This is a genomic window from Bradyrhizobium sp. HKCCYLRH1030 (assembly GCF_051168395.1).
Classification (GTDB): Bacteria; Pseudomonadota; Alphaproteobacteria; order Rhizobiales; family Xanthobacteraceae; genus Bradyrhizobium.
In genome coordinates this window covers 170427-399648 of the sequence record NZ_JBNPUY010000002.1, presented here as the reverse complement: position 1 = coordinate 399648, position 229222 = coordinate 170427, and the positions used below count along the sequence as shown (strand labels likewise).

The 229222-nt window shown below is 65.1% G+C and carries 191 protein-coding genes, 1 tRNA gene and 3 pseudogenes (1 of these 195 running past the window's edge); 109 read left to right on the top strand and 86 right to left on the bottom strand.

Features of this window, described 5'->3' with window-relative positions; translation table 11 throughout:
- From ACQR1E_RS07160 to traD, 9 genes and pseudogenes are all read left to right on the top strand, one after another.
- A protein-coding gene (locus tag ACQR1E_RS07160) for a LysM peptidoglycan-binding domain-containing protein (RefSeq protein WP_434896852.1) crosses the window boundary here: on the top strand, positions 1-4711 show its 3' portion. It extends 929 nt beyond the left edge of the window; 4711 of the gene's 5640 nt are visible here — the last part of the coding sequence; the start codon falls outside the window, past its left edge; its stop codon occupies positions 4709-4711.
- Between the two features lie 702 nt (positions 4712-5413).
- The gene (locus ACQR1E_RS07155; RefSeq protein WP_434896851.1) at positions 5414-8320 is read left to right on the top strand and encodes a helix-turn-helix transcriptional regulator; all 2907 of its coding nucleotides are present in this window, start codon (positions 5414-5416) and stop codon (positions 8318-8320) included.
- Between the two features lie 259 nt (positions 8321-8579).
- On the top strand, positions 8580-9293 hold the full coding sequence (locus ACQR1E_RS07150) for a GntR family transcriptional regulator (protein WP_315825600.1): 714 nt from the start codon (positions 8580-8582) through the stop codon (positions 9291-9293).
- 173 nt (positions 9294-9466) lie between these two features.
- A complete protein-coding gene (locus ACQR1E_RS07145; RefSeq protein ID WP_434896850.1) occupies positions 9467-11308 on the top strand; it encodes an ATP-binding protein in 1842 nt (613 codons plus the stop codon).
- 18 nt (positions 11309-11326) lie between these two features.
- Positions 11327-12685 carry a sigma-54-dependent transcriptional regulator gene (locus ACQR1E_RS07140; RefSeq protein ID WP_315715081.1) on the top strand — a complete coding sequence of 453 codons (1359 nt, stop codon included), beginning with the start codon at positions 11327-11329 and terminating at the stop codon, positions 12683-12685.
- Between the two features lie 283 nt (positions 12686-12968).
- Positions 12969-14246: an MFS transporter gene (locus tag ACQR1E_RS07135; RefSeq protein ID WP_316166460.1), complete on the top strand. Its 1278-nt coding sequence runs from the start codon at positions 12969-12971 to the stop codon at positions 14244-14246.
- 12 nt (positions 14247-14258) lie between these two features.
- Positions 14259-15038 (top strand): GntR family transcriptional regulator, encoded by a 780-nt coding sequence (locus ACQR1E_RS07130; RefSeq protein WP_434842520.1) that lies wholly within the window; start codon positions 14259-14261, stop codon positions 15036-15038.
- A gap of 302 nt (positions 15039-15340) precedes the next feature.
- Positions 15341-15532: pseudogene (locus tag ACQR1E_RS07125) on the top strand (conjugal transfer protein TraA); the annotation flags it as partial.
- Positions 15533-15599: 67 nt separating this feature from the next.
- Positions 15600-15695: pseudogene (traD, locus tag ACQR1E_RS07120) on the top strand (conjugal transfer protein TraD); the annotation flags it as partial.
- A gap of 1173 nt (positions 15696-16868) precedes the next feature.
- Here the strand turns inward: traD and ACQR1E_RS07115 are convergent.
- From ACQR1E_RS07115 to ACQR1E_RS07105, 3 genes are read right to left on the bottom strand one after another with little or no spacing between them, the layout of a single operon-like run.
- Positions 16869-18428 (bottom strand): sensor domain-containing diguanylate cyclase, encoded by a 1560-nt coding sequence (locus tag ACQR1E_RS07115; protein ID WP_316173593.1) that lies wholly within the window; start codon positions 18426-18428, stop codon positions 16869-16871.
- A complete protein-coding gene (locus ACQR1E_RS07110; RefSeq protein ID WP_434896849.1) occupies positions 18425-23719 on the bottom strand; it encodes a filamentous hemagglutinin N-terminal domain-containing protein in 5295 nt (1764 codons plus the stop codon). The genes ACQR1E_RS07115 and ACQR1E_RS07110 overlap by 4 nt, the downstream gene beginning before the upstream one ends.
- Positions 23719-25296: a ShlB/FhaC/HecB family hemolysin secretion/activation protein gene (locus ACQR1E_RS07105; protein WP_434842522.1), complete on the bottom strand. Its 1578-nt coding sequence runs from the start codon at positions 25294-25296 to the stop codon at positions 23719-23721. Before ACQR1E_RS07105 ends, ACQR1E_RS07110 begins: the two co-directional genes overlap by 1 nt.
- Before the next feature lie 784 nt (positions 25297-26080).
- Here ACQR1E_RS07105 and ACQR1E_RS07100 point away from each other — a divergent pair.
- From ACQR1E_RS07100 to ACQR1E_RS07090, 3 genes and pseudogenes are all read left to right on the top strand, one after another.
- Positions 26081-27166: pseudogene (locus tag ACQR1E_RS07100) on the top strand (IS256 family transposase); the annotation flags it as partial.
- Positions 27167-27810: 644 nt separating this feature from the next.
- A complete protein-coding gene (locus ACQR1E_RS07095; RefSeq protein ID WP_316224601.1) occupies positions 27811-29169 on the top strand; it encodes a tyrosine-type recombinase/integrase in 1359 nt (452 codons plus the stop codon).
- A 452-nt stretch (positions 29170-29621) separates the two neighbouring features.
- Positions 29622-31997: a class I SAM-dependent methyltransferase gene (locus ACQR1E_RS07090; protein WP_316224600.1), complete on the top strand. Its 2376-nt coding sequence runs from the start codon at positions 29622-29624 to the stop codon at positions 31995-31997.
- Here ACQR1E_RS07090 and ACQR1E_RS07085 read toward each other — a convergent pair.
- Genes ACQR1E_RS07085 through ACQR1E_RS07075 form a run of 3 tightly spaced genes read right to left on the bottom strand, consistent with a single transcriptional unit; the run spans position 31971 to position 34670 of the window.
- The gene (locus ACQR1E_RS07085) at positions 31971-33374 is read right to left on the bottom strand and encodes an ATP-binding cassette domain-containing protein (protein WP_316224599.1); all 1404 of its coding nucleotides are present in this window, start codon (positions 33372-33374) and stop codon (positions 31971-31973) included. The two genes, ACQR1E_RS07090 and ACQR1E_RS07085, sit on opposite strands and share 27 nt — an antisense overlap.
- Positions 33371-34087 (bottom strand): energy-coupling factor transporter transmembrane component T, encoded by a 717-nt coding sequence (locus ACQR1E_RS07080; protein WP_316224606.1) that lies wholly within the window; start codon positions 34085-34087, stop codon positions 33371-33373. Before ACQR1E_RS07080 ends, ACQR1E_RS07085 begins: the two co-directional genes overlap by 4 nt.
- 19 nt (positions 34088-34106) lie before the next feature.
- A complete protein-coding gene (locus tag ACQR1E_RS07075) occupies positions 34107-34670 on the bottom strand; it encodes a hypothetical protein (protein WP_316224598.1) in 564 nt (187 codons plus the stop codon).
- 255 nt (positions 34671-34925) lie between these two features.
- Between ACQR1E_RS07075 and ACQR1E_RS07070 the strand changes: the two genes are divergently transcribed.
- From ACQR1E_RS07070 to ACQR1E_RS07060, 3 genes are read left to right on the top strand one after another with little or no spacing between them, the layout of a single operon-like run.
- Complete coding sequence (locus ACQR1E_RS07070) at positions 34926-35684, top strand: methyltransferase (protein ID WP_316224597.1); 759 nt, start codon at positions 34926-34928, stop codon at positions 35682-35684.
- Positions 35681-36976, top strand: a complete 1296-nt coding sequence (locus tag ACQR1E_RS07065; RefSeq protein WP_316224596.1) for a radical SAM protein — start codon at positions 35681-35683, stop codon at positions 36974-36976. Before ACQR1E_RS07070 ends, ACQR1E_RS07065 begins: the two co-directional genes overlap by 4 nt.
- 2 nt (positions 36977-36978) lie before the next feature.
- Positions 36979-37713 carry a hypothetical protein gene (locus ACQR1E_RS07060; protein ID WP_316224595.1) on the top strand — a complete coding sequence of 245 codons (735 nt, stop codon included), beginning with the start codon at positions 36979-36981 and terminating at the stop codon, positions 37711-37713.
- Positions 37714-38077: 364 nt separating this feature from the next.
- Here the strand turns inward: ACQR1E_RS07060 and ACQR1E_RS07055 are convergent, their stop codons facing one another.
- On the bottom strand, positions 38078-38293 hold the full coding sequence (locus ACQR1E_RS07055) for a helix-turn-helix transcriptional regulator (RefSeq protein WP_316224594.1): 216 nt from the start codon (positions 38291-38293) through the stop codon (positions 38078-38080).
- 128 nt (positions 38294-38421) lie between these two features.
- Positions 38422-41403 (bottom strand): Ti-type conjugative transfer relaxase TraA, encoded by a 2982-nt coding sequence (gene traA / locus ACQR1E_RS07050; RefSeq protein ID WP_434896848.1) that lies wholly within the window; start codon positions 41401-41403, stop codon positions 38422-38424.
- A 171-nt stretch (positions 41404-41574) separates the two neighbouring features.
- On the opposite strand from traA, the gene ACQR1E_RS07045 reads away from it, so the two are divergent.
- The 10 genes from ACQR1E_RS07045 (at position 41575) to ACQR1E_RS07000 (ending at position 51025) form a co-directional block, all read left to right on the top strand.
- Entirely contained in the window at positions 41575-41901 is a 327-nt protein-coding gene (locus tag ACQR1E_RS07045; protein ID WP_316224592.1) for a conjugal transfer protein TraD, read from the top strand.
- Position 41902: 1 nt separating this feature from the next.
- Positions 41903-42160, top strand: a complete 258-nt coding sequence (locus tag ACQR1E_RS07040; protein ID WP_316224591.1) for a conjugal transfer protein TraD — start codon at positions 41903-41905, stop codon at positions 42158-42160.
- A gap of 71 nt (positions 42161-42231) precedes the next feature.
- Positions 42232-42450, top strand: a complete 219-nt coding sequence (locus ACQR1E_RS07035; protein WP_316224590.1) for a hypothetical protein — start codon at positions 42232-42234, stop codon at positions 42448-42450.
- Positions 42451-42553: 103 nt separating this feature from the next.
- Positions 42554-43336, top strand: a complete 783-nt coding sequence (locus ACQR1E_RS07030; RefSeq protein ID WP_316224589.1) for a DNA-binding response regulator — start codon at positions 42554-42556, stop codon at positions 43334-43336.
- Positions 43333-43890, top strand: coding sequence for a hypothetical protein (locus ACQR1E_RS07025; protein WP_316224588.1), 558 nt, complete (start codon positions 43333-43335; stop codon positions 43888-43890). The genes ACQR1E_RS07030 and ACQR1E_RS07025 overlap by 4 nt, the downstream gene beginning before the upstream one ends.
- 2 nt (positions 43891-43892) lie before the next feature.
- On the top strand, positions 43893-47288 hold the full coding sequence (locus ACQR1E_RS07020) for a UvrD-helicase domain-containing protein (RefSeq protein WP_316224587.1): 3396 nt from the start codon (positions 43893-43895) through the stop codon (positions 47286-47288).
- A gap of 74 nt (positions 47289-47362) precedes the next feature.
- Positions 47363-47770: a multiubiquitin domain-containing protein gene (locus tag ACQR1E_RS07015; RefSeq protein ID WP_316224586.1), complete on the top strand. Its 408-nt coding sequence runs from the start codon at positions 47363-47365 to the stop codon at positions 47768-47770.
- Positions 47745-48920, top strand: a complete 1176-nt coding sequence (locus ACQR1E_RS07010; RefSeq protein ID WP_316224585.1) for a ThiF family adenylyltransferase — start codon at positions 47745-47747, stop codon at positions 48918-48920. Before ACQR1E_RS07015 ends, ACQR1E_RS07010 begins: the two co-directional genes overlap by 26 nt.
- Positions 48917-49366 (top strand): DUF6527 family protein, encoded by a 450-nt coding sequence (locus tag ACQR1E_RS07005; protein ID WP_316224584.1) that lies wholly within the window; start codon positions 48917-48919, stop codon positions 49364-49366. The genes ACQR1E_RS07010 and ACQR1E_RS07005 overlap by 4 nt, the downstream gene beginning before the upstream one ends.
- A gap of 81 nt (positions 49367-49447) precedes the next feature.
- Complete coding sequence (locus ACQR1E_RS07000) at positions 49448-51025, top strand: DUF2235 domain-containing protein (protein ID WP_316235472.1); 1578 nt, start codon at positions 49448-49450, stop codon at positions 51023-51025.
- A gap of 295 nt (positions 51026-51320) precedes the next feature.
- Here ACQR1E_RS07000 and ACQR1E_RS06995 read toward each other — a convergent pair whose 3' ends face one another.
- From ACQR1E_RS06995 to ACQR1E_RS06975, 5 genes are all read right to left on the bottom strand, one after another.
- Positions 51321-51953, bottom strand: a complete 633-nt coding sequence (locus tag ACQR1E_RS06995; RefSeq protein WP_434896847.1) for a hypothetical protein — start codon at positions 51951-51953, stop codon at positions 51321-51323.
- A gap of 457 nt (positions 51954-52410) precedes the next feature.
- A complete protein-coding gene (locus ACQR1E_RS06990; RefSeq protein WP_316224580.1) occupies positions 52411-52926 on the bottom strand; it encodes an RES family NAD+ phosphorylase in 516 nt (171 codons plus the stop codon).
- An 88-nt stretch (positions 52927-53014) separates the two neighbouring features.
- Positions 53015-53722, bottom strand: coding sequence for a hypothetical protein (locus ACQR1E_RS06985; protein WP_316224579.1), 708 nt, complete (start codon positions 53720-53722; stop codon positions 53015-53017).
- 288 nt (positions 53723-54010) lie between these two features.
- The gene (locus tag ACQR1E_RS06980; RefSeq protein ID WP_316224578.1) at positions 54011-54190 is read right to left on the bottom strand and encodes a hypothetical protein; all 180 of its coding nucleotides are present in this window, start codon (positions 54188-54190) and stop codon (positions 54011-54013) included.
- A 54-nt stretch (positions 54191-54244) separates the two neighbouring features.
- Entirely contained in the window at positions 54245-54730 is a 486-nt protein-coding gene (locus ACQR1E_RS06975; RefSeq protein WP_316224577.1) for a hypothetical protein, read from the bottom strand.
- 180 nt (positions 54731-54910) lie between these two features.
- Here ACQR1E_RS06975 and ACQR1E_RS06970 point away from each other — a divergent pair, with 180 nt between their 5' ends.
- Complete coding sequence (locus ACQR1E_RS06970; RefSeq protein WP_015670204.1) at positions 54911-55147, top strand: helix-turn-helix domain-containing protein; 237 nt, start codon at positions 54911-54913, stop codon at positions 55145-55147.
- Between the two features lie 198 nt (positions 55148-55345).
- Here ACQR1E_RS06970 and ACQR1E_RS06965 read toward each other — a convergent pair.
- The 10 genes from ACQR1E_RS06965 to ACQR1E_RS06920 all read right to left on the bottom strand — a co-directional run bounded on the left by ACQR1E_RS06965 (position 55346) and on the right by ACQR1E_RS06920 (position 67477).
- Positions 55346-55422 (bottom strand) — tRNA-Arg (locus tag ACQR1E_RS06965).
- 310 nt (positions 55423-55732) lie between these two features.
- The gene (locus tag ACQR1E_RS06960) at positions 55733-56137 is read right to left on the bottom strand and encodes a YccF domain-containing protein (protein ID WP_315715111.1); all 405 of its coding nucleotides are present in this window, start codon (positions 56135-56137) and stop codon (positions 55733-55735) included.
- 145 nt (positions 56138-56282) lie between these two features.
- On the bottom strand, positions 56283-59384 hold the full coding sequence (locus ACQR1E_RS06955; protein ID WP_315825575.1) for a bifunctional diguanylate cyclase/phosphodiesterase: 3102 nt from the start codon (positions 59382-59384) through the stop codon (positions 56283-56285).
- 203 nt (positions 59385-59587) lie between these two features.
- Complete coding sequence (locus ACQR1E_RS06950) at positions 59588-60658, bottom strand: branched-chain amino acid ABC transporter permease (RefSeq protein WP_315715113.1); 1071 nt, start codon at positions 60656-60658, stop codon at positions 59588-59590.
- Positions 60655-61665, bottom strand: a complete 1011-nt coding sequence (locus ACQR1E_RS06945; RefSeq protein WP_434842545.1) for a branched-chain amino acid ABC transporter permease — start codon at positions 61663-61665, stop codon at positions 60655-60657. The genes ACQR1E_RS06950 and ACQR1E_RS06945 overlap by 4 nt, the downstream gene beginning before the upstream one ends.
- On the bottom strand, positions 61662-62384 hold the full coding sequence (locus ACQR1E_RS06940; RefSeq protein WP_315715115.1) for an ABC transporter ATP-binding protein: 723 nt from the start codon (positions 62382-62384) through the stop codon (positions 61662-61664). Before ACQR1E_RS06940 ends, ACQR1E_RS06945 begins: the two co-directional genes overlap by 4 nt.
- Positions 62381-63145: an ABC transporter ATP-binding protein gene (locus tag ACQR1E_RS06935; protein ID WP_315751883.1), complete on the bottom strand. Its 765-nt coding sequence runs from the start codon at positions 63143-63145 to the stop codon at positions 62381-62383. Before ACQR1E_RS06935 ends, ACQR1E_RS06940 begins: the two co-directional genes overlap by 4 nt.
- 66 nt (positions 63146-63211) lie before the next feature.
- Positions 63212-64405 (bottom strand): substrate-binding domain-containing protein, encoded by a 1194-nt coding sequence (locus ACQR1E_RS06930; RefSeq protein WP_315715117.1) that lies wholly within the window; start codon positions 64403-64405, stop codon positions 63212-63214.
- Positions 64406-64538: 133 nt separating this feature from the next.
- Entirely contained in the window at positions 64539-66317 is a 1779-nt protein-coding gene (locus ACQR1E_RS06925) for a putative bifunctional diguanylate cyclase/phosphodiesterase (protein WP_434896846.1), read from the bottom strand.
- A gap of 191 nt (positions 66318-66508) precedes the next feature.
- A complete protein-coding gene (locus ACQR1E_RS06920; protein WP_316166301.1) occupies positions 66509-67477 on the bottom strand; it encodes a sensor histidine kinase in 969 nt (322 codons plus the stop codon).
- Between the two features lie 181 nt (positions 67478-67658).
- Here ACQR1E_RS06920 and ACQR1E_RS06915 point away from each other — a divergent pair, with 181 nt between their 5' ends.
- Positions 67659-68501: an SDR family NAD(P)-dependent oxidoreductase gene (locus tag ACQR1E_RS06915; protein WP_315715120.1), complete on the top strand. Its 843-nt coding sequence runs from the start codon at positions 67659-67661 to the stop codon at positions 68499-68501.
- Between the two features lie 173 nt (positions 68502-68674).
- Here ACQR1E_RS06915 and ACQR1E_RS06910 read toward each other — a convergent pair whose 3' ends face one another.
- The 4 genes from ACQR1E_RS06910 to ACQR1E_RS06895 form a co-directional block, all read right to left on the bottom strand.
- Positions 68675-70051 carry a cytochrome P450 gene (locus ACQR1E_RS06910; protein WP_316166299.1) on the bottom strand — a complete coding sequence of 459 codons (1377 nt, stop codon included), beginning with the start codon at positions 70049-70051 and terminating at the stop codon, positions 68675-68677.
- 909 nt (positions 70052-70960) lie between these two features.
- Entirely contained in the window at positions 70961-71119 is a 159-nt protein-coding gene (locus ACQR1E_RS06905) for a hypothetical protein (protein ID WP_213737209.1), read from the bottom strand.
- A gap of 216 nt (positions 71120-71335) precedes the next feature.
- Positions 71336-71647, bottom strand: a complete 312-nt coding sequence (locus ACQR1E_RS06900) for a hypothetical protein (protein ID WP_315715122.1) — start codon at positions 71645-71647, stop codon at positions 71336-71338.
- A 115-nt stretch (positions 71648-71762) separates the two neighbouring features.
- Complete coding sequence (locus tag ACQR1E_RS06895) at positions 71763-72581, bottom strand: outer membrane protein (protein WP_316166298.1); 819 nt, start codon at positions 72579-72581, stop codon at positions 71763-71765.
- 289 nt (positions 72582-72870) lie between these two features.
- Between ACQR1E_RS06895 and ACQR1E_RS06890 the strand changes: the two genes are divergently transcribed.
- Positions 72871-73281, top strand: a complete 411-nt coding sequence (locus ACQR1E_RS06890) for a response regulator (RefSeq protein ID WP_315825568.1) — start codon at positions 72871-72873, stop codon at positions 73279-73281.
- Between the two features lie 175 nt (positions 73282-73456).
- Here the strand turns inward: ACQR1E_RS06890 and ACQR1E_RS06885 are convergent, their stop codons facing one another.
- Complete coding sequence (locus ACQR1E_RS06885; RefSeq protein WP_316166297.1) at positions 73457-74698, bottom strand: LLM class flavin-dependent oxidoreductase; 1242 nt, start codon at positions 74696-74698, stop codon at positions 73457-73459.
- 454 nt (positions 74699-75152) lie between these two features.
- Between ACQR1E_RS06885 and ACQR1E_RS06880 the strand changes: the two genes are divergently transcribed.
- Positions 75153-76610 (top strand): extracellular catalytic domain type 1 short-chain-length polyhydroxyalkanoate depolymerase, encoded by a 1458-nt coding sequence (locus tag ACQR1E_RS06880; RefSeq protein ID WP_315751890.1) that lies wholly within the window; start codon positions 75153-75155, stop codon positions 76608-76610.
- Positions 76611-76654: 44 nt separating this feature from the next.
- On the opposite strand, the gene ACQR1E_RS06875 is transcribed toward ACQR1E_RS06880, so the two are convergent.
- A complete protein-coding gene (locus tag ACQR1E_RS06875) occupies positions 76655-77323 on the bottom strand; it encodes an MBL fold metallo-hydrolase (RefSeq protein WP_315751891.1) in 669 nt (222 codons plus the stop codon).
- Between the two features lie 152 nt (positions 77324-77475).
- Here ACQR1E_RS06875 and ACQR1E_RS06870 point away from each other — a divergent pair, with 152 nt between their 5' ends.
- The 3 genes from ACQR1E_RS06870 (at position 77476) to ACQR1E_RS06860 (ending at position 80283) form a co-directional block, all read left to right on the top strand.
- Positions 77476-79074, top strand: coding sequence for an alpha-amylase family glycosyl hydrolase (locus ACQR1E_RS06870; RefSeq protein ID WP_434896845.1), 1599 nt, complete (start codon positions 77476-77478; stop codon positions 79072-79074).
- Positions 79075-79313: 239 nt separating this feature from the next.
- Complete coding sequence (locus ACQR1E_RS06865) at positions 79314-79655, top strand: hypothetical protein (protein WP_315715129.1); 342 nt, start codon at positions 79314-79316, stop codon at positions 79653-79655.
- Entirely contained in the window at positions 79627-80283 is a 657-nt protein-coding gene (locus tag ACQR1E_RS06860; protein WP_315715130.1) for a nucleotidyl transferase AbiEii/AbiGii toxin family protein, read from the top strand. The genes ACQR1E_RS06865 and ACQR1E_RS06860 overlap by 29 nt, the downstream gene beginning before the upstream one ends.
- Positions 80284-80310: 27 nt before the next feature.
- Here ACQR1E_RS06860 and ACQR1E_RS06855 read toward each other — a convergent pair whose 3' ends face one another.
- On the bottom strand, positions 80311-82032 hold the full coding sequence (locus tag ACQR1E_RS06855) for an alpha-amylase family protein (protein WP_434842550.1): 1722 nt from the start codon (positions 82030-82032) through the stop codon (positions 80311-80313).
- A 123-nt stretch (positions 82033-82155) separates the two neighbouring features.
- On the opposite strand from ACQR1E_RS06855, the gene ACQR1E_RS06850 reads away from it, so the two are divergent.
- The gene (locus ACQR1E_RS06850) at positions 82156-82638 is read left to right on the top strand and encodes an MmcB family DNA repair protein (RefSeq protein WP_316200483.1); all 483 of its coding nucleotides are present in this window, start codon (positions 82156-82158) and stop codon (positions 82636-82638) included.
- 143 nt (positions 82639-82781) lie between these two features.
- On the opposite strand, the gene ACQR1E_RS06845 is transcribed toward ACQR1E_RS06850, so the two are convergent.
- The 3 genes from ACQR1E_RS06845 to ACQR1E_RS06835 form a co-directional block, all read right to left on the bottom strand.
- Entirely contained in the window at positions 82782-83042 is a 261-nt protein-coding gene (locus tag ACQR1E_RS06845) for a DUF1488 domain-containing protein (protein WP_315715133.1), read from the bottom strand.
- 103 nt (positions 83043-83145) lie between these two features.
- Positions 83146-83388: a hypothetical protein gene (locus ACQR1E_RS06840; protein ID WP_434896844.1), complete on the bottom strand. Its 243-nt coding sequence runs from the start codon at positions 83386-83388 to the stop codon at positions 83146-83148.
- Between the two features lie 92 nt (positions 83389-83480).
- Positions 83481-83618 carry a hypothetical protein gene (locus ACQR1E_RS06835; protein WP_172115158.1) on the bottom strand — a complete coding sequence of 46 codons (138 nt, stop codon included), beginning with the start codon at positions 83616-83618 and terminating at the stop codon, positions 83481-83483.
- 509 nt (positions 83619-84127) lie between these two features.
- On the opposite strand from ACQR1E_RS06835, the gene ACQR1E_RS06830 reads away from it, so the two are divergent.
- The 3 genes from ACQR1E_RS06830 (at position 84128) to ACQR1E_RS06820 (ending at position 85272) form a co-directional block, all read left to right on the top strand.
- The gene (locus ACQR1E_RS06830) at positions 84128-84397 is read left to right on the top strand and encodes a hypothetical protein (RefSeq protein WP_434896843.1); all 270 of its coding nucleotides are present in this window, start codon (positions 84128-84130) and stop codon (positions 84395-84397) included.
- On the top strand, positions 84390-84686 hold the full coding sequence (locus ACQR1E_RS06825; protein ID WP_315751896.1) for a hypothetical protein: 297 nt from the start codon (positions 84390-84392) through the stop codon (positions 84684-84686). The genes ACQR1E_RS06830 and ACQR1E_RS06825 overlap by 8 nt, the downstream gene beginning before the upstream one ends.
- Before the next feature lie 220 nt (positions 84687-84906).
- Positions 84907-85272: a hypothetical protein gene (locus ACQR1E_RS06820; protein WP_315715136.1), complete on the top strand. Its 366-nt coding sequence runs from the start codon at positions 84907-84909 to the stop codon at positions 85270-85272.
- Positions 85273-85295: 23 nt separating this feature from the next.
- Here the strand turns inward: ACQR1E_RS06820 and ACQR1E_RS06815 are convergent, their stop codons facing one another.
- Together ACQR1E_RS06815 and ACQR1E_RS06810 are read right to left on the bottom strand one after the other, a co-directional pair.
- Positions 85296-85850: an ActR/PrrA/RegA family redox response regulator transcription factor gene (locus tag ACQR1E_RS06815; RefSeq protein ID WP_315715137.1), complete on the bottom strand. Its 555-nt coding sequence runs from the start codon at positions 85848-85850 to the stop codon at positions 85296-85298.
- A 175-nt stretch (positions 85851-86025) separates the two neighbouring features.
- Positions 86026-87381 carry an ActS/PrrB/RegB family redox-sensitive histidine kinase gene (locus tag ACQR1E_RS06810; protein WP_434896842.1) on the bottom strand — a complete coding sequence of 452 codons (1356 nt, stop codon included), beginning with the start codon at positions 87379-87381 and terminating at the stop codon, positions 86026-86028.
- A gap of 97 nt (positions 87382-87478) precedes the next feature.
- On the opposite strand from ACQR1E_RS06810, the gene ACQR1E_RS06805 reads away from it, so the two are divergent.
- The 5 genes from ACQR1E_RS06805 to ACQR1E_RS06785 all read left to right on the top strand — a co-directional run bounded on the left by ACQR1E_RS06805 (position 87479) and on the right by ACQR1E_RS06785 (position 94560).
- Positions 87479-88270 (top strand): ABC transporter ATP-binding protein, encoded by a 792-nt coding sequence (locus tag ACQR1E_RS06805; RefSeq protein ID WP_315715139.1) that lies wholly within the window; start codon positions 87479-87481, stop codon positions 88268-88270.
- Positions 88267-89079 (top strand): ABC transporter permease, encoded by an 813-nt coding sequence (locus ACQR1E_RS06800; protein ID WP_315715140.1) that lies wholly within the window; start codon positions 88267-88269, stop codon positions 89077-89079. Before ACQR1E_RS06805 ends, ACQR1E_RS06800 begins: the two co-directional genes overlap by 4 nt.
- 123 nt (positions 89080-89202) lie before the next feature.
- Positions 89203-90531, top strand: a complete 1329-nt coding sequence (locus tag ACQR1E_RS06795) for a polyhydroxyalkanoate depolymerase (RefSeq protein ID WP_315715141.1) — start codon at positions 89203-89205, stop codon at positions 90529-90531.
- A gap of 208 nt (positions 90532-90739) precedes the next feature.
- Positions 90740-91579 (top strand): M48 family metallopeptidase, encoded by an 840-nt coding sequence (locus ACQR1E_RS06790; protein WP_315715142.1) that lies wholly within the window; start codon positions 90740-90742, stop codon positions 91577-91579.
- Positions 91580-91896: 317 nt separating this feature from the next.
- Positions 91897-94560, top strand: coding sequence for an EAL domain-containing protein (locus ACQR1E_RS06785; RefSeq protein ID WP_434896841.1), 2664 nt, complete (start codon positions 91897-91899; stop codon positions 94558-94560).
- A gap of 49 nt (positions 94561-94609) precedes the next feature.
- Here the strand turns inward: ACQR1E_RS06785 and ACQR1E_RS06780 are convergent, their stop codons facing one another.
- On the bottom strand, positions 94610-96808 hold the full coding sequence (locus tag ACQR1E_RS06780) for a transglycosylase domain-containing protein (protein ID WP_316202423.1): 2199 nt from the start codon (positions 96806-96808) through the stop codon (positions 94610-94612).
- A 154-nt stretch (positions 96809-96962) separates the two neighbouring features.
- Between ACQR1E_RS06780 and ACQR1E_RS06775 the strand changes: the two genes are divergently transcribed.
- From ACQR1E_RS06775 to ACQR1E_RS06760, 4 genes are all read left to right on the top strand, one after another.
- The gene (locus tag ACQR1E_RS06775) at positions 96963-97391 is read left to right on the top strand and encodes a DUF1330 domain-containing protein (protein ID WP_434896840.1); all 429 of its coding nucleotides are present in this window, start codon (positions 96963-96965) and stop codon (positions 97389-97391) included.
- Positions 97392-97682: 291 nt separating this feature from the next.
- Positions 97683-97997 carry an ArsR/SmtB family transcription factor gene (locus tag ACQR1E_RS06770; protein WP_315715146.1) on the top strand — a complete coding sequence of 105 codons (315 nt, stop codon included), beginning with the start codon at positions 97683-97685 and terminating at the stop codon, positions 97995-97997.
- A complete protein-coding gene (locus tag ACQR1E_RS06765) occupies positions 97994-98353 on the top strand; it encodes an SRPBCC family protein (RefSeq protein WP_315715147.1) in 360 nt (119 codons plus the stop codon). Before ACQR1E_RS06770 ends, ACQR1E_RS06765 begins: the two co-directional genes overlap by 4 nt.
- Before the next feature lie 43 nt (positions 98354-98396).
- Positions 98397-99014 carry an ATP-dependent Clp protease proteolytic subunit gene (locus ACQR1E_RS06760; protein WP_315715148.1) on the top strand — a complete coding sequence of 206 codons (618 nt, stop codon included), beginning with the start codon at positions 98397-98399 and terminating at the stop codon, positions 99012-99014.
- 255 nt (positions 99015-99269) lie between these two features.
- Here the strand turns inward: ACQR1E_RS06760 and ACQR1E_RS06755 are convergent, their stop codons facing one another.
- From ACQR1E_RS06755 to ACQR1E_RS06745, 3 genes are all read right to left on the bottom strand, one after another.
- Positions 99270-100496, bottom strand: coding sequence for an ABC transporter substrate-binding protein (locus tag ACQR1E_RS06755; RefSeq protein WP_315715149.1), 1227 nt, complete (start codon positions 100494-100496; stop codon positions 99270-99272).
- A gap of 379 nt (positions 100497-100875) precedes the next feature.
- Positions 100876-101241, bottom strand: coding sequence for a DUF1304 domain-containing protein (locus ACQR1E_RS06750; protein WP_315715150.1), 366 nt, complete (start codon positions 101239-101241; stop codon positions 100876-100878).
- A gap of 95 nt (positions 101242-101336) precedes the next feature.
- The gene (locus ACQR1E_RS06745) at positions 101337-104132 is read right to left on the bottom strand and encodes a [protein-PII] uridylyltransferase (protein ID WP_315768051.1); all 2796 of its coding nucleotides are present in this window, start codon (positions 104130-104132) and stop codon (positions 101337-101339) included.
- A 196-nt stretch (positions 104133-104328) separates the two neighbouring features.
- Between ACQR1E_RS06745 and ACQR1E_RS06740 the strand changes: the two genes are divergently transcribed.
- The 5 genes from ACQR1E_RS06740 (at position 104329) to ACQR1E_RS06720 (ending at position 108848) form a co-directional block, all read left to right on the top strand.
- Positions 104329-105303, top strand: coding sequence for an aliphatic sulfonate ABC transporter substrate-binding protein (locus ACQR1E_RS06740; protein ID WP_315715152.1), 975 nt, complete (start codon positions 104329-104331; stop codon positions 105301-105303).
- A gap of 327 nt (positions 105304-105630) precedes the next feature.
- Positions 105631-106482, top strand: coding sequence for an ABC transporter permease (locus ACQR1E_RS06735; protein ID WP_315825556.1), 852 nt, complete (start codon positions 105631-105633; stop codon positions 106480-106482).
- Complete coding sequence (locus ACQR1E_RS06730) at positions 106482-107267, top strand: ABC transporter ATP-binding protein (RefSeq protein ID WP_315825555.1); 786 nt, start codon at positions 106482-106484, stop codon at positions 107265-107267. Before ACQR1E_RS06735 ends, ACQR1E_RS06730 begins: the two co-directional genes overlap by 1 nt.
- A gap of 57 nt (positions 107268-107324) precedes the next feature.
- Complete coding sequence (locus tag ACQR1E_RS06725) at positions 107325-107834, top strand: OsmC family protein (protein WP_315715155.1); 510 nt, start codon at positions 107325-107327, stop codon at positions 107832-107834.
- Positions 107835-108047: 213 nt separating this feature from the next.
- Entirely contained in the window at positions 108048-108848 is an 801-nt protein-coding gene (locus ACQR1E_RS06720; protein ID WP_434896839.1) for a hypothetical protein, read from the top strand.
- 171 nt (positions 108849-109019) lie between these two features.
- Here the strand turns inward: ACQR1E_RS06720 and mutS are convergent, their stop codons facing one another.
- Positions 109020-111764 (bottom strand): DNA mismatch repair protein MutS, encoded by a 2745-nt coding sequence (gene mutS, locus ACQR1E_RS06715; protein WP_316200489.1) that lies wholly within the window; start codon positions 111762-111764, stop codon positions 109020-109022.
- 360 nt (positions 111765-112124) lie between these two features.
- Between mutS and pcaF the strand changes: the two genes are divergently transcribed.
- From pcaF to ACQR1E_RS06685, 6 genes are all read left to right on the top strand, one after another.
- Complete coding sequence (gene pcaF / locus ACQR1E_RS06710) at positions 112125-113333, top strand: 3-oxoadipyl-CoA thiolase (RefSeq protein ID WP_315751909.1); 1209 nt, start codon at positions 112125-112127, stop codon at positions 113331-113333.
- A 131-nt stretch (positions 113334-113464) separates the two neighbouring features.
- Positions 113465-114358: a dioxygenase gene (locus ACQR1E_RS06705; RefSeq protein ID WP_434842287.1), complete on the top strand. Its 894-nt coding sequence runs from the start codon at positions 113465-113467 to the stop codon at positions 114356-114358.
- A gap of 59 nt (positions 114359-114417) precedes the next feature.
- A complete protein-coding gene (locus ACQR1E_RS06700; RefSeq protein ID WP_316203479.1) occupies positions 114418-115482 on the top strand; it encodes a phosphotransferase in 1065 nt (354 codons plus the stop codon).
- Positions 115483-115739: 257 nt separating this feature from the next.
- On the top strand, positions 115740-116912 hold the full coding sequence (locus ACQR1E_RS06695) for a PspA/IM30 family protein (protein WP_434896838.1): 1173 nt from the start codon (positions 115740-115742) through the stop codon (positions 116910-116912).
- A gap of 22 nt (positions 116913-116934) precedes the next feature.
- Entirely contained in the window at positions 116935-117585 is a 651-nt protein-coding gene (locus ACQR1E_RS06690) for an OB-fold-containig protein (protein ID WP_316171007.1), read from the top strand.
- A 36-nt stretch (positions 117586-117621) separates the two neighbouring features.
- Positions 117622-119313: a flotillin family protein gene (locus ACQR1E_RS06685; protein WP_316171006.1), complete on the top strand. Its 1692-nt coding sequence runs from the start codon at positions 117622-117624 to the stop codon at positions 119311-119313.
- Positions 119314-119577: 264 nt separating this feature from the next.
- Here ACQR1E_RS06685 and ACQR1E_RS06680 read toward each other — a convergent pair whose 3' ends face one another.
- From ACQR1E_RS06680 to ACQR1E_RS06670, 3 genes are read right to left on the bottom strand one after another with little or no spacing between them, the layout of a single operon-like run.
- Entirely contained in the window at positions 119578-121134 is a 1557-nt protein-coding gene (locus ACQR1E_RS06680; RefSeq protein WP_315751914.1) for an MDR family MFS transporter, read from the bottom strand.
- 4 nt (positions 121135-121138) lie between these two features.
- Positions 121139-122296, bottom strand: a complete 1158-nt coding sequence (locus ACQR1E_RS06675) for an HlyD family secretion protein (RefSeq protein WP_315715163.1) — start codon at positions 122294-122296, stop codon at positions 121139-121141.
- The gene (locus tag ACQR1E_RS06670) at positions 122289-122768 is read right to left on the bottom strand and encodes a MarR family winged helix-turn-helix transcriptional regulator (protein ID WP_315715164.1); all 480 of its coding nucleotides are present in this window, start codon (positions 122766-122768) and stop codon (positions 122289-122291) included. Before ACQR1E_RS06670 ends, ACQR1E_RS06675 begins: the two co-directional genes overlap by 8 nt.
- A gap of 173 nt (positions 122769-122941) precedes the next feature.
- Here ACQR1E_RS06670 and ACQR1E_RS06665 point away from each other — a divergent pair, with 173 nt between their 5' ends.
- From ACQR1E_RS06665 to ACQR1E_RS06650, 4 genes are all read left to right on the top strand, one after another.
- On the top strand, positions 122942-123433 hold the full coding sequence (locus tag ACQR1E_RS06665) for a Fur family transcriptional regulator (protein WP_315751916.1): 492 nt from the start codon (positions 122942-122944) through the stop codon (positions 123431-123433).
- A gap of 194 nt (positions 123434-123627) precedes the next feature.
- Positions 123628-124581, top strand: a complete 954-nt coding sequence (locus ACQR1E_RS06660) for a DMT family transporter (RefSeq protein ID WP_434896837.1) — start codon at positions 123628-123630, stop codon at positions 124579-124581.
- Positions 124582-124594: 13 nt separating this feature from the next.
- A complete protein-coding gene (ispG, locus tag ACQR1E_RS06655; protein ID WP_315825549.1) occupies positions 124595-125896 on the top strand; it encodes a flavodoxin-dependent (E)-4-hydroxy-3-methylbut-2-enyl-diphosphate synthase in 1302 nt (433 codons plus the stop codon).
- 478 nt (positions 125897-126374) lie between these two features.
- Positions 126375-126887: a GNAT family N-acetyltransferase gene (locus ACQR1E_RS06650; RefSeq protein ID WP_316166276.1), complete on the top strand. Its 513-nt coding sequence runs from the start codon at positions 126375-126377 to the stop codon at positions 126885-126887.
- A gap of 143 nt (positions 126888-127030) precedes the next feature.
- On the opposite strand, the gene ACQR1E_RS06645 is transcribed toward ACQR1E_RS06650, so the two are convergent.
- A complete protein-coding gene (locus ACQR1E_RS06645; RefSeq protein ID WP_434896836.1) occupies positions 127031-128638 on the bottom strand; it encodes a Na+/H+ antiporter in 1608 nt (535 codons plus the stop codon).
- Positions 128639-128668: 30 nt separating this feature from the next.
- On the bottom strand, positions 128669-129043 hold the full coding sequence (locus ACQR1E_RS06640; RefSeq protein WP_315756871.1) for a nuclear transport factor 2 family protein: 375 nt from the start codon (positions 129041-129043) through the stop codon (positions 128669-128671).
- A 219-nt stretch (positions 129044-129262) separates the two neighbouring features.
- Here ACQR1E_RS06640 and ACQR1E_RS06635 point away from each other — a divergent pair, with 219 nt between their 5' ends.
- A complete protein-coding gene (locus ACQR1E_RS06635; protein ID WP_434896835.1) occupies positions 129263-131158 on the top strand; it encodes a caspase family protein in 1896 nt (631 codons plus the stop codon).
- On the opposite strand, the gene ACQR1E_RS06630 is transcribed toward ACQR1E_RS06635, so the two are convergent.
- Entirely contained in the window at positions 131159-131851 is a 693-nt protein-coding gene (locus tag ACQR1E_RS06630) for a DUF1345 domain-containing protein (protein ID WP_316193271.1), read from the bottom strand. It lies immediately after the preceding gene.
- Positions 131852-131860: 9 nt separating this feature from the next.
- Entirely contained in the window at positions 131861-132784 is a 924-nt protein-coding gene (locus ACQR1E_RS06625; RefSeq protein WP_315751923.1) for a polyprenyl synthetase family protein, read from the bottom strand.
- Between the two features lie 185 nt (positions 132785-132969).
- On the opposite strand from ACQR1E_RS06625, the gene ACQR1E_RS06620 reads away from it, so the two are divergent.
- From ACQR1E_RS06620 to ACQR1E_RS06610, 3 genes are all read left to right on the top strand, one after another.
- The gene (locus ACQR1E_RS06620; protein ID WP_315751924.1) at positions 132970-133641 is read left to right on the top strand and encodes a transglycosylase domain-containing protein; all 672 of its coding nucleotides are present in this window, start codon (positions 132970-132972) and stop codon (positions 133639-133641) included.
- 168 nt (positions 133642-133809) lie between these two features.
- Complete coding sequence (gene rpmF, locus ACQR1E_RS06615; protein WP_006610266.1) at positions 133810-133992, top strand: 50S ribosomal protein L32; 183 nt, start codon at positions 133810-133812, stop codon at positions 133990-133992.
- 188 nt (positions 133993-134180) lie between these two features.
- Entirely contained in the window at positions 134181-134906 is a 726-nt protein-coding gene (locus ACQR1E_RS06610) for a hypothetical protein (protein WP_316191468.1), read from the top strand.
- An 18-nt stretch (positions 134907-134924) separates the two neighbouring features.
- On the opposite strand, the gene ACQR1E_RS06605 is transcribed toward ACQR1E_RS06610, so the two are convergent.
- Complete coding sequence (locus ACQR1E_RS06605; protein WP_315715175.1) at positions 134925-135146, bottom strand: hypothetical protein; 222 nt, start codon at positions 135144-135146, stop codon at positions 134925-134927.
- 367 nt (positions 135147-135513) lie between these two features.
- On the opposite strand from ACQR1E_RS06605, the gene ACQR1E_RS06600 reads away from it, so the two are divergent.
- The gene (locus ACQR1E_RS06600) at positions 135514-137181 is read left to right on the top strand and encodes an EAL domain-containing protein (RefSeq protein WP_315825820.1); all 1668 of its coding nucleotides are present in this window, start codon (positions 135514-135516) and stop codon (positions 137179-137181) included.
- Positions 137182-137202: 21 nt separating this feature from the next.
- Here the strand turns inward: ACQR1E_RS06600 and phaR are convergent, their stop codons facing one another.
- Entirely contained in the window at positions 137203-137796 is a 594-nt protein-coding gene (phaR, locus tag ACQR1E_RS06595) for a polyhydroxyalkanoate synthesis repressor PhaR (RefSeq protein WP_315715176.1), read from the bottom strand.
- A gap of 382 nt (positions 137797-138178) precedes the next feature.
- On the opposite strand from phaR, the gene ACQR1E_RS06590 reads away from it, so the two are divergent.
- The 4 genes from ACQR1E_RS06590 to ACQR1E_RS06575 all read left to right on the top strand — a co-directional run bounded on the left by ACQR1E_RS06590 (position 138179) and on the right by ACQR1E_RS06575 (position 143617).
- Entirely contained in the window at positions 138179-139357 is a 1179-nt protein-coding gene (locus ACQR1E_RS06590) for an acetyl-CoA C-acetyltransferase (protein WP_315825545.1), read from the top strand.
- A 271-nt stretch (positions 139358-139628) separates the two neighbouring features.
- Positions 139629-140354 carry a beta-ketoacyl-ACP reductase gene (locus tag ACQR1E_RS06585; RefSeq protein WP_315825544.1) on the top strand — a complete coding sequence of 242 codons (726 nt, stop codon included), beginning with the start codon at positions 139629-139631 and terminating at the stop codon, positions 140352-140354.
- Between the two features lie 153 nt (positions 140355-140507).
- Positions 140508-141380: an aromatic amino acid exporter YddG gene (gene yddG / locus ACQR1E_RS06580; RefSeq protein ID WP_315715179.1), complete on the top strand. Its 873-nt coding sequence runs from the start codon at positions 140508-140510 to the stop codon at positions 141378-141380.
- A gap of 227 nt (positions 141381-141607) precedes the next feature.
- Positions 141608-143617 (top strand): putative bifunctional diguanylate cyclase/phosphodiesterase, encoded by a 2010-nt coding sequence (locus tag ACQR1E_RS06575; RefSeq protein ID WP_315715180.1) that lies wholly within the window; start codon positions 141608-141610, stop codon positions 143615-143617.
- 1 nt (position 143618) lies between these two features.
- Here the strand turns inward: ACQR1E_RS06575 and ACQR1E_RS06570 are convergent, their stop codons facing one another.
- Positions 143619-144053 carry a cupin domain-containing protein gene (locus ACQR1E_RS06570; protein WP_315715181.1) on the bottom strand — a complete coding sequence of 145 codons (435 nt, stop codon included), beginning with the start codon at positions 144051-144053 and terminating at the stop codon, positions 143619-143621.
- A 14-nt stretch (positions 144054-144067) separates the two neighbouring features.
- Positions 144068-144835: a hydroxyacylglutathione hydrolase gene (gene gloB, locus ACQR1E_RS06565; RefSeq protein WP_316166271.1), complete on the bottom strand. Its 768-nt coding sequence runs from the start codon at positions 144833-144835 to the stop codon at positions 144068-144070.
- Between the two features lie 193 nt (positions 144836-145028).
- Here gloB and ACQR1E_RS06560 point away from each other — a divergent pair, with 193 nt between their 5' ends.
- Positions 145029-145805 carry a class I SAM-dependent methyltransferase gene (locus ACQR1E_RS06560; RefSeq protein WP_434896834.1) on the top strand — a complete coding sequence of 259 codons (777 nt, stop codon included), beginning with the start codon at positions 145029-145031 and terminating at the stop codon, positions 145803-145805.
- An 87-nt stretch (positions 145806-145892) separates the two neighbouring features.
- Here ACQR1E_RS06560 and ACQR1E_RS06555 read toward each other — a convergent pair whose 3' ends face one another.
- The 5 genes from ACQR1E_RS06555 to ACQR1E_RS06535 all read right to left on the bottom strand — a co-directional run bounded on the left by ACQR1E_RS06555 (position 145893) and on the right by ACQR1E_RS06535 (position 153330).
- Positions 145893-146723 carry a DUF4167 domain-containing protein gene (locus ACQR1E_RS06555; protein WP_315715184.1) on the bottom strand — a complete coding sequence of 277 codons (831 nt, stop codon included), beginning with the start codon at positions 146721-146723 and terminating at the stop codon, positions 145893-145895.
- 551 nt (positions 146724-147274) lie between these two features.
- Positions 147275-148162, bottom strand: coding sequence for a peptide chain release factor N(5)-glutamine methyltransferase (gene prmC, locus ACQR1E_RS06550; RefSeq protein WP_315825542.1), 888 nt, complete (start codon positions 148160-148162; stop codon positions 147275-147277).
- A gap of 193 nt (positions 148163-148355) precedes the next feature.
- Complete coding sequence (prfA, locus tag ACQR1E_RS06545; protein WP_316203481.1) at positions 148356-149441, bottom strand: peptide chain release factor 1; 1086 nt, start codon at positions 149439-149441, stop codon at positions 148356-148358.
- Positions 149442-149503: 62 nt separating this feature from the next.
- The gene (ptsP, locus tag ACQR1E_RS06540) at positions 149504-151771 is read right to left on the bottom strand and encodes a phosphoenolpyruvate--protein phosphotransferase (protein ID WP_315715187.1); all 2268 of its coding nucleotides are present in this window, start codon (positions 151769-151771) and stop codon (positions 149504-149506) included.
- Positions 151772-152073: 302 nt separating this feature from the next.
- Entirely contained in the window at positions 152074-153330 is a 1257-nt protein-coding gene (locus ACQR1E_RS06535) for an aspartate kinase (RefSeq protein ID WP_434896833.1), read from the bottom strand.
- A 147-nt stretch (positions 153331-153477) separates the two neighbouring features.
- On the opposite strand from ACQR1E_RS06535, the gene ACQR1E_RS06530 reads away from it, so the two are divergent.
- Entirely contained in the window at positions 153478-153945 is a 468-nt protein-coding gene (locus ACQR1E_RS06530; protein WP_315715189.1) for a PH domain-containing protein, read from the top strand.
- A 47-nt stretch (positions 153946-153992) separates the two neighbouring features.
- A complete protein-coding gene (gene ubiG, locus ACQR1E_RS06525; protein ID WP_409977941.1) occupies positions 153993-154757 on the top strand; it encodes a bifunctional 2-polyprenyl-6-hydroxyphenol methylase/3-demethylubiquinol 3-O-methyltransferase UbiG in 765 nt (254 codons plus the stop codon).
- 102 nt (positions 154758-154859) lie between these two features.
- On the opposite strand, the gene ACQR1E_RS06520 is transcribed toward ubiG, so the two are convergent.
- Positions 154860-155141: a GIY-YIG nuclease family protein gene (locus tag ACQR1E_RS06520; RefSeq protein WP_316170998.1), complete on the bottom strand. Its 282-nt coding sequence runs from the start codon at positions 155139-155141 to the stop codon at positions 154860-154862.
- A 233-nt stretch (positions 155142-155374) separates the two neighbouring features.
- On the opposite strand from ACQR1E_RS06520, the gene ACQR1E_RS06515 reads away from it, so the two are divergent.
- A complete protein-coding gene (locus tag ACQR1E_RS06515; protein WP_434896832.1) occupies positions 155375-156274 on the top strand; it encodes an EamA family transporter in 900 nt (299 codons plus the stop codon).
- Here ACQR1E_RS06515 and ACQR1E_RS06510 read toward each other — a convergent pair whose 3' ends face one another.
- The 6 genes from ACQR1E_RS06510 to ACQR1E_RS06485 all read right to left on the bottom strand — a co-directional run bounded on the left by ACQR1E_RS06510 (position 156275) and on the right by ACQR1E_RS06485 (position 159868).
- Complete coding sequence (locus tag ACQR1E_RS06510) at positions 156275-156712, bottom strand: EamA family transporter (RefSeq protein ID WP_434896831.1); 438 nt, start codon at positions 156710-156712, stop codon at positions 156275-156277.
- Between the two features lie 140 nt (positions 156713-156852).
- The gene (locus tag ACQR1E_RS06505; RefSeq protein ID WP_315751936.1) at positions 156853-157329 is read right to left on the bottom strand and encodes a DUF1178 family protein; all 477 of its coding nucleotides are present in this window, start codon (positions 157327-157329) and stop codon (positions 156853-156855) included.
- Entirely contained in the window at positions 157326-158204 is an 879-nt protein-coding gene (locus ACQR1E_RS06500; protein ID WP_315825538.1) for a carbon-nitrogen hydrolase family protein, read from the bottom strand. The genes ACQR1E_RS06505 and ACQR1E_RS06500 overlap by 4 nt, the downstream gene beginning before the upstream one ends.
- The gene (gene grxC, locus ACQR1E_RS06495) at positions 158201-158476 is read right to left on the bottom strand and encodes a glutaredoxin 3 (protein WP_315715197.1); all 276 of its coding nucleotides are present in this window, start codon (positions 158474-158476) and stop codon (positions 158201-158203) included. Before grxC ends, ACQR1E_RS06500 begins: the two co-directional genes overlap by 4 nt.
- Positions 158477-158505: 29 nt before the next feature.
- Positions 158506-159294 (bottom strand): ComF family protein, encoded by a 789-nt coding sequence (locus ACQR1E_RS06490; RefSeq protein WP_409999201.1) that lies wholly within the window; start codon positions 159292-159294, stop codon positions 158506-158508.
- Positions 159278-159868: a macro domain-containing protein gene (locus tag ACQR1E_RS06485; RefSeq protein ID WP_316159292.1), complete on the bottom strand. Its 591-nt coding sequence runs from the start codon at positions 159866-159868 to the stop codon at positions 159278-159280. The genes ACQR1E_RS06490 and ACQR1E_RS06485 overlap by 17 nt, the downstream gene beginning before the upstream one ends.
- A gap of 126 nt (positions 159869-159994) precedes the next feature.
- On the opposite strand from ACQR1E_RS06485, the gene ACQR1E_RS06480 reads away from it, so the two are divergent.
- Positions 159995-160852 carry a methyltransferase domain-containing protein gene (locus ACQR1E_RS06480; protein ID WP_434896830.1) on the top strand — a complete coding sequence of 286 codons (858 nt, stop codon included), beginning with the start codon at positions 159995-159997 and terminating at the stop codon, positions 160850-160852.
- 119 nt (positions 160853-160971) lie between these two features.
- Here the strand turns inward: ACQR1E_RS06480 and ACQR1E_RS06475 are convergent, their stop codons facing one another.
- Positions 160972-161382, bottom strand: coding sequence for a (deoxy)nucleoside triphosphate pyrophosphohydrolase (locus ACQR1E_RS06475; protein ID WP_316166260.1), 411 nt, complete (start codon positions 161380-161382; stop codon positions 160972-160974).
- Positions 161383-161562: 180 nt separating this feature from the next.
- Between ACQR1E_RS06475 and ACQR1E_RS06470 the strand changes: the two genes are divergently transcribed.
- Positions 161563-162912 carry a TadE/TadG family type IV pilus assembly protein gene (locus tag ACQR1E_RS06470; protein ID WP_315715201.1) on the top strand — a complete coding sequence of 450 codons (1350 nt, stop codon included), beginning with the start codon at positions 161563-161565 and terminating at the stop codon, positions 162910-162912.
- A gap of 91 nt (positions 162913-163003) precedes the next feature.
- Positions 163004-163375: a hypothetical protein gene (locus ACQR1E_RS06465; RefSeq protein WP_315751942.1), complete on the top strand. Its 372-nt coding sequence runs from the start codon at positions 163004-163006 to the stop codon at positions 163373-163375.
- A 9-nt stretch (positions 163376-163384) separates the two neighbouring features.
- Here ACQR1E_RS06465 and argJ read toward each other — a convergent pair whose 3' ends face one another.
- Both argJ and ACQR1E_RS06455 read right to left on the bottom strand, forming a co-directional pair.
- Positions 163385-164626, bottom strand: a complete 1242-nt coding sequence (argJ, locus tag ACQR1E_RS06460; RefSeq protein ID WP_315715203.1) for a bifunctional glutamate N-acetyltransferase/amino-acid acetyltransferase ArgJ — start codon at positions 164624-164626, stop codon at positions 163385-163387.
- A gap of 252 nt (positions 164627-164878) precedes the next feature.
- On the bottom strand, positions 164879-165778 hold the full coding sequence (locus tag ACQR1E_RS06455; protein WP_316166257.1) for a peptidylprolyl isomerase: 900 nt from the start codon (positions 165776-165778) through the stop codon (positions 164879-164881).
- A gap of 392 nt (positions 165779-166170) precedes the next feature.
- Here ACQR1E_RS06455 and secA point away from each other — a divergent pair, with 392 nt between their 5' ends.
- Positions 166171-169023, top strand: coding sequence for a preprotein translocase subunit SecA (gene secA / locus ACQR1E_RS06450; protein ID WP_316166256.1), 2853 nt, complete (start codon positions 166171-166173; stop codon positions 169021-169023).
- A 591-nt stretch (positions 169024-169614) separates the two neighbouring features.
- On the opposite strand, the gene ACQR1E_RS06445 is transcribed toward secA, so the two are convergent.
- Positions 169615-170913, bottom strand: coding sequence for a flavin-dependent oxidoreductase (locus ACQR1E_RS06445; RefSeq protein ID WP_316166254.1), 1299 nt, complete (start codon positions 170911-170913; stop codon positions 169615-169617).
- Between the two features lie 210 nt (positions 170914-171123).
- On the opposite strand from ACQR1E_RS06445, the gene ACQR1E_RS06440 reads away from it, so the two are divergent.
- Positions 171124-172122 (top strand): glycerophosphodiester phosphodiesterase, encoded by a 999-nt coding sequence (locus ACQR1E_RS06440; protein ID WP_434896829.1) that lies wholly within the window; start codon positions 171124-171126, stop codon positions 172120-172122.
- 57 nt (positions 172123-172179) lie between these two features.
- Here the strand turns inward: ACQR1E_RS06440 and ACQR1E_RS06435 are convergent, their stop codons facing one another.
- From ACQR1E_RS06435 to ACQR1E_RS06425, 3 genes are all read right to left on the bottom strand, one after another.
- Positions 172180-172905: an outer membrane protein gene (locus ACQR1E_RS06435; protein WP_434896828.1), complete on the bottom strand. Its 726-nt coding sequence runs from the start codon at positions 172903-172905 to the stop codon at positions 172180-172182.
- Positions 172906-173022: 117 nt separating this feature from the next.
- Entirely contained in the window at positions 173023-174930 is a 1908-nt protein-coding gene (locus ACQR1E_RS06430; protein WP_434896827.1) for an acyl-CoA synthetase, read from the bottom strand.
- Positions 174931-175277: 347 nt separating this feature from the next.
- A complete protein-coding gene (locus ACQR1E_RS06425) occupies positions 175278-175721 on the bottom strand; it encodes a MarR family winged helix-turn-helix transcriptional regulator (protein WP_315715212.1) in 444 nt (147 codons plus the stop codon).
- Between the two features lie 185 nt (positions 175722-175906).
- On the opposite strand from ACQR1E_RS06425, the gene ACQR1E_RS06420 reads away from it, so the two are divergent.
- Positions 175907-177088: a substrate-binding domain-containing protein gene (locus ACQR1E_RS06420; protein WP_434896826.1), complete on the top strand. Its 1182-nt coding sequence runs from the start codon at positions 175907-175909 to the stop codon at positions 177086-177088.
- Between the two features lie 263 nt (positions 177089-177351).
- On the opposite strand, the gene ACQR1E_RS06415 is transcribed toward ACQR1E_RS06420, so the two are convergent.
- Positions 177352-179424 carry a putative bifunctional diguanylate cyclase/phosphodiesterase gene (locus tag ACQR1E_RS06415; RefSeq protein WP_316170987.1) on the bottom strand — a complete coding sequence of 691 codons (2073 nt, stop codon included), beginning with the start codon at positions 179422-179424 and terminating at the stop codon, positions 177352-177354.
- Between the two features lie 321 nt (positions 179425-179745).
- Here ACQR1E_RS06415 and ACQR1E_RS06410 point away from each other — a divergent pair, with 321 nt between their 5' ends.
- A complete protein-coding gene (locus ACQR1E_RS06410; RefSeq protein WP_315715215.1) occupies positions 179746-180639 on the top strand; it encodes a hypothetical protein in 894 nt (297 codons plus the stop codon).
- A gap of 57 nt (positions 180640-180696) precedes the next feature.
- Here ACQR1E_RS06410 and ACQR1E_RS06405 read toward each other — a convergent pair whose 3' ends face one another.
- The 7 genes from ACQR1E_RS06405 to ACQR1E_RS06375 form a co-directional block, all read right to left on the bottom strand.
- Positions 180697-182010 (bottom strand): hypothetical protein, encoded by a 1314-nt coding sequence (locus ACQR1E_RS06405; RefSeq protein ID WP_316170986.1) that lies wholly within the window; start codon positions 182008-182010, stop codon positions 180697-180699.
- Positions 182011-182272: 262 nt separating this feature from the next.
- The gene (locus ACQR1E_RS06400; RefSeq protein ID WP_315715217.1) at positions 182273-182980 is read right to left on the bottom strand and encodes a class I SAM-dependent methyltransferase; all 708 of its coding nucleotides are present in this window, start codon (positions 182978-182980) and stop codon (positions 182273-182275) included.
- Positions 182970-183434: an Rrf2 family transcriptional regulator gene (locus ACQR1E_RS06395; RefSeq protein WP_315735202.1), complete on the bottom strand. Its 465-nt coding sequence runs from the start codon at positions 183432-183434 to the stop codon at positions 182970-182972. The genes ACQR1E_RS06400 and ACQR1E_RS06395 overlap by 11 nt, the downstream gene beginning before the upstream one ends.
- A gap of 982 nt (positions 183435-184416) precedes the next feature.
- Positions 184417-185904, bottom strand: coding sequence for a L,D-transpeptidase family protein (locus tag ACQR1E_RS06390; protein WP_434896825.1), 1488 nt, complete (start codon positions 185902-185904; stop codon positions 184417-184419).
- Between the two features lie 294 nt (positions 185905-186198).
- A complete protein-coding gene (locus tag ACQR1E_RS06385) occupies positions 186199-187161 on the bottom strand; it encodes an acetyl-CoA carboxylase carboxyltransferase subunit alpha (protein WP_316166246.1) in 963 nt (320 codons plus the stop codon).
- Positions 187162-187379: 218 nt separating this feature from the next.
- Positions 187380-188336 (bottom strand): site-specific tyrosine recombinase XerD, encoded by a 957-nt coding sequence (gene xerD, locus ACQR1E_RS06380; protein WP_315715222.1) that lies wholly within the window; start codon positions 188334-188336, stop codon positions 187380-187382.
- A gap of 171 nt (positions 188337-188507) precedes the next feature.
- On the bottom strand, positions 188508-188654 hold the full coding sequence (locus ACQR1E_RS06375; RefSeq protein WP_315715424.1) for a histidine kinase: 147 nt from the start codon (positions 188652-188654) through the stop codon (positions 188508-188510).
- A 155-nt stretch (positions 188655-188809) separates the two neighbouring features.
- Between ACQR1E_RS06375 and ACQR1E_RS06370 the strand changes: the two genes are divergently transcribed.
- The 3 genes from ACQR1E_RS06370 to ACQR1E_RS06360 all read left to right on the top strand — a co-directional run bounded on the left by ACQR1E_RS06370 (position 188810) and on the right by ACQR1E_RS06360 (position 191998).
- Positions 188810-189475, top strand: coding sequence for a shikimate kinase (locus ACQR1E_RS06370; RefSeq protein WP_315715223.1), 666 nt, complete (start codon positions 188810-188812; stop codon positions 189473-189475).
- Complete coding sequence (gene aroB, locus ACQR1E_RS06365; RefSeq protein WP_434896824.1) at positions 189472-190620, top strand: 3-dehydroquinate synthase; 1149 nt, start codon at positions 189472-189474, stop codon at positions 190618-190620. The genes ACQR1E_RS06370 and aroB overlap by 4 nt, the downstream gene beginning before the upstream one ends.
- A gap of 73 nt (positions 190621-190693) precedes the next feature.
- Positions 190694-191998, top strand: coding sequence for an HlyC/CorC family transporter (locus ACQR1E_RS06360; RefSeq protein ID WP_315715225.1), 1305 nt, complete (start codon positions 190694-190696; stop codon positions 191996-191998).
- 7 nt (positions 191999-192005) lie between these two features.
- Here ACQR1E_RS06360 and ACQR1E_RS06355 read toward each other — a convergent pair whose 3' ends face one another.
- Positions 192006-192275: a BolA family protein gene (locus ACQR1E_RS06355; RefSeq protein ID WP_316183738.1), complete on the bottom strand. Its 270-nt coding sequence runs from the start codon at positions 192273-192275 to the stop codon at positions 192006-192008.
- Between the two features lie 110 nt (positions 192276-192385).
- On the opposite strand from ACQR1E_RS06355, the gene ACQR1E_RS06350 reads away from it, so the two are divergent.
- Positions 192386-193030 (top strand): J domain-containing protein, encoded by a 645-nt coding sequence (locus ACQR1E_RS06350; protein WP_315715227.1) that lies wholly within the window; start codon positions 192386-192388, stop codon positions 193028-193030.
- Positions 193031-193073: 43 nt separating this feature from the next.
- Here ACQR1E_RS06350 and ACQR1E_RS06345 read toward each other — a convergent pair whose 3' ends face one another.
- Positions 193074-194162, bottom strand: coding sequence for a citrate synthase/methylcitrate synthase (locus tag ACQR1E_RS06345; protein ID WP_316183739.1), 1089 nt, complete (start codon positions 194160-194162; stop codon positions 193074-193076).
- An 81-nt stretch (positions 194163-194243) separates the two neighbouring features.
- Here ACQR1E_RS06345 and ACQR1E_RS06340 point away from each other — a divergent pair, with 81 nt between their 5' ends.
- Complete coding sequence (locus ACQR1E_RS06340) at positions 194244-195467, top strand: citrate synthase family protein (RefSeq protein ID WP_315715229.1); 1224 nt, start codon at positions 194244-194246, stop codon at positions 195465-195467.
- Between the two features lie 14 nt (positions 195468-195481).
- On the opposite strand, the gene ACQR1E_RS06335 is transcribed toward ACQR1E_RS06340, so the two are convergent.
- Positions 195482-196138 carry a DedA family protein gene (locus tag ACQR1E_RS06335; RefSeq protein ID WP_315752305.1) on the bottom strand — a complete coding sequence of 219 codons (657 nt, stop codon included), beginning with the start codon at positions 196136-196138 and terminating at the stop codon, positions 195482-195484.
- A gap of 295 nt (positions 196139-196433) precedes the next feature.
- Here ACQR1E_RS06335 and cobS point away from each other — a divergent pair, with 295 nt between their 5' ends.
- From cobS to ACQR1E_RS06275, 12 genes are all read left to right on the top strand, one after another.
- Positions 196434-197432: a cobaltochelatase subunit CobS gene (gene cobS / locus ACQR1E_RS06330; RefSeq protein WP_315715231.1), complete on the top strand. Its 999-nt coding sequence runs from the start codon at positions 196434-196436 to the stop codon at positions 197430-197432.
- A 144-nt stretch (positions 197433-197576) separates the two neighbouring features.
- The gene (cobT, locus tag ACQR1E_RS06325) at positions 197577-199478 is read left to right on the top strand and encodes a cobaltochelatase subunit CobT (protein ID WP_315715232.1); all 1902 of its coding nucleotides are present in this window, start codon (positions 197577-197579) and stop codon (positions 199476-199478) included.
- 66 nt (positions 199479-199544) lie between these two features.
- Positions 199545-200621, top strand: coding sequence for an esterase-like activity of phytase family protein (locus ACQR1E_RS06320; protein WP_434896823.1), 1077 nt, complete (start codon positions 199545-199547; stop codon positions 200619-200621).
- Positions 200622-200724: 103 nt separating this feature from the next.
- The gene (locus ACQR1E_RS06315) at positions 200725-201837 is read left to right on the top strand and encodes an NADH:flavin oxidoreductase/NADH oxidase (RefSeq protein WP_434896822.1); all 1113 of its coding nucleotides are present in this window, start codon (positions 200725-200727) and stop codon (positions 201835-201837) included.
- Between the two features lie 91 nt (positions 201838-201928).
- Positions 201929-203821: an RDD family protein gene (locus ACQR1E_RS06310; RefSeq protein ID WP_434896821.1), complete on the top strand. Its 1893-nt coding sequence runs from the start codon at positions 201929-201931 to the stop codon at positions 203819-203821.
- A gap of 181 nt (positions 203822-204002) precedes the next feature.
- Entirely contained in the window at positions 204003-205103 is a 1101-nt protein-coding gene (locus ACQR1E_RS06305) for an LLM class flavin-dependent oxidoreductase (protein WP_315715235.1), read from the top strand.
- Between the two features lie 183 nt (positions 205104-205286).
- Complete coding sequence (locus ACQR1E_RS06300; protein ID WP_315715425.1) at positions 205287-205709, top strand: hypothetical protein; 423 nt, start codon at positions 205287-205289, stop codon at positions 205707-205709.
- Positions 205710-206031: 322 nt separating this feature from the next.
- Positions 206032-207579: an ABC transporter substrate-binding protein gene (locus ACQR1E_RS06295; RefSeq protein WP_316186613.1), complete on the top strand. Its 1548-nt coding sequence runs from the start codon at positions 206032-206034 to the stop codon at positions 207577-207579.
- 78 nt (positions 207580-207657) lie between these two features.
- Positions 207658-208629 carry an ABC transporter permease gene (locus tag ACQR1E_RS06290; protein ID WP_434896820.1) on the top strand — a complete coding sequence of 324 codons (972 nt, stop codon included), beginning with the start codon at positions 207658-207660 and terminating at the stop codon, positions 208627-208629.
- On the top strand, positions 208626-209465 hold the full coding sequence (locus ACQR1E_RS06285; protein ID WP_434896819.1) for an ABC transporter permease: 840 nt from the start codon (positions 208626-208628) through the stop codon (positions 209463-209465). Before ACQR1E_RS06290 ends, ACQR1E_RS06285 begins: the two co-directional genes overlap by 4 nt.
- A 3-nt stretch (positions 209466-209468) precedes the next feature.
- Positions 209469-211079, top strand: a complete 1611-nt coding sequence (locus ACQR1E_RS06280) for an ABC transporter ATP-binding protein (protein ID WP_434896818.1) — start codon at positions 209469-209471, stop codon at positions 211077-211079.
- Between the two features lie 259 nt (positions 211080-211338).
- Positions 211339-211527: a hypothetical protein gene (locus tag ACQR1E_RS06275; RefSeq protein WP_315715240.1), complete on the top strand. Its 189-nt coding sequence runs from the start codon at positions 211339-211341 to the stop codon at positions 211525-211527.
- A 47-nt stretch (positions 211528-211574) separates the two neighbouring features.
- Here the strand turns inward: ACQR1E_RS06275 and rpsU are convergent, their stop codons facing one another.
- Positions 211575-211898 (bottom strand): 30S ribosomal protein S21, encoded by a 324-nt coding sequence (gene rpsU, locus ACQR1E_RS06270; RefSeq protein WP_315715241.1) that lies wholly within the window; start codon positions 211896-211898, stop codon positions 211575-211577.
- Positions 211899-212356: 458 nt separating this feature from the next.
- Here rpsU and ACQR1E_RS06265 point away from each other — a divergent pair, with 458 nt between their 5' ends.
- The 3 genes from ACQR1E_RS06265 to ACQR1E_RS06255 all read left to right on the top strand — a co-directional run bounded on the left by ACQR1E_RS06265 (position 212357) and on the right by ACQR1E_RS06255 (position 213343).
- On the top strand, positions 212357-212563 hold the full coding sequence (locus tag ACQR1E_RS06265; protein WP_315715242.1) for a cold-shock protein: 207 nt from the start codon (positions 212357-212359) through the stop codon (positions 212561-212563).
- Positions 212564-212699: 136 nt separating this feature from the next.
- Positions 212700-212936, top strand: coding sequence for a transcriptional regulator (locus tag ACQR1E_RS06260; RefSeq protein WP_315715243.1), 237 nt, complete (start codon positions 212700-212702; stop codon positions 212934-212936).
- Positions 212937-213094: 158 nt separating this feature from the next.
- Positions 213095-213343, top strand: coding sequence for a hypothetical protein (locus tag ACQR1E_RS06255; RefSeq protein ID WP_316166234.1), 249 nt, complete (start codon positions 213095-213097; stop codon positions 213341-213343).
- Positions 213344-213403: 60 nt separating this feature from the next.
- Here the strand turns inward: ACQR1E_RS06255 and ACQR1E_RS06250 are convergent, their stop codons facing one another.
- Both ACQR1E_RS06250 and rpmB read right to left on the bottom strand, forming a co-directional pair.
- Entirely contained in the window at positions 213404-214666 is a 1263-nt protein-coding gene (locus tag ACQR1E_RS06250; RefSeq protein ID WP_434896817.1) for a T6SS phospholipase effector Tle1-like catalytic domain-containing protein, read from the bottom strand.
- 343 nt (positions 214667-215009) lie between these two features.
- Positions 215010-215318, bottom strand: coding sequence for a 50S ribosomal protein L28 (gene rpmB / locus ACQR1E_RS06245; protein WP_172114511.1), 309 nt, complete (start codon positions 215316-215318; stop codon positions 215010-215012).
- 615 nt (positions 215319-215933) lie between these two features.
- Here rpmB and ACQR1E_RS06240 point away from each other — a divergent pair.
- The 6 genes from ACQR1E_RS06240 to ACQR1E_RS06215 all read left to right on the top strand — a co-directional run bounded on the left by ACQR1E_RS06240 (position 215934) and on the right by ACQR1E_RS06215 (position 223533).
- On the top strand, positions 215934-216710 hold the full coding sequence (locus ACQR1E_RS06240; protein WP_316166456.1) for a DUF3108 domain-containing protein: 777 nt from the start codon (positions 215934-215936) through the stop codon (positions 216708-216710).
- Positions 216711-217264: 554 nt separating this feature from the next.
- Entirely contained in the window at positions 217265-220834 is a 3570-nt protein-coding gene (locus ACQR1E_RS06235; protein ID WP_315825513.1) for a helicase-related protein, read from the top strand.
- A gap of 22 nt (positions 220835-220856) precedes the next feature.
- The gene (locus ACQR1E_RS06230) at positions 220857-221162 is read left to right on the top strand and encodes an RNA-binding S4 domain-containing protein (protein ID WP_315752296.1); all 306 of its coding nucleotides are present in this window, start codon (positions 220857-220859) and stop codon (positions 221160-221162) included.
- A 114-nt stretch (positions 221163-221276) separates the two neighbouring features.
- Complete coding sequence (gene fdxA, locus ACQR1E_RS06225; protein ID WP_315715248.1) at positions 221277-221615, top strand: ferredoxin FdxA; 339 nt, start codon at positions 221277-221279, stop codon at positions 221613-221615.
- Positions 221616-222116: 501 nt separating this feature from the next.
- Positions 222117-222947: a CarD family transcriptional regulator gene (locus ACQR1E_RS06220; RefSeq protein ID WP_315825512.1), complete on the top strand. Its 831-nt coding sequence runs from the start codon at positions 222117-222119 to the stop codon at positions 222945-222947.
- 172 nt (positions 222948-223119) lie between these two features.
- On the top strand, positions 223120-223533 hold the full coding sequence (locus tag ACQR1E_RS06215) for a hypothetical protein (protein WP_315752294.1): 414 nt from the start codon (positions 223120-223122) through the stop codon (positions 223531-223533).
- A gap of 15 nt (positions 223534-223548) precedes the next feature.
- Here the strand turns inward: ACQR1E_RS06215 and ACQR1E_RS06210 are convergent, their stop codons facing one another.
- A complete protein-coding gene (locus tag ACQR1E_RS06210; protein ID WP_315715427.1) occupies positions 223549-225015 on the bottom strand; it encodes a M48 family metalloprotease in 1467 nt (488 codons plus the stop codon).
- Positions 225016-225063: 48 nt separating this feature from the next.
- Complete coding sequence (locus ACQR1E_RS06205) at positions 225064-225858, bottom strand: thermonuclease family protein (RefSeq protein ID WP_409998719.1); 795 nt, start codon at positions 225856-225858, stop codon at positions 225064-225066.
- Between the two features lie 205 nt (positions 225859-226063).
- Between ACQR1E_RS06205 and ACQR1E_RS06200 the strand changes: the two genes are divergently transcribed.
- From ACQR1E_RS06200 to ACQR1E_RS06190, 3 genes are all read left to right on the top strand, one after another.
- Complete coding sequence (locus ACQR1E_RS06200; RefSeq protein WP_434896987.1) at positions 226064-227248, top strand: ABC transporter substrate-binding protein; 1185 nt, start codon at positions 226064-226066, stop codon at positions 227246-227248.
- 200 nt (positions 227249-227448) lie between these two features.
- Positions 227449-228243, top strand: a complete 795-nt coding sequence (locus ACQR1E_RS06195; RefSeq protein ID WP_434896816.1) for an enoyl-CoA hydratase — start codon at positions 227449-227451, stop codon at positions 228241-228243.
- 126 nt (positions 228244-228369) lie between these two features.
- A complete protein-coding gene (locus ACQR1E_RS06190; RefSeq protein ID WP_434896815.1) occupies positions 228370-229143 on the top strand; it encodes a hypothetical protein in 774 nt (257 codons plus the stop codon).
- Positions 229144-229222 lie beyond the last annotated feature (79 nt).

Sequence of the window (229222 nt, the reverse complement as noted above, 5' to 3'; positions counted from 1 at the left end):
CTATGACGACTTCACCGTGGCGCGGAGCAAGCTCAACGCCGATGTCGGCATGGTCGCGCAGGGCAAGGCCCAGCTCCAGTATTATGCTTCGAATTCCGAGAAATACGGGACGGTTGCGAAGGATGCCCAGGATCGGGTGAACGACGCTCTGCATCCATTGGGGTACACCGTACGTGCAACGCGCGGCAGCGATCCGCAGCAGGCATCGCTCGATCTCAAGCTCGCGAACGGGAATGCTGATTACCAGAATACAGGCTGGGCCGCGGCTCAGCACCGAGTGGCATTTGCGGCGGCAGCGCAGACCGATCTTGAGGCAGCGCAGGACTCCGATCTTGCCAAATTGTCCCCGCAAGCCCGGCAGACCGCTACCACGGCGAAGATCGACTACGATCAGGCAAGCGCCTATCAGAACAAAGTCGGGACCGACCTCGCCCTGATCAAGGGCCACCAGGCCGTCTCGGATGCGCAGGCCGCCTATATCAAGAATCCGACGGCCGCCACGGAGCTCAAGCTGAACCAAGCGCAGCATCAGTTGCGCGAGCTCTCGACAATGTCCGACATTGCGACGGCGGGCTTCAAGTCGGCAACCGGGCTTGCCTACGCCGACCGGCGCAATACGACATTGGCTAATCTGGAGCAGACCTATAGCCATGTTCCCTTGCCCTCAAACTCGCCGGTGTTGCAGCAGATAGCGCAGGCAAGAACTGATGCGGCATCGGCCGGCCTGATCACGAAAGAGCTGGCTGCAACGACCAACAGGCTGGTTCAGGATTATCGTGTCACACAGAGCGAGGCGGCGGTCGCGACCGCGCAGCAGTCCGCCAACACTGATTTGGTACAAGCTGGCAATGTACAGGCTGTAGGTTTCACCAAAGCGGGCAGCGCCCTGACGACGGCTCAGCAATCGCTTCAATATGCACAGCTTCAACAGAAGCTGGCTCAATATCAGCTGCTGGACTCTCAGTTTCGGCTGACGTTGCCGCAAAATCTACTCGATCCGCAAACGGCCGCTGACCAGAGCGCGCTCTCGCATGCGTACAATACATTCTTTGCGCAGCATCCGGGCGCCTTGAGCGATGGCGCGGTCGCTGAGCAGCTTGCGAGCCTCAAGGACGCGAACGCGCGAGTGGATATCGGTCAAGGGCTGCATGAGCTGCAGGATGCCATCGACAGGGAAGACAAAGCGCTCGGCAACCGCAGCCTTCTGCAGAAGGGCGGCGATTGGGTCGGGGGACTGTTCGGTGCCAACCGGTCTGAGCTCGAGTCGGATCTGCAGGACAAAAAAGAGGCGCTCACGGCCCTGCAGAAAAATCAGGGAGGGATGACTGCCCAGGAGGTCAATGCCCAGTATCTGAACATCATGGGTAATCTGGCCACCCAGAATGACCGGATGTTCGAGAACGAGCGCAAGACCGACGCCAATTGGTCGAGTGCACAGGAAGTCGTGCGCGACGTCGCGATCGCCGCGGCTGCGACCGCGGTTACGATGGCCACGGCCGGAGCCGGCGCGCCGGTATTGGCCGCCCTCGCAGCGGGCACATTGGTGGGAACGGGAACAGCCGAAGCCATCGACACGGCCCAGAATGCAGCAACTGTGTTCGGTGGCGGCGACATTCACAGCAATTCTCACATCTCCCTCGATGCGGCGCTGACCAACAACTTCTTCCAAGGTGGCAGCAGCTGGGATGAAGTGAAGCAGGCGGGCGTCGATGCGACCGTATCGGGCGTGCAGTCCCTGGGCGCAGCAGGCGGGGCGTTGACGGGCGGAGCGACGGAGGCCTTCATTACGCGCGGCCTCGACCAGGCTGCAAGCTCGGTCGTCTCGAAGCTGGCAACCGGATCAACGGTCATGGTCGCCAATCAGGGGGTCATGGGCCTCGGCAACGTCGCGGGGACCTATGTCGAGTCCCAGTATCAGCTCTCCGAGGGACGGGTCACGCAGGACGAAGCCAACGCGCAGATGAAGGACGCGTTCTCGGGATACTTCAAGAATGTCGCGATGGCCGGCGTGACTGGCGGTCTGACGAAGTTCGTCGACGGCAAGGTCGCCGTGCGGACCGCAAGCGCGGCACGGCCGAATGGCCTCGTGTCGAACCCGCTTTATCAGACAGCCTCCCAGCTGGGCGCGAACACCATGCTGACTGCGGGTCCCGGCCTCCTGTCAGGCAAGGCGCCGACCACGCAAGACTATCTGTCCATCGGACTCAATACAGTTTCCGGTGTGGCTTCTCATCACTATCAGCAGAGCAGATCCCGCACCGCGACCGAAGCGGGCCTTGCCGGACAGCCCGCTGCGTTCGACGCGGGAAGGAAGGTGTTTGACGCCTATCAGGGTCAGGCGAGCCGGACGTCGCCGAATGGCATCCGGCTGCAGGCTATGGATCCCGCCGGTTTCGCCCGTGCATATCAAAAAGCCGGCGGCCAGCACGATCCGGCGGCCGTCGATGCTTTCAGCATCGCATCGGATCAGGGGCATCGCGTCTATGTGCGGACCGACAGATTGAGCCCGGACGTGGTCGCGCACGAGGCGGTGCATGCACTGACCTCGGAATCGTTCAAGAAGCTCGCAAGCACCTTGGTCGTTGATTCAAGCCGGCCGCATTCGAACTTGAACGAAGGTGTGACCGAGTTTCTCGCCTCGCAGGTCGTGCCGCGCCGCGGCACATCGCCCTATGCGACGGAGGCAAAGATCGCGGAGGCCATTCGCGACCGGATGGGGGAGACCGACTTCCACAAGGCGGTTTTCGGAGGCGATCCAGCGGCACTCGCATCGCTCCGGCAGACCGCTTTGGGGTTGCAGGATACGCCAATCAGCCAAGATCACGCGGCCGATTGGGCTCTGGCCGCCTCGACGACACCTCAGGCGGGAGGCGGCGCCAAGCGCATCGCGAATCGATTGAGAGAATGGGTCGCTGCCGCTCCGCCGGCCGCAGCATCGGCAGCCGTTGCCGGCGAACTGGTGTTGGCCACGCATGGTGCGCCGGCATTGGGCGAGGCCATCGCTGATCTTAATCCAGTAGGTCGTGCGTTTTTCAACAGTCCCCTGGCGCATGCGCGGGTTAGGACGTGGCTCGGGTCGTCTCGTGAAGCGGCGGCTCGCGCCGTCGTCGCCTCGAGTTTCGGGACCAACGCCTCGATCAATTTCATGAAGGCTGCGAGTGGATGGCATACAGACAGGGCCGCCGCCATATCGGACGGTTTGCTCGGTCTTGGGCAGGCAGCTTTCGCCTTGCGCAATGGTGTGAGCTCCCAAGCGCTGATGCGCTCGCGCGGGACGAAAGTCGACGTTCTGCCAGGCGATACGATGGTCAGCATTGCCCAAAGGCTTGGCCTCATACCGCGCGACCTCACGCGAAGCAATCCTGGCGTTCAAGACATCAATCCGACAGTTACCGCTCTCAACAGTTCTGGTGCGACATGGGCCGAGATTGCGAAGCGCGAGGGGGTCGATGTCAAGACGCTCGTGGCGCTGAACCTGGATCGGCATGGATGGTCGATCCCCGCTCGGAAGGATTCCGCAGGCGCATCCGTTCCGGCAGTCGATGACGCACGCGTGCAAGCCGGTCAAAGCCCGCAGGAGTTTCTCGACAGCCACAGCACCTCGCTGCGATCGATCGCCAAGGCCAACGCCAAGAATGTAGCGCCCGCCGAGATCCTGGTTCCTCAGCGGCTTCGTCAGGTCACGAATGGCGTGACCTACGGGGAATTTGCAACCGATCAGGGACTCAGCCTGAAGCGGCTGTTGGAGGCGAACGGGCACCGTGGTTTGTCCATCCCACCACGACGGGTTTATGATGCAGCGAGCGGTGGCCGCGTGCTTCGCGGGGCAACGACCGATCGCTTGCAACCAGGCGAGTCACTGGAGAGTTTCGCTCGCAGGCATGGTGTCGGGATCAAGAAGCTGATCACGGCAAACAAGGACAGTCGTGCACCTTTGCGGATTGACGTTCCGGGCCAAGCCTCGTCGGCCAGCAACCCAACAGCCGTGACATGGGAACAGATCGCCAAAAAAACCGGTGTGCCTCTCCGACGTCTGTTGTCGATGAGCGGCCAGAATCTGCACGTTCCCGGGCAAAAGCAAGCCGTCGATCTCCAGCCGGGACAATCTCTGAGAGATCTCGCAAAGGAGCATGGCACAACAGTCAGAAAGATCGTGTCCGAGAACCGGACTTGGATCCCCCAGACTTACGAGCTTCCGCGGGCCGGGGCTTGGGTCGGTGACAAGCTCTCGGTCGACCGCGTCTACGATAATCGTGACGTCCAAGATCCGTCGAAGGGCAGGCTGACATGGGTGCAGGTGGCGCGGAGAACGGGGCGCACGACGAAAGAATTGATGAGCTACAATAAGGCCAGCTCTGCAAACAAGAAGGACTTGGCTCCTCCAACTGTAAATATTCCCACCAAGTCAAGTTGGGAAACATCAACCAAATCCGGAAAAGGCCTTCAATTTGTCGGCGCGATTGGGCTCGTTCCGGGCAATCTGGTAGCGGCTGATGTACACGCTCACGCGGGGAACTGGGCGCTCATTGGTCCCGATGTCGGTGTCGCTGTCGGGGTCGGCCTTGCTGCAACGCGTTCAGCGGTCGGGTCCGTTGCGAAGAGTGGTGCAGCAAAGAAATGGGCGAGGGCCCGTCCCCGCGACGCGTGGACCTCCGGACTTTCTTTCGGCGCCAAGGGTTTGATCAAGTACATCGAATCGTTCCGGCCCTAAGGAACGGTTCTGACATTCGGTTCAGTAGATCTGCGTGCCGGATGTCATGTGCCAAGCAGCACTCGTCACTGGTTTGCCGCGGCTCCGATGCGCGCAATCCGACGCTCCGAAATGATTCGCGCGTCGGGGTTCGGCACCAAGCCGCCGAACGCTGAAGGTGCGTTGTTGGACGATATGAAGGACCCGCGATCTCCTGAGGCCATCGCTATCTCCTGAGCCTGTATGCGAACGCATGGTTCTCTCCGGCGTTGCAGCAGATGCTTGGCCCATGTGTGCGTCGCCTCCGACGCCGAGTAGTCGAGAACGGCGTCGCCGCGATTCCTCGATCGCCAGCTCGTTGGGCCAGGGGAATTTCGTCAAGAAAACGACTCAATGATGTTTCATGCTTCGGTTGAGTTTTGTAGTTGCGCCTCATGATGGTTGTGTGTCTTTTAGGGCAAGCAATCATTGGCTGAACTGGCCATGGAGATCGTGATCGATCTGAGTCCTTCGGGTCTCGCCGGTCGCGATTGCGCGACAGTCTTCGCGAGATGAGTCCCATATGCGCAGCGCAACATTGATTTGACGCTTGGTATTATCGTGCCGAGCTGATATTTTCTCAAAGCAATCTTAAGTTGTCGGAGACGGTTGAATCGCACGGGCGGCAGTGCGTCGTGCCGCAGCCATGAAAGAGTATCGTGTAGGTTGGCCATTGGTTAGCGCATGAAGGATAGCGGTGTTCCGCTTATAGGAAGGGACCAGGAGTCGAACCGGCTTCGCGAGCTTCTCCCGAGCACGAATGGACGCGCTGTCGGCGCGGTCCTGATAGGAGAGGCTGGTATCGGCAAGAGCCGTCTGGTCGAGGCACTGGCCCTAACTGCGAAGCAGCGCGGTTTCTGTGTCGCGAGGGGGGCCGCCTACGAGATGGCCGAACCTCTGCCCTATGGATTGTTCGCCGACACGTTCTCCCAATGGGCTCGCGAGCAGCCGACACTCCTCAACCATGCTCGCAATGATATGATTCGGCCGCTGTCTCGCCTGGTGCCGGCGTTCGCGGCCGCTGCGGATCTTCCTGCTCTCAAAGGACTCTCCGGACCGGACGAGCGGTTTCGGCTGTTCGAATCCGCCGTTCATCTGCTTCATGCGGTTGCAGTCGAATCTCCACTGTTGCTCGTGCTGGAGGACTTGCACTGGGCCGATCGCGAATCCTGGTCGATGTTGCTGCATTGCTTACGCTCGACGCGATCTCTCCCCTTGCTAACCGTCATGACCCTCCGTCCCGACGAGACCGGTGGCGAGCCGCTGGAACTCAGTGCGATGGCGCGTGAGAGCGAACTTCACCGGATCGCGGTTCGGCCGCTCGAGCCTGCGGACACGATGCGCATGCTTGAGTCGTTGGCTGGCGAGCGGCTTCCCGCATCGCTTGCGACGGCAATTCATCGTGAGACTGGCGGCAATCCGTTCTATGTGCGCGAGCTCTTCAACCACCTCGTCGAGGAGGGAAGATTTCCGGGGCGCCAGGGCCAATGGCCCGCCGATCTCGTGACCAACGGTGTCGGCATCCCGGCCGGATTGCGTCCGCTGCTGTCGCGACGGTTCGCGCGGCTCTCGGGGCCGACCCTGGGGATGCTACGGATCGCTGCGATATTTCCGGAAGGCTTCGATCTCGGCCGATTGCAGCTTCTGATATCGGATTCCGAAGAGACGATTCTCGACCATATCGACGAGGCGATGAGGGCCGGGGTCCTCGTCGTGCGAGGTGATGGCTACGTCTTTGCGCATGCGTTGCTGCGGCGTGCCATGTACGACGAACTGAACCCCGACCGGCGAGCGATCTTGCATCGGCGCGCGGCGACGCGTCTCGCCGAGCTCGATGCCGATCCCGGAGAGATTGCACATCAGTATCACGCTTCACAGCGCATCGCGGGTGCCGAGATCGGCCGGGCCTTCGCACTGAAGGCAGCCGAGCGCGCGCGAGCGAACTATATCAGCGAGCACGAAGCTGCATTCCTTCGGATCGCTTGCGATCTCGCAGGCGATGCTGTCTCGGACGAGATGCTTCGTGATCTCGCGCTTGCCCAGGCCGCATCACTCGATGTCGAAGCCGCCGACGCGACGTCGCGCCTTCTGTTCGGCCGATGCTGGGAGCGGCAGCCATCATGGATCATGAGTTTCTTGGTGACGATTGCCCGCAGGCTGCGCGACGCCGGCGCTCCCACCGAGATGTGGCAGCCTCTGGTGGAGCGCGGACTGGAGGCCTGCGGTGCTCGCCGAGATTTGCACTGGGCCCGATTGGAGGTGCTCCGACAGCACTGGCGATGCCGATGGAATGACGGGACGTTTGAGACGATCTACCACGCGCCGGATCCGCGTGCGCTCGATCTCGTTCATCAGCTTGGAGACGAAGAGGACCGTGCCTCGGCGCTCGACCTGTATGCTCCTCGATCAATCGAACAGACAGAGCAGGTGCAACGTTGGGCCGCCGAATGGCAGAGTCCGGCGGCCATCATCCGGGCTCGAGAGGTCGTCACCCATGATTGGATCTATCGGCATGGACAACTCGCCATGGGGGTCGAAACTGCGCACGACCTGTTGCGGGATGCCAAGTGTTTCGGGTCGCTTCCTGGCCAGATCGAGGCCTTAACCTCTCTCGCGATTGCCGAGGCGAGCCTGGGCCATTTGACAAGCTCCGACGCGGCGCTGCGCGACGCGCGTGCGCTGGCTGTCCGACTGGGACCGTGGCACCGGTTGCATCTCGCCCTGGAGCTTTCCGCGGTCGCATGGCGGGCCTATTTGTATGGTGGCGACTGGACGGCAATCGGCAGAATCGCTTCGCGTGCGCTGCAGATCGTCAAGGATCATCCGGTGCGCCTTGGACAGATCGTGCTCGGCTTCGCCGCTCTGACTGAAGCGTTCTTGCCTGGCGAAAACGAATATGACGTTCGCATCGAGGCGCTGCTCCGATCCTTGGAGAACACAAATTGCGACAGACAACTGTCGGATGATGCACTTGGGCTCGGGGTCTGCGCCGCCTGGCAGCGTGAGGACGTCAAGCGCGCGCGCCGGTTCGAAGCGTTGGTCCGCACTCCAAAACACGGAAGCACGATCGGTGCAGCCGGTGAATGCCGTGAATTCATCCTCGGACGTCTGGCCGCCCTTCAGGGTCACACGGTTGCGGCATGCACACACTTCGCAAAGGCCCGCGGCGACCTTGAGCGGGCAGGCCAGGTCTGCCTCCGAGCGCTCGTCGATCTTGACGAGGCGATCGTGACGGGAACCTCAGGCGACAAGCCGTCCTCGCATGCGCTGCTGCAGCGGGGACGCGAGCAGTTCGTAGCACTCGGCATGCGAAGCTGGCAGGAGCGTGTCGATCGAGCACGGATAGAGGGAGTCGAGGTCGGGCCGCGCAACTTATACGCGCGAGGCCCTGATGATCTTTCGCCGCGAGAAATGGAGATCCTCAGCAAGCTCGCTGCCGGCAGCCGCTCCAAGGCCATTGCCGCGGAACTACGCCTTAGTGTGCCGACCGTCAACAGACACATTGCGAACATATATATGAAGATCGGCGTGAGCTCGCGCGCCGCTGCAACCGCTTACGCGATGAGACACCGTCTCAGCATGCTCCAGTGAACCAGTACACATCGATTGCATAGTTTTTATGATGGTGACGGCTGCAATGAGTGCGTAAGCTTACAGTGTGTAAAAAAATGACAGTCATGGGCGGACAACGAGTAGCAGGGCAAGGGTTCGACGTCGGGCGTCGCCGAACCCGTTCATGCGTGCTCGTCGGCGCGGTCGGAGCAATCCGGGAACAAGGCATACGCCTCTCCGGTGCTACGTCCGCGGCCGGCAAGTTGCGTCCGCCTAGGGTGGTTCAAGGGGACGTGGCATGCGTGATACAGACGGGGATATCAGCAAGGTAGACACCGCTTACACTAAGCTCAAGGACCTCGTCATCCACTATGATCTGGTCCCTGACAGCAAAGTCCGGGTGCTTCCGGGAGAGCATCTGCACATTGACGATCTGGCGGATCGCGTCAATGCGAGCGCAACGCCTGTGCGCCAAGCGCTGGAGCGCCTGCAAGGCGAGGGACTGATCGACAGCATCGCGAAGCGAGGCTTCTTTTCCAAGGTTCCGAACGCGTCCGAGCTGCAGGACCTGTATGAATTTGCCCGGCTGGTTCTTGAGCACAATATCACGAGGCCACTCGATCCGTCCTCGGTCGCGCGTCTCGGCCGGGGTTTGATGAAAGTGGAAGCCGTTGCAGTGGGCCACTCGGCAACGAAGTGCGTCAAACATCATGCGATGACCATCGAAAGCGTTTTCGAGCAGATCACGCAGCTGTCGCGAAACGAGCAGATGCTAAGAATGATGCGGAACTTCAATGATCGCAGCCGGTATGTCCGATGCCTCTCGATCCTGCAAAGCCCGGATCAAGGCGCCCAGGTACGCGAATGTCTCGAGTTGATTGAATTGCTCCGCGATCAAGATCCGAAAGGTGCGTGTGCCAAATTGGAAACGCACATGTGCCGGATGATCGTCGATCTGCCTGAGCTCATCAGGGAGGCCAGGTCACGCTGGACGATGGCCGCGGCCATATAGATCTCATTTTGACCGTAATGCCTGGGGCACATCGACCTTCGACCTGTAAGAGGGTCCAAGACTCCGGTTGCGGGTGAAGCTCTGGATCCGGCATGCGCGGGGAGAATTCGCGAGGTGACCGAAGCGTAGGTCAGGTCCATCATTCGAGCCCTGGCGTGAGCGGGAGTGTATCAATGTCGGCGTGGCTTTCGAGCCGACTGGAACTGCCGCGTGAGCTCTCAAGGGCTTGGCCGGTTATCGCGGCCATTGCCATCCTGGCAATCGTGGGAGTCGCGCTGCTGTCCTACCGATTGGCCCTGAGCGCTGGGCTCGCGCAGATGAGCCGCGATTCCGATGATCGGCTCACGTTGATCGGCAGCACGTTCGATGCAACCGTTGCCCGCTTCCGATATCTGCCCACGGTTCTTTCACTCGCCGACCCGGTGCGCCGGCTGTTCCGGACACCGGGCGACGAGGCAGTCGTCGAAGCAGCCAACCGCTATCTCAAGTCGCTAAATCAGGCCGCGGGATCGGCCGAGCTCTACGTGCTGGACACGGCAGGGGTGGCGCTGGCAGCAAGCAATTATGATGGAGCAAAGAGCTTCGTCGGGCATGCGTACGACTTTCGCCCCTATTTCCAGAGCGCAATCCGTGACGGGGAAGGGCAGCTCTATGCCGTCGGGGTGACGACCGGCCTGCCTGGTTACTTCTTGTCGCAACGGATCACGGAAGGCGAGCTTACGATCGGGGTCGCCGTCGTGAAGATCGATTTGACGCCGCTGGAAGCCGATTGGGTCAGGGCCGGTGATCTGGTGGCCATGGAAGATGAAGGAGGTGTGGTGATCCTGGCCAGCCGCGCGCGGTGGAAATATCACCCGCTGCGAACGCTGCCCTCGAGCGCGGTCGCGCGTCTCAACAAGTCCCGGCAGTTCGGCGACACGATCGAGAATGCCCCGATCCTGCATTCCTCGGCGGCATCAGGCAACGTATCGGTCGGACTGGGCGACGACAATGACGTTCACGAATATGCGCTGCGTGCGCGGCATCTGCCGGCGCATGGGTGGCAGCTCCTGATCTTCTCGGATATCGGAGACGCGCGACGGCATGCAATGACGGTCGCCGCCACAGCCGGTTTTGCCGTTCTCACAATACAGCTGCTTGGACTTGTAGCCTATCAATGGCGGCAATCGATGAAAGCCAAGGGCGAAGCGAACGAGCTGCTGGAACGAAGTGTTGCGGAGCGCACGATGGAGCTGCGCGAAGCCAATCGTCAGCTGACGAGTGAAGTCCTGGAACGGACGCGCACCGAACAGGAGCTGCGACAAACCCACGAGAGCCTGGTGCAGAGTGCGAAGCTTGCCAGTCTTGGACAGGCGCTGGCGGGGGTGGCGCATGAAATCAACCAGCCACTCGCGGCACTCACCACTTACATCGCAAGCAGCCGAGTCTTGTTGCAACGCAACGAGATCGAACGAACGGCCTTGAACCTCGACTTGATGTCATCCATAGCCGAGCGAATGATGGCATTGATCGGTCACTTGCGCATGTTCGCGCGCAAGGAGACCGGGGCAACCAGCAGAGTCGATGTCGGTGTGACACTTGGCAATGCGATGCGGCTTCTGCAGTACCGGATCAGAAATGAAGGTATCGAGGTTGTCCTGGACTTGCCCGCGGAGCCGGCTCACGTCGAAGCGAACCCGATCCGTCTCGAGCAGGTCTTCGTCAACCTGCTCTCCAACGCGGTCCAGTCGATGCGCGACCGCCCGCGCCGAGTTCTCAGCGTTTGCATCCGGCGTGCGGAGAGCACGGTTACGATCGAGGTCGCAGACACCGGCAGCGGAATCTCGGCGGATCACATGAAGTCGCTGTTCGATCCGTTCTTCACCACCAAGGAAATCGGTGAAGGGCTCGGCCTCGGTCTTTCAATCAGCTATGGAATCGTGAGGGAGCTCGGAGGCACGATTTCGGTTGAGAGTGAACTGCAAATCGGAAGCCGGTTTCGGGTGACCCTGCCGGCGCCGCCCGCGCCGACCTAGACCTATCGGGGTATGTGGATGAGCAAATCGATTCTTGTCGTCGACGACGAGGAGATCGTTCGCAGCTCGATCAGACAATGGCTGGAGCTGGGCGGCTTCGACGTGCGCACCGCCCGAAATGCGGACGAGGCGCTGTCGATGCTTCAGGCCGAGCTGCCCGACGTGGTACTGACCGACTTCCGGATGCCGCATCGATCCGGCATCGAACTGATGCGCGACGTGCAGCGCATCGATCCCGACATTCCGGTCATACTGCTGACTGCGCACGGCGACGTTGCACTCGCGGTTGCGGCCATGCGCGAGGGCGTCTACGACTTTTTGCAGAAGCCTGCCAACCCGGATCATATGTCTGCCGTGCTGGCGCGGGCGGCAGAACAGTCAGGATTGAAGCGTCAACTCAGGCAACTCACGAGCCGGCTCGGCGCCGAAGGTGAGCTGGAGCGACGTCTCCTCGGGACATCGCCCGCGATGGCCACGCTGCGAAAGTCCGTTGGCGAGCTCGCCGAGCACGACAGGGATGTGATCCTCTTCGGCGAGAGCGGCACGGGAAAGGAGGTCGTCGCTCGCGCACTGCACGACCTTGGTCCGCGGGCACGAGCTCCTTTCGTTGCGGTGAATTGCGCGGCCGTCCCCGCCGAGCTGTTCGAGAGCGAGTTGCTGGGTCACGAGGCGGGAGCGTTCACCGGCGCACGCGGGGCTCGCATCGGGAAGTTCGAACATGCCAGCGGCGGAACCCTCCTGCTCGATGAAATTGAAAGCATGCCACACGCGTTTCAGGTCAAGATCCTGCGCGTTCTCCAGGAGCGCGTGGTCGAGCGGGTGGGATCGAACCGGCTGATCCCGATCGACGTCCGTGTGATCGCCGCCGCGAAGGCCGATCTCGCGGCCGACAGCCGCAGCGGCCGCTTTCGTGCCGATCTCTACTTCCGCCTGGCCGCGGCGGAGATCCGTCTGCCGCCGCTGCGCGAACGGGGCAACGACGTGCTGCTGCTATTCCAGCATTTCGCCGCGGAAGCCGCCCGGCGCAGCGGCCGTGACTTGACCCCACTCGGAGCCGAGGATTTCGATGCGCTGCTGACCCATGACTGGCCAGGCAACGTTCGGGAATTGAAGAACGTGGCTGAACGCTACGCGCTCGGCCTGGCCGCAACGGGTCGCCGCGTCGCGGAAATTCTGCGGCGGGCCGAGGGAGCGGGCGCAAGACGCTCGCTCTCCGAGCGTGTCGCAGCTTATGAGCGCATGCTGATCGAGGCGTCTTTGCTGGAGCACAACTGGTCGGTTGTGGCGGTTATGGAAAGTCTCGGCGTGCCACGGCGGACGCTCAACGAAAAAATGGCAAGGTACGGCTTGCTGCGACCCAGCCGAACCTCCTGCTAGGCACGAGGCGGATTCCCGCTCACACGCCGACGCGGATCGGCGGAATTCCGCTGAGCGCCGCGAGCCCGTTTCACGCGGGGCGCAATGCAACCATCTGAAATGGCTTTGTTTGCCGGCGCGGTCGGCGGCCGCGGCCGGCTGGCACGCGGGTTGCTCAGGCATGAGCACGATTGGCCTTAGAGCCTAAGAAAACGTGCACTCGGAGGACGCCATGAATTTTGAGCGAGCTATCAACCCCACCTTCGTTGCGGCCGCCGATGAAGCACGCCGTGACGGCCCTAGGATGGGTAGCCGCTTGCGCGCGATCTTCGTGGGCTCGATCGGAAATCTGGTGGAATGGTATGACTTCTACGCCTATGCTGCGTTTGCGTTGTATTTCGCCAAATCGTTCTTTCCTGAGGGCGACGAGGTGGTGCAGCAGTTGAACGCCGCGCTGCTGTTTGCCGCCGGCTTTCTTGTCCGCCCGCTCGGAGGCTGGCTATTCGGCCATTTTGCCGATCATCATGGCCGCCGCAATGCCCTGACCTTGTCGGTCTTGATGATGTGCTTCGGCTCTCTGATCATCGCCGTGACGCCCACCTATGCGTCGATCGGCTTTGCGGCGCCGGTCCTGCTCGGTTTCGCGCGAATCGTGCAGGGAATCAGCCTTGGCGGTGAATATGGCGCCAGCGCAACTTACCTGAGCGAGGTCGCGGACGAAAAGAACCGCGGATTCTATTCCAGCTTCCAGTATGTGACTTTGATTGGCGGCCAGCTCTGCGCGATCGTCGTTCTCCTGGTCTTGCAGAAGGTGCTTCTGACGGAGGAGCAGCTTCGGGGATGGGGCTGGCGTATTCCGTTCGTGATCGGCGCGCTGCTGGCCGTCGTGGCCGCCGTCATGCGCCGCAATCTGCACGAAACGGATGTATTCACCCGCGCGAAGTCGGCAAGACAGGGGAGTTCGCTGCGTGCGCTGGGTCACTTCCGACGTGAAGTCCTGCTCGTTGTTGGACTAACCATGGGCGGGACTGCGGCCTTCTACACCTATACCACCTACATGCAGAAATACCTGAAGCTCTCCGTCAAGCTGACCGATGATCAAACGACCATGGTCACCGCCTGTAGCCTTATCTTCGCGATGGCGCTGCAGCCGCTCTATGGCGCCCTTTCCGATCGCATCGGACGCAAATGGCTGTTGATCGGGTTCGGACTGGGCGGAACCCTGTTCACGATTCCGCTTCTGAACACGCTGCAGGGAGTCCACGATCCGTTCACCGCATTCCTCCTGATCGCGGCGGCGTGGCTGATCGTATCCGGCTATACCTCGATCAATGCGGTGGTCAAAGCCGAGCTTTTCCCAACTGCAATTCGAGCAACGGGCGTAGCACTGCCATATGCGTTGACCGTTTCGATCTTCGGCGGCACGGCAGAGTCGATCGCGCTTTGGTTCAAGTCGATCGGTCACGAAAGCTGGTTCTATTTCTACCTCACCGGCTGCATTGCGACCTCTCTTGTCGTCTATCTCGCCATGCGCGACACCCGGCGGCACTCGGCGATCGATCGTGAGCAGAAAGCGAGATGAGCGGCGCGTCGCATGAGCGCGCGACGCGCCGCGCAGCCTTCGGCTCAAGCCCGCCGGATCAGCAATCCTCGCGCAGCAGGTATCGATATGGACAGCGAATTCAATCGAGTCGATGTTGCCTACGCCCGAATCAAGGAATTGGTCACACATTACGAGTTGACGTCGGAGTCGAAGATCATTTTGCCAGGCGAGCACCTGCGCATCGACGAGCTTGCTGACTACGTCAGGGCGAGCGCGACACCGGTGAGACAAGCTCTCGAGCGTCTTCATGGCGAGGGGCTGATTGATATCGTTCCGAAGCGAGGCTTCTTCTCGAGGGTCCCGGACGCAGCGGAGCTGCAGGACCTCTATGAGTTTGCTCGGCTGGTACTCGCGTATAATCTCAGGAAGGCTTTGGAGTCGTCGTCGGCCGTACGCTTTGGCCGAAGCGCGATGAGAGTGGCGGCGCTTCTGCCCGCGAATTCGGCAAGGAATCGCGCCAAGCATTATGCTGCCGCCATCGAGGGTGTGTTCGAGCAGATCGCGCAGATATCGAGGAACGAGGAGATGCTGCGAATGATAAAAAACTTCAACGACCGCAGCCGGTATATTCGATGCCTCGTCATCTCCCAAGACGCCGATCCGGACTCCGAGCTCCGTGACTGTCTTGATATCGCGGACGGCGTCCGCAGCCAGAACGCCGCGCGCGCGTGCGCGCGCCTGGAAGCCCACATGCACCGAACGATCGCAAATTTGCCAGAATTGATACGGGAGGCCAGATCGCGCTGGGCCATTGCCGCCGCTGCAGGCTGAACCATCCCACCTGGTGGTCTCGCGCTCACGGCGCCCGCGAAGTTCGACGGTCGATCGTTGCCATCGATCGAGCTGGTGGGTCGTTTGCGTTCGTGTGGACCGGCAAACTGGTCTTTAGCTGCAGTCTCGTGCCGACCTAACTCGACGTTTGCGGACGTGTGCAGCCGACCGCAAGGAGCCGCTCCTGATGGTTGCGCTCGAACCGTTCACGGTCGACGAGCAGCGGCCGCGGTTTGAGGGCTACCTCAGCATCCCGGGCATCCAGGCCCTGGAGCGCTATGAGGAAGTGGAGCTAAGCCGGTATTGATGAACTCCAAAAGATCCGCCGGGTATTCGAGGAGGTGCGGCCTTATGGCTCGCTCGATGCCGAAGCCGCCTACAAGAACGCTGAGCTTGCCCGCGAAGCGGCTGGCAGCCGGGTCAACCGCGCCAGCCGCGCGCTCCAGCTCGAGACCGAACTGCGCATCGATTCGGGCCGCCGCGCCGACCGCTTCGCTGGCGGCTCTCGGGCGCAACCGGGCGGCGCGCAACCGTCAACAGGCAGCAAGGGTGCGGCATGATATGCGGCGGGTCGAGCGCCGCAAGCGCACGCGGCATCTCATTGAACTCGGCGGCCTCGTCGTCAAGGCTCGTGTCGTGGACTTGACCGGCGATGATTGCGGACCGATCGCCGCTCGGGATCATCGCGGCCGTGCCGGTCATGGATGGTCAGAACAGGATCGAGAGCGCGCGCATCCTGACGATGAACGCAAAGGCGCGCGAGATCCTGCGAATCCATCACGTTTTCAGATTCACGCCATCGGCGAACTGATCCGACATACCAGCAATCCGCTGGGCTGGACGGTCGTCAAGACCGTGCAGGATGGCCAGGCAACGCGGATCGACTATCACAGCCCGGACGGTGAGCTGTTCTCGATGGTGATCGAATATGTCGCCCAGATCGTCCTGATCTCCCTGGCGGAGCTGAACCGGTCGGAACAGCCGGAGATTGAACAGCAGCCGGAGGTGAGGACAGCAACCCGCTTCGCACGGATGATCGGGCTGAGCTGAGATCGGCAAGTCGTCTGCGCGCCGCCTCGCGCAGACGATGCTCAGGAGCCGTCCGCCGATCTCGGGATGGTCCAGGCGCTCCAGGGCCGGCCCAACGCCATTGGGACGGTGTTTCTAGAATCTGTCCTGGCCACCGTAACTTGGTGCCGTTCAATGTTGACGAACGACCCTGTAACGCCATCTTACAAGAACTCCACCCGAACTAACTGCGTCGACTCCTTCGACCGAGAGTCGTTGTGGCAAGCGCGGCGTAGGCTTGCACGGAGCTCTCCGGCGCAAGGGTCCTTCAGTCGAGGCAACCTCAGTCCGCCTTACGACGAAGCTTGCGCTGCAGTTCTCGCTCATGCTCGCATATTCTTCGGCGACCCCGCCGCGCCTGCTTGGTGCGCTCGGGATGTGAAAGTAGTATCGGGACGGGAACGTTATCCCGGAACGTCCTAATCCATGACGGGCCCGGCTCTTTGAGAACCAGCGCTTTGATCTGAACGATCATCGGTCACTGCTCGTCGTGCAACATCCAAGACGACCTTGATTTCGCAAATCGGGTCGTTGAGGTGTCGACCATGCCGACCCGCTGCGTCGGCGTTCCGCCGAGCGTCACCACCATCAAGGGTACCGATGAGCGCAGCATGGCCCACGACCTACGAACCGGCGATCGCGAGGGCTTGCGTATCAGCCATTGCTGGCATTCCGTCGTCCGGCGAGCCCGCTGGCCGAGCGCTGCGACGGCGTCCGCCCCGATACGGTAGGGCATCTAAGGCCGACCGCCTGCGGCGTTCGTTAGGGATCACAGCGCCAACCGGCCCGGGAAGCCGCTCTCGCAACGGTCGACGTGGGCGCCGCATCCTTAGTGCGTTCCACGACCACGCGATTTCGGCCCGCCGTCTTGGCTGCGTAAAGCGCCTTGTCTGCGCGGTTGACCAGATCGAGGAGCTTGTCGCGCGGATCGTCGAGAGGCGCGAGCCCGATGCTGACGGTCACGCGTTCGCTGCCCGGCAGCCAAGTCCCGACGTTCGACACCGACCGTCTCACCTGCTCGGCCACGTGTTCGGCCGAGGTCTTGCTCAGGCCGATCAGCGCGACGCAAAACTCTTCACCGCCGTAACGGCCGACCAGATGCGGCGCGCCGCAGAATGTCTGCAACTGGTCGGAGAGCCCGACCAGCACCTTGTCGCCGAAGGCATGGCCGAACCGATCGTTGATCCGCTTGAAGTGGTCGGCGTCGACCATCATGAAGACGAACGGACGCCGAGTGCGGATTGCTTCGGTCAGCAGTGCTTCCGCCTGTTCGAAAAAGGTGCGACGGTTGAGACAGCCGGTCAGAGGGTCGCGCGAGGCAAGATATTGCAACTCGAGATTCTGATCGGAGATATGCCGCTGTGCCTTGCGCAGCTCCTCGACCGAGGCGCTCAGCCGCATATTGGTTTCATGCAAGGCCGTCACGTCGGTGAACGTGACGATGGCGCCGCGTGCCGTCCCGCTGCCGTCGAGGATGCGGGTCGCGTTGACGACGAGCCGGTGCATGCCGCCGCCGGCATCGCGAATGCTCAGCTCCGCGCCGAGCACCGGATGCTCATGTTCCAGGGCGACACGCCACGGCAGATCGCTTGGCGCAACCGGAGCCGCCACCGACGAAAGCCACGGCAATCCGCTGGCCGGAGAGCCGAGCTCAAGCTCGCCACCGGTCAGAACGTTGTGTTTGAAAGCCCGGTTTGCGAGCAGCACGCGCTCGTCGTCGTCAATGATCAGCACGCCCTCAGCGAGGGTATCGAACGCCGCCTCGATCCGCTTCGGAATCGTGCGACTCGGATCGAGCTCGCGCAGGGCGCGGCCAAGCACCAGGTAGAAGCCGGCAAAGCCCGTAACCGCCATGAATCCCACGAACGCGAACAGGGCCGGCCCCAGATCGAGCGGGTTCGCTCCGCTGGTGAGCGGCCTGAAGGCGATCTCGATCCGACCGGCAGGCGTGTCATCATTGAACAGCGGCACCTGGATATGCGTCGCGGTCGACTTGCCGTCGGGCAGCTCGCGCCAGTGGGTCAGGTGGCGATCGGATCCGGCGAGGATATTGCCATGCGCGTCGCGGATGGCAATGGAGAGGATGGCTGGGCTGCGGCTGACCACGACGTCGATCGTGTCCTTGATCGCGGCCGTGTCATTGCGGCTGGCGAGGACGGCGAGTTGCACCGCCAGCGCGGTTGCGGTGACGCCGCGCTGCTCCAGCTCGGCTCTCTCCTCGTTTGGCAGCAAGCCAAGCGAGGCGGCGACGAGAATTAGGCTGACGGTCAAGGATACCAGACCGAGGCTGAGCTGGAGTTTGGGGGACAGCCATCGCTTCATCGCGTGACGTCCGCGAGCGATCGATCGGCTCCCTGGCCGCCCTCGAACATCGCATCAACCTCGGATGTGGCGCGGGTCCTTTCCGTCCTCCGCGGCCGCAGCACCACCATCAAAGGATCGAAGCCGCGCCACAGCGGGACCGAGGCCAGGAACGCGGCGAGCAGCGTCCCGCCGCGCAGCAGCCAAGCGATGAAGCCGACGGTCAGGACCGAGCTTGCGGCCGCAATGGTGAATTCGGCGGCCCTCAATGACCTCGCGGCGGAGCGGGCCACACGCGAAATTTCCTCGGCAATGGTGGTCGCGAGCGCTTCGCGATTGAGGCGCGACAGCGCAAGATCGACCATGCTTCGGGCTGGCGCAGGCGCGATCGTGGTGGGCGGCGCGGATAAGATCGGTGGCTCGGGGGCAGCTTGGGCGGGTTGGCTCGGCGGCGGCACGGGTGCGGCGGCCGGCGGAGCCGCAGCGGCATGCTCGGCTGCGGACTTTGCCGGGCCGGCTGCAGGGCCTTGGCCTGCCGAACCCTGGGAAGCGCTCGAGGCAGAGGCCGCACCGCCCAAGCCGCCATGGCCACCTCCAGCACCGCCGCTGGTCCTTCCATTGTTCACTGACTCAGCTGCGGCTCCAAAGCCGTTCAAGACGCCGGAATCGGGCGTGGAGGACGGCGAGGGGGGAATCAGAGCGGGCGTCGATGGGGCCGGAATGAGATCCGTGTTCGCGGACGATGAGCCATTGCCGGCCGTCCCGGGCGCGGCAGCCGCAAACAGGTAACGATTGCCCGGCGCACTCACGCTCCCCGGCGGCACCGACTGGTAGGTCGCGTTCCAGATCGCCGGATTGCCGCTGTCCAATCCGCCGAAACTGTCGGCGCCGGGTGCGGCCGAATAGATCAGCCAGCGGCCGGACGTCGCGCTCACCGCGCCGCTGCCGGCATTGTTGATGAAGGCACGAGCTGCCGATAGGACCGGGCTTGCGGCGACCACCGCGCTGCCGCTTGCGATCGTCAGGTCGCCGGCCGAGAGGATCGTCGCGTTGGCGCTGGCGCTGATTCCGCTGATCCCCTGTACCGCACCGATGGTCAAACTCTGTGCGTTGTTGAAGGTGAGCGCGCCGATGCCGCTGGCGGCAAGCGTGCCGACAGTGTTGTTGGCGCCAAGCACGTAGCTCGTTCCGCCCGACAGCCGCAGCGCCGTAGCAGCGATGGCGCCGCCGATCTGGCTCACCGCACCAGTGTCACTGATCACCACCGGCGCCGCACCTGAGGTGATCGTGGCGCCGAGCCGGTCGCCGCCGCGACCGTCGAGGATGAGGGTGCCGGTGCCGTTGTTGGTGATCGCAACCCCGGCTGCAGACGTGTCGATTCCGACAGCCGAGGCGGACGAGGTGCTGCCTGCAAGGGTGACCGCGCCCGAGTTGGCCGTAATGGCGTTGCTACCGCTGGCGACGAGGCCGGATCCGGTGCTGCTCGTCCCCCTCAGCTGCAGGTCGCCTGAGGTCGTGAGCGTGCTGCCTTGATCGATCGTCACTCCGGCCCCGCTGGTGCTCGTGCCGGCGAACGTCACGGCGGTTCCGCTCAGATTGTCGATCGTGGTGCTGCCCCGCAAATAGATGCCGTTGCCGCTGGTCGAGCTGCCTGAGATCGACGTGGTGCCGGAGGAGGTCACATTGGCGTTGACCGCGACGCCGCTTCCGCCGCTACTCGTTCCGCTGATCGACACAAGCCCCGAGCCGCTGGTGGCGAGCGTCCCGCGCAGTTGCAGGCCATCAGTGGACACCGAAGTGCCTTGCAGGATCAAAGCGCCGCTCGTCGCGGTCAGCGTGTTGCCTCCGTTGGCGACCATGCCGACATTGCTGTTCGAGGTGCCGGTCAGCGTCACACTTCCCGTTGCGGTGAAGCTGGCGAGCGATGCCAACACGCCATAACCCGTGCTCGACGTTCCAGCCAGCGACATGGTGCCAGATGTAGTTACAGCAGAGAAATTCCGGAACTGGAGTCCGTAGCCGGACGGATTGAATCCCGAAATGGCCAGCGTGCCAGCGCCGGAATTGCTGATTGCGTCGGTGCCGGCAAAGAGCACGCCGGCGCTCCCGCTGTTCGTCGACCCCGTGTCGTTGGAGGTTCCAGTGATGGTCAGCGATCCGCTGCCCGAGTTACTGACCGTCGCACCGGAGAAGTAAGTGCCGACCGTCGAGCCCGACCCGCTCGTGGCGGTGGAGATGCCGCTGACGGCGACGTTCCCGCCCGTTACGGCGAGGCTCGAGGCTGATCCAAAGCTGACGCCGTCGCTCGCCGTCGAGATGCCCGCGAACGATACGTTGCCGGACACAGTGTTCGTCCCGGTGAAGTTCACGCCAAAGCCGCTGTTTGACGTGCCCGAGAACGTCGCCGTGCCGGTCCCCTGGTTATCGATGGTCGTGGCGCCCTGGAAGAAGACGCCGCTGCCGGAGGTCGAGCTGCCTGCAAAGCTCGGCGTGCCGTTCAGAATCGTGACGATGTTGCTGCCTTTGAACGACAGGCCTTCACCGCTTCCCGACGACCCGTTCAGTGAGACGGAGCCCAGGGTGGTCAGATTGCTGCCGGTATTGAAGCGGATGCCACGACTGGCGCTGGGTGTGCTGCCGATCAGCTGGAATGTGCCGGCCCCCGCGTTGGTCAGCGCCAAGGTGCCGTTGCCCTGATCCCAGACGCCATTCGAACCCGTCGAGGAGCCGCTCAGCGTGAGATTGCCCGAGTTGCTGGTGATCGCGGAGCCGTTCAGGTACAGGCCGTAGGAGGTGCCGGTGTCGGTGCCGGAGATCGAGATGTTGCCCGACGTCGTCAGGTCGGAATTGATGGCCGCGCCAAATCCCCCTCCCGCGCCCGCAGCCGAACTGCCTGAGATCGAAAGAGCTCCCGTCCCGGAATTGGTCAGCGTTGTTGGTGTGGCGGTAAAGAAGACGCCGATGCCGGTGGTACTGGCTCCGCTGACGGTAAGGTTTCCGGCAGTGTCGGTGACGAGGTTCGAGCCTTGGAATTCGACACCGTTGGAGGTGATCGATGTGCCGGTGAGCGTGACCGTGCCCGACGTGGTCAGGCCCACGCCTGAGTTAAATGCGATGCCCTGGGATCCGGATGAGGTCGTGACCGTGCCGTTCAGCGCGAGCGTGCCGCCACCAGAGTTGGTGAAGGTGTTGTTGCCACTGTTGATCCAGAATCCGACGTTGGATGACGTCGTCCCGCTCAGGGTCAGACCGCCGGAATGATCGGTGATGGTGTTGTTGCCCAGCAGATAGACGCCGACACTGCTGTTCGACGTTCCGGTAATGCTGACTGCGCCGGCGGTATCCAGACTCGCACCGGCCTGCAGCACGAATGCCGGCAACGTGGGGCTGCTTCCGCTGATGCTCAACGCGCCGCCGCCGGTGTTGGTGATGGCGTTCGATCCGGCGAATACGACCCCGTTGCCGGAGGCCGAGGTGCCCGTGAGCGTCAGAGCGCCGACGTTGAGGGTGCTATTGGCCAGCCAGACAGCCGCGTTGCTCCCCGCCTGAACTGCGGACCCAGTCAGCGCGCCGCCATTCGTGTCGATGGTTGCGCCGTTGATAACGAGCGAGCCCGAGCTTCCGGACGCAGCCAGATTGACGTTGAGGGCTCCGCCGGTGGCCGTGATGCTGCTGCTGACATTCACGTCGCGGCCGGCCGACACCGAGAATGTCCCGCCGCCGCTGGTGCTGATGCCCGCATTGACGTTGACGTCACGCGCGGCGTTCAACGTCAGCGAGTGGCCGCTGGCCCAGGTCACGGCGTTCGCCACGGTGATGTCGCCGCTCTGTGACCCGCCGCTTCCGGTGTCGACGGTGACATTTGCCGTCGCCAGCGCGCCTTGCAGCGTGGCGACCGACAGCACCGAGCTGTTGCCGGTCGGCGAGTAGGTGTTGCCGCTGCTCGACATGTTGCTATCGGCCGCGGTCGAGATGGTCACGTCATAAGGGTCGAGCAGCAGCGTGCCGGTCTTGCCGCCCGTGGCGGTCAGGTCGACACTGCCGCGGAAGTCCAGCAGGCCGTGGCTCGAGACCTCGGCGCCGCCGCCATTGCCGCCATCAGCGCCGGTCGCAACGACGCTGCCGCGGAAGTCGGTCGTCTGCTCCGACCACAGCACGACCTTGCCGCCATCGCCGGCACTGCCTTTCGCCGAGATGGTCGCGCCCTGCGCGACCGAAGTGGTCTCGGCCGTCGGCACGTCATCGGCGACCAGCTTCGCGGACGGATCCCGGCCGCCGCGCATATCGCCGCCGATCAGCACCTTGCCGCCGCTCTTGCCGTCGGCGCTCACCTTCGCGGTCGCGGTCAGCGCAACCTTCTTCCCGGTCACCACGATGGTGCCGCCGGCATTGCTGCGGCCGCCATTGGCCGCAAGCCGTCCTGATATGGTCACCGCGCCGCTTCCGCCGCCGAGCACGATGCGGCCGGAGCGGCCCGACAGCGAGCGGGCGCTGAGCACGCCGGACACGTTGACCACGTCGCGCACGGCCTGCTGGGCCGCCGCCGCCTTGATCTCGATCGCGCCGCCCGCCGCCTTGATCCTGCCGGCGATGTCGATGATCGCCTTGCCATCGGCGGTGGTGGACTTGGTGGGAAGCGCGACCTGCAGGAAGCCGTCGCCTGTCGGATTGAGCGTGATCGCCTCTCCGGCGCCGAGCCCGACGCGGCCGAGCGGCACGGTGATCGTGCCGCTGTTGGACACGGTCCCGCCGATCAGCCCGACAAATGCACCGCTCGCGCCGGAAATCGCGCCGGCATTGCTGACGGCGGCCGAAGCGCCCTTGCCGGTGAAGATCAGGCGGCCGGCGTCGAAATCGGCATTGCCGATGTCGAGCGTCGAGGCCACGAAGCCGCCGCCAACCTGCACCGACCCAGTTGGCGTGATTGCGATGCCGTTGGGATTGACCAGGAACACCTGCCCGTTTGCGCTGACCTGGCCGGCAATGGTCGAGGTCGTCGTCCCCGTGACCCGGTTGAGGATGGCTGCGCTCGAGTTCGGCTGGACGAAGTTGACGCTGTTTCCGGCACTGACAGAGAAGCTGTTCCAGTCGACGATCGCCCTGGAGGATGTCTGGTTGATCGTGAGGGTATTGCCCGCCGGCGCGCCGATCGTGGCCTGACCTGACACGACGCTGCCGCCCTGCGGCAGACCGGCTTGCGCCAGCGCGCGCGATGATATGGCGAGCAGAGAGGTGCAGCCGAGCAAGAGGGCAGCGCGTCTGCGCCATCCGCTCGCCGCTCGCGCGTTTCGTGCGTGGTCGAACGCGCGCATCAGAAGCTCACCGTGCCCAGGACATTGGCCCGCCAGCCCTGCCGCACGCCGCTGACGTCGGTGAAGCCGCGCGCGATCTCGACTGCAAGGCTCGCATCGGCGGAGCTGCCGGGAATGCTGACGCTGCTGCGGACGCCGGTCCCCACGGCTCCCGCGTTGAGGGCGGCTTGTTCGACGGCCGAGGGACTCGCGATCCAGCCCCGGCCGCCGGCTGCAAACAGATAGGGCGATGCGGCGGCTCCCGTGCCGAACGCATTGAACACGAACGGGTAGGCCAGCTCTCCGCGCAAAGTGAAGCCCTCATCGGCATTCAACGTGCCGGACGCGAAGGCAGACAGCGCGTCGCTTCCGTCGAGCGACAGCTGCTCGGAGCGCAGCATGGCCTTGCCGCCGGTGATCTGGCTGGTGCCGATGACATCGAAGCGGAAGCCGGCGGGCAAAGGTTGCGACAGGCGCGCGGTGGCCGCAAGCTTGACGAAGTCGGGCGTCGCGCCGATCCGCGACAACGGCACGCGCGAGGTGATCGCGTCCTCGGCATTGCGTCCGCCGAGCCCCTTCGAGAGCTGCGCTCCGAGCTGTAGCCCTGCCTGCGACGGCAACGTCGTGGCGTAGTCGATGCCGCCGCGAAGCACGCGGTAATGATCGTGGCTGAGCGCCACCCCGAAATCCGGCGCCGAGATCTGCTGCTCGACATCCTCGACGGCGAGGTTGGCGTAGAGCGACGCCTTTCGCGACAGCCCGATCGGCCCGCGCAGGCGTAGGGCGAACCGGTCGAAGCTGCCGAGCGAAGCGGGGGCGCCGGGCGTCTGCTTCGTGACCGTCCGCGAATGCGTGTATTCCGGATTGACCGTGATGCCGTCCGCTCCGATCGGCACGACGGCCCCGCCGCCGTAGAGCGAGACCGGCGCGTCGCCTGCCGAGGCCGCACGCAAATCCGTGCTGAGTCCGGCCGTGCCGTAGATCTGCTCGCCAGCGCCGAGCGCGCTGTTGAGCGCCAGCGTGCCGCGCAGCTGCCAAGTGCCGAGCGAACGCGACAGGCGATCGTCGGCTCCGGCCGAGCCCGAGATCAGCCGATGCTCGCCCTCGAGCACGAGCCGTACCCCGCCTTCGCGCGTGCCGCGCACCAGAGTGCTGCGCAGCCTCAAGCCGGGAACGTCGCCCGCGATCAGCAGCGCACGCTCGATCTGTTCGGTCGTGAGATGCGGCCGCCCCAGCAGCAAGTTGGTCCGGCCGACGACCACGTTTCGCACGCGCTCAGGAAGCGTATTGACGTCGATCGCTTCGATGAAGCCGTCGATGACAACAAGGCGAAGTGTCCCGCCGTCGACCAGCTGTTGCGGCGGCACGCTGACCCGCACCAGCGGATAGCCGGCGCGCGAATAGAGACCTTCGAGGTTGGTCGCGAGCGCATAGATCTGGGCAACGCTGACACGTTGGCCCTTGACGCGAGCGATCAGGGGGTCGGTGAGCGTGCGAAGCTCGGGAAACGCGCCATCGAGCTGCGCCTCGCCGACCACGACGGCCATGGCTGCGTTGCCGGGCGGCACGGCCGTTTCCAGCGGCCCCGGCAGTCGCAACGGCTGCTCGCCCGACGGGGATTGAGGTCGCAGGCTCGGCGGAGTCACCTGACTGGGAGCTGCGATCTGGGATAGCGCGGACGAGGAGTACATCAGCGCCCCGGCACTGGCTGCGGCACATAGAAGGGAGCTGATAGGCTTCGCCATATGCCGCTTCGACTCATGTCACTCCGCGAGCCAACGGTGTTGTCCGAGGCGCGCGCACTTCTTTCAGCCCAACGACCTAAGCGCTTCATGCTTAATGGGACGTTGAAGTGGAGCTCTCTGCGGGGCCAGCCAGTAATTCCACGGAGCGATCATGAGCCAGCCAGCGCCAAGCCGTCCTCCTCGCCGACAGGTACACGCTCCATGAGACGCACGGCTATTCCGCAGCCATGATCTCATTGGGACTTCGGCTTCGTCAATTTCGGCGAGGCGGCCGAGATAAAGATCGACACCTTCAACTTCACCCATTACGGCCTTGTCTACGGCAGGGTGCTGAGCGTCTCGCAGGACGCCGGCGCCCTGGCCGAGACCGGCGTTAGGCGCCGCGAACAATCCGCAGATGTAAGCCTCACTAAAGTGCAGTTTGATTGACCATTATGCCATATTTGACCACCCGGCGATTGAGCGATGGGCTGGGGCGCGTGGTCGTGTCCCCGGTGGTGGTGTAGCTCGGTAGAGCAAAGCCGCTCGGACGCGCGCCTCCGATAGCGCCGTAGCGGGCGGGCGGCTTTGCGGTGGTCACCGGCAGTTCTCCGGTAGGATCGGGTTGCGACACGCCAACGCAACCGAGGAACCACCGATGACCGACGAAATGATGAACCTGCGCACGCTCGTGGATAAGACCCCCGAGCGCCTGGCCCAGCGCAACGGCCATCGCGACCGGACCTGGGAGACTCGTGCCGGCACGGTCGAGCTTCGCATCCCCAAGCTGCGCAAGTGCTCCTACTTCCCCGGCTTCCTGGAGCCGCGCCGGATGGCCGAGAGGGCGCTCACCGCCGTGGTTCGGGAAGCCTATGTGCAGGGCGTCTCGACCCGTTCGGTGGACGATCTGGTGCAGGCCATGGGCATGACCGGTATTTCGAAGAGCCAAGTGAGCCGGCTCTGCGCGGAGATCGACGACAAGGTGAAGGCGTTCCTCGCCCGTCCGATCGAAGGCGACTGGCCGTATCTGTGGATCGACGCCACCTACGTGAAGGTGCGTCAGAACGGGCGCATCGTGTCGGTCGCGGTGATTGTTGCGGTCGGCGTCAATAGCGATGGCCGACGCGAGGTGCTCGGGATGGACATCGGTCCCTTTGAAGCCGAGACGTTCTGGACCGCTTTCCTGCGCAAGCTCGCCCGCCGCGGCCTGCGCGGTGTCAAGCTGGTCGTGTCCGACGCCCATGAAGGTATCAAGGCCACCGTCGCCAAGGTGCTCAACGCCAGCTGGCAGCGGTGCCGCGTGCACTTCATGCGCAACGCGCTGGCGCATGCCGGCATGAGCGGCCGGCGCGTGGTCTCCGCCTTCATCGCCACCGCCTTTGCCCAGGACGATGCCGAGGCTGCACGAGCGCAGTGGCGGACGGTCGCCGATCAACTCCGCCCCAAACTGCCCAAGCTTGCTGGCTTCCTCGACGAGGCCGAAACCGATGTGCTGGCCCATATGACGTTCCCACCGCAGCACCGGACCAAGCTGCACTCGACCAATCCGATCGAGCGCCTCAACGGCGAGATAAAGCGCCGGACCGAGGTCGTCGGCATCTTCCCCAATGAAGACGCCATCGTCCGCCTCATCGGCGCGATCCTGCTTGAGCAAAACGATGAATGGGCCGTCCAGCGCGCCCGCTACATGACACTGGAAACAATCGCGCCGTTGAGCGATGATCCCACCGTCAGCCTTCCGGCTGATCGCCAGCTGACCTGCCCGGCTCTCCCCGGCGAACGCGCTGCCCCACCGCTAGCTACACCACGCAATGGGACACGATCCCGACGCATCGATATTGCCGCCCGACAAAATCACCCCGACCTTCTTTCCGGCCAAGCGGGCGCGCTCTTGCAAAAGCCCGGCAAGCGGAGCGCCACCCGCGCCATCGGCAACGTTGTGCGTAACCGGAAAATAGGAACGCACCGCTTCGGCGAGGTCGTCCTCATACCAGCAACCCGATTGGACCAGCTAGCTAGGGCTGCTGCGACGGTGGCACGCGACGATCAGAATGCTCGCCGGGGATATTGAGCAGGGCCGGGAGAGAATGCGCTGCGGACCGATGCGCAGGCGAGGCAAAAGCCAGCAGGCTGTCCAACCGCGTCACGGGACCAAGCCAGGACTGGCGCACCCGACACGATTCGAACGTGTGACCTTTGCCTTCGGAGCATTTTAAGTTGTTCTGCGCGAGAAAACGCCAGGACATCCAATGCTACGATATCTCCCTATAATCATTATCGAATCTGGAATGAGACACCGCCGGCCGTATCCTGCGATACGCGCCGGCTTTCCTCCAAGTGCTTACGTGGTGCTTACGCGAAAGACGGGCTTCGGAGGAGAAAAAATCCATGCCTAAGCTCAGTAAACGCGTTGTCGAAGCCGCCGAAACTCAAAGCACGGACTACGTGATCTGGGATGACGAACTGCCTGGCTTTGGCCTGCGCGTCTTCAAGTCGGGCAAGCGCAGCTACCTGATTCAATACCGTTCAGCCGGCCGCTCTCGCCGCTATAGCATCGGGGTTCATGGTGTTTGGACGCCGGAGCTTGCCCGTAAGGAAGCCAAGATTCAGCTGGGGCGGGTGGCACAAGGTGACAACCCGGCCGAGGAGCGGCAGCTCGATCACAAGGCGGTCACGGTCAAGGAGCTCTGCGAACTCTACCTCAAAGACTTTGAAGCGGGCCTTATTCTAGGCAAGGGCGGACGCCCGAAGAAGTCGACAACATTGGTGACGGACATTGGACGCATCAATCGCCACATCATTCCGTTGGTTGGCACGCGTCGGGTCAAGGATCTCGTCAAAGCAGACGTCAACAAGGTCCTGAAGGACATCATGGCCGGGAAGACCCGTGCCAGCGTCAAGACGAAGAAGCTCCGTGGCAGAGCCATTGTGCGCGGTGGCATCGGCACGGCGACGCGGACCGTCGGTCTCCTCGGGGGCATTCTCACCTATGCGGTGGAGGCCGGGATCATTGAGCACAATCCAGCCCACGGCATTCGCAAGCCGAAGGACAATGTCCGCAATCGTCGACTCACGGAGGCCGAGTACCGGACGCTGGGCGAGATGCTGGAGGAAGCAGCAAAGGACGAAAAGTACGCCATAACGGTCGACATCATTCGCCAGATCGCGCTGACCGGCTGCCGTCGCAGTGAAATAATCGGCCTCAGGTGGTCCGAAGTGGATACCGAGTCAAGCTGTTTGCGTCTAGCGGACAGCAAGGAAGGTGCATCGATCCGACCGATTGGACTTCCTGTGGTGGAATTCATGGACGCTCGAAAGAGGAAGAAGGCCGGCTCTTACGTTTTCCCGGGGTACGGGGATGATAACGCATTCGGCAGTTTCCCAAACCACTGGGAACAGTTATTCAGCAAATCGTCGCTTCCAAACTTCACGCCTCACGTGCTGCGTCACAGTTTTGCTAGCATCGCCAACGATCTCGGCTTCACCGAGGTTACGATCGCAGCGCTGGTCGGTCATTCAAAGGGTTCCGTCACCAGCAAGTACATCCATACACTCGACACCGCGCTCATCATGGCCGCCGATACAGTTTCGGGTTACATTCAAGGACTTCTTGACGGAGTAGAATTCAAGCAAACTGCCTACGCACTCGATCGCGACTCGCGGAAAGCGGCGTTGGCTCGTTTCTTAGCCCAAGCTGTTGGCGAGGGGGCCGCCGACGTTGACGAATCGGAGAGCATCGCTGCCTAGCGGGGCCTGCGATCCGCAGGCTACGTGCCCAAGGGTCTGTCGTTCGAATCGTTTCCGGCGCACCGGACGAGATCAAGCTGGGCACTCCCATGTATTTGTTGTTGCGGTATAATTCCGAAAGCTCTGCAGCTCATTCGGCTGCCGTTACGAAAAGTTCGCAGCCCGCCACGATTCGGAGGTGGCGCCGCGTCTATTGTGATGCCGGTCTCCCCCAACGGGTCTGCCGCTGAAATCAACTGAAAGCCTTCCTGAGGAGCTCTAAGAATAGCTTCGCATAACCTTCCAAGTTGGGCTGTGGTCATGTAATCTCATGCAACCGGCAGCTGTGCCGACGTACTTCTGGACTCCATTAATCAATTCGATTCTCACATCTAGCGCTTGGAACTGCTCTTATTGCCGGGTCGCGGACTAGAAGGCATAGAGGCAGCGCGTCCGTCTTGGTAGACCTTTGCATGCCGAAGAACAGATCAGATATTACCGCTAGCAAACTGTCGGACGATGTATTCGAAGGCCCGTTGGCCGCTTATTGGGTTGATGTCATTGGCGCATATGGAGATCCAATCCGCCGGACCATTGCCAACCCCATTATTGCGTACATATTGGATCATTTTTCGAAGGCTCCCCTTGCCGCGAACTCGATCGCGCCCGACAATCTGATTCAGAAGGCCTCGAAGAAAGTCCGGCCTATCCTCGAACAGTCGTGTCGGAAGCCGACAAGTCCGTCGGACTGGATGGTGGAATGGCATTCCAGCACTGACAAATTGACAACGATGTTTCCTGACATCGGCAGGTCGACGCTCTGGGACTTGGGCTGCGGTGAAGGCTACCTCGGAAGATGGTTGGGTGGATTGGGTGTTCGATACTTTGGTGTCGAACCCAGCCGTTATCTCTTCGAGGTCTGCAAGCGCAGAGCAACCCAAAACGAAACGTACTTCAATGACTCGATTGCTCAGTTCGTTCGCGAGCACGCCTCTACCGCTGAGAGGCCTTCCTTGATCAGTTTGATCGGTGTCTTGGACGGTCTTAGTGATCCACGACGCAATTTGCTGCAGCTGAGCCAACTGCTGCAAAGTCGCCAACTCTCTACCGTGCCTCTGCTGGTCGCAACTTTCGATCCCGATTATTTCTCGTCGAGCCTGCCGCGAAGTCGGGAGCAATATTCGAAGATGCGGCTTGGCAAGCACAATCATGGAATTGTGACGCGAGACATCGGTGAATGGGAACTGATCTTTTCAGAATGTGACTATTTCGTCATCGATCAGAGACCAATCCATCTGAATGCTCTTCCGGACTGTCTGCCCAGCTACATTTTGGACCTTTGGAAGGAGGAGGTGGTGGGGCCCAAAGATTTGGCTCACCAAGTATTGCCGCGGTACGCGCCCTTCTACTTCTGGATCCTGGTGCCGCGCCAGGAGCGCGCGCTCCATGCGGGTACGACTGGTCGGAAGCAGCGGGGTGGCGATGCGAAGTCCCTCGGTGAGTTCGTCGCCTTCAAAGCGGGAGACGTCATGGAAGTTACCGGGAATCTCGGGTCGCGCGTGCACTGGTTGAAAGAGGGTGGCGCCCGTTTAGAGTATGCCCACACCTTGAAGATGCTCTTCGGTGTTGACGAGCTGTTCGGTCAGATGGAGATGAGGCGAAACTACTTCTCGTCTCGCATCCTCGGGCCAGTTGTGGCCGAAGGTGATGTGGTCGTCCAGCGGTTCCGGTTCTCGGACCTTACCGAATTAATGGAAAGAGAGCGCTTTGTTGCCGGGCTCTTCATGAGTATGGTCGCGCATCTGGATACCGTTAGCTATACCCGGCTGATAACCAGTAGAAGGGTCACAAAGACGGAGCCGAAGTCCAAGGCGCTAACCAGTGAAGCCTTGACGCCTGTCCGAAACTGCGCCGCCGTGTTGCTGAATGCTTGCGCTAGAAGGCTTGCGGAGAAGGATTGGCCTGCGAATGGATACAGTGGTCGGATCTTGATCCGTCTGACCCAGGAAGACGTGCAAAGATCCATTTTTCACGACGCGTTGGAGCGTCGTAAGTCTGGCAGGATCACCGAGACCATCGAACAGTTCGTGCAATGCAATCTGATCGACTGCTTTTCGGCATCGCTCCTCACTAAGTTCAAGGCCGTCGATGTACCTCGCGACAACGCAGAAGAAGCAGTGGAGGCCGATGCTGAGAACGGTCTAGTCGCTTCGCTCAAGGAAGCCGATGGGGTGCAAGAAAACATCGCATTCGTAGACGACGATTTGCTTGAGTCCACGCATTTTCTGCATCTGGGTACGATCGCGGCTCGTCACATAAAGCGAGCCCTCAACGCAAGCAATGACGATTTCGACATAAAGTTCGTCGCGTACGCTGTTTCGGCCTGTCTCGGGAGCAAGACGGACAATTCGCATCTCGCCAATCATGTGCGCGGACAGAGGGCTGGGCGGCGGACAAAGGGCAATCAGACGCGGATACGAACGGTCGCGGAGATTAAGTCATTTCTGATGGACTATTTGAAAGCTGGGTCGGAAACGTTGCCTGAGGCAACCTTTCGGATGGTAGAAAATTTCATCGACCGATTGGTAGATGAGTTCAATTTCTACAAGAAGGATGGTTACGAGAAGGAATTCTCCACGTTTGTGCTCGTCAAGGACGTATGGGGACTTTTGGCATGCGTGATGAACGATAGACGTATCTGGCAAAGCTCGGACGTCCGGAAGAACAACATGTCTGAATATGTGAGAGGTTCCGCGCAGCGGCACCGGCTTTTGGCTTTTTTCCAGGAGTGCATCTATCGGCTGGCTGAAGAGTGTGGACTCCTAACTTACAGCGATGCCGCTATTTGATACTTTGATGCGCCGATTGGCCACCGCATCCAAGAAGTCACCATCGTGGGAGACTATCATCATGGCGCTTTGAATTGGTCTAAACCTGAGGAGTGCATTCACCAACGACGAAACCTGCTTATCGTCTAGACCGGCGCTGGGCTCGTCCAAGAGAAGTAATGGGGGTTCAGCCGCGAGGCTTGCGGCAATGCAGGTCAGACGGCGGATGGAGCGCGGCAGGTCGAATGGAGAACTATCGAGATATTCCGTTAAGCCGAGCTCTTCGGCGACCTTTATGGACAGGCATTCGTTTGGTCGGCCCACTCGGATCGCCGTTTCAAGAATCTCTTTTCGGACCGTAGGCAGATAGATTTGGTCGTCGGGGTTCTGAAATACATAGAGAGCGTTGCGGGCCCAAAGTTCTGGCCGACTTGGTTGCGGTGATTGCGCGCGCGATGTCGGTTCGAGAATTTCCATCGAACAATAGCTGGCGTTCAGTAAAGTTGCAACGCACTTCAACATTGTAGTCTTGCCCACCCCGTGCGGTCCGACAAGCGCAACGCGCTCGCCTTCGAACAGGTCGAAGGAAGTAGGTGGCAATGCGAACCCGGAATCGGGATATCGGAAACGGAGATTCCTCACTCTGAAAAAGGGACACTGGTCCGTCTTTTGAGGCTCATCCGACGAACCCTGCTCGTGTCCGGCGGGTACCATCCGGTTGAGCTGCTGTCGCACGCTGAACGAGATGCTGCGCGAGTCCCCCGCCTCGCGAAACTCCGTTAGTGGCTCCAGCCAAAGCGGTTTGCGCGCAAAAGTCTCCACCACGACCGAGTGCTTGGGCAAATACTGAAGCAGAGAATTCCGCACGCCGCGGATCGCGGACAGATCAAGGTTGTCATAGCACTGATCAATTGCGATCAAGGATGGTTTCTTGGCAGCAGCGAGTGCTATAGCCGTGCGCGCAGATTCCCCGCCCGAAAGCGTCGACGGATCGCGATCAAGAAGGTCCCTTAGTTCGAACGCTTCTATAACCTCCTCTATGGTGTCCCGCTTGGTTTCTGGAGCCGTGCCAAGGAACTGCCACGAAAGCTGAAGTTCGCCTAGAACCGTGCTCTTGATCCCGCTGAACAGGAGCGTCGGATCGGTCGGAACGTACGCGAAGGTTTGCGCGCGAGAGATTTCGGACATCTCCCTGAGGCTCCGGCCCTCGAGCGCGATTTCTCCTTGCGCCTGCTTCGGGTCCGCTAGAGCGCACAGAAGCAAACACAGGTTTGTCTTGCCCGTTCCGCTCGCGCCTACAATGGAGAGAACCTGTCCCGGTTCGATGGACAGAAGGCTGGGCCACTCCGACCACGCGCCGGAGATCGACCGCGTCCGTATGTTCCGCGCCTGGATCATAGGATGGCCTGTGAAATCCAGATCGGCAGCAGGATCGCAAACGGACTGCCTGCCCACACCAAGTCCGCGATGGTGGCGGGGCGGGTCGCCAGGGCGGGCATATCGCTCGTTCCGAAGCCTCTCGACACCAGCGCTGGTATGCGTCCCTCTGCCTCCAAGAAAGTGCTGACAACAACAGGTACGAGTATCGAAGGAAGCGCCTTGATGCGGGTGAAGAACCCGGGGCCAACGCTGATGCCACGCGCCTGCTGTGCGAGATACACCTTCTTCACTCGTCGCTCGATAGTGGCTGCGACAGCAACGCTCTGCGATGCGAACATGACAACCGACAAGGGAAGCTTCAATCTCATTAGGCCGTCTGCGAGATCGTCTCTCCGGGTATGAAACCAGTAGCTCGCCACGGCGGCCAGTAGAACGATCTTCAAGCTCACCTCGACTGCGTAAATTGCGCCCTCGAAGCGAAGCGGAATCAAACCTAAGAGCCAGCTATCAACGGGGTAGGATCTGTTTAGTACGCCGTGGATAACAAGCAGGGGCATCACGAAGGGAAGCGACCACTTCGCGACGAGCGACGCGGGGCGAATGCTGCCGAGCAAAAGCGTCAATTCCGCCATCATGAGCCCTGTCAGGAGCGCGAGTGAGCCGGGCGATAGAGCGGCAACCGCGATGTAGCTAGCAAGTGTGGCGGATGCCGCCAGTGGAGGCGAGATCACACGATGCTGCGGTATCACGTTATCGCTCTCCTGCGAGCTTGAGCCGGTCCGGTAGCCGACGAAGCAGAAGGTAGACCAAAGCTGCCGCGATGACCTTGTCGATACTGGAGACGATAATCGTTCCGGATATCACTGCCGTCCAGATATCCTGACCTGCAGCCATTAGAATTGCGTTCAGCGCCGTCGCGCCGTCGGTCACGCCGCCGAACATCACGACTGTGATGGGTGCGCTGACGATAGCCGAGACGATACCGATTGCCAGCCCCACTGCAAGGGCAGGAAGTAGTCGACTAAGCCAACCCCGACGAAAAGCATAGATGGCCATGAGCGCCACCACGATTTGTGTACCCGTGTAGAAGGGGATGGCCGGGTGTGTCACCACCCCTCCTATCAGATTGCTGACGACGCCAACGGAAACCACAAAGACCGGTGGCACGAATGCGGCCGCCAAAATCGTCCCGACCGTGTCCATGAAGATCGGCAAACTCAGCACGACGGCTATCTTGTTCAAACCAATGTTTAGCCCGATGCAGGCCGCCGCCAAAACGGAAGCCCGCGTTAAGTCTGCGGAACGGATTGTCACAACGTCCTCCTGCTTACGCCGAAGTAAATAAAGGGCGGAGGTGGAATTGGCAGGCGACTGCACAATTCTGCATGTGCAGAATTGACGTTCTGCTGCCGTCAGCGGTTGCCCGCGACGCCAAATTCCGGAGAGCGCATCCGCCGCAAGTAGCGGGACCGGCGCGTCACGTCAGATGTCGATCTAGCATCGGGATGCCGCGTGACAAGTGACGCGGTGATGCGCCGCGCATAATCGCGGCTTGTGGTGGGGATACCCATGTCAGCAATTACGATGCAAACGCATTCCGCAGAGATCCATGCTTTTGAGAATGCGCCGCCTCAAAGCCGAAATCTTTCGAAGGACAGGTCCAGCGAGTTCCCGGAGGCGATGAAGTTAATCGCGCGCCACGCGGCGATCGGACTGGGGGACGTTGTTACGATCGACGGGATCGAAATCGAACTGCATCCAGCGGTGTTGAGCCCGGTATTGACGAAAACCAGCCGTTTTCTGGCATCCACCGTCCTCGCGCTCGACGGCCTTCGCGGCAGGGTACTCGAAGTGGGGGTAGGCAGCGGATTTGTCCTTTGTCGCGTGGGAAAACACGAATCGGCCCTGGAGCTGTATGGGGTGGATATCAACGCCTCTGCCGTCGAGGTCGCGAAGCGCAACTTGGTGCGCAATGGGCTTGCCGGCGGCATCGTCATCGGCGATTTGTTCGGCGGGTTCGGCACGGACGCGAAGTTTGATACCGTAATTTTCAACCCACCGTTGCTCTTCGGGAAGGCGCGCGGACCACTGGAGTGCGCCATCTTCGATTGCGATGGTTTGGTGATCCGCAAGTTCCTGGAAGACGCAAAATCCCATTTGGAGCCCGGTGGTCAGTTGATCGTGCTTTCGACTGACCGGAACCATCGGCATGGTGCGCCGTCGTTCGAAAGCCTGATGTCGAGCCACGGATACGATCACAAGGTCGTCGCGACATTGGATCGCGGCTTCGAAGTGTATTCGGCCCATATTGCGGTGGTGCGGACATGAAAAACGAAGCATCCCGCTATAACATTGCTCATGTGAATGAGTGGAATTTCTTGCTGCACTGGAGCGCCATGTTGGCGGTTTTCCAGGCCCGGAAAGCTAAGGCGGACCAGCTCTTGCGCGCCATTCCGCCCATCACGGTCGAAGTCGATCCGGTTGACCACTGCAATCATCAGTGCCCTTGGTGCTTTACGCTCGCCCACCGAGCTACGGACCGGTTGTCCGAAGCGACGGTAAATAAGGTCATCAAAGAGCTTGGGCAAATGGGCGCGAAGTCCGTTCACTTCGCCGGAGGCGGCGAGCCGACGCTCTTCCGTCGTTTCGCGGCACGGCGAGGATCGAAGGATCCGAGTCCGGACAAGTCGGTTCAGACGCTACTCGATGCGGTGAAAAGCGCGGGACTCGTCGCCGGACTGATTACCAATGGCAGCACGCTGAGGATTCTCGACCCAGAATTCCTGACCAGTCGCTTGGCATGGATACGCGTGAGTATCGATGCTGGCACAGAGGCGCGGTATCAGGCGAAGCACCGGCCAAAAGGCCACACGCTGAAGGACGTTCATCTCGGGATCGCCGACGTCATTGGAAAGCGGGCGGCCGGCATCTACCCGACGATCGGCGCGAGCTTCATCTTCGAACAAAACACGTCTGAGATGAAGGACGAGATACTCAAGTTCGTTTCCGATTTGGCCGCGTTAGGGGCAGATTTCGTGCAGATCAAGCCGGAAAACAACAACCGAGGTGCCGATGCAGATCGCTTCCTGGCTTCGTTCAGGACCGAAATCGCGTCGAAGCTAAAGGGCGGTGTAACCTTGGCGATCATGAATGCGCCGCATCGACATTCAGCGCATGCGGGCTACTGCTGGTATTCGCACTTTGGCCCCGTCGTTGGCGCGACCGGTGACGTGTTCGCGTGCTGCTACACGTACGGTATGCCGGAATTCAGATACGGAAACCTAGATGAGTACGGGAACAGCTTCCAGAATTTATGGGGGTCCGCGGAGCGACTAAATCTCTCATCGACGATCGATCCGAAGGGTTGTCACACTTGTCGGCACCGGTCGTTCAATGAACTCGGCGACAGACTCTACCTGTTGGGCGAAGGCGCGTGGCACTCTGTTACCCAGCTTCTCGACTTGATCGACCGTGGAGCGGAGGTGGATCCGCAGCACCTTCCGGAGAATCTGCGCTGGATGGATGCGGGATTCGCCCAGTACCGGCGGCTGCGCTCGATCGGACACAATGATCTGCTGCAATATCCCGTTTACCGGCCGACAGAGTTCATCGGAGGCTAGTGATGAGCATTTCGGGAATGGTGTTTCCTCGCGATGTCGCGTGCATCGACGCAGGTTCAGAATGCGTACTTTTGCAGAGCGTGGATGTCGCAGCGGGCATTGGCGATCGTTTCCACGATAGCCTCATCGCGCCCGCCCGCGATGTCGCCTACTTCGTCGCGCGTGCCGCAGCTGTCGAGATTGTTTCGCTAGGCATCGTGATCCGGTCGTTCGCGATCGGTGTATCACGACCGCTTGCCGAAATGGCGGAAGTCTTCGACGGCGTCAAGCTTCTGACCGCGGAGCTTGGCGCGGAGAGCGCGATTGTCGCGTCTGGCGAAAATTATTTCTCTGCAGTGAACTCATCTATCACGATTTCCGCTATTGGCTACGGACGGGCGTCTCAGCTCATTAATCGCCGGATCAAGCCTGGCGACTTTGCATATCTGCTGGGAGAAGGATATCCCGGCAAAGCTCTGCGTGTTGGGGCGCCCGATGTTCTGCCGATCGGGCAACTGACGAAGCACCTGTCCCGAAGGAGTTTGCGGCAGGTGGTCCCTGTTGGATCAAGGGGCGTCCAGTACGATTTGAACGAGATCGTCGATTGTTTTGGCGTGACGCTCGGCGATCCTGATGATCTATGGAGACGTCCTGGGGGGCCAGGGCTCCAGTTTCTCGTGGTTTCGTCCGAAGAGATCGCTGATCGCAGGCTGCACTTCATCGGCAGGTTCGAACGCGCTAAAGACGAGTCCGCCTGATCTAATGGTGTTCATCAATCCATCGTTCCGCGTGTGGGGATGACCGCACCGCGGTGCGTGCACCGGTACATCCAGATGATAACCGCTTGATGAGTCATAGCCGAAACAGCCCCACGAATTTGGCTTCCTAGGCCTTTCTATCCGCTCCGAAATATTCCATCTGGCGCGACGACCCCAAAGTCGGCCCCTCGACCGAAGGGCCTCTTGATAATTGAAATTGCTAACTCTTCTACTTGGCGCGGGGGGTGGAGCAGCCCGGTAGCTCGTCAGGTTCAAACCCTATCTGTCGACTAAGTTAGCGAAGATATGCCCATCGCGGATAGTTCACCATCAGCGGTTTGTTTTTCCCTACAGCCGTGAGCTTCTATTTGTCGCCAGACTTCATCCTCGTCGGACGCCATATGACCGGATCTGCGATCCAGCGGTTGATGTCGGATTCGTGCCAGCCGGTTCCGTTGGTGCTGATCTTGAGCTGAGCCGGGAACGTGCCCTCGGCGATCTTGCGGTATATGGTGGACCGGGACAGCCCGGTCCTGGCGAGGACGGTTTTCAACCTGATGATACGGTCTGGTTCGCGCATGGCCGTGATGCCCTTCGCTGGTCGCTTCTGAGGTGTTGTGAGACCAGAGAGGCCAAACAGATGCAGGCGGACAATAGGAGTTCGCACGTAGCCAGGCGTGGCGTAGAGTCGGCGGCAAACGGGATGGGTCAAATTCCAAGGCCTCGGCCTCTGCCGAGATCGATTCCATGGACGAAGGCCAGATCCTGGCCGAGCCGGCGGCCTGATTCGAATACAATGCCGAGATCTTTCTTGCGTTCGGCGAGGATGGATTCCAGCTGCGGGTCGCGTGCGAGGCTTTTCGCCATTTCGCCCATCGCGGACCGCGTGGCCTTGTAGCCGGACATGTCGCCGGCTTCATACTGGCGCCGGCTGGTATGGTCGAGCTTCTGCCAACGCTCCACGAAGCGGTCGGCGCGACGGCCTGGATCAATGCGGAATTCGGTCTCGATCTGGAGCGCTCGGATGACGGCGTTGAGGCGCCCGCCGGCAGCTTCGCGGGCGAGTTCCGGGTTCTTCCTGTAAGCGGCTTCAGCATCTTGGGAGCCAAAGGGGCGCACTTCCTCGAAGGCTTGACGCGCCTTTTGCAGCTCTTTCACCTGTTCGCTACTCGCTCGGTTGCCCGTCTCCTGCGCCGCGAGGATCGCATCTACCGCGCGGGCATGGCGCACCAGCGCCCGTGTTCGGACGCGACGAGCGTCCGCTTCGGGATCTTCGCGCCGCTCGGCTGCCGGACCGCTGCTTTCCCTTTCCGGCTTTGCCTGTTCCGGCCTCCGTCCGCTATCCGGTCCGGCCACATCAGCCGGAGAGCGCAGGCCGTCGAAGATGTCGCGCAGCCTCTCGGGCATGATCTTGCGCACGATCTCGGCTACGCGATCGCGGAAGGTGATCCCACGCCGCTCGGCGTAGCTCTGGAGCGGATCGACGCGCTCGTAATCCGAGGCCATGTCCTTGGCCCGATCGCGGGAGAGGGTGCGGGTGAGCCGGTCCGCATTGGCAAAATCGTCGCGACCATAATGCAGGTCCACCCCGTTGCGATGCCGCGACAAGGCGACATAGCTGCTGTGGGCATCCATGCCGGGCGTCGCCAGGACATGGACGCGGTCGACGGTCATGCCCTGCGCCTTGTGGATCGTCGCCGCATAGCCATGGTCGATCCGGTTGTAGTCCTTGAGGTCGAAGCGCACGGATCGGCCATCGTCGACCTGCAAGGTCATGGATTGCGCGCTGACCTCTTCGACGGTCCCAAGCGTGCCATTCTTCACGCCCAGCCCGCGCTCGTTCTGCAGGAACATGACGCGGTCTCCGCTGGCGAAGTCTCTTGCCCCGCGCTCGACCGCTACTCGCACCTCTTCGCCGAGATCGCCAGCGGCCCGCATCCGCTCGCGCGCTGCCTCGTTCAGCACCCGGACCTCGTCATTGGTGTGGGTGAGGATGATCCGGCTTCGATCCGGCGATGCCTGCCGGTCACGGTCCCAGCCCTCGATCAGATCCCCTCGCGCCTGCTCGCGGGTCTGGGCCTCGTGCACCAAGCCGTGGGCGCGATAAGCTCCGAGCGCGTCGCCCACTTTGCCTGTCGCTAGATCGCGCGTGGCGTCGCGCTGCCAGTCCTCCCGCTGACGGCGCACGTCGCCGATTTCCGCCCCGCCATGACGCTCATGGATCGAGCGGAAGGCGGCCCCAGCTTCGATCGCCTGCAGCTGCTGCGGATCGCCGACCAGCACCACTTTGGCGCCAGCATCCGCCGCATGCGACAACACACGCTCGAGCTGGCGCGTGCCGACCATCCCCGCCTCGTCGAGAACAAGCACATCGCTCGATTTAAGCAGATCACGGCCCTGTCCCCAGCCGTGCTCCAGGCTGGCGATTGTGCGCGACGCAATGCCCGATCCGCTTTCGAGGTTTTCGGCTGCAATGCCGGACAGCGCCACGCCACGGACCTCGAAGCCTGCCGCTTCCCACGTCTCCCGCGCCACCCCCAGCATCGCGCTCTTTCCCGTCCCGGCATGGCCGACCACGACGCTGAGATCGCGTCTGTTCGTGACATGCGCTACTGCTTCAGCCTGCTCGGGCGAAAGCACCAAGCCGCGCGCTTCCGCGCGCGCCAAAGCTACCCTGCGCTCCGCATCTCGCACCTCATGGCGCTCCCGTTCCGCCATCAGTTTAGCGGCAAGGTGCAGACGCTGTTCAGTCTCGATCATTCCGCGGGTGGTGAACCGATCCTCGCCGCGACCGTCCTTGCCGAGTTCGACCAGCTCCGGCGCTCCCTGCATTGCGCCCACCACCTCATTGAACTGGTCGAGCCCGTCGCTGTGCCGGTGCGCGAACTTCGCCAGATCGCGGCGTGTGAATGTCGATTGCTGCTGGGTGATGGCGTCCAGCCCAATGATGGGATCGGTGATGATCCGCGCGCCATTGTCGCGCGCGATCTCGCGGTGCATCTCGGCGCGGTCGGCCTCGCCGCCTTCCCCTGCGATGCCCCGAAGCTCGATCCGTTTGGCGGGCGCGCCGATTTGGCTTTGCGGCTCCAGCACAATGCCCTGGGCTTCCAGACTGCGATGGTCGATCCTGGCGTCGATGTCGAGCTCTGCCAGCCGCTCGTTGGCAATCTCCGCCCAGCGTTCGCGCCAGCGCTCGACCATCTCCGTGCGATTCCAGTCCCGGACCTTCCGGCCAAAGCCGTTCTCGTCTACCGCGCGCATGGTGAGCATCACATGTGCATGAGGCTTGGGCAGGCCGTCCTCGGCCCTGTCCCAATGCACATTGAGATCGGCAACCATACCTACACCGACGAACTCGCCGCGAACGAAGTCACGAGCCAGCTCGATGCCCTGTGCCTCAGTCAGTTCTCGCGGAAGGGCGAACTCGACCTCACGAGCCAGCTGCGCGTCCTTCCGGACTTCGAACGCCTCGACATCGTTCCAAAGCCGCTCGCGGTCACTCCATGCCTCCGGCGCATTTTCCGGCAACATCACCTCGGAGTGAACGACGCCGCGCTTGGCGGAAAAATCCTGATCACGGCCCAGGCGCTCGTCACGCAACCGCGAGCCGGAGCGGTAAGCCGCCGATGCCACCGCGCTACTCCCGGCCTTCCGGCCAATGACCTTGACGTGAAAATGATAGATCGCCATCGCAGGCAGATCACTGGCACAGCGAAGCGCACGTCGGAACGACGTATAAGCGCGCCCTCCCTCGAAAAATTCTCGGGAGGGACTACCCCGTCTCAGGCTGTCCTGACAACCTTACAGCATTGTGCCGGTCGCCTAGCTATCATTTCTCCATCGACACTCATGGAGACGACGATGCGCAAACCAAGGGATTCTGATGCAGACCTAAAGGCACTCGAGGACAAGGCGCGAGGCCTGAAAACTCGCAAGGTGCGTCAGCTCGGCGAATTGGTTATCGCCACCGGGGCTGACACACTCACCGCTGAAGAACTGGCGGGCGCGCTGATCGTGCTTGCAGAAACGAAAGAGGCCGGAAAGAGGGAGGCTTGGCCCAGGCGTGGGGCCGCCTTTTTTCGAAGCCGGTCGCGACCAAATGCGCCAGCAACTGAACGCAACTTGGACGGCCCTTCGGCGCAACCGGGCGGCTCGCAACCAGCATCAGGCCGCAAGGGCGCGGCATGACATGCGCACGTGGCAAGTCGAGCGCCGCAAGCGCACGCGGCACCTCATCGAACTCGGCGGTCTCGTCGTTAAGTCTGGTATGGTAGAGCTGACCGGCGGTAATCGCGCCACGATCTTGGGCGCACTACTCTGCATCGCCGACAAGCTGAGCGGCGACGAGGGCGATAAAGCACGAGAGCTCGGGACAGCGAAGGGAATAAAGGAATTCGCTGCGACCCATACGCACATCGTCTCACGCCGCAGAACCGGGCATGACTGATGCGCAACGCGGAAACTCCATTATTTGCGGCGTTCCCCCGGGTTGGCCAATGCTAAAGCAACCGGACGTACATGGCCAAGGCAGCGAAGAAGACCGAAACGGAGTCCACAAGGCGCGATGGCCGCAAGGCGATGTTGACCCACATGAAGCCGGAGTTGATCAGAGAGGTGAAACGGGCCGCCGAGGCCGCCGACCAGAAGGCCTGGCAGTTCATCGAGAAGGGCGTCGAACGGGCGCTGAAGGCGAAGAGGGTGACGGCGGGCGCGCCATCGTCATGTCTTAGAAGATGAATTGCCACCGCTTCGCCGAACGGCCAAGGATTCAGGGTTCTCAGAATCGTATCTTTCCCCTAGGTTGAGCTGTGCTGAATGTCGCAACCCGCAGAGAACCTATTTGCCGCCCCCGCTCCGAAAGCGAAGACTCGACGGATCGCTCTACTACCGCCCTGATGAGGTCGAGGCGCAGCTCGCCGCCTTGGAGAAGCTGTCTCGCGACGATCTGCTGGCGAGATGCCGGATCGCGGACGCCTCAAGCCCGGATTACGTGCTCACCGAGTGCGTTCTGCATTTCCTGCGGGCCAGCCATCGGGACAACGGCCAGGCCCGCTTCGCCGCTCTGTACAGAATCCTCCTCGAGCGCGCGACCCGCCGCCTGCCGCGATCGGGCAACGAACGCCACCTCTCGTCGAGCCGGGCCGAGGTCAACGAGCTGGTGCTACATCGTCTCGACGTCCTCATTTCCGCCGACCGGGAAGCGTATTCGGAGCAGCTCGACTTCTTCGAGATCCGGTTCGACGGCGCCATCGCCAAGCTCCGCACCGACGCGCTGAGGAAGGTCGGGCGTCAGCAGAAACGTGATGTTCCCCTTCATGACGAAGAGACCGGAGAGCTGTCGGCCGACGTGGTCGAGGCGATCGGGAACTACAACCCGTTCGAGACCGAAAAAATCGAAGACCGGGATTACCGGAAGAGGTTGGACGGTGCGATTGACTCTCTGCCACCCCTACAGCAGAGGATCGTCCAAATGCTCCGCAAGGAAGTCCCTATCGATTCGACCAGCGACCCCTACGCCGTGACCATCTCGAAGACGCTGGGCAAGGTCGAGAAGACGATCAGAAGCAATCGCAACAAGGCCTTCGCCGTTCTGAGACGCATTCTGGAAGGAGATCAGCGATGAAATCCGTCCCGCTCGAAGAAGAAGTGCTGGACGCGTTCGCCGCCGAACCGAGCCACGATGCCGCGACCTTCCAGAGGTATCTGAGGGATTACCCGCAGTTCGCGGACGCCCTCATCGACCTTTCGCGCGAGCTGTCCCGCGAAATCGCGCAGGAAGAGCCTTTCTCCGGGCGGGAGACTGCCTGGATCGACGAAGCCGTGCGCAGATATTCCGGAGATCCGACCCCCGCCCCTTTCGCGGTGCCGACGGTTGAGCGACAGCGCGCGGCCGCGAAGGAGCTGCGTGTCCCGCGGCAGGTCATCACGGTGATCCTCGAGCGCAAGGTCGCGATCGAGACGGCTTCGTTGCGCACCCGTCGGCGATTGGCGATTCTGTTCGATGCGACCCTCGATGGCCTCGTTCAGTGGCTTTCGGGGCCGCAGCTGTCCGCCTTGCGGAGCCACAAGGCGGACACCCGGCCGTCGATCGGCGAGAAGATCAGTCTCGAACAGGCGCTGCGCGAGGCCAAGGTTTCGGAGGATGTCATCTCCGATCTGGTGTCGGAGGTAGACTGAAAGTGGACGCGGTCGAACTCGCAAGACAGAGGGCGGCCGACCTTCACCGGAAGGCTGTGGAGCTCGGCGGCGACCCTTGGCGTCCCTACGACTTCGCGGTGGCGGAGGCCAACCGGCGAGGCTTCGATGTCGAAGCGGCGTCTCCGGGCGCGGCCGTCCTCGAAGGAGGCCGGGCGACCCTCGTCCCTGCGGGTAACCTGATCGTTCACGAGGACTCCGGAAGCCCGTTCGATCAAGCCTTCCTGGTGCTGCACGAAATCGCGCATGCGGAACTGGGAGATGCCGCCGCCGACGAAGGGGCGGTCGAAATCGATCCGGCGCGCCCCGCGGAACCTTCGCCGACCGGCGTCGATCGCGTCGTCGATTATGGGCGGCGACAGCGGCGCGAGGTCCAGATGGACCTGTTCGCGAGGGAATTCCTTCTTCCTCGACCGGTAGCGAAGAAGCTGCATCTCGACGACGGAATTACGGCTTCGGAAATCGCCAAGCGTCTGGGCGCGCCTTTCGACGTGGTGGCGCAGCAACTCCTCGATGCGGTCCTCCTGCCGGCGATCGATCTTCCGCCGGAAAAGAGCGAGGCCGACAGATCCCTCAACAAGGAGCAGGCGGATGCCGCAGCCCATCGCGGCGAGGCCTACATGCTCGAGGCCGGTCCGGGCACCGGAAAGACGCAGACGCTGACCGCCAGGATCGAGTCGCTGCTGGCCGACGGGGTCGATCCGCGCCGCATCCTCGTCCTAACCTTTTCGAACAAGGCCGCAGGTGAAATGGCGGGCCGGCTGGCGTGCAAGCGTCCGATGGAGGCCTCGGCGATGTGGATCGGCACGTTCCACGCATTCGGCCTCGACATCATCCGCCGCTTTCACGTGGAGCTTGGGCTACCGCCCGACCCTCGGCTCATAGACAAGACCGAGGCGGTGGAGCTGATCGAAAACGAGTTTCCCAAGCTGGGGCTGCTGCACTACCGCAACCTGTACGATCCGACGCAGAAGATCGCCGATATTCTCGCGGCGATCTCGCGGGCCAAGGACGAGGTGGTCGATGCTGAAGAGTACGGCCGCCTGGCACAGGCGATGCGGGACAGCGCTCTCGCGGCGCGGATCGAGGAGGCCGACAAGGCGCTGGAAGTCGCGAAGGTCTATCGGTGCTACGAAACGCTGAAGCAGAACGCGCAATGCGTGGACTTCGGCGACCTCGTTTCCTTGCCGGTCCGCCTTCTGGAACAGAACGCCGCCGTTCGGGAGCATCTACGACAGGCGTACGACCACGTGCTGGTGGACGAATATCAGGACGTGAACCGGAGCAGCGTCCTGCTTCTGAAGGCGCTTTGCGGTGACGGCCGCAATCTCTGGGTCGTCGGTGACGCCAAGCAATCGATCTACCGCTTCCGCGGCGCGTCTTCGTTCAACATGCGGCGCTTCGGCCGAGAGGATTTCCCCGGCGGCAAGCGAGGCCGCCTGAAGAAGAACTACCGATCGACGCCGGAGATCGTCGATGTGTGCTCGCTGTTCGCGAGGCAGATGATCGCCGGCGGCGCGGATTCGTCCCTGATCGCGACCCGCAAGTCGGTCGGTGTTGCACCGGAATTCCGCACCGTGACCACGGCGGATCGGCAGCCTGCGGCCCTGGCCGATGCCATCAGCGCGATGACGACTCTCGGCTACGCCTTTTCGGATCAGGCGGTGCTGTGCACGGGCAACGAGAAATTGTCCGAGACCGGACGGGAACTCGAGCGGCTCGGCATTCCGGTGCTGTTTCTCGGGAGCCTGTTCGAACGCCCCGAGGTCAAGGATCTGCTGGCTTTCCTGTCCCTCCTGACCGATCGCAGGTCGATGGGTCTGCTGCGAATCGGATGCTGGCCCGAGTTCGCGATGACCATGGCCGACGTCGCGGCGCTGCTCGGCGCGTTGCGCGAGGACAAGTGGGAGCCGTTGTCGGGACTGCGGGATGCCACGGTCTTGAGCGGCGTGTCGGCGCAGGGTAGCGAAGCCGTGTCGAGACTGACGACGGCGCTCGACGGTTTCGAGAGCAAGTCCCCTCCATGGGATGTTTTGGCCGGACTTCTCCTTGATCGAACGCGGATCGCGGCGCGCCTAGCTGTCTCACCGACGGTCGCCGATCGCACGGCGGCCATCGCGATCTGGCAGTTCATGAATTTCGTCCGGGTTCAGCCCGCTGCGCTGGGCTTGCCGATCCGCCGGCTGCTGGATCGTGTCCGAAGACTGCTCCGCCTGGGAGACGACCGGGATCTGCGCCAATTGCCGGCCGCAGCGCAAGGCATCGACGCCGTGCGACTGATGACGATCCACGGCTCGAAAGGTCTGGAGTTCGGCGTCGTTCATCTGCCGGGAATGAACGTCAACACGCTGCCGCGCACGGCTGCGCCGCCTCCCTGTCTGCCCCCGGACGGAATGATCGAGGGGGCGTCGGGCACCGCGCTCGATATCTTCCGAGCGGGACAGGTCGAGGAGCAGGAGTGTCTATTCTACGTGGCATTGTCGCGGGCTGAGGAGCGGCTCTTCGTCTACGCGGCGACCCAAAACGCGCGAGGACACCGTCGCGAGCCTTCGGAATTCGTCGATCGCATCGCGCTCGTCGCGCGACATCTCGACGATCTGGCCGACTGCCCCGCACCTCCGGAAAAGTTGCCCATCCCGATAGAGATCGACGGCGTCGTCACGGTGAGCGGCTTCCAGATCGGTCTCTACGAGTCGTGCCAACGCCGCTTCTTCTACACGCATGTCCTGAACGTCGGCGGTCGCCGAACCCCGACGCCGTTCCTGCAATTGCACGAGGCGGTCCGCGCCGTCTTCAAGGAGATCGTTTCGCGGGGAGGTCCGGCTCCGAACGACAGCCAACTCGCGGGCCTTTTCGATCAGGCCTTTGCGGAGCGGAAGTTGAACGAGCACGGTTACGCCCAGGAATTCCGCGCGATGGCGTCGGACATGATCAGCTACTTCCTGGCTCAGCGCGCCGGTCTCGCCGCGACCGCGCCGGTCCCGTTGCGATTTTCCATCGACGCCGGCGAAATCGTCGTCACGCCGGACGACGTGCTGGTGCTGAAGGGCGGAATGCGGTCGTTCCGCAGAATCCAGACCGGCCACTACAGGGAAGACGACGTCAAGGAGATCGAGGCCGGGGCGTTCGCCATCGCCGTGCGGGCGAACTCGCCCGGTGCCGCCGTGCAGGTGCAGCATCTGTCCGATCACGAAACGTCCGACATCTCGTTCACGGAGAAGTCTCTGAAAACAAAAAGAAAACACCTCGAGGACGCGCTCTCCGGCATTCGCGCCGGCGCGTTTGCGCCGAACGTCTCCGTCTATACCTGCCCGAACTGCCCGGCCTTCTTCGTCTGTGGGCCGGTGCCGGCCGGCTCCTTCAGAAAAAAGTTCGCCTGAGATTACCGGTCTAGGTTTGCCGCACCGATTAGTGGGGTGAGGGCCGCAAGGCTCACCCAACCGATAGGTGCAACATGACCATGGACGACCCCTCTTCCCCGCCGGAGCACGGTAATCCGGCGGAACGTGCTCTGGAACACATCCACCACGCCGAACAGGACCTCGAAAAGGCCCACCAGCAGGAGCAGCGCGCCGAGCATGAGCTGGCCGACGCGGAACACGAACTCGAGGAAGCGCTCCATCCGCGCGAGTCCGAGATCGTCGTGAACGCGCGCAAGCGCACCGTGAAGGGCGACATCGTCAGCTTCGAGGAGATCGTGCAGATCGCCTTTCCCGGCTCGCACGATCCCGACGTGGCGTTCTCGATGACGTATCGCCACGCGGCATCGGATCCGCACGCCGGCGAGCTCGGCCCCGGCGGCCACGTCAAGGTCAAGAAAGAGGGGACGATCTTCAATGTCACAAAAACCATTCGATCGTAACCCCGACCTCCGCAAGCTGCGCGAGGACGGCTACCCGGTGCGGATCCGCGGCGGCCTCCTCGTGATGGAGGTGCCGTACGTCGACGCGAAGGGCGAGGTCAGGCTTGGGCGCCTGATCTCGTCCCTCACCTTGGCCGGCGACGTCACCCAGCGCCCCGATACGCACGTGGTGCAGTGGGACGGCGACTATCCGTGCGACAAGAACGGCAAGGAAATCGAAGCGCTGCGTCATACCAACGCCGTGGTCGATCTCGGCAACGGGCTGACGGCCCGGTTTTCCTTTTCCTGCAAGCCGCCCGAGGGCTACCCGGACTACCACGCCAAGATGACGACCTACGCCGGCGTCATCGCCGGCCCGGCGGCCGTGGTCAAACCGGAGCTCAAGCTTCGCTCCTACGCGGCGCCCGAGCCCGAGGACGACACCGTCTTCAACTACACCGAGACTGCGTCCGATCGCGTCGGCATCGGCGCCTTGACGGCGCTGCTCAAGAACGAGCGGGTGGTGTTCATTGGCCTCGGCGGCACCGGCGCCTACGCCTTCGACCTGGTCGCGAAAACACCGGTCGCCGAGATCCGGGCTATCGACAGCGACGACTTCCTGACGCACAACGCCTTCCGGACCCCCGGCGCCGCATCGCTCGACGAGCTGCGTCAGGTGCAGAAGAAGGTCCACTACCTCGCTGGCATCTATTCCAAGATGCACAGGAACATCGTTCCCTACCCGGTCGCGCTGGATCGGAGCAATCTTCACCTGCTCGACGGCGCGACCTTCGCCTTCATCAGCATGGATGCGGGAGAGCCGAAGAAGCTCGCAGTGCAGAAGTGCGAGGAGATGGGCATTCCCTTCGTCGACGTCGGCATGGGTCTCGAGTTGGTCGACGGATCGCTCGGCGGCATCCTGCGGGTGACCGCGAGCACGCCCGACATGAGGGCGCACGTGCACGGCGGCCGCATCTCGTTCGGTAGCGCCGGCGACGAGAACGACCTGTACGCCACCAATATCCAGGTGGCTGACCTGAACGCGCTCAACGCGGCGATGGCAGTCGTGAAGTGGAAGAAGATCCGCGGCTTCTATCGCGACCTGGAGCGGGAGCATCACTCCACCTACACGACCGACGGCAATATGCTGCTGAACGGTGACCGGTCATGATCAGGACCAGGCAGCTTAGACACCGCTTCGTCGAGACAATGCCCGACAGCATCGACCCCGGCGTGCTGTACCTGTCGATGGAGTATGCGACGGCGACTCATCGGTGCTGCTGCGGCTGCGGCGAGGAGGTCGTCACGCCGTTCAGTCCGGCGCAGTGGCAGATGTCGTTCGACGGAGATGCGGTCTCGCTGCACCCCTCGATCGGCAACTGGAATCTCCGCTGCCGCTCCCACTACGTGATCAGCGCAGGCCGGGTGATCGAGGCGCCGCAGTGGACGAAGGCACAGATTGAAGCCGGGCGCCGCCGCGACAAGGAAGCGCGCACGAAGTACCTCACCGGCACGCCCGTTGTGGCTGGCGTTTCCGTGCCAGGCGAGAAGCGGGGCAAACCGTCGTGGCTCGATCGGTTGATGGCCAGACTGAAGTCTGTCTTCACGGAGCTCTGACGAACGATACCGCCGACCGGACGCGAAACGCGGACGGTCGGCGAACCTGTGAACCGTCGATCCGACCGATTGGAGTGAATGATGGCGAAGAACGTGGTGATCTACTCGGACGGCACCGGCCAGGCCGGCGGCTTTCGCTTCGACGAGGCGCGCACGAACGTCTACAAGATGTACCGAGCGAGCCGCTGCGGCCCCGACTCGACCATCGATCCGCGCGAACAGGTCGCGTTCTACGACCCCGGCCTCGGCTCGCAGGCCGACGGCGCCAACATCTTCGGCAAGGCGCTGCGCTGGGTCCACAACACGGTGGCCCAGGCGACAGGCTTCGGCATCACGCGCAACCTGATCGACTGCTACGCCGCACTCATCCAGTTGTGGCGTCCCGGCGACCGCATCTTCATGATCGGATTTTCGAGGGGCGCGTACACCGTGCGCTGCCTGGCCGGCATCGTCGCGCGCTGCGGAATTCCGACGCATGCCGCCGACGATGCGAAGACTCCACTCAAGCTCGACGACGCGTCCGCGCGCGAACTCGCCGCCGAAGCGGTCAAGCACGTGTACCAGTTCACCGAGCCGAGGAAGATCGACAAGGCCACCGCGCGCCAGAAGTTCCTGCTCGAGACGCGCGAGCGTATCGCGCGCGCCTTCCGGCGGCGCTACGGATCGGCTGCCGCGGCCGTCCCGGACGACGCCAACGTCTATCCGTACTTCGTCGGCGTCTATGACACTGTCGCCGCGCTCGGCAACCTCCCGACCTTCCTGCTTTTCGCCGGCATCTTCGTCGCCGGCGTTGCCGTCTTCGCCGCCGTGATCCAGGCGCTGATCGGCTTCCTGCCCGCGGACAGCTTCTTCGCGCGCTTCACTTTCGGTGTCGTGTTCGGCGGCGTCATCGCGCTCGCGGCCCTGACCGCGTTGGCGGTCTACGTCTACACGCATCTGAAGTGGGACTTCTCGGTTGAGGGCTACGGTTGGGGCGACAAGCTGCGCACTGTCCACCTCAACGAACTGTGGATGCAATTCTACGACACCGAACTCAGCGCGAAGGTCAGCTATGCCAGGCACGCGATCTCGATCGACGAGAACAGGAAGGATTTCGCGCGCGTCGGGTGGTCCAGCCCGCGCGGTGCCGCGAAGGATGCTACCGGCCTGCAGTGGTTCGAGCAGGTCTGGTTCGCCGGCGACCACGCCGATGTCGGCGGCGGTTATCCGGAGAACGAGTCGCGGCTCTCGGACATAGCACTCGATTGGATGACGCGCTGGGCGGCGGCGGTCCCCGACGGTCTGAAGTTCGACCACAGCGTCTTGCGCGTGTGGCCGCATCCGGAGGGGCCGCAGCACGACGAGGTCGCTGCCGGCTTCGGCTCCATCCCGCGCTGGACTGGCATCACCTGGACCAAGAAGGGCCGTGACCTGCCCGACGCCGGCCTTCACGGCATAATCCACGGAAGCGTCTACCGGCGTTTCGATGCCGAAGCGGTCCGCCTGTTCGACGGATTCGGCAGATACCGCCCGACCGCTCTGGAGCGGCACGAAGACTTCGCGCGCTTCTGGCTCGCCGGCGCGAAATTTCCGGCCGATTCGTACGACCGTCAGAAGAACTTGGCCGGCGAGCCGCCTCGATTCACGGATGATGCACGTACCAACGGACAGGAGGTCTGAAGCGATGAAATGCGAAGTCGAGTTTTTGGCGGTCGGCGACACAGCAAAGCGGGCGACGCCATCGTCATCCGCTATGGCGAGCCGCACGACTACAAGCTGATGCTGGTGGACGGCGGTCACGGACAGACCGGCCGGTCAGCAACCCGCGCAGCCCGTCGAAAGGGTCATGGAGTGTCGGAGCCGAGGTGTCGTGTTCGTCTTGATTCCGAAGCACCCTGACATCGGAGTGGCCCGCGACACCAAGCAAGGCTCGACCGTAAGGCGGAGGCCGTCGCACACAAGGTCGTTGACACGGTCAAGCGGGCACTGGGCGAGCGAGGCCTCGGCTGCGCTTCTCCTCCTCCTCGATTGCCTTCTCGGCGAGATCCCGAAAGTCGCGGAAGGTCTTCAGCAGCACCTCGGCGTGATCCATGAAGCGTTTGAACTTCCAGTAATCGAACGCCTCGGCGACGACGTCGGTGCCGTTCTCCAACATCTTCGAATGCCAAAGCACGTGCGGCATGCCCTCTGGCGGGTCGGCTTTCTCGCCGGGAGAGTCGCCGCCGTAGCGCACCATCCAGCAGCCGTGCGCGATCAGGTTTCGCTCCTGCCGCATCTTGTCGAGCGCGTTCCACGTCGGCTGGATGTCGAGCTTGAGGTGCTCCTCGACGACACCCTTCACGAACTTGATGTTTTCGTGCGCCTTCTCCTTGGCGATCTGCAGCCTCCGTTTGTAGTCGGCCTGCTCGAGCACCCAGATGCACTCGATGATCGCGTTGTCGATGCGGGAAAAGATTACGACGGCGTCGGCGATCGCCAATCGCAGACGGACTGGTAAATCGAGCGACCAAGCTTCCTCGGGCTTCGCCATCCGCGACGGCGGACGCGCCTTCGGCGGCGTCTGCTTCGGCCCGTTTTTCTTCTTCGCCATAATGCCCTGCCGGATCAATGCGATGCGTGCGGTACTCGCCGTTCACATCCAAATGATGGCAAAAGGCCTGGTTTTGCGCTACTCCTGATGGCGACCGGATTACCGACCCGGAGTGCCGCGGCCACGACAAAAGCCGACCTATCTCGTTAGCCGGACAACGCATCGTCCCGGACGACTTGTGACCGAAAGCCATAAAGAATGACAGGCATCGCGCGGTGCCGAAAACCACGAAACCAGCTTGGTCCAAGCCCTCCAACGAGAAAGGAGTGTCGCTATGCACCTAAGCATTTCGATAGATCCACGTGTGGCCATGGCCATCGTGTATCTCGTAGCAACTACCCTCTAATAAGGAGGGGGGCCCGCACATCCGGCCGGTGTGCGGGCTCAGTTGTTTCAGGACTGCTGCTCGACATCCGGCATTCCGTCGAACGCTGTTCTGCGATCGCGCTCTTGGAGATCCGCGGCGGATGCTACGTCAGACGATCGCGAGATCGAGATCGTCGAGGATGGCGGCAAGCTCCGCACGGCAATCCACTAGAAGCGGCGCAGCGATTGCCTTCAGCTTCGGGAGCGCGCGCGCGTAGAGCGCGATGCAGCGCTCCTCGTTCAGGCGCGAAGGGTAAAGCACCCCATCCGGCGTTTCTGGATGATCGTGAAATGCGGCTGACCATCGTTGGGCCAAGGATTGATCCCGGGCACCTACGACGTCTGAGGGTATGCCCATCCGGAGCGGACCATCGCCAGTAAGATCGACCAGTATCAAAGGTTCCACTGGTACAATGCTTGCTAATGATCGTTTTTCGATCTCGTCGTAGGAAACTACGCAGGTAGCGCCACGACCGTCGGCGCGGTCCCGAAGGATCGTCTCGACAAAGGCAACCTTCGCGCTCGATCCAAGATAGACCACTCCAAATGCCTTTCCGGTCGGATCGCTGAAACGATTTAGGCCCGGTCCGTAGCCAAGAGGATCCGGAAATCGGGTTTCGTACATGCGCCTCCAGGTCGACCCGACCTGGATCGTCGCGGTCACCAGGGGCCGGGTTGTGAACGACGGATCGGGCAGCACGGGCCTCGTCATGTCAGCTAAACACGCCGCTCACTTGATTTCGGGCGACGTCCAGAACGGCCTTCTCTTCGCCGGCCTGCAGAGCATCCAGCGCGGTACGTCCGTCGAGTTCCGTGTGAGCGGTACGCAGAAAGCGGTAGACGGTCCAAGGCTGACCCAGCATCTTAAACAGGCTGGACAAACCAGGCAAAAGCTGTCCTTCGTCCGTCACCTGCCAGGCGGGGTACCTCACCGCGCGCGTCGCGGCTTGTAGTCCGAGCACCTCGCCCCGACGGCGCTTGACGTTGACAGTTTCGTGGGAAGCCCCGATCAGCGACCCGAATTCGCTCGCCGTGAGCATGTCGTTGCCCTTCAGTATCTCGGCTACCTTCGCTTCGCCCCGCTTCTTCGCCGCGTTGAGCGCCGCGTCGAGCGCATCCGGCTTTGCCACCGGCTCGGCGTCGCCCTCGGGCGTGATGCGGACAGTATAGTCGACGGCGCGACCCGCTCGCGCCGCCTTTTCGGCGACGTCGGCGTATCCAGCCAGAAGCTTGCCGAAAACTCGCTTCTTCCCCTTTCCGATCACCTTCATGATTACGTCGGAAACCGGCAGCTTGATTTCGTGTTTTCCGATCCTGAGGATTGCAACCTCACCCGTCGCCGGGTTCCGGACGAGGCGACTACGGCCGCGCTTCTTCTTCCCGATGTGAGGCGATGGATTCTGTCTACGAGTTTGGGCCATTGGGGATCTCCGTTGCTTTAGATGATGCTAACCTCCACTTCTGTCAAGTTCATCAGTTCTATCAGGTTAATCAAGCCCCAACCCGGTAATCTTCAAACGGCCCGATATTGATCGAGAAAGACGGTTTTTCAGGCCAACGAGGTGGTACACAGCAGCGGTCGTAAGCCGTCGCCGCCTTTTTCAGCGAGACCTTATTCCACCGTAGTTTTGGAGCTTCCGCGGACGGAAGTTGGGAATCCCTCCCTCTCCTCCAGGCTCGAAAGCCGTCCGCAACGCACCAACAGTCCCTCAGTTTTGATCATCGAGGCGTGCTCCCAAACGACGCTGCTTGATGTCTGTTTCGAGTTCGGCGGTGCGTTCGATCATGCTGTGGACGATCGTTTCACGGTCGCGTTGGGTTAGTCCGCGGATACCATGTTCTCGCAACTCCTCTTCGAGGATCGCGGCCATGATCGAAACTATGCTCATTCGCTCCAATCCTTCCATCGAAAGTTGAACGGCAGCAAGATCTGTACGGGGCGACTATTTCTCTTCCTTGGAGTTCGACCCCAAGGAGAATGATATGGAGGCCACGTCGCACACCGCTTCAATCAAGGAACGAGCCGCCCGAGCATCCCAGTCGATCTCGTCAATCGGCGCAGCCCAGAGTTCGGAATTGACGTAGGCTGCATGACGAGCTTTTACGCCCAGACCAGCTATAGTTCGTGCCGGTGTGGCCATAATGGCCTGCTCTATGGGCGCTAGACCAGCGAGCATGGTTTCAATTCGTTCGAGATGGTCTGTCGAGGCCGGATCGTACAAGGCTCGTATCTTGGCAATAGCCTCTTCGAGCTGCCTGCCCAACACGATCAAGCCTAAATCGTCGTCGGTTGCCTTGAACCGTATGTTGGCGAGGTCTGAAGTTGAGCGTCTAGAAGCGTTGTTAGGATTGTCGCCATCGCAGCGGCCAGAGTGAGAACCGACCTTGGCCTGAGACTTGTAAGACGGTTGAGACGAGGGGGTCTTCATTGCTCAGGCATCCTCATTGGACGGCAACATATGCACCCGGAAATTGCGCGGACGGCTCAGTTCGAAAATCTCGCGGCTATCCACATGAGATTTCATTCTCATACGGGTGAATAATACCCTTAAGAGGTGCATTTATAACCTTATAGTGGCGCTTTTGCTAGGGGTGTCGATGGTGATCTCATGATCACCTCTCGACAAATTCGGGCTGCTAGAGCGTTGCTTGGCTGGTCCCAGCAGCAACTCGCGGACAAGGCGATCGTGTCCCTGAACGCCGTTGCCAGGCTCGAGGGCGGTGTTGTGGATTCTCGGATAAGTACGGTGCAAGCTGTTCAGGACGCTTTGGTCAAAGCCGGCATAGAATTTCTCGATGCGGACCAAAAAGGCGAGGGTGTGAGGCTCAAGAGCCCCAAGGCTTAACCAGCCCCAAATCTATGCGCCCCACTTGCCTCGATCGACGGCGTCAGGGAACCCAGGTTCGCAACTCGAGCAAATCAATTGGCTTCTAACGACCAAACGCAACCGGGCGATGGCGCCTTTTGCTGAACGCAAATCTGATGAGCAATTGGGGGATGTACTTCGGGCTCTTCCCGGCTCCCGAGAGAGCTATCCAGTGGGTGGCGCACCCGACACGATTCGAACGTGTGGCCTTCGCCTTCGGAGGGCGACGCTCTATCCAGCTGAGCTACGGGTGCCTGCCTGCTTACGCAGTGCTTACGCGGAAACTTCGTGGCTGTGAAGCGATCCGCGCTGATTTACTAAGTCTTTGAAATTTCTATCTCTTTTTAGTCTCACGCTTCCGCAAAACGGCTTGACATCTGCCTTCGGAGGGCAACGCTCTATCCAGCTGAGCTACGGGTGCGTACGGCAAATCGTTTAGCCGATTGCCTGGGCGACGGCAACGGCCTTGGATGCTCCCCGGACCAGGCGGACGGGCCGCTCGCGCCGCGAGGCGCGGGGGCAGTTCGGCGGGGTGCGCGGCCGGACCGCTCCCGCCGACCCGCCTCACGCCGGCACGATGGTCTTGCCGATCGGCCACAGCGCCAGCCCGGCGAGCTTCAGATGGGCCCAGGCGAAGGGCAGGCCGACGATGCTTACCGCGAGCACGATTGCGGTCAGGAGGTGGCCGAGCGCCAGCCACCAGCCGGCCAGTACGAACCAGATGATGTTGCCGAGCAGCCCGAGAACGCCGGTTCCGACGTCTTCCATGCCGGTGAGCTGGTCGCGGCGGACGGCGCGCGAGCCGAACGGCAGCAGCGTATAGGCGGCGATGTTGAATGCGGCGCGGGACCAGGGCAGCCCGACGATCGTGATCGCCATGACGACCGCGGCGACCAGCCAGCCGAACGCCATGTAGGCGCCGCCGCACAGGATCCAGAGGATGTTCAGAAGCATGGAAACCGGCTGCATGACGACCTGCCAACTCCGTTGTTGCCGCTCCGGATATAGGAACGCGGCGCCAAGGCCGGTAGCGGGCCGGTCGTCGAAATCTGCGTGGCCTCGCGCCGCAGGCTCGGCCGGGGCGGCCAGGCGTTGACGGCGCCGCAAAGCCGGCTCAGCCGGCGGCCTGCAAGCTCCCTGCCGCCGCTTCTGGACCGAACAGCTTGCGCAGCTCGGCCGCCGGCTTCGGGGCGCTGAACAGGTAGCCCTGCATCTCCGTGCAGCCGAGCTGGCGCAGCGCCGTCTGCTGCGCCCCGGTCTCGACGCCCTCGGCCGTGGTCGTCATGTTGCTGGCGGTGGCGATGCTCACCACCGCCTGGACGATCGCCGACGAGCTGCCGGCGCCGATGTCGCTGACGAAGCAGCGGTCGATCTTGATCTTGTCGAACGGAAACCGCTTCAGATAACTCAGCGACGAATAGCCGGTGCCGAAATCGTCGAGTGCGATACGCACGCCCATGTCGTGCAACTGGTGCAGGATGCCGAGCGCGACGTCGTCGTCGCTGATCAGCACCGCCTCGGTGATCTCGACCTCGAGCCGTTCGGGCGCAAGACCGGCCGCCGACAGCGCGCCTGCGATCCGCAGCGCCAGGGTCGGCGATTTGAGCTGCACCGGCGAGACGTTCACGGCGATGCGGATGCCGGCGGGCCAATGCGCGGCCTCGGCGCAGGCGGTGCGCAACACCCAGTCGCCGATCTCGTTGATGAGCCCGGTGTCCTCGGCGAGCGGAATGAAGTCGAGCGGCGGCACCATCCCTCGCTCCGGATGACGCCAGCGCAACAGCGCCTCGCAGCCGGTCATGACGTTCTCGCTGAAGCCGAGCAGCGGCTGGTAATGCAGCTCGAACTGGCCTTCGGTGATCGCCCGGCGCAGGTCCTGCTGCAACTGCAGCCGCGCGCGCGCGGTTTCATCCATCGCGGGCTCGAAGAAACGGAAAGTGCGGCGGCCGCCGGCCTTGGCGGCATACATTGCGAGGTCGGCATTCTTGGTCAGCTGGTCGCGCTCGACGCCGTCATGGGGCGCCAGCGCGATGCCGATGCTGGCATCGGTCGACAATTGGTGGCCCAGGCATTTATAGGGCTTGCGGATCGCGTCGAGGATCTCCTTCACGGCCACGATGACCTCGTCCCGGTCCGCGACGGTGGTCAGCAGCACCGCGAATTCGTCGCCGCCGAGCCGGGCCACCATATCCTCCGGCGCGAGACAGCTCTCGATGCGCCGCGCGATCGTCTTCAACAGCTCGTCGCCGACATGATGGCCGAGCGAATCGTTGATGCCCTTGAACTCGTCGACATCGATATAGAGCAGCGCGAAGAAGGTGCCGTGGCGCGCGCGTTCCAGCTCCTCGTCGATGCGCTCCTGGAACAGCACGCGGTTCGGCAGCTCGGTCAACGCGTCGAAATGCGCGAGATGGGCGATCTTCTCGTCGGCCAGCCGCCGCTCCGTGGTGTCCTCGATCACGTTGATCAGATAGCGCGGCCGCTGCGCATCATCCGCGATGGCGATGCGCCGTGACGTGATGTAACGCAATCCCAGCCCCGGACTCTGCCAGGGATGTTCGGCGAGAAACAGCCCGTCCGACTGCTCCAGAGCCCGGTCGTCGTCCGCGGTCACCTTTTCCGCGACCGGTCGCGGCAGCAGGTCGAACGCCGTCTTGCCGACGATGTCCTCGCGCGGCACGCCGAAGCGCTGCTCGGTCGACTGGTTGACCAGTACATAGCGCCGGTCGCGGACGTCCTTGACCATGATGTGCGACGGGATGTGGTCGATGATCTCGCGCAGGAATGCGTAGTTGCGGTCGCGCTCCTGCTCGAGCCTGCGATGCTCGCTGATGTCCTCGATCGTCGTGACCCATCCGCCCGAGGCCAGCGGCTTGTCGATGATGTTGAAGAAGCGGCCGGCTCCGCCCTCCGCGATCATCTGCGACGTGCCGCCTGCCGCGGCTCTGTCGATGATGTCGGCGCAGAAGTCGGTCACGTCGCCGTTGAAGGATCCGCGCGCCTTGCAGTGCGCGATGACCTCGCTGAGGTGGGCGCCGGGCCTGATCACGTCCGTGGACAGGCCGAGCAGGTCGATGAAGCGCTGATTGAACATCACGACGCATGCGTTCGCGTCGAACGAGATCAGCCCCTGCGTCATGTTGTCCAGCGCAGTCTCGACCCTTTGCTTCTCGGTCTCCAGTTGACGCGTTGCCGCACGCCCCTGTCGCACGATCTGCCGGATCATCAGGGTGAACGTCACGGCGATGACGGCGATCGCAAGCACCGCCGCACCCACGATCAGCACCATCTGCGATCGCCAGTCCGCGAGCGCATCGTCGACCGGCCTATTGGCCGAGATGACGAGCGGAAAGCGCCCGATCCTGGAAGCCGACGCGATCTTCTCCAGGTTGTCGACGGAGCTCGTGAGCAGGGTCGTGCGCAGGCCACTCTCGGCGACCCCCTTCAGCAACTCGTCGTTCCCTATCCTGGCGCCCATCAGGGATTCGGCGTGCGGGTAGCGCGCCAGCACGGCGCCGTCGGAATGGACCAGCATGATCGACGAGCCCTTCCCGAGAGCCATCGATTCCAGGAACGTCTCGTAGGTGTGCGGATCCACGCGGCGGGTCAGCAAGCCAAGGAATTCCCCGTTGGCGCCGTTCAGGCGATGCGCGACGATGGTCGCCCAGCCGCCGGTGACGCGGCTCATGACCGGCAGGATCACGAAGCTGTCCGGCCGCGATGCCGATTGCAGGTCCTTGAAGTAGGAGCGGTCCGCGACGTTGATGGGCGGCAGTGGGTCGCTGGACGACCAGTTCACGAAATTGCCGTCGACGTCGACGATCGTGAGGTCTCCCATATAGGACAGGCCGCTGACCTGAGAGCGCAGCATCTCGCTGATCTCGGGTCTTGCCATCTCGGACCGGAACGCCTCCGGCGAACCGATCGACTCGAGCTGCATGCGGCGGATCGCATGCGAAACCGCGGTCTCGGCGTCTTCGAATTGCTGCGCGAAATGCCGGCTCAACAGCAGTACGGTGTTTTCGAGTTCGCGCTCGTTGTTGGCGATCGCACGCGCCCGAAAACCGCTGGCCATGACGATCGTCCCGATGACGATGGCTGCGATCAGAAGCGCTCCGCACGCGATCAGCCATGGCACCGGACCGCGCCAGAGGGACGTGCCAATCCATTCCGGCTCGCTACCGCCGGTCCCTGACGTGTCTGCTGCGCCTTGCATGCCTTGATCGACCCGGGAGGAAATGACTTGTTGCAAGCTCGCTTGATAACAAGGCACTGGTGCCGGTCCGGTTAGGAAATGCGGTTAGCCGTCGCTTAAGCGCGCGTCGAAACTTCGCGGCAAACGATAATTTCCGCATGTGGATACCGTGCGGCCTAGGCTGCTCCGGCGCCGCCGCGCAGAATTTCGGGGGTACTTGCAGCTCAGCGCGCCGCGCCCGGCTTGTTGCGAAGGCGGCCGACGACGCCGGTCGGAAAGAAATAGACGCTGGCGATGAACAGGAGGCCGAGCCACAGCAGCCAGCGGTCGGGGTGCAGCAGGCCGGGCAGCAGCGGCAGTCCGGCGTCCGCCGCCGCGGTCGAAGCGATCCCCATCAGGGCCTGCAGATAATTCTGCGCCAGGATGAAGATGGCAGCCCCAATGATGGCGCCGTAGATCGTGCCCATGCCGCCGATCACGACCATCAGCAGGATGTCGAGCATGATCGAGAAGCTGAGCGACGTGTCGGGGCCGGCATAGCGCAGCCAGAGTGCGTTCAGCATCCCCGCGCAGGCCGCGATCATGGCTGCGATGCAGTTGGCATAGGTGAGATGAAAGACCGTGCGATAGCCGAGCGCCTCGGCGCGGAAGCGGTTCTCGCGGATCGCCTGCAGCACGCGGCCGAACGGCGAGTTGACGACGCGCAGCAGGGCCAGGATCATCAGCGCGCAGGCCGACAGCACCAGGTAATAGGTCAGGATGCGACCGTTGATCGGGAAGCCGAACCAGTCCTTGCCGATGAACACCGTGCCCGGGCGCAACAGCTCGGGCAGCTGGAAGCTGCGGCCGTCCTCGCCGCCCGTCAGCCACGACAATTGCGATGCCAGCACCAGGAAGGCCGAGGCGACCGCGAGCGTGATCATGGCAAAGAAGATCGCCTCGACCCGCAGCGAGAACAGGCCGATCGCGAGCGCCAGCAGCAGCGCGAGCGGCAACCCGGCGGCGGCGGCAATTGCCACCGATGACCAGTTGGGACCGAGGCCATAGAGCGCGATCGCGACCGCGTAGGAGCCAATGCCGTAGAACATCGTATGCGCGAACGACACCGAGCCGGTATAGCCGAGCAGCAGATCGTAGGAGGCGACCAGCGCGGCAAAGATGCAGATCTTGGCGGCGACGTTGAGCGCCTTGGCGCCGGGGAAGATGAAGGGCGTCGCCAGCAGCGCCAGGATGATGACGGTGAGCAGGATGGACAGCGCGCGGCTGCGGGGCGGATCGCCGGACAGGATCATCATCGGCTGGTCACCGCATAGAGACCGCGCGGCCGCCACATCAGCACGGCGACCATCAGCAGGATGTTGGAGACGAGGGCGAGCTTGGGCACCAGGAAGCCGCCATAGTTGGCGACCATCGCAACCAGGACCGCGCCGATGAAGCAGCCGGTGATCGAGCCGAGCCCGCCGATGATCACGACGATGAACACCAGCACGGTGAGCTCGTCGCCGATCGAGGCATGCACCTGCTCGCGATACAGCCCCCACATCACGCCGCCGAGGCCGGCCAGCGCCGAGCCGGTCATGAACACGCCGAGGAACAGCCGGCGGATGCGATAGCCGAGCGCCTCGACCATCTCGCGGTTTTCGACACCGGCGCGGATTAACAGGCCGATCTTGGTCCGGTTCAGCACCAGCTCGATGGCGACGAAGATCGCGAAGCCGACGAGCATGGCCAGCAGCCGGTATTTCGAGATCGCGACGTCGCCGATGATGAAAGACCCGCGCAACGCCGCGGGCAGCGGCATGGGAATGATCTGCGGACCGAACAGCGCATACAGCGTCTGCTCGGCGACGATGAGTCCGCCGGTGGTCATCAGGATCTGCTTGAGGTGCTGGCCGTAGACCGGCAGCACCAGCACGCGCTCGACCACGAGGCCGAGTGCGCCGGTCACGCCCATCGACAGCAGCGCCGCCGGAACGAGGACGGCAAGGTTGGTCAGCAGCGAGTCGGACTGGGCCCAGCCCGCCAGTGGCAGCAGCACCAGCGTCGCAACGTAGGCGCCGACGGCGATGAAGGCACCGTGGCCGAAATTGAGCACGTCCATCAGGCCGAAGACGAGCGTCAGGCCCGAGGCCATAATGAAGATCATCATGCCCATCGCGAGGCTCGCGACCGTCAGGGTCACCCAGGAGCTCGCTGACCCGACCAGCGGGATCATCAGGAGCGCCAGCACGACCGGCAGCAGCAGCGGCGCGATGTCGCGCTTCGGTCTCGGCAGTGCCTCGGTCGCAGCGATCTCGCTCATTGATGCGCCTCCAGGCTGAGGCCGAGCAGGCGCTCCTGCAACGGCACGTCGGCCGCGAGCGCGGCCATCTCGCCGCGATGGACGATGGTGCCATTGTCCATCACAAGCACCTGGTCGCCGAGCTCGCGCGCGGCGTGGAAATTCTGTTCAACGAGGAGAATGGTTGCGCCACGGCGCTTGATCTCCTTGAGGCATTCGATCAGCGACACCACGATCGCCGGCGCCAGGCCCTTGGTGGGCTCGTCGATGAGGAGCAGCTTGCGCGGCTCGACGATGGCGCGGGCGATCGACAGCATCTGCTTCTGGCCGCCGGACAGGCTGCCGGCGCGCGACAGCCAGAACTTCTTCAAGGCGGGAAAGAAGCCGAAGATCCAGGCGAGCTGGGCATCGTCGAGCGGGCCGTTGCGCGCCGCCAGGATCAGGTTCTCCTTCACCGTGAGGTCGGAGAACACGGCCATGCTCTCGGGCACGTAGCCGACGCCGCGCTGCGCGATGTCGGGCGTTGCCAGCCTCTCGATCGGCTCGCCGGCGAGTGAGATGGTGCCGTTCCTGGCCTGCCAGAGGCCCATGATGGTGCGCAAGGTCGTGGTCTTGCCGGCGCCGTTGCGGCCGAGCAGCATCGTGGTCTGGCCCTCGGGCACCTCGAAGTCGACGCGCTGCAGGATGTGATAGCGTCCGATATAGGTCTCGACGCCCGCAAGCTTCAGTAGCGTGCTCATGCCGCACTCCGCGGCGCCACGCCAAGGTAGGCTTCCTGCACGATTGGCGAGGCGATGACCTCCGCGGGCGGACCGTCGGCGACCAGCTGTCCGTTGTGCAGCACGATGATGCGGTCGGCGAGCGAGCGCACGACGTCCATCTTGTGCTCGACCAGCAGGATGATCTTGCTCGTGTCCTGCTTGAGCCTGCCGATGAGGTCGAGCACGACCGGCACCTCGTCGATGCTCATGCCGGCGGTGGGCTCGTCGAACATGAAGACCTTCGGCTCCAGCGCCATCATCAGCGCGACTTCGAGCTTGCGCTGGTCGCCATGCGACAGCGTCGTCGCGGTGACGCTGCGGCGGCCGCCAAGCGCGACCTGGTCGAGGATCGCGTCCGCGCGCGCAATCAGGTCGCGCCGCGCCATCCAGGGGCGGAGCAGGTCATAGTGCACGCCGCTCTGCGCCTGCACAGCGAGCCGCACGTTCTCCTCGACGCTGAGATTGGGAAACAGGTTGGTGAGCTGGAACGCGCGTCCCAAGCCGGCGCGGGTGCGCAGCGGCGCCGAGAGACCGGTGATGTCGCGGCCGTCGAACAGGATGGAGCCCGAGGAGGCCGTCAGCTGGCCGGAGATCAGATTGAAATAGGTGGTCTTGCCGGCGCCGTTGGGGCCGACGATGGCGGTCAGCTCACCGGGCCTGAAGCTGCAACTGACGCTGTTGACCGCGACATGACCGCCGAAACGGATGGTGAGGTCGCGGGTTTCGAGGGTAAGGGCCATGTCGCCAGCTTGTCACTGCCAGTAAGAATGTGCCCGGCGCGAGGGCCGGGCACGCGATCCATTATCTCACCGCTTGTTGCGGATCGGCACCGCCATCTCGTCGATCTTGATCTCGCGCACCGGCTCGTTGACGGCCCAGGCAAGGTTCGGATCGACCTTGACGCGGAAGTGATACATGCTTTGCAGCGCCTGGTGATCCTCTTTCCGGAAGATCATCTTGCCCTTCGGCGTGTCGAACTCCATGCCCTCCATCGCCGCGATCAGCTTCTCGGTGTCGGTCGACTTGGCCTTGGTTACGGCGGTGACGACGGCCATCGCGGCCGAGAAGCCGCCGGCGGTGAAGAAGTCCGGCGGCGCGTTGAAGCGCTTCTGGTGCTCGGCCACCAGCCAGTCGTTCACCGGGTTCTTGGGAATGTCATAATAGTAGTAGGTGGCGCCTTCCATGCCGGGCAGACGCTTGTAGGCGGCAAGCGCCGGCAGGATGTTGCCGCCGGTCGACAGCTCTATGCCGTAGCGCTTCGGATCCATGTCCTGCAGCTTCGTCAGTGGATCGCCGGCGCCGGCCCAGATCACCCAGATGATCTTCTTGCCGGGCTTGTCCTTCAGCGCGTCGAACAGGCGCTGGCCGACGGCGGTGAAGTCGGTGGTGCTGGTCGGCACATATTCCTCGGCGCCCAGCGTCGCGCCGGTCTTGGCCAGCGCCTCCTTGAAGGCAGCGACGCCGTCGCGGCCGAAGGCATAGTCCTGCGCAAGGGTGGCGACCGTGACGCCGGGCTTGCCGATCGCGACCGCGTTGGAGATCGCGTCCTGTGAGGAGTTGCGGCCGGTGCGGAAGATGTAGCGGTTCCACTTCTCGCCCGTGATCTGGTCGGCGACCGCCGGCTCGACGATGAGGATCTTCTTGTTCTCCTCGGCGACCGGCAGATCGGCCAGCGCTGCGGCCGAGGAGGTCGTGCCGATCGCGATGTCGGCGCCATCGTCCTGATAGGCTTCGGAGAGCGCGGCCTTCGACAGGTCGGGCTTGCCCTGGTCGTCCTTGGTGATGATGACGATCTTGCGACCGTCGATCATGTTGGTGCCCTTGGTGGCATATTCGAAGCCGAGGCGGAGACCGGCTTCGGTCTGCTTGGCATAGGCCTCGAGCGGGCCGGTCTTGCCGTAGATGAGAGCGATTTTCAGATCATCGGCCTGGGCGGCGGTCGCCAGCAGGGCGGCGGTCAATGATGAAACAATACCTTTGAGAATATGTGACGTCTTCACGAGCCTTCCTCCCAGCTACTGGCGGCTGTTGCCTGCAACTGATAGTGTGCAGGCTCGGCCTGGGTCAAGGCGCTTTCGGCGGCAGCCCGTGACGGCTCATACCTTGGGTCGAAGGGTGTCGTCCTCCAAAAGCTCAGCGCCGATAGCGGCTGCTGCGCGCATAGACCTGGCGATTTTCCTGCACAGGGCGACTGGCGAGACTGATGCGCGCTTCGCTTGCAAGCGGGGCCGCCGGCTTCAGCTCCTCCAGGAAGATCGGACGCGAGAAGTAGTAGCCCTGCGCATAGCGGATCTTGGTCGCGGCCTGCAGATAGGCGAGCTCCTCGAACGACTCGATGCCCTCCGCGATCACCGTCATGCCCAGCGCCTCGCTCAGGGATTCGATAGCACGCAGGATGCCCTGGCTGCGCGGTCGCTTATGAATGTCGGTGATGAAGGAGCGGTCGATCTTGATCTCGTCCGCCGTGATGTCGGCGAGTGCCGACAGCGACGAATAGCCGATGCCGAAATCATCGATCGAGATGCCGACGCCGATCCCGCGCAGCAGCGGCACGATCTCGTCCTGGAAATGGCTGCGGGTCACGAACGCGTCCTCGGTGACCTCGATCATGAACCGCTTGGGGAAGCCCGTCGCCTCGATCGCCCGCGCGAAGGGCTGCATGAAGTCCGGGTTCGACGCCTGCTTGGCCGCGACGTTGATGCTGATCGTCGCCTCCGGCCCAAACGCGTCGTTGATCAGGTCGATCGACTTGACGATCTCGTCGAGCACGAGATGGGCGAGCTCGTCGATGAGACCGAGCTCGACCGCGAGGTTGATGAACGATCCGGGTGCCTGGATCACGCCTTCATTGTCGCGCAGCCGCACCAGCGCCTCGATGCCCTTGATCTCCTCGGTGCGGATGTCGACCTTGGCCTGGAACGCGCAGCAGAAGCGCTTCTCCAGGATCGCGAGCCGCAGCGACTGCTCGACCTTCATGCGCGCCAGCGCCTCGTGCTCCATCGCGCTGGAGAAGAAGGCCAGCGTGCCCTTGCCGCTGTTCTTGACGCGGTACATCGCCAGATCCGCGTTCTGGCGCAGCACGTCGTAGCTTGCGCCGTGCTCGGGAAACAGGCTGACTCCGACGGACGCGGAGGCGAACACCTCGGCGCCGTCGATGAAGAAGGGCGCGTTCAGGCGTTCCAGCATCGCGTGCAGGAATTCGGCGACCTCCTCGGCGCGCTCGATCGGATGCAGCAGCAGCAGGAACTCGTCGCCGCTGATGCGCGACAGCAGGTCCGACTCGCGCAGGTCGCGGCTGATGCGCTTGGCGAGCTCGACCAGCAGCGCATCGCCGGTGGCGTGGCCGTAATAGTCGTTGATGTACTTGAAATTGTCGAGGTCGAGAAAGGCGAGTGCGAAGCGTCCGTCGACGCGGCCGCGCCGGACCAGCAGGTCGGCGCGATGCTCGACCACGCGGCGCATCGGCAGGCCGGTCAACTCGTCGTAATAGGCGGCGCGAAACAACTGGTCCTCGAACTCCTTCTGCTCGCTGATATCGGCCGAGCTGGAGATGAGGACGGTCTGGTCGCCGATGCGAACCGGCCGATGCGCGGTCAGCAAGGTCTGCGCGCCGCGCTCGCCTGCCACTTTTTCCTCGCCGATCACCGTCCGACCCCGGCCGAGGATCTCGCGGCAGGCCGTGCGCCGGTTATGGAGATGCGGCGCTGAGAGGCCGTCGATGCTGTTGGCGGCGGCGCCGAGCTGGACGGCGGCCGTATCGTTGACCAGCAGAAAGCGACCATGCTCGTCCTGGACCGTGACGCCCGACGGCAGCTGGCTGAGGACGCTGCGCAGGAAGCGCAGCTCGGCCTCGGTCGAGCCCAGCCCCTCGTTCGGCCCGGGGGAAAAGTTGAATCGGTCGCTGCTGTACATGCGCCGATTGTGCAAAGTTCCCGCTTCATTTTAGTTAAGCGCTACGTAGAAACCCGGAACGCGCGAGCCAAGTCTCGGGAATGACGGAGCTTTGTGCCGCGGCGTCATTAACCGTTCCTGAATCGGAGCAGCGACGCGGCCGCGCGCATGCGGCGAAAGTGGTAGGCAGGAATGGCCGCCCGGCAGCCGGTTCAGCTTGGTGGCACGCGACACTGCAAGGTGCAGTGAAGGCCGGATTCGAGAAATCTGGTCTCGGTCCTGCCATCGAACGACGACAGCACGGACTTCAGCAATTTGCTTCCGAAACCGGGCTTGCCGATCGGACCGATCGGCGGACCCGCGGCCTCGTCCCAGGTCAGACGGAGGCGGTCCTCCTGCATCGTCCATGACACCTGAAGGAAGCCGCGCGGCGAGGCAAAGGCGCCGTATTTGCCGGCATTGGTCGCAAGCTCGTGAAAGATCAAAGCGAGGCTGACGGCGAGCTTGGCAGGCAGGAACAGCGGCGGGCCGTGGAGCTCGAAGCGGACATGGCCATATGGCCCGAGCTCCGAGACCAGCAGATCCTTCAGGTCGCAGCCCTGTCCGTCGGCGCGCGCGATCAGGTCGTCCGCGGTCGCGAGCGCGCGGATGCGCTGGTCGATGCGGCTCCACACCTGCGGCTGGTCGTACAGCACCTGATGCAGCACGGCGTGAATGGTGGAGGTCTTGTTCTTGAGCCGGTGGTGCAGCTCGTCGACCAGGAGCTTGCGATACTGCTCCTCCTGGGTGAGCCGCCGGGCGATCTCGCGCTGCTTGGCGGCCAGGCGCCGGTAGTGATCGACGCCCCAGATCACCAGCAGCGCCACGACCATATACATCGCCATCAGCGCGAGCCGGGCGCCATCGGCCGGACCGCCGCCAAAATCGAGCGTCAGGCCGAGCGCCGCGCCTGCGATCGCCGTCGCCAGGCCGACGCCCGATCCGCCCATCGCGGTGGCGAAGAAGACGGCCGGCAGGTAGGGCGTGAAGAACACGTCGGGCCGCAGATGCGCCATGCCGTAGCGGATCGCCGTGGCTGCGAGCAGGCACATCGCTGCAAACATGCAGCTCCATGTCAGGGAAGGCTGCTGCTCGCCGCGCCAAATCCGCTTGATGTCGTCGATGAGTCGCGTCATGGACATCCATGAGCCTCAACTGCGCAACCAAATTAAGGCCGACGTGGCGGTAATTTGTCCGGTTGATGGAGGCCGTCTTGCGTGTGCTGCAACCTGGCGCGCAGGATGATGGTTCCGCGGCGGAACTCAGGCGCTTGTTATTCCGCCGCCCAGAACGAGCACGCAGCAGCAAAGGAAGGAGCAGGGAATGGGACGGTTGGAGGGCAAGGTCGCCGTGATCACGGGTGCGACCAGCGGCATCGGCCTGCGCACGGCGGAAATCTTCGTAGCCGAGGGTGCGAAGGTCGTCGTCGCGGGCCGGCGCAGCGCCGAGGGCGAGGCGCTGGCGAGCAGGCTCGGGGCGAGCTGCGTGTTCCGGCAGACCGACGTCACGGTCGACGGGCAGATGCGGGCATTGATCGATGGCGCGGTCGAGCGCTTTGGCCGGCTCGATTGCGTGTTCAACAATGCGGGCGGTCCGGCGCAGACCGGCGGCATCGAAGGCCTCGACGCCGATCGGTTCGACCAGGCCATGGCGGTGCTGGTGCGCAGCGTCATGCTCGGCATGAAATACGCCGCGCCCCACATGAAGCGGCAAGGCTCCGGCAGCATCATCAACAACGGCTCGATCGCCGGCCGGCTCGCCGGCTTCTCCACCTCGGTGGTCTACAGCACGGCGAAGGCGGCGGTGATCCATCTGACGAAATGCGTGGCGATGGAGCTCGGCGAGTCCGGCGTGCGCGTCAACTCGATCTCGCCCGGACTGATCGCCACCGGCATCTTCGGCAAGGCGCTGGGCCTGTCGACCGAGGCGGCCGAGAAGACGCCGGAGACGATCCGCAACGCCTATGCCACGGCGCAGCCGATTCCGCGTGCCGGCCTGCCCGACGACATCGCCTACGCTGCGGTGTTTCTCGCCAGCGACGAATCGAGCTTCATCAACGGCCATGATCTCGTCATCGACGGTGCCATCACCGGCGGCCGCAACTGGAGCCAGCAGCAGCAGGGCTATCAGGCGATGCGCAAGCTGCTGGGGGATGCGGTGGAGTAGGGGACGGCGAAGTACACATTTCGTCATGCCCGGACATCCACGTCGCTCATCCGCGCATTGCAGCAGGATGAATGGCCGGGTCAAGCCCGGCCATGACGAGGAGGAAGACGAGGGGGAAAGAGTCCGCAACAAACCAAGATCCTTGGCGCCCTCGCTGCATCAATGCGCGCGGGTCACACCGCCTTCAGCATCACCTTCAGCCCGTCGCGCGGTTTCGGGATCGGCCAGACCTGCCAGTTCGGCTGATAGCCGGGGGCGAAGGAGACCTCGAGGTTGGCGAGGAAGTGCCGCGCGAAGCACTTCACCTGCATGTAGGCGAAGTGCAGGCCGAGGCACATGTGCGCGCCGCCGCCGAACGGCACCCAGGCGAAGCGGTGGCGGCCGCGCTGGGCCTCGTCGGTGAAGCGCATCGGGTCGAACCGCTCCGGCTCCGGCCAGATCTCCGGCATGTGATGGGTGTACATCGGGTTGATGCCGACGCCGGTGCCGGCGGGAATCGCGTAGCCCTTGAAGGTGAAATCCCGGATCGGACGGCGCGGCAGCGACGGCACCGGCGGCATCAGCCGCAGGGTCTCCTGGAACGCCATCTCGGTCAGCTTCATCTTCTCCAGATGCTCCGAGGTCATCGGTTCGTCCTTGGCGAGGCCGAGGCTCGTCACCTCGTCGCGCAGCTTCTGCTGCCACTGTGGATGCGCGGCGAGCTGGGCGACGAAGGAGGTCAGCGACGAGGTCAGCGTGTCGTGCGCCGCCATCATCAGGAAGCTCATGTGGTCGACGATGTCCTGCGTCGACAGCAACGCGCCGTGGTCATCGGTGGCGCGGCACAGATGCGAGAACAGATCGTCGCCATCGCCTTTCGCACGTCGCAACGGGATCTGCTCGGAGAAATAGGCGACGATGCGCTGCCGGCCCTTGACCCCGCGCGCCATCTGCGTGCCTGGCAGCGGCCTGCGGATCGGCGCCACCGAGGCCGCGACCATGTCGACGAAGGCGCGGTTGATGGCGTCGACCTCCGGCCCGATCTCGGTGCCGAGGAAGGACGTCGCGGCGAGGTCGAGCGTGAGCTGCTTGATCGCCGGATAGAACAGCATCTCGCCCGGATTTGCCTTCCACTGCGCGATGCGCGCGGCGATGCCGCGGTCGAGGCCGGCGAGATAGGACTTCATCGGCCCGGCCTTGAAGGCGACGGACAGCGCCTTGCGGTGCATGCGATGCTCGTCGAAGTCCAGCAGCATCAGGCCGCGCGGAAACAGCAGGTTGAGGATGTGGCCCCAGCCATGCGCGGACGAGAACAGCTTGGCCTGGTCGAACAGCACCAGCTCGTTGGCCTCGGGGCCGAGCAGCACGACGTTGACCTCGCCGAACATGTGGGTGCGGTAGACGGGGCCATACTTCCTGGCGTTGCGCTCGACGTGACCCTTGGGGTCGGCGAGGGTCTCGAACGTCTTGCCGATGATCGGCCAGCCTTCGTCGCCGGGGATATGGGTCAGTGAGTTGCGCCGCGGCGAGGTCAGGCGGAACGATGGCGTGGCCACACTTTGCATCGACATCAAGGAGGCTCCGTTTTCGAGGCGGCGGGGCGCGGCGACGCGCCGGCACATCATTGAAGGGCGGTTGCAGCCATCATGCAATACGCTGCGTTATTTCGTCTCGGTGTAGTTGTGCTGCATCGCACGCGTTGGCGATCTCGCGACGCGCTTCATGCGTCCGAGTCCTGCTGGACTTGCTGCCCCCCAAGCAGAGGGCACGGGGAATGCCGGGCGCTGGCCGCACCCATGGCCCGCCTGCAGAAAAAAATGCAGGCGGCAGGTACCACAGGTTCAGCCGAGGCATCCCGGCATTCCCCGCGCGATGGTTTTCACGGCTGCTTCGCGTTCTCCCCGGTGCGCCGGGCTTTTTGGCCACCGTTGCCTGCGCGACGCGTGAGCGCCGCTGCAAGCGTAACACCAGCATCGGGGTGCCAGGACCACGCGACTTGACCGTGCGCATCGCCGCCGTTCGTCCGCGCGGGATAACCACGCTGCGACATCGACACGCCCACCGCATCCCGCCTCAACGTTCGTGACGACCCGCGAAGCGCCCCTCTTAATCGAGACGGGACTGCGTTAAGGTATGCTTGATTCGGAAAAACGAAAGCAGAATATTTTTGCGCGCAGGACTGGACAGGGATGATGTGATTGAGGTGTTTCGTGAAATGAGTTTTTCGGCGCGCACCGCTTCATGGTGATGAGCCTGTGATCGACAGGCCGGCGCGGTGCGGTTTCGCCTTCTCAAAGGCGCTTTGCTGGAAGCGATTTGCCCGTCGGCCCCGACGGTCGCCAATACGTCCTGCTGTCGCTCGCCGGTGATGCCGCGATTTCGGCGGTCAATCCGCGCAGGGTCAGCGGATCATCTTTCGAGGCGGGCAAGCCTCGCCGCAGGCAGAAGCCGCCACGCGTTCCGACCTGGAGCCAAGTCCATCAGCCGCCCGATTTGTTGATCTTCTTCACCTTGGCGTCGGTTGCCTCGATCGAGGCCGCCAGCTCCAGGATCGCCTTCGCCAGGAGGTCGGCGGCCTCCTTGGGGTCCTGCGAACGTTCGGCGCGCAGCGCGTAGTTCTTGGCTGAGGAGAGCGACATTTGCGACCTTTCTCGCGGAAAAACCTGCCGGGTCGAGACGGCGGGCTGCCTGGCGCATCCTACGCGCGAGCGGTCCCCCGCAGACCGTGCGCGATTGGCGGCGAACATGGCAGGCCGGGGTTAAGAAAATCCTCGTGACGCCCGATCGCCGATGCGTTCTCGGCTGCGCGCGTAGCCGCGTCGCGCACGCGTCCGTTCGTCCCAAGGCGGCTATTTTCAAAGTGCGACGCCATGACGGTAGGCGAGTTTCGCGTGGCCATATATCCGTGTGCCCCGCCGCGTCACCTCAAGGGCGATCTGATCGCGGTCGATTCGGGTCATCAAGACGCCGAGGCAGTCATATCTCGCCGCTCCAATGTCGCGGCTGGTTTCGACGTGCAGCTGTAGGCGAGCCGGGTCTGGGCCGAAGTTGCGCACGATCGCGTCGTCGCCATAGAATCGCTTGATCGTGTCCTTGATGAAAATGATTTCATCAGCAGACACGGGGGCGGGCGGCCGTGGAAAGCATTGAGGTTTGGCAGCAGGCATGCCGCTCAAAGTAGCGCCCGGGCAGTTTGGAGCCAAGCCTCGCCGGCCCTATGGTTTGACGGTGCTCACGCTCATCGGCGAGCGCATGACAGTGCGCGTCAGGACCAGCCGCGCCTCAGAACTTGTAGGCGAGGCCGATCGTCGCCGTATGAGTTCGCGTCGTCACGTGCGCGGTGAAGCGGTCGTCGAACCCGACCCCGACGCCGCCGGCGACGAAGAAGGGCTGAGTCCAGGTGCCGAAATCGGCGTAGCGGTAGTCGGCCCGCACCAGCCAGCGGCCGCCGATCATGTGCTCGATGCCGCCGCCGACGGTCCATCCGACCCGGGTCGAGGCGTAGGTCTCATCGTGCGGACTGCCGAAGCAGAACGGGTTGCCGGGAACGATGGTGCAACTGGCGTTCAGCTCGAGGCGCTGCCACGCCACGCCGCCGCTGCCATAGACCAGCGTAGAGGGCGCGACCAGATAACCCAGACGGGCGCGCACGCTGCCGTCCCAGGTTTCCTTCACCGAGCCGGACGGCAGGCCGACCAGCGGCGTGCCGAAGAACAGCCCGGCCGTGCCCGGCAGCGCACTCGCCCGCTTGGTGTTGTCGGCCCAGCCAAAGTCGCCCTCGACGCCAGCCACCCATGACGGAGCGAACTGCCAGTTCACGCCGAGATAGCCGCCGATCCTGGCCGCCACACTGTCCATCGCCCCGCCGGTGCCTGCCGTCGGCACGAACACGCCGGCACCGAAGTTCGGGGAGATGTCGCTGGTCCGCCAATCATTGTCCGCCCAGCGGGCACCGACCGACACGCCGGCATAGACGCCGGTCCACGACGGCGCGGCGACGACCGGCGGTGCCTTCACCGGCAGGTCGGCCGCCTTCGCTGCTCCCGCCAGCGCGATGCTCGCGAACGCGAACGCAATCGCCGCTACTCCAGATCTCGTCATGCTTTGCCCTAGCGCGCGACGTCGATTCGACATGGTTGCGGCACCATCGCCGGTTGCATCGAACGCGGCAATTGCATCGCGATCGGCTGAGCCAAAAAGTTCGCGGTGTTGCTGGTGAGATACGTCGACTTGGCCGAAGCGACGTTGGACGGTCCACCCCGCCCGAGGTCGGCCCCCGCGTGCTCTTGACCCGTAAATCCACGGAGCCAAATGTTTACCACCCGGCCATCGGCCTCATCTAGCAACGGCCAGACCTGACGTCTGGTCAGCAGACAACGAGGGCAAGGGCATGAGCAATCAGTTGCTGGTGATCGAGGATGCCGAGGTGCATCTGTCGATCCTGCGCAAGATCGCCGCGCAGTGCGGCTACGAGGCGACCTGCGTGACCTCGGTCGGGGCTGCGGCGGAGGTGCTGCGCCAGCGGACCTTCGACTGCATCACCCTGGATCTGTCGCTCGGCGATCGCTGCGGCGCCGATATCCTGCTGCTGCTCAACGAGCTGAAATCGCGCACGCCGGTGATCTTCATCAGCGGCGCCGAGGACGCCACGCGCGAGGAGCACGTCCGGCTCGCGACCGTGCTCGGGCTCGTCGTCTATCCGCAATTCCAGAAGCCCGTCGACCTGCCGGCGCTCCGCGAGACACTGAAGCAGATCGCGACCATCGCCGACTGCGAGAGGCTGGTCGCGGCGGTGAGGTGAGGGCCATGGGTAGGGCGGATTAGCGCAGCGTAATCCGCCGTCAGGGTACGGCGTAGCGACCTGCCCACTTGGCATATACCATGCTCGATCGTGATACCGACGACGACCTGATGAAGTCTCTCGTGAGGGTCGGCGGATTACGCTGCGCTAATCCGCCCTACGCACCGTCGTTGATTCACCCTCGCTGCTTCGCCGCGGCCTGCTGCAGGTCCGGCGCATTCACCGCGGGAATCGCGACGCGGCCGGGTCCCGTCTGCGACAGCGCCGCGGCGGCCTTGTCGTTGTCCATGATCTTGGCCATCACGGCCTGGCCGGCGCGCTCGAAGATGGCGCGGTTCTCGATGACGAATTTCTGCGAGCGGCGCAGCCCGTCGATGTAGCCGTTGATCTCCGGCACGACGTAGCGCGCGACCATGTCCCAGCTGCGGCGCGTGTTCTCCGGATTGGCCCAGTCGTGCACGAAGCCGATGATGGCGCCGACACCGCCGGACACCTGCATCAGGTTCTTGATCGTCTTGACGAGGTCGTCGGGCGTGCCGATCGTCGACGCCGCGCCGTCGACGAAGGCGGTCTTGTCGACGGCTTCATCGGGCGAAGAGAACGGCTTCAGGCCCGGCCGCATCAGGGTGCCCACGGTATACTCGTTGTGCCAGCGCATCAGCCCAGGGCCGGCCTCGCGGCGCGCCTGCTCGCGCGTCTCGGCGATGTGCCAGGACAACAGCACGCGCCAGTTCGCGCGGCTCACGCTCGTGCCGTGCTTCTTCGCAGCATCCTCGGCGAACTCCCATTGCTGCGGCAGCGCCATCAGGCCCTGCGTCGACATCGAGCCGAGCGAGATGATGCCGATGCCGTATTTGCCCGCGAGCGTCATGCCGGACGGCGAGATCTGCGACGCCACGACGAACGGCATCTCCTCCTGCAAGGGGAGGATCTGCAGCGCTGCGTCATTCATCGTGAACCAGTCGCTCTTGGCGGTGACGCGTTCGCCGTTGAACAGGCGACGGATGATCGCGATCGCCTCGTCCTGACGGTCGCGCTGCGTCATCGGATCGATGCCGAGCGTGTGGGCATCGGAGGCGAGCGCGCCCGGGCCCGAGCCGAAGATGGCGCGGCCGCCGGTCATGTGATCGAGCTGCACCATCCGCTGCGCGACGTTGTAGGGATGATGATAGGGCAGCGAGATGACGCCGGTGCCGAGTCTGATGCGCTTGGTGCGCTCGCCGGCTGCGGCGAGAAACATCTCGGGCGAGGCAATCATTTCCCAGCCGCTGGAATGATGCTCGCCGCACCAGAACTCGTCATAGCCGAGCTCGTCGAGCTGAGAAACCAGATCGAGGTCGCGGCGGAATTGCAGCATCGGATGCTCGCCGATCGGATGATGCGGAGCGAGGAAAGCGCCAAATTTGAGCCGCGCCATGTGTGTTTTCTCCCAAGCGGAATTCGTTGTTGCTTGCCGATCAGGCTAGTTGGCGCCTCGGTGTGAGGCAATCATCTTGCCGCGCACGGCGACCGGTGCATGGCTGCCATTTGTTTGTTTACTGATCGCCGATCGGTGCTCACACTTCATTCGCGCGGAGCGATTCGCCATGTGATGATGCCGTCGAGCGCGTGGTGCGGGTCTTGCTGGTTGCGGCGCGCCTCGCTCTCACGTTCGCGGCGATTGACGTGCTCCGCGGTTCGCGTTTCGGTGATTGCTGCGTGAAGTGCCGCCTCGGCGTGGCATTTAGATCGCAGCAAGAACGAAATTCGCAATCAAATTGCTGAGGTCCGCAGTCTCGCGGGCTTTTTCTTTTGCGCTGCAGCAACCATCTGGGTGATGGTGGATTGTCTACCCGCTGACGTGAATACGTGAATGCCTAAGGAGCTTGCCGTTGTCCCTCGCTGAAAATGTTGAGTACTTGCGAAGGCTGCGCGAGCTGAACAGCATCACCGGATTTGCCGATTTTCATCGTCAGCCGCGTCGCGCCCCGGAGACTCCACTGATCGAGATCGAGCATTTCGGCACCAATCCTGGGCGCCTGAAGATGTTCGCCCATGTGCCGGCGCAGCGTCAGCCGCTGGCGCCGCTGGTCGTCGTGCTGCATGGCTGCGGGCAGGGCGCCGCCGAGTACGATCTCGGCGCCGGCTGGTCGACGCTCGCCAAGCATTTCGGCTTCGCGCTGCTGTTGCCGGAGCAGCAGCGGGTCAACAATCCGCAGCGCTGCTTCAACTGGTTTCAGTCGGAGGACATCACGCGCGACCAGGGCGAGGTCGCCTCGATCCGTGAGATGATCGCGCGCATGGTGGCGGACTATGCCATCGATCCCAGGCGCATCTACGTCACCGGCCTGTCGGCGGGCGGCGCGATGACCATGGCGCTGCTCTCCGCGCATCCCGAATTGTTCGCTGCCGGCGCCGTCATCGCCGGGCTGCCGTTCGGCACCGCGCGCAGCATGCGCGACGCGATCCTGCAGATGCGGATGCCGCCGGCGCGCCCCGCCGGCGAGCTCGGCGATCTCGTTCGCCGTGCCTCGAACCACCGCGGCAAGTGGCCGAAGCTGTCGGTGTGGCACGGCACAGCGGACTACACGGTGCATCCCGACAATGCGGGCGAGATCGTCAAGCAGTGGCTGGACCTGCACCATCTGCCGTTGGCGCCAATGGCCGCAGCCGAGGTGAACGGCTATCCGCATGAGCAATGGTGGAATGCCGACGGCGAGACCGTCGTGGAATCGTTCACGATTTCCAACATGGCGCATGGCACGCCGATCGGGCTCGCGGCCAACGACAAGCGCTATGGCAAGGCCGGACCGTTCCTGCTCGAGGCCGGCATTTCCTCGTCCTATCACATCGCGAAATTCTTCGGCGTCACCGATTGGATTCGTCCGCTCAAGGCGGCCACGACGTCGCCGAGCACGAAGCTGATCCCGCAGGTGTCGCCGATCTCGGCGGTGCCGGCCTTGACCAAGATCTTGCGACGCGCGGCGGACGCCCCATCCCCCGCTGCGGAGCCGGTCGACGTCAAGCCAGCCGAGATCAAAGTGGTCGAGCCCCGAATGTCGCCGACCGGCATGTTGCTCTCTGCACCGGCATCCGCTGCGGTCCCGCAGCCCAAGGTCGCGCCCGAGGCGCCGGCATCCGAGTCGCGGAAAGCGGCGAAGCCCAAGCCGGACCAGAAGCCGGAGTCCAAGCCCGTGGCCGTCTCCAAGCCCCCAGAGCCGAAACGGCTGGAGTCGTCGACCGGCGAATCTTCGATCAACGGCAGTGGCGCGACCGCCAAGCCGCGGCGCCGGACCATCAACGTCGCCGCCGTGATCGACCGTGCCCTGCAAGCGGCCGGCCTGAAGTAGACGCGCCGTAGCCGTTCATGGCTCGCGCGCGAGAGACGCGCGGGTCAGACGGTCCCCGTCAGGAACGGGTTCGTCATCCGCTCCTGGCCGAAGCTCGATCCGGCGCCATGGCCGCAGATGAAGCCGACGTCGTCGCCGAGCGGCAGCAGCTTGTCCTTGATCGAGCGGATCAGCGTGTCGTGGCTGCCGCCGGGCAGGTCGGTGCGGCCGACCGAGCCGTTGAACAAGACGTCGCCGACATGGGCGAAGCGCATTTCCTTGTTGAAGAACACGACGCTGCCCGGCGAATGGCCGGGGCAGTGCAGGATGTCGAAGACGAGCTCGCCGATCTCGACCGTATCGCCTTCCTCGAGCCAGCGGTCGGGCGTCACGTCGCGCACGCCCGTGATGCCGAAGCGCGCGCCACTGGCGACGACGTTGTCGAGCAGGAATTTGTCGGCGACATGCGGCCCCTCGATCGGCACCTTCAGCTGATCGCGCAGATCGGCCGCGCCGCCGACGTGATCGATATGGCCATGCGTCAGCCAGATCTTCTCCACGGTGACATTGGCCTGCGCGATCGCCGCCTGGATGTTCGGCACGTCGCCGCCGGGATCGATCACGATCGCCTTCTTCGTCGCCTCGCACCACAGGATGGTGCAGTTCTGCTCGAACGGCGTCACGGGCACGATCATCGCGCCGGCCTTCGCCCTGGTCTGGTTCTGCTCGGTCATGGCGCCAGCATGCCGATTTTTCGCAATGCGCCAAGTGAAAAACACCCTGCGGGCGGCGGCTCGACGTCCCGGCCAGGGCGACCAAGGGGGGCTTGTGAACCTGCCGCCGGTTCCTGCGTTGGGCCGCACGTTGCGAGCAGAAAGCGGTCGACATGGCGGAACAGGGCGCCTGGTGGCGCGAGGGGATCTTCTACCAGATCTATCCGCGCTCGTTCCAGGACAGCGACGGCGATGGGATCGGCGACCTCACCGGCATCATCCATCGCCTGCCCTATCTCTTGACGCTCGGTGTCGATGCGATCTGGCTGTCGCCGATCTTCACCTCGCCGATGGCCGATTTCGGCTATGACATCGCCGACTACACCGGCATCGATCCGCTGTTCGGGACGATGGAGGATTTCGACGCGCTGGTGAAGGCCGCGCATGACGGCGGCCTCAAGCTCATTCTCGATCTCGTGCCGAACCACACCTCCGATCAGCATCCCTGGTTCCTGCAGGCGCGCCGCTCGCGCGACGACCCGCACCGCGACTGGTACATCTGGCGCGATCCGGCCGCCGATGGCGGGCCGCCGAACAACTGGCTGTCCGAGTTCGGCGGCAGCGCCTGGCAGTTCGCGTCCCAGACCGGGCAGTACTACTATCACGCCTTCCTGGCGCAGCAGCCGGACCTGAACTGGCGCAATCCGCAGGTGCGGGCGGCGATCTATGACGTCATGCGGTTCTGGCTGCGCAAGGGCGTCGACGGCTTTCGCGTGGACGTGATCTGGCACCTCATCAAGGACGCCGAGTTTCGCGACAACCCGGCCAATCCCGAATATCACGGCGGAAGGCCGCCGCATGAGCAGATCCTGTCGCGCTACTCCGCCGACCAACCGGAAGTGCATGAGGTCGTCGCCGAGATGCGGCAGGTGATCGACGAATTCGACGACCGCGTGCTGATCGGCGAGATCTACCTGCCGCTGGAGCGGCTGATGACCTATTACGGCAAGGATCTCGGCGGCGCGCATCTGCCGTTCAATTTCGCGCTGCTGTCCGCGCCCTGGCATGCCCGCGAGATCGAGAGGATCATCGCCGACTACGAAGCCGCGCTGCCACCGGGCGCCTGGCCCAACTGGGTGCTCGGCAACCACGACCGGCCCCGGGTGGCGAGCCGTGTCGGACCCGAGCAGGCGCGGGTAGCGGCGATGCTGCTGGCGACCTTGCGCGGCACGCCGACGCTGTATTACGGCGACGAGATCGGGATGCATCAGGTCGCCATCAGCCCGGAGCAGGTGCGCGATCCCTTCGAGAAGAACGTGCCCGGCATCGGCGTCGGCCGCGACGGCTGCCGCACCCCGATGCAATGGAGCGCGCTGCCGCAGGCCGGCTTCAGCCAAGCCGCGCCGTGGCTGCCGGTTGCCGATGACTACATGCATGAGAATGTCGTCAATCTGACCGCCGACCGGCGCTCGATCCTCAATCTCACCCGTGCGCTCATTCGTCTGCGGAAGCAGCACCGCGTGCTCGTCACCGGGTCCTATCGGTCGGTCGCGGCGCAAGGCGATCTCCTGCTCTACCGCCGCGAAGACGACGGCGAGGTGCTGACCATCGCGCTCAATCTCGGCGGCGAGCCGGTTTCCATCGCGATCGAAGCAGGCGGCCTTACCGGCGAGATCCTGCTCTCGACCTGGCTCGACCGCGGCGGCGAACGCATCGACGGCACGCTGGATTTGCGCGGCAATGAGGGCGTGGTCGTCGGCAGGAGGACGTAGCCACGTCCCTGGCGAGGCGGCGGCGCGTCGCAATCGATGTCGTTGAGGCCCGATCGCAGGGCTTCGCTGGACGCCCTCAGCCGTATTGCTCGGGTCTTCCGCGCCGCCGTGTCCTCGGAATTGTTGAGGTTCCCACTGAATGGCGCCATATTGCGCGACAGATGCCGGGGAATCTTCGGCCTTCAAGGAGATGACGTGTACTGGTCTCCGAAATCGGTACTTCGCGGGAGTTCGAACTGATGAATACGCTGCCGCCGACGACGTCTGACAGTCTCACCGCGGCCGTGACCACGATCAATACGCCGCTGCCGGTCCGCATTGGCGAGGCGACGTTGCTGGCCTGCCTCAAGGCCGAGAAACTGGAGCCGAAATGGCGTGTCCACGTGCAGGCGTTCTTTGACGAAATTGATGCCTCTGTGATCCATCATCTCGTCCTCGACAAGGCTGTGACGTTCGAAGAACTATCGAAGGCGATCGACACTTGGCAGGTTGTGGGGTCCGAAAATGAGAGATGGGTCAGGGAAATGGCGGCCTTCGAGGTGGCAAGACCTCATGCAGAAGGCGCTGCTGTCCCTCGATAGCCTGGAGGGCGGCCCTGGGGCGTGGACGTTCGGGGGCGGCACGGCCCTGGCGCAGAGCTTCGATCATCGCATCAGCTACGACGTCGACATCTTTCTGGATTCGAGCACGGCCCTGAAGCGGCTCGCGCCGAACATGAATCCTGTCACGAAGGCCCTTTGCGATACGTGGCAATGGCCGGGCAAATATCTGAAGCTGATTCTCCGGGACGTAGGTGAGATCGATTTCTTGAATGCGCCCACCTTTACGGATCATCCGACGTATCCGTTGAGCTTCGGCGGCCGGATTATACCGGCGGAGCGACCGGCAGAGATTGCGACGAAAAAGTTGATCTATCGTGCATCGACCTACACGGCGCGCGACACGTTCGACCTTGCCGCGGTCTATCTCTATGATCGACCGGCGCTCGGCGAGATCGCGCAATCTCCGGCAATGACCCGCGATGTCGTATCGGCCGCACACAATCGTTTAAGTCTGGCAAGATATCAGTTCCAGGCGGAAATGCGAGACCTCATCAATTTGACGGCTCGCGGAGAGAAGTTCGTCGACACCTCCTGCGAAATGGCGTTGGAGGCGTTGGTCGAAATTCAGCGCCTCGTTCACGAACGAGATGCGCAGCCGAGCGGCTGAAGCCGTTCTCCTTGAAGACGCCCGTCATCAGTTGGTCGTCGATCGCCGCCGCGTCTTCCGCCGCTTTTTCACCGGGCTCTTCGTCTCGATATCGCTTCGCCGCAGCAGATAGTCCAATCCGCCGACGCGGTACCAGCGGTAGCCGTAGGGCTCGAGCACCAGGGTGTGGCGGCCGCGGTCGTCGGCCTGGCTGTGATCCTCCGACAGCAGATTGATCAGCAGCTTCCCGCCATCGTCCGGCAGTCCGGCATCGAAGCTGATCTCCCGCGGCTTCTCGTCGAGATTGTGCACGAACAGCACCGAGTTGTTGCGCCAGTCGTAGCGCATGATCAGCACGGCCGGATCCCTGGTCGCGATCACCTCGAAATCGCCCCAGCCGACTTCCGGCACCTCCTTGCGCATGCGGATGATGCGCTCGGTCCAGTTCAGCATGGAATTCGGATCACGCCGCTGCCGGGCGGCGTTGATGTGATCATAGCCATAGGGGCCGTGATCGATCACCGGAGACGCCGGCGCGTCGCTCTTGGTGAAGCCGCCATGCGGCTCGGTCGACCATTGCATCGGGGTGCGCGCGCAGTTGCGCTCGGCCAGGCTGAGATCGTCGCCCATCGCGAGCTCGTCGCCATAGCGGATCACGGGCGTGCCGGGCAAGGTGAACATCAGGCTGTAGGCGAGCTCGATGCGGCGGCGGTCGCCGCCGAGCATCGGCGCCAGCCGCCGCCGAATGCCGCGATCGTACAACTGCATGTTCTTGTCCGGGCCGAACGCCGCGAACACCGCCGCGCGCTGCGGCTTGGTCAGGCGTCCCAGATCGAGCTCGTCGTGATTGCGCAGGAACAGGCCCCATTGCGCCGAGGCCGGCCGCGCCTTCGTCTGATAAAGCGCCTCGGCCAGCGGCCGCGTGTCGGAGGCCGCCAGCGCGTAGAACAGATGCTGGTTGACGTGGAAGTTGAACATCATGTGCATGCGGTCGCCGTCGTCGCCGAAATACTCCATGTCGGTTTCCGGCAGCACGTTGGCTTCGGCCAGGATGATCGCTTCGCCCTGGCGCCATTGCAGGAATTCGCGGAAGGTCCTGAGCATGTCGTACTGCTCGACCGGCTTCCTGACATCGGCGCCCTTGGCCGCGATCACGAACGGAACCGCGTCCATGCGGAAGCCGGAGACGCCGAGCTGGATCCAGAAGCCCATGATCTTCAGGATCTCTGCCTGCACCTCGGGATTGGAGGTGTTGAGATCGGGCTGGAAGTCGTAGAAGCGGTGGAAGTACCAGGCGCCCGATTCCTTGTCGCGGGTCCAGGTCGACTTCTGCACGCCGGGAAACACCATCCCCTTGTCGGCATTGGCCGGCTTCTTGTCCGACCAGACATACCAGTCGCGGTAGCGGGCGCTCTTCGAGCTGCGGGCGTCGACGAACCAGGGATGCCGGTCGGAGGTGTGGTTGACGACGAGGTCGATGATCACCCGGATGCCGCGCTGCTTGCAGCCATGCGTGAACTGGACGAAATCACCGAGCGTGCCGTAGCGCGGGTCGACGCCGTAATAGTCGGCGACGTCGTAGCCGTCGTCGTGCTGCGGCGAGGGCTGGAACGGCATCAGCCAGATCGCGGTGATGCCGAGCCCGTGCAGATAGTCGAGCCGGCGCGTCAGCCCCTTGAAATCGCCGATGCCATCGCCGTCGGCGTCCATATAGGTGCCGACCGACAGACAGTAGAACACCGCGTTCTTGTACCAGAGATCGTCGATCATGGACGGCGCCTCGCTGCGCCGCCCGGCCGGCGGCCGCTTGTTAAGCGGAAGGCCGGCGTCAGGTTCCGGTTCCCGGGTGATCGGCGGACTTGGGCGACGCCTGGAATCGGTTATGCTGCGGCAATGGAATCGTCCGCCGCCAGGATCAGCCTCGTTCCCATCGACCGCCGCCAGTCGGAGACGGCGCTGGCGATCGCGCGCGGCACCTCGCGCCTGCTGCGCTCGCTCGGCTTTGCCACCATCAGCGAGCTGCCGCTGCCGTCGGGCCGTCGCGCCGACCTGGTGGCGCTGAACGAGCGCGGCGAGATCTGGATCGTCGAGATCAAGTCGTCGGTCGAGGATCTGCGCGCGGATCACAAATGGGAGGACTACCGTGCCCATTGCGACCGGCTGTTCTTCGCCTTCACGCAGGATCTGCCGTGCGATATCTTTCCGCAGGACACCGGCCTGATCGTCGCCGATGCCTATGGCGCCCACCTGCACTGCGAGGCGCCTGAGCACCGATTGCCGGCGCCGACGCGCAAGTTGATGACGGTACGCTTCGGGCTCGCGGCGGCGCAGCGGATCAACCGGCTGATCGACCCGCAGGGCCACGTGGACCTCTAGAGAATCCTCAAATGCGCTCCACTGGACGGGGTTTCCCCGTCTAGGTAGGTGACAGAGGCTCCGTCAGGTCGCGAGTCTCGAGATGAGAGACATCAGCATCGCTGAGAGCCGATCCGCATCACCGCCGGCCTGGCCGATCGCCGTCAGAAATTGGCGGCGACGAGATCGTAGGAGCCCCGGCTGCCGCGGACATAGAGCCGGGCGGCGGCGGCGCAGATCCGCTCGCGGTTGGAATCGAATGCGGTCAGAAAGCCCGACTCGTCGGGGCGGGCGTCGGGCTGCAGGCGTCTCAACGCACCCTCGTCGACGAAGAACGACGCTTCCATCGCGCTGTCATAGCCCCAGAACCGTACGGCACGTCGCGTGCGGTCATAGGAGCGGCTGTGATTTGGAAACTCAATCATGTGTGTGACCGATCAGGTTCGGAGGACACCGCGGTGAGGGCGGACGTCATCCAAGGGGCGTCGTTCGGCAATGGTCGCCGGCGACAAAGGGGTTGCGCGCATCTCAATCGAAAGCCGACGGCAACTCGCCGTGGCGGAAGAAGATCGTCGGCTCATCGTCATAGTCGCCCATGTCGGGATCGCCCGAGGATGAGAACGCGACGACGCCTGCCTTGCGGGACACCAGCCGTTCCGCAGTCCGGCGCGCGCTTGCTTCCGTCTTGCAGGCAATCGGCGTCTCGGCTTTCGCGCGTCCGCCCCGGCCGGCGCTGAACGCCTGAACGACATAGATCGTTTCGCGCGCCATGTTCTGTCCTTTGGACTATCGAGTACGGTCCGCCGCATCGGCACCGCATTGCGCGCGGGAGACTATCCAGACTGATGAGGACCGGAAATCCCCTAGCGCTTCTTCTTGTCACTGGAAAAATCCGGCTGCCACGCTCCGGCCTTCTGGCTCGGCGCTGCGGCAATGCTCTTGGGCTTTTCCTTCTTGGGTTTCTTGGCTTCGCGATTGCCTTTTTGCTGACCTTTGGCCATGTCGGTCTCCTCGACTCGGGTTGGAGCTGGTTCAACGCATCGAACGAGCGCCCCGTCGATCCTGCGTGCGCAGCGTCACTGCTGGTCGGCCGGGCGGCCATCGTCCACCGGTTGCCGATGCGGGCGTCGCGGTGGTCGGATCTACGAATGCAGTGCGGCAACTGCGAGCGCGAGAAGGATCAGCAGAAGCGGCACGATAATGGGTGGAACGATCCACTCGCTCAGTCGAAACTGCGGCATTGGCTACCCCTCGCGTGGTTTGCGGCGGGAGCGCTCGTGACCCTCAGTCACCGGTGAATGCCGTCGGAATGGCGGTGATCGCCATTGATACACCCTGGCTCCTGCAATAGCGAGCACCAAAGCGCAGCGACACGGTCCGATGACGCCAGGCCGCTCATCACGTCGTGCTGATGAGAAAGCGGTGGCTATTGCGGGCCGCAAGGCGCATGCTTCGAAAGACTTCGAAGTCGCGACAGCGACAGCGAAGCCGTTGCGAAAGGTAGGCGCAGATGAGCATCCGCTCGCGGCGCGAATTCGTCACCTTCAAACATCCGTTCCGGATCAGGAGCATCGAGCGTCTCTTGCCCGAGGGCACCTACGAGGTGGTCACGGACGAGGAACTGATCGAGGGATTGTCCTTTGCTGCCTACCGCCGGGTTGCGACGATGATGATGGTCCCGGTCGCCGGTTCGCGCGCCGCTGCCGTCGAGATGCTGTCCATCAGCTCGGTCGATCTTGCAGACGCGCAGCGTGTCGACGCGAGTGCGTCGGATGACTGACGAGCCGCTCGATCTCGACAGGCACCGCGGGATGAGCGCGCAGAAGGCCGTTGACCTCCGTCGCGCGTTGGCAGAGGCCGAAAGTCATGCGCGGGAGCTGCGCGAGCGGCAGGCCGTTCTCGAGCAGCACCTGCTCGCCAACGCGGCCGAGTCGTGGCCGGAAGCCGCCGCGAAGGCGCGCTATCTCCTGAACATCTACGCCGCAAGCCTTGCGGAACAGGATACCAGGCATCGGGAGCTGATCGCTGCCGTCCTGGCCGATTTCTCCCGGCTGACGGGGGAGAGCTGACGTCGGGCCGGCCATCGTGGCGCCTTCCAGATCCACCACCGGTGAATCCGCCCGCGCCCGATTCAGGACTATTGCCAGCGCGCGACAGCACCCGCTCGTCCCGGCCTCCTGGCAATTTCCCCGGCTCTGCCCGACAATTGCCCCGCATGGGGCGCAACATGCCGGAACATTTTTAAGGCTCGAGCGGTATCCAGCCCAGGGGTGCGGACAGGGACGACAGATGCGACGGGTGGTCTTGGCGTTGACACTGCTCTTCGCGACCGGAGTCCGCGCGGAGGAAATGGCGTTCTACGTCCTGGGCGTGGGCGCCGATTCCTGCGAGCGCTTCATCGCCGCCGCCGAGGAGCAGCCACCCGGCACCTACAAGGCCATCACCAGTGGCGACGGCCCCTACGTCAACGCCATCTCAAAATATCAGCAGTGGATGATGGGCTACGTGTCCGCCATCAACGCGGATCGCGGCGATGAGGGCCGGCAGATCAAGCTCGATCTGACCGAGGTCGACAGCTGGATGCGCAATTGGTGCAGCCGCAACCCGCGGCGCACCGTCTTCCATGCATTGCAGGCGTTCGTGAAGTCGCATTGACCCGCGGCGAGCAAAAAATCCGCCTATTTCGGCGCGCGCTTGGCGAGGATGCGCTGCAGGGTGCGGCGGTGCATGTTGAGCCGGCGCGCCGTTTCCGAGACGTTGCGGTTGCACATCTCATAGATGCGCTGGATGTGCTCCCAGCGGACACGGTCGGCCGACATCGGATTCTGCGGCAGCTCGGACTTTTCGCTGGTGGTCGACAGCAGCGCTGCAACGACGTCGTCGGCATCGGCCGGTTTGGCGAGATAGTCGACGGCGCCCATCTTCACCGCCGTCACGGCGGTGGCGATGTTGCCGTAGCCGGTCAGCACGATGGCGCGCGCTTCGGGACGCTTGCGCTTCAGCGCCGACACCACGTCGAGGCCGTTGCCGTCGCCCAGCCGGAGGTCGACCACGGCGAAGGCCGGCGCCGCCTTGCCGATCTGTGAAATACCTTCGGCGACGCTTTCGCAGGAGGTCACCGTGAAACCGCGGGTCTCCATGGCGCGCGACAGGCGCTCCAGGAACGGCTTGTCGTCCTCCACGATGAGGAGAGAGCGGTCCGGATGGTTCGTCAGTTCGGCGATGGCGCCCACGGTCATATCCTTGAGAAGAAGGCTCGATGGTTGCGAGACGATCTGGTCCATCCTCATATGGTCTGCCGAGTCGCCGCTGCCAAGATCGCGGGTTGCCGCAGTCTGCGGCGTGACGCCGCGCGGGGCCGGTGTGCTGTATGCCAGGACCGCGCCAGCGGCGGCTGCCCTGGAGGTTTCATTCCGGCTCCGCCTCGCCATTGTCGTCCTCGCTGGCCTCGAAGCGCCGCCGCGGCCAGACGATCTGGACCACGGCGCCATGGTCGGGGAAGGTGCGGTTGCTGAACGATACCTTGGCTCCGGTTCGCTCCAGCAGGGTGCGGGCGATGAACACGCCGAGCCCGAGGCCGCCGCCCTGGTTACCTCCCGGGCCGTCCTCGACGCTGGGCCGGCGTGACAGATAGGGCTCGCCGATCCGCTTCAGGATATCAGGCGCAAAGCCGGGGCCGTCGTCGGACACCACGATCTCGACCGTCTCGTTGTTCCACCAGGCGTTCACCTCGACGGCGTTGCGCGCGAAATCGACGGCGTTCTCCAGGATGTTGCCGACGCCATAGAGGATTGCGGGGTTGCGCGAGCCGACCGGCTCCTTGGCCGCGGTGACCGCGACGCGCACCTTGATGTCGACGCCAAAGTCGCGATGCGGTGCGACCGTCTCCTCGATCAAGGTCGACAGCTTCATCCGGTCGTACATCGACCCGATCGAGGACAGCTGGGTGATCTTGCCGAGAATGTCGCGGCAGCGCTGCGCCTGCTCGCGCAGGGTCTTGATGTCGGAGGTGACCTGGCTGTTGTCCTGCAGGGCGCGCTCCAACTCGCGCGAGATCAGCACGATGGTCGCGAGCGGGGTGCCCAGCTCGTGCGCGGCGGCCGCCGCGAGGCCGTCGAGCTGGGTGAGGTGCTGCTCGCGCGCCAGCACCAGCTCGGTCGCCGCCAACGCGTCCGACAGCTTGCGCGCCTCCTCGGTCACCTGGAACGCATAGAGGCTGGTGACCCCGATCGCGAGCGCGATCGAGAGCCAGACACCGAACAGATAGATCGGCGGGAAGATCAGCGGCTCCTCGCCTTCCCACGGCAGCGGCAGATGCATGAAGAACAAGGCGGTGGCGCAGGTGACGGCGAGCAGGCCGAGCATGATCGTCAGGCGGACGGGGAGGGCGGTCGCCGAGATCAGCACCGGGGCGAGGAACATGTAGGAGAAGGGATTCTCCAGCCCGCCGGTGAGATAGAGCAGCACCGTCAGCTCGATGATGTTGAGCGCGAGCAGGCCGCCGGCGTGGGCCGGCTCCAGCAACTGCATCGGGTTGAAGGCGATCTGCAGGCCGAGATTGAGCAGCGCCGAGATGCTGATCACCGCGAGACAGGGCACCACTGGCAGGTCGAACTCCAGGCCCTGCACCACGATGAAGATCGCGCTCAATTGACCGAGCGCGGCCAGCCAGCGCAGCCGCAGGATGGTGTCGAGCCGGACGCGCTGTCGCGGATGGCGATAGTCGGTGTCGGGCGTGTCGATGATCAGGGCGTCGTCGGTCATGACGGGAACCTAATGCCGCGCAAGCACGGCGACAAATCTGGCCCGCCGTTGGTGGCCTGTTGCGGTTTGCGGCACAATGCCTCAATGAACCCCTCCTATGACGCAAGATGACGCAGTGCCGACCCTCTCATCCGATTCCAGCTCGGTTTCCCCCGCGATTGCCGTGTCGCGGCTGACCAAGGTCTACAAGACGACGACCGCTGTCGACGGCGTCTCGTTTGCGATCCGCCGGGGCAGCATCACCGGGCTGCTCGGCGGCAACGGTGCCGGCAAGACCACGACGATTGCGATGATCATGGGGCTGGTGCAGCCGACCTCGGGCGAGGTCGCCGTGCTCGGCCACAGGATGCCGGACGAGGCTGCGGCCGTGCTGGGGCGGATGAATTTCGAGAGCCCCTATGTCGACATGCCGATGCGGCTCACGGTGCGGCAGAACCTCACCATCTTCGGCCGACTCTATGCAGTGGACCACCTCAAGGAGCGGATCGCCGAGCTCGCGGCGCAGCTCGACCTGAGCGACTTCATCGATCGGGCCAATGGCAAGCTCTCGGCCGGGCAGAAGACCCGCGTGGCGCTGGCGAAGGCGCTGATCAACGATCCCGAGCTGCTGCTGCTGGATGAGCCGACGGCCTCGCTCGATCCCGACACCGCCGACTGGGTGCGCGGCCATCTTGAGCGATACCGACAGCGCCGCGGCGCCACCATCCTGCTCGCCTCCCACAACATGCTCGAGGTCGAGCGTCTATGCGACCGCGTCATCATCATGAAGCGCGGCCGCATCGAGGACGACGACAGCCCGGCGCAGATCATGGCACGCTACAACCGCTCGACGCTCGAGGAGGTCTTTCTCGACGTCGCCCGCGGCCGCAACCGGGAGGCGGCGCAATGAACGATCTTTCGCTCCGCATCGCCCCGCACCGGATCGGCGCGATGATCCTGCGCTACTGGTATCTACTGCTGTCGTCCTGGCCGCGGCTGCTGGAGCTGATGTACTGGCCGACCTTGCAGATCATCACCTGGGGGTTTCTGCAGACCTACATCGCCGCCAATGCCGGCTTCTTCGCCCGCGCCGGCGGCACCCTGATCGGCGCGGTGATCCTGTGGGACATCCTGTTCCGCGGACAGCTCGGCTTCTCGATCTCCTTCCTGGAGGAGATGTGGGCGCGCAACATCGGCAACCTGATGATGAGTCCGCTGACCCCGATCGAATTCCTGCTGGCGCTGATGACGATGAGCCTGATCCGGCTGGCCATCGGCATCATTCCGATGACCCTGATCGCGGTCTGGTTCTTCGACTTCAACTTCTACAGCATCGGCCTGCCGCTGATCGCCTTCTTCTGCAACCTGATCTTCACCTCCTGGGCGGTCGGCATCTTCGTGTCGGGGCTGGTGCTGCGCAACGGGCTCGGCGCCGAAAGCATCGTCTGGACACTGATGTTCGCGCTGATGCCGCTGGCCTGCGTGTACTATCCCGTTCAGGTGCTGCCGCACTGGCTGCAACTGGTTGCCTGGTCCCTGCCGCCGACCTACGTGTTCGAGGGCATGCGCGCGCTGCTGGCGGATCACGTCTTCCGGTCCGACCTGATGCTGACCGCGCTCGGGCTCAATGCCGCCCTGCTGCTGGCGTCGTTTGCGGCATTCATTGCTCTCTTGCGCAGCGCACGCCGCGCCGGCTCGCTGCTGGCGGCAGGGGAATAATTGCGCTTTTCCCGTGGATTTCCGGGCTTTTTCGTCGCTTTGAGGCACCTTCTCGTACACCACCGCATTGACGCATAATTACGCATTCGGCAGTATGCTGCGCTGCAGAGAGGTTGAACGAGAATGCCGATAGGTGAGTTTGGCGGTGCACCGCCCCTGGCGTCGGAAGGCAGTCCGGTCCTGACGACGCCGATGTACTGGATGTACGAAATGGCGCATGCCTCGCTCAATCCGGCGCGCGCCGTCACCGACGCCACCAAGATCCTGTTTCAGAATCCGCTCAATCCCTGGGCCCACACCCAGATGGGCAAATCGGTCGCGGCGGCCTGCGAACTGTTCGAGCGCACCACACGCCGCTACGGCAAGCCCGAATGGGGACTCGACGAGACCGAGGTCAACGGCATCCGGACCCCGGTCGAGGTCCGCTCGATCTGGGAAAAGCCGTTCTGCAGGCTGCTCTATTTCGACCGCAAGCTGACCCGCCCCTTGCGCGCGCCGCAGCCCCGGCTGCTGATCGTGGCGCCGATGTCCGGCCATTACGCGACCCTGTTGCGCGGCACGGTGGAAGCGTTCCTGCCGACCCACGAGGTCTACATCACCGATTGGTCCGATGCGCGGATGGTCCCGCTGGCCGAAGGCCGCTTCGATCTCGACGACTACATCGACTATGTCATCGAGATGCTGCGCTTTCTCGGCACCAACATGCACGTCATGGCGGTGTGCCAGCCGGCGGTGCCGGTGCTGGCGGCGGTCTCGGTCATGGAGGCCGAGCGTGACCCGTTTGCGCCGATCTCGATGACCTTGATGGGCGGCCCCATCGACACCAGGCGCAACCCCACCGGCGTGAACAATCTCGCCCAGGAGCGCGGCATCGACTGGTTCCGCAACCACGTCATCACCAAGGTGCCGTTCCCGCATCCGGGCGTGATGCGCGACGTCTATCCGGGCTTCCTGCAGCTGAACGGCTTCATCAGCATGAATCTCGACCGCCATGTCGACGCCCACAAGGCGCTGTTCGCCAACCTGGTGAAGGGCGATGGCGATCAGGTCGACAAGCATCGCGACTTCTACGACGAGTATCTCGCCGTCATGGACCTGGCTGCGGAATATTATTTGCAGACGGTGGAGACGGTGTTCATCAAGCACGCGCTGCCGAAGGGCGAGATGACCCATCGCGGCACCCTGGTCGATCCGTCGAAGGTTACGCGTGTGGCGTTGATGACGGTCGAAGGCGAGAAGGACGATATCTCCGGTCTCGGTCAGACCGAGGCGACGCACGGACTCTGCTCGTCGATCCCGGATCACCGCCGGGTTCACTACGTGCAACCGGGTGTCGGTCACTACGGCGTGTTCAACGGCTCGCGATTCAAGTCGGAGATCGTGCCGCGCATCAACGATTTCATGTTGTCGGCAGCCGATCCGAAGTCGCTGCTCGCCATTGCGGCTGAATGAGCGAAGACGATGGTCACCGCGCCTCCGAATCCGGCTGCGCGGTAACCCTTTGAAGGGACGGTCGAAACCGAAACTCAGGAGTGACTCAAGCAGTGAATGTGGCGTCGCTTCTTGAGCGATGCTTTTGAATCTGAATTCATGTTTTCGGGGGCGCGCGAGGCCCAACTGCTAGGGTGCGGAACCTTCTGAACCCCTGTATGTTGGGCAAATGATTTGTTTTTGCGCCGAGCGCTTTCCCTGGCGGTGGATATGGCAAAATCCGGGCGAGCTCTTACCCCCCGGACTGACAGAAATGGCCACTCGCGCGCTACTCTATCGGCGGCCCGCCGAACCCTCGCGTCTTCTCGTCAAGCATGGCTCGCAAATCTACTCGATTAGATTGCGGCGTCACCGTCGTGCGCGACGTTATACCCTGAGAATTCATCCGTCGGATCGCGAGGCGATCCTCACGATGCCGCCGCGCGGCACCATCATCGAGGCGAAAGACTTCGCGCAGCGTCACGGCGCCTGGATCGCAGCCCGTCTAGGACGTCTGCCGAAGGCGGCGCCGTTCCTGCCGGGCACGTTGGTGCCGCTTCGCGGCGTGCCGCACAAGATCGTGCATCGCGCGGGCGAACGCGGCACGGTGTGGACCGAGACGCGAGACAGTGGCGAGAAGATCCTGTGCGTGGCCGGCGGGATCGAGCACACTGAACGCCGCGTGCTCGACTTCCTGAAGCGCGAGGCGCGCCGCGACCTGCAGAAGGCGGCCGACGCCTATGCCGAGCAGCTTGGCGTCAAGGTCAAGCGGCTGTCGATCCGCGACCAGTCCAGCCGCTGGGGCTCGTGCACCTCGGCCGGCTCGCTGTCGTTCTCGTGGCGCCTGATCCTGGCGCCGCCCTTCGTGCTCGATTATCTCGCCGCGCACGAGGTCGCGCATCTGATCGAGATGAACCACTCGCCGCGGTTCTGGAAGGTGTGTGGCCGGATCTGCGCCTCGGTCGAGCGCGCCAAGAAGTGGCTCGACACCTGCGGCAACGACCTGCATCGCTACGGCATCGACGATTGAGGTATCGACGACGGACCGCTCGACGATGTGAATCCCAATGGCCCGGCCGTCTGGTCCGGGCCATTTCTTCGTCGGGTTCCAATCTGCAACGATGAACTCAGAACCCGCCTGCGGACTATCGAATTCTTAAGCCTTCTCGCCTGCAGTCGGAGGATATTGCCCAATTCGGCGGCGCTTTAACGTGGCCGTAACGCTGCGCTCGCCAGATTTACCGCAATCAAACCCAAGGTGACGTCCCAGCGAGCTGCCGGGTCGTTCGCTGCAACCAAAGCGCAGATCGTTTCTCTCGAAACGTGCAGCGCGCCTCGAATCGAACGATGCTTGCAAGCGAGTTCCAACCGGCCGCATCCACACAATTGCTCTCGGCCGCGCTCGACGGTGTTTCCGAGGCGATTCTCTTTCTCGACGCGCAGGGCCACGTCCAGCACGCCAATCGGGCGGCGTCGGTGCTGCTGCGGCGTGAGCCGGCCGCTCTGGTCGGCGCCGACCTCGAAAGTCTGGGTCTGCCCGCGGATCTGATCCCGGCGATCGCGTGCGACGAGACGACCGACGCGCGGCAGGAGGCGGACCAGTCCGACGCCCGCGAAATGACGATGCGCCATGCCGACGGCGGGTGGACCCGCCTCCGCCTGTCGCTGTGCGCGCTCCCGCCGGGCCGGGAGGATCAGCCGGTCCGTTCGCTGCTGTTCATTCGTGACGTGACCACCGAAGTCGACATGCGCGAGCGCAATGCGCTGCTGACGTCGGTCGCCGACCGGACCAACCGGGCCGTCATCGTCACCGATCGCGATCTCAACGTCCTCTACACCAACGCCGCCTTTGCCAGCCTGTTCGGCTACACGCCTGAACAGGCGATCGGGCGCCGCGCCGAGGAGCTGCTGATCGGCCCCTGCACCGATCCCGCCATCGTCGACCGGCTGAGACAATGCCTCGAGGACGACCGTGGCATCGAAGAGGACGTGCTGGTCTACGACAAGGACGGCCGCGAGATCTGGACGACCGCCTATGTCAAGGCGCACCGGACCAAGCGGGGCAAGGTCAGATATCTGTTCGGGCTGCTCACGGACATCCGGGAGACCAAGCAGTTGCGCTCGCTGCAGCAGTTGATCATGGCGTCGCTGGCGTCCGACGTTTCGATCACGACCATCGCCGATCAGCTGTGCCGCCGGGTCGAAGAGCTCGCTCCGGACGCCGTCTGCTCGATCCTGCACGTCGATTCCGATGGGCACGTACATCCGCTCGGCGGCCCCAGCCTGCCGCCCGCTTATTCGGCCAGCCTCGACGGCGTCGCGATCGGGCCGGACGTCGGCTCCTGCGGCACCGCCGCCTATCTCTGCGAGCCGGTGCTGTCGCACGACATCGATAATGATCCGCGTTGGCAACCCTACAAGGCCGGCCCGCTCGCCGCCGGCCTGCGTGCCTGCTGGTCGTCGCCCATCAAGGGTAAGGATGGCCGCGTCATCGGCACCTTTGCCTTCTACTTCCGTGAATGCCGCGGCCCCAGTCCCTGGCACGAGCAGATCGTCGCCGCCTGCGTCCAGCTCGGCGCGCTCGCCATCGAGCGCCAGGAGGTCCGCTCGACGATCTCACAGGTCGCCTATCACGACATGCTGACGGGCCTGCCCAACCGGGCCCGCATCCCGTCGCTGATCGCCGAAGCCATCAAGGCGTGTCCGGACGGCGGACACGTCGCCGTGGCCTTCCTCGACGCCGACAATTTCAAGGACGTCAACGACACGCTGGGCCATGCCGCCGGCGACGAGTTCCTGGTCGGCTTCGCCAACCGCCTGCGAGCGCAGATCCGCCCCGGCGACATGCTGGGCCGGCTCGGCGGCGACGAGTTCGTGATCGTGCTGCAGAACCGCGATGCCCTGGAAGCCTCGCTCGCGGCGGCGCGCATCACCGCCGCGCTGGCGATGCCGCTGACGATCGGCAAGCGCCAAGTGCCGATGTCGGCGAGCATGGGGCTCAGCCTCTATCCTGATAATGCCAAGGACATCGAGACCCTGATCAAGCAGGCCGACGCCGCGATGTACAAGGCCAAGCGCGGCGGCCGGGCGACCTACCGCTTCTTCAGCGCCGACATCGACAAGCTCGCCGAAGAACGGCTGATGCATTCAACCGCGCTGCGCGAGGCGATCGCCAGCGAGGCCCTGACGCTGCACTATCAGCCGCAGATCCGCACCCGCGACGGCGCGATCCACGGCGTGGAAGCGCTGGCGCGCTGGCACGATCCGGTGCTCGGCGAGGTCTCGCCCGCCAAGTTCATTCCGCTCGCCGAGGAATGCGGCCTGATCGAGCAGATCGGCGTGTGGTCGATCAAGCTGGCCTGCCAGCAGATGGCGTCGTGGCGCCGCGCCGGTCTCGACATCCCCTGCATCTCGGTGAACCTGTCGCCGATCAACTTCCAGAACGTCAACCTGGCGGCGATGGTGGCGCAGATCCTGGCCGCCAACGACCTGCCGGCGAAGATGCTGATGCTGGAGATCACCGAAGGCGTCATCCTCAACGAGCGCGCCACCGTGATCGCGACCATGAACGAGCTGCGCAACATGGGCGTCGGCCTGTCGCTGGACGATTTCGGCACCGGCTATTCGAGCCTGAGCCGGCTGGCCCAGCTGCCGATCGACGAGCTGAAGATCGATCGCAGCTTCATGCGCGATTTCGAGAACGACAGCGGCACGCGGGCGATCGTGACCGCGGTCGTGCGCGTCGGCCAGAGCCTCGACGTGGCGGTGGTCGCCGAAGGTGTCGAGACCGAGCCGCAGCGCAAGCTGCTGGCCGAGCTCGGCTGCGATGCAATGCAGGGCTTCCTGTTCGCGCGGCCGATGGCCGCCAGCGCCTTCAGCCGCTGGCTGCTGGACTACAGCGCGCTGCGGGCGAGCCTGATGCTGCGGCAGATCGGGCGCAAACTGGCTCGAGCGTCCGGCGCGGCAACGGCCGAGCCGGCAGCGCGTCCCATCGCCGCAGCCGCCAGCTGAGAAGGGCGCATCCCCTCGCGGATGCGCCTCTCACCTCATCTTCGCCGGCTCAGCGCTTTCCACCGAACAATCGATCCACCAGCCAGCCGTCGAGGCCCGCGGCGGCTTCCGGCCGCGCGTTGCCGCGGCTCGCCGGCGCCGAGCGTGCGCTCGGTGCCGGCGCGGATGGCGCCGTGATCTGCGAGGCGATCTGCGCCAGGGTCGGGACCAGGCCCGAGCCCTGCGCGTTCGGCAGCGCCGCGACCGGCACGCCCTGATGCGCTGATCGCATGAAGCGGGTCCAGACCTCGACGGGCAGGCCGCCGCCGGTCGCCTTCTTGGTCGGCGAGTTGTCGTCATTGCCGAGCCAGACGCCGGTGACGAGATGCGCGGTGTAGCCGATGAACCAGGCGTCGCGGAAATCCTGGCTGGTGCCGGTCTTGCCGGCAGCGATCCAGCCCGGGATCTCCGCCTTCTTCGCGGTGCCGGAGATCAGCGTCTCCTGCATCATCTGATTCATCATCGCCGCGTTGCGCGGCTCGATCACCTGCACCGGCTGCTCGGTCTGGCGCATGTAGAGCAGCTTGCCGTCGAGCGTCCTGATCCGCGTCACCACATGCGGCGAGACGGTGAGGCCGCCATTGGAGAACGGCGCGTAGGCGCCGACCAGCTCGATCATCGACACCTCGGAGGTGCCGAGCGCGATCGACGGGTTGGGATCGAGCTTGGAGGCGATGCCGAGCCGGTGTGCGGTCCGCACCACGTTCTTCGGTCCGACCTCGAGGCCGACGCGCACCGCGACCGTGTTGAGCGACATCGCCAGCGCCTGGGTCAGCGTCACCGGGCCGAAATATTCGCGGGTGTAGTTCTCCGGCTTCCAGCCCTTCAGATCGAGCGGCGCGTCCTGGCGGACCGTGTCCGGCGTCAGGCCCTGCTCGATCGCGGTGAGATAGACGAACGGCTTGAACGCCGAGCCGGGCTGGCGTTTGGCGGTTACGGCGCGGTTGAACTGGCTGTCGGCATAGTTGCGGCCGCCGACCATGGCGCGCACGGCGCCGTCGGGGGTCATCGCCACCAGCGCGCCCTGGCTGACGTTGAACTTGACGCTCTTCGCCGCGAGCTCGTCGATGATGGCCGCTTCCGCCACGCTCTGCAGCTTCGGATCGATCGTGGTCTCCACCACGATCGACTCCTCGACTTGGCCGACGAGGTCGTCGAGCACCTCGCCGATCCAGTCGGCGACGTAGTTGATGGTGCCGGCGCCGGCCGGCTTCACCGCGACGGATGGATGCGCGATCTGGGCCTGCGCCTGGGCCTCGGTGATGAACTTGGCCTCCGCCATCGCCGCCAGCACGGTCTGGGCGCGCTTGGCCGCGCCCTCCGGGTTGCGGTTCGGCGCCAGCCGCGACGGCGACTTGACGAGACCTGCGAGCATCGCGGCTTCGCCGATCGTCACCTGCCGCGCCGACTTGCCAAAATAGCGCTGCGCCGCGGCCTCGACGCCGTAGGCGCCCGAGCCGAAATAGACCCGGTTGAGATACAGCTCGAGGATCTCGCGCTTGGAGTACTTGCGCTCCAGCCACAGCGCCAGCTCCGCCTCCTGCAGCTTGCGCGCCAGCGTGCGCTCCTGGGTCAGGAACAGGTTCTTGGCGAGCTGCTGCGTCAGGGTCGAGCCGCCCTGCGACACGCCGCGATGCAGGATGTTGGCGACGACGGCGCGGGCGATGCCGATCGGGTCGATGCCGAAATGCTGGTAGAAGCGGCGGTCCTCGATGGCGATGAACGCCTTCGGCAGATAGGGCGGCAGATCCTTCAGGGCGACGTTGGCGCCGGCCATCTCGCCACGCTGCGCCAGCATGGTGCCGTCATAGCCCACGATCTCGATCGTCGGCGGCCGCTTGGGGATCTCCAGCGATTGGATCGGCGGCAGATGCGCGCCGGCCCAGATCACGACGCCGACCAGCGCGATCACGCCCCACAGGCCGCAGACCAGCGCCCAGTAGAACATGCGCCCGATCGACATTCCCCAGCGCGACTTGCCCCGTCTCGGCTTTGGCTTTGGTGTCGAGGCCTTCGGCTCGCGCGCCGGCACATCGTCCTCGTCGTCGGGCTCGACCGGCCTTTTCTTTGCAGTCTTTGCAACTGACTTCTTGGGCGTGTCGTCGGAGGGAATGCGATCCTTGGGGTCGAGGCGCAGATCGGCCATCGCGGCCGCAAGACCGAATCGCGGCTCCTTGCGTCCGCCGCCCTGTTTCCGTCCCCGCGCCATACGCAACCCGAGCCCGCGACCCCGCCGTCCGACCACGGTAACGTCCGGAGTTTAAGGGGCAGTTAGAAAGATCTTAACGCGCGATTAGGAGTTTCGCGCCGCTAACGCCGCGTTATGGTTAAGCCAAGGTAAACAACAACAGGCGAGGGAGTTCATGGGCCATATCGATCCCACCAAGGAGGTGTTCGCGCAGTTTCGGGAGAACGACCGCCCGGGGCCGATCCACATGCTGAACCTGGTGCGGCTGCGCAGGGAGGCAGCCTATCCCGATGGACGCAAGGTCAGCGGCGCGGAAGCCTATGCCGCCTATGGCCGCGAGAGCGGCCCGGTGTTCGAACGCGTCGGCGGCCGCATCGTCTGGCAGGGCCGTTTCGAGCTGATGCTGATCGGTCCGCAGGACGAACGTTGGGATCGCTGCTTCATCGCGGAATATCCGAGCGTGCAGGCGTTCGTCGAGATGATTAGGGATCCCGTCTATCGCGAGGCGGTGAAGCACCGCCAGGCTGCGGTCGAAGACTCGCGCCTGATCCGCCACGCCGTGCTGCCGGTGGGCAAGAACTTTGGCGAGGTGCCGGCGGTGTAAGTCTGACTACACCCGCAAGATTGGTAGTTCCCAGTCGCCAAGCAAAAGGTACGTTCCCTCCCCCTGTGTGGGGGAGGGCTAGGGAGAGGGGGCGCTCCGGGCGACCGTCTCCGTGGCTACTCCCTCCCGAACCCTCCTCCCCCACAAGGGGGGAGGGAGCGCGGCAGTGGGCTGGGTGAGAGCGAATGCTGATCCAGAAGCGCCCGGGCGCGTCGCTCTGCTCGAAGACATCCGCGTTCTCAGCCTCCGTTGCCGCTTGCACGACACATAAGTTTATGCTTATGTGTCGGCATGATCGAGAGTGACATCTTCAGGGCCCTGGCTGATCCGACGCGATACGCGATCTTCGAGAAGCTGGCGAACGGCAGCATGAATGCCAGCGCGCTTCGCGAGGGTCTGACGATCAGCCAGCCGGCGATGTCCCAGCACCTCGCGGTTCTCCGAAGCGCGGGATTGGTGAGGGAAGAACGGCAGGGTCGCTTCGTCAACTATGAGGTCGATCCGGAGGGCTTGGCGCAGATCGCGCGCTGGCTGGCGAAGTACCGTGCCTACTGGCCGTCGCGGGTCGATGCGTTGAAGGCCGTGCTGAAGGACATGGACCAATGACCGATATCAAGGCTGACCTGCAGAGCGACGATCTGGTGCTCGACTACGAACTGGACGCGCCGCCGGAGAAGGTCTGGCGTGCCATCAGCATTCCTGCGCTGCGCGAGAACTGGCTGCCGCGCGGCGACCTCGCCGATGCTGCGCCAATCTCCGCGACGCCCGGCGAAGAAGTCCGCTACCGGATGCGCGACCACGAACCGCCGTTCCTGGAGAGCATCGTGACGTTCCAGGTCATGCCCAATGCCGAGGGCGGCACCAGGCTCAGAATCATTCACGGGTTGGTCGCCACGACGCTGATGCGGCGGACGCCGTCGGCGGCGAACAGCAACAGGCGCAGCCTGATGCGCGCGGCCTGATTCTCCAAGTCACCGACACCTCACTGAAACCGGGAGCTCGCGCATGCGCGACACGATGCAACTCGTCCCTATGGTCATCGAGCAGTCGAGCCGGGGAGAGCGATCCTTCGACATCTATTCGCGGCTGCTGCGCGAGCGGATCGTCTTCCTCAACGGCGAGGTCAACGATACGGTCTCCGCCCTGGTCTGCGCGCAACTGCTTTTCCTCGAGGCGGAGAACCCAAAGCGGCCGATCCATCTCTACATCAATTCACCCGGCGGCGTGATCACCAGCGGCCTGGCGATGTATGACACGATGCAATTCGTCAAAGCACCGGTGCACACGCTCTGCATGGGAACGGCGCGTTCGATGGGCTCGTTTCTTCTGATGGCGGGAGAGCCGGGCGAGCGGACGGCGCTGCCCAATGCAAGCCTTCACGTCCATCAGCCGCTCGGCGGCTTTCAGGGCCAGGCGTCCGACATCCTGATTCACGCGAGGGAGATGGAGCAGACCAAGCACCGCATGATCAGGCTCTACGCCGAGCATTGCGGGCGCAGCTATGAGGACGTCGAGCGCACCCTGGATCGCGATCACTTCATGACCGCGGACGAAGCCTTGCAGTGGGGCTTGATCGACCGCGTCGTCAAGCAACGCGACCTGGGTGACGTCATCAACGACTGATACTCCCTCGACGCGACGGCGGATCCTGCCGCAACAGCCGTCGTCACCCGCGATGCGGTCGAATGACCGTCGGCGAGCGCACGCAGCGGCGAACGGGCGCAACCCGTGCCGCAATGCAGAACGGGGCCGCGCCATCGCGCAGCCCCGTACCATCGATGTTGACCGCGTCATTCCGGGGCGAAGCGCAGCATCGAACCCGGAATCTCGAGGTTGGTTCGTCGCTGTCGCGACGCCCTGGAACGACGTCGAGTGCAGCTAGCCCGCCGCGCCCTTGTCCTCCAGGATCGGGCCGAACAGCTCCCAGCGCTCGCCGTTGAACTTCATCATCTGCAGTTGCTTGTTGACGCGATAGTCGGTCGGCGAGGTGTTGATCTTCATTCCCGGTAGCGAGAAGTCGCCGGTTACATCCTTCAGCGACGCCGCCTGCTTCATGACGTTCTCGTGCGTCAGGTTGTCGCCGCACATCTGCAGCACGGTGACCAGGAGCTGCGCGGTCGAATAGCCGTAGGTATTGAAGTTCGAGTTCTTGTCACCCTCGGGATAATACTTGGCCATGAAATCGAAATAGCGCTTCAGGCCCGGATCGTCCTTCCACTGCGGGTCGAGCGGATCCTTGCCGTAGTTGACGGAGATGACGCCCTTGGCAGCGTCGAGGCCCGCAGGCTGCATGACCGCGCCGACCGAGGTCGCGTTGATGTCGACAATGTGCACGGGGTGCCAATCGAGCTCATGGAGCTTCTTGATCGCCTGCGCGGCTTGTTTCGGCGTCGCGGCCGAGAACAACAGGTCGGCTCCCGCCGACTTGATCTTCAGGATCTGCGAGTCGATGGTCGGATCGGAAACCTCATAGGAGGCTTCGGACACGATCATCGTCGACGCCTTGTCGCCGAGGCCGGCCTTGATGCCGTTCAGGTAGTCCTTGCCGAGATCGTCATTCTGATAGAGCACGCCGATCTTGGCGTTGGGATGCTCCTTCAGAATATACTGGCCGTAGATGCGGCCCTCGGTGAAGTAGTTGGGATTGTACCCCATGGTCCACGGGAAGTTCTTGGGGTCCGTGAACTTGGTGGCGCCGGTGGCGGCGAACAACTGCGGCACCTTCTTGGCGTTGAGGTATTTCTGGACCGCGGCGTTGGACGGCGTGCCGATGATCTGGAAGGTCAGCAGAACTCCGTCGTCCTCGACCAGCTTGCGGACCTGCTCGACGGCCTTGGGCGGCGAATAGGCGTCGTCATACTGGATCAGCTTGATCTTGCGGCCGTTGATGCCGCCCTGCTCGTTGATCATGTTGAAATAGGCGGCCTGGGTCTTGCCGATCGAGGCATAGGCCGAGGCGGGACCCGAGAATGGCACGGTCTGGCCGATCTTGATCTCGGTGTCGGAGGCGCCGGGGTCGTACTTCTTCTGGGCCGAGGCTGACGTGACGGAGAGGGTGACGGCCAAAGCGGCCGCCCCTGCAAGACGGAAATATCCCTGTCGCATGGGGTCTATCGTTCCTCCTGATTTGTTATGCGGCTGGTCTGCCCGACCGGGGCGCCATCGCTGGGAGGGAGTGTGGAGGAAGGGCTGGGCGGACGCAAGGCGAGGGGAGCACGGGTGCGGCGGTTCCGTCGATGTCGCTATGATGAGCCCAACTGGCTCAACAAGTTCGGTGTCGTCCCGGCCAAGCCCGGCGTCGCGCAGCGACGTCGGGCGCAGAGCCGGGATCCATGGCCACAGGCCGTCGTGTGGCTACGGCTCGGAGTGGCGATCCTGCCCCAAAACGCAGCCTGGGATTATGGGCCCCGGATCGGCGCCGCGACGCGCTTGTGCGCGTCACGGCTTGTCCGGGACGACACAGAGGATGGAGATACAGCCCGGCTCAGCCCGCGAGCCAAACCAGCACCAGGCCGATCGTGGCCGGCACGCTCTGGATGAACAGGATCTTGCGGCTGGCGGTGGCGGCGCCATAGAGCCCGGCGACGAGCACGCAGAGCAGGAAGAAGATCTTGATCTGGAACGCGAAGGCCGGCGTCGGGTGCGCCAGGCCCCAGAACAGGCCGGCGGCGAGGAAGCCGTTGTAGAGGCCCTGATTGGCGCCGAGCACCTTGGTCTGCTCCGCGCGCTCCGGCGTGTTGTTGAACGCCCTCAAGCCGGCCGGTTTGGTCCAGAGAAACATCTCGAGTACCAGAATGTAGACGTGCAGCAGGCCGATCAGCCCGACGACGATGTCTGCAATCAATGCCATGGTTCGGCTCCCCCAAGCCTGCGTGGGCCGGCGCTGGTGCCGGTCCCCTCGTTCAAATCGAGCTCCCGAGCGGCGCAGGGCCGCGCGATGGTCGCTCATGCCGCCGGTTGAGCGGCCGCGTCGTCGTTCGCCAGCAGATGCAGCAGCGCGCTCTTGATCGCGGCCTGCCGGGTCGGCGCGTTGATCTGCGCGCCCAGGAGGTCGGTGACGTAGAACACGTCGCGGGCGCGTTCGCCGAAGGTGGCGACATGGGCCGAGGCGATGTTGAGATTCAGCTTCGAAATCGCGGTGGTCAGCTCGTACAGCAGGCCGGGGCGATCGAGGCCGGAGACCTCGATGACGGTGTAGAGCTCCGACCATTGATTGTTGATGGTGACCTCCGGCTCGACCGAGAATGCCTTGTGCTGCTTGCCCCGCGTGGTCCGCCGTGCCACCGCGTCGGGCAGCCGCAGCTTGCCCTCCAGCACCTGCTCGATGGTCTCGCCGATCCGCGTCGCGCGGCGGCCTTCGTCCTCGTCGCGCTCATATTCGCGGGAGATCGCGATGGTGTCGAGCGCGCGGCCGTCGGTCGTGGTGTAGATCTGGGCGTCGACGATGTTGGCGCCGGCCGAGGCGCAGGCGCCGGCGATGATCGACAGCAGCCAGGGATGGTCCATCGCGAAGATCGTCAGCTCGGTCACGCCGCGCGCCGGATCGAAGCCGACGTTGATCGCGAGCTTGTGGCCGGCATCCTCGCTCGATCGCACGAAGCGGGCATGGCGGATCTTGCGCGGCAGCTCGACCTTGAGCCAGTAGGCCGGATAGTGCCGGCCGATATAGGTGTTGAGCTCGTCCTCGGGCCAGTCGGTGAAGGCGTTGCGGAATTCGGCCTGCGCCGCGGTGATGCGCTTGGCGCGGTTGACCTCGGAGAAGCCGCCGGTCAGTACCGGCTCGGTCTCGTAATACAGCGTACGCAGGAGCTGCGCCTTCCAGCCGTTCCAGACGCCGGGGCCGACTCCGCGGATGTCGGCGGTGGTCAGGATGGTCAGCAGCTTCATCTGCTCGACGGACTGCACCACGGCGGCAAAATTCTCGATCGTCTTGCGGTCCGACAGGTCGCGCGACTGCGCCACCGTCGACATCGTCAGATGCTCCTCGATCAGCCAGGCGACCAGTTCGGTGTCGGCATTGTTGAAGCCGAGCCGCGGGCACAGCCGGCGCGCGATCTTGGCGCCGGCGATGGAATGGTCCTCGGGCCGCCCCTTGGCGACGTCGTGCAGCAGCACGGTGATGTAGATGACAGCGCGGTGCTCGGGCCGGATCTTGCGCATCAGGTCGGAGGCCAGGGTGAACTCGTCGATGCCGCCGCGCTCGATCTCCTGCAGGAACCCGATGCAGCGGATCAGGTGCTCGTCGACCGTGTAGTGATGATACATGTTGAACTGCATCATCGAGACGATGCGGCCGAAGGCGCGAATGAAGTGGCCGAGCACGCCGGTCTCGTTCATCCGCCGGAGCACGACCTCGGCATCGTTGGAGGTCAGGATCTCCATGAACAGCCGGTTGGCCTCGGGATCGTCGCGCAGCTCGGTGTTGATCAGGTTCAAGGAGCGCGTGACCGCGCGCATCGCGTCGGGATGGAAGGCGAGGTTGTGCTTCTGCGCCAGCCGGAAGATGCGGATCAGATTGACCGGATCGTGCTTGAAGACGTCGGGCGCGGCGAGGTTGATGCGGTTGTTGTCGACGATGAAGTCGTCGCTCTCCGGCACGCGCCGCCAGGTGGCGCCGGTGGTCAGGCGCGAGATCATCCGGCTCAGCACCGGCGCCGGCTTGGCCTGCTGGTCCTCGAGCTTGGCGCACAGGATGGCGGTGAGATTGCCGACCTCCTTGGCGACCAGGAAGTAGTGCTTCATGAAGCGCTCGACATCCTGCATGCCGGGATGGCTGGTGTAGCCCAGCCGCACCGCGATCTCGCGCTGCAGGTCGAACGACAGCCGTTCTTCCGGACGGCCGCTGACGAAATGCAGGTTGCAGCGCACCGACCACAGGAAGTCCGCGCAGCGCCGGAAGGTGCGGTATTCATGCGCGTCGAACACGCCGCGCTCGACCAATTCGGCGGTCTCGCGCACGCGGTAGACGTATTTGGCGATCCAGAACAGCGTGTGCAGGTCGCGCAGGCCGCCCTTGCCGTCCTTGACGTTGGGCTCGACCAGATAGCGCGACTGGCCGCCGCGGCGGTGCCGCTCCTCGCGCTCGGCGAGCTTGGCGGCGACGAACTCGGCTGCGGTGCCCTGCACGACCTCGCTGTCGAAGCGCGCGACCAGCTCGTCATAGAGCGGCCGGTCGCCCGCGAGATAGCGCGTCTCCAGGATGGCGGTGCGGATGGTCATGTCGCCGCGCGCTTGGCGGATCGACTCGTCGACCGAGCGGGTCGCGTGGCCGACCTTCAATCCCATGTCCCACAGCGAGTACAGAATGGCTTCGGCGACCTGCTCGCCCCAGGCGGTCTGCTTGTAGGGCAGGATGAACAGGAGATCGATGTCGGACTCCGGCGCCATCAGGCCGCGGCCATAGCCGCCGGTGGCGACCACCGCCATGCGCTCGGCGCCGCTCGGCACCTGCGAGCGATAGAGGTGCTGGGTGGCGGCGGCGTAGAGGATGCGAATGATCTCGTCCTGCACGAAGCAGAGCTGCTCGGCGCAGCGCCGGCCGTGGCGGTCCTTCAACAGTTGCGCCTGGGCCGCCGCGCGCGCCTTGACCAGCTCGGCCTTGAGGAATTGCACCACGGCGGCGCGGAACATGTCCTCGCGTCCCGAATGCTGCGCGGCCAACGCGTCGACCGCAGCCGCGATGCCGGCGCTGTCGAAATCGGAAAGGCTATCAGGGTGGGAATGGGGGGCGACGCTGTCCATGGATGCAACCGGATATCGAACAAGGCCTGTGCTGTCACGAAACTTCCAATGCAACAATCGATCCATGCTGTCATCGGTGCTCACGGGATGATGATCGTTCTGAACGGCGCCGTCGAAAGGAAAAGCAATTCTCGCGCGCCCCTGGCATAACTCATTGAAACAACAGCAATGTTTCTTGAGGGTTGGAGGGGTGACGATGGGTGGATTGTCGAGGCGCGGATTTGCTGCGGTTGCGGCCGTGGTTCTACTGGGATGCGGCGCTGCACGCGCAGCCGAGCCGGTGAAGGAGATCCGCTTGGATTGGGCGACCTACAATCCGGTGTCGCTGGTGCTGAAGCAGAAAGGACTTCTGGAGAAGGAGTTCGCCAAGGACGGCATCAGCATCGTCTGGGTGCAATCGGCCGGCTCCAACAAGGCGCTCGAATTCCTCAACGCCGGCTCGCTCGATTTCGGCTCGACCGCCGGCTCCGCCGCGCTGGTCGCCCGGATCAACGGCAACCCGATCAAGTCGGTCTACGTCTATTCGCGGCCCGAATGGACCGCGCTGGTCACGGGCAAGGATTCCAAGATTGCCTCCGTGGCCGACCTCAAGGGCAAGCGGGTCGCGGTGACCCGCGGCACCGATCCGCACATCTTCCTGGTGCGCGCGCTGCTGTCGGCGGGCCTCACCGACAAGGACATCACGCCGGTATTGCTGCAGCACGCCGACGGCAAGGCGGCGCTGATCCGCGGCGACGTCGACGCCTGGGCCGGGCTCGATCCGATGATGGCGCAGGCCGAGGTCGAGGAGGGCGCCAGGCTGTTCTACCGCAAGGCCGACGCCAACACCTGGGGCATCCTGAACGTGCGCGAGCAGTTCCTGAAGGATAATCCGGAGATCGTCCGCCGCGTGCTCGCCACCTACGAGGTCGCGCGCAAGGACGCGCTGGCCAACTACGACGACCTCAAGAAGACCTTCATCGCCGTCACGAAGCTGCCTGAGACGGTGGTCGACAAGCAGCTCAAGGAGCGCACCGAGCTGACCCATAGCCGCATCGGCGCACCCCAGCGCGAGTCGATTCTGGCTGCGGGCCTGGCGCTGCAGCAGGCCGGTGTCGTCGATGCCAAGGTGGATGTGAAGGCCACGCTGGACGCCCTGATCGACGACCAGGTCCCGTTGCCGACGAATTAGGACTTGCGCGGCTCGGGCAATAGGCCGCTGCGCCAAATCGCCTATGCCAAGAGCCGGCGATCAAAAACCGGTGTCGTCCCGGACAAGCTCGCCAACGCGATAGCGTTGGCGGGCGCAGATCCGGGACCCATAATCTGTGACGCCTGTTGTGAGGCAAAGCTGGAGCGGCATCTCGCTTCAATACGACGGCCGCGGAGTATGGGTCCCGGCCCAAGGCCGGGACGACAGCGATTGCTGGGCGCCGTCCTTGGTCACCATGCTGATCGGCCACCACGACTATCCGCCAACGCCACGCCTTGCATTCCCGCGCGAGACACTGTTCTCACTATGACCATGACCGTCGAATTGCAGGCACCCGCTTCGGCCGCCCCGACATCCCAGACCGCTACCACGCCGCGGCTCGCACGCTTCGCGCGGCCGCTGGTGGGCCTGCTGCTGCCGCTATCGCTCGCACTCGCCTGGGAGCTTGCCGTCCGGGCCGGCTGGTCCAACGGCCGGCTGGTGCCGCCGCCCTCGAAGGTCTTCACCACCATCGCCGAGCTCGCCCGCTCCGGCGAACTCTCCCGCCACATCACGATGACCTTGACCCGCGTCGGCATCGGCTTCGGCCTCGGCGTCGCCGCCGGCACGCTGCTCGGCGGCATCTGCGGCTATTGGGGTTTCGCGCGCCGGCTGGTCGATCCGACGATCCAGGCGCTGCGTGCGATTCCGTCGATCGCCTGGGTGCCGTTGTTCATTCTGTGGCTCGGCATCTTCGAGACCTCCAAGGTGGCGCTGATCGCAGTCGGCGTGTTCTTCCCGGTCTATCTCGGCCTGACCGGTGCCATTCTTTCGGTCGACCGCAAGATCGTCGAGGTCGGCCGCGTTTTCCGCCTGTCCGGACCGGCCATGATCCGCCGCATCCTGCTGCCGGCGGTGCTGCCGGCCTATGTGGTGGCGCTGCGCGTCGGCCTCGGCCTGGGGTGGATGTTCGTCGTTGCCGCCGAGTTCATGGGCGCCTCCGAAGGGCTCGGCTACCTCCTGATCGACGGCCAGCAGCTCGGCAAGCCGGCGCAGATCGTGGCGGCCATCGTCATCTTCGCGATCATCGGCAAGGTCACCGACTGGCTCCTGGAGATATCAACCGCGCCGCTGTTGCGCTGGCAGGACAGTTTCGCGCGCCAGAGCGGGGCGGCCTGATGCTGCAGCTCGCATCCGTCACCAAGGTCTATCCCAACGGTGTCCACGCGCTGGAGCGGTTCTCGGCCGGGATCCAGCTCGGCGAGATCATCGCCATCATCGGCGGCTCCGGCTGCGGCAAGTCGACGTTGTTGCGCACCATCGCCGGGCTCGACCGCGCCAGCGCCGGCGCCGTGACGCTCGACGGCGAGGCGATCATTGCGCCGCATCCCAAGGTCGGCATCATCTTCCAGGAGCCGCGGCTGCTGCCGTGGCTCACGGTCGCCGACAACATTGGCTTCGGCCTGTCCGAGCTGCCGGCAGCCGAGCGTCGCGACCGTGTCGCCCGCGCGCTGCAACGTGTGGGCCTCGCCGACAAGGCCAAGGTCTGGCCGCGCGAACTGTCCGGCGGCCAGGCGCAACGCGTCGCGATCGCCCGCGCATTGGTGGCGCAGCCGGAGGTGCTCCTGCTCGACGAGCCGTTCTCTGCGCTCGATGCCTTCACCCGCAAGGATCTGCAGGATCATCTGCTCGATCTCTGGGCCGATACGCGCCCGACGCTGGTGCTCGTGACCCACGACGTCGAGGAGGCCGTGGTGCTGGCCGACCGCGTGCTGGTGATGCGGCCGCATCCGGGCCGGCTGTTCGAGGAGATCACCATCAATCTGTCGCGGCCGCGCGACCGCAACGCGCCCTTGTTCGAGCAGTTCAAGCGGCATGTCTTGACCGCGCTGGACCGCTCGCTCGACCGGACGATGCCGGACACGCAGGGCAGGCGTGAGCCCGGCGGCGGCCTGTGGTGGTGACTTTGGCGGCCCGGCCCGGTACATCTCGTCTGAAATAAATCCGGGAGAGAACGACAAATGGATGCTGCCGAGCTGCGCGCCATGCAGGCGCCGATCAAGGAACGCTACAAGGCCGACCCGTCCGCCGCCGTGATCACCTTGAAGGCCAAGGGCGAGGTCGGGCAGGAGGGGCTGACCTGCAAGCTCGAGACCGGGCGCGCGATGGCGGTGGCCGGCCTGCATCCGGGGACCGGCGGCTCGGGGCTCGAGCTGTGTTCCGGCGACATGTTGCTGGAGGCTCTGGTGGCCTGCGCCGGCGTCACCTTGAAATCGGTCGCGACCGCAGTCGAGGTGCCGCTCAAGAGCGGCCACGTGTTCGCCGAAGGCGATCTCGATTTCCGCGGCACGCTCGGCGTCGACAAGGAGGCGCCGGTCGGCTTCCAGGAAATCCGTCTGCGCTTCGAGGTCGACACCGACGCGCCGCAGGACAAGCTCGACCTCCTGCTCAAGCTCACCGAGCGCTATTGCGTGGTCTATCAGACCATCAAGAACGGCCCGAAGGTGTCTGTCAGCTTGAAGCGGGTGTAGTGCGCGGCGGCGCTGCCTCTGAGGAGACAAGCTGTTGAGGCTCGCTCGGTCTGCGCCTCCCCCGCCTGCGGGGGAGGTCGCCTCGCATCGCCGAGGCGGGTGGGGGACTTCTCTCCACACGGCACACCCCATCATCGCCACCCGAGCCGCGCCCCCACCCCAGCCCTCCCCCGCAGGCGGGGAGGGAGCCCACCGCCTGCGCAGCATGAACTGATGTCCCTCGATCCCTCCTTCCTGCTGCTGCTGGCTCTGCGCATGGCGATCGCGGCGTCGTTCGTGGTGTCGGCGTCGATGATCGCCGAGCGCACCGGGCCCGTGATCGGCGCGCTGGTCGCGACGCTGCCGATCTCGGCGGGTCCGACCTACGTGTTCCTGGCGCTGGATCACGATGCCGCCTTCATCGCGCAGGGCGCGCTGACCAGCCTGCCGATCAATGCCGCGACGATCTTCCTCAGCCTTGCCTATGCCGTGCTGGCGCAGCGCCGCAGCGTGCTGGTGGCAAGCGCCACCGCGGTGGCGGTGTGGCTCGGTCTCGCCGCGCTGATCAAGAGCGTGCAATGGACGCTCTTGATGGGCATCGTCGCCAACATCGTCACTTTCGCGATCTGCCTGCCGTTGTTGCAGCGCTATCGCCATGCCAAGATGCCGCTGATCACGCGGCGCTGGTACGACGTGCCGCTGCGCGCTTCGCTGGTGGCAACGCTCGTCGCCACCGTCACCTCGGTGTCCGGCTGGGCCGGCCCCAGCGTCTCCGGCATCCTGGCGCTTTTTCCGATCGTCTTCACCTCGATGATGCTGATCCTGCAGCCGCGCATCGGCGGGCCCGCGACGGCGGCCGTGCTGGCCAACGGCGCCTACGGCCTGATCGGCTTCTCGCTCGCGGTGGTCGTGCTGCATCTCGGCAGCCTGCATCTGGGCGCCGTCGCCGGCCTGAGTGGTGCGCTGGCGACCTGCGTCGGCTGGAATCTCGGACTATGGTGGCTGGGGCGACGGAAGGTCGCTGCGGTCCGATAGGTCGCTCCACGTCATTGCGAGCGAAGCGAAGCAATCCAGGGCTGCGGGCGGGACTCTGGATTGCTTCGGCGCAAAGGCGCCTCGCAATGACGGAGGTTGTTGATCGATTGACCTCGCCACACTCGGTGTCATTCCGGGCTCGCGCTTTGCGCGCCCCGGAATGACGGCCAGCTATGACTTCGGCAATTTCGCCTTCAGCGCATACAGCGCGTCCATCGCCTCGCGCGGCGTCATCTCGTCCGGATGCAGCGCTTTCACGGCGGCGATCAGCTCTTCCGCCTCCTTCGACATCGCAGGCTCGGCTGCGGCGCGCGAGGGCACCGCGAACAGCGGCAGATCATCGACCAGCGCGCGGGCGTTCTGGCCGCGGTCGGCGGCCTCCAGTTTCGCCAGCACCGATTTGGCGCGGCTGATCACGGCCGGCGGCAGGCCCGCGAGCTTCGCCACCTGGATGCCGTAGGAGCGGTCGGCGGAGCCGGGCAGCACCTCGTGCAGGAACACGACGTCGCCCTGCCATTCCTTGACCCGCACCGTGGCGTTGAACAGCCGTGGTAGCTTGGCAGCGAGGGCTGTCAGCTCATGGTAATGCGTCGCGAACAGCGTGCGGCAGCGGTTGCTCTCGTGCAGATGCTCGATCGCGGCCCAGGCGATGGAGAGGCCGTCGAAGGTCGCGGTGCCGCGCCCGATCTCGTCGAGGATCACCAGCGCGCGCTCGCCGGCCTGGTTGAGGATCGCCGCGGTCTCGACCATCTCGACCATGAAGGTCGAGCGCCCGCGCGCCAGATCGTCGGCGGCGCCAACGCGCGAGAACAGCCGGTCGACGATGCCGATGCGGGCCCGGCTCGCCGGCACGAACGAGCCGATCTGCGCCAGCAGCGCAATCAGCGCGTTCTGGCGCAGGAAGGTGGACTTGCCCGCCATGTTCGGGCCGGTGAGCAGCCAGAGCTGACCGCTCTTGTGCCCCGGCGTCGGCGACAGGTCGCAGGAATTGGCGATGAACGGCTGCCCCTCACGCTTCAGCGCCTGCTCCACCACCGGATGACGGCCGCCCTCGATGGCGAAGCCGAGCGAGTCGTCGACCTCCGGGCGCACATAATTGTCGTCGACCGCGAGCTTCGCCAGCGCGGTCGCGACATCGAGCATCGCGAAGCCGTGCGCGGCGGCGCGCAGATCGTCGCCGATCGCGAGCGCCTGTGCGCACAGCCGGTCGAAGATCTCGAGCTCGAGATTGAGCGCGCGCTCGCCGGCATTCGCAATCTTGGCCTCGATCTCGCCGAGCTCTGATGTCGTGAAGCGCACCTGGCCCGCCAGCGTCTGGCGGTGGATGAAGGTCGCGTTCAACGGCGCCGACATCAGCTTGTCGCCGTGCTGCGCGGTGACCTCGACGAAATAGCCGAGCACATTGTTGTGCCGGATCTTCAGGGCCTTGACGCCGGTCTGGTCGGCGTAGCGCGCCTGCATCGAGGCGACGACGAGGCGCGAGGCGTCGCGCAGATTGCGGGTCTCGTCGAGCGTCGCGTCGTAGCCGGATCGGACGAAGCCGCCGTCGCGCTTGATCAGCGGCAGCTGCTCGTCAAGCGCGCGGGCGAACTCCTCGGCCAGCGCGCGCGCCGGCCGCGCCAGCGCGGCCATCACCGAGGCGATCTCCTGCGGCGGCTGGTCGAGCGCCGACAGCCGCGCCAGCGCCTGGTCGGCCGCAACGATACCGTCGCGCAGAGCGGCGAGATCGCGCGGACCGCCGCGGCCGACGGACAGCCGCGCCATAGCACGGGTCATGTCGGGCGCGCCGCGCAGGATGGAGCGGATGTCCTCGCGCGCGGCGCTGTCGGCGACGAAGACGTTGACGGCATCCAGCCGCCGGCCGATCTGCACCGGCTCCGTCAGCGGCGCGGCGAGCCGCTGCGCCAGCAGGCGCGAGCCGGCCGAGGTCACCGTGCAGTCGATCGCGTCGAGCAGCGAGCCGCGGCGCTCGCCGGCGAGCGTGCGCGTCAGTTCGAGGTTGGCGCGCGTCGCCGGATCGATCGCCATCGTGCTGCCGGTCGCCTCGCGCGCCGGCGGCGCCAGCGGCGGGCGCTGCCCCACTTGCGTACGTTCGACATAGGTGACGCAGGCGGCCGCCGCGGTCGCTTCCAAACGCGACAGCACCGCGAGGCCGTCCATGGTGGCGACCGCGAAATAGTCGCACAGCCGCCGTTCGGCGGTGGCCCCGTCGAACACGTCGCGCGTGAGCGGCGTCACCGCGGCGAGCTCGCGCAGCACCGGCTCGAACGCTTCGTCCGAGTACAGCGCGTCGGAGACGATGACTTCGTTGGGATTGATCCGTGCCAAGGTCGCCGTCAGCTCGGCGAACGCGCATTCGGTGACGATGAAGTCCGACGTCGAGATATCGATCCAGGCAAGCCCGAGCCGGTCGCCGCCGGAGGAGCCGCGGCTGCGCGCGATCGACAGCAGATAGTTGTTGGCGCGCGCATCGAGCAGATTGTCTTCCGTCAGCGTGCCCGGCGTGACCACGCGCACCACGCCGCGCTTGACCACGCTCTTGTTGCCGCGCGCCCGCGCCGCCGCCGGATCCTCCATCTGCTCGCAGACGGCGACGCGGATGCCTTGCGCGATCAAGCGATGCAGATAGTCCTCGGAGCGCTCCACCGGCACGCCGCACATCGGGATGTCCTGGCCCAGGTGCTTGCCGCGCTTGGTCAGCACGATGCCGAGCGCTTTCGAGGCGGCTTCCGCATCCTCGAAGAACAGCTCGTAGAAGTCGCCCATCCGGTAGAACAGCATCAGCCCCGGATGCGCTGCCTTGATGTCGAGATACTGCTCCATCATCGGCGTGAGCTTGGCCGGCGCCTCGGCGGGCGCGGCCGCAGGCATTGATTCTTGCGGAACCGGGGCGGAGATCGGCTGCTGGATCGTCATGGCGCGGAAACTAGCCAATTTGCCCGGACGGTCCTACCGCTTTGCAGGCGATGTCCCGGTTTTCCACGATGAGCGGTGCCTGCTGTTGCATCTCCCCCGCTTGCGGGGGAGATCGTATCGCATCGAAGATGCGATACGGGTGGGGGAAGTCTCTCCTCACGGGGATTCTCGCTTGGGGCGGCCCCCACCCCAACCCTCCCCCGCAAGCGGGGGAGGGGGCGCACCGCTCGCGTTGAGATAGCGTCGCATACGACAGCGCCGCGCATGCCACCCCGCGCTCCCGTCATTTGACCTGCCCCGATCGCACTCCTAAAACCGCCGTCAATTCTGACCAGAAACACGAAAGTTCGGGAGAGAGCGATGCGAGACGTGTTCATTTGTGATGCGGTGCGGACTCCGATCGGCCGGTTCGGCGGCGCGCTGGCCAAGGTGCGCACCGACGATCTCGCGGCCACCCCGCTCAAGGCGCTCAAGGCGAAGCATCCCAATCTCGACTGGGCTGCCGTCGACGAGGTGTTCTTCGGCTGCGCCAACCAGGCCGGCGAGGACAACCGCAACGTCGCGCGCATGGCGCTGCTGCTCGCGGGCCTGCCGGATTCAATTCCGGGCCAGACCTTGAACCGTCTCTGCGCCTCCGGTCTCGACGCGGTCGGCGCGGCGGGACGTGCGATCCGCGCCGGCGAGGTCGATCTCGCGATCGCGGGCGGCGTCGAATCCATGACGCGCGCGCCGTTCGTGCAGGGCAAGGCGACGGAGGCGTTCTCGCGCTCGGCCGAGATCTTCGACACCACGATCGGCTGGCGCTTCATCAATCCGCTGATGAAGCAGCAGTATGGCGTCGATTCGATGCCGGAGACCGGCGAGAACGTCGCCGAGGAATTCCAGGTCTCGCGCGCCGACCAGGACGCGTTCGCGATCCGCTCCCAGCAGCGCGCCGGAAAGGCCATCGCCTCGGGCTATTTCGCCGCCGAGATCACGCCGGTCATGGTGCCCGGCGGCAAGGCCGGCCCTGTGACGGTGGACAAGGACGAGCATCCGCGCCCCGAGACCACGCTCGAAGGTCTGGCCAAACTGAAGCCGATCGTGCGCAATCCGGGCACGGTCACCGCCGGCAATGCGTCGGGCGTCAATGACGGCGCCGCCGCCATGATCCTCGCTTCCGAAGCCGCCGTGAAGAAGCACGGCCTCACGCCGCGCGCGCGCGTTCTCGGCCTCGCCTCGGCCGGCGTGCCGCCCCGCATCATGGGCATCGGCCCGGTGCCGGCGGTGCGCAAGCTGATGGAGCGGCTCGGCCTCAAGATCACCGATTTCGACCTGATCGAGCTGAACGAGGCGTTCGCGTCCCAGGGCATCGCCTGCCTGCGCCAGCTCGGCGTCGCCGAGGACGCCGATTTCGTCAACCCGCATGGCGGCGCCATCGCGCTCGGTCATCCGCTCGGCATGAGCGGCGCGCGCATCGCGATGACCGCGGTGCACGGCCTCGAGGTCCGCGGCGGCAAGCGTGCGCTCGCCACGATGTGCGTCGGCGTCGGCCAGGGCGTCGCGCTGGCGATCGAGACGATCAACTGACGACGCGCTGAGCGCTTCGTCATTCCGGGCAGCCCGCAGGGCTGAACCCGGAATCTGGAGATGAGTCCTGCAATATCGAGATTCCGGGTTCGACGCTGGCGCGTCGCCCCCGGAATGACGGAGTCCTGACGATGACCATCTCCCGCGAACAGGACGTCACGCCGGCGGTGCTGGCGGTGATGGAGCGCACCGAGAACCCGCGGCTGCGCGAGATCATGGTGTCGCTGATCAAGCACCTGCACGGCTTCGTCCGCGATGTCAGGCTTACCGAGGTCGAATTTCGCGAAGCCGCCGCCATCATCGCCGAACTCGGTCAGCGCACCAACGACAGCCACAACGAAGTCGTGCTGATGGCCGGCTCGCTCGGCGTCTCGCCGCTGGTCTGCCTGCTCAACAATGGCGATGGCGGCAACACCGAGACCGCGCAGTCGCTGCTCGGCCCGTTCTGGCGGTTGAACTCGCCGCGCACTGATAACGGCGGCTCGATCGTGCGCTCGGCGACGCCCGGCCCGGCGCTGTTCGTGCACGGTCGCGTGGTCGATCCGAACGGCGCGCCGGTCGCCGGCGCCGAGGTCGACGTCTGGCACGCCTCGCCGGTCGGCTACTACGAGAACCAGGATCCCGATCAGGCCGACATGAACCTGCGCGGCAAGCTCGTGACCGATGCCGATGGCCGCTTCTGGTTTCGCTCGGTGATGATGGTCGGCTATCCCATCCCGACCGACGGGGTCGTCGGCCGCCTGCTGAAGGCGCAGGGCCGCCATCCCTATCGCCCGGCGCATCTGCATGCGCTGATCGTCAAGCCGGGATTCAAGGTCCTGATCTCGCAGGTCTACGACCCCAACGACCCGCACATCGACAGCGACGTGCAGTTCGGCGTCACGAAGGCGCTGCTCGGCAATTTCGTCCGCCACGACGAGCCGCATCCGACGGACGCCGACGTCACCACGCCCTGGTATTCGCTCGATCACGTCTACCGGTTGGAGATCGGCGACACCGTGCTGCCGCGCGCGCCGATCAAGTAGCGATTCGGAATATCCATGCTAGTGTGGGCAAGCTGCAACCCTGAAGGGACGGCGCCCACATGTCCTCCACCGACTTGCCGTCCGTTGCCAAGCCCGCCGCGTTGACGGCGACGATGCGTGAGGCGGGTGTGCTCGAGTCCGGCGCGGTCTCGGACGTCGCCGTGATCAGCGACCGGCCGATGCTGTTGTCGCGCATCATCCGCCTTGGCTTGTCGTATAGCGGCGCGGCCCCGGACGCGCCGAAGACGCTGATCCTGAAAATCCCGATGCCGGCCTTCGCCAAGACGCTGTGGCGGGGCGGGCGCCACGAGGTCAATTTTTATCGCGGACTGGCGCGGCTCATGCCGACGGGCCTGGTGCCCGGCTCTTACGGCGGCGCGTGGGACGAAGCCGCGCTCACCTGGCACTTGCTGCTCGAGGATCTCACCGACACGCACCAGACGGCGACGCCATGGCCGCTGCCGCCCGCGCTGCCCCAGGCCGAGGGGATCGTGCGGGCGCTGGCGCGGCTGCATGCGGCGTGGTGGGACGATCCGCGGCTCGGCGTGTCCATCGGCAGCTTCGCGACCGCGGACGAGCGCGCCGAGCGCAGCAGGACCTTTGCCGGCCACTATCAGCGCTTCGCCGATCAGTTGGGAGACCGCCTGAGCGCGGACCGGCGCGCGGTCTACGAACGCCTGATGGCGGCGACGCCGCGGCTCTCGGAACGCTATCTGTCGCGGCGAAACCTCAGCATTGCGCATGGCGACGCGCATGTCTGGAATTTTCTGGTGCCGAAGGCCGCCGACAGCGACGACGTGCGCGCCTTTGATTTCGACCAGTGGCGGATCGGCGTGCCCGCGAACGATCTCGCCTACATGATCGCGCTGCAAATCTATCCCGACCGTCGGGCGCGGATCGAGCGGCCGTTGCTCGACAGCTATCATCAGACATTGGTCGCAGGCGGTGTGACCGGCTACGACAGGGCGGCGCTGGATCAGGACTATCGTCTCGCCGTGCTCTGGCACATCGCCCAGCCGGTCTGGCAATGGGCGATCCAGCTCCCTCCGGTGATCTGGTGGAATAATCTCGAGCGCATCTTCCTCGCGTTCGACGATCTCGGCTGCCGCGAATTGCTGGACTGACGGCGCTTCCCTCGCACAGGGCCGCACGCGCGCGGCGAGGTCTTTGTCGCTACACGTCACTGCGGTGCATTTTGCCGGCGTCGCTACCAGCCCCCTTAACGATCACCAGAGATTGTTCGCCGGCCTTAAACCGCCGGCCAGCATCGGCGCGACATATCGGCATGGGCATGGCGTTCGACATGGTCACGGAAGGGAGCGGCGTTCTTGGATCGGGAGCTGGCTTGCTAAAGCACGGATATTGTGCTTTAACATTCCCGATGGCCGGAAGCACCTACGATCAGGCTGTTCGCTACCGTCTGCTCCTCTCCCCCGGGGCGCGGGACGCGATCGAGGCGACCTTCGCCGACTATGCCCGGATGATGGACATGCTCGACGAGATCGCTGCTGGCAAAGGCATCGGCGCCAATCTCGTCACGCTGCACGGCCATGCCTACGACCCGATCCGCAAGGCCACGCGGCTGCCGTCGCGCCTCGTCACGCTCGGCTTGCGCGACCGTGCCGCCTATCGCGCCGCCTCGAACTCGCGGCTGCCGCTCGACGACCGTCTGGTGAATGTCAGGAATGCCGGCATGTTGTCGCTCGGCACCGCGCGCGGTCGCTTCGCGATCCCGTTCGAGGTGACCGGCTACGTCGCGGGCTGGCCGCACGCGACGCCGGCGCAGCTCGTGCGCACGGACCAAGATGACTTCGAAGTCCATTTCGGCGTTACCGCAACGTCACACGCTCGTCTCAGCCCAACAGTCAGCCCACGAAAGGACCACGTCATGCTCGCCGAACACGCGCCGGCTCCCGACACGCTCCTGTCACGCGCCGGGCGCCTCATCGCCGGGATCGCCTATGGAGCGATCGAAAAGGCCGAGGACAAGAACCGGGTCGCGCTGGTCAGCCAGGCGATCCGCGAGATCGAGCAGGCCGAGCGCGAATCGCGCGAGAGCCTGTCGCATGCGCGCGCGGAGGAATATCGGCTCAATGCACGCCGCGCCGAGATCGAGCGCGAGACGACCGTGCTGGCCGAGCAGATCCGCGTCGCCATCGTCGAGCACCGCGACGATCTCGCCCGCGCCGGCATCGCCCGGCAGATGGATCTCGAAGCCCAGTTCGAGGTGCTGTCGAAGGCGATCGACGAGAATGCCGAGCGCATCGATGCGGTGCTGACGACCCTGCGTGCGATTCTGTCGAGCCTGCAGGACGCGCAGGCGCGTCTCGCCGAACTCGAACGCAGCGAGGCGCTCGCCGACCAGCCGAAGGCCACATCGCGCAAAGGGCCGGATGCCGGCCTCGCCAAGGCCGCGCGCGCCTCCCGCGTCATCGCCCGCGCCACCGGCGTGCCGGAAGGCATCCCGCCGTCGCCCGACATCGACGAATTGTCGAAGCTGAAGCGTGACAAGGACATCGCCGAGCGGCTGGCGCGGCTGAAATCGCAGAATTGAGCGGGCGGGGGCGCGTCGTCCCATGACCATCGTCGACCATTTCATGCAACCCGAGGTGCGGCCGTTCGCGATTGCCGCCGTGATGATCGTTCTGGTCGGCGGCGTCGAGATCGGCTCGATGCTGATCGGCCTGTCGATCAGCGAGCTGCTCGGCCAGACCGTCGATCTCGGTCACGACGGCCACAGCACCAGCGTCGGCCACGTGCTGTCCTGGATCAATGTCGGCGGCGTGCCGCTGATGATCTGCATCCTGCTCGCGCTCGGCATCTTCTCGATCACGGGCTTTCTGATCCAGGATGCCGCGCGGCTGGTGGCGGTGGCGCTGCCGCCAACGGCCGCGGGCGTGCTCGCCGCCGTCGTCACGGTGCCGCTGCTGCGGCGCTCGACGCGCTACGCGGCGCGGCTGGTGCCGCAGGATGAGAGCTATGCGGTCGGGCTGTCCGATCTCGTCGGCCGCACCGGCGAGGTGGCGGTCGGCCCGCTCGATGGCGGGCTGCCCGGCCGCGTCCGCGTCAAGGACGTCCACGGCAACTGGCACATGGTGACGGCCTCGGCCGCGCCGGACTCGCCGTCCTTGCCGGTGGGCGCGTCGGTTCTCCTCGTCGACCGCAAGGATGGCCGCTTCATCGCGATCGCCGCAGCCGACGAACTCACGAACTCCAAGACACCTTAGCTCCAAGACGCTTTCCTCAACCCGAAAGTAAATCCCATGTTTGATCTGGTTCTGCCTGCGTCGATCGGCGTTGTGCTGCTGGTCGTTCTCGGCACTGTCTTTGCCGTTCTCTACCATCGGTCCACCCGCGACGAGGCGTTCGTGCGCACCGGCCTGGGCGGCAAGAAGGTGGTGCTCGACGGCGGCGCGGTGGTGCTGCCGATCTTCCACTCCATCGCGCGCGTCAACCTCAAGACCTTGCGGCTCCGCGTCGAGCGCTCGAAGAAGGATTCGCTGATCACCAAGGACCGCATGCGCGTCGACATCGACGCCGAGTTCTACGTGCGCGTGAAGCCCGACGTGGATTCGATCGCACTGGCGGCGCAGACGCTCGGCGCCGTCACCAACAATGCCGAATTGCTGCGCGACCAGGTCGAGGCCAAGTTCGTCGACGGCCTGCGCTCGGTCGCGGCGACGATGGAGCTGTTGGACCTGCAGGAGAAGCGCTCGGATTTCGTCAAGCACGTCCAGGCCGCAGTCGAGGCCGACGTGCAGTCCAACGGCCTGGAGCTGGAATCGGTCTCGCTGACCAAGCTCGACCAGACCGACATCTCGTTCTTTAACGCCGAGAACTTCTTCGACGCCGAAGGCCTGACGCTGTTGAAGACGGTCACCGAGACGCGGCGCCGCGACCGCAACGCGATCGTACGCGACAATGAGGTCGCGATCGCGCAGAAGGACCTCGAGGCGCGCCAGCTCACGCTCCAGATCGAGCGCACCAAGAAGGAGGCCGAGCTCAGCCAGGAGCGCGACATCGCCAACAAGACCGCGAGCACCCGCGCCGAGGTCGCAAGCGCGACGCAGACGGCGTGGCAGACCGAGGAGAATGCGCGCATCGAGGCGCAGCAGAAGATCGCGCAGCGCGAGGCGGAAGCCTTGAAGGTGCGAGAGACCGCGGCGATCGAAAGCAATCTCGCGATCAACCGCCGCAAGACCGACGCCGACCGCGAGATCCAGATCGCGACGCAGGACAACGACATCCAGATCGCGACCAAGAGCAAGGAAACCTCGGAAGCGCGCGCGGTCGCCAAGGCGGCCGAGGCGCTTGCGGTCTCCGCGGAGGAAAAGGTGACGACGGCGCGCGCCATCGAAATCGCCGACCGCGAACGTCAGACCGCGGTCATGGCGGCGCGGAAAGAGGCCGAGCAGCGCTCGACCGGCATTACCGTTGCCGCCGAGGCAGAAAAGCGCGCCGCGGTCGATCGCGGCGAGGCGGCCAAGACCCTGGCCGAGGCGGAGGCCGAGGCCAACAAGATCAAGGCCGTCGGCGTGCGCCAGATCGGCGAGGCGGAAGCCGCGGTCATCCTGATGAAGAACGAAGCCCAGAACAAGCTCGGCAGCAACGTGATCGATTTCGAGCTCGCCAAGCAGCGCATCGCGACCATGCCGGCCGCGCTCGGCGAGATGGTCAAGCCGATCGCCAATCTGAAGGACGTTCGCATCCTGCACACCGGCGGCGCGTTCGGCGGCAATGGCGGTGCCGGCGGCAATGTCGGCTTCGGCGAAGGCCTCGCCGGCGAACTGCTGCGCGTGCACGCGCTGAAGCCGTTGATCGACGAGATCCTGGTGCAGTCCGGCTTCAAGCCCGGCGACGATCCGGTGCAGGCGCTGGCCGGCGTGATCCTGCCGACGGCCGAGGCCAGGCCCGCTGCCGCACCGGCGAAGATCGAGCCGCTGCAGAAGCCGTAGGCCAAAATGTGAAAAGGGAGGCCCCGGGGCTGGGGGCGGCGCTGGAGGAGCCACCGCCCCCGCCCGGCACATCACGAGTGGGGCGCTCATGAGGTGCAGTCCCTGCGCGCAACTCATACGCAGAGAACCGTGTGGGGTGAGCAGAAGATAGCCGGAAACGCGCCGGATTGAAGTTACAAATCCATCACGTCGCGGTCACCTTTTTGCTATCCCGCCCCCACCCTGTCTCGACAGCGCGCGCATTTTCCGTCGCGGGGGAAGCGGTCACTCCATGACGGCGTGGTCGGCCGGGGCGGACTGCGCGCGCAACGCGGTGCGCGTCGAGCCGATCATGACCGCGAGCGGGATCGAGACCAGGATGAACGTCATGACCAGCTGGTAGTCGTGCGAGAATGCCAGGATCTGCGCCTGCACGGTCACCATCGCGTCGGCCATCGCGCGCCCGGCATCGGTGGACAGGTTCAGGAGGCCGGCAACATTGGGCATCTGCAGCGCGTGATTGAACGGGTTGATGTGCTCGACCAGGATCGCGTGGTTGCGCCGTGTTCCCTCGGTGAGCTGCGCGATCGCGATCGAGATGCCGATCGAGCTTGCGACATTTCGCACCAGGGTCAGCATCGAGGTTCCATCAGTCCGCAACTCGCCCGGCAAGGTCAGGAATGCCACGGTCGAAAGCGGCACGAACACGAGGCCGAAGCCGAACCCCTGCATGATGCTGATGGTGATGATCTCGGGCACGCCAGTCTGGTCGGTCCACGCCGTCATCTGGAACAGCGACACTGCGGTCAGCGCCAGGCCGACGATGATCAGCGTGCGCGCCTCGATATAGCGCAAGAGACGCCCGACCAGCATCATCGCGACGAAGGTGCCGCAGCCGCGGGTCGCGAGCAGCACGCCGGCGGTGATGATGGGATAGCCGATGACGTTCTGCAGGAACGGCGACGACAGCGCCATGGTCGAGAAAAGCACGAGGCCCATCACCGTCATGAACACGCAGCCGCCGACGAAATTGCGGTCCTTGAACAGCGCGAACTGGATGAACGGCCGCTGCGTCGTCAGCGAATGCGCCAGGAAATAATAGAAGCCGACGGCGGCGATGATGAACTCGATGATGATCTCGTTGCTCTCCAGCCAGCCCTGGTCCTCGCCGCGGTCGAGCGCGATCTGCAGCGAGCCGATGCCGATGGCGAGCGCCGCGAAACCGAACCAGTCGAAGGTCAGCTCCGCGTTCGGCTTGGTCTCCTCCATGAACGCCATCAGGCCGAGCACGGTCACGGCGCCGAACGGCAGGTTGACGAAGAACACCCAATGCCAGGAATAGGTCTCGGTCAGCCAGGCGCCGAGCGACGGCCCCATGATCGGGCCGAGCATCACGCCCATGCCCCAGATCGCCATCGCCTTGGCGCGCTCATGCAGCGCGTAGGAGTCGAGCATGACCGCCTGCGACAGCGGCACCAGCGAGGCGCCGAACACGCCCTGCAGGAGGCGGAACAGCACCATCTGGGTGATGTCCTGGGCGAGCCCGCACATCACGGAGGCGATGGTGAAGCCGGCCGAGCAGACGATGAAGGTGCGCTTGCGGCCGAAGCGGTTGGCGATCCATCCCACCGGCGCGGTCATGATCGCGGCCGCGACGATGTAGGACGTCAGCACCCAGTTGATCTGGTCCTGCGAGGCCGACAGCGTGCCCTGCATGTAGGGCAGCGCGACGTTGGCGATGGTGGTGTCGAGCGCCTGCATGATCGTCGCCGTCATGGCGCAGATCGTCACCATGTTCCGGCGGAGGCCCGGAACTGCGGATGAGGCCGCAGGCGCGGTCATGACGCTACTCGTCCTTGTCCGCCGCGTGCGCCGATCCGAACAGCCCGGCCAGCGTGCGCTCGTGGCCGGTATCGATCGACACGTTGACGCTCATGCCGGCCTTGAGCTTCGCGACGAATCTGTCGGCCTTGTCGAAATAGATCCGGACCGGCACGCGCTGCACGACCTTGACGAAATTGCCGCTCGCATTTTGCGGCGGCAGGATCGCGAACTGCGCGCCGGTGCCCGGCGACAGCGAGCCGACCGTGCCCTTGAAGCGGTGGTTGGGGAAGGCATCGACGTCGAGCTCGACCGGCTGGCCGACCGCGACATAGGTGAAGTCGCTCTCCTTCGGGTTGGCGTCGACCCAGGGATTGCTGATGTCGATCACCGAGAACACCGGCGTGCCCGCGGCCACGAAGCGGCCGAGCTGGATCTGGTCGACCTGGGTCGCGATGCCCGGCATCGGCGCGCGCAAGGTGGTGTGGTCGAGGTCGCGCTGCGCGTCGTCCAGCTTGGCCTTTGCCTGGACGTAAGGCGGGAACTGCTCCAGCGGCAGATCGGGATTGCCGAGCAGCTGCGTTTTCGCGTTCGACAGCTGCTGCTTGATGTACTGCGCCTGTGCGCCGGCGGTCACCAGCGCATTCGCGGCATTGTCGAGGTCGAGCTGCGAGCCGAAATTGCTCTTGGCGAGCGTCTGCTTGCGCTCGACGTCCTTCTGCTTCAGGTCGATGCCCTGCTGCGCGAGATCGAGCATCTGGCCGTAGATCTTGATGTTGGCGGTGAGGTTGTCATAGCTGATGCGCGCCTGCTCCAGGGCCGCCTTGGCCTGGTCGACCGCCAGGCGATAGGGCACGGGGTCGATCTCGAACAGCTCGTCGCCCTTCTGCACCTGCTGGCCTTCCTTGACGACGACCTTGACGATCTTGCCGGAGATGTCTGGGGTGATGAGCACCTTCTGGGCGCCGACATAGGCGTCGTCGGTCGTCACGTAGCGGCCGCCATTGAGATACAGCACGAGGCCGCCGATGGCGGCGACGAGCGGCAGCACGACCAGCAGCAGCGTGCGACGGTAGCGGCGCAGCAATCCGGGGCGCGCCGGCTTCGCGTCGGCGGCCGCGGGCGGCGCCGCATCCGGGCTGGCCTTCTGGTCGGGGGCGAGTTTCAGGGCGGGCTCAGCCATAGCGCTGCTCCTTTCGCTGCTCGTCGCACAGCGACTGCAGCGCGTTTCTCACGTTTTCCTTGATGGCTTCGAGATGGGTCATCAGCCGCTCGGCATCACCGGCGCTGATGCCCTGGAGGGCGGTGTCGGTCAGATCGCCGCGCAGCACCGCGAGCTTCGCGAGCAGCGGGCGCGCGGCCTTCTTCAGATAGAGCCGGTTGACGCGACGGTCGCTGTCGTCGCCGCGCCGCTCGATCAGCCCGGCCTCGGCGAGCTTGTCGATCAGCCGTGTCAGCGTGATCGGCTGCATCTCCATCTGCTCGGCGAGCTCGGACTGCTTCATCCCCTCGTAGCGCTCGACCTTCGCCAGCACGGCCCATTGCGCCCGGGTCATGCCGAAGCGCGCCGCCTCCTTGTCGGCATAGGCGCGCACCAGGCGCTGCAGCTCGCCGAGCGTAAACAGGAAGTTCACGTCCACCGACGTGCGGGTCATGGCTGATCTCGATTCCAAGAGGGGGAACTAAGCTTTGGCTGTAATGAGCCTCGGATATGATAAGCAAGCTTATGAATATTTGATGGCTCTGCCGAGCGCACCCGCCCCGCCGCAGATGCATGGCTCGGCCGCGGCCTTTGGCGAGACCGGCCCGAGATGCTAGATTGTCGGCAATGACCCTCGCAAAGCCCACCTTCCCGGCGCCGGACCACGACCATGGCCGCTGCGCGGCCGATGCCCTGGACCATGCCGAGCGCATCTGCGCCCAGCGCGGCCAGAAGTTCACGCCGCAGCGCCGCCAGGTGTTGGAGGCGCTGCTGTCGAGCCACCGGCCGCTCGGCGCCTACGAGATCATCGAGGAACTTGCCAAGGTCGCCGCGCGGCCGGCGCCGATCACAGTCTATCGCGCGCTCGAGTTCCTGATGGCGAACGGCCTGGTGCACCGCATCGAGAGCCGCAACGCCTTCCTCGCCTGCGCCCATGACCACGAGCAGACCGCGCTGGTGGCGTTCCTGATCTGCGAGAGCTGCGGCGCCGTCGGCGAGGTTCCGGCGGCGCCGATCGCGGAAAGCCTGAAGCTGGCCGCCGCGGCATCGGGCTTCACGCCGAAACTGTCGGTCGTCGAGATCACCGGGCTGTGCGCCCATTGCCAGAAGGCGGCGTGAGAACGCTCACTGCGGCCCAAGCTGTACACGTGTGAATGACCGTCGTATTCGAGTTTCTGCGCGAGACCGGTGCGCGCAGGGAGAGGCCAGCACCGCCGCTCTACGTCCGCATCATCTCCGACCGACCAAGACAAAGCTGACCACACCTTGATGGCGGTCCAAAAAACGAAACGCGCCAGGGAGCCAACGTCCTCGTGTCCGCAACGTCAACCTCATCCGCCGCGACCCGGCCGCTCGGCCTGGGCGCGATCGCCGTCATCCTCGTGCTGTGCCTGTCCTGGGCGTTCAACCAGATCGCCGTGAAGCTCGCGCTGCCTGAAATTCCGCCGCTGCTGCAGGCCACCTTCCGTTCGCTCGGTGCGCTGCCGGTGCTGCTGGTGTTCGCGCGGGTGCGCGGCGTGAAGATGTTCGAGCGCGACGGCACGCTGGGGCTCGGCCTGGTGGCAGGCCTGCTGTTCGGCTTGGAATTCGTGCTGATCTATCAGGGCCTGCTGCTGACCTCGGCGTCGCGCGCCATCGTGTTCCTGTATACCGCGCCGTTCTTCGTCGCGCTCGGCTCGTTCCGCTTCCTCGGCGAACGGATGGGGCCGGCGCAATGGGGCGGGCTGGCGCTCAGCTTCACCGGTGTGGCGCTGGCGATCGGCATTCCCCAGACCGATGTCGACGGCCGCGTGCTGCTCGGCGATCTCCTGGTGGTCGGCGGCGGCCTGCTCTGGGGCGTGACCACGGTGTTCGTCAAAGGCACGCGGCTGCGCTTCATCGCGCCCGAGCGGGCATTGGGGTACCAGGTGGCGGTCTCCGTCCCGATCATGGCCCTGGCGGCGCTCATTGCCGGGGAGCGGTTGACCCAGGTTCCCAGCCCGTTCGTGATCGGCCTGATGGCCTACCAGTCGATCTGGGTGGTCGGGACCACGTTCACGATCTGGTTCGCCCTGATCAAGGCCTACTCGGCCAGCAAATTGTCGGCATTTACCTTCATCACCCCTTTATTCGGGGTGGTGGCGAGCTATTTCATCCTGCATGACGCCCTGACGCTGGCCTTTGGCCTGGCTGCCGTGCTTGTGATCGTTGGGCTTTTTCTCGTAAACCGCCCGAACCGCGTGGTCCTGGCCGCGACTGATCCATTGCTGAATGTCACCAAAACCTGATATCCGAGCGCCCATGAACAAGCCCGAGATCCTGACCGAGAACACTTCAGCGTCCGATGTCGCCGGACCCGCTCCCCGGCATCGGACCACCCGCGTCATGGTCGGCAACGTCGCCGTCGGCGGCGGCGCCCCGATCGTGGTGCAGTCGATGACCAACACCGACACCGCCGACGTCGACCAGACGGTGGCCCAGGTTGCAGCGCTGGCGCGCGCCGGGTCCGAGATGGTCCGCATCACGGTCGACCGCGAGGAGGCCGCCGCGGCCGTCCCGCAGATCCGCGAGCAGCTCGACAAGCGCGGCATCACCACGCCCTTGATCGGCGACTTCCACTATATCGGCCACAAGCTGCTGACCGACTATCCGGCCTGCGCCGAGGCGCTGGCGAAATACCGCATCAATCCCGGCAATGTCGGCTTCAAGGACAAGCGGGACACGCAATTCTCGACCATCATCGAGCTCGCCAACAAATACGGCAAGCCGGTCCGCATCGGCGCCAATTGGGGCTCGCTCGATCAGGAGCTGCTCAGCAAGCTGATGGACGAGAACGCGGCTTCCGCGAACCCGCGCGATGCGCGCGCGGTGATGCGCGAAGCCATGGTGCAGTCGGCATTGCTGTCGGCCGCCCGGGCCCAGGAGCTCGGCATGCCGAAGGACCGCATCATCCTGTCGGCCAAGGTCTCGGCCGTGCAGGACCTGATCGCGGTCTATCAGGACCTCGCCGCACGCTCCGACTACGCCATCCATCTCGGCCTCACCGAGGCCGGCATGGGCTCGAAGGGCATCGTCGCCTCCTCGGCGGCGCTCGGCATCCTGCTGCAGCAGGGCATCGGCGACACCATCCGCATCTCGCTGACCCCCGAGCCCGGCGGCGACCGCACCCTCGAAGTGCAGGTCGCGCAGGAGCTGTTGCAGACCATGGGCTTCCGCACCTTCGTGCCGCTGGTTGCGGCGTGCCCCGGCTGCGGCCGCACCACCTCGACCACGTTCCAGGAGCTGGCGCGCTCGATCCAGGACTTCATCCGCGAGGAGATGCCGGCCTGGAAGACGCAATATCCCGGCGTCGAGGCGCTCAACGTCGCCGTCATGGGCTGCATCGTCAACGGCCCCGGCGAATCCAAGCATGCCAATATCGGCATCTCCCTGCCCGGCACCGGCGAGGCCCCGGCCGCGCCGGTCTTCGTCGACGGCAAGAAGTTCCGCACCCTGCGCGGCCCCACCATCGCGGCCGACTTCAAGGCGCTCGTCATCGACTACATCGACCAGCGCTACGGCAGCGGCGCCAAGGCGCCGGAGAGCGTGACCGCGGCGGAGTAGGGCGGGCACGCTGGTCCCGGCTCAGCCAGCGGCGCCTCCTGTGCCGCTGGGTTGATCGCGCGGTTGCTTGCGGCGAGAAGGTCTGACCATTCGTTACTCCGTCACGCCCGGGCTTGTCCCGGGCATCCATGTCGTTCCGAGGATGCCGAGCGGCGTGGACGGCCGGGACGAGCCCGGCCATGACGATGTGGCAGCAGACGGGCGCACAACTCCGATCGTCATATGCGATCGCTCTGTCGCAGGCGAGGAGCTTGAGAAAGAGTCCTCGGCTAGATTTCATGTCCAATCGGCCTGCCGTGAGAGCGACAGTCGACCTGCAACCGACGGCTGCTTGTGCCGCGCGCCGCGGTCTGAAATTTTTGCATGCGGATCGGCTGCAACGCACGCCGTGATGTCGCGGTTGCCCCCATCAGAACGGCGCCGCCCCACTGCCGCCCGCATGATCAGCACCTTGAGGCCTGCTGAAGAGGACGCCTCGATGAATCTCGACATCCGCGAAATGGAACTTGCCGAGACCTCGCTGGTCATCGACTACTTCTATTCGTCGAGCATCGAGCAACTCGACCTGATGGGCATCGACCCGACGCGGATGCCGACCAGGCCGGTGTGGGCCGGACTCTTCCAGACCCTGTACGAGACGCCGTTGGCTGAGCGCGCGGCGCTGCTGGTGATCTGGCGGCTCGACGGCCGCGCCATCGGCTTTTCCAGCTGCGACCGCATCGTCTACGGCAACCGCGCCCACATGCATCTGCATATTACCGAGCCCGAGCTGCGCAGCCGCGGCCTCGGCACCGCATGCGTCCGCCGCAGCATCGATTTCTATTTCGAGAGGTTGCGGCTCAAGCAGCTGTTCTGCGAGCCGCACGCCTACAACACCGCCCCCAACCGTGCGCTGCAGAAGGCCGGCTTCCGTTACTTGAAGACCTACAAGACCGTGCCTGGTCCGATGAACTACCATCAGGCCGTGACGCGCTGGATGATCGAGCGGTGACGTGAGGCTCCCCTCCACGTCATTGCGAGCGCAGCGAAGCAATCCAGGGCCGCGCAAGGATTTCTGGATTGCTTCGCTGCGCTCGCAATGACGGCGTTTGCCGCAACATCGCGTCCTACAACCGCGTGACCAGCTCTCAGCTCCTACAGCGGCAACTCACCATACGAGCGATTGGCGAGGCTCGCTTCCTCCAGATCGAGATCGCGCTCGATGCGGCGGCGGGTCTCGTCGGTGATCTTGCCGTCGCGCAGCATCACGTGGATGAATTTGCGTTCTGCCGTGATCAGCTCGCGGGTCAGCTCGATGCCGAGCGCGGATGCGTCGTTGTCCTCGGGCTTCAGACCTTCCGGGAGCTGGTTGGTCCGGACCTTGTGGCGCGCCCGTAGCAGCCGCACCACCTCGTCCGACAGCTCGCGATCGCTGGTCATCGTCTCCAGCGACCGCAAGGCGCTGTCGAGCGCCTCGCGCCGGGCCGCGATCTCCTGCTCATGCTCGCGCTGATGCTCGGCGCGACCCTGGTTGCCGACCCCGAGCCAGCGCACGACGGCCGGCAGGGTCAGGCCGAGGCCGATCAGGGTGAAGAAGATCACGCCGAAGGCGATGAACAGGATCTGGTCGCGATAGGGAAACGCGTCGCCGGTCGACAGCGTCAGCGGAAGCGCCAGCGCGGTGGCGAGCGAGACCGTGCCGCGCACGCCGGTGAAGCCGATGATGAAGGTCTGCCGCCAGGGCGGCAAGGGATCGCGGGCTCGCAGCGACGAGCTCAGCAAACGCGGCAGGATAGTCGCCGGGAAGGTCCAGGCGAAGCGCGCGATCACGACGATGGCGAGCACCAGCGCGGTCGCGATCATGATGTCGTCGAGCGGAAAGACCTTCGACTTCTCGTAGATCAGCCGCATCTGGAAGCCGGTCAGCAGGAACAGCATGCCCTCGATGAGGTAGATCATCAGGTCCCAGAAGAAGATGCCCTGCAGGCGGGTCGCCGAGGAGATCCACAGCGGTCCGTTCCAGCTCATGTAGAGGCCGCAGGCCACCGTCGCGATCACGCCGGAGCCGCCGACATGCTCGGGGATCCAGAACGCCAGATACGGCGTCAGCACCGACAGGGTGATCTCGACCTGCGGGTCGCGGGCATAGTGACGGGCGCGCAGCATCAGCCAGCCGACGCCGATGCCGAACGCGATCTCGCCGACCACGATCAGGCCGAACTCGCCGGCCGCGACCGGAAAGGAGAAGGCGCCGGTGGTGATGGCGGCCACCGCGAAGCGATAGAGGATCAGCGCGGTCGCGTCATTGGCGAGGCCCTCGCCTTCGAGAATGACCATGACCCGGCGCGGCAGGTGCAGCCGGCGGGCGATGGCGAGCGGCGCCACGACGTCGGGCGGCGCCACGATGGCGCCGAGCAGGAAGCCGAGGCTCCAGGGCAGGCCGAGAAGATAGTGGGTCGCGGTGGCCACCATGGAGGCGGTGAAGATCACGCAGCCGACCGCGAGCAGCACGATCGGCCGCAGATTGCGCTTGAACTCGCGCCAGCTCATCGCGACGCTCGACGAATAGATCAGCGGCGGCAGCACTACCAGCAGCACGAGCTCGGGCGGCAGCGCGAACGCCGGCATGGTCGGCACGAAGGCGAGCGCGATGCCGGCGAGCATCAGGAGGATCGCCGGCGCCAGGTTGGCCCGCCGTGCAAGAAGTGCGGTTCCCGCCAACACGGCCAGCAGGATCAGGAATATCTGAAAGTGAGCTTCCATGGCTGGGGGCTTGGCGTCGTCGCGCCGGCGTCAATCCCGGAGGTCGTAGCGGTAGGACTTCGACACGATCTGCCAGCCGTCCTTCAGTTTCATCGCCACGAGATAGTCGGTGAAATAGCGCGGCGGCAGCTGGCAGCGCACCTTGATGAAGGCCGTCTTGTCGTCCGAACGATCGATGGTGACGATGAAGTCCTCGCGCGGCTTGCCCTCAGCCTTGGCCGATGGGCGCTTGCGCACCCAGGCCAGCCAGTCCGGCACGGTCAGGATCTTGAGCTCGCCATTCTCGACCCAGCGCAGGTCGGCGGTGGGGTGGAACACGGCACCGAGCTTGTCGGCGTCGCCCTCGTAGAGCGCATCGAAATAGCCCTGAACGACGGCCTCGACGGTGGAACGGTCTGTGCTCACGGCCAACTCCCTGGGAACCTGGACAAACAAGGATCGCATTCTCGATGCAAAACGGCGCTTGGCAAGGCATGAACTGGCGCCATTGCGCCAGCGACAGACTATAATGGCCGAGGCCAGGTCGATCGGGAATAAATCTGCGTGATCCCGGTCACAAGCCCAATGGGCTGCACTCTGATAGGCAGGTCCCAGCAGGTCTCCCAGCGGTATGGGGTAGGTACGATGTCTTGGTCACTTCGATTGGGCGGTTACATCCTGGCGGGAGCGCTGCTGCTGGTCGGCCACCCCGCGCTCGCCGACAAGCGGGTGGCGCTCGTCATCGGCAATTCCGCCTATCAGAACGTGCCGCAACTGACGAACCCCGCCAATGACGGCGCGGTGATGACGGCGACCTTCAAGAGCGCGGGCTTCGATGTCGTCGATTACCGGCGCGATCTGACCGCACGGGAGACCAGGCGGGCCTTGCGCGATTTCGCCGACGCCGCCCGCGATGCCGATATTGCGGTGGTCTACTACGCCGGCCACGGCATGGAGGTCGAAGGGGCGAACTATCTGATCCCGATCGACGCCCGGCTCGAGCGTGACACCGACGTTTATGACGAGACGCTGTCGCTCGACCGTATTCTGGTCGCCGTCGAGCCGGCGAAGAAGCTGCGCCTGGTCATTCTCGACGCCTGCCGCGACAACCCGTTCACGCGCAACATGCAGCGGACGGTGGCGACCCGCAGCCTCGGCCGCGGCCTCGCCAAGGTCGAGCCGACCAGCCCGAATACGCTGATCGCCTATTCCGCCAAGGCCGGCTCGACCGCGCAGGACGGCGACGGCAAGAACTCGCCGTTCACCCTGGCGCTGTCGCGGCACATCGCGACCCCCGGCCTCGACGTCCGCAAGGCGTTCGGCTTCGTCCGCGACGAGGTGCTGAAAGCGACCGCCAACCGCCAGGAGCCGTTCGTGTACGGCTCGCTCGGCGGCGAGGACGTGCCGCTGGTCCCTGGCGTGCCGCGCGTCGTCACGCAGATGCCGGTGACGCCGCCGCCGAGCCCGCAGGCCGACATCCGGCGCGATTACGAGCTCGCGATGCAGGTCGGCAACAAGGGCGCGCTGAACGCCTTCCTGGCGCAATATCCCGACGGATTCTACGCCAGCCTCGCCAAGTTGCAGCTCGACAAGCTCGCCGCCGAGGAGAATCGCGCCGCAGCTTCCGAAAAGGCCCGCGCCACTGAGGCCGAGCGGGCGCGGCTCGCCGCCGAGGGCGCGCGCAAGGAGACGCTCGCCAAGGCGGAGGCCGAGGCCAGGGCGGCGGAGCAGGCTCGGATTGTCGCTGAGAAGGCTAATCAGGTCGCGCAGCAGCAGGCGGCCGACGCCGAGAAGAAGCGCGGTGAGCAGCAGCTCGCTGCGGTCGACAATCCGCGGGCGGCGACCTCGCCCGGCGCGCCCACGCCCGCAGCACCGCAGCAGGGCCAGGTGGCCTCGCTCACCCCGGCCGCGCAGCCCGCCGATCTCGCCAAGTCGGTGCAGCTCGAGCTGCGCCGCGTCGGCTGCCTCACCGAGGATGCCGATGGCGACTGGGGCTCGGCCTCGCGCCGCTCGCTGTCGCAGTTCAACCGCTATGCCGGCACCAAGCTCGATACCCAGGCCGCCTCGGCCGATGCGCTGCAGGCGATCAAGCTCAAGCAGGCGCGCGTCTGCCCGCTGGTCTGCCAGCATGGCACCAAGCCGGACGGCGACCGCTGCGCCCGCATTGTTTGCGCCGAGGGTTCGTTCGTCAACGACGACAATGAATGCGAGAAGCGGCGCGACAGGAAGCCGGTCGCCAAGCGCGATGGCAGCGACGAAGATGTGCCGTCGCGCCGCCGCGCCCGTGCGGCGCCGGAGGCCGGCCTGCCGATGCCGGCTCCCGGTGCGGGCGTCGGGGTTGGGATCGGAGGTGGTGGCGGTCTCGGCGTCGGGACGGCCCCGGGCTACACCAAGCCGCAGACGCAAGCCGCCCGGCCGAAGTCGGGCGGGCAGATCTATTGCGACGCCTATCTGTGCCGCGCCGTCAGGCCCGGCTGCCGGCTGGAATATCGCGGCGGCGGCGGCCCGGCCAATAATGCCAGCGTCGAGGTGTGCAACTGATCAGGACGAGATTACGCTGGCGGCGATGTTGACCATCAGGGCGACCAGCGCGGTGTTGTAGACGAACGAGATGATGCCGTGCACGGTCGCGGTGCGGCGGATGATCTTGTCGGTGATGCCGACGTCGGAGACCTGGGCGGTCATGCCGATGATGAAGGAGAAGTAGACGAAGTCCCAGTAGTCGGCGTGCTCGTCCGTGTCGCCGCTCGGGAATTGCAGGCCGCCGGGCTTGGCGCCGCGGTAGTAGTCATGGGCGTAGTGCAGGGCGAAGGTCGCATGCACCGCGGCCCAGGACAGCGAGACGGTGAGCAGCGCCAGCGTCAGCGCCGGAGCGTCGCGCTTGGAAGCGCCGAGCTCGAGCACGATCGCAGCGATGCTGGCGAAGGCGCCGAGCGCCGTGACCAGCAGGATCACGAAACGGCCGTCGTCCTGCATGACCGCCTTGCGGCGGATGTGATGATGCTCGCTGCGCAGCATCATCGCCGCGACCAGCACGAGGTAGAGCGCGGTGAAGATGTCCCAGCTGATCAGGAGCCGCGTGATCAGGCGGAGTGCCGGTGGCAGCAGGAAGAACGCAACGATCGCGAGGCCCAGCGATATGAAGGTGCGCGGCCGCGCATAGATGACGCGCAGCGCAGCCGGCAGCCGCGTGAAGCGGGCGAGGTCCGGATCGTCGGGATGGACTCCGCCCAATGCCTCGCCTCAGCTCTTGCGTTCGGCGACGAAGTGCGCGGCGGCCCGCAGCACGTCGCCCTTGGCGCCGAAGACCGATAGCGCGGCATCGCCGCGGGCGAGCAGGTCGCGGACGCGCTGCCTGGCGCCCTCGACGCCGAGCTGGGTGACGAAGGTGGTCTTGCCGAGCTCGGCGTCGGCACCGGCTGGCTTGCCGAGGGTGGCGGCATCGCCCTCGACGTCGAGCAGGTCGTCGGCGATCTGGAAGGCTTCGCCGAGAGCGCGGCCGTAGTCGTCGAGCGCCTGGTACTCGGCCGCCGAGGCCTGGCCGAGCAGGGCGCCGGCGATGCAGCCGAAGCGGAGCAGGGCGCCGGTCTTCATCTGCTGGACGCGGGCGACGTCGACCGGGCCACTGTCGCCGAACCGGCCCTCGCCGGCGAGGTCGAGGATCTGGCCGCCGGCCATGCCGCCGACACCGGCGCAGCGGGCCAGCGCCCGGGTCAAAGCGAGGCGGACGCCGGCATCGGGATGGATCTCGTCGCGGGTGATGATGTCGAAGGCGATGGTCAGCAGTGCGTCGCCGGCCAGGATCGCGGTGGCGTCGTCATAGACCTTGTGCAGGGTCGGACGCCCGCGCCGCAGGTCGGAATTGTCCATCGCCGGCAGATCGTCGTGGATGAGCGAGTAGCAGTGGATGCATTCGAGCGCCGCGCCGGTCAGCAGCGCGCCCTTGCGCGGGACGCCGAACACGGCGGCGCTCTCGACCACCAGGAACGGGCGCAGCCGCTTGCCGCCGTTCAGGCTCGAATAGCGCATCGACTCGATCAGCCGCTTCGGCCTGATGATCTCGTCCGCCAGCGGCGCATCGCCGAGGAGCTCGCCGAGCAAGGCTTCGGTCTCTTCCGCGGTCTTGTCCAGGCGTTGGGTGAAGTCGGTGAGGGCCGTCGCAGTCATTTAACAAGAGCTCCAGGGGCAAAATTCGCCGGACAATCGTTGATGGCGGCGACTTCGTCAATTGCCGGAGCGGTGGCGGCTTTCGGCCGCAACGGCGGAAAAAAGCAGGAAACCACATCGAGATGTCGGATAATCCCGGCCAATTGTCCGCCCCCGCGGCGGCCCCAACCGAGCGACGCCTGCCCTTGCGTACCGTCAGAACCATCCTCGTGATCGCCGTGCTGGTGCTGCTCGTGCCCTATGCGCTGACGCCGTTCTATGCCGTGGGTCACCCCGTCTCGACCCTGATGCTGTGGCGGTCGGTGACGGGGCAGCCGGTGACGCGGCACTGGATCGACCTCTCGGCGATGTCGCCGTATTTGCCGCGCTCGGTGGTGGCCGCGGAGGATGCCAAATTCTGCAGCCATCACGGCATCGACTGGGGCGCGCTGCGCGAGGTCATGGACGATGCCGAGGACGGCGAGGTCTCGCGGGGCGGCTCGACCATCACCCAGCAGGTCGCCAAGAACCTGTTCCTGTGGCAGGGCCGCAGCTATGTTCGCAAGGCGCTGGAACTGCCGCTGGCGCTGTGGATCGACCTCGTCCTCGGCAAGCGGCGCATCCTCGAAATCTACCTCAACATCGCCGAGCTCGGTCCCAGCGGCCAATTCGGGGTGGAGGCGGGCGCCAATTACGCGTTCAACCGCTCGGCAGCTGGCTTAGGGCCGCGCGAGGCGGCGCTGATGGCCTCGATCCTGCCGAACCCCGTCCGGCGCAGCGCCCGGGCCCCGGGGCCGGGTGTGCGGCGGCTGTCGGCGACCTACATGGTGCGGGCCCAGGCCTCCAGCCTGCAGGCTTGCTGGGGGGAGCGGCGGTGAGGTCCGAGCGGGCGCAATTTTGGCCAAAAATGCCTCGGAGAGCCCTAGCCATGCCGCACCCCTTCCTCTATAAGCGCGGCCTTGATCGGCATCCGGGCTCGCCAGCTTCATGGCTGCAGCCGTCCTTTGCGGACGATGCCTTGCAAAAATACCCTAGAGGATACCGATATGGCCGTCCCCAGAAGAAAAACTTCGCCGTCGCGCCGCGGCATGCGCCGCTCGGCTGACGCCATCAAGAAGCCGACCTATGTCGAGGACAAGGATTCCGGCGAGCTGCGTCGTCCGCACCACCTGGACCTGAAGACCGGCATGTACAAGGGCCGCCAGGTCCTGAAGAAGAAAGACGCCTGATTGTCCGCGCGGGCCGCTTTCCAAGCTGCCCGAATTCGGCCATCGATGGGGTTGAAAGCGGTCCCGTGCGACGTGATTCGCCGGGACCGTTGCGTATCTATGTCGCGTGATCCCGTCTCGCTGTCATCATCTTCGCACCGATTGATTTTGCGCCGGGCCGCCGCCCGCGCCATCCAAGGCTTCAACCGATGTCCATGGTCGGTTTCCCGCTGCTGCTGATCCCGCTGGCGATCTACAACATGATCGTCTTCCTGATGCCGGGGGTCGCGTTCAGCGAGACGCTGCTGCGCCTTCAGCTTCCGTCCGGCGAGGTCTGGACGATCTCGCTCGGCGACATGCTGCTGGCCCTGGGCGTGCTGCTTCTGCTGCTCGAAATCATCAAGGCGGCGAAGCCAAACGGGAAATATCTGACCGATCATCTGCTGTCCCTGCTGGTCTTCGGCGGCGCCGCGGCGGAATTCGCGATGTGGCAGAAGTTCGGGAATTCGACTTTCCTGCTGCTGACCCTGCTGGCGATGGTCGATTTCTTCGGCGGAGTCTCGCTGCGCACCAAGCGCGCCGCCCGCTCAGTCGTCGCAGCTCCCGCTTCCATGCCGGCGCCGGCCGAAGCGACCGTGCCTGATCCGGAACCTCAGCCGATCGAGGAGCCGGCCAGAGAATCGGTCAAAGAACCGGCCAAGGCGGAGGTTGAGCCGGCGGAGGTTCAGAAGGCGGATGCTGCCGCGCCCGTCGTTGAAGAGCCGATCGATGCCGTGCCGGCTGCTGCTTCGGTCGCCGAGTCCGTGCTGCTCGACCGCTCGGTCCCCCGGCCGGCTCCCGCTCCGACGACCGGCTGGGTCGCGGAGGCAAAGGAGACCGAGACCGCCTCTCCGGGCGCTCCAGAGCCGCCCAAACCCGACGCGCCGAAGCCCTGAGGCGCAGGAGCGTGCCGCTCAGATCATTTCTCGGGTCCGGCCGCCGGCACGCGTGACCGGCTGAAGCCTCGCCGCATAGGCACTGTGGACGTCGGCAACCGCCGCGCGCCTGAGCGTGCGGGTTTGCGGCAGCTGCTCGGCGGTCGCGATCAGATGGGTCACGAAGCCGGCGTCGGGGCGTGCTGCGCGAACGATCCGCGCGCGAAGGTCATGGCTCGCATCGCTCGGCAGCAGCGTCACGGAGCGGGAGGTCTCCTCCGACCCATCCAGGCGATCGCCGTCCTGATCAATCGTTAACATTGTCCAACCACCGCCGGCGCGATTGTCGCGTTCTGGGACGCCGGAGCCTTTCGCTCCTCGATCTCGCAAGAGCAATGCCGTTCCAAGCGCTCTGGAGCGCTGCATGTTCCAAACATGGTTGACGCGTCTCGGACACGCGCTCGTCGCCTCGGCATGCTCTCCGTTAACCAGAGATGCGTAGTCTGATTCGCGAACTCGGCCGCCGCCGCTCGCGCGGATGCGCGCTGGCCGTTCCCAAATCAGCGCCGGTCCTGCCGGCCTGTGCCGAAACGAGGCGACCTTGACATCCGAATTGCCACAGACCGCGATGATCCTGGCGTCCCTGGGCCAAGCTGCCTTTGTCTGGGATCTGGCGAGCGACGTGATCGTCTGGAGCGATCACGTCGGGGCGGTGTTTGCCGACGTTCCGCTGCCGCAACTCTGCAACGGCGCCGAATTCAGCAAGCTCATCGAGCCGGACCGCAGCATCCGCTCCGAGATCCTGCACCAGGCGGCGCCGCTGCATGGCGCCGCCGGCACGCCGTACCGGATCGAATATGGCGTGCGCACCCACGCCGGTGCGCCATTGATCTGGGTCGAGGAGGCCGGCTGCTGGTTCGCCGGCCCCGATGGGCGGCCCTTGCGTGCCCAGGGCATCGTGCGGATCAACAACGAGCGCCACGCCCGCGAGGAGCAGCTGCTCAAGCTGTCACGGCACGATCCGCTGACCGGCGAGCTGAACCGAACGCATCTGCTGGCGACGCTTGCCGAGGTGATCGAGGAGTCGCAGCGGTTCCGCTTCTCCTGCGCCTTCATGCTGGTCGGCATCGATCATCTCGCGCGCATCAACGACGCCTTCGGCTTCGACGTCGCCGACGGCGTCGTGCTGGAGATCGCCCAGCGCATCCGGGGCCGGCTCCGCGGTGGCGACACGCTCGGGCGGTTCTCGGGCAACAAGTTCGGGCTGATCCTGAAGAACTGCACGATGGACGACATGACCACCGCGGCCGAGCGCTTTCTCGCGACCGTGCGCGACGAGGTGGTGCCGACCAAGTCAGGTCCGGTCGCCGTCACCGCGACGATCGGCGCCGTGAGCGTTCCCCGTCACGCCCGCTCGGTCGAGGAAGCGGTCAACCGCGCCCATGAGACGCTCGACGCCGCCAAGCGCCGCCGCATCGGATCGTTCTCGACCTGGCGGCCGAACGTGGAGCGCGACGCACAGCGCAAGGTCAACATCCGCGTCACCGACGAGATCGTGACCGCGCTCAATGAGCGGCGCATCGTCACAGCGTTCGAGCCCGTGGTGAATGCCAACACGCTTGCGCCCGCCTTCTATGAATGCCTGGTGCGGATGCGCCAGGATGACGGCCGGGCCTTGCTGGCGCCGGACGTCGTCCCAGTCGCCGAACGGCTCGGTTTGATCCGTCTGGTCGATCACCGCATTCTGGAGCTGGTGGTGGCGGAGCTCGCGAGCACGCCCGACGTCACCCTGAGCCTCAACATCTCGCCTGAGACCACCATGGATCCGGACTGGTGGGCCTCGATCGAGTCCATGATGCGCGCCCATCCTGGGGTCGCCGAACGGCTGATCGTCGAGATCACCGAGACGGTCGAGATCCAGGACGTCGACGATCTCCGCGGCTTCGTGACGCGGCTGAAAGATCTCGGCAGCCGAATCGCCATCGATGATTTCGGCGCCGGGCACACCTCGTTCCGCAATCTGCGCAAGCTCGGCGTCGACATCGTCAAGATCGACGGCGCCTTCGTGCAGAACCTCGTGCGCTCGGCTGACGACCGCGCCTTCGTGCAGACGCTGGTCGAGCTGGCGCGACGGCTGCAGATCAAGACGGTCGCGGAATGGGTGCAGGACGAGGCGTCGGTCGCGCTGCTGCGCGACTGGGGCTGCGATTACATCCAGGGCCGGGTGATTGGCCTCGCCTCGGTCGATCGGCCGTGGATCGGTAACGGCAGGGTGGAGCTGCCGGCGGCGGGTTGATCAGCCGCCGGCCCTTCGGCGTCAGCCTTGCTGCTCGTCCTTCTTCGGCTCCGACATGCGATCGAGCCGGTCCTGCATTTCCTTCATCTGACGGCGCAGCTCGTCGATGTTGTCGTCGGCGGCCGGGGCCGGCTCGGCGGCCTTCTCGTCGGCGCGCACCGGCGGCGTGAACGGCTTGAACATCGAGAACGTCTGCTGGAACAGCTCCATGTTGCGGCGCACCTGCTCCTCGAGCGGCGCGAATGGCGTCCCGCTGAAGGTGTCGGCGATCTGCTTGCGGAACTTCTCCTGTTCCCGGGTCAGGGTATCGATCGACTGCTCAAGGTACTTTGGCACCACCATCTGCATGCTGTCGCCGTAGAAGCGGATCAGCTGGCGCAGGAACGTGGTCGGCAGCAGGTTCTGGCCGGCCTTGTTCTCCTGCTCGAAGATGATCTGGGCGAGGACCGAGCGCGTGATGTCGTCGCCAGTCTTGGCGTCGTAGACCAGGAAATCCTCCCCGTTCTTAACCATCGAGGCCAGATCTTCGAGGGTCACGTAGGTACTCGTCCCGGTATTGTAGAGCCGCCGGTTCGCGTATTTCTTGATTGTGGTGGGTTGGTCAGATTTCGCCATGAGCTCACACATGCAAACCGAGAACAGGGAACCCGGCGGCGTCGCCGCAGGGCGAAGAGCTACGCAATGCAATAACGTAATCACTTTCGAGCGAGTTCGGCTACGGTTTTGTGCGGAACGGTTAATCCCGCAGCAGAAATCTTGCTCACGAAACGGCCAAGCATCCCAATTTGAATGCGCTGCAGCAGGAATTGCTGATGCCGCCAATTGACATGTCGCAACGACGTTAACAGGATGAAGGACGAAGGTTGCGCACTCGCCAATCCGGGGCTTGCGGAGGGCCGGCACGACCGTGAACTGAAAAGATCATTTTCATTTCAAATACCCTCGAGTCTCAAGCCCTCGCTTTCACGTCCAAGATCAAGAACCCCAGGAGATGCTCATGTCAGACGATGTCGTCATCGTCAGCGCCGCCCGCACCGCGGTTGGAAGTTTCAACGGTGCCTTCGCCAGTGTCCCGGCTCACGAATTGGGGGCGGTGGCCATCAAGGCCGCGCTGGAGCGCGCCGGCGTCGAGCCGGGCCGCGTCTCGGAGGTCATTATGGGCCAGATCCTGACTGCGGCGCAGGGCCAGAACCCGGCGCGCCAGGCTTCGATCGCCGCCGGCATTCCAGTCGAGAGCCCGGCCTGGGGCATCAACCAACTGTGCGGCTCCGGCCTGCGCTCCGTTGCGCTCGGCTACCAGGCGCTCGTCAATGGTGACTCCGACGTCGTGGTCGCCGGCGGCCAGGAGTCGATGAGCATGGCGGCGCATGCGCAATATCTGCGCGCCGGCGTGAAGATGGGCTCGCTCGATCTGGTCGACACGATGATCAAGGACGGCCTGTGGGACGCCTTCAACGGCTATCACATGGGCAACACCGCCGAGAACGTTGCGAAGCAATATCAGATCACGCGCGCGCAGCAGGACGAGTTCGCGGTTGCATCGCAGAACAAGGCCGAGGCGGCTCAGAAGGCCGGCAGGTTCAAGGACGAGATCGCGCCCGTGACGGTCAAGAGCCGCAAGGGTGACACCGTGGTCGACACCGATGAATATCCGCGTCATGGCGCGACGATCGAGGCCATGGCCAAGCTGCGTGCGGCGTTCGAGAAGGACGGCACGGTCACCGCCGGCAACGCGTCGGGCATCAATGACGGCGCGGCTGCCGTGGTGCTGATGACCGCCAAGCAGGCGGCCAAGGAGGGCAAGACCCCGCTGGCGCGGATCGTGTCCTGGGGCCAGGCCGGCGTCGACCCGAAGATCATGGGCACCGGCCCGATCCCGGCGTCGCGTTCGGCGCTGAAGAAGGCCGGCTGGAACATCGCCGACCTCGACCTGATCGAAGCGAACGAGGCGTTCGCCGCGCAGGCTTGCGCGGTGAACAAGGATCTCGGCTGGGATCCGGCCAAGGTCAACGTCAACGGCGGCGCGATCGCGATCGGCCATCCGATCGGTGCGTCCGGGGCGCGCGTGCTCGTGACTCTGCTGCACGAGATGCAGAAGCGCGACGCGAAGAAGGGTCTTGCCACGCTGTGCATCGGCGGCGGCATGGGCATCGCGCTGTGCGTTGCACGCGACTAAAAACCCGGCAGTGATTGCGAACCGTTCAGCCTTCGCAATCGCGTCCAGCTCAACTAAAGATCAACGCCCGGCGATCTCGCCGGGCGTTTTGTTCTTGATGTCCGTCAAACACGTCGCATAATCGACCACTAAAAAAATGGAGTTGAGCGAGCATGGACGGTCGTGCGGCAAGTTGATCGTCGCGCGGAGGTTCATGATCCAATAACAACGGCAAGCGCGGCGACAGCCAGAGGTTGTCCTGTGCGATCAGTCATCGAGGGAAGGATTCGACATGGCACGTGTGGCGTTGGTGACGGGGGGAACGCGCGGTATCGGAGCGGCGATCAGCAAGGCGCTGAAGGCGGCTGGATACAAGGTCGCGGCGAATTACGGCGGCAACGATGCCGCGGCGGAGAAGTTCAAGAGCGAGACCGAGATCCCCGTCTACAAATGGGACGTCAGCTCGTTCGAGGCCTGTGGCGAAGGCATCAAGAAGGTCGAAGCCGATCTCGGTCCGATCGATGTGCTGATCAACAATGCCGGCATCACCCGTGATACGGCCTTCCACAAGATGACGCTCGAGCAGTGGAGCGCGGTGATCAACACCAATCTCGGCTCGCTGTTCAACATGACCCGCCCGGTCATCGAGGGCATGCGCGCGCGCAAGTTCGGCCGCATCATCAACATCTCCTCGATCAACGGCCAGAAGGGCCAGTTCGGCCAGGTCAACTACTCCGCGGCGAAGGCCGGCGACATCGGCTTCACCAAGGCGCTCGCGCTGGAGACGGCCAAGGCCGGCGTCACCGTCAACGTGATCTGCCCGGGCTACATCAACACCGAGATGGTGCAGGCGGTGCCGAAGGACGTGCTCGAGAAAGCCATCCTGCCGCTGATTCCGGTGGGGCGCCTCGGCGAGCCCGAGGAGATCGCGCGCGCCGTGGTGTTCCTCGCCGCTGATGAGGCCGGAGCCATCACCGGTTCGACGCTGTCGGTCAATGGCGGCCAGTACATGGTGTGAGCCTCGCCGGCGGCGTTGCCTCCGGCCACCATCTGCGGTTAAGGAAAACCTGATGCCCGCGCTCGCCGCGGGCATTCACGTCTTGGACGCTCCCCGCACGGACGCAGGCGTGGGTGGCCGGCATGAGCCGGCCGTGACGGAGCCTGCCGCCTGATGTCCCAGCGCAATGCGACCCTGATCGGTCTGACCGCGATCCTGATGTGGTCGCTGCTCGCCTTGTTGACGGTGGCAACTGGCACGATCCCCGCCTTCCAGCTTGCGGCGATGACCTTCGCGATCGGCGGCGCGGTCGGCCTGCTCAGTCTGGTCCGCCGACCGGACGGGCTACGGGTGCTGCGGCAGCCGCTGACGGCGTGGGCCGTGGGCGTCGGCGGGCTGTTCGGTTATCACGCGCTGTACTTCCTGGCGCTGCGCTTCGCGCCGCCGGCAGAAGCCGGGCTGCTGAACTATCTTTGGCCGCTGCTGATCGTGCTATTTTCGGCCTTTCTGCCGGGGGAGCGGCTCGCGGTTCATCACGTGACCGGCGCCGTGATCGGGCTTGTCGGCACCGCGCTGCTGTTGCTCGGCAACGGTGCGAGCTTCGCTGCGAGCCAGTTGCCGGGGCTCGCGGCCGCCTTCGTCGCGGCGTTCGTGTGGGCGATCTATTCGGTGCTCTCGCGCCGTCTGAAGGCGGTGCCGACCGATGCCGTCGCCGGCTTCTGCATGGCGACGTCCGCGCTCGCGGCCCTGGTCCATGTTGCGGTCGAGCGAACGGTCTGGCCCGACGGCCCGACGCAGTGGCTCGCTGTTGCCGGTCTCGGCATCGGCCCGGTTGGCGCCGCGTTCTATGCCTGGGACATCGGGATGAAGCGCGGAGACATTCGCGTGCTCGGTGCCGCATCCTATGCGACGCCGCTGCTGTCGACGGCTTTCCTGATCGTTGCCGGCTATGCCCGGCCGAGCGCCGCCCTGGCGGTGGCCGCACTGCTGATTGCCGGCGGCGGTCTGGTCGCGGCCAAGGACATGTTCCTCCTGCGCAAGCGCTGACCGCGTCAGGTCGAGCGACGTCAGGCGGGGCCGGCTCGCATGCGGACTCGGCACGGCGGTCCGAATCCGCCGGTTATCCTTGCTGCGCACTTAACCTTGCGCAAAACCGGCACGCCGGCCGGTAGCTTACAACCGCCGATTACAGTTTGGCGCGGTCTGCACCTAACCCGCCCTTTACCCGTGCTGAGCGATAGTCCCTGCGAAATGGTGCTGACAACGGGGCGGCAATGCCGGACGTGAGACGTTACATGGCCCGCGCAGGGGAGTTGTTTCGCGTTCCCGCCGACAGTCCCGAACTGACGCGCGCGCAGTTCCAGGCGTTCTCCAAGCAGGTGCCGCTGCTCTATTTCATTCTCATCACCAACAGCCTGGCGCTCGCCTACACGTTCCTGCCGCTGGCGCCGACGTGGCTCACGATTTCGGTGCCGGCGTTGCTATCGACGATTACCGGCGCGCGCATGCTGTGGTGGCTGCGGCAGGGCGAGGCCGCCAGCAGCGACGCCGAGGTGCTGCGCAACCTGCGTGTCACCAACCGGATTGCCGGCCCGATCGGGGCGCTGTTCGTCGTCTGGTCCTTCGCGTTGTTCCCCTACGGCGACCCATTCGCCAAAGGGCAGGTCGCGTTCTACATGGCGGTCACGGTCATCGGCATCATCTTCTGCCTGATGCACCTGCGCTCCGCAGCCCTGATCGTGACCCTCGTGGTCATCGTGCCCTATGTCATCTTCTTCATGTCCACGGGCGTTCACGCGCTGCGGGCGATCGCGGTCAATCAGCTGCTCGTGTCCGGCGCGATGGTAACGGTGCTGTTCATCTATTATCGGGATTTCGCCGCGCTCGTCGCCAGCCGCAAATCGCTGCTCGCGGAGCAGGCGGCGACGCAAGCGCTGTCGGATGAAAACTTCCGCCTCGCCAATCTGGATTCGCTGACCGATCTGCCCAATCGCCGTCGCTTCTTCTCGGAGCTCACGCAAGCTTTCGCCGAGGCCGACCGGGACGGCACGCGGCTCGCCGTCGGCATCATCGATCTCGACGGCTTCAAGCCGATCAACGACACCTATGGGCACACGGTCGGCGACCGCGTGCTGATCGAGGCCGCGCGCCGCATCCGCGACGCCTGTGCCGGCCATGGCGGCCAGGTCCATCTCGCCCGGCTCGGCGGCGACGAGTTCGGACTGGTGGTCGCCGGCAATCCCACGGACGACGATCTGCTCAACCTCGGACGGCAGATCACCGACCTCATCAAGCTGCCCTATCAGTTCGACACGACCCATACCGGCCTGTCGTGCTCGACCGGCTTTGCGTTGTATCCGCGCTCGGCCATGGTTGCGGATGCGCTGTACGAATGCGCCGACTATGCGCTGTACCACGCCAAGCGCCGCGCCCGCGGCCAGGCCATCATCTTCTCGACCGAGCTCGAGGCGGAGATCCGCAGCCGCAGCGTGATCGAGCACCTGTTGCGCACGGCCGATTTCGACGCCGAGATGGACCTGGCGTTTCAGCCGATCATGGACGCGACGAATTCGCGCACCACCGGATTCGAGGTCCTGGCGCGCTGGCACAGCCCCAAGCTGGGTACGGTGTCGCCCGCAAGCTTCATCCCGGCCGCCGAGCGGATCGGCGTCATCCGCAGCCTGACGCGTTGTCTGCTGGTCAAGGCGCTCGCCGCCGCGCGGACCTGGCCGGACGACATTCGCGTGTCGTTCAATCTCTCCGCGCACGACATCTGTTCGCCGGATGGCGTCCTGCCGCTGCTGGCGGTCATCCATGCCAGCGGCGTGCCGCCGCGCCGCATCGAGTTCGAGATCACCGAGACCGCCGTCACCTTCGACTTCGCCCGCGCCGAGCAGTCGATCGCGGCATTGAAGGCGATCGGTTGCGGCATCTCGCTGGACGATTTCGGCACCGGCTACTCGTCGCTCAGTCACGTCCACCGGCTGCCGCTCGACAAGCTCAAGGTCGACCGCAGTTTCGTGAGCGACGTCAACGCCAACCCGATCAGCCACAAGATCATCAAGTCGCTGACCGGCCTCTGCGCCGACATGGAAATTTCGTGCGTCGTCGAGGGTGTCGAGACCAAGGAGCAGCTCGACAGCCTGCGACGTCTGGGCGCGGACTACATCCAGGGCTACTACTTCGCGAAGCCGATGCCGGCCGACGCGATTTCCGGCTTCCTCGCCCAGGAGCGCCAGCGCTTCGCCGAGCCGGCCGCGAAGGTCGCCGGCGCGAGCGCCTGACTCAGACCTCCGGCTCCCAGCCGGGCGGCGCAAGCTCGAATCCTTCGAACATGAAGCCCGGCGCCACCGTGCAGCCGACGAGCGTCCAATCGCCGGCGCTCTCGGCGGCCTGCCAGGCATGGGCGGGCACCACCGCCTGCGGCTGCTGGCCGGCTGCGAGGTCGATGCCCAGCGTCGTCGTTTGCGGCGCCTGGCCTTCGGCGGCGATCCGCAAGGTCAGCGGCGCACCGGCATAGAAGTGCCAGGTCTCGACCGCGTCGACCCTGTGCCAATGCGAACGCTCGCCGCGCGCGAGCAGGAAATAGATCAAGGTCGATGCGGCGCGGCCGGAGGCGTCGACGGCCGGATCGCGGAAGGTCTCGCGAAAATGTCCGCCCTCCGGATGAGGCTGCAGGCCGAGACGCGCGATGATGTCGGCAGCCGAGAGCGTGGCCATCGTCGTCCTCGCCGTTACGACTTGTTCTTGCGCTCGCGCAACTCGCCGAATACCTGCTCGGCGCTGGCGCCCTTCATGCGCAGCCGCACTGCGACGGCCGGATCGTCGGCGCGCAGGAACACGTTGGCGGTCTTCTCGTCGCCCAGCAGCGACGGAATGGTCGGCCGGTTGGCGGCACGCAGCCGCGTGACCTCCTCGGCGCGAGCCTTCAGCGCCGCGTTGTCGCCGTCGACGGTGAGGGCGAATTTGACGTTCGAGGCTGTGTATTCGTGGCCGCAATAGAGCCGGAAGTCGTCCGGCAGCGCGCGCAGCTTGAGAAGCGAGTCCCACATCATCGGATAGGTGCCCTCGAACACGCGGCCGCAGCCGACCGAGAACAGCGTGTCGGCCGCAAACAGCGCCTTGTCGGCATCGAACACGTAGGAGACGTGGTCGAGCGTATGGCCCGGCGTTTCCAGCACGCGCGCGAGCAACTCGCCGATCTTCACGACATCGCCATGGGCGACTCGCAGATCGACGTTGGCGATCGCCGTCGTCTTGTCGTGGGGCGCGACCACCCGGCAGCCATATTTCTGCTTGAGCTCGGCGACGCCGCCGACATGGTCGTGATGATGATGCGTGATCAGGATGTCGGTGAGCCTCCAGCCTTCGGCGTCCAATTGCCGGACGATCGGTCCGGCCTCGGGGGCGTCGATCGAGGCAGTCGCACCGGTCGCGGGGTCATGGATCAGATAGCCGAAATTGTCGGACAGGCAGGTGAAGGCGCGGATGTCGGCGGCCATGATGTCTCCGTCGGCGGGACCGGGCGAGGCACGATGGTCGCGCTCGCGATGCCAGAAGGTCGTGGAAGCGGAGCCCGGGCGCAGCGCTGCGGGGCGGCCTCCGATGTCCCGCGCAGAGATATGGCGTTAACGCTGGAGGCGCAACGCAATATTCGGCGCGCGGCAGCGCGCGCTCGCATGATACATTGACGTCATGGACGTGATCGATCTGCGAAATTTCTATTCGAGTCGCCTCGGGATCGTCGCGCGGCTCTTGATCAACCGCGGTATCCGCGCGCGCTGGCCGAGCGCGGCCGGGCAGCGGGTGCTCGGCGTCGGCTATCCCACGCCTTATCTGGGCCTGTTCCGCGAGGATTCCGAACGCTGCATCGCCTTCATGCCGGCGGCGCAGGGGGTGCTGAAATGGCCGACGGCGCGGCCGACGCTGGCCTCGCTGGTGGACGAGTTCTCGCTGCCGCTGCCCGATGCGGCGATCGACCGCATCCTGATCGTGCATGCGCTGGAGATGTCGGACGACCCGGCCGGGCTGCTGCGCGAGATGTGGCGGGTGCTGGCGCCGGCGGGACGCATGATCATCGTGATCCCGAACCGGCGCGGCGTCTGGACGCGGACCGACAACACGCCGTTCGGCCATGGCCGGCCCTATTCGCGCTCGCAGATCACGCAACTGCTGCGGCAGACCTGGTTCACGCCGACCGGCTGGGGCGAGGCGCTGTTCATGCCTCCGGTCGGCGGCTGGTTCCTGAAATCGGCGATGGCCTGGGAGCGCGTCGGCGCGGCGCTGTCGCTGCCGTTCGCCGGTGTCCACATCGTGGAGGCGACCAAGCAGGTCTACCGGGTGATCCCGGCGCGCCGCGAGCGCATTCGGCTGATCCCGCGGCTCGAACCGGTGCTGGCGCCGTCACCGTCGGCCCCCGGATCCGGTGGCGCCGGTCGCCGCGAGGTCGGTCCGCCGTCGCGCGAAGGATGATCCCGGGCCGTTTTCCTGCGCGCCTCCCGCGCAAAAAAAACGGGTGGGCTCAGAGCCCACCCGTTTCGTCATGATGGAGGGTAATCGCTATTCGCCCGGATTGAGGTCCTCGCTCGGCGCCGGTGCAGCAGCGGCTGCTTCAGCGCGCGGACCATGCGGACGCCGGCGGCGCCGCGGATAGCGCTCGGCAGCGCCCTCGAAGGCGGCCGGGGGATTGGCGATCTGCGGCTGCGGACCGGTGATGAAGGACGGCAGCCGATCGACGCCGCTGTCGGCGATGACGGGCTGGGGTTGCGGCTGCGGCTGGTACTGGACGGGCTGCGGCCGCTCCCGGTGCTCGCGCGGCTCCCGCTCGCGATGTTCGCGGGGTTCACGGTGTTCCCGCGGCTCGCGGTGTTCGCGCGGCTCGCGATGCTCACGCGCTTCGCGGTGCTCGCGCGGCTGCTGCTCGCGCTGATAGGGCTGGTTGTCGCCGCGCTCGCGCTGGCCGCCTTCGCGGTCGCGCATGAAGGGTTGGGGCTGAGGCTGCGGCTGGGCCGGAACGAAGCCGGGCTCCTGGCCGAAATGCGAGAAGCTCTCAGCGTCATCGTCGAGGTCGTCGACGGTCAGGTCCTCGGTGTTGCGCGGCTGCTGCGGCTGGTTCTGGCGGAACTGCTCCTGCGCGGCGGCAATCAGGCGGAAATAGTGCTCGGCGTGCTGGTAGTAGTTCTCGGCGGCTACGGGGTCACCCGAAGAGCGGGCGTCGCGGGCAAGCTGGACATATTTCTCGGCGACATGAGAGGCAGTGCCGCGGATCTTGATGTCCGGTCCATTGGACTCGAACACCCGGGTCAGCGGATTCTGGCCGCGCCGGTTATTGTTGTTGTTACCGCCGCTGTTCCGGTTGCGCATCCGCTTGTTGTTCTGACCGTTTCTCATGTCCTGCCTTTATTCCAACCCTGCGTTAGGAGCACCGATTGTCTGAGCACTGATTGTTATCGGAATACCGAGAGTGTATTGAAATACCTTCGCCGGGCTCGGACGCCTCGCGCGCGGTCCAAATGGTCCCATCCGACCCATGTCGGTTCCGACATGCCGGTTTGACCCATGCCGATGTGATCGACAGCCGATTCTCTCGACAAAAGCGCGTTCAAAACGCGTTCCCCACCCGCCAGCCCCTGGGACCGGCGAACCACGTCATTCAGCCAGCCAAGGCGACATGCGCCACGACCGACCCAGTTTGCTTAGCGTAAGACCTCAAGTGCAAAGTCAGGCTTTCGTTCGCTTTGCAGTCGCGGGCTGCGCAGCCATCCGGGCTCTCGCGCTCAGCAGATCTGCGTTCTGGAACCTATCGCCCGGCGCGGCTCTCTGGCATCTGACCGCGGCGGTGTTCCGTGAATACCGCTCGTCGTGGCCTGCACCGGTGCTATGGATGGAACGTAGTCGCTCCCGGGGGATATTCCAAGAGCTTTTTCTGCATTCCCCGACCTTTACCGGAGCTTTTTTAGGCCCATGACGGTTCGGGGAATACCGGCCAGATCGGCCCGGATCGTCGAGGAATCGGCCGTCAGGCCAGCCCTCACCATCAATGCAGCGACCTCGTCACTCTGGCCAAGCCCGACCTCCACGATGACAGCGCCGTCCGGCCGCAGCAGGGCCGCCGCCTGCGGGATCAGCGCGCGGTAGGCGTCGAGCCCGTCCTTGCCCCCGTCCAGGGCGCGCAGCGGATCATGAGTGCGCACCTCGACGTCGAGCTCGCTGATCTCGGACGATGGGATGTAGGGCGGGTTCGACACGATCAGGTCGAAACCCGCAGACAGCGCTGCGGCGTAGGAGCAGGCGACGAAGCCGGCGCGGTCGGCTAATCCGAGCGCGCGCGCATTATCCCGCGCGGTGGTCAGCGCGGCCAAGCTGATGTCGGTACCGAGTCCAAAGGCCCGCGGCAGCTCGGACAGCAGCGCCAGCAGGATCGCGCCGGAGCCCGTGCCGAGATCGGCGATGCGCAAGCGACGCTTCAGGTCGCCGCCGGCCGCGAGATGTTCCAGTGCCAGCTCGACGACAGTCTCTGTGTCCGGCCGCGGCACCAGCGTGTCGGCCGACAATCGCAGGTCCAGGCCCCAGAACTCTTTGGTGCCGAGGATGCGGGCGACCGGTTCGCCGGCCAGCCGGCGCTGCACCAGCGTTTCCAGGCGCTGCGCGTCGTCATGGGAGAGCTGTCGTCTCCCGTGCATCACGAGCCCGGTGAGCTCGAGCTGCAGCGCATGGCCGACCAGCAGCCGCGCATCGAGCTCGGGCGAGTCGAGGCCCGCATCTGCAAAGCGCGCGGCCAGGGCACGGCGGGCGGCATCGATCGTCACGCCGGCGATGAGGCCGGTCATCGCGCAAACTCCCTCCACGCGTCATCCCCGCGAACGCGGGGAGCCATACGCCGTGCCGTGGCGGGACGGGCGGTCGGAGTTGCCTTCTGTGACAGCCACGAAGGCCGGTGGTTAGGGGTCCCTGCGTTCGCCGGGACGACACCGTTTGTGTCGGGGCAGCGTCGCATCGCCTCCTGCAATGCGCCGGTGCGCATCACGCCGCAGCACCTTGCGCGGCGAGCTGCGCGGCCTGGTGCTCGGTCGTCAGCGCGTCGATGAGTTCGCCCAGCGCTTCGCCGGCGATCACCTGCGGCAGCTTGTAGAGCGTCAGGTTGATGCGGTGGTCGGTGACGCGCCCTTGCGGAAAATTATAGGTGCGGATGCGCTCCGAGCGGTCGCCCGAGCCGACTTTCTCCTTGCGCTCGGCCGAGCGGGCCGCGTCGACCTTCTGCCGCTCGGCGTCGTAGATGCGCGAGCGCAGGATGTTCATCGCGGAGGCGCGGTTCTTGTGCTGCGAGCGGCTGTCCTGCATCATCACGACGATCCCGGTCGGGATATGGGTGATGCGGATCGCCGATTCCGTCTTGTTGACGTGCTGGCCGCCGGCGCCTTGCGCGCGCATGGTCTCGATGCGCAGGTCGTCCGGCTTGATGTCGACGTCGACATCCTCGACCTCGGGCAGCACGGCGACTGTCGCCGCGGAGGTGTGGATGCGGCCCTGCGTCTCGGTATCGGGCACGCGCTGCACGCGGTGCACGCCGGATTCGAACTTCAGCTTGGCGAAGGCGCCGCGGCCCTGCACTTCGGCGACGATCTCCTTGTAGCCGCCGACGGTGCCTTCGGAGGCCGAGACCACCTCGACCTTCCAGCCCTGCAGGGCGGCGAAGCGCTCATACATCCGGAACAGGTCTCCGGCGAACAACGAGGCCTCGTCGCCGCCGGTGCCGGCGCGGATTTCGAGCACGACGTTGCGGTCGTCCATCGCATCCTTCGGCAGCAGCGCGACGCGGATCTTCTGCTCCAGCTCGCCGCGGCGCGCGATCAGTTCGTCGCGCTCGGCCTCGGCCATCGCGCGCATTTCGGCATCGGTGGTGGGATCGGCGATCAGCGCCTCGGTGTCGGCGAGCTCCTTGACGCCGGCGCGATAGGCCTTCACCGCGTCGATCAGCGGATTGAGCTCGGCCAGCTCACGGGTGATCTGCACGTAGCGGTCGGAATTGACCTGGCCGAGCAGCTCCGCCTCGAGCGAGGCGTGATGCGCGAGCAGGACATCCAGTTTGGCTTGGGGAAGCGACGACATGATGCAATCTGTTCTAGGAGCAAACGATACGAACGGAAGACGCGCAGGCCGCGACAGACCCGCTACAGCGCGAGGCCTTCGCTCTCGGCGAACTCGGTCAGCTTCTGCCGCATCGAGAAGCTGCCGGCCGGCGCGGCCAGCCATTCGGCCATCTTCGTCGCCGCCTTGCCGGCGTCGAGTTCGAGGATCATCGCCTTCACAGGGCCGTGTGCGGTGGCCGACAACGACAGCGAGCGGTAGCCGAGCGCGATCAGCGCCAATGCGCCGATCGGCTTGGAGGCCATCTCGCCGCACAGTGACACCGACCGCTTGGCGGCCTTGGCCTTGTGCACGATCTGCTGCAACGCCCGCAGGATCGGCGTCGACAGCGTGTCGAAGCGCTCGGAGACCTTGGCATTGCCGCGATCGACCGCGAACAGGAACTGGAACAGGTCGTTCGAGCCGACCGAGATGAAGTCGACCTTCGAAAGCAGCTCGTCGAGCTGATACAGCAGCGCCGGGACCTCGAGCATGGTGCCGACGTCGACGCGTTCCGGCAGCGTATGGCCGTGCTGGCGCAGATAGGTCAGCTCGCGCTCGACGATCGCCTTGGCCGTGTCGAACTCGGCGACTTCCGAGATCATCGGGAACATGATGCGCAGCGAGCGGCCGCCGCCGGCGCGCAGCAGCGCCCGGATCTGGCCGCGCAGCAGGCCCGGACGGTCGAGGCCGAGGCGGATCGCGCGCCAGCCGAGCGCCGGATTCTCCTCGATCACGGTCTCCATGTACGGCAGCGCCTTGTCGCCGCCGATGTCCAAGGTGCGGAACGTGACCGGCTTGTGGCCGGCGGCGTCGAGAACCGTGCGATACAGCGCCAGCTGGTCGCTCGAGCGCGGCAGGCTGGCGGACACCATGAATTGCAGCTCGGTGCGGAACAGGCCGATGCCGGCGCTGCCGGTGTCCTCGATGTGCGGCAGGTCGATGACCAGGCCGGCATTGATCATCAGCTCGACCGGCTGGCCGTCCTTGGTCACGCAGGGCTTGTTGCGCAGCTCGCCATATTGCGCCTGACGGCGGGCGCGGAAGCGCACCCGCTCGGCATAGGCGGATTCGATCTCCGACGACGGGCGCACATAGATCGAGCCTGAGGTGCCATCGACGATGATGGCGTCGCCGGGATCGGCGATGCCCGGCGCGTTCGGCACCTCGCCGACGGCGGGAATGCCGAGTGCGCGCGCCACGATCGCGACGTGCGAATTGGCGGTGCCTTCCTCGAGCACGAGGCCGCGCAGCCGCTTGCGGTCGTAGTCGAGCAGCGCCGCCGGACCCATCGCGCGTGCGATCAGGATGGCGTTGTCCGGCAGGTGCTCGCGCCGCGGCGCGTGGTCCTGGCCGACGAGCTGACGTAGCAGCCGGTAGCCGAGATCCTCGAGGTCGTGCAGCCGCTCGCGCAGATACGGATCGGTCGAGCGCAGCATGCGGGCGCGGGTGTCCGACTGCACGCGCTCGACGGCGGCTTCCGCCGTGAGGCCGGTCGCCACCGCCTCGTGCAGCTTGTGCGACCAGCCCTGGTCGTTGGCGAACATGCGATAGGCTTCGAGCACCTCGCGGTGCTCGCCGCCATCGGCGACGTCGCCGCGCTCCAGCATGCGGTCGAGGTCGGCGCGCAGCTTGAGCAGCGCGGCGTCGAGCCGCTTGATCTCCTTGGGCAGGTCCTCGGCGATGTAGTTGTTGATGACGACGCGCGGCTCGTGCAGCACGACATGGCCGAGCGCGATGCCATCGGACAGCACCGTGCCGGTCTTGTGGATCGAGTGCCGCGCCGCCGGCTCGGCGCCGGGCTGCGCCAGTGCTGCGAGCTCGCCGGAGGCGATCATCTCGGCGAGCACCATCGCGGTGGTCTGCAGCGCCTCGACCTCTTCCTCGACATAGGTGCGCTTGGCTCGGTTCTGCACCACCAGCACGCCGAGCGTGTTGCCGGCGCGCAGGATCGGCACGCCAAGGAAGGAGTGGTAGATCTCTTCGCCGGTCTCCGGCCGATACGAGAAGGCGGGATGGCTCTGCGCGTCGTTCAGGTTGAGCGGCGTCGCTTCGCTGGCGACGAGGCCGACGAGACCTTCATGCGCGCTCAGCACGGTCATGTGCACGGCGTCGCGGTTCAGACCTTCGGTGGCATAGAGCTCGAGCGTGTTGTCGACGCGCAGCACATAGACCGAGCAGACCTCCGCGACCATGTTGGCCGCGATCAGCACCACGATCTTGTCGAGCCGCTCCTGTGCCGAGACCTGCTCCGCCATGGTCTCGCGAAGCCGTCTGAGCAGGACGCGGGGGCCTCCCGACGCGCTTCGCATGTGGCACAATCCCCCTTCCTGGGGCCAGCCCGGCACGCGGCCGGATCTGGCGCTAAACTCGCGGCATCGAACAGCTTTCTCGATTCGGCACTATCGCACGCTCAGAGTGCCGGCCCGAACCAGAACAACCTTCACTGGAGCACAGTTTGCGGCTGCCATCCTGCGATGGCGTATAGCGAATTAGGGCTTGTTTTGCCAAGCAAAACGCCTGCCACCGCGGGCGGCGTCAACGGCTTTCGAACGATCTCCGGCCCGTCCCGCTGTCACAGAACGGGACAGGTGTGGTCGCGGAGGAGGATTTTCTAGGCCTGGTCCAGTCCGTAGAGCGTATGCAGCGTGCGGACGGCGAGCTCGGTGTAGGCGGCGTCGATCAGCACCGAGAACTTGATCTCGGAGGTCGTGATCGCGCGAATGTTGATGTTGCGGGCGGCGAGCGCGGCGAATCCCTTGGCGGCGACGCCGGCATGGCTGCGCATGCCCGATCCGATCACCGAGACCTTGGCGACGTCGGTCGCGGTATCCAGGCGCTGATAGCCGATCCTGTCCTTGGCCGCGGTGATGGTCTCGCGCGCGCGATTGTAATCGGTGGCCGGCACCGTGAAGGTGAGATCGGTGGTCTTGCCGTCTTCGGAGACGTTCTGGACGATCATGTCGACGTTGATATTGGCGTCCGCCAGTGGTCCGAAGATCGAGGCGGCGACGCCCGGCTTGTCCTCGATCTGGCGCACCGAGATCTGGGCCTCGTCCTTGGAGAAGGCGATGCCGGTCACGACGTGATTTTCCATGATTTGTTCCTCGCTGCAGATCAGCGTCCCCGGCGGCTGGTTGGCGTGCGGGTCGATATCCTCGGGCTTGTCGAATGAGGAGCGGACGAAGATCGGCATGTTGTGCACCATGCCCAGTTCCACCGAACGGACCTGCAGCACCTTGGCGCCCTGCGACGCCAGCTCCAGCATGTCCTCGAAGGCGATCTTGTCGAGCCGCTTGGCCTTCGGCACCACCCGGGGGTCGGTGGTATAGACGCCGTCGACGTCGGTATAGATGTCGCAGCGGTCGGCCTTGATGGCGGCCGCGATCGCCACCGCGGAGGTGTCCGAGCCGCCGCGGCCGAGCGTGGCGATTCGCCCGGTTTCGGCGTTGATGCCCTGGAAGCCGGCGATGACCGCGACCTCCTTGCGGTCGCGAAAGCGCTGGATCAGCTCGGAGCCGTCGATATCGACGATTCGCGCCGAGGCATGGGCGTCGCTGGTCTTGATCGGGATCTGCCAGCCCTGCCACGAGCGGGCCTGGATGCCCATGCTCTGCAGCACGATCGCCAGCAGGCCGGACGTGACCTGCTCGCCCGAGGCCACGACGGCATCGTATTCACGCGCATCGTGCATCGGCGACGCCTCGGTGCACCAGGCGACCAGTTCGTTGGTCTTGCCGGACATGGCCGAGACCACGACGGCGACCTCATGACCGGCGTCGACCTCGCGCTTGACGTGGCGCGCGACGTTGCGGATGCGGTCGATGTTGGCGACGGATGTGCCGCCGAATTTCAGCACGAGGCGACCCATGACGACGCGCTCATTCCCATCAGGAGGATAAGTTGACCGGCTGGGCGCGAAACCGGAGGCGCGCCAGCCGAAACGCGCGTATACATAGCGCCGCGGCTGGGGGCAAGACGGTTCCTTGTGGTGACAGGGTCAGGTAGAGGCTTTGGAATGGCGCGTTACATCGACGAAATCCTGCAACCCGGCGAGAAGGTGCTGTATTCGACCAATGCACATTGGATGTTCTACCTGCCGGCGATCGGGGCCTGGATCGTCGTGTTTGGATTGCTCGTCCTCTCCCGCATGACCGTGAACGACAATCTGGTTCTGCTGTGCCTGGCCACCGCCGCCGTCATCGCCATTGTTGCCCTGTATTGGACGGTCCGGGCCTGGTTCCATCGCCTGACCACCGAGACGGACGTCACCAATCGCCGTGTCGTGCACAAAACCGGTTTCATCAAGCGCCGTACCTTCGAGATGGCTCTCGACAAGGTCGAGAGCGTCGACGTCAACCAGACCATCATGGGACGGGTTCTCAATTACGGCGATGTCACCATCTTGGGTGTGGGCGAGGGCAAGGAAACCATTTCGACCATCGCGGAGCCGCTGGCGTTCCGGAACGCCATCACGGCGCGTTAGCCCGGTACGGCGCCGCAGCTTCGATCATTGAGTATTCAGCGATGACAATGCCTCAGGATTCCCGCAGCACTTCTGTTCCCTCCGGCTCGACCGTCGATCCGGCCGAGATCGCGAAGTTCTCCAAACTGTCCGAGACGTGGTGGGACCCCAAGGGCAAGATGGCGCCCCTGCACAAGATCAACCCGCTGCGCCTGACCTATATCCGCGATGCCGCCTGCCGGAAATTCGAGCGCAACGCCAAGAGCCTCAACTGCCTGTCGGGGCTGCGCATGCTCGACATCGGCTGCGGCGCGGGACTGCTGTGCGAGCCGTTCACGCGGCTGGGCGCGCAGGTCGTCGGCGTCGACCCCTCGGCCAGCAACATTGCCGCCGCCAGGCTGCATGCCGAGAAGGGTCATCTGTCGATCGACTACCGCTGCACCACGATCGAGGAGATGGACCCGCGCGAGCGCTTCGACATCGTGCTGGCGATGGAGGTCGTCGAGCACGTCACCGACGTCAGCGCCTTCCTCGGCCGCTGTGCCGCGGTGCTGAAGCCGGGCGGCATGATGGTGGTCTCGACCCTCAACCGCAACTGGAAGAGCTTTGCGCTCGCCATCGTCGGCGCCGAATACGTGCTGCGCTGGCTGCCGCGCGGCACGCATGAGTGGAGCAAGTTCGTCACGCCGGACGAGCTGACGAAATACCTGCTCGACAACCGCCTGGTCATCACCGAGCAGAGCGGCGTGGTCTACAGCCCGTTCGCCGACCGCTGGAGCCTGTCGACCGACATGGACGTGAACTACATGATGGTCGCCGAGCAGATGGTTTAGCGCGCGCGGCCAATCATCAGCTTGACCCGTCTGCCGCTCCATAACCGGTGTCGTCCCTGCGAACGCAGGGACCCATAACCACAGGGAGGGGTTTGAGGCACGCTAGGAGATCAGGTCGCTGAGATCGCGCCATTCAAGATTGTCGCGCTCGATCAGTTCGATTTTCCAATCACGCTTCCAGCGCTTGAGCTGCTTCTCGCGGGTGACCGCTTCCGCAGCAACAGTGTAGATTTCGACATAGACCAGCCGAAACACCCCGTACTTCTTCACGAACTCCGAGCCTTCGCCCTTGCGATGCTGCTCGAGCCGCGTCCGTAACGAGTTGGTCACACCGATGTACAGCGTACCGTGACGGCCGCTGGCGAGAATATAGACATAGTACATCGCCGCACCATCGCGTGGATGGATCGCCTAACCCAATTGAAGCCGGTGGTTATGGGTCCCTGCGTTCGCAGGGACGACACCGGATGTGTGGCGCGAGCTTACCACAAGACGCAATCCGTCCTGGCCCTTCCGGCGAGAGCTGCAATCCTGACATGCGGCTGAACCGCCTCACCGCTGTTGACCCAGCGCCCCGTGGTCGTCACGGTGCCAATCTCACTACTGCATTGTGCCGCATGCTCTCCATCACCTCGCTCTGGATTCCGTTCACGTTGGTTGCCGCCGCCGGCCAGGTCGCGCGCAATGCGATGCAGCGGTCGCTGACGGCGAAGCTCGGCACCTGGGGGGCGACCAATATCCGCTTCCTGTTCGGCTTTCCGTTCTCGCTGGTGTTCCTGACCGCGGTGCTGCTGGCCACCGGCGACCACCTGCCGTGGCCGCCGGCGGTGTTCTGGCCGTGGCTGCTGCTCGGTGCGCTCAGCCAGATCATCGCCACCGGGCTGATGCTATTGGCGATGACCGACCGCTCCTTCGTCGTCACCACGGCCTATCTGAAGACCGAAGCGATCCAGACCGCGATCTTCGGCTTCATCTTTCTCGGCGATCCGCTCTCGCTTCCAAAGATGATCGCGATCCTGATCGCCACTATCGGCGTCGTCATCACCGCGCTCAGGCCCGGCGGTGAGAAGAGCTTTGCCGAGTTGAGGCCGACCGTAACCGGCCTGGTTGCCGCGGCGTCGTTCGCCTTGTCGGCCGTCGGCTTCCGCGGCGCCATCATCACCGTCGACGGCGTGTCCTTCGTCACCGCCGCGTCGTACACGCTGGTCTGGGGCCTATTCTTGCAGACGGCGCTCCTCACCGTCTATCTGCTGGCGCGCGCGCCCGACATCCTGCGCGGAATCCTGTCGCTGTGGCGGCCGTCGATGATGGCCGGCTTCGTCGGCGCCTTCGCGTCGCAATTCTGGTTCCTGGCGTTCGCGCTGACCGCGGCCGCCAACGTCCGCACGCTCGCGCTGATCGAGGTACTGTTCGCGCAGGGCGTGTCGTACTATTCGTTCAAGCAGCCGGTTTCGCTGCGCGAGATCGGCGGCATCACGCTGATCGTCGCCGGCGTGGCGCTGCTGATCGCCGTGTAGTCAGCCCTTGATCGCGATCAGCACGGCGCCGGCCGCGATCAGGGCGATGCCGATCCAGCCCTGCAGGCTCGGTCGTTCGCCGAGAAACACGACGCCGAACAAGGCGACCAGCACGACGCTGAGTTTGTCGATCGGCGCGACCAGCGTCGCGGGTCCGAGCTTCAGGGCGCGGAAGTAGCACAGCCACGAGGCGCCGGTGCCGAGCGCCGACAGTGTCAGGAACACCCAGCTCTTGGTCGAGATCGGTCCCGGGCTGGTGAGCTGGCCTGTCGAAAACAGGATCAGCGCCAGCGTCACCAGCACGATCGCGGTGCGGATCAGCGTGGCAAGATCGGAGTTGAGACCTTCGACGCCAACCTTGGCGAAGATGGCGGTGAGGGCCGCAAACAGCGCGGAGAGGAGAGCCCAGAGCTGCCAGGACGAGGAGAGGGGGGACATGTCGTCACACCGGCGAAAGAGAGAGTGCAGGCCGAGATCTCTCCCCCGTCATTGCGAGCGAAGCGAAGCAATCCAGAATCTTTGCTCGGCGCTGGATTGCTTCGCTTCGCTCGCAATGACGGAGAGGGCGTCTCTATTGCTCAATTCCGGTCGTCCGGCAGCACCGGGATCGGCGCGACCTCGATGCCTTCCTCGATCAGTTCGCGGGCCTCGTCGAGCGAGGCCTCGCCATAGATCGGCCGGTGCTCGGTCTCGCCGTAATGCATCTTGCGGGCTTCGGTCGGGAATCGTTCGCCGACATCGTCGGCGTTCTTGACGATGTGGTCGCGCAGCTCCTTGAGCTTGGCGCGCAGCTCGCGCTCCTGCGCCATCATCAGCGCGGTCGATCCCGGCGGAATCACTTCCTGCGCTGGCGTCGGTGAGGCCGGTACCGGCACGGCCTCGCGGCCCTTCTTGCTGACGATGCGCGGCGCCATGATAGCCTTCTCGACCTTGGTCGAGCCGCAGGTCGGGCATTCCACCAGCTTGCGCTTCACCTGCGAATCGTAGGCCGAGGAGCTCTGGAACCAGCTTTCGAACGTATGGTCACGCTCGCAGCGCAGCGCATAGCGGATCATGCCGAGCCCCGCACCAGGTGCAGATAGTCCGGACCCGCGTTGGGGTCGGCGATGCCGAACCGGCGGCCGTGCTGCAGCGAAGGAATGGTCTGGCGCACGCTCTCGACCCGCGACGGATCGATGCGCGCCATGATCACGCCGGGCTCGACGCCGCCCTCGGCGAGAATCTCGCCCCATGGATCGATGATCAGCGAGTGGCCGAAGGTCTCGCGCTTGTTCTCGTGCAGGCCGCACTGGGCGGCGGCGAACACGAAGCATCCCGTCTCGATGGCGCGGGCGCGCAGCAGCGTGTGCCAGTGCGCCTCGCCGGTCTTGCGGGTGAAGGCGGAGGGCACGCTGATGAAGGAGGCGCCGCTCTCGGCCAGCGCACGATACAGCGCCGGGAAGCGCACGTCGTAGCAGATCGTCAGCCCCAGACGACCCCAGGGCAGATCCGAGATCACGGCCGTCTCGCCCGGTTGATAGTTGGCGGACTCGCGATAGCTCTCACCGCCCGGCAGATCGATGTCGAACATGTGGATCTTGTCGTAGCTCGCCAGCACGTTGCCCTCGGGGCCGATCAGGAACGAGCGGTTCACGGCCTTGTCTGCCGAGAAGCGCAGCGCCAGCGACCCGATGTGCAGATGGATGCCCAGCTCCTTGGCGAGCGCCTGGTAGGCTTTGAGAGAGGGATCGTCCGCCTCGCTCTTGAGCTGCTCGAACAGCGCCGTCCGGTTGAGCTGCATCATGTTGCTCACTTCCGGCGTCTGGACATACTCCGCGCCCTGCGCCACCGCTTCCCGGATCAGCCTGGTGCCCTGCTCGAGGCTCGGCTCGGGCAGGAGCGAGGTGCGCATCTGCACCATGGCGGCGGTAAAGCTGCGGTCGTTGCTCATGATGTCGCCTTGTCTCCCGCCAGCATGGCGTCGAGCCGGCCCTCGCGATCGAGCGCGTAGAGGTCGTCGCAGCCGCCGACATGGGTGTGGCCGATGAAGATCTGCGGAAAGGTCGAGCCTGGGCCGACACGATCATACATCTTCTGCCGAATCGTCGGATCCTTGCCCGCGTCATGCTCGGTGAAGGCAACGTTCTTGCGGGTCAGAAGCGATTTGGCGGCCGTGCAGTAGCCGCACCCCGGACGGGTATAGATTTCGATCGCAGCGGTCATGTCGCGCTCAGCTGTTTCAGAACGACAGATTATATGGGAGCGCGGGGCGCATCGACAACCCGGGCGAAAACCAGCACGCTGACCTCGGCCGCCTTGGCGCGCAGCAGAGCGCGGGCGCAGGCATCCACCGTCGCGCCGGTGGTCAGCACGTCGTCGACGATGACGATGCGGCGCCCCTGCACGTCATGCAAGCGGTCTGAAGATACCTGGAATGCGCCCTGCACATTGCTGGTGCGCTGGGCGCGCGACAACCCGACCTGCTGCTCGGTCGCCCGCACGCGGCGCAGCGCATCACCCTGCATGCGGACGCCGCTGGACCGGGCGACCGCCCGCGCCAGCGCGCCGGACTGGTTGTAGCGGCGGGAAAAGCCGCGCCGCCAATGCAGCGGCACGGGCAACACGAGGTCGGCCTCGGCCAGCAACTCGCGGCCGGCGCGCGCCATCCAGCGGCCCATGATCGGCGCCAGATCGGTGCGGTCCTGATATTTCAGCTGATGCACCAGGGTGCGGGCGACCTCGTCATAGCGCACGGCGGCGCGGGCGCGGGCGTACGCCGGCGGCGCCGCGATCGCTTCCATCGACAGCAGCTCGGGACCCGGATCGTAGACGAAGGGGATGCCGAGCTTCGGGCAATACGGCCGCTCGATGAACGACAATTTGCCCCAGCAGGCGGGACAGACGCCCTCGCCGTCGACCGGCTCGCGGCAGGCGATGCACAAGGTCGGCAGTGCAATGTCGAGCGCGAGCTTGGCTGCGTGGGCCATCACGCTGCAAACCGAACCAACAACGGAGCGAACGGGATCAGGCAAGGAGATCATGATGCTCGCCCAGGATGGCGCGCGCCGTCCTGCTCCTGCGTCCGTGCCCGCCGACGATCGCATCATATGCAGCTCGCATCTGGCGTGCGGCTTGACGAGGCGGCACGGCCCCGATGCCGGTGCCCATGCCCGGTGCCAGCAGGGAGGTGATTGGCCCGGCTTCGCTCGTGTTGTGCGCCTGGACCGCAATCAGAGCGGCCCGGAAGGCGAGATAGACGTTCGGTGTTCCGTCGATGCGCGATGGCACGCGCATGGTCGGAGCGCAAACGAGATAGCGAAGCTCCGGATGTCCGGTCGGGAGGATCACGGCCTGTCCGACCGGAAGCTCGCCATAATGTTGCGCGGCCAGCAGCTCGCGCAGCTCTGTCTCGACCTGCCAACCGAAGAAGCGCGCATAGTGCAAGTCGATGCCGCCATCCATGAAGCCGAAGCTGTTCGCCGGGCTGACGATGGCATCGGCCTGCTGTTCCAGAATGCTTCCGTGAGAGACCTGAACCTCGCCGACGCCCGCGAACGCGGACCGCCAGGCCTCGACCACCTCGATGCTGATGTCGCGAAGGTGGACCGTGAGCATGATCGCAATGAACTCGATCGGAGAACGCCGCTATTTTTTGGCTCGGGCCATCGTAGGTTAGCGTGGCCTCGGACGCGGCTCAAGCGGTGCATTGCCCGGCCACCAGGATCGGCGTAACCAGCCCCCATGACCCCGCCCGGCACCGCTCCCGTTCTGTTCGATCGCAGCTTGCTCGCGCTCAGGCTGCGGCGGGCTGCGCGCGCGCCCGAGACCTTCCTGCTGGAGCGCGTCGCCGAGGATATCGCGGATCGCCTTGCCGCGGTGAACCGGTCCTTCACCGCGGCTGCCGACGTCTGGACGCCGGCCGCCGGCTTGAAGCCGTATCTTTCGGGACGCCTCTCGCAGCTCGCGCATATCGCCGCGCCCGCCACCGCGGACGAGCGGCTGCCGTTGGCCGCGCAATCGCTCGATCTCGCGCTGTCGGCGCTGGCGTTTCAATTCGTCAACGATCTGCCCGGACTGCTGGTGCAGATTCGCCGGGCCTTGCGGCCCGATGGTCTGCTGCTGGCGGCGCTGATCGGCGGCGATACGCTGACCGAGCTCCGGCAATCCTTCGCCGCCGCCGAGGCCGAATGCGAGGGCGGCGTCTCGCCGCGTGTCGCGCCGTTCGCCGATCTGCGCGACATCGGCGGTCTGCTGCAGCGTGCCGGCTTCGCGCTGCCCGTCACCGACGTCGACCGCGTCGTGGTCCGCTATGCCAGCGCGCTCGGCCTGATGCAGGATCTCCGCCGCATGGGCGCGACCAACAGCCTGGTCGAGCGCCGTCGCACGCCGACGCGCCGCGCCACCCTGCTGCGCATGGCCGAGATCTATGCCGAGCGCTTCGCCGATCCCGACGGCCGCATCCGCGCCACCTTCGATATTATCTGGCTGTCAGGCTGGGCCCCGCACGAGAGCCAGCAGAAGCCGCTGAAGCCGGGTTCGGCGACGGTGAGCCTCGAGGCGGCAGTGAACCGGAGCCCGCGCGCGGGAGCTGATGAATAGCTACTCTCGTCATCGCCGGGCTTGACCCGGCGATCCATCCCTCTTGAAGAGTCCGAATGTCGATGGATGCGCGGGTCAAGCCCGCGCATGACGAGTGAGCGTGAGGCTATCGCGGCGCCTCACATCAGCAGATCGATCAGATGCGGCAGGAGCGGAATGTCCGCCGGGGGCATCGGGTAGTCGCGCAGCTTGTTCGGCCGCACCCAGGCGAGCTGCTGTCCCTCGCGCGCGGTGACCACGCCTTCCCAGCGCCGGCAGATGTAGAGCGGCATCAACAGATGGAACGTCTCATAGCCGTGGCTGGCAAACGTCAGCGGCGCGAGACAGGCCTCGCGCACGATGATGCCGAGCTCCTCGTCGAGCTCGCGGATCAGGCTGGCTTCGGGGCGCTCGCCGGGCTCGAGCTTGCCGCCGGGAAACTCCCAGAGTCCCGCGAGCGTCTTGCCGGGCGGCCGCTGCGCCAGCAGCACACGATTGTCGGCGTCGACGAGCGCGCAGGCGACCACGAGCGTGAGTTTCAGGTCGGGCATGGTCCGATCGGTTTGAGAGGGATGCGCCGGTCCGAGAACCAAGTGCGCCTGTTGAGGGAATCTTAACCTAGGCCGTTTCGAGCCCGGTTTCCACGGTCGAAATAAGCCAACCTTAATGGCCGGCCGCGTATTTTCACGGGTGAACGCCATGGCCTCCTCATGGTTTGTTAGGCATCATTCATGCGAATTTTATCCAGCCTGCTCGGCCGCCTGCGGCGCGACGTCAGCGGCAACGTCGCGGTGACGTTCGCGATCGTCTGCGTCCCGCTGATCACCGCGGTCGGCTGCGGCGTCGACTACAGCCGCGCCAACCAGATGCGCGCCAAACTGCAGGCGGCGGTCGACGCCGCCTCGGTCGGCGCGGTGTCCCGGACCTCGCCGGCCTTCATCGCCGCAGGCACGATGACCTCGGACGGCGTGATCGCCGCCGGCAATGACGACGCGGCGAAGATCTTCAACGGCAACATGTCGGGCACCTCAGGCTATACGCTGACCAGCCTGACGCCGGAGGTGAAGAAGGCCGGCTCGGTGCTGAGCGCCACCGTGTCGTTCACGGCCACCGTGCCGATGATGTTCATGAACATCGTCGGGTTCAAGACCATGACCCTGCAGGGCTCGTCGACGGCCAAGGCCTCGATGCCGAAATACATCGACTTCTACCTGCTGCTCGACAACTCGCCGTCGATGGGCGTGGCGGCGACGCCGGCGGACGTGACCAAGATGGTCAATGCGACATCGGACGCAAGATACGGCAGCAACCGCTATTGCGCCTTTGCCTGCCACGACTACAACGATTCGAACAACTTCTATAACCTCGCGAAGAGCATCGGCGTCACCACCCGGATCGACGTGCTGCGCAGCGCCACCCAGCAGCTGATGGACAAGGCGCAGCAGACCCAGACCTATCCGAACCAGTTCCGCATGGCGATCTATGATTTCGGTGCGGCGTCGAAGACGATCGGGTTGCGGTCGCTGTTCTCGCTCTCGTCGAGCCTCTCCAGCGCCAAGAGTGCCGCCGGGAACATCGACCTGATGGGCGTGTATGGCAACAACGATTCCTATACGGCAGACAAGGATACGCCGTTCACCAGCGTGTTGCCGGCGATCAACAACGAGATTGCGACACCGGGCGACGGCACGTCGGGTTCGCCGCTGAAATACCTGTTCTTCGTCTCCGATGGCGTCGCCGACGAGAGCAATGCCGCGTGCCTGAAGCCCAAGGCCGGCGGCAACCGCTGCCAGTCGCCGATCAATCCGGCGCTGTGCACGGCGCTGAAGAGCCGCGGCATCAAGATCGCCGTGCTCTACACGACCTACCTGCAGCTGCCGACGAACAACTGGTACATGAACTGGATCGATCCGTTCAACAAGGGGCCGTTCGGCCCCTCGCCGAACAGCGAGATTGCGCAGAACATGCAGGCGTGCGCGTCCGATGGGTTCTATTTCGAGGTGTCGCCGACCCAGGGCATCTCGGATGCGATGCAGAAATTGTTCGACAGGGCGGTCGCCGACGCACGGATCGCGGGTTGAGTTGGCGCGGATTGCAATCAAAAATGGCGTTGATCGCCGTCACGACCTGAGGTGAAATCCCATCGGGTGCTCGACCCGATGGGAGGTTCGCGTGATCAAGGCTGCTGCGCTGGCATGTGTGCTGACTGTGGCGTTCTCGGCGGGGGCTTCGGCCGCCAATTGCATCGTACCGCCGTTCTCGACGCTGGAAAACCAGACGGCTCAAGGGCACATGTACGCTAAAACCGGCAAGCGCTGCAGCATCGCAGTCCTGCACTCGCGCGGACCGATTTTCGGCGTCCGCGTGCTGTCTGCTGCGAGCCACGGCGTGGTCTCCGTGCAGGGGGCGCAGGTCGTGTACGTCTCGAAGCCGGGCTTCGTCGGCGAAGACCACTTTGCCTACGTCCGGCACGGGGCCGATATGCTCAATCGGCCGGTGACCAAGGGCGTCGAGGTCACCGTCCATGTCAGCCAGCAGCTCTGATCCCGGCGGCTACGAGCGGTAGTCGCCGTTGATCGCGACATATTCCTTGGTCAGGTCGCAGGTCAGCACGCGGTCGCGGCCCTTGCCGAGGCCGAGCGCCACCTTGATCTGCACCTTCTGCGCCTTCATCGCCTCGGAGACTTCCGTCTCGTCATAGGACGGATCGCGCGCGCCCTTGGAGGCGACGCGGATGCCGTTGAAGGAGATCGAGAGCTTGTCGCGGTCGGCCGGCTCGCCGGCCTTGCCGACGGCCATCACGACGCGGCCCCAATTGGCGTCCTCGCCGGCGATCGCGGTCTTGACCAGCGGCGAGTTGGCGATCGACATCGCGATTCTGCGCGCCGACGGCTTGCTCTTGGCGCCCTCGACGATGATCTCGACCAGCTTGCGGGCGCCCTCGCCGTCGCGCGCGACCTGCTCGGCGAGGTCGGCCAGCACGGCATTGAACGCCTTCACGAACGCCTTCGCGCGCGGATCGCTGGCGCGGCTGATCTTCGGTGCGCCCTTCGCCGCGGCGGCCCCGGTGGCGAAGGCGAGCAGCGTGTCGGATGTCGAGGTGTCGCCGTCGATCGTCACCGCGTTGAAGGTGTCCTCGACGCCGGCCTTGAGCAGGGCCTGCAGCGCGGGGGCCGAAATCGGCGCATCGGTGAAGATGAACGACAACATCGTCGCCATGTCGGGCGCGATCATGCCGGCGCCCTTGGCCATGCCGTTGATCGTCACCTTGGCCTTTCCGAGCTTGACGGTGGCGGTGGCGACCTTCGGGAAGGTGTCGGTGGTCATGATGGCGCGCGCTGCACCCATCCAGTCCTCAGGCGCCGCGGTGCCGGCCAACCCTTCGAGCACGCCGTCGAACTTGGTCGCATCCAGCGGCTCGCCGATCACGCCGGTCGAGGCGAGGAAGATCTCGTCCTGCTTGCAGCCGACCGCCTTGGCTGCGATCGCCGCCGTCAGGGCCGTCGACTGCTTGCCGGTCTTGCCGGTGAAGGCGTTGGCGTTGCCGGAGTTGACCACCAGCGCGCGCGCCTTGCCGCCCTTCAGCTTGGCCCGGCACCATTCGACCGGCGCCGACGGGCATTTCGACAGGGTGAACACGCCGGCCACGGTGGTGCCGGGATCGAGCAGCGCCAGCAGCACGTCGGTGCGGTTCTTGTAGCGGATGCCGGCCGCCGCAGTCGCGAGCTTGACGCCCGCAACGGCGGGCATGTCGGGGACATCGGTGGGGGCGAGCGGGGAGACGGCTGAGGACATCGGAGAGGCTTCCGGGAATGAGCGGGAAGCGCTCTGTATCATCTCGGTCGTCGTTGTGGGAGTGGATGTCACTGCACCCACTGCTGTCATCCCGGCGAACGCCGGGATCCATAACCACAGGGTCCAGTTGGGAGCCCCGGTATCGGCCGCGTGCCTGTTTCAAACATCACGCGGTATGGGTCCCGGCTTTCGCCGGGACGACACCACTTATGACGCGACCATGTCCCGTCTCAAGCCAAGTAGCCGAGCCGCTTACTTCTTCGCCGGCTCGGCCGGCTTCGCGTCCGCCGGCTTGGCGGCGTCGGCGGCCGGCTTGTCCAGGCGCTCGATCTTGGCGGCCTCGCGCAGCTTGCCGACGTAGTCGGCCTGGGCCTTGCGGGTGACGTAGGTCTCGATCTGGCCCTTGACCTGGTCGAACTCCGGCGGCTTGCGGCTGCGCTTTTCCTCGACCTTGATGACGTGCCAGCCGAACTGGGTCTTCACCGGATCGGAGATCTTGCCCGGCTCCAGCGAGAAGGCGACGTTGGCGAATTCCGGCACCATCTGCTCCTTGGTAAAGAAGCCGAGGTCGCCGCCGTCCGAGGCACCGGGATCCTTGGACTTCTTCTTGGCGAGTTCGGCGAAATCGGCGCCCTTGGCGAGTTCGGCCTTGACGGCCTTGGCGTCGTCCTCGGTCTCCACCAGAATATGGCGGGCGTGGACCTCCTGCTCGCCACCGATCTGCTTGGCGGCCTCCTCATAGACCTTCTTCATCGCGTCCGGCGTGGTCGCGGCCTTGCCCTCGCTGGCCAGCAGGCTGTCCATCAGCAGCCGGTTGCGGGTGAAGGCGAGGCGCTTCTTGAACTCCTCGGTATCGGCGACCTTCTTGTCCTCGGCCGCCTTGGCGACCAGCTTCATGTCGATCAGGAACGACAGCACGTTCTCGTCCTTGGTCGCCGGATCCATCTGCGCGAGGCTCTGTCCGAGCTCCTCCTCGGCGAGCGTCACGTCGCTCTTGCGGATCTCGGCGCCGTTCACCTTGGCCAGCACCGGGTTGGCATCGTCGGCGGCGCGTGCGGGCGCGGCAAGCAGGGACAACGCGAGACTTCCGGCGAGAGCGGTGGCAAGGCCGAGGCGCAGGCCGGTTTTCGTAACCGGGAACGACGTGGTCATGGAAAATCCTTGTTGAGAAGAGGGGGCTCGAGGGGGAGGCCTCAGGGCGGCCGGGACACTCGCCCAATCGCCGTGCCTTGGCAACGCGAAAAGTCTGTCAATTTCGTGAAATCGGCGACAGGTTGGCGACGACGGCCCCGCTGTCGGGCGCCGTTGACAACGTTCCCCCCCAGCCATATCTCTGCCCGGTCGCTTCAAGGGCGATGGCGCTTATTTTGCTGCGTTTTTGGCCGTTGAACCCTGGTTTGCCTGTCTCCCACTCATCTGGCGGACGCCGCCCGGCGCCGAAGGTCGAGGCTGGCGCGGGTGCTGCGGTGCATCACGTCGGGAACAGCAAACCCAAACCATGAGTTACGGCTGCAACGCAGACCCATAGAGGCAGGATTTCAGCAATGATCGGCGCGCTCGCCCGTAAGCTATTCGGCTCCGCCAACGACCGTCGCGTCAAGGGTTACCAGTCCCGTGTCAATGCCATCAATGCGCTGGAGCCGGAGCTCGCCAAGCTGACCGACGAGCAGCTCAAGGCGCGCACCGATGAGTTCAAGAAGCAGCTCGCCGACGGCAAGACGCTCGACGACATCCTGGTCCCGGCCTTCGCCACCGTCCGCGAGGCCTCCAAGCGCACCCTCGGCCAGCGCCATTTCGACGTCCAGCTGATCGGCGGCATGGTGCTGCACGAGGGCGACATCGCCGAGATGAAGACCGGCGAAGGCAAGACGCTGGTGGCGACCCTCGCGGTCTACCTCAACGCGCTCGCCGGCAAGGGCGTCCACGTCGTGACGGTGAACGACTACCTCGCCCGCCGCGACGCCGGCTGGATGAGCCAGATCTACGGCTTCCTCGGCCTGACCACAGGTGTGATCGTGCACGGCCTCGACGATGCCGAGCGCAAGGCGGCCTATGCCTGCGACATCACCTACGGCACCAACAACGAATACGGCTTCGACTATCTGCGCGACAACATGAAGTACCGGCTGGAGGACATGGTCCAGCGCGGGCACTTCTTCGCCATCGTCGACGAGGTGGACTCCATTCTCATCGATGAAGCGCGCACGCCGCTGATCATCTCCGGCCCGCTCGACGATCGCTCGGAGTTCTACAACACCATCGACACCTTCGTGCCGAAGCTCGACAAGACCGACTACGAGGTCGACGAGAAGCAGCGCACGGTGACGCTCACCGAAGCCGGCATGGAGAAGATCGAGACCCTGCTGCGCGATGCCGGCCAACTCAAGGGCGAGTCGCTCTACGACGTCGAGAACGTCTCCGTCGTGCACCACATCAACCAGGCGCTGCGCGCGCACACGCTGTTCACCCGCGACAAGGACTACATCGTCCGCGACGGCGAGGTCGTGATCATCGACGAATTCACCGGCCGCATGATGCCGGGCCGGCGCTATTCGGAAGGCCTGCACCAGGCGCTCGAGGCCAAGGAGCACCAGCCGGTGCAGCCCGAGAACCAGACGCTGGCCTCGATCACCTTCCAGAACTACTTCCGGATGTACGAGAAGCTCGCCGGCATGACCGGCACGGCGGCCACCGAGGCCGACGAGCTGTTCGACATCTACAAGCTCGAGGTGCTGGAGATCCCGACCAACCTGCCGGTCGCGCGTCTCGACGAGGACGACGAGGTCTATCGCACCCAGCAGGAGAAATACGCCGCCATCCTCGCCGAGATCGAGCGGGCGAATTCACGCCTGCAGCCGGTGCTGGTCGGCACCGCCTCGATCGAGAAGTCCGAGGTGCTGGCCGCCTATCTCAAGCAGCACGGCTACAAGCAGATCGATTTCGGCAGCGAGCGCGCGCTCGACAAGCTCTATGCCGCGGCCCGCGCCGGCAAGCCGGCAAAGCTGTTCGCGGTGCTGAACGCGCGCTTCCACGAGCAGGAAGCCTACATCGTGGCCGAAGCCGGCGTGCCTGGCGCGATCACGATCGCGACCAACATGGCCGGCCGCGGCACCGACATCAAGCTCGGCGGCTCGCTCGAGATGCGCCTGCAGCAGGAGACCGCCGGGATCACCGACGAGGCCGAGAAGGCCGCCAAGATCGAACAGATCAAGGCCGACATCGCCCGCTTCCGCGAGATCGTGCTGAAGGCCGAGGAGACGGTCGAGATCGAGCCCGCCAAGGGCTCGAAGGCGGCGAAGACCGTGACTAAGCCGGGCGGCCTCTACATCATCGGCTCCGAGCGCCATGAATCTCGCCGCATCGACAACCAGCTGCGCGGCCGCTCCGGCCGTCAGGGCGACCCCGGCCGGTCGAAATTCTTCCTGTCGCTGGAAGACGACCTGATGCGCATCTTCGGCTCCGACCGGCTCGACAGCATGCTGACCCGGCTCGGCCTGAAGGAAGGCGAGGCCATCATCCATCCCTGGATCAACAAGGCGCTGGAGAAGGCGCAGCAGAAGGTCGAGGCACGCAACTTCGACATCCGCAAGAACCTCCTGAAGTTCGACAACGTCCAGAACGACCAGCGCAAGGTGATCTTCGACCAGCGCGTCGAGCTGATGCAGGACGAGAGCGTGGTCGAGACGATCACCGACATGCGTCACGCCTTCATCGACGATCTCGTCGCCAAGCACGTTCCCGAGCACGCCTATGCCGAGCAGTGGGACGTCGCCGGCCTGAAAGAAGAGCTGAAGCGCGTGCTCGACATCGACCTGCCGGTCGACGAATGGGCGAAGGAAGAGGGCATCGCCGACGAGGAGCTGCTCAAGCGCATCGAGACCCACGCCGACGAGCGCATGGCCGCCAAGGTCGCGCAATGGGGCCCCGACGTGATGCGCTACGTCGAGAAGACCATCCTGCTGCAGACGCTCGACCACCTCTGGCGCGAGCACTTGGTGATGCTCGACCATTTGCGCCAGGTCATCGGCCTGCGCGGCTACGGCCAGCGCGATCCGCTGCAGGAGTACAAGTCGGAAGCCTTCACGCTGTTCGAGGCGATGATCGCGCATCTGCGCGAGGCCGTCACCGCGCAGCTGATGCGGGTCGAGATCGTGCCACCCGAGGAGCAGCAGCCGACGCTGCCGCCGATGCAGGCGCACCACGCCGATCCCAGCACCGGCGAGGACGAGATGGCCTTCGCGAACGTCTCCCTGGTGCCGTCCTCGGGGGCCGCTCCGGTCCCGGCCGAAGCACGCAACCCGAACGATCCCTCGACCTGGGGCAAGATCGGCCGCAACGAGGACTGCCCCTGCGGCTCCGGCAAGAAGTACAAGCACTGCCACGGCCGCTACGCGTAGCTGAAAGCCTTTGATGGTGGTGCGAAGATCCGAGAAGCCCGACGGAGACAGCCTTAAGGTGAAGCTGTCGCCAAACCTGTGGCCAGCCAAGTCTGCTGTGAGAATGGCTCTGGTTAACGGGGAGACGCAAGTGGAATCTCGAACGAAAATCAACCCTTAGTTGAGGTAGATCAATTTTGATTGCGACGCGACGTGTAGCCTTTCGAACAAAATGGGAGGCTTCCGATGATGATACGGTCGCATGAAGTCTTGATAATCTTGGCTTGTCTGTGCAGTAGCGCGAGCTATGCAGCCGAATCCCAAGCCGGGCCTTATATCCCTCCGCTACGGCCGCCTGAAGGCGTCAAACCTGCTCCAGAATACAAGCCGGGTCCGTTGTCTCCTGGGGAGTTACGCCCACCTCGCGAAATCCCGACCTACACGCCAAGGCCGGAACCTCCAGGCCCCATGACCCCTCCAAGCCGCTTTCCAAAGTGAGAACTTAGCGGGCATGGGTGAAAGCAATTCAGAGGCCTACAACCGCTTCGGGTTGCTTCGCTGCTTGTGCTCCTCGCGATAACGGAGGGTGGCTCTTACCGTGCCATCTAGTAGTCAAGCGGCCTTGGTCGTATCGACCCGCGCCCCTTCCGCAATCGTCCTTGGCGCGGCGTTGAGCTGCTCGATCGCGAACCCTGCCGCCTTCTTGTAGCCGGCCATGAAGGCGTCGCGCTCGGCCGGCGGGATGACCTCGTCAATATTGGTGAACGTCCCGCCGCAGCGCTCGTCGACCAGGTTGAGCAATCCGAACGGCCCGGCGCCGCGGTTGCGCAGGATGACCTGCGAAATCGGGCCGCACAGCTTCTCGTCATACGCCGAGAGCGCCGCCGGTGTGACGCCATGCGCCAGCAGCGAGGCGCCGAGCACGCGGGCGTCGACGATGGCCTGGCTGGCGCCGTTGCTCCCCGTCGGATACATCGCATGCGCGGCGTCGCCCATCAGCGCCACCGGACCGTCGACCCAGGTCGGCACCGGATCGCGGTCGATCATCGGGTTCTCATAGGCGCCGTCGGCGCCGGCGATCAATGCGGGCACGTCGAGCCAGTCATAGGTCCAGCCCGCGAAATGATGCGCAAACTCCTTGACCGGCACTTGGCGGAACCAGCCGGTCTGCTTCCAGCCCTCGGTGTTGTCCATCGTCACTTCCGCGATCCAGTTGATCAGCGCCAGCCCCGTCTTGGGGTCGGGATGCGAGATCGGATAGACCACGACGCGGTGGCGATGGGTGCCGAGTCCGACGAAGGATGATCCGGTGCGCATCGGCTTCGCCCAAGTGACGCCGCGCCACATCACCGCGCCGCCCCAATGGATCGGCGGCTGCGCCGGGTGCATCTGCGCGCGCACCGCCGAGTGGATGCCGTCGGCGCCGATCAGGAGCCGCCCGCGCTGCTCGGAGCGCAACCCATCGGCATGCTCGACGCGTGCGGTCACGGAGCCGTCCGCATGCTTCTCATAGCCGCTGACGCGGCTGCCGAGCCGTACGCAATCAGCGCCAGTCCGCTGCACCAGCCGGCTGTACAGCAGCATGTGCAGCTTGCCGCGGTGAACCGCATATTGCGGCCAGTTGTAGCCGGCAAGCAGCCCGCGCGGCTCGGAATAGATGTCGTTGCCGTTCAGCCCGACCAGCGCCCATTCCTTCGCGGGCACGCCGACCTGATCGAGATCGTCGGCGCCAATGCCCAGATCATACAGCTCGCGCACGGCATTGGGCTGCAGGTTGATGCCGACCCCGAGCGGCCGCATCTCGCGCACGCTCTCGTAGACCACGCAGGGCACGCCGATCTGCTGCAGGGTGAGTGCGGTCGCGAGGCCGCCGATGCCGCCGCCGGCGATGATGACAGGAAGGTCGGTCATGGGCATGGGTCCGTCGCGCCTGAACTCGGGAAACAAAGCTCGAAAGGAGGGTCGATAGGGATGCTGGCACGACGCGTGCAGCGCGCGGATCGCCTCCCTCGATCCATCCGTGGCCAGCGTTATCCGCCGGTCTGTGGCAAAGGCCTAATTCAGAAGGCCAGCCGAAACAAGGGGAATGGGCAATCCGCGCCGTCATGGTAGGCTGGTGCCATGCACCGTCCAACTCTCTCCCTCTGTGCGGCCCTGTTGCTGGCCGGTCTGGCGAGTCCCGCGACAGCCTTCGACGTCGAGGCTCATCGCGGCGGGCGGGCACTGCATCCGGAGAACACGCTGCAGGCCTTCGCCGCAGCGCTCGCGTTGGGCGTCGATACGCTGGAGCTCGATGTCGGCGCCACGGCCGACGGCGTGCTGGTCGTCTCGCACGAGCGGCGGCTCAATCCCGGTCTCGCCCGCGACGCTTCCGGCAACTACGTCGTGCCGCCCGGACCGCTGCTGATCGACCTGCCGCTGGCCGAGGTGCAGTCCTACGATGTCGGCCGGATTCGCCCCGGCAGCGACTATGCCAGGCAGTTTCCGGAGCAGCAGCCGCTCGCAGGCGACGTGCCGCCGCGCATTCCGACCCTGAAGCAGGTGTTCGATCTCGTCAGGCGCTCGGGAGACGACCATGTGCGTCTCAACATCGAGACCAAGCTCGATCCGGCGTTTCCCAACGAAGCGCCTGACCCGGCGCGGTTCGTCAGCCTGCTGCTCGGCCTGATCGATGCGGAGCAGTTCGCGGATCGCGTCATGATCCAGTCGTTCGACTGGCGCACCCTGCAGTTGGTACAGCAACGCGCACCTCGGATTCCAACCGTCTATTTGTCACTGCAGCGGGGCAAGGCGCCGACGGTGTCGTTGACCGAGGCCACCCGCTGGACCGCCGGCTTCAATCCTGCCGATCACGGTGGCTCGCTGCCGCGCACGATCAAAGCGGCCGGCGGCAAGGTGTGGTCACCCTATTTCGCCGACATCACGCCGGGGTTGGTCGCCGAAGCGCATGCGCTCGGGCTGCAGGTCGTGGTCTGGACCGTGAACAAGCCGGAGGACATGGCGCGACTGATCGACACCGGCGTCGATGGCATCATTTCCGATCGGCCGGATCTGTTGCGCAAGGCCTTGGCGGAGAAGGGCATCGCCTTGCCCGTCGCATCAGCAACCGGACCAAACTAGCAATGAACGGCGGAGGCCTGTCCGTTGCCTTCAACGCCCGGAGAGGTAGAGCGCGTCTCAGAACCGATAGTTGACGCCGAGGGTCGCGGCGTGAATGCGGTCCTTGACCTCGAAGCCCGTGATGTTGACGACCGGCACCGTGTTGGTCATTACGATGCCGCTTTTGCCGAAATCGTAATAGTTGTACTCGGCATTCACGGACCAGTGCGGGGCAAAGGCCCACTCCACACCTGCGCCCGCCGTCCATCCGGTTCGCATTGAGGTCGTGCTCGGATCGACGGCGACTCCAGACTGAAGGATGAACGGATCCTCGTTGCGCTCGCGCGTCCAGGCCGCGCCGCCGCGGGCATAGACCAGCCAGCGTTCGGCGTAGACATAGCCGAGCCGGGCCGTTGCAGAGCCCAGGAAATCGTTCGTCGTGATGAACTGCGACGGGCGAATCACACCGGTGATGCGATTTCGGACCGTGCCGCCATGGCTGGTTCGCAGGCTGCTCCAGGCAGCGCGGGCCTCGGCGCCGATCACCCAGGCCGGTGCGAACTGATAATCGCAACCGATTTGGCCGCCGCCAACAACGCCGGCCCTGCTGTAGTCTCTGACGGCTCCCAAATCGTTGATCGTGGTGTCGGTGCTGACGACTCCTCCGACGTGACCGCCGATGGAGCAACCGGTCCAGCTGAACCTGACCGGAATTGGAGCTTTGGCCGTGATCGGCAGATCGGCAGCAGCCGCCGCTGCACCGGACAAAGCGATCGCCGTTGAAGTCAGCAGAACCTTGAGCATTCCAAGACACCTCAGCACATTCGCGCTGAGGTGGTAGCACCTGATGGTAGTTCTGTATGTTGTCCGCCAGCAACATGCCGCAAAAATACGGGAACTTTGCTGGCGACTCGGGGCAGCTCACTCCATCACCACCTCGTGCCGGATCACGAACGGCGCGAGCAGCGTATGCACCTCGTTCTCGATCGCCTCGCGGCTTTCCGCCGGCACGTTGCGCAAGGTCACCGTCGCGATGCTGCCGTGGCTGCCGTGCGGGCCGACCTTGACGCTGCAATCGATGCCGCGGTCGGTGAGTTGCGACAGCACCTTGGTGAACACCCGCGTCGCGGCGTCCCAGCGCAGTTGCGGCTTGAACACCTTGCCGACGCCGGTCACCGGCATCGGATCGATCGGGATGATCTGCACCGGCACCGCGGCGCGCTCCGGAGTGCGGGCGCGTACCCAGTCCTCCAGCTCGCCCGGTTGCACGCTCGCGCCGGGCTTGAGCTGCACATAGCCGATCGGCAGCTCGCCCGCATAGGCGTCGGGCTGACCGACCACCGCGGCGAAGCCCACGGCCGGATGCTGGAACAGGATCTCCTCGATCGGCGCCGGATCGATGTTGTGGCCGCCGCGGATCACGAGGTCCTTGGCGCGGCCGGTGATCCAGAGGAATCCGTCGGCATCGAGCCGGCCGAGATCGCCGGAGTTGACCCAATGTCCCTGGACGAAGGCGCCCTTGTTGTGGGCGTCGTCGAGATAGCCGGAGAACACGCCGGGCCCGGCCATGATGACGACGCCGATCTCGTCCACGGCGCAGTCGCGCTCATAACGCCCGTCGGCATCGAGCTTGACGATCCGCACCTTGGCGTAAGGCAGCGGCAGGCCGACCGAGCCGAGCCGGATCGGCTGGTCCGGATAGGCCATGGTGTGCACGCTCGCGGTCTCGGTCATGCCGTAGACCTCGATCACCGGCAGCTTGAGCTTGTCCATGATCGCCTGCCCCACGGCGACCGGAATCGCCGAGCCGCCGCCCGCGGCATAGCGCAGACTGGAGATGTCGGCCGCACCTTGTGGCACAGCCAGAGTCGCGGCGAGCACGGTCGGCACGCTCGACAGCGTCTCCGGCTTGAAGCGCTCGACCAGGCCCCAGATGTTGCGCACCGCATTCGGATTGCGCCAGCCGGCGCCCGACAGCACGACGAGGGACCCGCCCGCCGACAGCGTCTGCAGCGCCTGGGTCAGCGATCCCCCGACATGGAATAGCGGCATGCCGAACAGCAAGGTGCCGCCGGGCTTGGCCTTCAGGACCAGGTTGATCCCCCAGGCCTGATAGACTTGGTTGCCATGGCTGTGGCGCACCAGCTTCGGCGTGCCGGTCGTGCCGCCGGTGTGGAAATAGGCGGCGGTGTCGCTGGCCTTGATCTGCCGGCCGCTGACGAGGTGGTCGCTCGGCTGCGCTCCGATCAGGTCGTTGAACGCGTGAATGCCGTTGGCGGGGTCACCGCCGCCGCCATGCACCTGCACGATCGCCTTGAGGTGCTTGAGGCCGCCGCGCACCTTCTCGACCTTCTGCCAGATGTCGGTGCCGGGCAGGGGGCCGAGCGCCACCAGCACCTTGGTCCTGGCGGCATCGAGAATCTCGGCGATCTGGTGCGGCTCGAGCAGCGGATTGACCGGGTTGGCGATGCCGGCGGCCTCGGCGCCGAACAGCGTGACGAAGGCGTCGGGCACCAAAGGCAGCATGAAGCTGACGACGTCGTCGGGACCGACTCCGAGCGCATGAAACATGTTCGCCGCCTGCGTCACCCGGGCGATGAAGTCGCGATAGGAGATCACCACCGGCGTGTCGGCCGGATCGGCGTTGGGCAGAAACTGGATCGCCGGCGCATCCGGGTTGACCGAGGCGCCGCACTTCAACGCCTCATAGGTGCTCTGCGCGGCGATCCGTTCGCCATACGGCGTCTGCTCGAAGGCGCGGATGTCAGCGGTGCTTGCGAATGTCGGATAATCGCTGCCGATGGCGCGATCGAGCAGGTGAATGCCCATGGCCTGTCCTCCCTGTGTCGTGTCCTCGTCCGGCGGTTTTGGTCCCGCCGGTGATCGCGCGCGGGCTCTATGCGGCCCGTTCGTCGCGATCGTCACAGGACAGGATGAGGGAGGATTCGTCTTGCGTCTATCCCGGCGTTGCCGGGCGGACCGCCCGATTTGCCGCAGGCGAGGAGACGAGGCGTGGTCAAGTCGTCTTGATGCGACGCGAAGACCGCTCCGATTTCCGCGTCATTGCGAGCGCAGCGAAGCAATCCAGGGTGGTGGGGGGGCTCTGGACTGCCTCGCTGCGCTCGCAATGACGGGAGGATAGAGCTTAGCCCTGAATGTCGGCAGCGCAGCGTGCCTCAGCTCGCCGCGTCGATCAGATTTTCCAAGAGCCGCTTCAGCTCGCCGGTGGCCTTGTCGCCGTAGTTCTCCAGGATGTGCGCCTCCTGGCTGGCGGCCAGCGAGTTCAGCCGCTTGCATAGCGCCTTGCCATGATCGCTGATGAACATCAGCACCTTGCGCCGGTCGTGGGCGTCCTGGCGGCGGTAGACCAGCGAGTCCGAGACCATGCGGTCGATCATCTTGGTCAGGGTCGGGTGGTTCAGCAGGACCGCGTCGGCGAGATCGCCCATCGAGTGCCCCTCGCCGTCGGAGAGCACCTTGAGGATGCGCCACTGCTCGACGGGCACGCCCTCGGTGCTCAGGCGCGACTCCAGCTGCCGGTTGATCTCCCGGTTGGCCTGCGCGAGCAGGTAGGCGAGATGTTCGGTGAGGGGGCTGTTGGGATGGGGCGGTTTGGCCACGGTGAACTTCGCTTGCGGTCCCGACTTGAATGAATGTCCGGCAGTTGCTGCCCGATCTATATGCATCCCAATTCTTGAACATTCAACATTTTCGAATAGGATATTTGCCGAACGCGTGCTGATTTTGACGGCGTATGACCGCCGGCCCACAATGGGCCAGGCGCGGTTGCGGCCAAGGAGTGGGTGTGCTCTCGACAGGATCTGTCACGGCCGGGCGTCTCCGTCTGCCGCCATCCCTGCTGTTCAGGAGCCCGCCCCGGCGGGCCGGCCTTCCTGCACTCGCCCCCTTCGCTCCTGACCGTATCCAGCGGCGCGGCTCCCAGAACAGGCTGCGCATCGGCAACTTCCTCACCTTCTCCGGGTCACCCGGCATCTGGGGCCCGGCCGCGACCAACAGCGCGTTGCTCGCGGTGTCCGACATCAACCGCCACGGTGGCATTCTCGGGCGCGAGATCGAGTTGTCGTTCTACGATTCCGGCGGGCCGGCGGACGAGGTGGCCGAGCGCGCCAGGGACGCGCTCGAATTCGACGACATCGACGTGGTCATGGGCTCGCATATCAGCGCGGTGAGGCTGGCGCTGCGCCGGCTCACCCGCGGGCGCATCCCGTATGTGTATACGCCGGTCTATGAAGGCGGCGAGCGCACGCCCGGCGTGATGGCGATCGGCGAGACGCCGCACAGCCAGACGCGCCCCGCCATCCACTGGCTGGCGGAGAACAAGCGCGCCCGGCGCTGGTATCTGATCGGCAGCGACTATGTCTGGCCGTGGCAGTCGCACCTCCAGACCAAGACCTTCATCACCGAGGCCGGCGGCCAGGTGGTCGGCGAGGAGTTCGTGCCGGTGGGCGAGGATGACCACGAGGCGCATCTGGCGCGGATCCGCGCTGCCAGGCCCGACGTCGTGCTGATCTCGCTGATCGGCACCGACAGCATTACCTTCAATCGCGCCTTCGGCGAGTCGGGCCTCGCCGCGACCACCCTGCGTCTCGCCGGCGCGGTGGACGAAACGGTGCTGCTCGGCATCGGCGCCGACAACACCGAGAACCTGTATTCGGCCTCCGGCTATTTCAGCTGCATCGGCTCCAAGGCCAATGACGCGTTCATGAGCCGCTACACCGCGATGTTCGGCGCCGATGCGCCGCCGGTCGGATCGGTCGGCCAGTCGAACTACGAGGGCCTGCGCTTTCTCAAGGCGGCCGCCGAGCGCGCCGGCTCGCTGTCCCTGCGACCGCTCGCTGCCGCCGGCCGCAACATCGTCTATTCCGGCGCGCGCGGCGAGGTGACGATCCGGCAGGGCCGCGCCGGCATGGCGATGCATCTCGCCGCGGCCGACGGGCTGGACTTCAAGATCATCCGCACGTTCTGAGTAACGCTGCGTCGAGCTTGGCCGGGCTGCGTGCCGCGGTCACCCTCCCCTGGAGGGGAGGGTCGCCTCACGGGGCGCGAAGCGGCGCGTGAGGCGGGGTGGGGTGATCTCTCCTCTGGAGCCGGCGCGTGGAGACATCACCCCACCCCGCTCGCCCGCTTCGCGTGCGATCGACCCTCCCCCTCCAGGGGAGGGTGAGCCATCACATTCGCGGCCGCCTGTTCAGTTCAGCCGCAAGGCAATCACGATGACAAGATCTGCCCTCACGCGGCCGCAGCCTTCTTGGCCTGTACGTCGACGGCAGCCGCCGGCGTACCTCCGACCTCACGAATCATCCGGCTGATCGCCTCCTGCGGCATCGGCTTGCCGAACAGGAAGCCCTGTACGCTGCTGCAGCCTTCCTCGCGCAGGAAGGCGAGATGCTGTTCGGTCTCGACGCCTTCGGCGAGCACCGGGATGTTGAGGCTGCGCCCGAGCAGCAGGGTCGCCTTGACGATCGCCGCGGCGTGCACGCTGGTCTCGACCGACTGGATGAAGCTCTTGTCGACCTTGATCTTGTCGAATGGAAACACCTGCAGGGTCGACAGCGACGAATAGCCGGTGCCGAAATCGTCCATCGCCACGGTGACGCCGATCGCCTTCAAGGCCTGCATCACCTGCAGCGCATGCTGGCGGTCGGCGATGATACCGGTCTCGGTCAGCTCGATCTCCAGCCGCTCCGGCGCCAATCCAGTCTCGCGCAGCACCTCGGCGACGCGCTTCGGCAGGTCGTGGTTGAGCTGCATCGGCGCGACGTTGACGGCGACCTTGAACGGCCGGCTCCAGGTCGCGGCGGTGGCGCAGGCGGTGCGCAGCACCCAGTCGCCGATGTCGACGATCAGCCCCGTTTGTTCGGCCATCGGAATGAAATCGTTCGGCGGCACGCGGCCCTTCACCGGATGGTTCCACCGCAGCAGCGCCTCGAAGCCGACGATGCCGCCGCTCTGCGTGTCGTTCTGAACTTGGTAGTGCAGCTCGAACTCGTTGCGCACCAGCGCGCGCTTGAGGTCGATCGCGAGCTCGGCGCGGCGCCGGCTGGCCTCGTCCATCGACGGCTCATAGGTGCAGATCTTGCCCTGGCCGAGACTCTTGGCGCGGTACATCGCGAGATCGGCGCGGGTGAGAAGCTCGTCCGAGGTCAGGCCGTGGTCGGGATGCAGCGCGATGCCGATACTGCAGCCGACCGAGAGGCTGCGCTCCTCCCACTCGACGGGCGCCAGCACCAGCGCGCGCATCCGCTCGGCGAACTTCGCCGCCTCGGTGCACGCGAAGATCTCGCTCTTGACGGCGACGAACTCGTCGCCGCCGATTCGCGCCAGGAACTCGCCCGGCTGCAGCGTCGATGCAATACGCTGTGCGATCACCGTCAGCACCGCATCGCCCGCGGCATGGCCGTGCGCGTCGTTGACGTCCTTGAAGCGATCGAGGTCGATCGCGAGCACCGCCAGATGCGCGGTCTCGTCGCCCTCGGTGAGCAGCGGCGCGAGCCGCTGGCCGAGGCCGCTGCGGTTCGGCAGGCCGGTCAGCGGGTCCTGCAGCGCCAATTGCCGATAGCCTTCGACCGCTTCCTGCGTCGCCTGCATGTCGATCATGTAGGCCGAGGCGGCCATCGCCATGATCAGGCCGATGCCGGTGACGACCGTGACCAGCATCAGGCTGTCCGACAGCGACTGCACCGGCGCGCTGCTGGCCGCCATGGGTGCCAGGGTCAACGCGAGCATGCCGGTGAAGTGCAGGCTCAGGATCGCAAGCACCATCGCGAGCGAGCTGCCATATTTGCAGAAGCGGGTGACCGGCCGCGCGATGCGGTTGGCGGCAACGGCACCGAACACCGTTGCAAGCGCGATCGAGAGCCACACCATCGGCACGTTCCAGGTCAGCACGCCGTCGAGCTTGAGCGCGCTCATGCCGCTGTAATGCATGGCGGCGATGCCGAAGCCGAACACCGCGCCGCCGGCCTCGATCAGCGGGCCGCGCTGGGTGCGTGTCGTGATGAAGAAGCCGAGCCACGCAAAGGCCACCGCCAGTCCGAGCGAGGCGAAGGTCATCGCCGGCTCGAACGAGCGGTATCCTGGCGTGTCGTAGCCGAGGACCGCGGCGAAGTGCGTGGTCCAGACCGTGCCACCGGCCACGAGGCCGGCCAGAAACAGCAGATGGAAGCGGCGGAGGCCGGCGTTGCGACGGACCCGCGCGAGCAGCCGCATGGACAGAATCGAGCCGAGCACGCAGACGAGCAGTGCGGCGGCGACGTAGCGCAGATCATGATCGGCGGGCAGGCAGGACAGGATCGTCAACATCGGCAATGTACCCTCGCTCAGCCGAGCTACGGTCCGCGGCGGGACCGGTTTTGGCACGCGCGATTCGCGGTTAGCGAAGCGTCAACGCGGGCAGCACCTCCGCCCGTGCCGATCCATGCAAGGGGTTTGGAATCCGACCATCGAGGCGCAAGGGCCGCCGCGCTGCAGGGAACTCGGGACATCGTGACGAAACTCCCAGTGCAGGCCGCAGGGCTCGCCGGCACACGGCCTTTTGCGATCCTCCGTGGCCGGAATGGGTTGCCGCTGCATGACGGAATTAATACGATCCGATGTCGTTCACATGAAATTTGGAGTGCCCGGATGCGTGCGCAGTCGCGAGCCCTGTCGAACCCGGTCGCCCTGTGGTGGGCGATGCTGACGCTCGTCAGCCTCGCCAACATCGTGTTCTGGTTCATCCTGTACCGGCAGCTCAACGGCGGCAGCAGTTCGTCGGGTCAGGCGTCCCAGACCAGTTCGATGCTGGCGCTGTCGGCGGCCTATGTGTTCGGCTGCGCCTTCCGCTCGGTGCTGCCGCGCGCCGACGTGCAGCGCATCTGCCTGGTCGACAGCTGGCTGTCGAGCGTGTTCATCGGCCGCACCGTCGCGACCATCGCCGAGATCGCCTTCGCGGCGCAGTGGGCCATCATCCTCGCGCAGCTCGGCGCGATCGCCGATGCCGAGACCGCGGTTAACATGGCCCGCATCATCGTGCCGCTGATCGTCGTCGCGGAGATCTGTTCCTGGTACGCCGTCGTCACCCGGAATTTCCTCTACAACGCGATCGAGAACTCGCTGTGGGCGGTGGCCTTCCTGTTCGTCGGCATCGGCCTCGGCCGGCTGCTGCCGGAGTTCGACGGCCTGGTGCGCGGCCTTCTGATCGCGGGCCTCGTCGGCATCGCCTGCTATCTCGCCTTCCTGGTCGTGATCGACGTCCCGATGTATGTGAAGCGCTGGCGCATCGAGCGCGCCGCCGGCACGCCACTCCTGCATCCGCTCGCCGGTCTGCGCGACTCCGCCACGCGTTGGACCGTCACCCACGAGTTCGAGCACTGGAAGGAAGAGATCGCCTGGATGTCGCTGTATTTCAGCGCCGCCGTCTGGGGCTCGCTGGCGCTATGCGCGCTCTCGGCGATGAACGATCCCCTGCCGCGAGATCGCGCGCAGGCCACCGGTGCACCGCCGGCCATCGTCCAGCACGACGCCGATCGATCCTGACGCGACATCCCGCCGTGACGATCACGGCGGGATGCCTGCCGGCCGAGCGGCGTTGCCTCAGCCATGCATCGCGAAGTGATGCGCGTCGTCCATCTGGACGATGTGGCTGTAGTCGGCGTGCGGCGCGTCGTGCACGGCCACCGGCGCGTGGTCGAAATTCGGCGGTACGATGCCGGTGTTGCCCGCATGGCCATGGTCGCCGAAATTGTCGACGATGATCGGGTTGTGCGACGAGCCCTCGCCGTGCAACGGGCCGGGGAAGCCGGGGCCCTGACTGCCCTGGACGTTGTCGGCGGACTGATGGATCGCCTGCGCGATCGAGTCCCAGAACCCGCCATGGCTGCCGCCGTCCTGTCCCGCATGAGCGATCTGGATGCTGCCGTCGCTGCGCAGGCCGTCCTGGGCCAGCTTGAAGACGTCGCCGATCGCCGCGCCGAGATCGCCATGGCTGAGGTCGTTGACCAGCGAGCCCAGGTCGTGGCCGATCGCGTCGAGCTGCTGCCCCAGAGAGTGGCTCAACTCGCCGGCGGTCTGTGCCAGCCCGTTGAGACCCTCGCCGACGAAATGGCCGACGCCATCGACGATGCCGGTGCCGACCGCATCGGCGCCGTGGGCGATGCCGGAGATCGCCTCGCCGATCGGTCCGCCGATCAGGTGGCCCGCCGCCGACGCCGTGTCGGTGACCACGCCGATGGCGCCGTCGGCCACCGCTACGCCGGCGTCGAAGCCGCCCTTCACCACGGCGCCTGCAGCGTCGAGCGCGTCCATGCCGACCTCGCCGGCCGTTCCGACGATGGTGCCGGCCATGCCGAGCGCGCCGTGGCCGACTGCGCCGGCCGCCTCCAGCCCGGCCTCGCCGAGGCCGACCGCGGTGTGTGCGAGGTCGCCGGCGACGTCGAGGGCGCCATGCGCCACGTCGCCACCGACCTTGAGCCCGCCGTCGACGATGTCGCCGCCGATATGCTTGACGTCGTTGATGACGCCGTCGATGTCGCCATGTACCAGGTGGCCGACCCCGGACGCCACGTCGCCGGCGACGTTGATCCCGGTATGGAGGACGTCGCCGCCGACATGGACCACGGTCGACGCGACGTCGCCTACGGTGTGAAGCAGGCCGCCGCCGATAGCCTCGGCACCGTGCCCGATCGCGCCGAGTACGCCGCCCACGGTATGGATGGCCTCGCCGCCGAGCGCGCCGATGCCATGCACCACGCTGCCCACGGCATGGGCCGCATCGCCGGCGACGTGCTCGACCGTATCGACCACGGCGCCCGCCGCACCGCCGACCGCACCCGCCACATCCTTCGCGACGTCCTTCACGTCGTCCACGGCGGAACTGACGGCATCTCCGATATCATCCCAAAAGCTCATGACCTGCTCCTCTCGGTTGCGTCACCTCGCCTCGGGTGACGCGCCGTTTGTCGCAGATCGCGTCCCGGCGCTCCGTGCGCGACATCACGCAGGCTGAGACGTGGCACGGCTCCGGCGCGAAGCCTGTCCGCAAGCCGCGTCATCCACCTCTTCGGGGGCCGCGGGGAGGGACATGCGTGGATGCCGGCGCAGGCCGGGCAACTAATTAGCAGGCCCTGATCGCGATCGTTCAGGGCGCATCGGTGTGATGCTCGGCGGCGGTTCAGGCGTGGCCGATCCAGCCATGCCAGGTCAGCGCTGTGAAGAATGGACGGGCATCGCGAAAGCCGCCGTCACGCAGGATGGCTTCATCCTCCCCTGGGCTCAGCATGTTGACGCTGGCATCGACGGTCGCGCGCATCGTCCTGGCCTGCTCGGGGTCTGTGCCGGACGCAACGGCATAGGCCGCGTACCGATCCAGCCACAGCGATCTCTCGACGGGCTCGTTGGGCAGGCAGCTATGGGCCACCACGAAAGGCGCTCCAGGGTGGAGCCGGTCGTGCACGGCGCGGACTGTCCGCAACCGTTCCGATGCTGCCAGAAAGTGCAGCGTCAGCAGGCATGTCGCCGCGTCAAACGGGCCGGCCGGCGCATCGTCGATGGTGCCCTCGATCAGTTCGACCCGGCTCGTCCGCGCGCCGAGCGTGCGTTCGGCGAGTCGCAGCATCTGCGGCGCCGGATCGACGCCGACGAAGGTCCACGATGGTTGCGCTTCCGCCAACGCGTTGAGCTCGAGCCCGCCGCCCGCGCCCAGCACGAGCACCCTCGCATGTTCGGGCGCCCGCTCGGCCAGCAGGACCGCCGTCATCCGGTGCAGCCCGTCGAGACCGGGCACGAAGCGACGTGGACCATCCGTGTAGCGCGCGACGAATTCGGGATCGGAAAACGCGCGGATGAACTGCTGAGCGCCGTCGGCAATGTCAGCCGGCATGACAAATGTCTCCTTTGCGAGGTCGCTTGCGTCGTTCGAGGCGGTCGTGGAAATCAGCGCTCAGCGCCGCCAGCGTGATGGCGCCGAGACGGGACAGCAGCAAGGTCTCGGCGGCCCGGATGGAGGTGTCGAGCGCCGCATTGACCGCCTGCTCGACGAGGCAGTCGGGAGTCTCGCTCCGATGGCCGATGGCGAACAGCGATGGGCGCCCGAGTGAATCGTAGACGTCGCGCAGGGTGACGGTCGCCAGATCGCAGGCGAGCGTCCAGCCGCCGCCATGGCCTTTCTCGGAGCGCACATAGCCGCTGTCCCGGAGGCCCGCCATGATTCTGCGGATCACGACCGGATTGGTCTGCATCATCGCTGCGAGGGCCTCGGACGTGACCGGACCGTCGTGCTCCGCCATGTGGAGCAGGACGTGCAGGATGCCGGACAACTGGCTGTTGGGTCTCATGTAACTTTTAATATGACATGATATTCCAGCCGTCAACCGGCCGGCCCGGCCATGAAGGCTTGGGCGCCGACGCTGGCGCCTCTGCCCGTCGGGCGATTCGGTTCTGCATCCCGCGTGCGGCCGGCGGGTCCATGCCTCCCAACGATGAGAAACGCGCTGCGCGGAAAAACTGAATTTGCCCGCGCGTTCAAGCTGATTTGGGCTGTCCAGTCCCATCAGTAAAAATATGCCGCTTCCAAATTTCGGAATTTCGTGATTTATTCCGTCCGTCCCGCCTCATCCACGAGGGGCGCTGCGCGGTCGTCACGAAGCGTGGAGTGCGGGATGTGATGGGCGGGCCGGTTTGCAGCGTGATCATTCGCGCGGACGAACAACATCGGCTCGCACGGTCAAGTCGCGTGGTCCTGACCTCCCGATGCTGAGGTCAAGCCGGCTGTTGATGCCCCGCGCATCTCGCCGGTGATGGGGGCAACACAGCCCGGTCCCCAGGGAGATCGCGAAGCAGCCGTTAAAACTATCGCGCAGGGAGGGCCGGGTCGTCCGGCTGGACCTGTGGTACCTGCCGCCTGCATTTTTTCGCAGGCGGGCCACGGGCCTCAGTCGAGGTCCGGCCTTCCCTGCACCCTCGCTTCGGAAGAGGGTGAGATCGATGCATCACTCGGACGCGCAGAGCGCCGCGAGGACAAACGCGCATATCCAGAAATGCAACGTGAGTTTGTTGACGATGATGGTGCTGCGCAAGCGATGCTCACCCTCCCCTGGAGGGGGAGGGTCGCCTCACGAGGAGCGAAGCGAAACGTGAGGCGGGGTGGGGTGATGTCTCCGCGCGCAAAAGCATGCGTGGAGAGCTCACCCCACCCCGCTCGCCCGCTTCGCGTGCGATCGACCCTCCCCCTCCAGGGGAGGGTGGCACCCGAGCGCGCGGCTAGCGTCCGGCGGACTCGATGTCTCGCAAAAAAAGCGGCGCTCGATGGACGGCTTACTATTTGAATCCTGCGAACCGGCTGTCGAACGAGTTCGACTGCAGCACTGGCACGGCGCCGGAGACCAGCGCGGTCTGGGTCTGCGCGGGGGCCGAGGCCGTGGTGGCGGGCGCGTCGCCGGCGGCGGGCTTGAACGGCGGCCGCGCGGCGGCCTGCCGGGTCTCGGCGGGCTTCGCCGCGACCGGCTTGGGCGCAGGCTTGATCTCGGCGGGCTTGATCTCCGAGGACCTGGCCTCCACGGTCTTGCTCTCGGGCTTCGCGGTCGCAGCCTTGGTGTCGGCCGCGGCATTGCCGCCGATCCCGACCTTGCGGGCGAGGCTCGACATGAAGCTCGGCTTCTCCGGCGCACTGACGGCTGCCACCCGGGTGGAGGGCGCCGCTGCGGGAGCCGGGGCCGCACTGGCCGGCACCGCGGCGACCTCGTCGGCGCCGGGCGCGCGCGGCGGGTTGACATGACCGGGGATCGTGCCTGGCGCCGGCGTGAAATTGGCGAGCGACAGGCCCGGCGCTTCGCCGGCATCGGACAGGCCGGTGGAGGCGCCCGGCACGCGGCTGGCGAAGATCGGATTCATGCCGCCATCGATGCCGGTGTTGAGCTTGGCGACCGGCGTGCCCTTGGCGACGAGCTTGGCATATTCCGCCTCGTCCGCCTGCTGCTTGTCGCGCACGGCGGCGGTGATCTCGTCCGGCACGACGTAGGCCGGGCACTTGGCGGAGGCGTCGAACACCGGATCATGCGTCGCGCCCGGCGGCTTCTGGGCGTCGAAGACGTACTTCTTCTCGCAGAAGTCGACCTTCGGCTCCTGCCGGGTGACTTCGAAATGGTCGTAGCCTTCCTTGATCATGCGCCAGAACGGCATGTTCGGATTGTTGCGGTGCCTGGCCATGTTCACAGGCGTCATCCGGAACGGATAGGCCTGGAACTGGAAGGCGCGCTGGCCGCCGAAGAAGGACTCGCGCCCGAGCGCATAGATCTCGGCGATCTGCTCGTCGGTCATCGCGAAGCAGCCGCGCGAGGAGCAGTCGCCATGCACCATCAGCTGCGAGCCGGTGCGGCCGAGCGCCTTGTCGAACGCGTTCGGATAGCCGGTGTTGAAGGACAGATAGTAGGCCGATTGCGGGTTCATCTGGCTCGGATTGATCGAGTAGAAGCCCTCCGGCGCCTGGCGGTCGCCCTCGCGCACCTTCGGTCCGAGATCGCCGGACCAGCGGCAGATCGGATAGGTCTTGAGCAGCGCGAACTTGCCCGAGCGGTCCTGCTTCCAGACCTCGAGCTCGGCTTCCTGCTTGAACACGCGGACCAGGATCGGCGACTGCAGATCCATGTCCTTCTCGCCCATCGTCGCGACGAGCTTCGGCGGCACAGGCTGGTTGGCCTTGGCGTTGGTGGCGAGCGCGACCTGATCGCTGTTGCAACCCGTCAGCAGCGCGCCGGCGGCCAACACCGCCGAGGTCATCAGAACCCGGACGAAAGCGCGGTTGATCAAAGCAAAGCTCCCCGCAAACCCGGCATGCCGCAACACCCCAGTCTCATCTCACGCGATCGGCCCGAAAGCTGGATAAATCACGGGTCGACCCTGCGTCATGCCGTCAAACCATTGATTAAAATTGTAGCCTTTGACCCCAAGCCTCGCAACCCGCGCTCCGGCGATGCCGAAAGGCCCCGGCCGCTTTGGTCAACAACTCCTAAACAGCAGACCCCGCCGGCGGGGCCGAAATGCGGCCAAACGGCTGGAAAGACTCACAAAACCGCGAGCGCCGGGAGCTCGGCTCCAGCCCGGTCAGCCGAGCTTGCGGCCGATGTCCATGAACTTCTGCCGGCGCTGCTTGCGGATCGCGTCGGCGTCGAGGCCCTTCAGCTCGTCGAACGCCTGGGCGATCGCCTCGCCGGTGGCGGCGATCATCGCCGCCGGGTCGCGGTGGGCGCCGCCGACCGGCTCCTTGATGACCGTGTCGACCACGTGGAAGCGGAGCATGTCCTGGGCGGTGATCTTCATGTTGTTGGCGGCTTCCTGCGCCTTGGTGCCGTCGCGCCACAGGATCGAGGAGGCGGCTTCCGGCGAGATCACGCTGTAGATCGCGTGCTCCAGCATCAGCACCCGGTTGGCGGTGGTCAGGGCGATGGCGCCACCCGACCCGCCCTCGCCAGTGATGATCGCGACATTCGGCACGCCGAGCGACAGGCAGGCGTCGGTGGAGCGGGCGATGGCCTCGGCCTGGCCGCGCTCCTCGGCGCCGAGGCCGGGATAGGCGCCGGCGGAATCGACCAGCGACAGCACCGGGATGCCGAACCGCTCGGCCATCTCCATCAGCCGGACCGCCTTGCGGTAGCCTTCCGGGCGGGCCATGCCGAAATTGTGCTTGAGGCGGGACTCGGTGGTGGCGCCCTTCTCCTGGCCCATCACGCAGATCGGCTCGCCGCGGAAGCGGCCGAAGCCGCCCAGCAAGGCGGCGTCCTCGCCGAACTTGCGGTCGCCGGCCAGCGGCGTGAACTCGGTGATCAGCCCGCTGACGAAATCGGTGAAATGCGGCCGCTGCGGGTGGCGCGCGACCATCGTCTTCTGCCAGGGCGTCAGGTTGGCGTAGAGCTCGGCCAGCGCCTGGCCGGCCTTCTCCTCGATCCGGCTGACCTCCTCGCCGATGTCGGTGCCGGAGGCGGCCATCGCCCGGAGTTCATCGACCTTGGAATCGAGCTCGGCAACGGGCTTTTCGAAATCGAGGTAGCTGCGCATGGGATCCGGCATGGAAGAGCTGAAGGAAGAGCGCTGGGAGACGGAATCGGTTCGGCCTTCGACCCGAAGCCGAAGGACTTCAGGAGCTTAGGGTACGATCGGTGCCCAGCCTCCAGGCATCGCGCCGGGATCGCGGGCAGGATGGCGCTCTTTCGGGGCAGACGGGCGCGAAGTCAAGCCGGCCGGGCGTCACGCCGGCGGATTTGGTTTCGGGAAGGTGTGAAGCGAGGTCAGGTCTCGGCCAGCGGGTGCAGGTCGCGCACCAGGCTCTTGAGCCGCTCCTCGACCACGTGGGTGTAGATCTGGGTGGTCGAGATGTCGGTGTGGCCGAGCAGGGTCTGGACGATGCGCAGGTCGGCGCCGTTGTGCAGCAGATGGCTGGCGAAGGCGTGGCGCAGCACGTGCGGCGACACCAGCCGGGCCGGCAGGCCGCTCGCCACCGCGAGCTCCTTGAGGTCGCGGGCGAAGTGCTGGCGGGTGAGGTGGCCGCTCTCGCCGAACGACGGAAACAGCCATTTGCCGAATGTCGCACTGGCCTTCTTCTCGGGCTTCAGCGCATCCAGGGCGGCGAGATAGTCGGCCATCGCCTGGCGCGAGGCCTGGTTCAGCGGCACCAGCCGCTCCTTGTTGCCCTTGCCGCGCACCACGATCATGCGGGCGTCGTTGCGCGCCGCGGTGCGCGGCAGCGCCACCAGCTCGGAGACGCGCAGGCCGGTCGCGTAGAGCACCTCGAGCAGGCAATACAGGCGAAGCGCGCGCAGCCGCTGCGCCGGCGAAGCGTCCGCGCCCTCGCTCAGCTCCTTGGCGCGGGTCAGCATCCGGTCGACATCGCCGATCGACAGCACCTTGGGCAGCGGCCGGCCGCGTTTCGGGCCCGACAGGATGGCAGCGGGATCGTCGCTGCGGATGCGCTCGCTCAGCAGGAAGCGAAACAGGTGCCGCATCGCCGACAGCCGCCGCGCCACGCTGGAGGATTTGAAACCCCTGGTGTCGAGATCGGCGAGATAGTCGCGCAAGGCCTGGGTGTCGGCCGTGGCGAAGCCGTTGGCCTTGCCGCCGAGAAATTCGGAGAGATCGGTGAGGTCGCGGCGATAGGCGTCCAGCGTGTTCTGACCGGCGCCCTGCTCGGCGGCCATCATGTCGAGGAACAGGCTCATCAGCCCGGCGTCGGAGGCCTTGACCTTCATGTCGTGAAATCCGCTGCGTCCGAGGCGATCGAATCACTACGAGGTATTCGTGCCGGCACGGCGAGCGGTGACTGCAAATCTGGCCGATATCGCGGCGCCCGGCCGCCTCAGACAACCGCAAAATTCTTAATCAATGCCCTGTGGCTTTTCGGTTCGTCGCAGCGCCGCCGCTCATCTCTTCTGGAACCTGTCCGGCGGGATCGTCACCGTCATCTCGCGCGGCTTCGGATTGACGAAATTCGCCAGCGCGTAGATCGCGCCATAGACCACGCCGACGATGACGGCGATGACGGTCAGGAAGCGGAACAGGCTGGGCATGTCGGTCGCGCAGGCTACCAGAAGGGGAACGGTTTCATCCAACATGTTCGCATCGGCCTTGCAAGCCCGTCGGGCAGACTGGGCAGCTCGCCTTGGCTCGGGGGACGGAACAGGATGCCTTTGAAAGCAGCAGGGGCTGGGTTAGAAGCCTGGAGATGACCGACACGACGCAACCCGCACCCAGCCCAGCCGCTCCGGAGGCCGCGATTCTCGCAGGCCTCGGCAAGCGGCTGATCGTGCTGGTCGGCATGATGGGTGTCGGCAAGTCGACCGTGGGCCGGCGGCTCGCGGCGCGGTTGCGGCTGCCCTTCGTCGATGCGGACACCGAGATCGAGACCGCGGCCGGCATGACCATACCGGAAATCTTCGAGTCGCGCGGCGAGGACTATTTCCGCAACGGCGAGGCCAGGGTGATCGCCCGCCTGCTCGAAAATGGTCCGGCGGTGCTGGCAACCGGTGGCGGCGCCTTCATGCGCGAGGAGACGCGGCGGCGCATCCAGGAGAAGGCGGTCTCGGTGTGGCTCAAGGCCGATGCCGACGTGATCATGCGCCGCGTCCGGCGGCGGGCCGACCGGCCGCTGCTGCAGACCGCCGATCCGGAAGGCACGGTCGCTCGCCTGCTCGTCGAGCGCGAGCCGGTCTACCAGCTTGCCGATCTCACGATCTGCTCGCGCGATGTGCCGCATGATCGCGTTGTCGAGGACTGCATGGAGGCGCTGCAGGCGTTCTTCTCGCCACCGGAGACCGAGGCGGGGCCGGCCGGACCACAACCCGATCCAGTTCAACCCGATCCTCCGCAGGCGATGGGCGCGCTCCGATGACAGCACCACTGAAGCATTCCGATCCGATCATCGTCGACGTCGCGCTCGGCGAGCGCGCCTATGACATCGTCATCGGCCGCGGCGTGCTGGCTTCACTCGGCCAGCGGATCGCGGCGCTGCGGCCCGGCGTGCGCACCGCCATCGTCACCGACCGTACCGTGGCCGCGCATTGGCTGAAGCCGGCCGAGGCGATCCTGGCGGAGGCGGGCATCCCGGCGTCCACGATCGTGGTCGATGAGGGCGAGGGCTCCAAGACCTATGCCGGCCTGGAGAAGGTCAGCGAGGCGCTGATCGCTGCCAGGATCGAGCGCAACGATCTCGTCATCGCGCTCGGCGGCGGGGTGGTCGGGGATCTCGCCGGCTTCGCGGCCGCCATCCTGCGCCGCGGCGTCGATTTCGTGCAGGTGCCGACCTCGCTGCTGGCGCAGGTCGATTCCTCCGTCGGCGGCAAGACCGGCATCAATTCGCCCCAGGGCAAGAACCTGCTCGGCGCCTTCCACCAACCGGTGCTGGTGATCGCCGACACGGCCGTGCTCGACACCCTGTCGCCGCGCCAGTTCCGCGCCGGCTATGCCGAGGTCGCAAAATACGGCCTGCTCGGCGATGCCAGCTTCTTCGCCTGGCTCGAGGCCAACCATGCCGACATCGTCAAGGGCGGTTCGGCGCGTGAGCACGCGGTCGCGACCTCCTGTCGCGCCAAGGCGGCGATCGTCGCCCGCGACGAGCGCGAGACCGGCGACCGGGCGCTGCTCAATCTCGGCCACACCTTCGGCCATGCGCTGGAGGCCGTGACCGGCTTCTCCGACCGGCTGTTCCACGGCGAGGGCGTCGCGGTCGGCATGGTGCTGGCGGCGCAGTTCTCGGCCGAACTCGGCATGCTGCCGCCCGACGACGTCGTCAGGATCGAGCGTCACCTTGCCGCGGTCGGTCTGCCGACCCATCTGCAGGACATCGCCGGCTTCGCCCAGGAGGGGATCGGCGACGCCGATCGGCTCTTGGCCTTGATGGCGCAGGACAAGAAGGTCAAGCGCGGCAAGCTCACCTTCATCCTGATGGAAGCCATCGGCCGCGCCGTCATCGCGAAGGACGTCGATCCGGCGCGCGTCCGCGACTTTCTCCAGGCCAAATTGCGCAGCAGAGGCTGATCCCGGGCTTTACGCCGTATTGAGCAGTGCCAACGGATCATCGGCGGCCTCCCTACAGAGCGACATCGGCGTCATGGACTGGTTCACACTCTCCGTCGTCATCCTCCTCCTCGCCGCCTCGGCCTTCTTTGCGCTGAGCGAGACCGCGCTGACCGGTGCCTCCCGCGCCTCGATGCTGCGGCTGTCGAAGCAGGGCAATCGCGATGCCGATGTGGTGTCGAGCCTGTTCGACATGCGCGAACGGCTGATCGGGGCCCTGCTGCTCGGCAACAACATCGCCAATATCGGCGCCTCCGCGCTGGCGACCGGTATTTTTACCGCCTGGTTCGGTGAGGTCGGCGTGCTCTACGCGACCGGCGTGATGACCGCGCTGGTCGTGATCTTTGCCGAGGTGCTGCCGAAGACGATCGCGATCAATGCGCCGGATCGCGTCTCGCTCGCGGTCGCCAGGCCGATGCGCGCGACTGTGTTCGTGCTCGGTCCGGTGCTTGCCGTGATCGAGGCGATCGTGCGCGGGCTGATGCGGCTGATCGGCTTCAAGGTCGGGGCCAATCAGCCGATCCTGTCGCCGACCGAACGCCTGCGCGGTGCCGTCGATCTGTTGCATCATGAAGGCAAGGTCGAGAAGCAGGACCGCGACATGCTCGGCGGCCTACTCGATCTGCGCGAATTGCAGGTGTCGGACGTGATGGTCCACCGCACCGAAATGGTGATGGTGAATGCGGACCTGCCGCAGGAGGAACTGGTGCGCGAGGTGCTCGCCACCGAGTACACACGCATCCCGCTGTGGCGCGGCACGCCAGAGAACATCATCGGCGTGCTGCATGCGAAGGACCTGCTGCGTGCGATTCGCGCCGCCGAGGGCGATGTGTCGCACATCGACGTTGCTTCACTGGCGCTCCCGCCGTGGTTCGTACCGGAGATGCGGTCCGTATCGGAACAGCTGAAGGCGTTCCGCCGGCGCAAGACGCATTTCGCGCTCGTGGTCGACGAGTATGGCGAGGTCGAAGGCATCGTCACGCTGGAGGATATTCTGGAGGAGATCGTCGGCGACATCTCCGACGAGCAAGATGTGCAGGTCGCGGGTGTGCGCCTGCAGCCGGACGGGTCCGTCGTCGTCGATGGCTCAGTGCCGATCCGCGATCTCAATCGCGCGATGGACTGGACGCTGCCCGATGAGGAAGCAACGACAGTTGCCGGTCTCGTCATTCACGAGGCGCGTTCGATCCCCGAGCGCGGCCAGAGCTTCACGTTCCACGGCTTCCGCTTTCGCGTGCTGCGCCGGGAGCGCAATCGCATCACCGCGCTGCGTATCGTACCGGTGCCGCGCGGCGAAACCGAGGAGGCGCGGCCGCGCCGTGCGGGCACGGCGTTCTAATTGGGGATCAAGCCTCGCCCGGCGCCTTCGCATGCAGCGCGAGCGCGTGCACCGAGCCGGCAAGTTCCGCTGCCAATGCGGCGTTGATCAGGCGGTGGCGATCGACACGGCTCTTGCCGGCGAAGGCCTGCGACACAATATACACGCGGAAATGGGTCTCACCGCTCGGCTGATGGCCCATATGGCCTTCATGCAGATGTGATTCGTCTTGAACATCGAGGCTTTCGGGCGAGAAAGCTTCGCGCAACTTATCGATGATAGCATCTCGGGTCCGCATGGTCTCTGGAAATACGCATCAAATTATTTTTCGTCAATCGGCGGTCCCCGCCTGAGGTATTCGCAATGTCAAGACTTGAAGCTTTTCGCGTTGCGTAGTCAAAGTCCGCCATGCCGATCGATTCAAACAAATTCTTCGACTCCATCCGCATCAAGCCCAAGAAACAGGCTGCGCGGCAGCCGGTGGTGCGCGAGGAGGCCCAGCCCTGTCAGTGGCCGGACTGCAAGAACAAGGGCTCGCATCGCGCGCCCAAGGGACGCGAGAACGCGCGCGAGTATTGGCACTTCTGTCTCGATCACGTGCGCGAGTACAACCAGTCCTACAATTTCTTCTCGGGGATGAACGCCGAAGCGGTCGCGCGCTATCAGAAGGATGCGCTGACCGGACACCGCCCGACCTGGAAGATGGGTGCCAACACGTCGGCCAAGCGCGGCACCGGCAGCGCCGAGGGCGATCTCGGCGATGCCGCCGATCCGTTCAGCGTATTCGCCGAGATCAACGGCCGCGGCAGTTGGCGTCCGGATCCCCGCTCGGCCCCCAAGGCCGAGACGCGCAAGGTCTTCAACGCCGAGCGCAAGGCGCTGCAGGTGATGGGCCTCGGTCCCGACGCGACGCTCGAGGATGTCAAGGTCAAGTACAAGGCGCTGGTGAAGCAGCACCATCCCGATGCCAATGGCGGCGACCGCTCCACCGAGGATCGCCTGATCGAGATCATCAAGGCCTACAACTACCTGAAGACGGTGGTGAAGGGCTGATGCGCGGCAGCGCGCGAGGCTGCCGCACGTCGCGTTGAAGGTATCAGGGCTTCGGCCCGATATAGGCCGAGCTCGGCCGGATCAACCGCCCGGTGCGCTGTTGCTCGCGGGCATGCGCCGTCCAGCCGGCGGCACGCGCCACCGCGAAGATCGGCGTGAACGCCTGGCGCGGAATCTGCAGCGCATCGAGCAGGATGGCGGTGAAGAACTCGACATTGGTGTCGAGCACGCGCTCCGGATTCTTCCGCCGCAGCGCTTGGCGGATGTAGGCCTCCACCTCGCTCGCAAACGGCAGGTCGGCCCCGCTGCCCGCCAGCCGCTCGATCGCGCTCTTGAGCACGTCGGCCCGCGGATCGCGCACGCGATAGATCCGATGCCCGAACCCCATCAGCCGCTCGCCACGGCCGAGCGCCGCGTCGACCCACGGCCTGATGTTGTCGCGCGTGCCGATCGCGTTGAGCATTTCCAGCACCGGCTCCGGCGCGCCGCCATGCAGCGGGCCGGTGAGCGCGCAATAGCCGGCGGTGACTGACGCGAACAGGTCGGCCTGGGTCGAGGCGACGACGCGCGCGGCGAAGGTCGAGGCGTTCATGCCGTGATCGCTGACGGTGACGAGATACGTGTCCAGCGCCGCCACCTCGCCGCTCTCGGGCGTGTCGCCGCGGACCATCCGCAACGTGTCTGCCGCGTGACCGGCGTCTGGGTCGGGCGCGATCGGCCTCGCTCCCTGGGCGCGCTGGACCAGGGCGCCGGCGATCACCGGGCAGGCGCCGACGATCGTGGCTTCGTCGTCGAGCCCGGGTTCGGACCGCAGCGCCGCGACGGCGGCGCGGAAGCCGTCGATGATCGACAGGCCGGAGGTCGCGGCGAGCAGCTCGGGCAGCCGGGCAAAGGCACGCTCGCGGGCACGGCCAAGGCTGGCGCGGACCTCGGCCTCGCCGACGGTGCGCTTCGTCGCCGCGCTCCATAGCCGGGCGGTCACGCCCTCGAAGCCGCTGGCGGCGGCGAGATCGGCCACACGCGCTCCGGCGATGATGAGCTCCCCCTGCTGGCCGTCGACGTGGCTGAGCACGGTCTCGGCGGCGGCGATGCCGTCGAGGCCGATCGGGGTCTTGCCGAGCTGGATGGTCATGGCGGGTCTCCTTCGAGAATGATCACGCTGACAAGATCCGCCCAGTCGACAACTTGATCAATCTTGATTAAGCTGATCAATATGAAAAAAGACAGCGGCCTTTACCTATCTGCCCGTGAAGCTTCGGCGGAGCTCGCGATCTCGCCGGCCACCCTCTACGCCTATGTCAGCCGCGGACTGGTCCGCTCCGAGCCGTCTCCGAATTCGCGCAGCAACCGCTATCGCGCCGAGGACATCCGAGCCCTGAAGGAAAGGCGCGCACCGGCCCCCGAGCCGCGCGCCTTCCGCAGCTTCGATGCGGACCTCCCCGTGTTCGATTCCGCCGTGTCGACGATCACCGAAGCCGGTCCGATCTATCGCGGCGTCAATTGCGTCGACCTGGCCGTGCGCGGCACGCTGGAGCATGCTGCGACGCTGCTGTGGGACGTGACCGCGCTCGATCCGTTTGCGCCAGGCAACCTTCCGGCCGTGTCGGAGGAGATGGGTTTCATCGCCGATGCTGCGCGGCGCGCGGCGCCGATCGACCGCGCCATCGCGGTACTGGCGCTGGCGACACATGCTGATCCCGCGGCTTTCAACCGCGCTCCCGACGGTCGGGCGCTGGTCGGCGCGCGCATCGTTCGGCTTGTGGTCGCAACCATGTTGAACCAGCCAGCGTCAGCCGATCCGCTCCATGTTCAGGTCGCGCGGAGCTGGGCGCCCGGACATGAACATGCGCCGGACCTGATCCGTCGCACCCTGGTGCTGCTGGCCGATCATGAGCTGAACGCGTCGACCTTCACCGTCCGCTGTGCGGCGTCGACGGGCCTCAGCCTCTACGATGCCGTCATCGCGGGTCTTGCGGCGCTCAAGGGACCGCAGCACGGCGGCGCCGGCGTCCTGGCGTCGCAGCTGGTGAAGGCACTCATCGATCGCGATGTCGCGCCGCTGATCCGCGAGCGGGTGGCGCTCGGCGAGCGCTTCGCCGGCTTCGGCCACGGCGTTTACAAGCACGGCGACCCTCGCGCCATCTCGCTCCTGGAGGCGCTGACGCGCGCCGGTGCGCCGCGCAAATTCACCCGCGAGGTGCCCGAGCGGATCGCGGAAGCGACCGGTGAATTCGTGAACATCGATTACGCGCTGGCCGTGCTGGTTCACAGCCTGCGGCTGCCCGCGGGAAGCGAGCTGGCGCTGTTCGCGATGGCGCGCTGCGTCGGCTGGATCGCCCATGCCTGCGAGCAGCTGCAGTTCGGCCGCCTGATCCGGCCGCGCGCCCGCTACACCGGACCCATCCCGGGGCGCGGCGCTACCCTGGAGACGCTCTAGCGACCGCCGTCCGCCTATTCCGCCGTGCCGGCCGCCAGCTGAGTTTCGCGTCGCTTCCGCACGAGCCACAGCACGAGCCAGACCACGATCGTGCCCGCGACAGTCGCGATGATCCAGGTGGACTTGGCGATATGGCTATGATGCGGAATGCCGCCATAACGGTGCAACAGCTGCACGGCGAACACTCCGGGCAGGACATGGGCGCAGGCCCACAGCACGATGGCAGGGATGTTCACGGCGTAGAAGCGGGGCGGAGGGATGTCGAGCGCGCCGGCCGTGATCGGTACGACGGCGCGGATCGGCGCGATAAAGCGGGCGAAGAAGATCGCCAGGGTGCCGAAACGGTGGAACAGGGCCTCGCTCTGCGCCACCAGGCGCGGATAGTTCGAGAACGGCCAGCTCGTCAAGATCTCGCGCTGCCTGCGATGGCCGACCCAGAACGCCCCGCCGTCCCCCAGCACCGCGCCCAGGATCGCCGCCGCCAGCACCCATTGCAGGGTCAGCTCGCCGCCCGGAATCAATGCGCTCAGCGCCAGGATGATGGTCGTGCCTGGAACCACCGAGCCCACGATCGGGATCGCCTCCAGCAGGGCGGCCAGAAACAGGGTGAGATAAGCCAGTCCCGCATGCGCTGAGACGAAGGCAATGAGGGGATCGAGCAGATGGGCCACGCGGTTCCTGTTGGTGCAGAGGGTGGGCGGGGAGCTCCTCCATAAGTAGGAACCCCGGCTCCGGGTGCCACGTCGAGATCCTGGGAAGAGCCGGTGGGCGGAAAGGTGGCACGATTCGCAGGGCAGCCTTTCGAAAACGACCACTCATGCCTATCTCGATGATATAACGACGGAACTTTGATCAAGGCTTAGGCTTCTGCCCGCGCGTGCTCTCTGCTAGGCTGGCGTCGAAGCCCTTCAACCGCAGCCAAACATGAAATCTGGTTTCGGGAATGCCCGGGACCTCGGAGGATGAATGACGACCGCCGCTACGACCAATGCGCAGGAGATGACCGGTGTGCCCGACATGAAGGTGTCGGTGCGGCAGGTGTTCGGGATCGACAGCGACCTTGAGGTGCCGGCCTTTTCCGCAAGCGACCCGCATGTTCCCGAAGTCGACGCCGACTACCGCTTCGACCGCGCCACCACCCTTGCGATCCTGGCTGGCTTCGCCAAGAACCGCCGCGTGATGGTGACTGGTTACCATGGGACGGGCAAGTCGACCCATATCGAGCAGGTCGCGGCGCGACTCAACTGGCCCTGCGTGCGCGTCAACCTCGACAGCCATATCAGCCGCATCGACCTCGTCGGCAAGGACGCGATCGTGGTGAAGGACGGCAAGCAGGTCACCGAATTTCGCGACGGCATCCTGCCCTGGGCGCTGCAGCACAACGTCGCGCTGGTGTTCGACGAATATGATGCCGGCCGCCCCGACGTGATGTTCGTGATCCAGCGCGTGCTCGAAGTGTCGGGCCGCCTGACCCTGCTCGACCAGAACAAGGTCATCAAGCCGCACCCGGCGTTCCGTCTGTTCGCGACCGCCAACACCATCGGGCTCGGCGACACTTCGGGCCTCTATCACGGCACCCAGCAGATCAACCAGGGCCAGATGGATCGCTGGTCGATCGTCACCACGCTCAACTACCTCGCCCATGACGAGGAGGTCGAGATCGTGCTGGCCAAGGCCAAGCACTATCAGAACCCGCAGGGTCGCGACACCGTCAACAAGATGGTGCGGCTCGCCGACCTCACGCGCAACGCCTTCGCCAATGGCGATCTGTCGACGGTGATGAGCCCGCGCACGGTGATCACCTGGGCCGAGAACGCCGAGATCTTCAGTGACATCGGCTTCGCCTTCCGTGTGACGTTCCTCAACAAGTGCGACGAGCTCGAGCGTCCGCTGGTCGCGGAATTCTATCAGCGCTGCTTCAATGCGGAGCTGCCGGAATCCTCCATCAACGTGGCGCTGAGCTGACACACCGGCGTCGTTCTGGCCTCGGGCCGGGACCCATACGCCGCGGCCTCTCTCGTCGGGTGATGCGGGAGAGCGAGTGCGAACAAACGAACGCCGGTGGTTATCGGGCCTGGCGTTCGCCGGGACGATAGCCGCAGGAATCAGATGACCACACCGAGCAACAAGCCCCGTCCTGGCGTCAAGGAAGCACCGACCGAACCTTTCAAGAGGTCGGTCACGGGGTGCCTGCGCGCGATCGCCAGGGCGCCTGAGCTCGAAGTCTCCTTCGCGGCCGAGCGTCCCGGCCTCGCGCCGGGCAAGGCCCGGCTGCCGGAGCCGGCGCGCAAGATGACCAAGCGCGACGCCGCCGTCGTGCGCGGCCATGCCGACTCGATCGCACTGAAGCTCGCCTGCCATGATCCGAAGATCCATCGCAAGCTGATCCCGGGCAATCCGCAGGCGCGTGGCGTGTTCGAGGCGGTCGAGCAGGCGCGTGTCGAGGCGATCGGTGCAAAACGCATGGCCGGCGTCGCCAAGAATCTCACGGCGATGCTCGACGACCATTTCCATCGCGGCAAGTATGACGAGATCACCGACCGCGCCGACGCACCGCTGTCGGATGCGCTGGCGATGCTGGTGCGCGAGCGGCTGACCGGCATGGCGCCGCCGAACGCGGCGCGCAAGGTGGTCGATCTCTGGCGTCCGTTCCTGGAGGACAGGATCGGCCAGCGCCTCGATGAACTCGGCCGTTTCACCGAGGACCAGGCCAAGTTCGGCGACTTGGTTCACGATCTGCTCTCGGCGCTGGATCTCGGCGACGAGCGCAACGCGGATTCGGAAGAGGACGAGGACAACGACGACAATCGCGATGGCGACAATGAGCAGTCCGGCGCCGAGGGCTCGCCGGATTCCGACGCTGCCCAGGAGATGAGCGCCGACCAGGCGCAGACGACGTCGGACGAGATGTCGGAGAGCGCGATGGAGGCGGCCCAGGCCTCGGCGTCTGACACGCTCGACGACGGCGAACTCGGCGACGACGAGACGCCGGGCGAGGCGACGCGTCCGAACCGCGGCGGCGCCAACGAGCCGCGCGGCCCCGAATATCACGCCTTCGCGCCGAAATTCGACGAGGTCATTGCCGCGGAAGACCTGTGCGACCATGACGAGCTGGAGCGGTTGCGCTCCTATCTCGACAAGCAGCTCGCGCATCTGCAGGGCATCGTGGCGCGGCTCGCCAACCGGCTGCAGCGCCGGCTGATGGCGCAGCAGAACCGCGCCTGGGAGTTCGATCTCGAGGAGGGCATCCTCGATCCGGCGCGGCTGTCGCGCGTCGTCATCGACCCCTATCAGCCGTTGTCATTCATGCGCGAGAAGGAAGCGACCTTCCGCGACACCGTGGTGACGCTGCTGCTCGACAATTCCGGCTCGATGCGTGGGCGGCCGATCACGGTGGCCGCGACCTGCGCCGACATTCTCGCGCGCACGCTGGAGCGCTGCGGCGTCAAGGTCGAGATCCTCGGATTCACGACGCGGGCATGGAAGGGCGGACAGTCGCGCGAGGCGTGGCTTGCCGCCGGCAAGCCGGCCAATCCCGGCCGCCTCAACGACCTCCGCCACATCATCTACAAATCGGCCGATGCGCCGTGGCGGCGGGCGCGCAAGAATCTCGGTCTGATGATGCGCGAGGGGTTGCTGAAAGAGAACATCGACGGCGAGGCGCTCGACTGGGCGCACAAGCGCCTGCTCGGGCGTGCCGAGCAGCGCAAGATCCTGATGATGATCTCGGACGGTGCGCCGGTCGATGACTCCACGCTGTCGGTCAATCCCGGTAACTATCTCGAGCGGCATCTGCGCCACATCATCGAGGAGATCGAGACCCGCTCGCCGGTCGAGCTGATCGCGATCGGCATCGGCCACGACGTCACGCGCTACTACCGTCGCGCGGTGACCATCGTCGATGCCGAGGAGCTCGGTGGCGCCATCACCGAGAAGCTCGCCGAATTGTTCACCGAGACCCACGCGGCGCCGCAGCCTGCGCCGGGGCAAAAGCGCAGGCTGCATTCGTAAGCGGCCGTCGGCCGGCTGCGTGCCTCCTCCGGCTCGGAGGAGGTGGGGGAGGGGGCTCCGCTAACGATGTCGCTGCAGGCGATTGCCGACCGCAGGCGCTTTCTCGCGCTGACCATCGGCGGAGTGTCGGCATTCGCATGGTCCGGGACGGCTGTTGCGCAGCTTGCGCCGGCGCCGGTTCGCAGACGCGTCACCATTGACGAGCACTCCGTCACATCGGCGGTCAAGATCGAGGTCAACGCGCGACCGCTGCCCTCGTTCGACCTCCGCGATCGGACGCATCTGCGCTTCGGGATGCTGCAATATCGCAGCGGCGTGGCGCTGACCTCGTCCTTTCCCGGCTTTGGCGGCCTGTCCGGCATCCGGCTCGATGCCAAGGGTGAACGCTTCCTCGCGGTCAGCGACAAGGGCGGCTGGTTCACTGGCCGCATTGCCTATTCCGGCCGCGAGATCGCGGGGCTCGCCGATGTCGAAGCGGCGCCGCTGCTTGGTCTGGACGGACGTCCCATCACCGATCGCGGTTGGTATGATTCCGAGTCGCTCGCGCGCGATGGAGACATCGTCTATGTCGGCCTCGAACGCGTCAACCAGCTCTTGCGCTACGACTTCGCCAAGGGTGGAACCGGCGCGCGCGGCGAGATCGTGCCGCTGCCGCCAGCCGCCAAGCGGCTGCCCCACAACAAGGGACTGGAGGCGTTGGTGGTCGTGCCGAAGGGCCTGCCGCTCGCCGGCACCCTGATCGCGCTCTCCGAGCGCGGTCTGGACCCGAACGGCAATCTGCTGGCCTTCCTGATCGGCGGACCGGCCGCGGGACAGTTCAGCATCGTTCGCAGCAACGACTTCGACGTCAGCGATGCCGTGCTGCTGCCGTCGGGCGATCTTCTGGTACTCGAACGCAAGTTCTCGCTGTTCAACGGGGTCGGCATTCGAATCCGCCGGCTGACGCTGGCGCAGATTGCGCCGGGCGCGCTGGTCGATGGTCCGGCGATCTTCTCCGCCGATCTCGGCCAGGAGATCGACAATCTCGAGGGCATCGATGCGCATGTGACGCCGGAGGGCGAGACCGTGCTGACGCTGGTGTCCGACGACAACTTCTCGATGATCCAGCGCACGCTCCTGCTGCAGTTCACGCTGATGGAGTGAGCTGCGACACCGCTGCGGCGGCTCGCGTTGACCGCGGCTCGTCCATGATCGACACTCGCGGCCATCAGATCATCGCGTCAACCGTCACAACCTGGAACTCAGCATGAGCGCCCTGTTCACTCCGATCAAGCTGCGCAGTCTCGAACTCGCCAACCGCATCATGGTGTCGCCGATGTGCCAGTACTCGGCCGAGAATGGCGCGGCCAATGACTGGCACTTCACCCACGTCAACACGCTGGCGCTGTCGGGCGCGGCGATGTTCTGCATCGAGGCGACGCATGTCGAGCCGATCGGGCGCATCACTCTCGGCTGTCTCGGGTTGTGGGACGATGTGACGGAAGCCGCGCTGAAGCCGATCCTGGCCTCGGTTCGCAAACATGCGAAGGCTGCGGTTGCGATGCAACTCGCCCATGCCGGCCGCAAGGGCTCCAGCCACAAGCCGTGGCATGGCGGACAGCAGATTCCGCTCGCGGACGGCGGATGGCAGACGGTCGCGCCGTCGGCCTTGCCGCACAAGGAGGGCGAGCTCGCGCCGGCGGCGCTCGATCTCGTGGGCCTGGCCCGCATCCGCGATGCGTTCGTTTCCGCATCGCAACGGGCGGCGCGCCTCGGCATCGACGCGATCGAGCTCCACGGCGCGCATGGCTATCTGTTGCATCAGTTTCTGTCGCCGATCGCCAACCAGCGCACCGACAGCTACGGCGGGTCTCTGGAGAATCGCATGCGCTTTCCGCTCGAAGTTTACGATGCGGTGCGCGCCGTCTTTCCTGCGGACAAGCCGGTCGGCATGCGTGTCTCGGCCACCGACTGGGTCGAGGGCGGCTGGGATCTCGAGCAGACCATCATATTTGCGCAAGCGCTGAAGCGCCGCGGCGCCGATTGGATCGACGTCTCCTCGGGCGGCGTGTCGCCGTTGCAGAAGATCACGCTCGGACCCGGCTATCAGGTGCCGTTCGCCGCGGCCGTGAAGCAGGCGACAGGGCTTCCCACCATGGCGGTCGGTCTCATCACGCAGGCGCAGCAGGCCGAGGAGATCGTGGCCTCGGGCAAGGCCGACATGGTCGCGCTGGCCCGCGGCATGCTCTATGACCCGCGCTGGGGCTGGCACGCGGCAGCAGAGCTCGGCGGACAAGTCGCCGCACCTCCGCAATATTGGCGTTCGCAGCCGTCGACGCAGAAGGAGCTGTTCGGCAAGACGACGTTCGGCGCACGCTGACCGCTCGCTTCCCGGTGTGATCGCTTGCCCCGGCGGTCAATTCCAGGTAGTGTGCGAAGGCGGTGCCGCGTGTGGCGGGTCATGGCAAGCGATGTTCGCCGAGCGGTTAGCGACAGACCAGGATCTCAGTAGCACCTCCAAGCGCGCCGGAGTCTGGCGCCGGCTTGGCGCGTTGCTGATCGACATGGTGGCCATCGCGGCCATTCTGCAGGTCTGCGCGTTGGTCCTTTTTCCGCTGAGCCACGGCCGCGTTCAGTTTGCCGACGGCATCTATGCCATCAGCTGCAGGAAGCTTGACGCGATCCCGCCCGGGGTCGCCGTGCCCGCCGATCTCAAGCCCAACCGGATCGTCGATTGCACAAACAGCGTGTTCGGCCTGCCCTCTGCCCGCATGGTGCGGGTCGCGCAGGTCACGCGGGACGGTCCGTTCACCAAGGAAGTCCACGTCGACAGCATGCTCGATGCGGAGGGCACTCCGGTCAAAGGACTCTCGCTCGGGATTTTCCTGCTGCCGCTGTTGCTGGTTCTGCGCGCCATATTCGACACGGCCGCCGGCACGCCCGGCCGAAGGATTTGTCGTATTCGTCTGGCGAGCGCCGATTGCAGTGCAGTGACGAATGCCGCGGCCGGGCGGCGTTACGGCCTGCTGCTCTTGGTCGTGAGTCCAGCGCTGATCTGGTCGGTCGTGGTATCATTCCTGGACATCGCCGCGTTGCCGGCATCCTTGCTCATTGGCGTGACGCTCGCATCGTATTGTCCGCTGCTGATCGTCGGCCTCGCTGCATGGCGGCAAGTCTACATGCGAAGGGACAGCTGGTACGACCAGTTCGCAACCACTGCCGTCTATTGCGTTGATCGCGGGTGGGTAAGTGCCGAGCCGTCAACTCCGCTCTCGCCCGCGCCGTTGAGCCCGCAGCGGAGCTACCTTGCCCGGCACTGGCGCGGTGAGCTGTCCTTGCCCGTGTCGTACTGGGTCAACGGAGCACTGCTCGGGGTGATTGCGACGCTCGCGATCGAAGTCGTGACCGCGCTGGTCGCGCAGCAGGGATTCGATGCGCAGCCGCTGCCGGCGCTCGTCCTGATGTGCGTGATATGGCTCTGCATCTTGTTGTTCACGCTTTGGCAGACCGTTGGCATCTGGCGCTCGTCGACGCGCTATAGCGGTGGCGACAACGGCGCGTGGGGCGGCCTGGCGAAGATCATGGTCGCGCTCGGCGTCGGAATCTCGGTTTGGCATTTCTTCACGCAAGGCCTGCCGCGGATCGCAGGCATTGCCGAAATCGTCGCCGGCGACAGCTCTCTGGGACCGCACCAATTCAAGGTCCTCGCCTCTGGCGAAATGCTGGAATTCACCGGTGGCATCAAGTACGGCACGGCCAAGGAGCTCGAAGGTTTCCTGAACGCGATGTCGGAGGTCAAGACGGTGCGGCTCGATTCGGCCGGCGGCCGCATCCGCGAGGCGCAACGGATGTCCGACCTGATCAAGGCGCGCGGATTGTCGACCCTGGTCGAGAAGCAATGCCTGTCGGCCTGCACCATTGTCTTCTTGGGCGGCAAGGACCGCATCGTCGTGTCAGATGCACGGCTCGGTTTCCATCAGCCCTCCTATCGCGGAATCACCGCTGCCGAGCGCAGCCGGACCATAGCGATCGAGGAGGAGCGGCTGCAGAACCTGGGGCTGTCCCGCGCCTTTGCCGAACGCGCCAATATGGCGGAGCCGAGCTCGATGTGGTTTCCTGACCATGCCGAACTGCTCAGGGAGCATGTCGCGACCCGCCTCGTGCCTGCGACCGCAACTGCCGCGGCTGCGTCGGCAACGAAGGTTCGAACCATCGCGGTGGATGGCGCCGCCCCGAACAGCGAGCAGTCGGCCGCACCTGCCCCGCCGCGGCCCACGGTTTACCTGCCGCCGGACCTCGTGCAGCGACTCCAGTCGGAGAAACCTCCCGGTCGCTTTCCATCACCCATGACGGGCCTCAAATAGCCGCGAGCTGCGCTGACGTGTGCTCGCCCCTCAAACAGTCGGTGATTGTCGGCGTCTCATGACGTGCTAGACTTCGCAGACCACGTGCGGCGATGCCGACTCGTCTGGTCGTGTTTCGTCTCGCGTGACGATGAGCGCATCACAAAGATGCGCCGCAATACAAACGCGAGAGGAAAGCGCCATGGAAATCGGATATTTCACGATGCCCTCGCATCCGCCGGAGTGCGGATTGAAGGAAGGGCAGGAATGGGATCTGCAGGTCCTGCGGTGGCTCGACGAGCTCGGCTATCAGGAAGCCTGGATCGGCGAGCATCACACCGCGCCCTGGGAGCCGCATCCGGCGCCTGACCTGATTCTGGCGCAGGCCTTCCGTGAAACCAAGAACATCCGGCTCGGGCCGGGCGGCTTCCTGCTGCCCTATCATCACCCGGCCGAGCTCGCCAATCGCGTCGCGATGCTCGATCACCTCTCCGACGGCCGGCTCAATTTCGGCATTGCCGCATCCGGCCTGCCGAGCGACTGGGCGATGTTCAACGTCGACGGCATGAGCGGCCAGAACCGCGAGATGACGCGCGAGGCGCTGGAGATCATCCTGAAGATGTGGTCCGAGGACGCGCCATGGACGTACAAGGGCAAGTACTGGACGGTGACCAAGCCCGACGTGATGTTCGACTTCCTCAAGCCGCACATCAAGCCGGTGCAGGCGCCGCATCCGCCGATCGGCGTCGCCGGCCTGTCGAAGAACTCCGATACGCTGAAGCTCGCCGGTGAGCGTGGCTTCATCCCGATGAGCCTCAACCTCAACCCCGCCTATGTGTCGTCGCACTGGGACTCGGTCGAGGCCGGCGCCGCGAAGTCCGGTCGCAAGCCCAGCCGCAGCGATTGGCGGCTGGTGCGCGAGGTGTTCGTCGCCGATACGGACGAGGAAGCCTGGCGTTTGTCCTCCGGCGACATGATGGGACGGATGATGGGCGAGTACTTCCTGCCCCTGCTCGGTCATTTCGGCTTCAAGGACTATCTGAAGCACTCACCCGACGTGCCGGATTCCGACGTGACGGTGGACTATTGCGCCAGGCGCAACTGGATCGTCGGCTCGCCGGCGACGGTGACCGAGAAGATCGAGAAGATCTGGCATGAGGTCGGCGGCTTCGGCACCCTGTGCGTGTTCGGCTTCGACTACAAGCACAGGCCGGAAGCCTGGCACAACTCGCTGCGCCTGTTGAAGCAGGAGGTGATGCCGAGATTGAGCCACCTCAATGCCGGCCTCACCAAGGCCGCCTAGTCTCTCTTGGCGCCAGCATTCACCCTCCCTTTCGGGCAATGCTGGCGTCAAAAGAAATGTAGCTAAAATTTTCGCGCGAGTGCAGCTTCAGATTTGACGTTTGGGTGACGGTCTTGCCGTTAGGACGGATCCAGGCGCCGAATCCGCCGCATGCGTGTGGCGGTCTGACATTGGGGGCAGGTCATGCGGTTTCGCGTCAGGAAGTTTGCCCATATCCTCGAACGCTCGGGTCTGGCTCTGGCGGGCGCCGCCTGCGGCGTCTTCGTCGGGGCCCATGTCGGCTCCAGCGTTCCGTTGCTGACCACACAGGGCTTTCTGATCGTGATGATGCTCTCTGGGGCACTGGGCTTCTATCTCGGCATCGACACGCCGCAACTGCCTTTTCATCCTCATGAGGAGAACTCGCCGGAGGCGAAGATCGATACGGCCGAATTTCTGAGCGCCTTCGGGACCTTCCTCGCAACCCTCACGGCGTTCTTCGCCGTTGCCATCATCATCCTGCGCGAAGATCCGCACATCGTCTGGACGTCGCTGATCATGGTCGGCTGGATCATCGGCGTGATCATGCAGATCGTTTCCGGCGCGATCGCCCGTCTGCGGCGCTGATTTTCCCTGTTCAATTTTTGGGCTAACGCTGTCGCGAGTTTCATCTTGCGGCGGCGATTATGATCGTGTGAGCCTTTGCATCAGGGGCTCGACCTGTGATGCCGCGTCGTTCGTGGACGCATTGCGCGACTGACACAGGTCCTGGCGACGTTTCCAAAGCGTTGCCCGCAGTCGTATTGGAGCCGTTCTACAGCGCTGCGCGCGGACGATCCAACAGTCCATGCGCCCAGAGCAGGCATCACATCAGAAGCTGCATGGCGATATCGCGCACCTTGGCGCGCTTGATGCATCGCGGCCGGCAATGACATTTGGGAAGTTCATCATGTTGAAACGGGTGCTGCTGGGTGTGGTCATTGGCTGCGGACTGTCCGCGGCGCAAGCGGAGGAGCCGAAGATCGGCGGCGTGGTCAACGCGGTGATCCAGCCCGAGCCGCCCGGCCTGATGCTGGCGATGGTCCAGAACGGCCCGACGCAGATGGTGTCCGGCAACATCTTCGAAGGCCTGCTGCGCTACAGTCCCAAGCTGGAGCCGCTGCCCGGCCTCGCCGAGAGCTGGACCATCAGCCCGGATGCCAAGGTCTACACCTTCAAGCTCAAGAAGGGCGTGACCTGGCACGACGGCAAGCCGTTCACGTCGGCCGACGTGCTGTTCTCGATCGACATGCTGAAGCAGACGCATGCGCGCGCTCGCAACAACCTCGCAATTGTCGAGAAGGTCGAGGCGCCGGATGATCTCACGGTGGTGTTCACGCTGAAGGAGCCGTTCGGTCCCTTCATCGGCATCTTCGAGGTCGGCTCGATGCCGATGGTGCCGAAGCACCTGTATGAAGGCACCGACTACAAGACCAATCCGAACAACAACGCGCCTGTTGGCACCGGCCCCTTCATGTTCAAGGAATGGCAGAAGGGATCCTTCATCCGGATGGTGAAAAATCCGAACTACCATGAGAAGGGCAAGCCCTATCTCGACGAGGTCTACTGGCAGATCATTCCCGACGCCGCCGCGCGCGCGGTTGCCTTCGAGACCGGCAAGGTCGACGTGCTGCCGGGCGGCTCGATCGAGAATTTCGACGTGCCGCGCGTCTCCAAGCTGTCGGGCGCCTGCGTCACCGGGGCCGGCTGGGAGTTCTTCTCGCCGCTGTCGTGGATGTGGCTCAACAACCGCCACCCGATCCTGGCCAACAAGAAGGTGCGCCAGGCCATCATGTATGCCATCGATCGCGACTTCGCCAAGGACGTGATCTGGAACGGCCTCGGCAAGGTCGCAACCGGACCTTCGGCATCGACCATCAAGTTCTATTCCGACGACGTGCCGAGATATCCGTACGACCCGGCCAAGGCCAAGGCGCTGCTCAAGGAGGCCGGCTACAAGGGCGAGAAGATTCGCATGCTGCCGCTCGCCTATGGCGAGACCTGGCAGCGCTGGGGCGAGGCGGTGAAGCAGAACCTTCAGGACGTCGGCATGAACATCGAGACGATCGCGACCGACGTGCCCGGCGGCAACCAGAAGATCATGGAGTGGGACTACGACATCGCCTTCACCTATCTGTATCAGTACGGCGATCCCGCGCTCGGCGTGTCCCGCAACTACATCACCTCGGCGATCGCCAAGGGCCAGCTCTTCAACAATGTCGAGGGCTATTCGAACCCGGAGGTCGACAAGCTGTTCGCGGAGGGCGCCACGGCGCCGACCGACGCCAAACGCAAGGAGGCCTATGACAAGGTGCAGAAGATCCTGGCTGAGGACGTGCCGGTGGCCTGGCTGCTCGAGCTCCAGTTCCCGACCATCACCAAGTGCAAGGTGAAGAACCTGATCACCACCGGCATCGGCGTCAACGACGGCTTCCGAGACGCTTGGCTCGACAAATAGTGGTGCACTCCGGGGCGCGGCCATGACCCCCGCTCCGGTGTTTCGCTGTCCCGCCGAGCTGACCTTCACGGACCTTTCATGCTCTCCTTCATCGCCCAGCGCGTCGTGAAAGGCGTCATCGTCCTTCTCGCCATCATCGTGCTGAATTTCTTCCTGATCCGGCTGGCGCCGGGCGATCCGGCCGTGGTCATGGCCGGCGAGGCCGGTGCCTCGGACCAGATCTTCGTGACGCAGTTGCGCGAAAAATTCGGCCTCGACCGTCCGCTGCCGGAGCAGCTCCTCATCTACGTCAAGGGTATCGCCAGCCTGGATCTCGGCTTCTCGTTCCGTCAGCAGGCGCCGGTCGCCAGGCTGATCGCCGAACGATTGCAGGCGACCCTGCTGCTGACGCTCACGGCGTTCGCGATCTCGCTCGGTCTCGGCATCCTGTTCGGCGCGCTCGCCGCGCGCTTCGCCGGCACGATCCTCGATACTGCAATTACCGTGCTCGCGTTGATCTTCTACGCGACGCCGCTGTTCTGGATCGCGCTGATCGCGATCCTGCTGTTCTCGGTCTGGGTCGATTGGTTGCCGAGCTTCGGCTATGAAACGGTCGGTGCCGGCTATACGGGAGTCCGCCACGCGCTCGACGTCGCCGCACATCTCGCGATGCCGGCTGCGACGCTCGGCCTGTTCTTCATGGCGACCTACACCCGCATGACCCGCGCTTCGATGCTCGAGGTCAAGCGGCTCGACTTCGTCAAGACCGCGCGCGCCAAGGGCCTGCGTGACGGCGTCATCCTGCGCCGCCACGTGCTGCGCAACGCGCTGCTGCCGGTGGTGACCCTCGCCGGCGTCCACGCCGGAACGCTGGTCGGCGGCGCGGTATTGACCGAGACCGTGTTCGCGTGGCCCGGCATCGGCCGGCTGATGTATGACGCGCTGATCCAGCGCGACTACAATCTCCTGCTCGGTGTGTTCGTGGTCTCCTCGGCGATGGTGCTGATCTTCAACCTCGTTACCGACCTCGTCTATCGCCTGGTCGATCCGCGCATCGAGTACGCGTCATGAGGCAGTTCTGGCGAACCATGCTGCGCAGCCCGAGCGGCATCATCGGGCTGATCATTCTCGCACTGGCGATCGGCGTCGCGGTGGCCGGCCCGTTCTACTTTCCCAACTCGCCGTGGCGCATGGCGCAGCGGCCGTTCGTTCCGCCGTTCACGCTGTCGAAGGTCCCGCTCGGCACCGATGCGCTCGGCCGCGACGTGCTCGCCGGTCTGATCTTCGGCGCGCGCGTCTCGCTGCTGGTCGGTCTCGTCTCGACACTCGTTGCGCTGATCGTCGGCGTGCCGCTCGGCGCCATCGCCGGCTATTTCGGCGGCCGCGTCGATGATGCGCTGATGCGCTTCACCGAGTTCTTCCAGACCATCCCGAGCTTCGCGCTCGCGATCGTGCTGGTCGCGATCCTGCAGCCGTCGATCTATTCGATCGTCGCCGCGATCGGCCTCGTCAGCTGGCCGCCGGTGGCGCGCCTCGTCCGCGGCGAGGTGCTGAGCCTGCGGACCCGCGAATATGTCCAGGCCGCGGTCGTCACCGGCCAGAGCAATGCCTGGATCATCTGGCGCGAGATCCTGCCCAACGCGCTGTCGCCTGTCATCGTGCTGGCCTCGTTGATGGTCGCGACGGCGATCCTCCTGGAGTCCTCGCTGTCGTTCCTCGGCCTCGGCGATCCCAACCTGATCTCCTGGGGCTACATGGTCGGCGCCGGCCGCACCGTCATTCGTCAGGCGTGGTGGATCACGGTGTTTCCTGGCGTCGCGATCCTGCTGTCGGTGCTCGGCCTCAATTTGATCGGCGAGGGCCTGAACGATGCGCTCAACCCGCGCCTGTCGCGCGAGGGCAGGTGAGCCGTGGCCGATCCCGTCGTTGCCATCCGCAGCCTCCGTATCGCTTTACCGCAGGGCGCCGAGCGCGCCCACGCCGTCGACGGCGTCTCCTTCGATCTTACCGCGGGCAGGATCGTCTGCGTGGTCGGCGAATCCGGCTCGGGCAAGTCGATGTGCGCGCATGCGCTGCTCGGGCTGCTGCCCGATACGGTGAAAGTCGAGAGCGGCGAGATTCGCTTCGAGGGGCGCGACCTGCTTGCCGTCGATGAGGACGGCTGGCGCGATCTGCGCGGCCGCCGCATCGCGATGGTGTTTCAGGAGCCGATGACCGCGCTCAATCCCTTGATGCGGATCGGCGAGCAACTGATGGAGGTGTTCGAGGCGCATGATCTGCTGAGCCCCCGCGAGCGCCGCGCCAAGGCGCTGGCGCTGGCGCGCGAGGTCGGCCTGCCCGATCCCGAACGGATCATCCGCGCCTATCCTCATCAGCTCTCCGGCGGCCAGCGCCAGCGTGCGATGATCGCGATGGCGCTGGCGCTCGAGCCTGCGGTGCTCGTCGCGGACGAGCCGACCACCGCGCTCGACGTGACGACGCAGGCGCAGATCCTCAAGCTGATCCGCAACCTGCAGGCCAGCCACAACATGGCGGTGATGTTCATCACCCATGATTTCGGCGTCGTCGCCGACATCGCCGACCAGGTCGTCGTTCTGCGCCATGGCAAGGTGGTGGAGGAGGGTACGGCCGCCGCCGTGCTCGGCCAGCCGCAGCATGACTACACCAAGGCGCTGCTCGCCGCCGTGCCGTCGTTCGACCCGCCGCCGCGTCAATCACGCGAGGCTGCGCCTCGGGCGGTGGAGGTGATCGGCCTCGACAAGACCTATGTGACGCCGACCGGCTGGTTCCGCCCGAGGCGCGAGACGCGCGCCGCGCATGCGGTCAATTTCGCGATCCACCAGGGCGAGACGCTCGGACTCGTCGGCGAGTCCGGCTCGGGGAAGTCATCCGTTGCGCGTCTGGTGATGCGGCTGATCGAGGCCGATCGCGGCACGGTGCGGATCGGCGATGTCGATCTCACGGCGCTGGAGGGGCGCGCCTTGCGCGCGCAGCGTCATCGCATCCAGATGATTTTCCAGGATCCGTTCGCCTCGCTCAACCCGCGCCGCAAGGTCGGCCGCATCATTGCCGACGGCATGGTCGCGCGCGGCACGCCGCTCGACGCGGCGCTGAAGCGCGCCCAGGAGCTGCTCGGCATGGTCGGGCTCGACGCCGGCGCCATCGGCCGCTATCCGCACGAATTCTCCGGCGGCCAGCGTCAGCGCATCGGCATTGCGCGCGCGCTCGCGCTGGATCCGGAGATCATCGTCGCGGACGAAGCAGTGTCGGCGCTCGATGTGTCAGTCCAGGCGCAGGTGTTGCGGCTCCTGGAAGATTTGAAGGCGCGCCTTGGTCTGTCGATGCTGTTCATCACGCATGACCTGCGGGTGGCTGCGCAGATCTGCGATCGGATCGCCGTCATGCAAAAGGGCGAGATCGTCGAGCTGAAGCCGACCGCGGCGCTGTTCGCCAATCCCGAACACGCCTATACGCGCGAGCTGCTCGCTGCCGTTCCCGGCCGCAAGCACGGTATGGCGTGATTTGCGTAAGCCGGCCGCGGGTCGGAACCATGGAGCATCGTGCCGGGTCGGGTTCAATTGCTTGCAACATCTTCGGCGTATTTGGATTATAATAAGACTGGACCCCGATGGGGCCGCAGGGTGGTCGCCCGAGCTGGTAAGCGCCAAGACAGCGGGCGCGTGCTCCCTCTACCCGAGGTCGTCATTGAACCGTGCCATGCTGCGCCAGTCTCGACAGGATGTCGCAGCGGCGTTCACCATCCCAACGAGGACTCTCATCATGTCGGAGCGCAAGCCAACGGCCGCCGTGCGCGAGGCTCAAAAAGCCTTCAAGCCGGCCGAGCCGACGAGAAGCGATTATGAAAAGGCGCAGAGCGCCTTCGATCAGAACCGCGAGCGACTGAAGGCCGAGCGATTGGCGCGTGAAGCGGCTGACGGCGCCGGCAAACAGCCGAAGAAGCTGGCGTGAACCGCCAGCCTCTTCCCGTCGATTTCGGCGGGCATGCCGTCGCTTGCTCAGCTGCGCGGGGGCGTAGCGGTAAGCTGGTCCCGCGGCCGTTCACGATCGGTGTGCGTCGAGGTCGTTGAGGGGAGCGCGCCCGGCCGCGCTGCAGGTACCTTCTTGACCGGCGCCGGCAGCAATCCTTCGCGGATGGCCTGCTTGCGCGCGACTTTGCGATGGCGCCTGATCGCATCGGATTTCTCGCGCGTCTTGCGTTCCGATGGCTTCTCATAGGACCTGCGGCGCTTCATCTCGCGGAATACGCCTTCGCGCTGCATCTTCCGCTTCAGGATGCGCAACGCCTTCTCGACGTCGTTGTCACGAACAAGAACCTGCAAAAGTGTCCTCCTTGTCTTCATCTCTATCGATGAAATTCGGTTGGCAAAGCCGATCGGCGCTGCGGCGGGGAGAGCGGCGCGCTCAGCAGAGCGGCGTCAATGAAACGTGTTGCTCACAATGTTATGAGTCACGATACGTGCGAGACACGGTGATCCCCTTCGTCGGAAGGCGGGAGCACGAGTGTCTCTCAGCCATCGATGGCCAAGCCGTTACCGATGGTGCTGTGAAGATAAGGGCAATCTGCTGATATTGCCAGCGCCAGCCGACTCAACGGTTCCGGCCTTCGGCAAACTATATTTGCCGCTCGGCCTTGTAATCCCCCAGAAAATCTCTACCTTGAGGTAGTTCGATTAGCCGCTGTGCCTTTCTGAATGTGCCTGTGGGCTATTTCCAAAAGTCATCGCTCAGTTGAATGAGATCGCGTGATGGTCGCGCGATGAATGATTTGGAGATAGACATGCAGGGTACGGTCAAGTGGTTCAATGGCCAGAAGGGCTTTGGTTTCATTCAGCCGCAGGATGGCGGGAACGACGTGTTCGTTCACATCAGCGCGGTTGAACGCGCTGGTCTCGCCGGTCTGGCTGAAGGCCAGAAAGTCAGTTTTGAGGTCAAGACGGACAAGATGCGCGGTAAAACCAGCGCAGAAAATCTCGCGCTGGTCTGATCGCACTGATCTGACGTCTCTGACGTCTTGGGCCATTTCACGGATGTACTGAAATGGCCGGTTTGCCCGCTCGATCCTGTATTGAGCGGGCTTTCTGCGTCTCGACGGTAACCCGCGTTTCCGGAAGGATCAGTCGATGGCCACCAAGAAGATGTCAGAACGCTCCCCCGAAAGCATTGCGCGGTCGGAGCGCCAGCGCGTCGCCGCCGAGGACGGGGCGAAGGCGCGCGCCGAATGGGATCAGCGCGCGACCGCGGTCCGCAAGAACATGGAGCGGCTGCGCGTGTTGCGGCTCGCCAAGGAAGCGGAAGCTGCGCAAGCGGGTTCTGACGCGGCGCCTGCGCCGAAGCGGCGGAAGAAGGTCGCTCGCTAGGGCGGTTTCGTCTCGCCTTCCGACGTCGGCTGCCCGGTGGAACTATCGGAACTTCAGATCCGTTGCCGGTGCTCGAACAGACGGGCGATCCATGCCTGATCATTACGTCTCAACCGCGTCCCGCGTACAGACCCGACCTTCGTACCGAGGAGGCTGACGTGGCCAAGTCGACAGCTACAGACGTTCGCATCGCCAAGGACGAGACGCAGCGTGGAGGCCAGACGATCGCATTCGCGCTCGCAATCGGCGCCACGCGGCAGGTCTGTCATCTCGAGACCTGCTTTTGCACCCGCAACCAGGCGTTCGCCTATCTGCAGCGAAACCGCACGGCGTTCGAGCAGATGGCGCGCGAGCAGTTCGCCCGTGGCGAGGTGACCGACGGCGTCATCCATCTGCACATGATCTGAGGCGATCCGCCACACGCGGGCCTCTGAAGACGCTGCCCGACGCGCAACGCGCCGTTGCTGCTACTCCGCCTTCTGTTTGACCGGAAGCGGGACGCGCTCATAGGACGCGGGCAGATTGACGGGCCGGTAGTCCTGCGATTCCGCGATCCGCATCAGCACGCTCTCGTGGATGAACGCGCCCTCGGGAATGAAGCGCGGCTCGCAATTCGGAACGTACAATCCGAAATGCGCCTTGCGCTCCGGCCACTCCTTGTACGTCGCGCTCTTCGGCAGCCATTCCAGCAGCCGCCAGGCCGGCGTCATCGAATCGTGCAGGGGGCCCTGGACGCTCGGCGCCACATAGGAGAACGGACTGTTCTTGCGCTGCACGCCCCAGGCGAGCTGATTCACCGTGCGCGGATTGACCGTCAGCCCGGCCTCGACCGCCTCGTCGATCATCCACAGCAGCGGATATTTCGAAGCCGCCGACCGCACCTCGGGATAGCCGCCGCCGACGTCGGAATGCACGCCGGCGAACCACACCTGTTTGGCGTCCTGCGGTCGCGCCTGCGCCTTGTTGAAGCGGTTCGGCGTGAAGGTCTGCGGCATCCCCCACGGCTTCAGCCGGAACATGCAGCGGCGCTCGTCGATCGCCGCAGCCTGACGGAAGATCTTCACGCTCGGGTTCTCGATCGTGAAGGCGAGCTCCTCGAGGCTCGGCAGCGCAAACAGCCGGTCGGTGCGCGGCACGATCACGCTCGCCACCGTGTCCCACACGCCGACGAAATGGATCGTCGGCCAGCGCGTCGAGGTGATCCGCGCGAACTGCGCGGCCTGGTCGGCGCGGCTCTCCGGGATCGGCCCGTCCTCCTCGGTGCTCTCGAGCTCCTTGGTGATGCCGCGCCCGGCCTTCGGATTGTCGGAGGAGTACTTCTTGTAGGCAATCACGCCTGGGCCGACGAGATTGATCTGACCCGGCGAGATCAGCCCGATCTTGTGGATCAGCCCGGCCAGCACGCGCACGGTGTAGGCGCCCCGCGAGAAGCCGAACAGGAAGATGCGATCGCCGTCCTGGTACTGCGTGGCCAGGAAAGAGTAGGCGTTGATGACGTTGTCGTCGAGGCCGTAGCCCGTCGCGAGCCCCAGCACCATGTTGAAATTGGCCTTGAAGCGATGCCAGCTGTCGGGCTGCGTCAACGTGCCGACGCCGGGATCGTAGAGCACGACCTGATGCGGTGTCGTCTTGTCGGTCTTGCGCAGGCACCGATAAAGCTTGAGCACGTTCGAGATGTTCTCGCTGATCTCGTTGCCGGTGCCGTCGCAGCAGATGACAATATTCTTCATGGCAAAGGAATGTCCGCAATAATGCTACCGCAACGAGTGTAGAGCATCCGGCTGGTGTTGGGGAGGTCGGTTCCCTATGGCACTTCGTCTGGGTCGCTGTTGCGCGCGGCGCGGCGGACATCGCGAAGTGACTGCGGGGCGCCGTTGTACGAACGGATGGTCACCCGACCAGTCCTGCCGCCCCACGCCTGCTGCCCGTGTCCAGAGTTGTCAGTTGGTCACGGCATCCGCAAGCAAAACGGCCGGATCTCTCGACCCGGCCGTTTCGACATCTCGTTCAGCTTGAAGCCGCGCCCGTGACGCGTCCGGCTTCTGCATCAATCCTGAATTTCGGCGCGCTCTCTCAGCTCGCCTTGGCGACCGGGGCAGCGTCCGCCGCCTTCTTCTCGATGGCGCGCTTCAGCTCCAGCGCGCGCGGCGACAGGGTCGCGGCGTTGGCCTTGAGCAGATAGGCATCGAGGCCGCCATTGTGGTCGACGCTCTTGAGCGCGTTGGTGGAGACGCGCAGGCGCACGTTGCGGCCGAGTGCATCCGAGATGAAGGTCACGTTGCACAGGTTCGGCAGGAAGCGCCGCTTGGTCTTGATGTTGGAGTGGCTGACCTTGTGGCCAACCTGGGGACCCTTGGCCGTCAGTTCACAGCGCCGCGACATGGCAATAAATCCTCTCTCATCCCCGCACCCTTCGTCCGCCTATGTCGGCGGGCCGCGGGGGTCCAAAACTCGTCCAGCTCGTCTCTGGGAGATGCGGTCGTATAGGGGGGATGCGGCTTTTCGTCAAGGTCTTGAAGGCCGCAGCGAATAGAGGGAGCCGGGCCGGCGAACCCGAAGGGCGCGACCCGTGCATCCTCCTGGTCGGGCCGAAATCGCCAACCAGCAGAAAAGCAGGCGTATAATCAATAGTATAGCCGATAGTTTAGACCATATAAAGGGCGCATTCGGACGTGATGGATGGATATCCCGCGAACAGTCCGAAATGCCGGAATGGCGGCATGCTGGCGCGGTCGGAGGTTCGCGGCTCGGTTCCGGCAGAGCTGCGGATGACGGTCTGAGTGCTGTTCAGCTGCAAAGCGCTGGACAAACCGCCATTGTCGGACGGTTCGCGTTGTTTGAAGGCGTTTTTGGCTTAAGTAGCAAGGACGGCGCGTCGGATCGGTCCGGCGCTCAGGCAGGCGGATCGGTAGGATCATTCGTCACGTGACCATCATCTCGGTTCCCTCATTTCTCTCCTGTCGCCTGGCCGCGGCCGGGGCAGCGCTCTGCCTGTTGTTGCTGGCGCAAAACGCCCAGGCGCAGGCTCGGTTGGACGCTCAATACGAGGCTTCCCTGGCTGGCATCCCCGTCGGCAAGGGCACCTGGGCGGTCGAGATCGGGGATGATCAGTATGGTGCCGCGGCTCAGGGCGGCACCGCCGGCCTGCTCAAGAGCTTCTCGCAAGGATCAGGCACCGGCTCGGTGCAGGGGCGCGTCGTCAACGGCGCCCTGGTCGGCCAGAGCTACCAGGCCTCGACCACGACGGGAAAGAAATCCGAGCAGATCCGCATCAATCTGCAGAACGGTACTGTGAAGGACTTCGCCATCGAGCCGGCGCCTCCGGTCGATCCCGACCGCATTCCGGTGACGGATGCCCACAAGCGTGGCGTGCTCGATCCGATGACGGCCTCTCTGGTGCGCGTGCCGGGCAACGGCGAGCTGCTGTCGCCGGACTCGTGCCGCGGCGCTGCGCCCGTGTTCGACGGACGCATGCGCTACGAGCTCAAGCTCGACTACAAGCGCATGGAGAACGTCAAGGCAGACAAGGGTTATCGTGGCCCGGCCCTGGTCTGCGCGATCTACTTCACGCCAGTCGCGGGCTACATCCCGGACCGGCCGGTCATCAAATATCTGGCTCAGGCCCGCAACATGGAGATCTTCTTCGTGCCGATCGCCGGCACCCGTGTGCTGGTGCCGTTCAAGATGGTGATCCCGACCCCGCTGGGGACCGCGATGCTGGAAGCGACGTCGTTCATCACCCAGGCGGCGCCGCACGTCGCCAAGACCCAGTAGTGCGTCGTTTCGCTGCTCCTCCACATCGGAATCTCGTCGTTGCGGCACAGCCCCGTCAGCGGCCGTGGCGTGAAGGCCTGACGGCATGCCGTCCGCTATCGCTTGAATCCGATGGAGATTCGGGGTTCGCGCTGCATGATCTCCGGACTGACGGGCTCATGAGCTCCGATTTGTCGGGACCCCCTATCGATACTGTCTGCTGCGCGTGAATCCGTTTGACTCTTCCCTGATTCTGATTCGACTCGGGATGCGCTGAACGCGCGCCAGTTCCATCGCGAAAGCGTTGCTTGTGGAGCCCGCGAAAACTTGATCTAGTGCTGGCTTGATGGCAGAGCGCGAGATGTTGCGGTGAACGAAGCCGGAAAGCCGACGGAGTCAGCGATTCCTTCGCGATTCGTTCTCAAGGCGTTCCGAAGCTTAAGCTGCGTCACTATATGCGTCACAATGTGAGACAGGGGTCAGCATCGCAGCCTCTCCAGACACACGATTATTCCGCATCCGTCGCGCGTGAACGGCGCGCTTCCAACGCCGGCTTCGAGACCCACATTTAACGAATGGCTTTTCCGTCCTCTTCGGCTGCCTCGCCTTTCGAGCGCACGTCCGACCGCGCTCCCGGAAGCGGCGTCACCGCCGTGCTCGGCCCCACCAACACCGGCAAGACGCATCTGGCGATCGAGCGCATGCTCGCGCATTCCTCCGGCATCATCGGACTGCCGCTGCGGCTGCTCGCGCGTGAGGTCTACAACAAGATCGCCGATCGCGTCGGCAGCGAGGCCGTCGCGCTGATCACCGGCGAGGAGAAGATCAAGCCGAAAAATCCGCGCTACTGGGTGTCGACCGTCGAAGCGATGCCCAGGGATCTCGACGTGTCGTTCCTGGCCGTCGACGAGATCCAGATCGCGTCCGATCTGGAGCGCGGCCACGTCTTCACCGACCGCATCCTCAATCGCCGCGGTCGCGACGAGACGCTGCTGCTGGGTGCTGCGACGATGCGCCCCATCATCGAGCGTCTGCTGCCGGGCGCGTCGATGGTGACGCGGCCACGATTGTCGCAACTCGAATTCGCCGGTGATCGCAAGATCACGCGACAGCCGCGCCGGACCGCTATCGTGGCGTTCTCGGCCGACGAGGTCTACGCCATCGCCGAGCTGATCCGCCGCCAGCATGGCGGCGCCGCTGTCGTGCTGGGATCGCTGTCGCCGCGAACCCGCAACGCGCAGGTGGCGATGTTCCAGAACGGTGACGTCGACTATCTCGTCGCCACCGATGCGGTCGGCATGGGGCTCAATCTCGACGTCGATCACGTCGCCTTCGCGTCCGACCGCAAATATGACGGCTATCAGTTCCGCCGGCTCACGCCGTCGGAATTTGCCCAGATCGCCGGCCGTGCCGGACGCGCGACGCGCAATGGCACGTTCGGCACCACCGGACGTTGTGCGCCATTCGAGCCCGAGCTGGTCAATGCGCTCCAGAACCATGCCTTCGATACCGTGAAGGTGCTGCAATGGCGCAACTCCCGGCTTGATTTCGCGTCCTTGAGCGCGCTTCAGGTCTCGCTGGCGGTCGCGCCGGCGCATGAGGCGCTGACGCGCGCGCCGATTGCGGAGGACCTGCGCGTGCTCGATCACGCCGCGCGCGATGCCGAGGTGCGCGACATCGCTCACGGCGCGGCCGCGGTCGAGCGTCTGTGGGAAACCTGCCAGATTCCCGACTATCGCAGGCTGTCGCCGGCCGCCCATGCGGAGCTGGTGACCACCGTGTTCGGCTTCCTGATGCAGAAGGGGCGTATTCCGGACGCCTGGTACGCGGCCCAGGTCGATCAGGCCGACCGCGTCGATGGCGACATCGATACGCTGTCGGGGCGGATTGCACAGATCCGTACCTGGACCTTCGTGGCCAACCGGCCCGACTGGCTGCGCGACCCTGATTATTGGCAGGGGATTACCCGCGAACTCGAAAATAAATTGTCAGACGCCCTTCATGAACGGCTCACGGAGCGTTTCGTTGATCGTCGTACCAGTGTATTGATGCGGCGCCTGCGGGAGAACAGTGTTTTGAATACGGAAATCGGCAAGACTGGCGAAGTGATCGTTGAAGGGCACGCGATCGGCCGCCTGGATGGATTCACCTTCGCGCCCGACGCCGCCGAAGCCGGCTCGGAGGCCAAGGCCTTGCAGGCTGCTGCCCAGAAGGCGCTGGCCGGCGAGATCGAGGCGCGCGCCGAGAAGCTGTCCAGCGCGCCTGACGAGCACATCGTGCTCACCGCCGACGGCACGGTGCGCTGGACCGGCGACGCGGTCGCCAAGCTGGTCGCGGCCGACGACGCGCTGCATCCGCGCCTGCGCATCATCGCCGACGAGCGGCTGACCGGTGCTGCGCGCGACAAGGTCCAGGCGCGACTCGATCTGTGGCTGAAGACGCATATCGAGAAGCTGCTCGGCCCGCTGTTCGAGTTGTCCAAGGCCGAGGACATCACCGGCATCGGCCGCGGCATCGCGTTCCAGCTGGTGGAGGCGCTCGGCGTCATCGAGCGCGCCAAGATCGCCGCCGAGATGAAGGATCTGGACCAGCCGTCGCGCGCCACCTTGCGCAAGTACGGCGTGCGCTTCGGTGCCTACCACATCTACGTCCCGGCGCTGCTCAAGCCCGCCGCGCGCGCGCTCGCTGCGCTGCTGTGGGCCGAGAAGCAGGGCAATGTCGACATGTCCGCGCTGACCGGCGCGCAGCATCTGGCGAGCTCGGGCCGGACCTCGTTCCCGGTCGACAAGGCGCTGCCGCGCGATGCCTATCGCGTGCTCGGCTACAAGCAGGCGGGCGAGCGCGCCGTGCGCGTCGACATCCTGGAGCGGCTGGCCGACCTGATTCGTCCCGCCCTGGCCTGGCGCGACAATGCACCGGGCGAAAAGCCGGCCGGCGCCTTCGACGGCCGCGGCTTCGTGGTGACGCAGGCGATGACCTCGCTCACCGGCTCGGCCGGCGAGGACTTCGCCTCGATCCTGCGCGCGCTCGGCTATCGCATGGAGAAGCGCCCGCCGCTGCCGCCCAAGCCGATTGAGAAGCCCGTCGAGGCTGCTGCCGTCGCAGAGGCTGCCGCTGCGGAAGCCGCTCCGGCTGAGCCGGCAGATGCGCAGGCCGTGCCGGCCGAGGACCTCGCAGTTGTCGCCGGCGAGCCGGCCGACGAGCAGGTTCCCACCGTCGCGGAGGCCGCCGTCGCTCCGGTGACCGAGCAGGCCGTCGCCGTGCCCGCGGTGGTCGGTGAGGAGCAGGCGGAAGCCGCGTCGGTGTCGGCCTTGGCATCGCTGCCGACCGTCGATTTCGTCACGCCGGATGTGGCGGACGAGGCGTCCGTGGCCGAGACGGCTACCGAAAGCGTCGTCGCCGAGGCGGAAACCGCCGTCGCTGCGGATGCGCCGCAGCCCGAAGCCGCTGAGGCCGTCGCGAACGAGGCAACGAGCATCGGCGACGCTTCGGCTGAAGCCGCCGCGGCGGAAACTGCTGCTGGATCGAACGCTACCGAGGCTTCTCCCGCCGAGGCCGCGCCTGCTGCCGAGCCCGTCCTGGTCGAGGTCTGGCGGCCGGGCGGGCGTTCGGAGGAGCGCCGGCCGCGCCACGACCATCATCATCGCGGCCGGCCCAACCGTCCGCAGCATGAGCGCGGGCAGGCCGCCGGCGGCGGCCAGGCACCGGCCGGGACCGCTCCGGCCGAGGGCGGCGAGGCGCGCGAGCGCCATCACCGCGGCCATGGCCGGCGCGACCGGATGAAGGAGTTCGGCAAGGACTTCCGCAAGGGCCCGCCGGAGGCTGGTGCGGCTCCACCAGCCGAGGGCGCATCGGCGCCGGCGCGCGAGGATCGCGGGCCGCGCCGCGATCATGATGCCAAGGGGCGCGACCAGAACCGGGATCGCAACAAGGGTGGCAAGTTCGGCGGTGACCGCGAGGGGCGCGGCGGCCGCGACTTCGGCAAGGGCGGCCGCGACAAGCGCGACAGCGGCCCGGCGCTGCGGCCCTACGCATCGAGCAGCGGCGGCGGCCGGGATCGCGACCGTCCGGTCGATCCCAATTCGCCGTTCGCCAAGCTCGCCGCGCTCAAGGAGCAACTCGCGGGGAACAACCGCAAGGACTGAGCGGCAAGATCGGTTGGCAAGATTGGTTGGAAGGACAACGCCGACGTCCGACACCCCGTCAGAGCGCCAGCGCCTCGACAAATGGCTGTGGCATGCGCGGCTGGTGAAGGCGCGCACCAGCGCCGCGGCGCTGGTGTCGTCGGGGCATGTCCGGGTTAATGGTGTGCGCGAGACCTCGCCGGGCCATGGGGTGAAGACCGGTGATGTGCTGACCATCGCGCTCGATCGCAGCGTGCGCGTGCTCAAGGTGACCGGCTTTGCCGAGCGTCGCGGCGATGCCGCCTCGGTGCGCGGACTGTACGATGATCTGGATGGCGGACGATCCTGATCGATTGCGCCAGAGCAATGTCCGGTTCAGTTCTTCGCCCCGCTTCACTTGCGGCACACCACGTCCTGCGCTAGTCCAAGCCAGCCGAATTGTCGATCCGTTCCGGAGCCTTGGATGACTTACGTCGTCACCGAAAACTGTATCAAGTGCAAATACACCGATTGCGTCGAGGTCTGCCCGGTAGACTGCTTCTACGAGGGCGACAACATGCTGGTCATTCATCCGGACGAATGCATCGATTGCGGCGTGTGCGAGCCGGAATGCCCGGCCGACGCGATCAAGCCGGATACCGAGCCGGGGCTGGAGAAGTGGCTGGGCGTGAACGCCGAATATGCCAAGTCCTGGCCCAACATCACCCAGAAGAAGGACCCGCCGGCCGACGCCAAGGAGCACGACGGCGAGGATGGAAAGTTCCAGAAATATTTTTCGTCGAAGCCCGGCGCCGGAGACTGACGGTCGTCTCGCTACCTGCGCGGCACCAGCGCGCCCCGTCCTGCGGGGCGCCATCGCGCCGATCGAAATCGTTGCGCGGAAACAATGGCCTAGAACACCTCATGCGGTGAGCGGGAACCGCTGCATGAGTTGTTCTATTCCGGCACGTTGCACTTAACCCTAACTTCGTGGATCCGTCACAATACCGCCCCTGCGGCCTCTAAATCATTGATTTTTGCGGCAAATGTGCTATATATAGCACATTCTCAGAGCCGAACCCGGCCATGCGTAACCTTTTTTGGCCGCCCTTTTAGGTTCCCGCAACATCAAACAGGGGCGTGGCAGTTCCGCGCGCAGGCTGTGTCACAGAAAACGCGTAAAAAGAGTGCTTCCAAGAGTACAAAAAAAGCCGCCGCGGCCAGCCGCAGCGTTTCCAAGGGCCGTGCCCGGGCTCCTGTAAAGGAGATTCGGGCTGCCGCGAAGGCCTCGGCTGCCAAGTCCACCAAGAACAAAAGAAGCGCAATGCCTGAAAAGACTGCCAAGACTGCCGCGAAAGCATCCGCCGCGAAGACCACTCTTGCAAAGGACTCTGTTGCCAAGGCTGCGCCTGCCAAGGCCGCCGCTGCGCCCAAGGCTGCCACCAAGACCGCCGTTCCCGCGGCCGCTGCCCCTGTTGCCAAGCCCGCCGTCGCCGCCAAGCCGGCTGTTCCCGCCGCGGCCGCGCCGCGCGTCGAGGAAAAGAAGCTGCCGACCCAGCGCCAGGGCTTCAAGACCAACGAATTCGTCGTCTATCCGGCTCACGGCGTCGGCCAGATCCTGGCCATCGAGGAGCAGGAGATCGCGGGCGCCAAGCTCGAGCTGTTCGTCATCAACTTCATCAAGGACAAGATGACGCTGCGGGTGCCGACCGCCAAGGTCGCCAATGTCGGCATGCGCAAGCTGTCCGACCCGGCGCTGGTGAAGAAGGCGCTGGAGACCCTGAAGGGCCGTGCCCGCGTCAAGCGCACCATGTGGTCGCGTCGCGCCCAGGAATACGAAGCGAAGATCAATTCGGGCGACATCGTCGCGATCGCGGAGGTCGTGCGCGATCTCTACCGTTCGGAGTCGCAGCCCGAGCAGTCCTACAGCGAACGCCAGCTCTACGAAGCGGCGCTCGACCGTCTGTCGCGCGAGATCGCCGTCGTGCAGCACTCGACCGAGACCGAGGCCGTCAAGGAGATCGAGACGCAGCTCGCCAAGAGCCCGCGCCGCGGTGCCAAGACCGAAGCCGATGCGGTCGCCGAAGGTGATGCGGAAGGCGAGGGTGACGACATCGATGGCGACGACACCGCCGTGGCCGACGAGGCCGCCTGATCGACCGTTTGCGTTTTCGAATTAGTTGCTTACGAAAGCCCGGCCGCAAGGTCGGGCTTTTTTGTTTGGGCGTGTCGCCTTGACGACGTCCCGCTACTGTTCTTGGATCGTCAGCTGCGGGGGTGTCTGCGCAGCGGGCGTCCCATGCTTTGCCTCGACATAGGGGGACGCCATGTCAAATCCGGTGCTTGGACTGGCATCCAGCCCTCTTGCTGAGCTCGTATTCGTCGACGTGTATCGCGACGGCGGTTCATACGATGCCCGTTTCGAGACCGTGGACGGTCAGCCGATCGCGCTCTGGCTGCAGCGATCGAGGATGCCCGATGCTGAGGGGCTGCACCACCGGGAGCTGTTCGTCCACGACGGACAGCAGGACCCGGACGATCTCCAGCCGGTGGCCATAGGCAGTGCGGAAGAGCAGGATGTTCTACATCGCCTCGACGAATTCGTGGTCGGCCACGGCTCCGGCTGCGATGTCGGCGCGCTTGCTCGTCTCGTAAAGATGATAGGCTACATTCGGCGCCGTGAGCCGGTTTTTCCTACTTCCCAGCTGGAACGACGTCCTCCGGAAAGCTGGCCGAGCTGAGCCGCCGCAGCCCCGTCACTCCACCACGATCTTGACGCGGTCGCGGACCTTGACCTGGGCGCGGGCGTCGAGGCCGTTGAGAACGCGGAAACGCTCGACCGGGCGGTCGACGCCGGTCATGCGGTGCGCAAGCGATTCGACGGTGTCGCCCGGCTGCACGGTGATCACCTTGATGCGCAGCGGCCGCGCCGACTGGATCTCCTCCAGGCTGAGCCGGCGGAACGAGTTCACCGTCTCCCGCGCATTGCGCTCGCTCTCGGTGGATTTCTGCCGCGAGGCGAAGATGAAGCGGTAGACGTCGCTGCCGACGCGCAACGCGTAGACCTTGAACTGCCAGGGATCGCCGCTCGCCGTGGTCGAGGCCGCCGGGAAGCCGTTGATCGTCAGCTCCTCGGTCGCCGACTTGTCGACGTTCTCCATCCAGCCGGAATTCAGATAGTCGCCGAGCGTCTGCTGGGCCGGCACGCGCACCACGTCGAAGCGCATCGCCTGCGCGCCGCCTTCGCGCACGCCGATCACCGCCTGCGCGGTGTTGTCGAGCGTGAAGTTCTCCGGCGCCTGGAAGGTGAAGCCGAGCTTCGGATGCAGGAAGCGCCGGCCGCGCACGAAGCCCTCGCTCGGGTCCTCGCCGTAGACGATGTTGTCGACTGCAGCCAAGTAGGTCTCGCGGTCATGCTCCCTGGCCTCGGGGGAGACGTATTGCTTGGCGATGGCGGCGGCGTTCTGCACCCGCTCCGGCGTCGCCGGATGCGACGACAGGAAGTCCTGCGCGCGCGGGTCGATTGCGACTTTACCGGCCTTCAACTCGGCATTGCGCTCCATCGAGCTCAGGAAGCGCGCCGCGCCGTAGGGATCGAACTTCGCCTTGGCGGAGATGCCGACGCCAATGCCGTCGGCCTCGAACTCCTGAGTGCGCGAGAAGCTCGCCATCGTCAGCTTGGTCTTGGCGAGCGCCAGCGCCGTCAGGTCCGGATCGTTGCCCATGTCTGAGACGACGCGGGTCACCACGGCGGCCTGCCGCGCCTGGTCCTCGCGGATCGCGGCATGGCGCGCCAGCACGTGCGCCATCTCGTGGCTCAGCACCGACGACAATTCGGAGGTGTCGTTGGCGAGCGCAATCAAGCCGCGTGTCACGTAGAGCTGGCCGGTCGGCAGCGCGAAGGCGTTGACCGCACCGGAATTCAGGATCGTGACCTTGTAGCCCTGGTCGGGGCGATCGGACACGGCCACGAGCCGGTCGACGATCTTGCCGATCAGGCCCTCGAGCTGGGGATCCTCATAGGCGCCGCCATAGGTTGCGAGAATGCGCTCGTGCTCGCGATCACTCGCCGGCGTCGTCTGCACCATCGCCGGCTTCGGCCGCGGCGTCGGCATCGGCGCCGTCGCCTGCTGCAACTTGCCCATGTCGCTGCAACCGGCCAACGCCAGTCCCAGGCACAGCAGCGCCGGTGCGATCCGCGAACCGCAGTTCATCACCGTCATGCGCTTTCGAACAGACAGGTTCACGTCGCTACTCACGTACCTCAGCGGTCAATTCCCGCTCAAAATCTCGATCTGGGCAGTCTGTGTCAGTTCCAGTCTCGGACCCGCATGCGCCTCAACCCAACCGCGCACGCGAACCTGCCGATTCGCAAGTGATTTGACGTCGATACCGGCACCTTCCAATACCGCCATCATACGCTTTGGAATAATCACCGCGAAGCCCCGTGTCCAGCTACGAGCGAAGTTCAGATAAGTTGTTGTCCCCGTCTGTCGTACGGACAACACCTTCCCTTCGACAACCGTAAATAGCCCTACGCGAGACAAAATATCGTCTGGACTTTCCGTGTTTTTTATGACGGTCCCAATCTTCCAGAGGCCGCGCCCGGCGCTGCGTGCCTCGGCTTCCGCCGCGCCCAGGCTGAGGGCGCAATCCCGGTCGGGCAGGTCGACCCCGCGCAGCACGGCGCCCTGCCGGAGCAGCTCGCTCTGCACTGGCTGGTCCGCGCCGGCCACGAACGCGAAGGCCCGCTGCCGGCCATAGCGGTCAGGGGTGTCGTCCTCTCCGCGCAGCACGACGTCGCGGCCGCGCAGCAGCACGCCCAACGCATCCATCGACGTCACGCGCTGCTCCTCCGGCGGCACCTCGATGCCGGCGAGCCTGACCTCGCGACCGTCGTCGAGACGGAAGCTGCGTGCATCGATGATCTCGCTGACGTGGCCTTCGCCGAGCTCCGCGAACATGCACGGTGTGGCGTGACTCGCCGACATCATCGCGATGGTCGCGACGCTCGCGCCGAGCGCGATCAGCCTCCGTCTGCTCCGCATCCTGCGCTCTCTCGTCATGCTGCATCATCGCACGAAATTTCCATTCCACTGAGCGGAAAGCGGCGACCGGCGACGCTTTTGCTGAGCGTGCTGAGCGCTTGCCGCATGCGAAAGCGTGGGCCATGATGCGAACTATCAAAGAGGCCGTCGCCATGTAGCGACGCGCCCGGCAGGGAGGATATCGATGAGCAGAACCATCCGCGGCGCGGCGGCGTCGTTGTTCATGCTGGCGTCGGCGCTGACGTTGTCCGCAGGCTTGGCGCATGCGCAGAGCAAGCCGCCGCTGAAGATCGGCGGCATTCTCGACATGTCGAGCCTCTACGCCGACATCACCGGTCCCGGCAGCGAGACCGCGGCGAAGATGGCGGTGGAGGATTTCGGCGGCGAGGTGCTGGGCCGCAAGATCGAGGTGATCGCGGCCGACCATCTCAACAAGGCTGATCTCGCCGCCAACATCGCGCGCGACATGCTCGACAACCAGGGCGTCGAGATGATCTGGGATGTCGCAGCCTCCGCCACCGCGCTGGCCGCCGGCGAGATCGCCAAGGCGCGCAACAAGATCATCATCTTCAATGGCCCCGGCTCTGTCAGGCTCTCCAACGAGGCCTGCGGCCCGTACACCGTGCACTACGTGTTCGACACTTTTGCGCAGGCCAACGTCACGGGCCTGGCGGCGGTGAAGTCTGGCCTCGACACCTGGTTCTTCCTGACCGCGGACTACGCGTTCGGCCAGGATCTGGAAAAGGACACCACCGCCGTGGTGGTGAAGTCGGGCGGCAAGGTGCTCGGCAGCGTGCGTCATCCGCTCAACACCTCGGACTTCTCCTCCTTTCTGCTGCAGGCGCAGGCCTCCAAGGCCAAGGTGATCGGGCTCGCCAATGCCGGCGGCGACACCATCAACGCGATCAAGCAGGCCGCCGAATTCGGCCTCGCCAAGGGCGGCCAGAAGCTGTCGCCGCTGCTCGCCTTCGTCTCCGACATCGACAGCGTCGGGCTCGAGACGGCGCAGGGGCTGCTGGTCGCGGAAGCGTTCTACTGGGATCTCAACGACGACACCCGCGCCTTCACCAAGCGCTTCATGGAGCGCACCAAGCGCGTGCCGACCTCGGCCCAGGCCGGCGTCTATTCCTCCGTCACGCACTATCTGAAAGCCGTGAAGGCCGCGGGCACCACGGATGCGGACGCCGTCATGAAGCTGATGCGGGCGACCCCGATCAACGACATGTTCGCCAAGGGCGGCCGCATTCGCGAGGATGGCCGCATGGTGCACGACATGTATCTGTTCGAGGTCAAGAAGCCATCGGAATCGAAGAGCAGGTCCGACGACTACAAGCTGCTCGCGACCGTGTCTGGCAACGAGGCGTTCCAGCCGCTGGAAGCGTCGCGCTGCCCGCTGGTGAAGAAGTGACGGCCGGGGCGACGGCATTCCGGGGCGCGCCTGCGCAAGGCGCAAACGCTGCCGCGACATCCGTCGTTCCGGGGCAACGCGCAGCGTTGAACCCGGAACCTCGATGTGAGTCCATCAGCTCGGGATTCCGGGTTCGACGCTGACGCGTCGCCCTGGAATGACGGAGACATAACACCGGGAAACAACAAGGAGCGCCGGCCATGACCACCAACACCACAGTTCTGCAGCACCTCGAGTCCGGCCTGCTCACGATCACGATGAACCGGCCGGAGCGGCGCAACGCGCTCAACAGCGACTTGACCAAGGGCCTGGTCGAGGCGGCGCATCGTGCGGCCAATGATCCGGATGTGCGCGCGGTGCTGCTCAAGGGCGCCGGCGGCACGTTCTGCGTCGGCGGCGACGTCAAGGCGATGGCCGAAGCCAAGACCGCGCCCTCGTTCGAGACCAAGGTGACGACCTTGCGCGAGCGCATGGAGGTGTCGCGGCTGCTGCACCAGATGCAGAAGCCGGTGGTGGCGCAGATCGACGGCGCGGCCGCCGGCGCCGGCCTGTCGATCGCGCTGGCCTGCGATCTGCGGGTGGCCGGCGAGTCGGCCAAGATCACGACGGCCTTCGCCAAGGTCGGGCTGTCGGGCGATTTCGGCGGCACCTATTTCCTCACGCAACTGCTCGGCAGCGCCAAGGCGCGGGAGCTGTATCTGACCTCGCCAGTCCTGACGGCGCAGGAGGCGCTCACCCTGGGCCTGGTCACCAAGGTCGTGCCCGACGCCGAGGTCGAAGCGGCCACGCGCGCGCTGGCGATGTCGCTGGCGCAGGGGCCGAGCGTGACGCTCGGCTACATCAAGCGCAACATCAACAATGCCGAGACGATGGCTCTGGAGGCCTGCTTCGACGCCGAGGCGATGCATCACTCGCGCTGCAGCGACACCGAGGATCACAGAGAGGCGGCCAGGGCGTTCGTCGAGAAGCGCGCGCCGGTGTTTCAGGGCCGATAGCTCCGCGTTCTCCGTCATTGCGAGCGCAGCAATCCAGGGTTATGGCCTGAGCTCTGGATTGCTTCGCGTCGCTCGCAATGACGCCGCGGGCTCGTGTGAACAGGGGATTCCGCAAAGAGGGCTGCGATGGCTTACCTCCACCTCCGTCAGATCTGCCTGGTCGCGCCCCGGCTCGAGCCGGTGGTCTCGGACATCGCCGCGATCATGGGGCTGGAGGTCTGCTACCGCGATCCGCATGTCGGCAAATACGGGCTGGAGAATGCGCTGCTGCCGGTCGGGCCGATCCTGCTCGAGGTGATCGCGCCGACCCGCGAGGACACCGCGGCGGGACGCTTCCTGGACAAGACCGGCGGCCGCGGCGGCTACATGGCGATCTTCGCCTGCGATGATCCCGATGGCCGTGCCGCCCGTGCCAACGAGATGGGTGTGCGGACCGCCAACGTCATCGATCATCCGCCCTATCACGGGGTGCAACTGCATCCCCGCGACTGCCGCGCCGCCTTCATCGAGCTCAATCACACCGAGGGCAGCGACGATGTGCTCGGCCCGTATCCGCCCGCCGGGCCGGATTGGACGCGAGCGATCCGCGGCGACGTGACGTCGGCGCTGACCGAGGTGGTGCTGCAGAGCCCCGCGCCGGCTTCACTTGCCGCACATTGGGGGCGCATTCTCGATGTGGTGCCGGCGGCCGGCAGCGATGGTGTTGAGCAGTTGTACTTGCCGAACGCCCGTATCCGTGTCGAACCCGGCGAGCGCGAACTCATGAGCGGCCTGACGTTCCGCGTCGCCGATGCTGCACGTGTGGCCGACGCTGCGCGCGCCCGTGGCTATGCGGTTTCAGGCGGTCGCTTCACAACTGGCGGCGTTGCCTTCGCGTTGCAGGGGGCGGTCGCCAAATAGTCGATCGGCATGCCCGAGCTTGACCGGGCATCCACGTTCGTCTTTCCTCGTATCAAGACGTCATGGCCGGGACGAGCCC

Excerpts from the sequence above, each read along its gene's own strand:
- ACQR1E_RS07155 (WP_434896851.1), top strand. The coding sequence starts at position 5,414 with ATGAAGGATAGCGGTGTTCCGCTTATAGGAAGGGACCAGGAGTCGAAC.
- ACQR1E_RS07150 (WP_315825600.1), top strand. The coding sequence starts at position 8,580 with ATGCGTGATACAGACGGGGATATCAGCAAGGTAGACACCGCTTACACT.
- ACQR1E_RS07145 (WP_434896850.1), top strand. The coding sequence starts at position 9,467 with ATGTCGGCGTGGCTTTCGAGCCGACTGGAACTGCCGCGTGAGCTCTCA.
- ACQR1E_RS07140 (WP_315715081.1), top strand. The coding sequence starts at position 11,327 with ATGAGCAAATCGATTCTTGTCGTCGACGACGAGGAGATCGTTCGCAGC.
- ACQR1E_RS07135 (WP_316166460.1), top strand. The coding sequence starts at position 12,969 with ATGGGTAGCCGCTTGCGCGCGATCTTCGTGGGCTCGATCGGAAATCTG.
- ACQR1E_RS07130 (WP_434842520.1), top strand. The coding sequence starts at position 14,259 with ATGAGCGCGCGACGCGCCGCGCAGCCTTCGGCTCAAGCCCGCCGGATC.
- ACQR1E_RS07115 (WP_316173593.1), bottom strand. The coding sequence starts at position 18,428 with ATGAAGCGATGGCTGTCCCCCAAACTCCAGCTCAGCCTCGGTCTGGTA.
- ACQR1E_RS07110 (WP_434896849.1), bottom strand. The coding sequence starts at position 23,719 with ATGCGCGCGTTCGACCACGCACGAAACGCGCGAGCGGCGAGCGGATGG.
- ACQR1E_RS07095 (WP_316224601.1), top strand. The coding sequence starts at position 27,811 with ATGCCTAAGCTCAGTAAACGCGTTGTCGAAGCCGCCGAAACTCAAAGC.
- ACQR1E_RS07090 (WP_316224600.1), top strand. The coding sequence starts at position 29,622 with ATGCCGAAGAACAGATCAGATATTACCGCTAGCAAACTGTCGGACGAT.
- ACQR1E_RS07085 (WP_316224599.1), bottom strand. The coding sequence starts at position 33,374 with ATGATCCAGGCGCGGAACATACGGACGCGGTCGATCTCCGGCGCGTGG.
- ACQR1E_RS07070 (WP_316224597.1), top strand. The coding sequence starts at position 34,926 with ATGTCAGCAATTACGATGCAAACGCATTCCGCAGAGATCCATGCTTTT.
- ACQR1E_RS07065 (WP_316224596.1), top strand. The coding sequence starts at position 35,681 with ATGAAAAACGAAGCATCCCGCTATAACATTGCTCATGTGAATGAGTGG.
- ACQR1E_RS07060 (WP_316224595.1), top strand. The coding sequence starts at position 36,979 with ATGAGCATTTCGGGAATGGTGTTTCCTCGCGATGTCGCGTGCATCGAC.
- ACQR1E_RS07055 (WP_316224594.1), bottom strand. The coding sequence starts at position 38,293 with ATGCGCGAACCAGACCGTATCATCAGGTTGAAAACCGTCCTCGCCAGG.
- traA (WP_434896848.1), bottom strand. The coding sequence starts at position 41,403 with ATGGCGATCTATCATTTTCACGTCAAGGTCATTGGCCGGAAGGCCGGG.
- ACQR1E_RS07045 (WP_316224592.1), top strand. The coding sequence starts at position 41,575 with ATGCGCAAACCAAGGGATTCTGATGCAGACCTAAAGGCACTCGAGGAC.
- ACQR1E_RS07040 (WP_316224591.1), top strand. The coding sequence starts at position 41,903 with ATGCGCACGTGGCAAGTCGAGCGCCGCAAGCGCACGCGGCACCTCATC.
- ACQR1E_RS07035 (WP_316224590.1), top strand. The coding sequence starts at position 42,232 with ATGGCCAAGGCAGCGAAGAAGACCGAAACGGAGTCCACAAGGCGCGAT.
- ACQR1E_RS07025 (WP_316224588.1), top strand. The coding sequence starts at position 43,333 with ATGAAATCCGTCCCGCTCGAAGAAGAAGTGCTGGACGCGTTCGCCGCC.
- ACQR1E_RS07015 (WP_316224586.1), top strand. The coding sequence starts at position 47,363 with ATGACCATGGACGACCCCTCTTCCCCGCCGGAGCACGGTAATCCGGCG.
- ACQR1E_RS07010 (WP_316224585.1), top strand. The coding sequence starts at position 47,745 with ATGTCACAAAAACCATTCGATCGTAACCCCGACCTCCGCAAGCTGCGC.
- ACQR1E_RS07005 (WP_316224584.1), top strand. The coding sequence starts at position 48,917 with ATGATCAGGACCAGGCAGCTTAGACACCGCTTCGTCGAGACAATGCCC.
- ACQR1E_RS07000 (WP_316235472.1), top strand. The coding sequence starts at position 49,448 with ATGGCGAAGAACGTGGTGATCTACTCGGACGGCACCGGCCAGGCCGGC.
- ACQR1E_RS06990 (WP_316224580.1), bottom strand. The coding sequence starts at position 52,926 with ATGTACGAAACCCGATTTCCGGATCCTCTTGGCTACGGACCGGGCCTA.
- ACQR1E_RS06985 (WP_316224579.1), bottom strand. The coding sequence starts at position 53,722 with ATGGCCCAAACTCGTAGACAGAATCCATCGCCTCACATCGGGAAGAAG.
- ACQR1E_RS06980 (WP_316224578.1), bottom strand. The coding sequence starts at position 54,190 with ATGAGCATAGTTTCGATCATGGCCGCGATCCTCGAAGAGGAGTTGCGA.
- ACQR1E_RS06975 (WP_316224577.1), bottom strand. The coding sequence starts at position 54,730 with ATGAAGACCCCCTCGTCTCAACCGTCTTACAAGTCTCAGGCCAAGGTC.
- ACQR1E_RS06970 (WP_015670204.1), top strand. The coding sequence starts at position 54,911 with ATGATCACCTCTCGACAAATTCGGGCTGCTAGAGCGTTGCTTGGCTGG.
- ACQR1E_RS06960 (WP_315715111.1), bottom strand. The coding sequence starts at position 56,137 with ATGCAGCCGGTTTCCATGCTTCTGAACATCCTCTGGATCCTGTGCGGC.
- ACQR1E_RS06955 (WP_315825575.1), bottom strand. The coding sequence starts at position 59,384 with ATGCAAGGCGCAGCAGACACGTCAGGGACCGGCGGTAGCGAGCCGGAA.
- ACQR1E_RS06950 (WP_315715113.1), bottom strand. The coding sequence starts at position 60,658 with ATGATGATCCTGTCCGGCGATCCGCCCCGCAGCCGCGCGCTGTCCATC.
- ACQR1E_RS06945 (WP_434842545.1), bottom strand. The coding sequence starts at position 61,665 with ATGAGCGAGATCGCTGCGACCGAGGCACTGCCGAGACCGAAGCGCGAC.
- ACQR1E_RS06940 (WP_315715115.1), bottom strand. The coding sequence starts at position 62,384 with ATGAGCACGCTACTGAAGCTTGCGGGCGTCGAGACCTATATCGGACGC.
- ACQR1E_RS06935 (WP_315751883.1), bottom strand. The coding sequence starts at position 63,145 with ATGGCCCTTACCCTCGAAACCCGCGACCTCACCATCCGTTTCGGCGGT.
- ACQR1E_RS06925 (WP_434896846.1), bottom strand. The coding sequence starts at position 66,317 with ATGTACAGCAGCGACCGATTCAACTTTTCCCCCGGGCCGAACGAGGGG.
- ACQR1E_RS06920 (WP_316166301.1), bottom strand. The coding sequence starts at position 67,477 with ATGTCCATGACGCGACTCATCGACGACATCAAGCGGATTTGGCGCGGC.
- ACQR1E_RS06915 (WP_315715120.1), top strand. The coding sequence starts at position 67,659 with ATGGGACGGTTGGAGGGCAAGGTCGCCGTGATCACGGGTGCGACCAGC.
- ACQR1E_RS06910 (WP_316166299.1), bottom strand. The coding sequence starts at position 70,051 with ATGTCGATGCAAAGTGTGGCCACGCCATCGTTCCGCCTGACCTCGCCG.
- ACQR1E_RS06905 (WP_213737209.1), bottom strand. The coding sequence starts at position 71,119 with ATGTCGCTCTCCTCAGCCAAGAACTACGCGCTGCGCGCCGAACGTTCG.
- ACQR1E_RS06900 (WP_315715122.1), bottom strand. The coding sequence starts at position 71,647 with ATGCCTGCTGCCAAACCTCAATGCTTTCCACGGCCGCCCGCCCCCGTG.
- ACQR1E_RS06895 (WP_316166298.1), bottom strand. The coding sequence starts at position 72,581 with ATGACGAGATCTGGAGTAGCGGCGATTGCGTTCGCGTTCGCGAGCATC.
- ACQR1E_RS06890 (WP_315825568.1), top strand. The coding sequence starts at position 72,871 with ATGAGCAATCAGTTGCTGGTGATCGAGGATGCCGAGGTGCATCTGTCG.
- ACQR1E_RS06885 (WP_316166297.1), bottom strand. The coding sequence starts at position 74,698 with ATGGCGCGGCTCAAATTTGGCGCTTTCCTCGCTCCGCATCATCCGATC.
- ACQR1E_RS06875 (WP_315751891.1), bottom strand. The coding sequence starts at position 77,323 with ATGACCGAGCAGAACCAGACCAGGGCGAAGGCCGGCGCGATGATCGTG.
- ACQR1E_RS06870 (WP_434896845.1), top strand. The coding sequence starts at position 77,476 with ATGGCGGAACAGGGCGCCTGGTGGCGCGAGGGGATCTTCTACCAGATC.
- ACQR1E_RS06865 (WP_315715129.1), top strand. The coding sequence starts at position 79,314 with ATGAATACGCTGCCGCCGACGACGTCTGACAGTCTCACCGCGGCCGTG.
- ACQR1E_RS06860 (WP_315715130.1), top strand. The coding sequence starts at position 79,627 with ATGCAGAAGGCGCTGCTGTCCCTCGATAGCCTGGAGGGCGGCCCTGGG.
- ACQR1E_RS06855 (WP_434842550.1), bottom strand. The coding sequence starts at position 82,032 with ATGATCGACGATCTCTGGTACAAGAACGCGGTGTTCTACTGTCTGTCG.
- ACQR1E_RS06850 (WP_316200483.1), top strand. The coding sequence starts at position 82,156 with ATGGAATCGTCCGCCGCCAGGATCAGCCTCGTTCCCATCGACCGCCGC.
- ACQR1E_RS06845 (WP_315715133.1), bottom strand. The coding sequence starts at position 83,042 with ATGATTGAGTTTCCAAATCACAGCCGCTCCTATGACCGCACGCGACGT.
- ACQR1E_RS06840 (WP_434896844.1), bottom strand. The coding sequence starts at position 83,388 with ATGGCGCGCGAAACGATCTATGTCGTTCAGGCGTTCAGCGCCGGCCGG.
- ACQR1E_RS06835 (WP_172115158.1), bottom strand. The coding sequence starts at position 83,618 with ATGGCCAAAGGTCAGCAAAAAGGCAATCGCGAAGCCAAGAAACCCAAG.
- ACQR1E_RS06830 (WP_434896843.1), top strand. The coding sequence starts at position 84,128 with ATGAGCATCCGCTCGCGGCGCGAATTCGTCACCTTCAAACATCCGTTC.
- ACQR1E_RS06825 (WP_315751896.1), top strand. The coding sequence starts at position 84,390 with ATGACTGACGAGCCGCTCGATCTCGACAGGCACCGCGGGATGAGCGCG.
- ACQR1E_RS06820 (WP_315715136.1), top strand. The coding sequence starts at position 84,907 with ATGCGACGGGTGGTCTTGGCGTTGACACTGCTCTTCGCGACCGGAGTC.
- ACQR1E_RS06810 (WP_434896842.1), bottom strand. The coding sequence starts at position 87,381 with ATGACCGACGACGCCCTGATCATCGACACGCCCGACACCGACTATCGC.
- ACQR1E_RS06805 (WP_315715139.1), top strand. The coding sequence starts at position 87,479 with ATGACGCAAGATGACGCAGTGCCGACCCTCTCATCCGATTCCAGCTCG.
- ACQR1E_RS06800 (WP_315715140.1), top strand. The coding sequence starts at position 88,267 with ATGAACGATCTTTCGCTCCGCATCGCCCCGCACCGGATCGGCGCGATG.
- ACQR1E_RS06795 (WP_315715141.1), top strand. The coding sequence starts at position 89,203 with ATGCCGATAGGTGAGTTTGGCGGTGCACCGCCCCTGGCGTCGGAAGGC.
- ACQR1E_RS06790 (WP_315715142.1), top strand. The coding sequence starts at position 90,740 with ATGATTTGTTTTTGCGCCGAGCGCTTTCCCTGGCGGTGGATATGGCAA.
- ACQR1E_RS06785 (WP_434896841.1), top strand. The coding sequence starts at position 91,897 with ATGCTTGCAAGCGAGTTCCAACCGGCCGCATCCACACAATTGCTCTCG.
- ACQR1E_RS06780 (WP_316202423.1), bottom strand. The coding sequence starts at position 96,808 with ATGGCGCGGGGACGGAAACAGGGCGGCGGACGCAAGGAGCCGCGATTC.
- ACQR1E_RS06775 (WP_434896840.1), top strand. The coding sequence starts at position 96,963 with ATGGGCCATATCGATCCCACCAAGGAGGTGTTCGCGCAGTTTCGGGAG.
- ACQR1E_RS06770 (WP_315715146.1), top strand. The coding sequence starts at position 97,683 with ATGATCGAGAGTGACATCTTCAGGGCCCTGGCTGATCCGACGCGATAC.
- ACQR1E_RS06765 (WP_315715147.1), top strand. The coding sequence starts at position 97,994 with ATGACCGATATCAAGGCTGACCTGCAGAGCGACGATCTGGTGCTCGAC.
- ACQR1E_RS06760 (WP_315715148.1), top strand. The coding sequence starts at position 98,397 with ATGCGCGACACGATGCAACTCGTCCCTATGGTCATCGAGCAGTCGAGC.
- ACQR1E_RS06755 (WP_315715149.1), bottom strand. The coding sequence starts at position 100,496 with ATGCGACAGGGATATTTCCGTCTTGCAGGGGCGGCCGCTTTGGCCGTC.
- ACQR1E_RS06750 (WP_315715150.1), bottom strand. The coding sequence starts at position 101,241 with ATGGCATTGATTGCAGACATCGTCGTCGGGCTGATCGGCCTGCTGCAC.
- ACQR1E_RS06745 (WP_315768051.1), bottom strand. The coding sequence starts at position 104,132 with ATGGACAGCGTCGCCCCCCATTCCCACCCTGATAGCCTTTCCGATTTC.
- ACQR1E_RS06740 (WP_315715152.1), top strand. The coding sequence starts at position 104,329 with ATGGGTGGATTGTCGAGGCGCGGATTTGCTGCGGTTGCGGCCGTGGTT.
- ACQR1E_RS06735 (WP_315825556.1), top strand. The coding sequence starts at position 105,631 with ATGACCATGACCGTCGAATTGCAGGCACCCGCTTCGGCCGCCCCGACA.
- ACQR1E_RS06730 (WP_315825555.1), top strand. The coding sequence starts at position 106,482 with ATGCTGCAGCTCGCATCCGTCACCAAGGTCTATCCCAACGGTGTCCAC.
- ACQR1E_RS06725 (WP_315715155.1), top strand. The coding sequence starts at position 107,325 with ATGGATGCTGCCGAGCTGCGCGCCATGCAGGCGCCGATCAAGGAACGC.
- ACQR1E_RS06720 (WP_434896839.1), top strand. The coding sequence starts at position 108,048 with ATGTCCCTCGATCCCTCCTTCCTGCTGCTGCTGGCTCTGCGCATGGCG.
- mutS (WP_316200489.1), bottom strand. The coding sequence starts at position 111,764 with ATGACGATCCAGCAGCCGATCTCCGCCCCGGTTCCGCAAGAATCAATG.
- pcaF (WP_315751909.1), top strand. The coding sequence starts at position 112,125 with ATGCGAGACGTGTTCATTTGTGATGCGGTGCGGACTCCGATCGGCCGG.
- ACQR1E_RS06705 (WP_434842287.1), top strand. The coding sequence starts at position 113,465 with ATGACCATCTCCCGCGAACAGGACGTCACGCCGGCGGTGCTGGCGGTG.
- ACQR1E_RS06700 (WP_316203479.1), top strand. The coding sequence starts at position 114,418 with ATGTCCTCCACCGACTTGCCGTCCGTTGCCAAGCCCGCCGCGTTGACG.
- ACQR1E_RS06695 (WP_434896838.1), top strand. The coding sequence starts at position 115,740 with ATGGCCGGAAGCACCTACGATCAGGCTGTTCGCTACCGTCTGCTCCTC.
- ACQR1E_RS06690 (WP_316171007.1), top strand. The coding sequence starts at position 116,935 with ATGACCATCGTCGACCATTTCATGCAACCCGAGGTGCGGCCGTTCGCG.
- ACQR1E_RS06685 (WP_316171006.1), top strand. The coding sequence starts at position 117,622 with ATGTTTGATCTGGTTCTGCCTGCGTCGATCGGCGTTGTGCTGCTGGTC.
- ACQR1E_RS06680 (WP_315751914.1), bottom strand. The coding sequence starts at position 121,134 with ATGACCGCGCCTGCGGCCTCATCCGCAGTTCCGGGCCTCCGCCGGAAC.
- ACQR1E_RS06675 (WP_315715163.1), bottom strand. The coding sequence starts at position 122,296 with ATGGCTGAGCCCGCCCTGAAACTCGCCCCCGACCAGAAGGCCAGCCCG.
- ACQR1E_RS06670 (WP_315715164.1), bottom strand. The coding sequence starts at position 122,768 with ATGACCCGCACGTCGGTGGACGTGAACTTCCTGTTTACGCTCGGCGAG.
- ACQR1E_RS06665 (WP_315751916.1), top strand. The coding sequence starts at position 122,942 with ATGACCCTCGCAAAGCCCACCTTCCCGGCGCCGGACCACGACCATGGC.
- ispG (WP_315825549.1), top strand. The coding sequence starts at position 124,595 with ATGAACAAGCCCGAGATCCTGACCGAGAACACTTCAGCGTCCGATGTC.
- ACQR1E_RS06650 (WP_316166276.1), top strand. The coding sequence starts at position 126,375 with ATGAATCTCGACATCCGCGAAATGGAACTTGCCGAGACCTCGCTGGTC.
- ACQR1E_RS06645 (WP_434896836.1), bottom strand. The coding sequence starts at position 128,638 with ATGGAAGCTCACTTTCAGATATTCCTGATCCTGCTGGCCGTGTTGGCG.
- ACQR1E_RS06635 (WP_434896835.1), top strand. The coding sequence starts at position 129,263 with ATGTCTTGGTCACTTCGATTGGGCGGTTACATCCTGGCGGGAGCGCTG.
- ACQR1E_RS06625 (WP_315751923.1), bottom strand. The coding sequence starts at position 132,784 with ATGACTGCGACGGCCCTCACCGACTTCACCCAACGCCTGGACAAGACC.
- rpmF (WP_006610266.1), top strand. The coding sequence starts at position 133,810 with ATGGCCGTCCCCAGAAGAAAAACTTCGCCGTCGCGCCGCGGCATGCGC.
- ACQR1E_RS06610 (WP_316191468.1), top strand. The coding sequence starts at position 134,181 with ATGTCCATGGTCGGTTTCCCGCTGCTGCTGATCCCGCTGGCGATCTAC.
- ACQR1E_RS06600 (WP_315825820.1), top strand. The coding sequence starts at position 135,514 with ATGATCCTGGCGTCCCTGGGCCAAGCTGCCTTTGTCTGGGATCTGGCG.
- phaR (WP_315715176.1), bottom strand. The coding sequence starts at position 137,796 with ATGGCGAAATCTGACCAACCCACCACAATCAAGAAATACGCGAACCGG.
- ACQR1E_RS06590 (WP_315825545.1), top strand. The coding sequence starts at position 138,179 with ATGTCAGACGATGTCGTCATCGTCAGCGCCGCCCGCACCGCGGTTGGA.
- ACQR1E_RS06585 (WP_315825544.1), top strand. The coding sequence starts at position 139,629 with ATGGCACGTGTGGCGTTGGTGACGGGGGGAACGCGCGGTATCGGAGCG.
- yddG (WP_315715179.1), top strand. The coding sequence starts at position 140,508 with ATGTCCCAGCGCAATGCGACCCTGATCGGTCTGACCGCGATCCTGATG.
- ACQR1E_RS06575 (WP_315715180.1), top strand. The coding sequence starts at position 141,608 with ATGCCGGACGTGAGACGTTACATGGCCCGCGCAGGGGAGTTGTTTCGC.
- ACQR1E_RS06570 (WP_315715181.1), bottom strand. The coding sequence starts at position 144,053 with ATGGCCACGCTCTCGGCTGCCGACATCATCGCGCGTCTCGGCCTGCAG.
- gloB (WP_316166271.1), bottom strand. The coding sequence starts at position 144,835 with ATGGCCGCCGACATCCGCGCCTTCACCTGCCTGTCCGACAATTTCGGC.
- ACQR1E_RS06560 (WP_434896834.1), top strand. The coding sequence starts at position 145,029 with ATGGACGTGATCGATCTGCGAAATTTCTATTCGAGTCGCCTCGGGATC.
- ACQR1E_RS06555 (WP_315715184.1), bottom strand. The coding sequence starts at position 146,723 with ATGAGAAACGGTCAGAACAACAAGCGGATGCGCAACCGGAACAGCGGC.
- prmC (WP_315825542.1), bottom strand. The coding sequence starts at position 148,162 with ATGACCGGCCTCATCGCCGGCGTGACGATCGATGCCGCCCGCCGTGCC.
- prfA (WP_316203481.1), bottom strand. The coding sequence starts at position 149,441 with ATGTCGTCGCTTCCCCAAGCCAAACTGGATGTCCTGCTCGCGCATCAC.
- ptsP (WP_315715187.1), bottom strand. The coding sequence starts at position 151,771 with ATGCGAAGCGCGTCGGGAGGCCCCCGCGTCCTGCTCAGACGGCTTCGC.
- ACQR1E_RS06535 (WP_434896833.1), bottom strand. The coding sequence starts at position 153,330 with ATGGGTCGCCTCGTGCTGAAATTCGGCGGCACATCCGTCGCCAACATC.
- ACQR1E_RS06530 (WP_315715189.1), top strand. The coding sequence starts at position 153,478 with ATGGCGCGTTACATCGACGAAATCCTGCAACCCGGCGAGAAGGTGCTG.
- ubiG (WP_409977941.1), top strand. The coding sequence starts at position 153,993 with ATGCCTCAGGATTCCCGCAGCACTTCTGTTCCCTCCGGCTCGACCGTC.
- ACQR1E_RS06520 (WP_316170998.1), bottom strand. The coding sequence starts at position 155,141 with ATGTACTATGTCTATATTCTCGCCAGCGGCCGTCACGGTACGCTGTAC.
- ACQR1E_RS06515 (WP_434896832.1), top strand. The coding sequence starts at position 155,375 with ATGCTCTCCATCACCTCGCTCTGGATTCCGTTCACGTTGGTTGCCGCC.
- ACQR1E_RS06510 (WP_434896831.1), bottom strand. The coding sequence starts at position 156,712 with ATGTCCCCCCTCTCCTCGTCCTGGCAGCTCTGGGCTCTCCTCTCCGCG.
- ACQR1E_RS06505 (WP_315751936.1), bottom strand. The coding sequence starts at position 157,329 with ATGATCCGCTATGCGCTGCGCTGCGAGCGTGACCATACGTTCGAAAGC.
- ACQR1E_RS06500 (WP_315825538.1), bottom strand. The coding sequence starts at position 158,204 with ATGAGCAACGACCGCAGCTTTACCGCCGCCATGGTGCAGATGCGCACC.
- grxC (WP_315715197.1), bottom strand. The coding sequence starts at position 158,476 with ATGACCGCTGCGATCGAAATCTATACCCGTCCGGGGTGCGGCTACTGC.
- ACQR1E_RS06490 (WP_409999201.1), bottom strand. The coding sequence starts at position 159,294 with ATGATCTCCTTGCCTGATCCCGTTCGCTCCGTTGTTGGTTCGGTTTGC.
- ACQR1E_RS06485 (WP_316159292.1), bottom strand. The coding sequence starts at position 159,868 with ATGCTCACGGTCCACCTTCGCGACATCAGCATCGAGGTGGTCGAGGCC.
- ACQR1E_RS06480 (WP_434896830.1), top strand. The coding sequence starts at position 159,995 with ATGACCCCGCCCGGCACCGCTCCCGTTCTGTTCGATCGCAGCTTGCTC.
- ACQR1E_RS06475 (WP_316166260.1), bottom strand. The coding sequence starts at position 161,382 with ATGCCCGACCTGAAACTCACGCTCGTGGTCGCCTGCGCGCTCGTCGAC.
- ACQR1E_RS06470 (WP_315715201.1), top strand. The coding sequence starts at position 161,563 with ATGCGAATTTTATCCAGCCTGCTCGGCCGCCTGCGGCGCGACGTCAGC.
- argJ (WP_315715203.1), bottom strand. The coding sequence starts at position 164,626 with ATGTCCTCAGCCGTCTCCCCGCTCGCCCCCACCGATGTCCCCGACATG.
- ACQR1E_RS06455 (WP_316166257.1), bottom strand. The coding sequence starts at position 165,778 with ATGACCACGTCGTTCCCGGTTACGAAAACCGGCCTGCGCCTCGGCCTT.
- secA (WP_316166256.1), top strand. The coding sequence starts at position 166,171 with ATGATCGGCGCGCTCGCCCGTAAGCTATTCGGCTCCGCCAACGACCGT.
- ACQR1E_RS06445 (WP_316166254.1), bottom strand. The coding sequence starts at position 170,913 with ATGACCGACCTTCCTGTCATCATCGCCGGCGGCGGCATCGGCGGCCTC.
- ACQR1E_RS06440 (WP_434896829.1), top strand. The coding sequence starts at position 171,124 with ATGCACCGTCCAACTCTCTCCCTCTGTGCGGCCCTGTTGCTGGCCGGT.
- ACQR1E_RS06435 (WP_434896828.1), bottom strand. The coding sequence starts at position 172,905 with ATGCTCAAGGTTCTGCTGACTTCAACGGCGATCGCTTTGTCCGGTGCA.
- ACQR1E_RS06430 (WP_434896827.1), bottom strand. The coding sequence starts at position 174,930 with ATGGGCATTCACCTGCTCGATCGCGCCATCGGCAGCGATTATCCGACA.
- ACQR1E_RS06415 (WP_316170987.1), bottom strand. The coding sequence starts at position 179,424 with ATGTTGACGATCCTGTCCTGCCTGCCCGCCGATCATGATCTGCGCTAC.
- ACQR1E_RS06410 (WP_315715215.1), top strand. The coding sequence starts at position 179,746 with ATGCGTGCGCAGTCGCGAGCCCTGTCGAACCCGGTCGCCCTGTGGTGG.
- ACQR1E_RS06405 (WP_316170986.1), bottom strand. The coding sequence starts at position 182,010 with ATGAGCTTTTGGGATGATATCGGAGATGCCGTCAGTTCCGCCGTGGAC.
- ACQR1E_RS06400 (WP_315715217.1), bottom strand. The coding sequence starts at position 182,980 with ATGCCGGCTGACATTGCCGACGGCGCTCAGCAGTTCATCCGCGCGTTT.
- ACQR1E_RS06395 (WP_315735202.1), bottom strand. The coding sequence starts at position 183,434 with ATGAGACCCAACAGCCAGTTGTCCGGCATCCTGCACGTCCTGCTCCAC.
- ACQR1E_RS06385 (WP_316166246.1), bottom strand. The coding sequence starts at position 187,161 with ATGCCGGATCCCATGCGCAGCTACCTCGATTTCGAAAAGCCCGTTGCC.
- xerD (WP_315715222.1), bottom strand. The coding sequence starts at position 188,336 with ATGAAGGTCAAGGCCTCCGACGCCGGGCTGATGAGCCTGTTCCTCGAC.
- ACQR1E_RS06375 (WP_315715424.1), bottom strand. The coding sequence starts at position 188,654 with ATGCCCAGCCTGTTCCGCTTCCTGACCGTCATCGCCGTCATCGTCGGC.
- ACQR1E_RS06370 (WP_315715223.1), top strand. The coding sequence starts at position 188,810 with ATGACCGACACGACGCAACCCGCACCCAGCCCAGCCGCTCCGGAGGCC.
- aroB (WP_434896824.1), top strand. The coding sequence starts at position 189,472 with ATGACAGCACCACTGAAGCATTCCGATCCGATCATCGTCGACGTCGCG.
- ACQR1E_RS06360 (WP_315715225.1), top strand. The coding sequence starts at position 190,694 with ATGGACTGGTTCACACTCTCCGTCGTCATCCTCCTCCTCGCCGCCTCG.
- ACQR1E_RS06355 (WP_316183738.1), bottom strand. The coding sequence starts at position 192,275 with ATGCGGACCCGAGATGCTATCATCGATAAGTTGCGCGAAGCTTTCTCG.
- ACQR1E_RS06350 (WP_315715227.1), top strand. The coding sequence starts at position 192,386 with ATGCCGATCGATTCAAACAAATTCTTCGACTCCATCCGCATCAAGCCC.
- ACQR1E_RS06345 (WP_316183739.1), bottom strand. The coding sequence starts at position 194,162 with ATGACCATCCAGCTCGGCAAGACCCCGATCGGCCTCGACGGCATCGCC.
- ACQR1E_RS06340 (WP_315715229.1), top strand. The coding sequence starts at position 194,244 with ATGAAAAAAGACAGCGGCCTTTACCTATCTGCCCGTGAAGCTTCGGCG.
- cobS (WP_315715231.1), top strand. The coding sequence starts at position 196,434 with ATGACGACCGCCGCTACGACCAATGCGCAGGAGATGACCGGTGTGCCC.
- cobT (WP_315715232.1), top strand. The coding sequence starts at position 197,577 with ATGACCACACCGAGCAACAAGCCCCGTCCTGGCGTCAAGGAAGCACCG.
- ACQR1E_RS06320 (WP_434896823.1), top strand. The coding sequence starts at position 199,545 with ATGTCGCTGCAGGCGATTGCCGACCGCAGGCGCTTTCTCGCGCTGACC.
- ACQR1E_RS06315 (WP_434896822.1), top strand. The coding sequence starts at position 200,725 with ATGAGCGCCCTGTTCACTCCGATCAAGCTGCGCAGTCTCGAACTCGCC.
- ACQR1E_RS06310 (WP_434896821.1), top strand. The coding sequence starts at position 201,929 with ATGTTCGCCGAGCGGTTAGCGACAGACCAGGATCTCAGTAGCACCTCC.
- ACQR1E_RS06305 (WP_315715235.1), top strand. The coding sequence starts at position 204,003 with ATGGAAATCGGATATTTCACGATGCCCTCGCATCCGCCGGAGTGCGGA.
- ACQR1E_RS06300 (WP_315715425.1), top strand. The coding sequence starts at position 205,287 with ATGCGGTTTCGCGTCAGGAAGTTTGCCCATATCCTCGAACGCTCGGGT.
- ACQR1E_RS06295 (WP_316186613.1), top strand. The coding sequence starts at position 206,032 with ATGTTGAAACGGGTGCTGCTGGGTGTGGTCATTGGCTGCGGACTGTCC.
- ACQR1E_RS06290 (WP_434896820.1), top strand. The coding sequence starts at position 207,658 with ATGCTCTCCTTCATCGCCCAGCGCGTCGTGAAAGGCGTCATCGTCCTT.
- ACQR1E_RS06285 (WP_434896819.1), top strand. The coding sequence starts at position 208,626 with ATGAGGCAGTTCTGGCGAACCATGCTGCGCAGCCCGAGCGGCATCATC.
- ACQR1E_RS06275 (WP_315715240.1), top strand. The coding sequence starts at position 211,339 with ATGTCGGAGCGCAAGCCAACGGCCGCCGTGCGCGAGGCTCAAAAAGCC.
- ACQR1E_RS06265 (WP_315715242.1), top strand. The coding sequence starts at position 212,357 with ATGCAGGGTACGGTCAAGTGGTTCAATGGCCAGAAGGGCTTTGGTTTC.
- ACQR1E_RS06260 (WP_315715243.1), top strand. The coding sequence starts at position 212,700 with ATGGCCACCAAGAAGATGTCAGAACGCTCCCCCGAAAGCATTGCGCGG.
- ACQR1E_RS06250 (WP_434896817.1), bottom strand. The coding sequence starts at position 214,666 with ATGAAGAATATTGTCATCTGCTGCGACGGCACCGGCAACGAGATCAGC.
- rpmB (WP_172114511.1), bottom strand. The coding sequence starts at position 215,318 with ATGTCGCGGCGCTGTGAACTGACGGCCAAGGGTCCCCAGGTTGGCCAC.
- ACQR1E_RS06235 (WP_315825513.1), top strand. The coding sequence starts at position 217,265 with ATGGCTTTTCCGTCCTCTTCGGCTGCCTCGCCTTTCGAGCGCACGTCC.
- fdxA (WP_315715248.1), top strand. The coding sequence starts at position 221,277 with ATGACTTACGTCGTCACCGAAAACTGTATCAAGTGCAAATACACCGAT.
- ACQR1E_RS06220 (WP_315825512.1), top strand. The coding sequence starts at position 222,117 with ATGCCTGAAAAGACTGCCAAGACTGCCGCGAAAGCATCCGCCGCGAAG.
- ACQR1E_RS06215 (WP_315752294.1), top strand. The coding sequence starts at position 223,120 with ATGTCAAATCCGGTGCTTGGACTGGCATCCAGCCCTCTTGCTGAGCTC.
- ACQR1E_RS06210 (WP_315715427.1), bottom strand. The coding sequence starts at position 225,015 with ATGACGGTGATGAACTGCGGTTCGCGGATCGCACCGGCGCTGCTGTGC.
- ACQR1E_RS06205 (WP_409998719.1), bottom strand. The coding sequence starts at position 225,858 with ATGACGAGAGAGCGCAGGATGCGGAGCAGACGGAGGCTGATCGCGCTC.
- ACQR1E_RS06200 (WP_434896987.1), top strand. The coding sequence starts at position 226,064 with ATGCTGGCGTCGGCGCTGACGTTGTCCGCAGGCTTGGCGCATGCGCAG.
- ACQR1E_RS06195 (WP_434896816.1), top strand. The coding sequence starts at position 227,449 with ATGACCACCAACACCACAGTTCTGCAGCACCTCGAGTCCGGCCTGCTC.
- ACQR1E_RS06190 (WP_434896815.1), top strand. The coding sequence starts at position 228,370 with ATGGCTTACCTCCACCTCCGTCAGATCTGCCTGGTCGCGCCCCGGCTC.